Origin of the sequence: Streptomyces sp. NPDC048057, assembly GCF_040653095.1 — a bacterium.
GTDB lineage: Bacteria > Actinomycetota > Actinomycetes > Streptomycetales > Streptomycetaceae > Streptomyces.
In genome coordinates this window covers 56,986-272,719 of record NZ_JBEZNF010000009.1, presented here as the reverse complement: position 1 = coordinate 272,719, position 215,734 = coordinate 56,986, and the positions used below count along the sequence as shown (strand labels likewise).

Genomic DNA, 215,734 nt, shown 5'->3' with positions numbered 1-215,734 from the left:
CCAGAAGGGCGTCCAGGTTTGTCTTCACACACCGACCAACGGGCGCCCTTCGCCATGGTCGCGGCCAGCACAAACATCGGACTCATTCATCTAGGCGTAGGCGATCGCGGGAAGTGAGTCGACCACCACAACTTGACCATCCGAGTGGGCCGACTCCTGGCATGCTGGACCGACCATCATCCTCAGCCTTGCTTGCGCTTGGAGACACCTTTCTGACCTGCACAGATGCAGTACCGCCGAGGCGCTGCAAAAATCAGGTGGAGAGCAACTCCCGGAAGGCTCCTGACCTGGGACTTTACCCTCGGGTCGTCATCAGCCCAGGAGGGTTCGCAGCCTGGCGTGGTGGTGGTGTGCATGGTGCGCTCCGTGGTCGTCATCAGCCCAGGAGGGTTCGCAGCACGGGCCCGCACCTCTCCAGAGGCGGGCCCGTCGGTGTCGTCATCAACCCAGGAGGGTTCGCAACACCATCACGACCGCCGCACCGTGCCCGAGCGTCCACGTCGTCATCAACCCAGGAGGGTTCGCAACACGAGGCGTGCCGCCGCGTACGCAGTCCAGGACACGGTCGCCATCAACCCAGGAGGGTTCGCAACCGGCCCGCCCCTCACACGTCGCGATACCCACTGCAAGTCGTCATCAGCCCAGGGGGATTCGCAACGTCGTCTGCGGCGCCGTCGCGGGCACCTGCTTAACGGGTCGTCATCAGGCCAGGAGGGTTCACAACCAGTGCCGGCGGGCCTCGGCCGCGGTGGTGTAGCTGGTCGTCATCAGCCCTGAAGAGTTCGACGGCAGTAATCCATCCACAACCGCGAGCGCCGTCACAGCACGCACTGCAGCAACCCTTCGGTAGCGCAACCTCCCAGGTCAGAGCGCTTTGGCCAAGCCTGCTCCGCAGGCGCATGCTGGTTCAGAGGTGACGCGCTCAAACCGAGCAGCATCGCGGACACGAACAGCTACCAACGGCTCCCCGATATCGCTGAGACCGTCATCTCCGAGCACGGAGTCACCACTGCGACCTCCTACCACACGGGGGATAGCCGAGGTGGCATATGACAAGAAATCACCCTCTTGCTCACTGAGGCCAACTAGCCTTCGCCAAATGGGAGTTCAGACGTGCATTCGACGCGCGACAACACATCTCCACGGACGACCAAAATGCGCATAAAGGTAGATGTCCAAGCCGACCAACCGAGCCTCTCCTGGGAGGACGTACACGGACCAGCACGTGCCGTCGTCTACCGGCTGCTAGAGGAGCACGACCCCGCCCTCGCTCAGTCTCTGCACGACGAGGGCTGGCATGGTCACCCGCTGAAGCCGATCGGGATCACCAGCCCTCAGTTCAAGGGAGCGCCCCGAAAGCGCGGCGTCTACACGACCTCCCAAGCAGGATCGATCTGGCTCGGGTCGCCGGTGCCCGAGATCGCTTCGGCGTTGGTGGCCGCCCTCGCGCGGCGGACCGAGATCGTCTGGGGGGCTGCTCGCTTGCCTATCCAGGGCTTCACCGTCGAGGTCGGTACGCCGACACCCGCCCAAGGGGTGGTCGAGATGGAGACGGCGACTCCGGTCGTCGTGCGGCACGACGGGCGCGAGTTACTGCCCCGCGACGAGCACTTCGTCGAACGCTTGCAGCACAACCTCACCCACAAGGCAGATGTGTTGGGACTGCCTGCTCCGCGCGGGCTGCGGGTGCTGGAGGCTGGGCCGCGGCGGCGGTTCTCCGTACGGGGGGCGCCTCGGATCGGGGCGCAGGTGCGGGTGGCGATGGAGGCCGATCCGCGGTTCGTGGACGCCATTCGGTCGTGGGGGCTCGGCCTCGACACAGTGCAGGGGTTCGGGTGGATCCGGTGAGCGGTGGGGCTCTGACCGCGACCGGGCATCCCTTGCAGCGCGCCGGAGCGTGGGCCGTGACCGTCATCGCCGAGAGGGAACGACCTGACCAGGTGACCTCGGAGGACCTCGACGGCGTTGCCCGCTCCGTGCTGGCCGATGCCGTGCACTGCGCCGTCGCAGCGAGGACGGTTGCGGCGTACGACTGGTGGAAGGTCCTGTTCGCGCTCTACCCGAACTCCAAGCCGACCCATGCCGGCCGGCCTCGCGACAAGGCTCTCCTCAGGGAGGCCATGGAGCCGATGTTCGCCCCGGACGACGACACTCAGGCCCCGCGCCCCTGCACCTTCTGCGGTACTCCGGCGTCGGTTCTGTGGGCCAAGTCGATGCTGCCGCTCTTCGACACCAACAAGGCGCTGAACTCCTTGCCGCCGGGGATGCGCGGCTGGCCCGTGTGCCGGGGTTGCCGGGTCGCGATGTGGGCGCTTCCGTACGGGGCGTGGGTCACGGCCGGATCGGCGACGGTGCTCTCGTGCGAGAGCCCGGCCGCCGAGTACGAGTTCGCGGCACGGAACGTGGAGCGAGCCCGGCGTATCGCGCACATCGGCTTCTCCGGTCTGGGCGCCGGCGCTCGCCCCGAACTGGTCGCTCTGCGTGCGCTGCGCGCGGTCGACGGCGGACTGTCCGCCACCACGTTGTGGAGCTTCAAGAACGACAACCAGGAACCGTGGCTGCGGGTTACCCGGACGCGTCGAGCGGTACCGCGCTTCCTCGCCATCGTGGACGGCAACAAGGTCCTGCGCCGTGGATGGCGGCTGATGGAGCTGGCACTCACCCAACGGGACCGCGAGGGTCTGGTCTCTGCTGACGGGGCGGGCGAGGCGGCGCGTCTGGTCTTCGAGGCCGAGGACGGGCGCAGCCGTTCCCTGCTGTCGCAGGCCCATCGGCTGCTGTGGGACACCGATCGGTGGACCGGCGGAGATCGTACGGCCCTGACCCGGCTCGCTTTCCGATACGAGAAGGAGGTACACGGCATGGAGCCGGACCTGAAGGGCGTGGCGACGCTGATCGCCGACTGGATCGAGCACGGCAGTGGCAGCCCGCGCGGCCGGCTGGCGGAGTACCGGAACGCCGGGCTGAACGGCTACCAACTCGGGCAGCTCCTCTACCAGGCCGGGTACCGGCTGAAGCTGGACGGGCGGAAGGTCGAGGTCGATCCGGCGGCCTGGCAGCCGTTGATCGGGAAGCGGCCCCGCGCCTGGGAGCACCGCATGCTGCTGGGCGCCGAGGTGCTGCGCGTCCTCGGTGAGCGCGGCATCGAAGTCGCCGAACCGCCGGAGGATCCGCAGGAGCGGAAGCGGGTCGAGGCCCTGCTGGAGCAGCCGGTGCTGGCGGCGGACGACGAGTACTACTTCGGAGGGGCGTAATGGCTTATCTGGCAGGCAGGATGCTGGTTTCCGTGGAGGCCGGCGCCCCGAACAACGGCAAGGGCGAGGACACGACGGCCCGGGTGAAGTACGCGACCGTACGCGGCCGTCGCCACCCCTACGTCTCCGCCCAGGCCGTGCGCCGTTGGATCCGGGACGGGATGGTGGAGCGGGGCGTGCCCGCGTCGCCCGTGACCCGGGTGGGCAAGGCGCAGAACCGGGCCCAGAAGGCCAACACCGACGCAGACCCGATCACCTACGCCGACGACGATCTGTTCGGGTACATGCGGGCGGGTGCGAAGAAGGACGACGCCGCCACGACGCTCCGCGACAGCCCGTTCATGCTCGGCACGCTGATGTCGGTGGTGCCGGTGCACCCGACGGAGGACTTCGGGGTGATGTCGCGCGGGGTGAGTGAACCCGTTCTGCACGGACACGAGTTCTACACCGCCGACCTCGCCGCTCCGTTCCTGCTCGACCTGCCGAGGATCGGCACTTTCACCCTGCCGAACTCCGACGGCGTCGGGCGGCCGAACTACCTCACGCAGGAGCAGGCCCTCCAGGTCGCCCAGGCCGCGGCGCTGGGTGCCGGCACCGAAGTGTTCCGCGGTCAGGGTGCCGTACGGCTGCCGGTCGAGGAGCGCCGTCACCGGGCCGCGCTGCTGCTGGAGGCGATCGCCCATCTCAGCGGAGGCGCCAAGCAGGCACTTCACTACGGGGACCGAGTTCCGTCCCTGATCGTCATGGTGCCGTTCAAGGGGGGTGTCAATCCGCTCGCGCATGTGATCACCGGCGATGAGGACGGCCTGGTGGTACGGGGCGACGTGCTACGCAAGGAACTGGCCGCGTGGAACGGGGAGTGGGTGTCGCCCGTCCGGGTGGGATGGCGGCCCGGGTTCCGCGACGACCTGCGGGAGGACTTCGAGAAGGTGTGTGCGCAGGAGATCGCCGACGGCACCGTCGTGGTGGATCATCCTCGTACGATCCTGCTCGGTCTGGCGTCAGAGATGCGCGAAGGCGCATGGGACGCCTGGTTCGACGACGCGGCTGAGTGACCACGGTGTCGTACGCCGAACCGCTTCCGGCGTGGAGGCTGACGTTCTACGCGCCCGTGGCGTCCTTCCGGGACCCGTTCTTCCCCGGGCTCACCCGTGGGCTTCCGGTGCCGCCGCCGTCCACGGTGCGGGGCCTGCTCGCCGCGGCCACCGGGGCGCCGTACGAGTCCCTGGCCTTCGGCATGGCCGCCTGGTCGGAGGGCGAGGGGGTGGATGCGGAGACGTACCACCCGATCGACGCGGGCGGCGCCAACCCTGCCGTGTCGGGGCGGGTGCGCGCGGGCAAGGGCGGGATGACCCTGCGGATGCGGCCCTTCCGCGCGGACGTACATCTGACGGTGTGGCTGCCGGGTCCGGAGGGTGACCGCGTCGCCCGGGCGTTCCGGCGCCCCGTGTGGGGTCTCCGTCTCGGTCGTTCGCAGGATCTGGTCCACCTCCAGGAGCGTGTGGAGGTCACGCTCGGACCGGTCACGGAGGCGGTCGTGGGGTCGGCTCTGGCGCCGACCACCGGCCACGACGTGCCGTACGCGACGGTCCACCGGATGGCCGCGTCCATCTCGACGGACCGCATGACCAGCCGCTGGTCCGACTACCTGTGGTGCGACACCCCCGCGGGCCGGTATCCGGTCCGCGGCGCCTACGAGGACACCGACTACCAGAAGAAGGGACAGGCCCTGTGGCTCCTGGAGCCGTGACCGGCCCGCCGCCCTGGCGGACCTCCCTGGGCGACCTACGGGCGAAGTCCACGCCGATCCACGACCGGGAGCGGCTCACCACCCACTCCCGTACGGTCCATGCCGCGGTCGGCCCGATCCAGGACCGGGTGGGGAACGCAGGTGTCCTCGCCGACGCGCCGGCCTTCTGGTCCCGCGTCCGGCGGGCCGCGCTCCTGCACGACGCCGGGAAGATCGCCGAGGGCTTTCAGCGCCAGGTGGACATCGGCGGGGTGCCCTGGGGCGAGCGACACGAGGTGTTGTCCCTCGCGTACGTCGATCTGCTCGCCGAAGCCACGGGGTGGACCGCGGAGGACCGTCTGATGGTGGCGACGCTGGTGGCCACCCATCACCGCGCCCTGCTCAGCGGAGACAGCGGCGGCCACGGGGGCAAACCGGCCCTGAGCCGGCAGTACAACAAGGAGACGGACTGGAACGAGGCGTTCGGCACCGGTGCCGACCTCAGGACGGGCGAGACCGTGTCGCAGGTGCCGCGCTTCCTGCACCGGGAGTGGCTAGCGTGGCTCTGCGGCTATCTCGCCACGGATCCGCCCACGACCTCCCCCGGTGACCCGCCGCTGGCACATCGCGCCCGGGACGTGTTGGAGGAACTGCTGAACGCCTGGCGGCAGCCCGTCAAACCCCATCGCGGGCTGCTGGCGGTCCTCGCGCAGGGCGCGCTCACCCTGGCCGACCGGTCCGGTTCCGCGCATGTCGCCCTCCAGACCCACATGCCGCTGGCTTCCGACTATCTGGCGCGTCTGCCGTACGAACCCCACGTCCACCAGCTGCGGGCCGCGGAATCCTCGGGCCATCTGGTGCTGATCGCGCCCACCGGGAGCGGCAAGACCGAGGCCGGACTCGCGTGGGCCGCTGGACAGATGGCGACGATGTCCGGTCTCCCGCGCGTGGTGTGGACGCTGCCGTACAAGGCGTCGTTGAACGCGATCCGCCGCCGCTTCGCCGACAACCTGATCCCGGCGCCGGGCGAGCAGAAAGCGGACATCGGACTGCTGCACGGCACCGTCGCTCAGACGCTCCTCGCCGAGGCGCTGGAGGACGACTGCGCCGCCGGGGACCCACACACCGAACCGACGGCGGACCAGGTGCGGAAGGCCCGGGCGCAGGCGAACGCGATGCGGCTGTTCACCCATCGGCTACGGGTCGCCACCCCGCACCAGCTCCTCAGCGGAGCCGTGGCCGGGCCGACGTACTCCTCCGTACTGCTCGACCAGGCGAACGCCCTCTTCGTCCTGGACGAGCTGCATGCGTACGAGCCCGACACCTTCGGGCGTCTCTGCGCGGCGATGCGGCTGTGGGAGCGGCTCGGCAGCCGGTTCGCCGTGCTGTCGGCGACGCTCGCCGACACCATGGTCCAGATCATCGAGGAGAGCGTCGAGCAGCCGGTCACCGTCCACCGCGCACCGGCGGGTACACGTCCCGTACGGCACCATCTGGTGCTGGACGAACGTCCGGTGGACGCTCCGGAGAGCGTGGAACGGCTGCGGGAGCAGTTACGGGAGGGACACAGCGTCCTCGTCGTGGCGAACACGGTCGCCCGCGCTCAAGCGTTGTTCGAACAGCTCACCGAGGAGGCGCGGGAGGCACGGCCCGGTGACCCCAGCGCGGCACTCCTTCTCCACTCGCGGTTCAAGAACGGTGACCGGGACGCGATCGAGAAGGCTTTGCTGCGGCGCCATCCCGAACGCAGGGAGGGAGATCCCGCGCGTCGAGGCGGACTGGTGGTCGCCACCCAGGCGGTCGAGGTGTCCCTCCAGCTCGACTTCGACCGCGGTGCCGTGGAATGCGCCCCGGTGGAAGCGGTCGCTCAGCGCGCAGGACGGGTGAACCGGCGCGGGCTGCATCCCGAAGGGCCGGTCGAGTTCCGTGTCCATCCGGTCGAGAAGCACAAGCCGTATGCTCCGGGCGCGATGGACGCTTCGTGGAACGCGCTCACCAGTCTCGCCGCCGACGGTGCGACCGCGCTCAGCGAACAGGACATCGACGAACTACTTCGACGGGCGTACGACACCAAGTGGGGAGAGGAGTGGGCAGAGGAGGCCCGACGGCAACGGGACGAGTTCACCGCACGCTTCCTGACCTTCACGGACCCGTTCCACGACCGGAGCGAGTTCGCGCACGCCCTCACCAAGGCGTTCGACAGCGTGGAGGTGCTCCATCACGAGGACAAGGCCGAATATCAGGCGCTGACCAGGGGAAGGAAGGGGGACCCGCTCCTCGCTTCCCGGCTGCTGATCCCCCTGCGCCTCGGGCAACTGACGGCATTCGGCTGCACGTACGACCCCTACCTGAAGGTCCACATCAGTGAGGGCGAGTACGACGACGTCCTCGGCCTGCGCCCTCTGGCCAGCCAGGAGACGATCCTGTGAGTCCCGATCCCGACCTGCCGGCCGACGACGAGACCGCCGTCGGTGGCGTGCACATCAAGTACCTCGTCCACTGTCCGCGGCAGCTCTGGCTGTACGCGCGGGGCTACCGTCCCGAACACCGCAGCGACCTGGTGGCCTTCGGCGAGGTGGTGGACGACACCACCTTCACCCGGCGTCGCGACGTCGACCTCGGTGAAGCGAAGATCGACTGGGTGACGACCGGAGCCGTCGTCCACGAGACGAAGTCCTCCCGGGCCCCGGCACCCGGGCACACCGCCCAGGTCAGGCACTACTGCCTGCTGTTGGAGCGCCGAGGTGTCAACGTGCGGGGCGGTGTCGTCCACTACCCCCTGATCCGCCGCACGACGGATGTCGTCTGGGACGACGACGCCCGCGCCGAAGCCGAGGACACGGAGGAGCGGGCCCAAGCCGTCGTCGCCGCCTCCGTGGCTCCCGACCGTCTGATCCGCGGCAAGTGCCGCGGATGTTCCTACCTCGACTACTGCTGGGGAGACTGATGCCCGCCGTCGGCCGTACGTACTGGCTGACCGAACCCTGCCGGATCCGCCGCGAGGACAACAGCGTCCGCGTCGAGCGCCCGGACGGCAGCCCGGTCCGTATCCCCATCACCGACATCCGTGACCTGGTCGTCTTCGACCACGTCGACGTCAACACGTCAGCACTGTCGCTGCTCAGTCGCAACGGCGTCACCGTGCACATCCTCGACCACTACGGCAACCACGCCGGGCACTTCAGCCCGGCCGAGTCCATGTCGTCCGCCACGGTCGTGCGACGCCAGGTCGAGATCACCGCCGATGAGGAGCAGCGGCTCGCGATCGGTCGCTCGCTCGTGCTCGCCACGGCGGAGAACATCCGTTGGTCGCTAGACACCGACCTGCTCGACTCGGCGCTGGAGTCGTTGAAGGACGCGCTTCCCGAGTGCCGGACGAACGACGCGATCATGGGCCAGGAAGGAAACTTCCGGCGTACGGCCTGGGCCGTGCTCGACAGTCGCCTACCGCCGTGGCTCCGGATGAACGGCCGCACGCGCCGCCCGCCGACCAACGCGGGCAACGCGTTCGTCAGCTACCTCAACGCCCTGGTGTACGCCCGACTGCTGACCGCGCTGCGCAGCACGCCGCTGCACCCGGCGATCGGCTTCCTCCACGCGGACACCGACCGCCGGAGGAACACCCTTGCCCTGGACCTGGCGGAACCCTTCAAGCCGCTGTTCGCGGAACGCCTGCTGCGGCGCGCTGCGAGCCAGAAGCACCTGAAGGAGAACGACTTCGAGACCGACGTCGGCCGCGCATCGCTCAGCAAGGACGGCCGCAAGAAGATCGCCGCGCTGGTGAGGGAGGAGCTGGCGACCACGGTCCACCACCGGGGACTCAAACGCCAGGTGAGCTATGAGGAGCTGATGCATTTGGAGGCCCTGAAGGTCGTCCGCCTGTGCCTTGAGGGCACGCCGTACAAGCCGTTCCGGCCGTGGTGGTGAGGGGACTTGTTCGTCATCCTGGTGTACGACACGGCAGTGGAGCGCAACCCGAAGGTACTGAAGACGTGCCGGAAGTACCTGCACTGGACCCAGCGCAGCGTCTTCCAGGGCGAGCTGTCCGCGGCGCAGTACAGGGCGCTGATGGCCGCGCTGGGAAGCGTGATCGACCCGGAGTACGACAGCATCGTCACGTACACGGCACGCTCACCGGACATGGTCGAGGCGGCGACGCTCGGGGTTGCGCTGGGTGGGCCGGGGGACATCCTCTGACCTGCGCGGATGCATCACCGTCGAACTGCTGCGGAATCGTCGGGCGAAGGTGCACGTGGGAGCCGTCTGACCTGGGGTTTTACCCTCGGGTCGTCATGAGCCCTGGAGGGTTCGCAACTGGGGTGCCGGGCGGCGAAGCCTTGCGAGCCACGAGGTCGTCATGAGCCCTGGAGGGTTCGCAACACGCCGGGCAGCACCGGGTACGAGGCGACCGTGCGGGTCGTCATGAGCCCTGGAGGGTTCGCAACGTGCTGTACTGCCGCAGCTGGTCCCCGTCCCAGCCCGTCGTCATGAGTCCTGGAGGGTTCCCAACCCGCTACTGAGACAAGCGTCAGGCAGCCTTCCCGAGATCCCGAAAAATGGCCCGCTTGGAACAGCTCCCCTCCTCATCACCGCAGGTCAGCACCCCAATACCGCCCCCACGACCAAGCGCCTTCTAAGCGCTTGGCCGCAGGTTCGAGTCCTGCCGGGGGCGCCACTGGTGCCCTCCCTTACGGGAGGGCGTTTTTGCTGGTCGGATGCGCTTGATCGGGGCAGTGAAGGGCACGTCAAGGTGAAAGCCGGGGCGCGTTGTCCGCGCCCCGGCTCCAGGGAGATGAACGTCCGGGCGTCACCCCGGCCCGGCCCGCTGACGGCGCAGCGACAGCGGCGGGTCGGAGGTCAGCCTTCGGGGCGGATCAAGCCCCGTTCGTACGCCTTCGCCAGGCGCTGGGGCACCCGGTAGACCACGCCGTCGATCGTGACCGGCACCAGTTGAGGGACGGTCGCCTTCCACTGGGCGCGGCGGTGGCGGGTGTTGCTGCGGGACGTCTTGCGTTTGGGGACGGCCATGAGGGCTCCTCGGTGGTGGGACGTGCGGCCTACCAGGACGACTTGGTGACTCCCGGCAGGAACCCGGCGTGCGCCTGTTGGCGCATCCGTACGCGGGAGAGGCCGAAGGCGCGCAGATGGCCGCGGGGGCGGCCGTCGACGCTGTCGCGGTTGCGGACCCGGGTGGCGCTGGCGTCGCGCGGTTGACGGCGCAGTTCGGCCAGGGCGGAGGCCCGTTCGTCCGGGGTGGAGGACGGGCGGCGGATGATCTCCTTCAGTTCGGCGCGGCGGGCCGCGTACCGCGCCACGACGTCCTTGCGCCGCTCGTTCCGCGCGATCTTGCTCTTCTTCGCCATCAGACCTTCCCTCCCCGTGCTCGAATCCTGGCGACGGCGGCTTCGATGCCGATCGCGTCCACCGTCTTGATCGCCTTGGTGCTCAGCACCAGACGGACGTACCGCCGCTCACTGGGCAGCCAGTACCGCTTGCGCTGGACGTTCGGGTCGAAGCGGCGCGAGGTGCGCCGGTGGGAGTGGGAGATGGAGTTGCCGAAGCCGGGCTTGGCGCCGGTCAGTTGGCAGTGGGTGGACATGGGCGGGTGCTGCCCCTCTCGCCGGGAGTTTTACTGGTAATGAAAACCATTGCCATATACTACCTCCATGGCACGCAACGAGCTCCGTCCGGTCATCAAGCTCCGCTCCACCGCGGGCACCGGATTCACCTACGTGACGCGCAAGAACCGCCGCAACGACCCCGACCGGCTGGTCCTGCGCAAGTTCGACCCCGTCGTCCGCCGGCACGTCCTCTTCCGCGAAGAGCGCTGACCCGCGGGAAACCGGCCCCGCACCCATCGAAAGGACCCCTGCCTTGAAGCCTGGAATCCACCCCGCCTACGGGCCCGTCGTCTTCCGCGACTCGGCCTCCGGCGCCGCCTTCCTCACCCGTTCGACCATGACCAGCGAGAAGACCGTCGTCTGGGAGGACGGCAACACCTATCCGGTGGTCGACGTGGAGATCTCGTCGGCGAGCCACCCCTTCTACACGGGCAACGCACGCGTGGTCGACACCGCCGGCCGGGTCGAGCGCTTCGAGCGCCGCTACGGAGCCCGTTGATGGACCGCGCACACCGACTGCCCGTCGCGATCGTCGCCGGGCTGCACTCCGACGCCCGCAAGGAGGTCGTCGAGCACCTGCTGCGCAACGTGCCGGGGAGTGCGGCGCTGCACCACGACCTGACCGCGGCGCCGGACCGCACCGTCCTGCGCACCGTGCGCGACGCCTCCGGCGTCCTCTCGCGGGCGAGGACCCCGCTGGTCAACGACTGCGCGTGCTGCGCGCTGCGCGAGGACCTCGTGCCCGAGTTGGAGCGGCTCGCGGACGACGGTACGGCCCGACTCGCCGTCGTCGAGCTGTGGGACTCGGTCGAGCCGAAGGCCATGGCGGAGGTCATCGCCGCGTGTGGCGGGGACCGTCTGCTGGTGACGAGCGTGATCACGGCCGTGGACCCGGCCCTCGTCCTGCCGTACCTCGGCAACGGCGACGACCTGGCCGAGGTCGGGCTGGCCGCGGCCCCCACGGACGGGCGGACCGTCGGTGACACCTGGGCCCGACAGTTGGAGTACGCCCCCGTGCTCGCCGTCGTCGACAACGCCGACGCCGACGCCGAGGACCGCGCGCTCCTGGCTCAGCTGCACCCCACCGCGCGGCGCGTCCCGGCCCGCTCGCTGGAACTCGTCGGCGCCGCGATCGCCGGCTTCGACGTCGAGGCCACGGCAGCCGCGCAGCACCCCGCGTGCGCGCTGCTGCCCCAGGACGCGGACGAGGCCGGCGTCACGACCTTCGTCTGGCACCGCCGCCGGCCGTTCCATCCGGAGCGGCTGTACGACGCGCTGGAGGACCTGTGTTGCGCGGCGGCCCGCAGCCGCGGGCGCTTCTGGCTCGCGGACCGGCCGGACACGCTGCTGGCCTGGGACGCGGCGGGCGGGGCGCTGTGCGTGGAGAGCGCCGGCCCGTGGCTGGCCTCGCTGCCGGACGCGGCGTGGGAGATGGTTCCCCCGGTACGGCGTGCGGCGGCGGCGCTCGACTGGCACCCCGACCACGGCGACTGCTGCCAGCACCTCGTCTTCACCTCGCCCGGGCTCGACCGGGACGGGCTGGAGCGGCTCCTCGACTCCTGTCTGCTGACGGACACGGAGTACGCGTCGGGGCGGGAGGCGTGGAAGGAGCTGCCCGCGGCCTTCGACGCCCTCCTCGACGCCGCCTGACCCGCCACCCGTTGGCGCCCCCTGTCACGTACGCCCTCACAAGGAGAGATCCCGATGACCCGCCGACCCCACCCCCGCAAGCCCGCCGCGACCCGCCCCAACCCGCTCGACGCGGCCGGCATCACCTACGTCGACTACAAGGACACCGACCTGCTCCGACGGTTCATCTCCGACCGCGGCAAGATCCGCAGCCGTCGCGTCACCCGTGTGACGGTCCAGCAGCAGCGGGCCATCGCCGCGGCCATCAAGAACGCGCGGGAGATGGCCCTGCTGCCGTACGCCGGCCGTTGACGGGTGGCCTTACGGCTCGGGGTGGAGCGGGGCGTGGTTGGCGCGGATGAGGCGGGTGCCGCCCGCGCGCAGGACGAGGTTGCGCAGGGGGGTGGGGAGGTTGCGGGCGCGGTCGCGGCGGTGGTTCTGGGTGAGGACCCAGTGGACGCGGGCGGCGCGGCGGAGCCGGTAGGCGGCCAGCGCGTCGGCGACACGGTCCGCGGTCGGCGACGGGACGACCCCCGCGAGGAGTTCGCTGAGGACGACGACGTCTTCGAGGGCCATGGCACCGCCCTGGGCCATGCTCGGCGAGCACGCGTGCGCGGCGTCGCCGATGAGGACCGTACGGCCGCGGGTCCAGGAGGTCGGGTCGATCTCGTACAGCGGGGCGACATGGGCGTAGGCGCCTTGGTCGAGCAGGTCGGGCACGGGGCCGGTGAAGTCGGCGAAGCGCTCGCGCCAGTCCCCGACGGGTGGTTCAGGGGTGGCGCTGTTGACGTCGGCGTAGCAATAGGTTCGGTCGCGGCTGAGGGGCACGGTCAGGAAGGTACGGCCGCCGGGCCCGAGGCGGGCGGTCCACGCGGTGGCGGGGTCGCTCACGTGGTGGGCGAGGAAGCGCCAGCAGATCTGGCCGAGGAAGCGGGGAGCGGTGCCGGCGAAGGCGCTGTGGCGTACGGCGGAGTTGACGCCGTCGGCGCCGACGACCAGGTCGTACGTCTGCCGGCGGCCGTCGGAGAACGTGACGGAGCCGTCCGGCGCCGCGTGCTGCACGGCAACCCCGGTGCGCACGGTGTCGGGGTCGACAGCCGCGTACAGGATCGTGTGGAGGTCCTGGCGGCTGAGGGCGCAGCAGTCGCCGACCCCGTCCCAGACGTCGCTGACCCGGTAGCCGGTGAGGGGGCGGCCTCGGTGGTCGAGGACGCGCTGGTGGGTGACGGGGTGGGCGCGTTCGGCCAGGGCGGGTCCGTAACCGAGGCGGGTCAGGGCGCGGACGGCGTTGGCGGGGAGGTAGAGGCCGGCGCCCGCGCTGCGGAGCTGGGCGTCGCGTTCGACGACCTCGGCCCGGACGCCGTGGTCCGCGAGGGCGCGGGCGAGGGCCAGTCCGGCGATGCCCGCGCCGGCGATGAGGATGCGTAAGGGGGTCATGGCGCGATCCGGAGTCGTGTCGGTCGGCCCGCGCACCGGTTACGGGCGGTGGGCGGGCGGCGTACGGGGGCGGGTCCACCGTCCCGCAGGACCGGCTCCGTACGCGGGAGCCGTGCCGTAGAGCCTGGTCAAAAGCGGTCGCGGGGCGATTGTCAGTGGCGGCGCCTACCGTGGTCCTGGTCGAACGCACACCGCACCGCTCGTACACCACTGCACTCGTACACCGTCACCAACTCGCACCGCGCAGCCTCACCGCACCACTCGTACAACAGCACTCGCACCACACCCCTGGGGAAACCATGTTCGCGAGCCACGTCGTCGTACCGGAGCACGCACTGCACCCGTCGATCGTCCACGAGCCCACGCGCCGGGCACTCACCCGACGTGCGGGGCTGCACGGGCACGGGCTGGTCAGCTTCCATCCGCTCGCCGCACCGGTGGCGCCGACGGTCCGCGAGCACCTGATCGCGCTCGGCGGCGATCCGGAGGCGCTGGACGGGGAGTTGGCGGAGCTGGTGCTGATAGGTCACCTGGTGGTGGAGGGGGACCCGGAGGGCGAGGAGGTCGTCGTCGACGGGTCCACGGGCCGGGTGCACAGCATGTGGCTGTACGAGAAGTCCCCCGGCACGGCGGAGGTGTTCCCCCTCGCTCCCTCGGTCGACGCGCTGCTCCGGTTCCTGGCCGCGGTGGACGACTTCCGGGGCAGGCGCGGACGGTTCGCGGCGCTGGCCGGGCGGTCGGGACCGGAGGCGGTGCGGGAGGCCGAGGCGCTGTTCACGGGGGTGTTCGACGAGGAGGAGTGGGGCGAGGACGGATGGGGCGCGGCCGAGCCCCCGTCGGACGGGGAGCACGCGATACCGGCGCTCTGGCGGATCGCCGCGGTGATCCGACCGCTCGGGCTGATGGCCGGTGCGGGGGACGGATTGGCGCTGGACCTGCCGGCAGGGCTGTTGGAGGACGCGTTCGGGGCGGACGAGGTGGTGCGGCTGTCCGAAGCGCAGTTGCCGTCGGCCCTGGTGCACGGGCCGACCCGGCGGTTCCTGACCGAGGTCGGGCTGCCCGGTGACGGGATCATGTTCTCCGGGCCGGCCGCGGAGCCGCTGCCCGTCGTCGCACAGGACCGTGCCGGCGACGGGCCGTTGCCAGCCGACGCGGAGCACCTGATCGTGCTCGGCGGGCTGGTCCACGACTTCGAGGTGCTGCTCGACGGCCGGAGCGGCGCGCTCTTCTATGCGCCGTTCGACAGCGCCGAGGCCGTGCCGGTGAACACCGACGTGTCGACGCTGGCGTTCACCCTGTGGCTGCACCAGTGCGAGCAGGAGGCGAACGAGGAGCACGACTTCACGCAGGACTTCTACCACCCCCTGGCCGACACCATGGTGGAGGTCCTGGCCTCGGTCGACCCGGTCGCCTGTGCGCCCGCCTCGGACCCGGACGACTTCCGGTACTGGCCGGAGGTCTTCCACGACGAGGCGGGCGGGGTGCTCTGAGCCCGGCCCCCGGATCTTCCCCAAAGACCTAGGGGCGGGTCCGCCACAGGTCGCGGAGCAGGGCGATCTCGGCCATGTGGTGGATGAATTCGAGGTTGCTGCCCGTCAGCACGAAGGCGTACGGGTCGTCGGGCGCGGAGCCGTAGGGGTACTGGGAGAAGCCGACGGTGTCGAGTTGCTCCTCGGTGACGGTGGCGGCGCCCTCGCGCCAGCGGTCGATCGTCGCCCAGAAGCGTTCCAGCGCCACGTCGGCGGAGGGGCTGAAGTCGACCATCAGCTTGGGGTCCTGGCGCCGCTCGCCGAAGGTCCACTCCCACTCGCCCGCGAAGCAGTAGTGCAGGTGGCCCAGTCGCCAGGCGATGGTGGTGACCGGGGCGTTGTCGGGCGGCGGCGGGCCGACGTGGGCGAGGACCTGCTCGACCCGTTCGACGCTGACGCTCCAGTCCTCGGCGATCTTCGCGACGGTCATGCCGTCGGCGACCTGCCGGGCGACTTCGGCGTACTCGCTCGCCGGAATGTCCGGGGCGCCCTGGTCGAGCAGCCACTCCCCCGGGCCGAACGCCCTCGGCGTGGTCGCGTCGGCCCGGCGCCGGATCGACCAGCAGTCGGGCACCGGCTCCCACAGGTACTCCTCGTCGCTGAGCCCCGCCAGCCGCACCTCCGCCGTCTCCCTGGCCCAGTCGAACTGTTCCAGCAGCAAGCCCAGGCGGTCCATCCGTACCTGCCCGTCCCCCATGTCCTGCTCCTTTCGCACCCGCGCACCTCGCGGGCAGTGCTCCAGCGCAAGCTAGCGGTCCGCCCCCGCCGGGCGCGACGGCTTTCCGTACCGGTGCACGGAAGGGCTCACGGACCGGGGTGCGGGACGGCCCTCACGCCGGGTCCGGCTCCGGATCCCGCGCCGGGTCGCGGCCTGGGCCGTACGCGTACGATCGGCCCGTTCCGTCCGCCATCCGTCGAACGAGAGGTGCTTCAGGTGAGCGTCGCCGTCCCGTCGCCCCGCGTCGCCGCCGGACCGCTGTCGATCCACCGAACGACCCGTACCGAGGACGGTCAGCAGTTGCACGCCCTGCTGTGGCGGGCCGGCCCGGGCTGGCGGATGATCAGCAGCGCCGTGCTCGGCGGGGGGCTGGGCGAGCGCTCCTGGGTCCTCAACGCCCAGGTCGCCCACGGCTACCGGCGCACCGACCCCGACGCCCACCTCGCCGAGTTGGCCGACGCCGCCGGGGTGTTCGGGCCGGGGGTCGGCCTCATGACGGCCGCCGACGTCGGCGCGTACGGGCGCGGGCACGACGGCGGGGTGGACGCGGTCGCCACCGCCGGCCTCCGGGTCCGCGGCTGGGCAGCCGCCCCGGACACCGGCCCGTCCGCGACCACCCCGCCCGGCACCGTCAACGTGATCGTCGCGCTGCCGGTCGCCCTCACCGACGCGGCCCTGGTGAACGCGGTCGCCACCGCCACCGAAGCCAAGGTCCAGGCCCTGCTCAGGGCCGGATACGACTGCTCCGGCACGCCCACCGACGCCGTCTGCGTCGCCGCGCGCACCCCCCGCGACGGCGCGGAGGTCCACCCCTTCGCCGGTCCCCGCTCGCTGTGGGGCGCCCGGCTGGCGCGCGCCGTGTACGAGGCCGTACGGACGTCGGTGCCCGCGCCACGGCCACAAGGCGCCGCTGACCTGCGGAGCCCCGCAAGCACTCCGTGACGCGTGTTACACTCCCCGGGAAGATCATCATGTAGTCGAGGAGTGGCAGACATGTCGGTGGGTGACGACGACATCTCCGGGTGATACCCGGACCTGACGGCCACCGGCCGGTGCATCGGAGCACCGCCGCGAGTGGCCTCCCAGTCGTCCCCCTTCCCCGTCTGCCGAGGCGACAGCCCCCTGTGCGCGCTGCGTCGCCCTCCGCACCGTCTCTTTCGAGGTGGCTCCATGTCCATGTCTTCGCATTCCGCTGCGTCCGCTGCGTCCGCTGCGTCTTCTGCGTATTCCGTCGTCTGCTCGAACCTGTCCTTCGCCTGGCCCGACGACACCCCCGTCTTCGAGAACCTGTCCTTCAGCGTCGGCCCCGGCCGCACCGGACTCGTCGCGCCCAACGGCGCCGGCAAGAGCACCCTGCTGAAGCTGATCGCCGGTGAGCTGCGACCCGGCACCGGCTCGGTGACCGTCAACGGCACGCTGGGGTACCTGCCGCAGAGCCTGCCGCTGACCGCCGACCTCACCGTGGCCCAGGTCCTGGGCGTGGACGCGGTGATCCGGGCCCTGGACGCCGTCGAGTCCGGGGACGTCGCCGAGGAGCACTTCGCGACCATCGGCGACGACTGGGACATCGAGGAGCGCACCCGCGTCCAGCTCGACCGGCTCGGTCTTGACGGCCTCGCCCTGGACCGCGTCCTCGGCACGCTCAGCGGAGGCCAGGTCGTCTCGCTGGGGCTCGCGGCCCAGCTGATCCGCAACCCGGACGTGCTGCTGCTGGACGAGCCGACGAACAACCTCGACCTCGAAGCCCGCCACAAGCTCTACGACGTGCTGGAGGGCTGGCAGGGCTGTCTGCTGCTGGTCAGCCACGACCGGGTGCTGCTGGACCGGATGGAGCGCATCGCCGAACTCGGCCGCGGCGAACTGCGCCTGTACGGGGGGAACTTCACCGAGTACGAGGCGGCGGTGCGGGCCGAACAGGAGGTCGCCGAGAAGAACGTGCGCAACGCGGAGCAGGAACTCAAACGCGAGAAGCGGGAGCTGCAGCAGGCCCGGGAGCGCGCCGATCGCCGGGCGAGCAACGCCGCGCGCAACCTCAAGAACGCCGGTCTGCCGCGCATCTTCGCCGGGAACATGAAGCGGGGCGCGCAGGAGTCCGCGGGCCGGGCCGGACAGATGCACTCCTCCCGGGTGAGCGAGGCGAAGGCCCGGCTGGACGAGGCGGGCCGGGCGCTCCGCGACGAGCAGCGCATCACGCTGGACCTGCCGGACACCGACGTGCCCGCCGGGCGCACCCTCTTCCTCGGCGAGGGCATGCAGGCGCGGCTCGGCGAGCGGGCCGCGTTCGGCGAAGCGGGCGTCGACCTGACGGTCAAGGGGCCCGAGCGCATCGCGCTGACCGGCCCGAACGGCGCGGGCAAGACCACGCTGATGCGGCTGGTCAGCGGGGACCTGGCACTGGAGGGCGGGGAGGTCCGGCGGGCGGACGGCCGGGTCGCGTACCTCTCACAGCGGCTGGACCTGCTGACGCCGGACCGTACGGTCGCGGAGAACTTCGCCGCGTTCGCCCCCAGCCGTCCGGAGGCCGAGCGGATGAACCTGCTCGCGCGCTTCCTCTTCCGGGGCGCCCGGGCCCATCTGCCGGTCGGCGTGCTCTCCGGCGGGGAGCGGCTGCGCGCCACGTTGGCGTGCGTCCTGTGCGCCGAGCCGGCCCCGCAGTTGCTGCTGCTGGACGAGCCGACGAACAACCTCGACCTGGTGAGCGTGGGGCAGTTGGAGGGCGCGCTGGCGTCGTACCGGGGTGCGTTCGTGGTGGTCAGCCACGACGAGCGGTTCCTGGCGCAGATCGGGGTGGACCGCTGGCTGCGGCTGGCGGACGGACAGCTGACGGAGACGGGAGCGGCCCAGGTGTGACCCGCTGACGTGTCGATGACCGGGCCCGCCCGAGGCAGTCGCCCGCGGGCCGAGCGAACGATCACGTTGGACGGACACCACCATGCCGCAACCCGCCCTGCTCGCCCATGACCTCGTCCGCGTCCTCGCCGGCCGACGCGTGCTCGACGGCGTCAGCCTCACCGCCTCCCCCGGTCACCGCATCGGGCTGATCGGGGAGAACGGAGTCGGCAAGTCGACTCTGCTGCGACTGCTGGCGGGGGTGGACGAGCCCGAGTCCGGCTCCGTCACCCGCCCCGCCGACGTGGGCTTCCTCCGTCAGGAGGTGTCGTACGAAACGCCCTGGACGATCGCCGACGTCCTGGCCGACGCGCTGCGCGAGGCCCGGGAGGACCTGGCCGAACTGGCGCGCCTCAGCGAGGAGATCGCCCGGGTCCCGGAGGACGCGCCGGGCCACGCCGAACTGCTCGACGCGTACGGCCGGCGTCTGGAGCGGGCCCAGGAGCGGGACGCCTGGGACGCCGACCGGCGCGCCGCCCTCGTCCTCGACGGGCTCGGCCTCGGGTCGCTCGGGCACGACCGGCCGGTGGGGTCGCTCTCCGGTGGGCAGCGCGGACGGCTGGCGCTGGCCGCGCTGCTGGTGCGGCGGCCCTCGGCGCTGTTGTTGGACGAGCCGACGAACCACCTGGACGACGACGCCGCCGCGTTCCTGGAGGAGCAGGTGCGGGGGCTGCCGGGCGCGGTGGTGCTCGCCAGCCACGACCGGGCGTTCCTGGACGCGGTCTGCACGGACGTCGTCGACCTGGATCCGGCCGTCGAGGGACCGGTGCGCCACGGCGGCAACTACAGCGCCTATCTCGCGCAGAAGCGGGCCGAGCGGCTGCGTTGGGAGCGGCGGTACGCACAGGAGCAGGAGGAGTTGGTCGCGCTGCGCCACTCGGTCGGCGTCACCGCACGGCTCGTCGCGCCGGACCGGGAGCGGCGGGACAACGAGAAGATGGGGTACGACTTCCGCACCGACCGGGTGCAGAAGCAGGTGTCACGGCGGGTGCGGAACGCGGCCCGCAGGCTGGACGAGTTGCTGCGCACGCAGGTCGACGAGCCGCCGGAGCCGCTGCGGCTGCGGCGCACGGAGCTGGCCGCAGAGGCGGTGCCGGAGCCGGACGAGTGGGAGCGTCCGCTGATCGCGCTGCGCGACGTACGGGTGCCGGGTCGGCTGGCCGTGGCAGACCTGGAGGTGTCGCCGACGGAGCGGCTGCTGGTCACCGGCGGCAACGGGACGGGCAAGTCCACGCTGCTCGCGGTGCTCGCGGGCCGGCTCGCGGCGGACGGGGCGGTGCGGCGCCGGGACGGGGTGACGGTCGGGCTGCTGGCGCAGGACACCGTCTTCGACCGGCCGGAGCGCACCGTGCGGGACACCTATCTGCGCTCGCTCGGCGCGCAGCGGGCGGAGGCGGTGCCCCTCGGTTCGCTGGGCCTGGTGCACGGTGCGGACCTGGACAAGCCGGTGGGACACCTGTCGGTCGGTCAGCGGCGCCGGCTGGCGCTGGCGCTGCTGGTGGCCCGCCCGCCGGCGCTCCTGCTGCTGGACGAGCCCACGAACCACCTGTCGCCGAGGCTCTGCGACGAGTTGGAGGCGGCGCTGGGCAGCGGGCCGGGGGCGATCGTGGTGGCCAGCCACGACCGGTGGCTGCGCCGGCGCTGGCAGGGGCGGGAGCTGCGGATGACGGCCGCGCCGGTGGACGGGGTGCGGGCGTAGCCGGTACGGAGTACGCGCCAGCCGGGTCCCACCTAGCGTCGAGTTAGGTGGGTTTCACGGCCACCGAGGCGCTCCACGACCGCCAAAGCCCGCCCAGCACAAGTGGCGACAAGTGGCCGATCACCCACACCCTAGGCAGTTAGCGAATATTTACTTATGCTGCGCTGGTAGCCCTGTGTCGAACCCTGTGGAACGGAGGTCGGGATGCGCGAGACCGTCCCTGCCGGAACTCGGAGCCTGACCGGATTCCTCAGCCTGGAGCGCTTGGACCGCGACCTCTTCCGGGGCTGGTGCCACGAGGGACTGCCGCTGCGCGCCTTCGGCGGACAGGTCGCGGCCCAGGCGCTCACCGCCGCCGGCGGCACGGTGGGCGGCGGGGTGCAGCCGGACGTGCACTCGCTGCACGGGTACTTCCTGCGCGGCGGCGATCCGGCCCGGCCGATCGTGTACGCCGTGGAGCGGCTGCGCGACGGGCGCACCTTCTCCTCCCGACGGGTGACCGCCCAGCAGGACGGCGAGGTGATCTTCACGCTCTCCGCGTCGTTCAAGTCGGCCGAGAGCGGCTACGACCGCCAGCCCGCGATGCCGGCGACGCCCGACCCCGACGCCGTACCGGACCTCTTCGAGCTGTGGGCGCAGACCTCCCCCGCCGACTTCGAGCAGCTCGTCTTCCCCGACGCCCTGGAGGTGCGGCGCCTGCCGGGCCCCGCGGAGCCGACGGCGCCGGGACTGACCGAGCAGAAGCTGTGGATCCGGGCCACCGATCCGCTGGGGGACGATCCACTGCTGCACGCCTGCGCCCTGGCGTACGCGTCGGACCTGCTGCTCGCTCCGACCACGGCGCTGTCGCTGGAGCGTCCGCGCCCGCTGCGGGAGGAGCCGTCCTCGGTCTTCATCACCTCGCTGGACCACGCCATCTGGTACCACCGGCCGTTCCGGGCCGACGAGTGGCTGTTGTTCTCGCAGCGCAGCCCGTCGGCGGCGGACGGCCGGGGGCTCGCCTTCGCCGACGTGTGGGGCCACGACGGGCGGCTGATCGCACACGTCGTCCAGGAGGCGGTGCTGCGGCCGGCGAGGTCCGCCCGGTGAATCCCCGGCGGGGCCCTTCCCGGCGGCCTTTCGCCGGGCGCCCCGCTCAGGCCGCGGTCGCGAGCTCCTTCGCGTCCCGGTCCGGGTGCGCCAGCAGCAATGATCCGGGGCCAAACGCATCCGGCCCATCCATTGCCTGGCAGCTGCTGAGCCAGGGGGAGCGTGCCGTGCACGGATCACCACTCCGACATCCAATGCGCCCATCGCGTCACCCGATCGATGGATTTTCGGAGTAGTGCGATGAGCGGTGGGCAGCCCGTTGCGGACGACAGAAGCATCCGAGGGAGGGGCGGGCTGATGGCGCAGGAGCGACAGCAGGAGCAACAGGGGGCCGGGGCGGGTGCGGGCCGGCGTTCCGACGAGGCGGTCCTGGCGGTGGCCGGAGCCGTGGACCTGGTGCTGGAGCAGGCCGAGGGGGCGTTACGGCGGGTGCGCGCCCTGCTGAGCAGATCCGACCTGCTCGACCTGGCGGGCGACGTGCGCGACGACCTGGTGGCCCGCGGGCGCAACAGCGGCCTGGGCCCGACCCGCCCCCTGCCGGTGCCGTCAATCGGGTCCGTCGCGCTGGGCGAGCCGCACATGGAGCTGGTGGCGCGACAGCTCCGCGAGGCGCAGGCCGGTCCCCCGGCAGGCGCGACCGGCCAGGCGTCGGCCGCCGCGCCCGAGGGCACCGGCTGATGACCACGGCCGCGACCGGCAGCGCCGGCGCACGGCACGGGGGCCCGGAGCAGACCGCGGTCCCCCTGAGCGCGCTGAAGGCGCGCGTCGATCACGAACTGGCCGTGTTCGCCCGGGACGAGACGGCGCTGCTGGAGGCGATCGACCCCGAGCTGAAGCCGCTCGGCGACCAGCTCCGGTCGATCGTGTCCCGCGGCAAGCGGCTCCGTGCGGCGTTCTGCTACTGGGGTTGGCGGGCCGCCGGCCGGGACGACGGCGACGACGTCGTCCGGGCCGCGGCGGCCATGGAGCTGGTGCACGCGGCGGCCGTCGTGCACGACGACATCATCGACCACAGCCCGGTGCGGCACGGTCTGCCCACCGCGCACCGGGCGCTGGTGCCGGCGCGGAAGGGGTGGCCGGGCGGAGCCGGCCGGGCGTCCGCCGGACGGGCCCTGGCGCTGCTCACCGGCGACCTGCTGATCTCCTGGGCGGGCCAGCTGTTCACGGAGTGCGGGCTGCCGAGCGCGTATCTGAACCGGGCCCGGCCTCTGTGGGCGACGCTCGCCCGCGAGCTGGTCGCCGGGGAGTGCCTGGAGGTGCTGCGCACCCGCCCGGGCGCCGACGACGCCGTGGACCCGGGCGACTCCCTCCAGATCGTCCGGTACAAGACGGCGAAGTACACCGTGGAACACCCCCTGCACATCGGCGCCCTCCTCGGCGGGGCGCCGCCCGCGCTGCTGGAGGTGTTCACGGCCTACGGCGTACCGCTCGGCGAGGCGTTCCAACTGCGGGACGACCTCCTGGGCGTGTTCGGCACGCCGGACACCACCGGCAAGTCGAACCTCGACGACATCGACGGGGCCCGGCCCACGGTCCTGCTGGCCCTGATGAAGCAGCTGGCGTCGGACGGCGAACGGCGCGAGCTGCGGCTGATGTCGGAGCGGCGTCCCGGCGCCGGGGCGGAGCGACTCCACCGGTTCCGGGAGCTGGCCGAGCGCACCGGGGCCCGCCGCGAGGTGGAGGACCTGATCGCCGCACGCGCCGAAGCGGCGGCCGAGGTCGTGGACGCGGCGCTGGACGCGGGGCTGCTCGCGCCGCACGTCGCCGCGGCGCTGCACGAGTTGGCGCGGCACTGCCTGGCCCGGGCCGCCTGACCGCGGCCCTGCCCCTGACCGCGCCCGACACCCGAGTTCGTACGAATCGAGAGGAAGCCAGCGCCATGACCTCCACCGGAGCAGAACAGACGGCCGGAGCCGACCGGACCGACAGAGCCGGACAGGACGCCGGGAGCGGACGGGGCGGCACCGTCCCGGCGTACACCGACGCGTCCCTCGACTCCCTGCGCCTGGTCGGCGACGAGTTGGCGGACGCCACGGTCACGGAGTTGTTCGAGCGCGGCGAGATGGGGAAGTTCAACACCCTGATGCGCTGGTTCTCCACCGCCGGTCAGGACCTCCCCGAAGGGCTGCCCGACGTGGCCCGCGAGTACCTCGAAGCGACCGCGATGCCGCCCTCCTGGGTGGACTGGGGCGAGATGGAGCGGGCCCGGCTCTTCTTCATCGACAACAACGTCCACGTCTCGACGGCGCTCTCCTTCGCCTCGATGCCCGCCTGCTACGCGATCCCGCACGTGGCGAAGCTGCTGAGCGCGACGCACTCGCTGGAGTACCCCTCCCGGCGCATGGCGGAGACCGGGCAGTTCACCGTCTACCTCATGCAGTCGAACGCCTTCGAGGCCGGCAGCCGCTTCATCCCGGCCGCCCAGAAGGTCCGGCTGCTGCACGCGTCGATCCGCCACCACCTCCAGCGCGAGGGCCGCTGGGACGTGGCGAACCTGGGCGTGCCGATCTGTCTGGAGGACATGATCGGCGGCCAGGTCGCCTTCTCCCTCACGGTCCTCGACTCCCTGCACCGGCTCGGCATCCACATGTCGAACGAGGGCGCCGACGCGTACTACTACGCCTGGCGGGTGGTGGGTGCGATGCTCGGCATCGACCTGGACCACATGCCGAAGGACCTCGACGAGGCGCGGCTCTTCGGCGATCTGTACCTCACCCGGCACATGGGCCCCTCGGAGGAGGGCGTCCACCTCACCCGCCAACTCATCGACCTCTACGAGGAGGTCGTCCCGGGCACGGTCTTCGACCCGGTCGTCCCGGCGATGATCCGCTACCTCGTCGGGGACACCGTCGCCGACTGGCTGGACGTGCCCCGCTCCGCGGTGTGGGACTCCGCGATCCGCGCCGCACCCGCGCTGCTGGGGGTGTTGGAGACCCTGGAGGACCGCTCCCCGCTCGCCGCCTGGGCCCTGGACCGCCTCGGCCACTACACCAGCATCTTCGAGCTGAGTTCGCTGACGCGGGGGCGGGTGATGCAGTACGCCATCCCGGAGCAGTTGAAGAACGACTACGGCGTGTCCTCGGCGAAGGCGCGCCTGGACCGCTGGAGCCCGCCGCCGCTCACCCCCACCGGGGGCGCGCCTTCTTGAGAGGTGGCCCTCAGAGCTTCAGGACGATCTTCCCGGAGACGCTGCCCTGCTCGCTGTCGGCGTGTGCGCGGGGCGCCTGGGCCAGCGGCAGCACCTCGCCGACCGGGATGCGCAGCCGTCCCTCCGCCGCGAGGCGTGCGTGGGCCGCGAGTTGGTCCACGCTGCGCTCGGCCTTCGACGTGTAGACGACCCCGTACCGCGCGGCGTCCGGGTCGGCGATGGTGACGATGCGCTCGGCGGTGCCGCCGCGCAGTTCGATGGAGTCCGGGATCGCCCCCTTGCCGGCCGTGTCCAGGACCGCGTCCACCCCGTCGGGGGCGACCGCACGGACCCGGGCCACCAGGCCGTCGCCGTAGGCCACGGGCGTCACGCCGAGGGCCCGCAGCGCGGGGTGGCGGGCGGCGGACGCGGTGCCGATCACCCGCGCCCCGCGGGAGAGCGCCATCTGCACGGCTGCCGAGCCGACGCTCCCCGAAGCGCCGTGGACGAGGATCGTCTCCCCCGCTTCCAGGTGCAGCAGGCCGAGGGCGCGCTGCGCGGTCTCCGCCGAGGTCGGGAGGGCCGCGGCCTCCTCGAAGGAGAGCCCGTCCGGCTTGCGCACGACGACCGTGGCCAGGGCGTACGGGGCGTATCCGCCGGTGTCGGTGAAGCCGAACGCCTCGTCGCCGACGGCGAGATGGGTCACGCCAGCGCCGACCTCGTCGACGACGCCGGCCGCTTCGACGCCGGGGACCTGGGGCAGCGGGGTGGTGAAGACGCCCTGGAGGGAGCCGCTGCGGATCTTGTGGTCGTACGGATTGACGGCGGCGGCCACGACCCGCAGCCGGACCTGACCGGGGCCTGCGTGCGGATCGTCGACCTCCCGCAGCCGCAGCACCTCGGGCCCGCCGAACTCCTCGTACTGGATCGCTTCCACCGCTGTCGCCCTCTCCCGTCGCCCGCTCCGCGTGCGCTCCTCGCGCCGTTCGACTGGTCACGGTAGGCCGCGGCGCCGCCGCGCGCGGGGCGGAGCGCTTCCCGCGGCGGGGCCGGGCACCCGAACGGACGAGGAGGGGGCGTGGGCACCGCGCCCCGCAGGGCTCGCCTACCCTGGCGTGATGCGCACACGACGGGGAGGCGGCACGCCGTGACACGACGACGCACCGGGCCGGGGGCGATCGGGCTCGTCTGCCTGCTGGCCCTGACCGCCGGGTGCAGCACCGCGCCCTCGGGCGCGTCGAAACCGTCGGACGCGTCCGGCTCCGCCTCGCCCGTCACCACGTCGGCGGCGCTGCGCGCCGAGGAGGCGCTGACGGCGTTCGAGGAGTACGCCGAGGTCAACGCAGCCGCCGACGCCGCGCTCGACGACACCGCGATCGCCCGGGTGCAGACCGGGGCGCTGCTGCGGGAGTCCCTGGCGGAGTACGCGATCGCCCGCAAGGCGCACCGGAAGGTGCCCGTCACCTCGTTCACCCGGCCCACGTTCCTGCTGCCGTCCGGGAAGGCCGACGCGTACCCGCGGTGGTTCGCGTCGATCAGCAAGTGGCGGGGGCGCGAGGACGACCGGCAGTCGGCGCTGCACTACTTCGTGCAGGAGGAGGAGGGCGGCCCGTGGCGGGCCGCCGCGTCGTCGTGGGTGGTGACCGACCCGGGCGCGGACCGGCCGCCCGCCGCCCCACCGAAGGTCTCCACCGGCAAGATGCGGACGAAGCCGCCGGTGCTGCCGACGCTGGACCGCGCGGCGACGGGCACGGTCCGGCTGTCCTCGCGGGCGTCCGAAGCCCGCGCGGCGTGCCGGGACCTGGCGGCGCGCCTGAGCTTCACCGTCCCCGACGGCCGTGCGCCCACCGACCGCTTCGCCGCGGGCCCGTTCACCGAAGACCTGGTGGCGTACGCCAACGGGCTCGCCGACGACGCGCTCCAGCGCAGCTACGCGTACCGCGCGCAGGAGGACGCCGAACCGCCGGTGTTCCGGCTGTCCACCGGCGGCTCGCTGGTGCCGTGCACCCTGACCCGCGAGCACCAGGTGGTGGGCCGGGGCGGCGGCACGGTGGTGTTCGACGAGGGGTCCGACACCGACGTGCTGCTCGGCGGCGGCGGACGGCAGTGGCGGCGGGTGACCGAGGTCAGCAGTGTGAACGCGCTGATCGCGGTGCCCGCCCGCAAGGGGGCGCCGGCGACGGTCGTCTCCTGCGACTGCTACGACCCGCAGACGGTGTCGGCGGTCGGCGAACCGTAGCCGTGCGCACCGCCGTGGTGTAGCGCGCTACACCACCAATAGGCCAGCCAGGCGGATCGTTCCGAACGCCCGCCCGGCGTTGACTTGTCCTCGTCACAGCAACACGAGAGGGCAGGGCACATGACATCGGTCTGGCATCCGACCGCGCACCACGGGAACACCGGGACGACGGCCGCCATGCGGCTGGAGGCGGTGACCAAGACGTACGGTTCGGGGGAACAGGCCGTCACCGCGCTGAACGACGTCTCCCTCGCCCTGCCCCGCGGCAGCTTCACCGCCGTCATGGGCCCCTCCGGCTCCGGCAAGAGCACCTTTCTGCACTGCCTCGCCGGTCTCGACAAGCCCACCTCCGGCCGGGTGTACCTCGGCGACACGGAGCTGACGGGACTGAAGGAGGCCGCGCTGACGGCGGTGCGCCGGGAGCGCATCGGCTACGTCTTCCAGGCGTACAACCTGATGGCCGCGCTCACCGTGCGACAGAACGTGACGCTGGTGCCGCGGCTGGCGGACAAGCCGGTCGACCGCGCCTGGCTGCGGGAGGTCCTGGAGCGCGTCGGCATGGCCCGCCACGTCGACCGCAGGCCCGGCCAGCTCTCCGGCGGTCAGCAGCAGCGGGTGGCGATCGCCCGGGCGCTGGTGACCCGGCCGGACGCACTGCTCGCCGACGAGCCGACGGGCGCCCTGGACTCCCGCACCAGCCAGGAGGTGCTGCGGCTGTTCCGGCAGATCGTCGACGAGACCGGCCAGACCGTCCTGATGGTCACCCACGACCCGGTCGCCGCCTCCTACGCGGACTCGGTGGTCTTCCTCGCGGACGGTCGGCGCGCCGGTGAGCTGCACCGGCCGTCGGCGGAGCAGGTCGCCGAGCGCATGACCCACCTCGGGAACTGGTGAGGCGCGCCGTGTTCGACATCGCGTGGAGCAGCATCAAGCACCGCACGGGCGGTTTCCTCGGGGCCTTCGTCGCCCTCTTCTTCGGCTCGGCCGTGGTCACGGCCTGCGGGATCCTTCTGATGTCTGGGCTGACGTCGGGGATCGCACCCGAGCGGTACGCGGCGGCGTCCGTCATGGTCGGCGGCGAGCAGTCGAAGGCCGTCAAGGAGGACTTCGACCCGGTGCACGCGGAGCGGGCGACCGTCCCGGCCGACCTGGTCGCGAAGCTCGCGGCCGTACCGGGGGTGAAGTCCGCGGTCGGCGAGCGCACGATCGCGCTGAGCGCCGCGGACGGCCGGGGCAACCCGGTGGGCCTGGCCGACCCGCTGTACGGGCACGGCTGGTCGTCGGCCGTCCTCGGGCCCGTGGAACTGCGCACGGGCGCCGCGCCGCGCACCGACCGGGAGGTCGTCGTCGACGAGGCGGTGGCGCGCGCCGGCGGGCTGAAGATCGGCGACACGGCGCGCATCGCGGTGGGGACGACCCCGGCGTCGTACGAGGTCACCGGCATCGTCGCGGCCCTGGACCGGCAGGCGTCCGTGTTCTTCACGGACGAGCGGGCGAAGGAGCTGTCGCCGCGCGCGGACCGGCTGACCGCCATCGGGGTGTTCGCCGAAGCGGGCACGGACGCCGGCGCGCTGGCGGACCGGATCGCGAAGGCGGCCCCCGGCACCGACGTCTACACCGGGGACCGAATCGGTGACCTGGAGTTCCTGGACGTGGGGCAGTCCCGCGGCTTCCTGGTCGGGCTCTCCGCCGCCTTCGGGGGCACCGCGCTCGGCGTCGTCGTCTTCGTGATCGCCTCCACGCTGGGGCTCGGGGTGCAGCAGCGCCGCCGGGAGCTGGCGATGCTGCGGGCCGTCGCCGCGACGCCCCGCCAGGTGCACAGGATGATCGGCAGCGAGACGTGGCTGGTGTCGGTGGTCGGCGCGACGCTGGGGACCGGTCTCGGCTTCGTCGTCGCCCGCTGGCTGCGCGGGGCGTACGCCGAGGTCGGCGCGCTGCCGGCCGACTTCGAGCTGTCGTACGACCCGCTGCCGGCGGTGGCGTCCGTGGTGCTGTGCGTGCTCGGCGCCCGGCTCGCCGGGTACGTCGCGGCGCGGCGGGTGGCCCGCATCAAGCCGGTGGAAGCGCTGGGCGAGTCCTTGGTGGAGGCGCCGGAGCTGGGGCGGGGCCGCTGGATCTCCGGGCTGGTGCTGATCGCGTCCGGTCTGGTGGTGTCGATCGTGGTGCCGCTGCTGGCGCCCGGCGAGTTGGCGATCGCCGGCGCCGCCAGCGCCCTGATGGTGCTGATGATCGGCAGTGCACTGATCGGCCCGGTGCTGGTGCGGGCGGTGGCGCGGCTGATGGGTCCGCTGCTCGCCCGGTCACGGGTGAGCGGCTACCTGGCCGCCGCCAACAGCACCGCGAACACCCGCCGGTTGAGCGGCGCGGTCGTGCCGCTGGCGCTGGGCGCGGCGATGGCGCTGCTCCAGGTCTCCATCCTGACCACCACGCAGGCGGAGGCGAAGGAGCAGGTCACGGACGGGGTGGTGGCGGACTGGGTGCTCACCCCCGCGGGGCCGGGCCTGTCCCCGGGGCTGGTGGAGAAGGTGCGCGAGATCCCCGGCGTCGCCGCCGCCACCCCGGTCGCGCACTCCCAGGTGATGCTGGACTACCGGGAGGTCGACCAGGTGGTGACCAAGCAGTTCGGCGCGCAGGGGCTCGACCCGGCCGACCTGGACCGCACCCTCGACCTCGACGTCCGTGAGGGCGGTCTGGATCGGCTGACGGGCGACACGATCGCGCTGAGCTGGATGGCCGCCGGCACGACCGGTCTCGACGTCGGCGACACCGCGGACGTGCACCTCGGCGACGGCACGCCCAAGAAGCTGCGGGTGGTGGCGGTGTACGGGAAGGGGCTCGGCTTCGGCGACGTCACCCTCCCCCACGACCTGCTGACGCGGCACACCACGGACGGCCTGGACGCGGCGCTGCTGGTGGCCGCGGACGGAGAGCGTTCGGCCGTGGCCGAAGCGCTCGACGGACTCGCGGCGAACACCCCGACGCTGCGGATCGAGCGCCCCGACGACTTCGCGGCGGCGCAGGAGGACGCGCAGAACGAGCAGTCGATGACGAACCTGATCGCCAACGCGGTGCTGCTGCTGTACGTGCTGATCGCGGTCGTCAACACGCTGGTGATGGCGACGACGGCCCGCAGCCGGGAGTTCGCGATGCTCCGGCTGATCGGGACGACCGCCCGGCAGACGCGCCGGATGATGTTCATGGAGTCCTGGGTCGTGGTGACCACGGCCCTCGCGGTGGGCGCGCTGATCGCGGTGCCGCCGATGGTGGGCGTCAGCCTCGCGATGACGGAGCAGCCGCTGCCGTACGTGCCGCCGCTGGTGTGGGTGGCGATCGGCGGGTTCGTGGCGGTGCTGGGGTGGCTGTCGATCAGCCTGCCGACGCGTTCGGCGCTGCGGCGGGCGCCGGTGGAGGCGGCGACCACCCGCGACTGAGGCCGTGCGGATCACGGCACCGGGCCGTCCCCGTGATGCGGGGGCGGCCCGGTGTCTTCGTCTGTCACGGCCCGTTTCGTGCGTCGTGGTTCAGCTCTTGGTGGACGGCGAGTTCAGATACGTCAGGACCGCCAGCACCCTTCGGTGTCCGCTGTCGCTCTGCGGCGGCAGTCCGAGCTTCAGGAAGACGTTGCCGATGTGCTTGCTCACCGAGCGCTCGGTGACGCAGAGGGTGGTCGCGATGGTCGTGTTGTCCCGGCCCTCGGCCATCAGGTGCAGCACCTCGCGCTCGCGCGGGGTGAGCTGCTCGACCGGGTCGTCCCGGCGGCGGCGCGACATCAGCTCCGTGACGACCTCGGGGTCGAGGGCCATGCCCCCGGCCGCGACGCGTTCGAGGGCGTCGAGGAACTCGTCCACCCGGCCGACCCGGTCCTTGAGCAGATAGCCGACGCCGGCGACGTCGTCCCCGAGGAGTTCGGCGGCGTACGTCTCCTCCACGTACTGCGACAGCACGAGGACGGGCAGGCCGCGGACCTCCCGACGGGCCTCCAGCGCGGCGCGCAGCCCCTCGTCGCGGAAGCCCGGCGGCATCCGCACGTCCAGGACGGCGACGTCCGGGCGGTGTTCGAGGAGCGCGGGCAGGACCTCCGGGCCGGTGGCCGCGACCGCCACCACCTCGTGGCCCGCCGACGTCAACAGCAGGACGAGGCCCTCCCTCAGGAGGGCGTTGTCCTCGGCGATCACCACACGCACGGCAGCTCCACTTCGATCACGGTCGGGCCCCCGGCGGGGCTGGAAACGTCCACGGTCCCGTCGAGCGCGGCGACCCGGCGGCGGATGCCGACCAGCCCGCTGCCGCCGCGTTCGTCGGCGCCGCCGCAGCCCTCGTCCCGTACGAGGACGGTCAGACCGCGGGGCGTACGGGCCAGCCGTACGGTCGCGCCGGGCGAACCGCTGTGCTTGGCGGCGTTGGTGAGGGCTTCGGCGACGACGAAGTACGCGGCGGCTTCGACGGCGGCGGGCGGACGGACGGACGCCCGGCCCGCGTCCGGGGCGTCCGCCGACGTTTCGAGGCCCTCCGCGGTGACGGTCACGTCGAGGCCGCTGCCGGCCGCGAGGGCGCGGACCGCGCCGACCAGCCCGCGGTCGGTGAGGATCGGCGGATGGATGCCGCGGACCACGTGCCGCAGCTCCGCCAGCGCCTCCTCGGCCTGGTTCTGGGCGTCGTCCAGCAGCCGGCGGGCCAGCTCGGGATCGCTGTCGTACGCCCGCCGGGCCATGCCGACCCGCATGGACAGCGCGACGAGGCGGGCCTGGGTGCCGTCGTGCAGGTCCCGCTCGATGCGGCGCAGTTCGGCGCCGTGCGCGGCGACGGCCCCGGCGCGCGTCTCGGTCAGCTGCTCGACGCGGCGGGCGAGTTCCGCGGCGCGCCGTGCCTCGGGCGACGGTGCGAGGAAGGCACGGGACCAGGAGGCGTCGAAGGCGGCGAGGCGCTCGATCAGCGGCAGGACGAACGGGCGGCGACCCAGGGTTCCGCTCCAGAAGCCGTCGATCATCAGACCGAAGTACCAGAGCACGATCAACACGATGAGCACCGCCCAGCCGAAGACGGCGTGGAGGGCGAGCCAGCTCAGGTCGCGGTAGGTGCTCGGGTCCTTGAGCGCGGTGCGCAGCCGGACGGGGAGGGGGCCGGTGAGCGGCAGGTACGCCTCGTCGACGGGCTCGCCGGTCGACGCGGCCACCATGCGCCGTTTGACGCCGGCGACGCGCCGCTGGAGGAGCACGGTCTCGGGCAGGGCGCCGGCGCCGACCACCAGGGCCGTGGCGACGACGGTGAAAACGAGGACGGGGAGGTAGAGGAGGGTGGCGAAGGACAGGGCGACGGTCTTGCCCAGCCGCACCGTCGCCCGGAACGCCCGGCCCACCGTCTCCTCCACGCCGACCAGGTTAAACGACCCGTCGGGGGCTCGGGCGGGGACGGGGACAGGGGTGGAGCGGGCTCCACCGCGGCTCGGGGACGTACCCCCCTGGCACCGACCGCGGGCGCGGAGGCATCGTTGATCACGCACAGCACGTCCCGCGTGCCGCCGCACGCACCGCGCACCCTGCATGCACCCGTTCGCAGCGCGCACACCGTCCGCAGAAAGGCCCCTGATGAAGCCCGTGCTCTGGTTCCTGGTCTCCGCCGGGCTCGCCGTCAGCCTCGTGAACGACTTCGTCCTCGAAGGCTGGGTGCGCAACGCGGTCGAAATCGTCGGCTCGGCGGTGGCGCTGGTCGCCGGCGTGACGCTGTACCTGACCCGTACGCGCAAGCACTGACGGCGGGCGGGGCCGAGCGGGCGAGGGGCCGGGAAGTCGGAAGGCTCCCTTCCCTGCACGGGGAACAGGGAAGGGAGCCATCCAGGGCCTAGTGGGGGAAGCGTTACCGCTAAAGGCCCTGTGTGTCGCCCACGGTCCTGGGGATGGAGTCCCGTGGGCGACGATCGGGGTGCGCGGACGTCCAGGGCCGTCCGGGTGGTCAAGGACCTCCGCGCACCGGCTGGGGTGGCCGGGCCGACGTGTCGGCCGGCCTAGGGTCGGTGGTCCTCCGCCTTGGCCTCGCGGCGGGCGGCGGCGGATCTGGCCCGCTCGTCGGCCCGTTCCGCGGCGTGGGCCACCGGGTCCTGGGGCGCCGTCAGGAACTGGTGCAGCGACTTCAGGAACAGGAACAGGGTGTCCTCACCCGGTGGGTCGGAGGCCGACCGGTAGTCCATTCGGTGGCCGAGCCCCTGGCCGTGGCCGTCGGCGTCGCGCCGGTCGACCGCCGCGCGGTCCGGCACCCGTTCGTCGTGCTCCTGGCGCAGCCCGCACTGTTCCACCGGGCACTGCGGCGGGGCCTCGTGGTCGCGCAGGTGTAACGCGTGGCCCAGGGCCGATTTCAGGGGGCGTTTCATCGTCGCGTCCCTTCGCCGTACGCCTGGACGGCCCGGTCGTCCTCCGGCCCCCAGTGGCTGGGCCGGTCGCCCGGGCCGCGACGCTCCGGCGGCGGCGGACCGTAGCCGTCCTGCGGCGGGTGGGAGTCGTACGGGGGCTGCTCCGAGGGCTGCTGCGGCACGTACGGCTGCTGGTGCTGGGTGTGCTGCTGCGGGGGCTGCGGTGCGTGGGGGTGCTGCTGGTGGTGCTGGTGCTGGGCGTGGCTCTGGTGCGGGATGTGCACTTGGGACTGCGGCTGCTGGGGAATGTGCCCGGTGCGTCCGTACGCCTGCTGGTGCTGACGGCCGTGCTGCGTGCCGTGGGTCACGTGTCCCTGTGCGTACCCTTGCCCCATTCCTTGCTGGTGCTGGTAGCCGGACTGGGCCGGCGGGGCGTACGGCCGGGAGGGCTCCGGTTGCTGCTGGTAACCGTAGTCCCGCACCGGCTGGTCGAACTCGGCCGTGTCACGGCGTCGGGCGTCGCCCCCGCCGGCCGTCTGCTGTACGACGGTCGGCGCACCGACTCCGACGAGGACTTCTTCGGGGTGCTTGTCGATTCCGTCGTGCTTCTCGGCGTCGATGGTGACCAACGCGTCCTTGGGCTCGGCCACGGAGCCCGGGAGCAGCAGCTCCACCTCCTCGGCCCCGGCCCTGCGGCGCTGGTCCGCCCACTCCTCCAACTGCGCCTGGCACGCCATGTCGAGGTGCGAGATGCCGCGTGCGTCGACGACCACCCGATTCTTGTCGGCGACGGACCCCAGGGCTTCGATCAGCTTCGGCAGCCGCAGGAAGGTCGCGTTCCCCTTCAGTTCGAGCCGGCCCGAGTCGCCGTCGGTGGTCTTGCGGATCGTCATGTGCGACATGCGGATCGCGGTGAGGACGACCGCGACGGCCAGCCCGATGAGGACACCTTCGAGGAGGTTGGTCGCCACGATCACGCCGGTGGTGACGAACATGACCAGGCCCTCGCCGCGGTCCTTCTTCCACATCTTCACGAAGGACGGCGGGTTGAAGAGCTTCCAGCCCGCGTGCAGCAGGACACCGGCGAGGACGGTGATCGGGATCATCCCCAGCAGGCCGGGCAGCAGCAGACCGAAGCCGAGGAGCCAGACGCCGTGCAGGATGCGGGAGATCTTGGTCTTGGCGCCGGCGTTGACGTTCGCCGCGCTGCGCACGATGACCGCGGTCAGCGGCATGGCGCCCAGCGCACCCGAGACGGTGTTGCCGACGCCCTGGGCGAACAGCTCCTTGTTGTACTGCGTGCGCGGTCCGGTGTGCATCCGGTCCACGGCCGCCGCGCTGAACAGGCTCTCCGCCGAGGCGATGATGGTGAAGGTGACCACCATCATCAGCACCGCGGGGTCGCCGAGCCCGGAGATGTCGCTGACACCGGGGATGTTGACCGCGTCCAGCATGTTGCCGAAGGCGACCTTCTTCACGTCGAACCAGGGCAGTGCGGCGATGATGCTGCCGAGCAGTACGGCCACCAGCGGCGCCGGTACTTTGCTCAGCGGCTTGGGCATCTTGTACCAGAGGAAGCAGATGACGACGGCCATGCCGCCGATGAGGAGCGCACCGCTCTTGGCGGCGTCTCCGATGATGTCCTTCGCCAGGTCGGGCAGGTGCATGAAGTTCTTGGGCGCCGTGCCGTGCTGCTTGGAGTCGACCAGGGCGTATATCTGACCGAGGATCAGGGGCACGCCGATGCCGGCGAGCATGCCCTGGACCACCGACAGCGAGATGGACTGGAAGACCCGGCCCATCTTCAGCCAGGCGAGGATCATCTGAAGGATGCCGCTGGCGAGGACCACCGGACCGAGCATGCCCGGGCCGTGCTCGGTGACGAACTCCAGGCAGAGGACCGCGAGTCCGGCCGCGGGGCCGCTGACCTGGAGGGCGCTGCCGGGGAGGAAGCCGACGACGAGGCCGCCGATGATGCCCGTGATGATGCCGAGGGCGACGGGGACGCCCGAGGCGGCCGCGACGCCGATGCACAGGGGCAGGGCGACGAGGAAGACGACGATCGAAGCCATGAAGTCGGCACCGAACGAACCCGCTGCCGAGGGGGATTTCAGGGGACTCGCCGGGGGAAGGCCACTACTCCTTCGCGCGTGCCGCCCCGCACCGGGGCGGGTGCTTTCAGTAGACACAGTGTTCCTTTCGCCGCATCCGGTGCCGGGGCGTCGGGAGCCGTTGCTCTCGGAGGGTGCGCTACCGGCGGTCGGACGAGTGGGGGGTGTGAGATCCGGGTGGGCTCGCCCGGGCGTCAGTTGCGGTGGAACACTCCGTTGAGCTCGTCGAGCTCCAGCACTTCGGCCGTGTCGACGCGGTAGTACCAGCCGTGCAGGTTCAACCGGCCGGAGTCCAGCGCCAGGCGGACGCTGGGGTAGTCGCGCAGGGTCTCCAACTGGGCGACGACGTGGCGCTGGACGAATTTGGCGAGCGTCCCGTCGTCTGGTGGCGTGCCGAGCATCGGGGCCAGCGCGGGACGGGCGTGGGACACCCACTGGGAGACGCAGGGCAGTTCGGTCAGGTCCTGGTCGTTGGCGAGGGCGCCGACCGCGCCGCAGTGGGAGTGCCCGCAGACCACGATGTCGCGGACCTTGAGCACCTCCACGGCGTACTCGATCGTGGCGGCCTCGGCGGACTCGCGTTCGGGCACGTAAGCGGGGATGATGTTGCCCGCGTTGCGCAGTTCGAAGACCTCGCCGGGGACCGCTCCCGTGATCAGGGCCGGGATGACCCGGGAGTCGGAGCAACTGATGAAGAGGGTGCCGGGCGTCTGGCCGGCGGCGAACTTGCGGAAGGTCTCGCTCTCGGGGGCCACACGGTGGCGGAAGTTCCGTGCATTGGTGAGCAGTCGCTTCATGTCACGCTCCTCGCAGAGCCCAGCCGCTCGCCCGGGGCGTGCACGGCGTGTGGGGGCACACGCACTCCGGGGCAGCTGGGACGGCTGAGACATCCGGGGGTGAATGTCTTGGCCGTGAAGCATGCGCCCATGCCATGAGTCATCCGTGAGATCAGGGTGAGAGAGTTCTCACCAGCGGGATGAGAGTTTGACAACGATGTCAGGAAGATGGCCGGGCCCCTCGGCGGGGCAGCCGACCCTTGCCGCGGCGCGCGTGCGTCCCTGCGGCGGACGGGGTGGTTCCGGAGCGTCGGCACGTGGACCGGAAGGGGCCTGCGCCGGGGTCCGACGGCGGGCTGGGCCCGCACGGGATCCGGCCATCCGGCACGTGCAGATGGTCCGTCGAGCGTGGGTACGACGTGTGCGGCCGGAGGTCACCGGCTGACGCCCGGGGGCGTCGGATTGCGGCTGTTCCAGCTGGTTACTGCTGATTGCTCATGGACGGGTCGACCGGTGGACGGACCGGTCGTACGGCTCAGGCCCGCAGGCGGTACCCGACCCCGCGGATGGTCTCCACCCGGTCGGGCCCCAGCTTGCGCCGCAGGTAGCGCACGTACACGTCCACGATGTTCGACCCGGGGTCGTAGTCGAAGCCCCAGACGCGGCTGAGCAGTTGTTCCCGCGTCAGCACCTGGTCGGGGTTGCGCAGGAAGACCTCCGCCAACGCGAACTCGCGCGCCGACAATTCGGCCACCCGCCCCTCCACGTGCACCCGGCGCGTACGCAGGTCCAGCACCAGGTCGCCGACGCGGAGCACGGACGCCTCGGGGCCGCCCTCGCCGCGCAGCCGCAGCCGCACCCGGGCCAACAGCTCCTCGAAGGCGAAGGGCTTGGAGATGTAGTCGTCCGCGCCGCCCTCCAGCCCGGCGACCACGTCCGAGACGCTGTCGCGGGCGGTGAGGATGACGACGGGGAGCGTCACCCGCAGCTCGCGCAGCTTGCGCAGCACGGTGAGTCCGTCGACCGCGGGCAGCCCGAGGTCGAGGATCATCAGGTCGCAGTCGCCGGCGCGCGCGTGCTCGTAGGCGGACAGCCCGTCACCGACGACTGCCGTCACGAACCCGTTGCTCCGCAGGCCCTTTTCGACGAAGGAGGCGATTCCGGCCTCGTCCTCCGCTATCAGAATCCGTTGCATGGTGTCCTCTCTGCCAGGGGAAGTACGCCGGTAGGTCGAGTACGAAACGGGCCCCGCCCGTCTCTGCGTCCTCCACCCACGCCGTGCCGCCGTGTGCCTGGGCGATCTCGCGCACGATGGCCAGCCCCAGACCGATTCCGGTGCCGGCCTGGGCGGGTGAGGTGACGCGGCCGGCCTGGACGAACCGGCCGAAGATCCGTTCGCGGTCCACGGGGCCCACCCCGGGTCCGGTGTCGCGCACCCAGAGCAGGATCCGGCCCTCGCGCACAGCCGACCCCATCTCGATGAGGTCGCCGTCCAGCGTGTGGCGGACCGCGTTCGCCGCCAGCTGGATCAGGCCCTGGGTCAGCCGCTGGCCGTCCACGAGGACGGTGGCCTCCGAGACCGCCGCGACGCGCCAGTGGCGGTCGCCCAGCGCCCGCGCCTTGGCGACGACGTCCACGATCAGATCGGTCAGGTTGGTCTCCCCGACCGTCAGGAAGTCCGGACGCTCGGCCTTGGCCAGGAGCAGCAGGTCGTCGACGATGCGGCTCATCCGGTCGAGTTCGTCGACCACCAGCGCGCGGGTGACGTCCCACTCCATGGCCCAGTCGCCGGCTCCGTTCTCCATCAGCTCCAGGTGTCCGCGCACGACGGTGATGGGGGTGCGCAGTTCGTGCCCCACCTCGTCCAGGAACCTGCGCTGGGTGGTGAAGGCCCGCTCCAGGCGGTCGAGCATGTTGTTGAAGGTGTGCGCGAGCGCCGCCACGTCGTCGTCGCCCTGCACGTCGAGGCGCTGGGTGAGGTCGGACTCGCCGATCCGGGCGGCGGTCTGGCGCACCAGTCGGACCGGGGCCAGGATCCGGCCGGCCACCAGCCAACTGGCGAGGCCGGCGCAGATCAGCGCGCCGAAGCCGGTGGCGAGCAGCATCTTGGCGACCTCCCGCTCCTCGTGGAGCTGGCGGTCGCGGAACTCCAGGACGACCAGCCGCACGTCACGGGTGTCGGTGCCGACCTTCACCGGGACGACGCCGTAACGCACCTTGCCCACGGACGAGTCGAGCCAGCCCACGGCGGTCTCGCTGTTGCCCTTCACCGACGACAGCAGCCGGATGACGGCGGGATCGGTGTCCAGCCGTACGGGCGGTTCGGAGGCGCTGCGCAGATCGGCCCGGCCGTCCACGATGCTGAAGAACGTCTCGTCGCGGTTGGGGATGTTCTCGCGCAGGAACTCGCGCAGCAGGGTGGCGCCGTCGGTGTAGGGCTCTCCGTCTGGCTGCACCCTGGTATGGGCGAAGGTCCGCAGCCGGGTCGCCTCCCACTCCAGCCGGGCGTCCACCTGTTCGTCGAGTTGGGCCTGCCAGACGACCGTGATGCCGACGATGGGTGCGGCGAGGGCGGCTCCCACCAGGAGCAGCATCCAGCCGACGATCCGGGAGCGCGCACTGGCCGTGCGCCGCCGACGCACGGTCAGTCCTCGCCTTCGTCATCGTCGTCGTCGCTGCGGGCGAAGCGCCGTTGGCTCCAGAAGCCGTTGCTCGTGCCGTCGGGTGTGTCGTCGTCCCCGTCGCCGCCGGCGCCCTCGTCGTCGTCGCCGTCGTCACCACCGGGGAAGGGCCCGCCGTGCCCGTTGTCGTCGCTGCGGGGCGGTGCGATGGGGGGCACCGGCTTGCCGCCCGGGGGTTTGGCCGAGGACGGCGGCGGTTGTCTGTTGGACGGCGCGTACGAGGACGGCGGGCGGGCGGTGGGTCCGGTCGAGGACTCGCGCGCGCCCGAGGGCTTGTCGCGGGAGGTGGCCGACGGCAGGGGGACGGGGGTGTCGACTTCGTCCGTGTAGGTGTTCTGCACGATCACCACGGGGCCGAGGTCTAATGGATCGGCTTCACCGATCCACACCCGTCCCGCCACCATGCCGGCGCCTGCGAACGCAGCCACCGCTGTGATCACCAGATTGGCCTTCCGCAGTCTCATGCGGAGAGTGTGCGTCCTAGATCGAACAGGTGAGTGAAAGAGGAGAGCATTCTCATTTCCCGCGCTGGGCTCGGCTTTCGCGGGAGGGGAAGGATCTGTTCCGGGGGTACCGCCGGTGGTCGCGCCGGGGGGTGTGGTATGGGCGTCGCCGGTGGGGTGGGACGCGGCGGCGCCCCGGCGACTTCTCCGGCGCCGTTTCCCGAAGGGGAGTGCATCCGCGAGGACGGACCGAAAGGACAAGCTCCCTCACCTTCTTTCTGGAACCGGTGGGACTGGGGTGGTCGACGGGAAGTACGGCGCGGCACCCCCGAAGGTTCAAGAGAAGGCAAAGTGCGGGCTTTTGCCCGCCATCACCGCACCCCACGGTCACAGCCCGCGGTGCCGGGGTTACGGGATAGGGGATGCGGGATACGGGATGGTGCCGGGCGTGGGCGCCGGTCGGCTGCTCGGTCGCACCAGGGCGATACGCCGTTGTCCCGACGGAAGGCCACCGGTAGGAAGGGGCCATGACCGTACTCGGCGCTGTGTTTCGCCCCCAACTCCCTCCGGAACGCCTCCGCCCCCTCGCCCGGGCCGCCGACGAGGCCGGGCTCGACGAGCTGTGGCTCTGGGAGGACTGCTTCCTGGAGAGCGGCATCGCCACCGCGTCCGCCGCCCTGGCCTGGACCGAACGTCTGCGCGTGGGCATCGGCTTGCTCCCCGTCCCCCTGCGCAACGTCGCACTCACCGCCATGGAAGCGGCCACGCTGGACCGCCTCTTCCCCGGGCGGTTGGTCCTCGGCGTCGGCCACGGCCTCCAGGCGTGGATGGGCCAGGTCGGCGCCCGGGTGGAATCTCCGCTCACCCTGCTCCACGAGTACCTCGACGCCCTGCGCGCCCTGTTGCGCGGCGAACGGGTCACCACCAGCGGCCGGTACGTCTCGCTGGACGACGTCGCCCTCGACTGGCCGCCCACCAGCGCCCCGCCCGTGTACGCCGGCGCGCTCGGCCCCCGCACGGTGCGGCTGACGGGCGAGGCGGCCGACGGCACCGTCCTCGACGCGAGCGTGTCGTCGGACGGACTGCGCCGGGCCCGGGCGCTGATCGAGGAAGGCCGCGCGGCGGCGGGCCGCCCGAGCACCGAACACCACCCGGTGGTGATCTATCTGCACGCGGCCACCGGCCCCGGAGCGGCCGACCGCCTCCGTGCCGAACTGGACCGCTGGGACGTCGACCCCACCGGCCTCGGCGTCGCCGGTGACGCCGCCGCCGTCGCCGAGGCGGTCCAACGGCTGGCGGAGGCCGGCGCGGACACGGTCGTCCTCCAGCCGACGGCCGACGAACCCGACCCCGAGGGCTTCCTGCGGTTCACCGCCGAGGAGGTGCGCCCGCTGGTCCCCCGCTGATCGACGCGCCCCGCCGGTGCGGGCCGGTGCCAGCCGCCCGGCCCGCCCGTCGCGGTCCCGCGGGCCGCCGCCCGCACCACTGCCCCGAGCCGTTCGTCGCGTCCCGCAGGTCGCTGACGCTCACAGCACCCGTCGTCGCACCAACAGCGCCAGCACCGCGACGCCCGGCAACAACGGCAGCCACACCGTCAGGAAGCGGAACCCGATGACGGTGGCCGTCGCCACCACCAGCGGCGCGCCGACCATCACGAGCGCGAAGGCCAACGCCGGCTCCACGGACCCGATCCCACCGGGCGTGGGCACCAGCCCGGCCGCGATGCTCGCGGTGATGTAGGCGATCACCAGGTGCGGCCAGGGCACCCCGAGACCGACGGCCGCCGCGACGCATATCAGCACCCCGGACTGGAGCAGCGGGAACGCCAGCGCCCCGCCCCACAGCGCCGCGGTCCGCGCCGGCATCCGGTGCAACGTACGGGCGTCCAGCAGCGCCGTCCGCAGGAACCGCACCACGCCCTTCCGCAGCCGTCGTGCCATCAGCAGCAGCACGGTGACGGCCGCGGCCACCACCGCCAACACCAACGCGCCCACCAGCACCGCCTGTCCGGGCGGCACCAGCGTCGGCAGCTCCAGCGCTTCGGGGAACACCAGCACCAACGCCAACAACAGTCCGGCCCTGGCGACCCCCTTCACCAGGCTGTAGAGCCCGAGCGCGGCGGTGGAACGGTCCAGCGGCACCCCGCAGCCGCGCAGAAAGCGCAGGGTCACCAGATGCGCCCCGATCCCGGCGGGCAGCAGCTGGTTGGCCGAGCCGGCCGCGAACTGGGTCGCCACCAGCCGCCCCGCGGGCAGGCGCTCGACGACCGTGCCCTGCCGCACGAAGGCCGACGCCACCGACCACAGCCCCGTCACGATCCCGCCGAGAACCAGCCAACCGGGGTGCGCGTCCTTGAGCAGCCCGACGCCCGAGGAGACGACGGACCAGTTCTCGGCGGTCCAGTACGCGAGCAGTGCGAACGGCACCAGGCACATCAACTGTCGCAGCGGCAGCCGTCGGAGGCCCGACGACGCCCGTCGGCTCCTCGACCCGGGCGCGCCGGCGGCCTCGGATGCGGCCCCGGACACGGGCCCGGACTCCGACAGGGGCTCGGAGATCACCAACCTCCCCACCGTCCTTCCACTCCCGGCGCGTCACTGGCGTCCGCGCGGACTCATGAACCACAACGGACGTCACACCGTTTCGGTTCGCAGAAGCTGCCCCCTGCACACAACAACGTCGTGTCGAGGTGCCCGCACTCATACTCAGGCATCTTCATGAACTCCTACTCATGGAGCGGAGTAGTCACACGGATGCCCGGCCGCCCACCGCGCCGTCAAGCTGCCTCCATGACCAGGACCAAAGGCCTCAAGAAGGCGCAGTGGGCGACGATGCGGCTGCTGCTGGGCACCGTGGGGCGGCTCAGCGAAGGCGTCCGCATCGGCTACCGACACGGCTTCGACAGCGGATCGATGCTCGACCACGTCTACGTCAACAAGGCGCAGGGCAGTCTCGGCATCGGTCGTGTCATCGACCGTTGCTATCTCAACGCCGTGGGCTGGCGGGCCATCCGCGCCCGCCGCGAACTCCTCAAGGACGTGCTGCGCAAGGAGATCGCCGAGCGCGGCGGCCGGGCCACCGTCCTGGACGTCGCCTCAGGGCCGGGCCGCTACCTCCAGGACCTGGTGGCGGAGCACCCTGCGGGCGCCCTGCGGGTCGAGTGCCGGGACCTCGACCGCGCCGGGCTCGCCCAGGGCGAACGCCAGGCCGCCCAGCGGGGGCTGACGGGCATCACCTTCACCCACGGCGACGCCCTCGCCCCGCAACCGCTCGCCGAAGGCGCCCCGGACGTGATCGTCGTCTCCGGCCTCTACGAACTGCTGCTGGAGGACGACGCGATCGCGGCCTCCGTCGAGCGGCTGCGCGGTCTGCTCGCACCGGGCGGCGTCCTGGTCTTCACCACGCAGACCCGACACCCGCAGTTGGAGTTCATCGCGAACGTGCTCCCCAACCGCGACGGCGTGCTGTGGGTGATGAAGTGCCGACCGGTCGAACAGGCCGAGCGCTGGGCCCGTGACGCCGGTTTCCCCGAGGTCGCCAGCCGCCGGGAGTCGGTGGGGCTGTTCACCGTCACCACGGCACGCGGCTGAGTCAGCCCTCCCACAGCGACGTCGATTTCCCTCGCTGTCATAAGCGTGTCCCACCAGAGCCGTCAACCAACGCGAGTGGCAAGGACTCGCCACACCCCGATCAGGCTCTTGTCACGCTGTGCAGCTGTGTGCATACATGGAGTTGCCCACGGTTTGGAGGGGACGACCGTGTGGCCGACAAGGAATGGCGGGGGATGATGTGCCATGTCGGTGGCGGTGGTTCCGAGTTCCACGCTCGGACGGAAAGTGTTGTCGGGACCTGTCCTGCGGGAGTCGCCGGGGCAGTCGAGGCAGCAGGTGCAGCAGATACAGCAGGCGCGCGGCGTCACCCGCATCCTCGGGGCCACCCGCGTGCGGGCGGCCCTCGCGGGCCTGGTGCATTCGGCGCGTCAGGAGTTGCTGAGCTTTGACGACCCCGTCTGCCAGGACGGCGAGGGCGCTCCCGAGCCGTTCCTCGGACTCGGCGGTCAGGGGGACGCCGCGGAGTGCCCGTCGGCGGCCCGGCCCGCCCGGGTCCGGCGGATCGCCCCTCGGCGCGTGCTGTCGCAGCTCCGTGAGGCCGGCCGCTGCCTCGGCGAGACCCGCGTGACGGACTCGATCCCGTTCTCGATAATCGTCGCCGACCGCGCGGTCGCCGCGGTCCCGCTCGATCTCGACCTGCACGACAACGGCGTTCTGCTGATCCGCGACCCGGTCCTCGTGCAGGCCCTGGTCCGTACGCACCAGGCGTGGTGGGAGGCGGGTGACGATCCCGCCCGGCAGGCGCGCCCGCCGGGTGCGCCCGCCCATCTGCGGCCGGTACTTGAGGCGATACTGGCGGGCCTCACCGACGACGCCGCAGCGGCCCGGCTCAACATGTCCGGGCGCACCTACAGCCGTCGGGTGGGCGAGTTGATGAACGCCCTCGGCACGTCGAGCCGCTTCCGGGCGGGAGTGGAAGCGGCTCGACGCGGCTGGGTCTAGGGCCTTTGCTGCAGGCGGACGCCGGGGGCGCGGCCTACGACACGACGTCCTTGCGGGCGAAGGTGCGGAAGGCGAGGGCGAAGAGCACCAGGGCGTAGGAGATCGACACCGCGGCTCCCTTGGCCATCCCGCTCCACTCCAGCTGCGGTTGGAGCGCGTCTATCCAGGCGAACTGCCAGTGCGCGGGGAGCACCTCCCGCCACCCCCCGAGCGCGGTGACCGCGTCCAGGACGTTGCCGACGATCGTCAGTCCGACCGCTCCGCCCACCGCGCCCAGCGGGGCGTCGGTCTTGGTGGACAGCCAGAAGGCGAGCCCTGCGGTGACCAGTTGGGAGACGAAGACGAAGAGGAGGACGATCCCCAGCCTCGGCAGCGTCTCGGTGGTGGCGAGGGAGCCGCCGGTGGGGAGCTTCAGCGGCCCCCAGCCGTAGGCGAAGGTGCCCGCGACCAGGGCGACCAGCGGCAGCAGCACCATCGCCGCGGCGCTGAAGCCGAGCGCCACGACCAGCTTCGACCACAGCAGCCGTGTGCGGGGGACGGGTGCGGCCAGGAGATAGCGGAGGGAGGACCAGTTGGCCTCGGAGGCGACGGTGTCCCCGTGGAACAGCGCCACCGGCACCACCAGCAGGAAGCCCGCGGAGACGAAGAGGCACGTCGCGGCGAAGTTCGCGGCCGAGGCGGTGGCGGTGTCCATGAGGGTGATCCGGTCGTTCTCCTCGCCGCCGGGGGTGCCGATCGCGAAGGCGACGATGAGTACCAGGGGCAGTGCACCGAGGACGGCGGCCATCACCATCGTCCGACGGCGCTTGAGCTGCCGTACGGCCTCGACGCGCACCGGAAGGGTGCGTCGGGCCCGGTAGCCGGGTGCCGACACGGGGTGCTGGGCCAGCCCGCTCATGCGGAACCTCCGATCAGGGTGAGGAAGGCGTCCTCCAGGCGGCGGTGCGGGCCGACTCCGGTGAGCGGCACGTCCAGCCGGACGAGTTCGCCGATCAGCGCGGTGGTGGTGGCGCCGTCGAGGCGGACCAGCAGGCCCTCGTCGACGCGTACGGCGGAGCCGACCCCGGGCAGGGCGTCGATCTTCTCCACCAGCGGGTCGGAGACCTCGCCCGCGGTGGTGACGAGCAAGGTGTCGCTCTCGCCGGTGATCTCCGCGACCGGGCCCGTCTGCACCAGCCGGCCGCGGTCCATGACCACGAGATGGGTGCAGGACTGTTCGACCTCGGAGAGGAGGTGACTGGAGACGATCACCGTGCGGCCACCGGCCGCGTAGCGGATCATCACGTCCCGCATCTCGCGGATCTGCGGCGGGTCGAGTCCGTTCGTCGGCTCGTCGAGGATCAACAGGTCCGGCAGGCCCAGCATGGCCTGGGCGATGGCCAGCCGCTGGCGCATGCCCTGGGAGTAGGTGCGCACGGCGCGGGCGAGCGCCTCGCCGAGGCCGGCGATCTCCAGCGCCTCGTCGATGTGGGCGTCCTCGGCGGGCCGTCCGGTCGCGCGCCAGTACAGCTCCAGGTTCTCCCGCCCCGACAGGTGCGGGAGGAAACCGGCGCCCTCGACGAAGGCGCCGACGCGGGAGAGGACGGGTGCGCCGGGCCGGATGGCGTGGCCGAAGACCCGGATCTCGCCCTCGTCGGGCCGGATGAGGCCCATCAGCATCCGCAGGGTGGTGGTCTTGCCGGCGCCGTTGGGGCCGAGCAGTCCGAGGACCTGTCCCTTCTCCACCCGGAAGGACAGCTCCCGCACGGCGTAGCGGTCGCTGGACTTGGCGTACCGCTTGGTGAGGCCGGTGATCTCCAGGGGGACGTCGGCGAGTTCGGGGTCGGGCGCCGGGGCGATGGTCCGTCGGCGGGCGGTCAGCAGCAGGGCGGCGGCGATCAGCGCGGCGGCGCTCGGCAGGGCCCAGGTCCACCAGGGCAGCCCGGCGGCCTGGGTCCGCACGGCGGGGGCCGTGGGGACGCTCAGCACTGCGGAGTTCGCCGCGGACTTCGCCCCGGAGTCCGCGACCGTGCCGGCCGTGCTGCCCGTGCTCGCCGTACTCGCGTCGCCGCCGGCGAGGGCGACGGTGTAGGTGGCGGGGGCCGTCGGGGAGGCGTATCCGAGGTCGGTGGCGGAGAGCACCAGCCGCAGCCGGTGCCCGGCGTCGACCTGGTGGTCCACGGCGGGCAAAGTCAGTTCGACCTCCTTGCCCTGGGTGGCGTCCTCGACCCGGACGGGGGCGACGAGTTGGGAGGGCAGGACCTGGGTGCGGCCGTCGGGCCCGACGTCGTACACCTTCGCGAAGAGGACGGCCTCGCCCGTCGTGGAGGTGACCTTGACGCGGACGGTCGGTGCACCGGTGATCTGGAGGGTCCGGGTCAGCGGCGCGGAGTCGAAGCGGGCGTGTTGGCCGGGGAAGTCGAGGGAGAAGCCGACGCCGACGGAGGAGAGCTGGCCGAGTCCACCGCTGAGCCCGGGGACGGCGGAGAGCGCGGGCGGGCTGGCGCCGGCCGGGTTGGCGAAGGTCTGGGGCGGGCCGGAGAGCGCGATGGGCTCGGGGCCGTTGCGCAGACCGGGGTAGCGGGCGGCGGTCGCACCGCGCAGCAGCGCCTGCCCGTCGGTGGAGTCGATCCCTCCGGTGCGGCTGACCCGGAAGGCCGGGCCCGTTCCGGTGCTCTCGTCCCGCTTGAGGTGGCGGTCGAACCAGTCGGTGACGCGCTGTTCGACGCGGTCGCTCTCGCTCTCGCCGCCGTCGTGGCCGCCGGCGATCCAGTCGACGGCGACGGGGGCGCCGTTGGCCCTGATCCGCTCGGCCATGGCGTCGGCGTGGTCCAGCGGGAAGAGGGAGTCCGACTGGCCCTGCACGATCAGGGTGGGCACCTTGATGCGGTCGCCGACGGCGACCGGGCTGCGGGCTTCCAGCAGGTCACGGGCGGCGGCGTCGGGCTTGCCGCTGGTGGCGACCCGTTCGTACAGGGCGCAGATCTCGGGCTGGAAGCGCCCGCAGGCGCCGTGCTCGCCCGGTTCGGCCGCGGTGCCGGGGGCGGTGGTGCCGGAGCCCGCGCCCGGGGGCCGGGCGGGTTCGGTCGCCGGCGGCGTCGAGGGAGGGGGCCCGTCCGGCGCTTCGAAGGACCCGGTGGAGAAGAAGATGCCGGCCCACAGCTTCTTGAAGACGCCGTCGGGGAAGAGCGCGTCGGCGAGGTTCCAGTAGGTGATCGCCGGGGCGATGGCGTCGACGCGCCGGTCGTGGCCGGCGGCGAGCAGCGCGCTCGCCCCGCCGTACGAGGCCCCGGCGACACCGACGCGCGGATCGCCGTCCGCGTCCAGGAGGACCTCGGGCCGGTCGGCGAGCCAGTCGACGAGCCGGGAGACGTCCTTGATCTCGTACGCGGGGTCGTTGAGACCGATCTTCCCGGTGGACTTGCCGAAGCCGCGGGCGGACCAGGTCAGCACGGCGTAGCCGTCCCGGGCCAGCTCCTCGGCCTGGGCGCGGACGTCGTCCTTGCTGCCGCCGAAGCCGTGGCCGAGGAGGACGGCGGGACGGCGCGCGCCCCGGTCCCCCGCGGTGAAGTACGAGGTGTCGATCTCGGCCCCCGGCATCTTCTGGGTCCGGTCCTCGCGTTGCACGGCCGGGCCCGAGTCGTCGGCGACCGCGGTCCAGGTGCCCGCGCCGGCGAGGGCGACGAGCGCCGCGGCGCCCGCGAGCCATCGGCCGCGCCGTCCTGGCCTGGGAAGTCGGGTCTTCATGGGGAAACCCTAAGCGGAACCCCCCTGGGCCCTCCGCTGCCGTCAGTGGGAGCCGGGCGGCCTCCCCGGGAAGTACGCGGACCGGCCGCGTACACCAGCGGTGGTACGGCGCGCTCCACCCACGGCCCTCGTCACGCGCGCCCGGGAGGCCGTGCGCCGACCGGTCAGTGGTTGCGCGGGAAGCCCAGGTCGACGCCGGCGTGCGGCTCCGAGGGGTCGGGCCACCGGGTGGTGACGACCTTGCCGCGGGTGTAGAAGTGCACGCCGTCGTTGCCGTAGATGTGGTGGTCGCCGAAGAGCGAGTCCTTCCAGCCGCCGAAGGAGTGGTATCCGACGGGCACCGGGATCGGGACGTTCACGCCGACCATGCCGGCCTCGACCTCCAGTTGGAAGCGGCGGGCCGCGCCGCCGTCCCGGGTGAAGACCGCGGTGCCGTTGCCGTACGGGGACGCGTTGATCAGCGCCAGGCCCTCCTCGTACGTCGCCGCCCGCAGCACGCACAGCACCGGCCCGAAGATCTCGTCGCGGTAGGCGTCGGAGTCGGTGGAGACCCGGTCGAGCAGGGACAGCCCGATCCAGTGCCCCTCCTCGTACCCCTCGACGGTGTACCCGGTGCCGTCGAGGACGACCTCGGCGCCCTGCGCCGCCGCGCCCGTGACGTAGGAGGCGACCTTGTCCCGGTGCGCCCGGGTGATCAGCGGTCCCATCTCCGACGACGGGTCGGCGCCCGGCCCGATCTTGATCTTCTCGGCGCGTTCGCGGATCTTCGCCACGAGCTCGTCGGCGACGGAGTCAAGGGCCACCACCGCGGAGATCGCCATGCAGCGCTCGCCCGCGGAGCCGTACGCCGCCGAGACCGCCGCGTCCGCCGCGGCGTCCAGGTCCGCGTCCGGCAGCACCAGCATGTGGTTCTTCGCGCCGCCGAGCGCCTGGACGCGCTTGCCGTTCGCCGAGGCGGTGGTGTGGATGTAGCGGGCGATGGGGGTCGAGCCGACGAAGGAGACCGCGGCCACGCCGGGGTGCGCCAACAGGGCGTCGACGGCGACCTTGTCCCCGTGCACCACGTTCAGCACGCCGTCCGGAAGCCCCGCCTCCGCGGCCAGTTCGGCGAGCAGGTTCGCCGCCGACGGGTCCTTCTCGCTCGGCTTGAGGACGAAGGTGTTGCCGCAGGCGATCGCCAGCGGGAACATCCACATCGGCACCATCGCCGGGAAGTTGAACGGGGTGATGCCGGCGACGACGCCGAGCGGCTGGCGGATCGATGCGACATCGACCCGGTTGGAGACCTGCGTCGACAGCTCGCCCTTGAGCTGGCCGGGGATCCCGCAGGCCAGCTCGACGATCTCCAGTCCGCGCGCCACCTCGCCGAGCGCGTCGGAGTGCACCTTGCCGTGCTCGGCGGTGATCAGCGCGGCGATGTCGTCGCGTCGGGCGTCCAGCAGCGCGCGGTAGCGGAAGAGGACGGCGGTGCGCTGGGCGAGCGAGGAGGTGCCCCAGGTCGCGTACGCCTCCTTGGCCGCGGCGACGGCGGCCCCGACCTCGTCCGCGGAGGCCAGTGCGACCCGTGTGGTGACGGCGCCGGTCGCGGGGTCGGTGACCTCGCCCCAGGTGCCGGATGCGCCCTCGACGGTCTTGCCACCGATCCAGTGGTTGACGGTCTTCGTCATGACGAAAGGCTCCTTCACGAGTGTCGGCGCACGGGCCGGGCGGGTCACGTACGGGCGGACCAGAGGGACGGACGGCGGCTCACGGGTCACAGGTGCCGGCGCCGGGCCGCGACCTGCCGCTCGTACTCCTCCCGGGCCTTGATCGCGGACGGGCGGTCCGCCGTCTGGGCCACGGGAACATCCCACCACGCCTGCGCCGGGGGCGCGCCCGACACAGTGTCTGCCGTTTCGGTCTCCACGTAGACACCTGTGGGCACGTCCGACCAGCGCGCTTCCGCCAGCGCTTCGCGCAGGTCGTGCACGGTGCGGGCGCGGATCACCCGCAGCCCGAGCGAGGCCGCGTTCGCCGCGAGGTCGACCGGGAGCGGGGCGCCGGTGTACGTCCCGTCCACGGCGCGCAGTCGGTACGCCGTGCCGAAGCGCTCCGCGCCGACGGCCTCCGACAGCCCGCCGATCGACGCGTATCCGTGGTTCTGCAGGATCACCACCTTGATGGGGACGTTCTCCTGGACGGCGGTGACGATCTCCGTGGGGTTCATCAGGTACGTGCCGTCCCCGACCAGCGCCCACACGGGCCGTCCCGGGGCCGCCATCGCCACGCCGATGGCGGCGGGGATCTCGTAGCCCATGCAGGAGTAGCCGTACTCGACGTGGTACTGGTCGCTGCCGCGCGTCCGCCACAGCTTGTGCAGGTCGCCGGGGAGGGACCCGGCCGCGTTGATCAGGATGTCATCCTCGGTGACCAGTGCGTCCAGGGCGCCGAGGACCTGGGCCTGGGTCGGGCGCAGGTCCGCCTCGCCAGGCCGGCGCGGTTCGTACGCCGCGTCCACCAGGCGCTCCCAGCGTGCCTTGCCCTCACCGTACTCCCGCGCGTAGGCGTCCGGGACCCGGACGCCTGGGTGCCGGGCGGCGAGGTCCCCGGTCAGCTCGGCGAGCGCGGCGCGGGCGTCCGCGACCACCGAGAGCCCGGCCATCTTGTGGGCGTCGAAGGAGGTGACGTTGAGGTTCAGGAAGCGGACGGCGGGGTTCTGGAAGAGGGTGGACGACGCGGTGGTGAAGTCCGACCAGCGGGTGCCGACGCCGATGACGAGGTCCGCGCCGCGCGCCAGGTCGTTGGCGGCGGCGGTGCCGGTGTGGCCGATCGCGCCCACGTCGCAGGGGTGGTCGTACGGCAGGGAGCCCTTGCCCGCCTGGGTGGACGCGACGGGGATGCCGGTGGCGTCGACGAACGCCGCCAGCGCCTCCTCGGCCTCGCTGTGGTGGACGCCGCCGCCGGCGACGAGCAGCGGGCGGCGGGCGGCGGCCACCGCGTGCACGGCGGAGTCGAGGTCGCGGCGGTCGGGCCGGGGGCGGGCCACCCGCCAGACGCGGTCGGCGAAGAAGTCCTCGGGCCAGTCGTACGCCTCGGCCTGGACGTCCTGCGGCAGTGCCAGGGTGACGGCGCCGGTCTCGGCCGGGTCGGCGAGGACGCGCATGGCCTGGAGCGCTGCCGGAATGAGCGCTTCCGGGCGGGTGACGCGGTCGAAGTAGCGGGAGACGGGGCGCAGGGCGTCGTTGACGGACACGTCGCCCGCGTACGCCGTCTCCAACTGCTGGAGCACCGGGTCGGCGGGCCGGGTGGCGAAGGAGTCGCCGGGCAGCAGCAGCACGGGCAGGCGGTTGATCGTCGCCAGCGCGGCGCCCGTGACCAGGTTCGTCGCGCCCGGGCCGATGGAGGTGGTGACGGCGTGCGCGGAGAGGCGGCGGGACTGGCGGGCGTAGCCGACGGCGGCGTGCACCATGGCCTGCTCGTTGCGCCCTTGGTAGTACGGCATGGGGGCGCCGGGTCCCGTGCCGGACTCCACGAGCGCCTGGCCGATGCCGGCGACGTTGCCGTGGCCGAAGATGCCCCAGGTGGCCGCGATCAGGCGCTGGCGGCGGCCGTCGCGCTCGGTGTGCTGGTGGGCGAGGAAGGCGACGAGGGCTTGGGCGACGGTGAGCCGACGGGTGGTCATCGGGGTCCTTCCTGGGTCCGGGGCCGGTCCGTGGGGGCGGTGGTGGGGGCGGCCCGGGTCGCGGGCTCCGCCCCGTACAACGGGAGCCGCGGGTCCACCGGCTGCTGCGGCCAGGTGTCCCGGATCCAGCCGTGGTCGGGGTGGTCGCAGATCAGCCACTCCCGCTCGGGGCCGGGGCCGGCCATCACGTTCAGGTAGTACATGTCGCGGCCGGGCGCGGCGATGGACGGGCCGTGCCAACCGTCGGGGATCAGCACGACGTCACCGGTGCGGACCTCGGCCAGGACGTCCGTCCCGCCGGCGCGGGACGGCGAGACCCGGTGGTAGCCGAGTCCGTCGTCGGCGATCTCGAAGTAGTAGACCTCCTCCAACACCGACTCGACGCCGGGGCGGTGCTCGTCGTGCTTGTGCGGCGGGTACGACGACCAGTTGCCGCCGGGGGTCAGCACCTCCACCGCGATCAGCCGGTCACAGTCGAACGTGTCGGCCGCGGCGAAGTTGTTCACCTGGCGCGAGCACGTGCCGGAGCCGCGCAGCTCGACCGGTACCTCCGGCGCGGGGCCGTAGCGAGCGGGGAGTCGGCGCTCGCACTTCGCTCCTGCCAGCGCGAAGCGGCCTCCCGCACCGGAGGCGATCTGTGCCTGGGCATCACGGGGGACGTACGCGAAGTCGGAGACCCCGCTGAAGACGCTTTCCCTGCCCAGCAGTTCGAAAAACCCACCGTCGACCTCGACGGTGCACCCGCCCTGGAGCGGTAGGACGATCCACTCGCTGTCGCCGGCGGCGAAGCGGTGCACCGCCCCGGGGGCGAGCTCGACCACGCGGACGGCAGCGTGCCCCCAGCCGGCGTGCTCGGGGTCGATCCGCAGGGCGTACGGACCGTCGGCGGCACTGCCCGCCGGCACGTACGACCGCCGGATCGGTGCGTCGTCCTGCGTGCCCATCGTTCTCCCCACTCTCCCTCATCGCACTGACAACGGGCCCCTGGAGCCCGGGAGTCCGGGCCGGCCCTACAGCAGTCCTACCGCGGTGTCGACGGCCTTGGCGACGTCCCCGTCCACCGGGTAGAGCAACGAGCGTCCCACCACCAGCCCCTGCACCGTCGGCAGTTGCAGCGCGGTGCGCCACTTCTCGTACGCACCGTCCTGGTCGTCGCCGACCTCACCGCCGAGGATCACCGCAGGCAGCGTCGAGGTCTGCATCACCGCCGCCATGTCGCCCGGGTCGTCGGTGACCGGGACCTTCAGCCAGGTGTACGCGGAGGTGCCGGCGAGCCCGGACGCGATGGCTATGGAACGGGTGACGGCCTCGGCGCTCAGGTCGTTCCGCAACCGGCCGTCGATCCGGTGGCAGATGAACGGTTCGACGAAGACGGGCAGTCGGCGCTCCGCCATGTCGTCGACGGCGCGGGCGGTGGCGTGCAGGGTGTCGAGGGAGCCGGGGTCCTGGTAGTCGATGCGCAGCAGCAGCTTGCCCGCGTCGAAACCGAGGCGGGCCAGGTCCTGGGCGCGGTGCCCGGTGAAGCGGTCGTCGAGTTCGAAGGCGGCGCCGGCGAGTCCCCCGCGGTTCATGGAGCCGATGACGACCTTCTCGTCGAGCGCGCCGAGCAGGAGCAGGTCGTCGAGGATGTCGGCGGTGGCAAGGACGCCGTCGACGCCGGGGCGGGACAGGGCGAGACAGAGCCGTTCGAGCAGGTCGAGGCGGTTGGCCATGGCGAGGCGGCGGTCGCCGACGGCGAGCGCTCCGCGGGCGGGGTGGTCGGCCGCGACGATCATCAACCGGCCGCTGTCGCCGACCAGTCGGGGTCGCCTGCGGCGACGGTGCGCGGCTTCGGCGACGGCTTCGGGGTGGCGGGTGCGGATCCCGACGAGTTCGCCGATGGAGACGCGGCTCACGACAGGGCTCCGGGGGCGGTCTCGGGCACGGCCTGGGCGGCCGTGGAGACGGTACGGGGGTCGGGTGCGGCCGGTGGGGGCGTGGGGGACGGTGGGACGGGGCCGCCGGCGAGGACCTGCTCGACCTCCTGCGGGTACGGCATGGCGCTGGAACAGGCGAGGCGGGCGGCGACGATGGCCCCGGCGGCGTTCGCGTACCGCATCACCCGCTCCAGCGGCCAGCCGGCGAGCAGCCCGTGGCAGAGCGCGCCGCCGAACGCGTCGCCCGCCCCGAGGCCGTTGACCACCTCGACGGGGACGGGCGGGACCTGGGCGCGGGTGCCGTCGCGGTGGAGCGCGAGCACCCCCTCGGGGCCCTGTTTGACGACGGCGAGTTCGACGCCGGCGGCCAGCAGCGCACGGGCGGCGGCTTCGGGGGCGCGCTCCCCCGTGGCGATCTCGCACTCGTCGAGGTTGCCGACGGCCACGGTGGCGAACCGCAGTGCCTCCCGGTAGTAGGGGCGGGCCGCCTCGGGATCGCGCCAGAACATCGGCCGCCAGTCGAGGTCGAAGACGGTGGTGCCGGCGCGGTCCCGGTGGGCGAGCGCGGTCTGGGTGGCGCCGCGGCTGGGCTCGGCGCACAGCCCGGTGCCGGTCATCCAGAAGACGCGGGCCCGGGCGATCGCGTCCAGGTCCAACTCGTCGGCGCGGATGTCCAGATCGGGTGCCTTGGGCCGGCGGTAGAAGTAGAGCGGGAAGTCGTCCGGGGGGAAGATCTCGCAGAAGGTGACCGGGGTGGGGTGGTCGGCCACCGGGGTCACCCAGCGGTCGTCCACGCCGAACTCGCGCAGCGCCTGGTGCAGGTAGTCGCCGAAGGGGTCCGCTCCGGTGCGGGTGACGACGGCGGTGCGGCGGCCGAGACGGGCGGCGCCGACGGCGACGTTGCTGGCGGAGCCGCCGAGGAACTTCCCGAAGACGTCGACCTGCGCCAGCGGGACCCCGGTCCGCAGCGGATACAGGTCGACCCCGATCCGGCCCATGGTGATCACGTCGTACGGCTGGGGGTCGTACGGCTGAGGCATGCGCGTCCCTTCGGTCCTTCGGTTCGGCGCGGGGCTCCCACCAGGTCTATTGGCTTTCCCGAACCCTGTCAACATTTTGTCCTGACATTCGGACGAAGGCTTGACACCCTTCCGAAGCGGCCGGAAAGCTCGACGGCATGAAGCCCCGCGTCCCGTCCCCCGCCGATCCCCTCAGCCGGATCCGGGTCGGCTCGGCCCCCGACTCCTGGGGGGTGTGGTTCCCCGACGACCCCCGGCAGGTCCCCTGGCGACGCTTCCTGGACGAGGTCACCGACGCGGGTTACGAGTGGATCGAGCTCGGTCCGTACGGCTATCTGCCCACCGATCCCGCCGTGCTCGGCGCGGAGACCGGGCGCCGCGGGCTGAAGGTCTCCGCGGGCACGGTCTTCACCGGGCTGCACCACGGCCCCGCGGTCTGGGACCGGACCTGGGAGCACGTCTCGGCCATCGCCGCGCTCACCCGGGACCTGGGCGCCCGCCACCTCGTCGTGATCCCGGCCTTCTGGCGCGACGACAAGACGGGGAAGGTCCTGGAGGACAGCACCCTGACCGCCGCGCAGTGGCGGGACCTGATCGGCCAGACGGAACGGCTGGGCCGCGAGGTGCGCGAGCGGTACGGCCTGCGGATCGTGGTCCACCCGCACGCGGACACCCACATCGACGGCGAGGAGAACGTCGCCCGGTTCCTCGACGGCACCGACCCCGAACTGGTCTCGCTCTGTCTGGACACCGGGCACTACGCCTACTGCGGCGGCGACAGCGTCAAGCTGATCGAGACGTACGGCGAACGACTCGGCTACCTCCACCTCAAGCAGGTCGACCCCGCGGTGCTGGCTGGAGTCGTCGCGGAGGGCCTGCCCTTCGGCCCCGCGGTGGCGCGCGGCGTGATGTGCGAGCCGCCCGCCGGGGTGCCCGCCCTGGAGCCGGTCCTGGCCGCGGCCCAGGCGCTCGACGTGGACCTGTTCGCCATCGTCGAGCAGGACATGTACCCCTGCCCGCCGGACAAACCCCTACCGATCGCCCGAAGGACCCGGCAATTCCTGCGCTCTTGCGGGACCTGATGCCCAAGTGCCTTGTCTGGCAAGGTTCTCAGATGCTCATCACACATGTCCCGATTACGCGGGTCTTCCGTCACAGCTGATCAACATCACCGCCCTTCCCCTCCTCTTCGGCGGGCTCCAGGCGCCAGGCTCAGTGATCGCCAGGCGTTTCCGCCGCAGGTCCCTCTCGGTCCCCCAACCGTGACTGCGGCCACACAAGGAGGTGCCCTCAGATGTCGGACAGAAGGCTCTGGTCGTACAAGGAGATCGCCGCTCACATCCGGGTCCAACCGGACACCGTCCGCTCCTATCGCAAGCACGGACATCTGCCACCCCCCGACCTCGTCGAGGCCGGCAAGCCCTACTGGTACGCCGACACCATCCGTGCCTGGGTGGCCAACCGTCCGGGCAACAGGGGTCGCCGCTGACCGTGCGTCGTCCTGGGTCCCGCACTTCGACCAGGGGTGCGGGATCCCGCGTATCCGCCCCCGGCCGCGCCCCGCGCCCGTGGCACACCCCGGGGCCGGCAGCGCCCCGCGCGGCATATTGGATTGCCGAACGCTTCCTCCGCTTTCGACAATGCGCCCATGAACGCCACCTCCGGTTTCTCCCTCAAACCGACCCTCCACGGGGAACGGGTCACCCTGCGTCCCTTCACCGAGGCCGACGTCCCCGCGATGATCGAGATCCTGGCCGACCCCGACGTCCTCCACTTCACCGGAGCCCCCGAGGACGACGAGACGGCGGACGCCGCCCTGCGCTCCTGGTACACCACCCGCAACGACCAGACCGACCGCCTCGACCTCGCGGTCATAAACCGTGCGAACGGCGAGGTCGTCGGCGAGGTCGTCCTCCACGAGTGGGACCCGACCAACCAGAACTGCCGCTTCCGCACCCTGATCGGCCCTAAGGGCCGCGACCGCGGCCTCGGCACCGAGGCCACCCAACTGATCGTCGGCCACGGCTTCACCCACGTCGGCCTCCACCGGATCGCGCTGAGCGTCTACGACTTCAACCCCCGTGCCCGCCGCGTCTACGAGAAGGTCGGCTTCGTCGCCGAGGGGACCGAGCGCGAGGTGCTGCACCATCGAGGCAAGTGGGTGGACGCCACCGCGATGTCGATGCTGGCCAGCGAGTGGGCCTCCAGGGCCGACGCCTGACCTTCCTGGCGCCAGCGCCGTTGTCGTTGCCGTTGCCGTTGCCGTTGCCGTTGCCCGTACTCGTACCGGAACAGGGCCGGCACAGGCACTGGCGCTGGCTGCCGCTCCGTCCGCCGCTCCCCGGACCCCGGACCTGGGGAGCCCGGGGTCCGCGGGCCGGGGAGGGGCTCAGGTCCGAACTGTGCCCCGAGCAGGGTCGGCAGTGGCTTCGGCGGCCCCGGTCCCCGCCTCGACGGGCGGGGTGGTCGGTATCTCCCCTTCACTGAGCCCGAAGCGCTCGTGGAACCTCCGCAGCGGCGCCGGCGCCCACCACGTGCGCGCCCCGGTGAGCTTCATCACCGCCGGCACCAACAGCCCCCGGACCACCATCGCGTCCATCAACACCGCCACCGCGAGTCCCAGGCCCAGCATCTTGGTGCTGGTGACCCGGGAGGTGCCGATGGCGATCATCACCACGGCGAGGATCAGCGCGGCTGCGGTGATCAGCCCTCCGGTGCGCTGGAGCCCGAACCGGATGGCGTGCTCGTGGTCCTGCGTACGGTCGTACTCCTCCTTGATGCGGGAGAGCAGGAAGACGCCGTAGTCCATGGAGAGGCCGAAGGCGACGCAGAACATCAGCACGGGCAGATTCGTCTCGATGTCCCCGGTCGGCGTGAAGCCGAGCAGCCCCGACAGATTGCCGTCCTGGAAGACCCAGACCACGGCGCCGAACATGGCCGTGAGGCTGAGGCCGTTGAGCAGGACCGCCTGGAGCGGGATCAGCACGCTGCCGGTGAGCAGGAAGACCAGGAGCAGTGTCACCACGACGATGAACCCGAGGGCGAGCGGCAGCCCGCCCGCGATGGCCGCCTTGGAGTCCTCCAGGACAGCCGCACGGCCCGTCACGGAGGCCTCGAACGGGGCGGGGATGTCACGGATCTCGTGCACCAGGCTCTGGGCCCCCTCCCCCACCGCCTCGCCCTTGGGCTGGACGGTGAAGTACGCGGCGCTGCCGGAGGTGATCGGGCCGTCCACCCGCAGCACTCCGGGGAGCGCGGCGACCCGGTCCCGGTACGCGGCGTACTGCTCGGCGCTCGCGCCGCCACCGGTCGGGACTGCGGAGGCGGAGGCGTCGGCGTAGATCTCGATGCCGCCGTCCGGGCTGCCGGGGAATCCGTCCCTGATGTGCTGCTGCACCACGTGCGACTCGGCGGACGACGGCAACTGGCGATCGTCCGGCGTACCGAACTTCACGCCCAGGAAGGGCAGCCCCAGCAGGACCAGGGCGGAGACCGTGGTGAAGGCGAAGAGCGGGGCGCGGCGCATCACCAGGACGGCCAGCCGCGTCCAGCCGCCCCGAGCCACCGGGGAAGCCTCGTCCGCGGGCCGCTCGGCGCGCCCGCGCCGGCGCATGAACGCCGCGCGCAGGTCGAGCGAATTGATCCGGTGGCCCAGCAGCATCAGGGCGGCGGGGAGCAGCACGAGGGCCGCCACGGCCGCCAGGGCGACCACGGCGATGCCCGCGTAGGCGAAGGAGCGCAGGAAGTACTGCGGGAAGACGAGCATGGCGGCGAGGGAGACCGCGACCGTCAGGGCCGAGAACAGGACCGTGCGCCCGGCGGTGCGCAGGGTGGTGCCGACCGCGTCCTTCACCTCGGCCCCCGTGGCCAGCTCTTCCCGGAAGCGGCGCACGATGAACAGGGCGTAGTCGATGGCGAGGCCGAGGCCGAGCGCCGTGGTGAGGTTCTGTGCGAAGACGGAGACGTCGGCGAACTCGGTGATGCCCCGCAACACCGCGTTCGTCCCCAGGATGGCGACGATACCGACGCCCAGGGGCAGCAGCGCCGCGATCACGCTGCCGAAGACCAGGATCAACAGCAGCAGGGTGATCGGCAGGGCGATCAGCTCGGCCCGCACCAGGTCGTCCTGGATGGTCGTGGTCATCTCGTGACCCACGGCGACGGGGCCGCCGATCGAGACCTCGACCGGGCCGTGCTCGCCGCGGAAGGTGCCCCCGAGCCGCTCCATCGTCTGGGCCGCGGCCTTCTCGTCACCCAGGATCCGGGCGACGATCAGCGCCTCGTGCCCGTCCTCGGAGCGCAGCGCGGGTGACGGGCTCTGCCAGTACGACCCCACGCCCGTGACGTCGTCCTGGGCGGCCAGGCGCTCGGTGAGCTGCCGGCCTGCGGCGGCCACGGCCTCGCTGTCCACGCTCTGCCGGCCGGCGTCGACGAGAAGGAGGAGATTGGGCTGGGAGTCGGGGAACTCCCGCTCCAGCGCCTCGGTGGCGTAGGTGGACTCGGCGCCGGGGTCCTCCCATCCGCCGCTGCCCATGCGGTCCGCGACGCCGCTGCCGGCGAACACGGCGAGCACCGTGACCACGAGGGCGGCGAGCAGCGCCAAGCGCGGTCGCGCGGTGACGAGGCGGGTCCATCGACCGAGCGCGGGCTTCTCCGGCTCGGGACGCGGGCTCCGCGTCGCCGACGAGCGGTTGACTTCGGACATCGTGCGGTGTCCCCTTCACCGTGGCCCGTGCACGCGCGGAAAGGGCGTGCGCACGGGGCGATCGTCACCAAGGAACGGAAACACGAGCAATCGCTCGCATTAGCGTGAGAACCAGAATGCGAGCGAGCGCTCGCGTTTGTCAACTGCATCGGAAAGCTGGGGATATCAGTGCCAGAGCCGAGAAGGCGGGAGTCGTCGGGCCCGGAACCTGCCGCGCCCACGGGAGCCGCCGGGACGCCCACGCCCGACGCACCCGATGCACTCAGCACGTCCGCCAAGCCGCGCCGCCGACAGGCCCGGGGAGAGCGCCGCATCGCCCAGCTCCTGGAAGCCGCGGCCAAGGTCTTCTGCACCTCCGGCTACACCAGCGCCAGCACCAACGCCATCGCCCGCGAGGCGGGCGTTTCACCCGGCACCCTGTACCAGTTCTTCCCGAACAAGGAAGCCATCGCCATCGAGCTCGGCGGCCGACTGCTCGACGACTGGCACCGGTCCCACGGCGCGGCGCTCGACGCGACCAGCCTCAACCTCCCGTTCGACCAGGTGCTGGACGCCGTGCTCGACCCGCTCTTCGAGTTCAACTACGAGAACCCGGCCTTCGCGGTGCTGATCCACGGCCCGGACGCCCCCGGCCAGATCACCCAGGAGTTCGAGGCGATCCACGCGAGCCTGCTGACCCGTCTGGAAGGCATCATCAGCAGCTACCTGCCGGATGCCCCGCCCGCGCAGCTCACCCTCATCGCGAACACCACCTTCTCCATCTTCAAGGGGGGCCTCGAACTCGTCCTCACGCACGAGGGGGCGGAGCGCGAGGCGTACGCGACGGAGATCAAGCGCGTGATGTTCCGCTACCTGGAGCCGCTCTTCCCGGAGGAGCACACGGGGGCCTGCACCTCCTTTCATACCCCCTAGGGGTATAGTATGGTGAGCATCGCGAGCACGGGAGTCGCCAAGACCCCCGTATCGCCCGGTATGCCACGAATGCTGCCCACGCCCTACGAGGAGAACGACATGACCGCTCAGTCCGACATCGAGATCGTCGAGACCTCCGCCTCCAGCTGCTGCGGCGGCAGCTCCTGCGGCACGGGCGCGAAGGAGACCGCGACCGAGGGCGCGGTGACGACCGTCTACAAGGTCAACGGCATGACCTGCGGCCACTGCGAGGGCGCGATCTCCAGCGAGGTCTCCGCCATCGCCGGCGTGACCTCGGTGTCGGCCGTCGCGGCGACCGGCTTGGTCACCGTGGTCTCCGAGGCCACCCTCGACGAGGAGGCCGTGCGCGCCGCCGTGGACGAGGCGGGCTACGAGCTGGCCGGCACGGCCTGAGCCCCGCCACCGCCTCACCAGCACCACCAGCACCACCAGCACCACGCGCAGGACCGCCAGGGCCGTACGGAGGCAGCCATCGCCGCCCCCGTACGGCCCCGCCGCATCCCGAAACCGTCCCGCAGAACGCTCCGCAATGCGCTCCGCCACCCGGCCGACCGACCGGCCGTCCGACATGCCGGACACGGGGATACGTGATCCGTCTCTCACCTGGCACCCACGGCGAGGTTTCGCACCGCCGCCCGACGATCACCGAAAGCCGCCACGAGCGATCATCAACGCAAGCATCGCCGCAGCTCAGCACCATGATCAGCGATGCCGTCAGCGCGAACCCGAGGCACCCGTACACAGGGGCGACAGGGGGCCGCGGTACGCCCCCCAGCTACACCCGAGGCACAAGACCTTCACAAAGAGACCTAGATCACAGATATTGAGGGGTAACCATTGAGGCTCCTCGCGGGTCTAAATGGACGATGCCGAGAACGTCTTGGGGGACGTTCATGGGTTGTCTTGGGGGACATCCCAGGCAAGCGTTGGCCGGGGCACGTGCCCGGGGAGCTTTGAGCGGCCCTCCCGTGCGTACGTACCCCGGCAGACCGCGTGAGCAACTGCGGTTGCAGACGCCCGGCCGGATCCCGTGGGGGGAATCCGCTCCGGGGATATGGGAAGCGCCCCACTCGCCGACCCGTGGGGGGATCGGCGGTGGGGCGCTTCCGTTCGCTCAGGCGCCCCTTCGCGGGCGCTCCGACCGGCCAGCCGGTCAGCGGGCCTCCACCGGGACGAAGTCGCGCAGGACCTCGCCGGTGTAGATCTGCCGCGGACGGCCGATGCGGGAACCCGGCTCCTTGATCATCTCGTGCCACTGGGCGATCCAGCCGGGCAGCCGGCCGAGCGCGAAGAGCACGGTGAACATCTCGGTCGGGAAGCCCATGGCCCGGTAGATCAGGCCGGTGTAGAAGTCGACGTTCGGGTAGAGCTTGCGCTCCACGAAGTAGTCGTCGGCGAGCGCGTGCTCCTCCAGCTTGAGGGCGATGTCCAGCAGCTCGTCGGACTTGCCGAGGGCCGACAGGACGTCGTGCGCCGCCGCCTTGATGATCTTCGCCCGGGGGTCGAAGTTCTTGTAGACGCGGTGCCCGAAGCCCATGAGCTTCACGCCGTCTTCCTTGTTCTTCACCTTGCGGATGAAGGAGTCGACGTCGCCGCCGGACTGCTGGATGCCCTCCAGCATCTCCAGCACCGACTGGTTGGCGCCGCCGTGCAACGGGCCCCAGAGCGCGGAGATGCCCGCGGAGATGGAGGCGAACATGTTCGCCTGCGAGGAGCCGACCAGGCGGACCGTGGACGTGGAGCAGTTCTGCTCGTGGTCCGCGTGCAGGATCAGCAGCTTGTCGAGCGCGGCGACGACGACCGGGTCGAGGTCGTACTCCTGCGCGGGGACCGAGAAGGTCATGCGCAGGAAGTTCTCGACGTAGCCGAGGTCGTTCCGCGGGTAGACGAAGGGGTGGCCGATCGACTTCTTGTACGCGTACGCCGCGATCGTGGGCAGCTTGGCGAGCAGCCGGATCGTGGAGAGGTCGCGCTGCTTCTCGTCGAAGGGGTTGTGGCTGTCCTGGTAGAACGTGGACAGGGCGCTGACCACGGAGGACAGCATCGCCATCGGGTGGGCGTCGCGCGGGAAGCCGTCGAAGAACCGTTTGACGTCCTCGTGCAGCAGGGTGTGCTGGGTAACCTCGTTCTTGAACGCGGCCAGCTCGTCGACGGTCGGGAGTTCCCCGTTGATGAGCAGGTAGGCCACCTCAAGGAAGGTGGAGCGCTCGGCCAGCTGCTCGATGGGGTAGCCGCGGTAGCGCAGGATGCCCTGCTCGCCGTCGAGGTAGGTGATCGCGGACTTGTAGGCGGCCGTGTTGCCGTAGCCGCTGTCCAGGGTCACCAGACCCGTCTGAGCTCGGAGCTTCCCGATGTCGAAGCCCTTGTCACCGACGGTGCTCTCGACCACCGGGTAGGTGTACTCACCGTCCGCGTACCGCAGTACTACAGAGTTGTCGCTCACGTCATCCCTCACCGACGTAGTGCCTCTTCTTCGAGGTGCCCTGACTGTCTCTACCATCCCCCATTTGGCGCATGAGAGTGCACTCGGGGTCGACCATTGGGCCCGTTGGCGGCACTCAGTGCCGCCAACCTGCTCATCCTGCCCCGTTCGCCCGGATTCCGGAAGTCGGGGTGTCATTTCCCACCCCACCCGGGCGAGCGGTCCCCCGGGCGGGCGAGCCGGGGCCCGGGTCAGCCTCCGGCGAGCCGGTGGTCCAGCGCGGTGAAGCGCCTGCCTGCGGAAACCGTGCGCACGGCCTGCCCGATGGCACGGCGTGACCCGACGAGCACCACCAACTTCTTCGCCCGGGTCACCGCGGTGTACAGGAGGTTGCGCTGGAGCATCATCCACGCACCCGTGGTGACCGGGATCACCACGGCGGGGTATTCACTCCCCTGTGAACGGTGGATGGTCACCGCGTACGCATGGGCCAATTCGTCCAGTTCGTCGAAGTCGTAGGGCACTTCCTCGTCTTCGTCGGTGCGCACCGTCAGACGCTGTTCCTCCAGATGGAGGGAGGTGACCACGCCGACGGTGCCGTTGAAGACGCCGTTCTCGCCCTTCTCGTAGTTGTTGCGGATCTGGGTGACCTTGTCGCCGACGCGGAAGACCCGGCCGCCGAAGCGCTTCTCGGCCAGGTCCGGGCGGGCGGGGGTGACGGCCTGCTGGAGCAGCCCGTTGAGCACGCCGGCACCGGCGGGGCCCCGGTGCATCGGGGCCAGTACCTGCACATCCCGCCGCGGATCAAGGCCAAATTTGGCCGGAATTCTGCGTGCAGCTACATCGACGGTGACCTTGCCCGCCTCTTCCGTGTCCTCGACGACGAAGTGGAAGAAATCCGGCAGGCCCGTGGTGATGGGCGGTACGCCGGAATTGATCCGGTGGGCGTTGGTGACGACGCCGGACTGCTGTGCCTGGCGGAAGATCTGGGTCAGCCGGACGTTCGGCACGGGGCCGCCGTCGGCGAGCAGGTCGCGCAGCACTTCGCCGGCGCCGACGCTGGGGAGCTGGTCCACGTCGCCCACCAGCAGCAGGTGCGCTCCGGGGGCGACGGCCTTGACCAGCTTGTTGGCGAGGAGCAGGTCGAGCATGGACGCCTCGTCCACCACGACCAGGTCCGCGTCCAGCGGTCGGTCCCGGTCGTACGCCGCGTCACCGCCGGGCTTCAGCTCCAGGAGGCGATGCACCGTGGACGCTTCGGCGCCGGTGAGCTCGGAGAGCCGCTTGGCCGCCCGGCCGGTGGGCGCGGCCAGCACGACCTTGGCCTTCTTGGCCCGTGCCAGCTCCACCACCGATCGGACGGTGAACGACTTGCCGCACCCCGGGCCGCCCGTCAGCACCGCCACCCGGCTGGTGAGCGCGAGGCGCACGGCGGCCTCCTGCTCGGGCGCCAGCTTCGCGCCCGTCCGGTCCGCGAGCCAGGCCAGCGCCTTGTCCCAAGCGACGTCCTGGAAGGCCGGCATCCGGTCGTCGGAGGCCCGCAGCAGCCGCTGCACCTGGGCCGCCAGCGACAGCTCGGCACGGTGGAAGGGGACCAGGTACACCGCGGTGACCGACTCGCCGCCCTCGGGGGACGGCACCTGCTCGCGCACGACCCCCTCCTCTTCCGCCGCCAGCTCGGCGAGGCAGTCGATCACGAGGCCGGTGTCGACCTGGAGCAGCTTCACGGCATCGGCGATCAGCTGCTCCTCGGGCAGGAAGCAGTGGCCCCGGTCGGTGGATTGCGACAGCGCGTACTGGAGGCCGGCCTTGACGCGCTCCGGGCTGTCGTGCGGTATGCCCACGGCCTGGGCGATCTTGTCCGCGGTGAGGAACCCGATGCCCCAGACGTCCGCCGCGAGGCGGTACGGCTGGTTCTTCACCACCGAGATCGAGGCGTCCTCGTACTTCTTGTAGATGCGGACCGCGATGGAGGTGGAGACGCCGACGCCCTGGAGGAAGACCATGACCTCCTTGATGGCCTTCTGCTCCTCCCAAGCCGCGCCGATGAGCTTGGTGCGCTTGGGGCCAAGGCCGGGGACCTCGATGAGACGGGCGGGCTCGTCCTCGATGACGTCGAGGGTGTCGATGCCGAAGTGATCGACGATCCGCTCGGCGATGCGCGGGCCGATGCCCTTGATCAGGCCCGAGCCGAGATAGCGGCGGATGCCCTGGACCGTGGCGGGCAGCACCGTCGAGTAGTTCTCCACGGTGAACTGCTTGCCGTACTGCGGGTGGGAGCCCCAGCGGCCTTCCATCCGCAGCGACTCGCCCGGCTGCGCGCCGAGCAACGAGCCGACCACCGTGAGCAGATCGCCGGAGCCACGGCCGGTGTCGACGCGGGCGACCGTGTATCCGTTCTCCTCATTGGCGTAGGTGATCCGCTCAAGGACCCCTTCGACCACCGAAAGATTGGACATGCCACGACGCTACCGCCACGGTCCGACACTCCGAGCGGCCTGTGGACAACCCCGTCACCCCCCGCCTGTGGATAACTCGGGGGTGGTCCGGCTCTCGTGCCTATCGTGATGGACACGGGCTCGAAACCATCGCAGCCCGGGTCGAGACGGGTCGTGATCACGGGCGTGGTCACAGGGCGTGCTCCACGAAGCGGCGGGCGGTCTCGATCAGGACGTCCACGCCGTCTCGCGCCCACAGTTCGTCGTTGAACAGCTCGACCTCGATCGGCCCTCGGTAGCCGGCGGCATCCACCCTCCGCCGCCACTGCCGCAGGTCGATGCAGCCGTCGCCGAGCTGGCCCCGGCCGGTGAGGACACCCTCGGGCAAGGGCGTCGTCCAGTCGGCCAGTTGGAAGGCGTGGATGCGGTCGGCGGCCCCCGCCCGCCCGACCGCGGCGGCTGCCGTGTCGTCCCACCAGACGTGGTAGGTGTCCACGACCACGCCGACCTGGGGGGACGGGAAGCGCTCGGCGATGTCGAGCGCCTGCGTGAGCGTGGAGATCGCGCAGCGGTCGGCCGCGTACATGGGATGGAGAGGTTCCAGAGCGAGACGCACACCGCGCTCGCAGGCGTAGGAGGTGAGTTCATGCAGGGCATCGGCGATCCGTTCCCTGGCGCCCGTGAGGTCCTTGCTGCCCGTCGGCAGCCCTCCGGAGACCAGGACCAGGGTGTCCGTGCCGAGTGTCGCGGCCTCGTCGATGGCCGCCCGGTTGTCGTCCAGGGCCCGGGCGCGCTCGGCCGGGTCGGCGACGGTGAAGAAGCCGCCGCGGCACAAGCTGGTGACGGCGAGACCGGCGTCGTCGAGGAGTTTCGCCGCGGCAGCCAGACCGTGCGCGTGCACCGGGGCCCGCCACAGGCCGACGCCGGGGATGCCGAGGCGGGCGCAGCCGTCGAGGAGTTCGGGGAGGGACAGTTGCTTCACGGTCATCTGGTTGATGCTGAAGCGGCTCAGGTCGGCCGGGGCCTCCCCCCTACCGCGGGGCGGGGTGTCGGTCATGGGTCAGGCTCCGTATGCGGTGTCGACTCCGTACACGTCGAGGAGGGCCGCCATCCGGGCTTCGGCCAGTTCCGGGTCGGGGAAGAGGCCGAGTCCGTCGGCGAGTTCGTAGGCCCGCGCGAGGTGCGGCAGCGAGCGGGCGGACTGGAGTCCGCCGAGCATCGAGAAGTGGCTCTGGTGGCCGGCGAGCCAGGCCAGCAGGACGATCCCGGTCTTGTAGTGGCGGGTGGGCGGTTCGAAGAGGTGGCGGGCGAGGACGACGGTGGGGTCGAGCAGCGCGCGGAAGGCATCGGTCCCGGCGGCGTCCAGGGCCCGTACGGCTTCCGCGGCCAGCGGCCCGAGCGGGTCGAAGATGCCGAGCAGGGCGTCGCTGTGGCCGTGTTCGTCACCGGCGATCAGCTCGGGATAGTGGAAGTCGTCGCCCGTGTAGCAGCGCACGCCGGGTGGCAGCCGTCGGCGGAGCGCCACTTCCCGGCCGGCGTCGAGGAGGGAGATCTTCACGCCGTCGACCTTGTCCGGGTGGTCGTGGATGACGCCGAGGAAGGTGTCGGTGGCCGCGTCCAGGTCGTCGCTGCCCCAGTAGCCGTCGAGCGCGGGATCGAACATCGGCCCGAGCCAGTGCAGGACCACCGGGCGGGCGGCCTGGCGCAGCAGGTGCCCGTAGAGGTCCCGGTAGTCGTCCGGGGTGCCGGCGGTGGCGGCGAGGGCGCGGGAGGCCATCAGGACCGCCCGGGCGCCGGTCCCCTCGACGAGGGCCAGTTGCTCCTCGTAGGCGTGGCGGATCGCGGGGAGCGGGACCGGGGCCGCGGCCGGACCGGTGAGCTGGTCCGTACCGACTCCGCAGACGACGGTTCCGCCGACGGACCGGGCCTCTGCGGTGGAGCGGCGGATCAGTTCGGCGGCGGTCGGCCAGTCCAGGCCCGCGCCCCGTTGGGCGGTGTCCATGGCTTCGGCGACGCCCAGCCCGTACGACCACAGATGACGGCGGAAGGCGAGGGTGGCGTCCCAGTCCACCGCGTGGCGGGACGGTCCGGCGGGGCCACCGGCGGGCGGGCCGGTCCCGGTCCCGAGGTGAGAGGTGGCGTACGGGTCGGCGACGACGTGGGCCGCGGCGAAGACGGTGCGGGAGGTGGGGGCGGGGGGCCGGGGTGCGAGTCGCAGGGGTTCGGCCCGTGGTGCATAGGGGCGCAACGTGCCGTCCGGGCGTGGCAGTCGGAGGGTCACAGCGCGAGCTCCGGGACCTGGACGCGCCGGCCCTCCGTGGAGGAGAGCAGTCCCAGCTCCGCCAGTTGTACGCCGCGCGCGCCGGCCAGCAGGTCCCAGTGGTACGGGGTGCCGCGGACGACGTGGCGCAGGAAGAGTTCCCACTGTGCCTTGAAACCGTTCTCGTACTCCTGGTTGTCCGGGATCTCCTGCCACTGGTCGCGGAAGGACCCGTCGGCGGGGAGGTCGGGGTTCCAGACCGGTTTGGGGGTGGCCGAGCGGTGTTGGGCGCGGCAGCGGCGAAGACCCGCGACGGCGGAGCCGTGCGTGCCGTCCACTTGGAACTCCACCAGTTCGTCCCGCATCACCCGCACCGCCCAGGACGAGTTGATCTGGGCGACGGCGCCGCCTGCGAGTTGGAAGACCGCGTACACGGCGTCGTCGGCGGTCGCCGGGTAGGGCTTGCCGCGCTCGTCCCAGCGCTGCGGCACATGGGTCGTGGCGTGTGCGTAGACACTGGTGGCCCGGCCGAAGAGGTGGTCCAGGACGTAGGCCCAGTGGGGGAACATGTCGAGGGTGATCCCGCCGCCGTCCTCACTGCGGTAGTTCCACGACGGGCGTTGGGCCTCCTGCCAGTCGCCTTCGAACACCCAGTAGCCGAACTCCCCGCGTACGGAGAGGACGTCACCGAAGAAGCCGCCGTCGACCAGGCGCTTCAGCTTCAGCAGCCCCGGCAGGAAGATCTTGTCCTGGACCACTCCGTGGCGGATGCCGGCGGCGTCCGCGAGCCGGGCCAGTTCCAGGGCGCTGGCGAGGTCGGGGGCGGTCGGCTTCTCCGTGTAGACGTGCTTGCCCGCGGCGATCGCGCGGCGCAGTGCGGGGACGCGGGCCGAGGTTGCCTGGGCGTCGAAGTAGACCTCGATGCCGTCGTCGGCGAGCACGGCGTCGAGGTCGGTGGTCCAGTGCGGGATGCCGTGCCGTTCGGCGATGGCGCGCAGCGCGGGGGCGCGCCGGCCGACGAGGACGGGCTCGGGCCGCAGGACCTCGCCGTCCCCCAGGTCGAGGCCGCCCTGGTCGCGCAGGGCGAGCAGCGAGCGTACGAGGTGCTGCCGGTAGCCCATCCGCCCCGTGACGCCGTTCACGGCGATCCGCACGGTCCGTTGTGTCACGAGACTGCCTCCGAGCTGACGGGCGGCGTAGTCGAAACAGCGATAGCAAGCGCTTTCTAAAGAGGTATGACGCTAGCCTGCGGACAGCGGCCGGGCAAGGGCCGTGGCCGATCTCCCAGGAGGAAAGCGATGACGGTCACCCTGGCGGATGTCGCCGCGCGCGCCCGGGTGTCCCCGGCCACCGTTTCCCGGGTGCTCAACGGCAACTACCCGGTCGCGGCGGCGACGCGGGCGCGGGTGTTGCAGGCCGTGGAGGAGCTGGACTACGTCTTGAACGGGCCGGCGAGTTCGCTCGCCGCCGCGACCTCCGACCTGGTCGGGATCCTGGTCAACGACATCGCCGACCCCTTCTTCGGGATCATGGCCGGCGCGGCGCAGACCGAGATAGGCGGGCAGGAGGGCTCGGGTCGCGCGGGCGGCGAGAAGCTGGTCGTCGTCTGCAACACCGGAGGGTCCCCTGAGCGGGAGTTGACGTATCTGACGCTGCTTCAGCGACAGCGGGCGGCGGGGGTGGTCCTCACCGGGGGCGCGCTGGAGGATCCGGGACACATCGCGGCGATGTCGGCGAAGTTGGGTCGGTTGGCGGAGGCGGGGACGAAGGTGGTGCTGTGCGGGCGGCCACCGATGCGGGTGGGAGGGGTGGGGGCTCCGGCGGGGCCGGCCGGGCTGCCGGCGGCTTCCGGGAGCGATGCAGCACTCGCCGCGCTCGCCTTCGACAACCGCGGTGGGGCGCGGCGGCTCACCGAGCACCTGCTGTCGCTCGGGCACCGGCGGATCGGGTACGTGGCCGGGCCGACCGAGCGCACGACGACGCGGCATCGACTGGAGGGGCACCGGGCGGCGTTGGCGGCGGCGCGGGAGGTGGGGGTGACGGGTGTGGGTGATGTGGCGGAGCAGGAGCGGTTGACGGTCCACGGGCCGTACTCCAGGAGTTCCGGATACGACGCGACGTTGGAGTTGCTGCGGCGGGCGCCGGACCTCACGGCGGTGGTGGCCGCGAACGACACGGTCGCGTTGGGGGCGTGTGCGGCGGTGCGGGACCGGGGGTTGCGGATCCCGGCGGACGTGTCGGTGGCGGGCTTCGACGACCTGCCGTTCTCGATCGATGCCGTACCGGCGCTGACGACCGTACGGTTGCCGCTGTTCGAGGCGGGGGCGCGGGCGGGGCGGTTGGCGATGGGGCGGGAGGAGCCACCACCGGGGGGCATTGCGACGATCGAGGCGGAGCTGATGGCGCGGGCGTCTACGGCGCCGCCGGGGCGGGGGTAGGGGGTGGGGCTTGCCCGGCCCCGGCCTGGTTGCGGGCCCGGGCTGCCCCCGGCCGGACTTGGCTTTGGCCTTGGCAGGCCAGGGGGTGGGGGTGACTGGCTGTTGTGGGGTGGTGAGGGCTGGGCGTGTGATGTCTCGTGCTCCTCAGGGACCGCGCCTGCGTCGTGCTTGGAGCGCGGAGTGGCGACCGCGGGGCGCTGGTGGGCTGATCGCGTAGTTCCCCGCGCCCCCCAAAGAGCCGCACCCACGCCGTACCCGGAACGGTGACCGCGGGATCGCGGAGGAGCCAGGGGCCCTCAGAAGCCGCGCGCGGGAAAGCTGCCCCGCAATGTGCCCTTGAGTGCCTTCCGCTGGGGAGGGGTCATGGTGTGCCGTAGGGCGGGTTCCTCTGTTTTCCGTGCGAAAGGCGGCACCGTACGTGGCACACGAGCATCGCGCGTCAGGCGGGTCCGCCAAGCAGCAGGGCAACAAGGGCGCGGGGCGGGCGCCGGTGGTTCGGCATGACTCCTTGAGCATCCAACGGGCCGCGGGGAACGCCGCCATGGTGCGCATGCTCCAGCTCGCCGGGTACCCGTACGTCCAGCGCCAGCACGAGCATCACGCGGGGTGCGGGCACCAGGGCGCGACGTCGGAGGCCGCGCCGGTGCAGCGTTCCGCCGTGCACGACGTCCTGCGCAGTTCTGGGCGGCCCCTCGACGACGACACCCGCACCGAGATGGAGTCCCGACTCGGTGCGGACTTCTCCGACGTACGGGTGCACAGCGACTCGGCGGCGCGGGCTTCGGCGGCGGAGGTCGGCGCGCGGGCGTACACCTCCGGCAGCCACGTGGTCATCGGCGACGGCGGGGGCGACAAGCACACCCTCGCGCACGAGCTGACCCACGTCATCCAGCAGCGCTCGGGGCCCGTCGCCGGCACCGACAACGGTGCCGGGCTGAGCGTGTCCGACCCGTCCGACCGCTTCGAGCGCGCGGCCGAGGAGAACGCCCGGCGCGCCATGTCGGGCCCGGCGCCCGCACACACCCAAGCCGACGCCGACGTCGTGTCCGCGTCGGTCCCCGGTGCGCCGTCGGTGCAGCGCATGACGGAGGAGGAGTACCGCAATCTGCACGACCACCCTCAGGGCCCCGCAGTACGCTTCCGCGGACCGCGCGAATCGAAGGCGAAGGACAGGGCGCCGTACCAGCTCGCCAACAAGAACGAGTGGAAGAAGCTGTCAGCAGAGCAGCAGAAGGCGCCCAAGCAGCGCATTGACGTCCATGACGATCCCCAGACGCTGAGAGAAGTCGACGAGCCACTCCTCGACGCCCTCGCAGCAGCAGGAAAAGAGGAGGCGCGGGCCGACAATCCGGAGCTGGTCAGCAAGGGGATCGTGGAGTGGATGGGGCGACACGACCCGAAGACGGCTGGCTACTGGCGCGGCCAGGACGAGCGCGACGCGAAGCTGACCCGACAGACCGCCGATCGAGTCGCCCGGTACGGAGCGGGCCCCCAGCCCGGCTCGCGACGGCCGAACCGAGCGCAGGTCGACGCCACCATCCAGGGCAAGGACGCCGTGACCGGGATCCGCGACCTCCTCCAGGGGCATGACGGCGTGGCGATCGGCGGCAGCCACTCCAAGGCTCCCGTGTGGGGGTTCGTCATCGACAACGCCGCCGTGCTCAAGGCGGAGGGCGTCACGACGATCTATCTGGAGAGCCTTCGGGACGACTCCTACCAGGATCTGGTGGACAAGTACTTGTCGGGTTCCAGCAATCAAATGCCCAAGAAGCTCGAAGAGTTCGTGAAGTTCAACGACGCCGGCAACACCCTGGGCAACCGCGGCATGAAGGCCCTCCTCGTCGCCGCGAAGGAGAACGGGCTGAGGGTGAAGGGCATCGGAGGGCGGCCGGCACGCCGGCTCAACGCCGCTGACCTCTACCTACGGGCCGCCAAGATGAACACCTACGCCGAGCAGGTGGTGGAACGGGATCGGCGTCAGCAGGGGCAAGGCGCCGGCAAGTACCTCATGGAGCTGGGCGCGGCGCACGCGACGCTCCACGCGCCGCCGAGTGCCCCGATCACCTCGCACGGCGCCCACTTCACGCAACCGTTCCCCGGCATGTCGGACCTGCTGGGCATCCCGCCCGTGGGGCTGCCGGACAACGCAGGCAACGGCTTCCGTCAACTGTAGGGACGCCCCGGGACCCCGCCAGCCGCGGCCACCCCGCTGGGTCAGTGGACGTCAGTGGACGACGGAGACGATCCGGCAGACCGCTTCGGCCAGTTCGCGGTCGCCTTCGAGGGTGACGTCGGGGTAGGCCATTGCCGCCGCGGGGTGGATGCCGCGGGTGCACAGGCGCCACGCCGTCTCCGGGAGCATGGCGACGCGCGCGGCCGGCCGGCCGGTCGCCGGCTCCGCCAGGGTCCAGCGGTCACCGGTCGCGGTCGCGGTCCAGGTCGCGGACACCGCGCCTCCGGCCACGGCGAGTTGCACCTGGGTGCCGGTGGTGGCGGACACCGTGCGCAGGGTGTGGGGCAGGGCGCGCGCGAAGGTGTCCAGCACCAGGGCGAGCGGGCCCGGGGCCGGGTCGGCGGCCCGGCCGACGGCGTGGCGGATCTGCTGGCGGTGCGTCCAGAACTCGGTGAACTCCCGGGCGCAGTCCAGCCACATCGGCGCCGGGTCGACCCCGGCCCAGGACACGCCCAGCGCCGGTGCATCGAGGTCCGCCCCGGCGAAGAGTTCGGTCACCTGACCGCCGACCAGTTCCAGGGTGTCGACGAGCGCTGCGGGGCTGACCCGGGCGTACGCATCGACCCACTCCTGGTTGATGCGGTGGATGAACGTCTCCAGGCTCTCGCCCGGGGCGAAGCCGGGGCCGCCTTGGTGTCCGTCGCGGTCGCGGGCCAGCCGGCCGTAGCAGTCGCCGAGGAGGTGCGCGGCCAGGTCGCGCACGGTCCAGCCGGGGACGGCTTCCGCGCCCCAGTCCGCGGGTGCGAGGTCGCGCAGGGTGGTGATCAGCGCGCGGTGCTCCGGGGCGAAGAAGGGGCGGGCGTCGATCGGTGAACCGAGCCAGGACGTGTCCGTGAGCGGCGAAGGCATGCGCTCCAGCCTGTCAGCCGCGGGCGCGACCGGCGACCGGATTTCGCTCGCACGCCCCGGGCACGCCTGCACCCGCACGCGTTGCCGGCCCGCACCCCCGCGCGTACCTTTGACTGAGTCAAAGGTGGCCGAACACGCGGGGTGGCACGGTGATCCAGGAGATGCGGGCGTTCAACCGCTTCTACACGAATCTGATCGGTGCGCTGGACTACAGCAAGCACCTGTACACGCCGTACACGCTCACCGAGTCCCGGGTCCTCTACGAGTTGGCGCACAGCTCCCGTACGGACGCCGCCGACCTACGGGCCGAGCTGTCGTTGGACGCCGGGTACCTGAGCCGGCTGCTGGGGAAGTTCGAGCGCGCCGGGCTCGTCGCCCGCGCGCCCTCCCGGCAGGATCCGCGGCGGCAGCGGATCACCCTGACCCCGAAGGGGCACCGGGCCGCCGGGCTGCTGGACGAGCGGTCGCGGGAGGCGGTCGGCGCGCTGGTCGCACAGGTGCCGGTCGGGGAGCGGGACGAGTTGGTCGCGGCGTTGCGGACGGTGCGCAGGGCCCTGGGGCACACCCGGCCCGCCGCGCACGACGGGCCGCTGCTGCGGGAGCCCCGGCCCGGCGAGTGGGGCTGGGTGGTGGCCCGGCACGGCGCGCTGTACGCGGCCGAGTACGGCTGGGACGCGGACTTCGAGGCGCTCGTCGCCCGGATCGTCGCCGATCACGCGCAGGACCGGGACCCCCATCTGGAGCGGATGTGGATCGCGGAGCTGGCGGGGCGCCCGGTCGGCACGGTGATGTGCGTACGGGACGGGGCGCCCGGCACCGCGCGGCTGCGGCTGCTGCTGGTGGAGCCGGAGGCGCGCGGGCACGGGCTCGGGGAGCTGCTGGTGCGGGCCGTGGTGGACTTCGCACGGGAGGCGGGGTACCGGGAGCTGGTGCTGTGGACCAACGACGTGCTCACCGGGGCCCGTCGGATCTATCAGAAGCTCGGCTTCACGCTCGTCACCGAGCAGCCGCACCGCTCCTTCGGCGTGGACCTGGTCGGCCAGGACTGGCGGCTGCCGCTGCACCCCGAAGCCGACGGCCCCCCGCATGCCCGACAGGAAGCACAGGAGGACTCGCGATGACGGACACCGCCCGCCCCGGACCTCGGTTCGCCTTCTCCACCCTCGGAGTGCCGGGCCTGCCCCTGCGCGACGTCGCAGCGCTCGCGGTCGACACCGGTTACCAAGGCGTGGAGCTGCGCGCCCACCCCGAGGAGCCGGCGCACGTGGCGCTGGGCGCCCGGGAGCGCGCCGCCGCGGCGCGGGAGTTCCGGGACGCGGGCGTCGCGGTGCTCTCCGTCTGCGGCTACGCCAAGGTCGCGGCGCCCGGCCCCGACGCACCCGTACGGGAGGAGGTCGTACGCCTGCTGGAGCTGGCCCGGGACCTGGGTGCGCCGTACGTACGGGTGTTCCCCGGAGCCACCCCCGAGGCCTCCGTAACCGCCTCCGAAACCGGCACGGACACCGGCCCGGACACCGAGGCCGGACCCGACACCGCCGACGCCACCGCGACCCGCCGGCTCCGCGCGCTCGCGCCGACCGCCGCCGCGCTCGGCGTGCGGATCCTGCTGGAGACGCACGACTCGCACCGTACGGGCGCGGCCGTCGCCCGGATCGTGGGCGCGGTCGGCCGTCCGCAGGTGGGGGCGATCTGGGACGTGGTGCACCCCTGGCTGGAGCACGAGCCGCCGGCCGCCGCGTACGCCGCACTCGCACCCCACCTCGGATACGTGCAGGTCAAGGACGTGGCATCGCGCGAGGACCTGGCCCCGCTGCCGCTCGGCGCCGGGGTGCTCCCGCTCGCGCGGTGCCTGGCCCAGCTCACCCGGCCGACGTGGCTGAGCTGGGAGTACGAGAAGCGCTGGCATCCTGCGGCGGCTGAACTGCCGGCGCTGCTGGCGCCGGCGCGGGAGCACCTGGGCCGCCTGCTCGCGACAGCGAGGTGAGGGCGATGCCGCCGACGAGCAGCACGGCGGCGGCCCAGCCGAGCGCGGTGACGTCCTCGCCGAGCAGCAGCGCCGCTGACGACATGCCGAAGACGGGGACGAGCAAGGAGAAGGGGGCGACGGACGACGCCGGGTAGCGGCGCAGCAGATGGCCCCAGGCCCCGAAGCCGAAGACGGTGGCGCCCCAGGCGACGTACACCAGGGTGCCGAGGCCGCTCCAGTCCAGGCCGCGCACGGCGTCCAGACCGGTCTGCGGACCCTCGAAGAGGAGGGAGAGGCCCAGCAGCGGCAGCACCGGGACGGTGGAGACCCACACCATGAAGTTCAGGGCGTCGGGCGGGGCCGCCCTGCGGGTCAGCACGTTGGACACGCCCCAGCAGGCCGCGGCGGCGATGACCAGGGCGAAGGCGAGCACCGGCCCGGAGGCGCCCTCGTTGACCGCGGCCAGCCCGATGCCGCACAGCGCGACGGCCATGCCGACGACGCGATGGCGGCCCGGGCGCTCGCCGAGGACGGCGGCGGCGACCAGTGCGGTGAAGACGGCCTGGATCTGGAGGACGAGGGACGACAGACCGGCCGGCATGCCCTGGTCCATGCCAATGAACAGCAGCCCGAACTTCGCGACGCCGAGCGCCAGGCCCACCCCGACGATCCACTTCCAGGCGACCTTGGGGCGGCCCACCAGGAACACCGCGGGCAGCGCGGCGACCAGGAAGCGCAGGGCGGAGAAGAGCAGCGGCGGGAAGTGGTCCAGGCCGACCTCGATGACGACGAAGTTCACGCCCCACACCGCGGCGACGAGGACGGCGAGGGCTGTGTGGGCGGGGCGCATGAGGTGAGGATGACCCGACCCCACCATGAAGCACCAGCACTGATTGCTTCACGGTGGGATTCAGCTTTGCTAATGATTCCCTTTACGATGCGGAGAGCGGGCCGGACAGTGCACGTCCCCGCCCGGGAGCACCCCCACCCAGCAAGGAGCCCCCATGCTCGACCTCGGACGACTGCGCGCCCTGCACGCGGTCGCGGTGCACGGCTCCGTCGCCGCGGCGGCCAGTGCGCTCGGGTACACCCCCTCCGCCGTCTCCCAGCAGATCACCAAGCTGGAGCGGGAGACCCGTACGACCCTGCTCGAACGGCGCGGCCGGGGCGTCGCGCTCACCGACGAGGCCCGGCACCTCGCCGCCACCGCGCAGGAGTTGCTGGCGATCGTGGAGCGGGCCGAGACGGTACTGGAGGAGCGGAAGGGGCTGCCGACCGGGCGGCTGACGATCGCGGCGTTCCCCTCGGCGGCGCGCGGGCTGCTGCCCGGCGCGCTGGCGGAGTTGGAGCGCGCCCACCCCGGCCTGGACGCCCGGCTCACCGAGGTCGATCCGCATCTGTCGGTCGACCTGGTGGCCCGCGGCCTGACCGACGTCGCGGTGGCGCACGACTGGGACATCGCGCCGCTGCCCGCGCCGGAGGGCGTGGACCAGGCGGTGATCGGGGACGACCTGTGCGACCTGCTCGTGCCGGAGGGCCATCGGCTCGCCGGGCGGGCGTCGGTGCGGCGGGAGGAGCTGCCGGGCGAGCGGTGGATCTGCCAGCCGCCGGGCACGGTCTGCCACGACTGGCTGGTTCGTACGCTGCGGGCGACGGGCCATCAACCGGACCTGGCGCACCAGGCGGAGGAGAACCACACCCAGGTCGCCCTGGTGGCGGCGGGCCTCGGCATCGCGATGATGCCCCGGATGGGGCGCGGACCGCTGCCCCCGGGGGTGGTGGCGGTGGCGCTGGACCCGATGCCGCGGCGGAGGCTGTACGCGCTGTGGCGCACGGGCGCGGCCCGCCGGCCGGCGATCACGGCGACGGTGACGGCCCTTCAGGAACGGTTCCGCACGCACTGTGCGACGACCTCCGAACATCCGCAGGAGCAGGCCCTTTAGGTACCTTCGGACACCCCGCCGAGGGCCTTCGACCGACCTCCGGCCGACTTCCGACCCTCCTCCGGCCGACCTTTGACCGACCGTCAACAGGACTGCTCCAAAGGTCCGAACCATTGATCAATAGGTCCACACCACCTCATCCACACAACATCCACAACTTTCACAATCTTCACCAGCAAGCCCGCCACCACCCCGGTGACCATTGATTTTTTACTCGCGGGTCTTATTGCCCTCCCATCACATTGGCAGTTAGTTTCAGCTCCGTTCGATCGTTTCTGGACGTTTCCTTCAACTCCTTTGCCAGTTCGGCCGGAAGGAGCACCCCCATGCACGACCAGAACCAGCCCTCGCGCCAGGTGTCCAGGCGTACCCTGCTCGCCGCGACCGCCGTCGCCACGGCCGCCGTGACCGCCGGCGCCGCACCGGCGGTCGCTGCGGGCCCGTACCACAGACCAGACCGCGACGCCCGACTCAAGAAGCTCATCGCGAAGATGAGCCTGGAGCAGAAGGTCGGCCAGCTCTTCGTGCACTGGGTGTCGGGCAACGACGCCCACAACCCCGCGCCCAGGGACGCCGAGGAGAACCTCAAGCGCACGGGCGTGCGCACGCCCGCCGAGATCGTGAAGAAGTTCCACCTCGGCGGCGTCATCTACTTCGGCTGGTCCAACAACGTCAGCAACCCCCGCCAGCTCGGCGGCATGACGAACGACCTCCAGACCGCGACGCTCAGCCAGTCCGGTTCCGTACCGCTGCTGCTCTCCATCGACCAGGAGCACGGCGGCATCGTCACCCGGGTCGGCCTGCCGGCGACCCAGCTCCCGGGCGCGATGGCGCTGGGCGCGGGCGGCTCCCGCAGCGACACCCGCACCGCCGCGTACATCGCCGGCACCGAGTTGGCCGCGATGGGCATCTACCAGAACTACGCCCCGGTCGCCGACGTCAACGTCAACCCGGCGAACCCGGTCATCGGCGTGCGCTCCTTCGGCTCCGACCCGAACGCGGCAGCCCGACTGGTCGCGGCGCAGGTCGACGGCTACCAGGGCGCCGGCGTCTCGGCCTGCGCCAAGCACTTCCCCGGCCACGGCGACACCGCCACCGACAGCCACACCGGGCTGCCGCTGATCACCCACACCCGTGCGGAGTGGGACAAGCTGGACGCCCCGCCGTTCCGGTCCGCCATAAGGGCCGGCATCGACGCGATCATGACGGCGCACATCCAGGTGCCCGCGCTGGACCCGAGCAACGACCCGGCCACCCTGTCGCGCCCGATCATCACCGGCATCCTCCGCCAGGAGCTGGGCTTCGACGGCGTCATCGTCACCGACGCCCTCAACATGGAGGGCGTGCGCACCAAGTACGGCGACGACCGCGTCCCGGTGCTCGCGCTGAAGGCGGGCGTCGACCAGCTGCTGTTCCCGTACGACCTGCCGGTCGCGTGGAACGCGGTGGTCAAGGCGGTCCAGGACGGCGAACTCACCGAGGCCCGCCTCGATGAATCGATCCTGCGCATCCTGCGGATGAAGGAGAAGGTGGGCCTGCTCAAGAACCCGCACGTCTCCCTCAGCAAGCTCGACCGCGTCGTCGGCAACCGCAAGCACCGGGCCGCCGCCGACCGGATCACCGAGCGGACCACCACCCTGCTGGTCAACGAGGACGAGCTGCTGCCGCTGAGCAAGCGCCGGCACAGGAACCTGCTGGTCGTCGGCGTCAACCCGGTCTCCCCCACCGCGACCGACCGACCGGCGACGACCGTGGTGTCCGAGACGCTGAACGCCCTGGGCTTCGCCACCACCGCCGTCGGCTACGCCAACAACGCCGCGATCACCCCGGCCGCGATCGACGCCGCCGTGGCCGCGGCGGCCGGCAAGAACGCGGTCGTGGTGCTGACCTCCAACCTGGGCGCGACCAGCAACCAACGCACCCTCGTCACCCGGCTGGTGGCGACCGGCGTCCCGGTGGTGCTGCTGGCGCTGCGCAACCCGTACGACGTCGCGTACACCCCGGGCGTCGCCGCCGCGGTCTCCTCGTACGGCTGGACCGAGGTCGAGGTGCGCGCCGCGGCCCGGGTGGTCGCCGGCCGGGTGGAGCCGGAGGGCAAGCTGCCGGTGCCGGTGCAGCGCGCGGACGACCCGACGAAGGTGCTGTTCCCGGTCGGCCACGGGCTGTCGTTCGACGACTGACCCCGGCCACCGGACCACAGCGGGCCGTGTCCGTCGCACGTACGCGACGGACACGGCCCGCGTGCTTCACACCGGGTGCGGACCTACGGCCGCAGACCCGGCTCCCGCTCGACGTCCTGCTTGTCGAGCTTCTTGTCGAACTTCGTCAGCGGCTTCGCCTTCGACTCGTCCTGCTGGACCGTGGCCGGGGCCACGCCCGCCCACTTCAGGATCGAGGCGGTGGCGGCGGCCCGCTGCTCGGCCGGCAGCCCGGCGACGTTCGCGCCGTGGTTGCCGCCCGGCACGGTGTAGACGTAACTGTCCCGCGCGCCCTTGCCGAGGCGGAACGGCTCCGCGCTCCACGGGTCGTTGCCGCCGTTGACGAACATCATCTGCCGGGCGTTGCGGCTCACCCAGCGGTCGACGTCCTTCATCGCGTTCTTCTGGAACCGCATCGGGATGTCCCGCGGCACGAAGTTCCGCGGCGGCTGGTAGCCGTACCGGCTCAGCCCGTCGAGGTGCGACTGCGCGATGTCCGGCGAACCGAGCTGCGTACCGGCCTGGTAGTAGTACGGCGTGTACGGCGCGAGCCCCTGGTCGCTGTAGAACGAGAAGCCCGACACGGAGTCGATGGAGTCCCACAGCTCCTGGTCGGTCGCGGTCTTCGCCACCGGGATGGCGTCGCACGCGGCGACCTGGCCGTACTGCCAGAACGCCCAGGTGTAGTCGAGGACGACGGCCTCGAACGCCCGGTCCTGCGAACCGATGGTGTTGAAGGTGTAGTTGTTCTCCTGCGCGAACTTCGCGTACTTCTCGTTCAGCGCGTCCCGGCGGACCAGGGCCTCGCGCTGCACGTTGTTCAGCCGGTCGCGGCACTCCTTGGTGCCGACGTTCGCGAGGAAGCGGTCGTACGCGGAGTCCTCGTCGTTGCGGACGTCGTTCGGGGCGACGTACGCGACGACGCCGTCCATGTCCCGCGGGTAGAAGCGCTCGTAGTAGGTGGCGGTCATGCCGCCCTTGGAGCCGCCCGTGGAGATCCACTTCTTGTCGTAGATCTTCTTCAGCGCGGTGTGGATGCGGTGCTGGTCGCTGGCGGCCTGCCAGATGTCGAGCTTGGACCAGTCCGCGGGGTCGGGTCTCGACGGGCTGAAGAACCGGTACTCCATGGAGACCTGGTTGCCGTCGACGATCGCCGTCGGCTCGCTGCGGCGCGGGTTGGTGTTCAGCCCGTAGCCGGAGGTGAAGAAGACCGTGGGCCGGCTGGTGTCCTTGTGCAGCAGGGTGATGCGCTGCTGGAAGGTGCCCTTGCGCGGGTTCCGGTGGTCCACGGGTTGGGTGTAGTTGAGGACGAAGAACCGGTACCCGGGGTACGGCTTCTCCTCGATCAGGCTCATGCCCGGTATGGCCAGGATCCGGTCTTTGATGTCGGCGGTCGCCGGTGTTCCGGTCGCACCGGCCGCGGGCTCGGCGGCGGTGGCCGCACCTGCCGTCGCGCCGGTCGCACTCACGGTGCCGATGAGCAACGCGAGAGACAGCACTCCCCTGAGCGCCTTACGCATGAACCCTCCCCATGGAATCTTCGTGGGTCGCGGTGAACCTAGCGGTGCACACCCCCCTACCGCCAGACCCCCACGCACATGACCTGGGAGAACCTGGCCGCTTCGAGCGACCGCACCCGGTGCTGACGGATATTCAGATTGCAGTCGGGAAGGGTCTCAGCACAGGATCCACCCCGTCGCTCCGCCGACGCCGGAGACCGAACCCGTCGCCCGTACGCAGCGGTTGTGCGCGTACGCGGACAGCGGGCCGGCGCGGTGGGTGAAGTTGCCGCGGTCGACCACGGCCCGGCCGCCGCGGGACTGGAGCGTCACGGCCATCGCGCGCCGCGGGCCGGGCGACTTGGCGAGGGTGACGGCGCAGGCGTACCGCGCGTTCTTGTAGACCCTCAGCTCGCCGGTGCGGAACCGGACCGTCTTGACGAGCCGTCCGGTGCACAGGGCGTTGGCCCTGACGGTGTCGTCGTCCACGGCTGCGGAGGCGGGTGCGGTGGCGGGGCCGGAGAGGACCAGCGCGGTGCTGGCGAGCAGCACCGCGAGGGCGTACGCGACGGTCCGCGCCCACCGGCCCGGGCGCGGACCCCTCCCCCGCGGGTGCTGCTCTCTCGCCATCGACTCCGTGGACCTCGGCACAGCCGTCTCCCCTCACCCCGTGCGACGTTCGACACGTTCGTACGCGTCCCGTATGGGGCTACGACGCACGGGGCGGGGGGTGCGGTTGTCAGTTCGACGCACGGAATGCGTAAAGATGCGGCGAGAACGGCCGATTGCGGCCGGTGGTGGGTGGCTGACGACGGTGAGCGGGGACTACCGCGCCGCAGCCGGCACCCGCTCGCCGTCGCCGTCGCCCCGGCCGTCGTCCTCGCCGATGAAGGTGCGCCACAGGGTGGCGTACCGGCCGTCCCTGGCGAGGAGTTCGTCGTGGGTGCCGTCCTCGGCCACCCTTCCGTCGGCCATCACGACCACCCGGTCAGCGCGGGCGGCCGTGGTGAGGCGGTGGGCGACCACCAGCGTGGTGCGCCGGCCCGTGAGCCGGTCGGTGGCCTGGTTGACCTGCGCCTCGGTGGCGAGGTCGAGGGCGGCCGTGGCCTCGTCGAGCAGCAGCACGTCCGGGTCGACGAGTTCGGCCCGGGCCAGCGCGATCAGCTGGCGCTGACCGGCCGAGAGGTTGCGTCCGCGCTCGGCGACCTCGTGGAGGTAGCCGCCCTCCAGGGTGGCGATCATGTCGTGGGCGCCGACCGCGCGGGCCGCGGCCTCGACCTCGGCGTCACCGGCGCCCGGCCGGCCGTACGCGATCGCGTCCCGGACCGTCCCGGCGAAGAGGTACGCCTCCTGGGGCACCACGCCCAACCGGCGGCGGTACGCGGTCATGTCCAGCTCGCGCAGGTCGACGCCGTCCGCGGTGACCCGGCCGTTCGTCGGGTCGTAGAACCGCGCGACCAGCTTGACCAGGGTCGACTTGCCCGCGCCGGTCTCGCCGACGAAGGCGACCGTCTGCCCGGCCGGTATCCGCAGGTCTATCCCGGTCAGTGCCCGCTCGGGCGACGTGTCGGACGCGTAGCCGAAGTCGACGCCCTCGAAGGCGATCTCGCCCTTGAGCTGGCGCACGTTCGTCGGCCGCTGCGCGGCACTCGTCGACGGCTCCTCCTCCAGCAGCTCGTGGATGCGGCCCAGCGAGACCGCCGCCTGCTGGTAGCCGTCGAAGACCTGCGAGAGCTGCTGGACGGGGGCGAAGAAGAGGTCGATGTAGAGGAGGTAGGCGACGAGGGCGCCGGTGGTGAGGGTGCCCGCGTCGATGCGGTGGGCGCCGACGATCAGCACCGCCGCCGCGGCCACCGTCGCGAGCAGCTGCACGAAGGGGAAGTAGATCGATATCAGCCACTGGCCGCGGACGCGGGCCCGGCGGTAGTCGTCGCTGCCGGCCACGTACCGCGCGTTGCCGTGGGCCTCGCGGCGGAACGCCTGCACGATCCGCAGCCCGGAGACGGACTCCTGGAGGTCGGAGTTCACCACGCTGACCCGCTCCCGGGCCAGTTCGTACGCCTTCACGCTCTCCCGGCGGAAGAAGTACGTGCCGACGATCAGCAGGGGCAGGGTGGCGAGGACGACCAGCGCGAGCGAAGCGTCGATGACGACCAGCGCCACCAGCACGCCGAAGAAGGTGACCACCGAGACGAAGGCGGTGACCAGCCCGGTCTGGAGGAAGGTGGAGAGCGCGTCGACGTCGGTGGTCATCCGCGTCATGATCCGACCGGTCAGTTCGCGCTCGTAGTAGTCGAGCCCGAGGCGCTGGAGCTGGGCGAAGATCCGCAGCCGTACGGTGTACAGCACGCGCTCGCCCGTGCGGCCCGTCATCCGCACCTCCCCCACCTGGGCCGCCCACTGCACCAGGACGGCGACGAGGGCGAACGCGGACGCGGCCCACACGGCGCCCAGCGCGGCCTGCTCCACGCCCTGGTCGATGCCGTGCCGGATCAGTACGGGCAGCAGCAGGCCCATCCCGGCGTCGACGGCCACCAGCAGCAGGCTCAGCAGCAGCGGCGCGCCGAAGCCGTGGAGCACCAGGCGCAGCCCGCGCCGGGAGGGGTCGGGGCGGGTGGCCCGCTCCTCGTCGACGGCGGGGGTGTCGTCGGCCGGGGGCAGCGCCTCGACCTGCGCCAGCAGCTCGGGGGTGGCGTCCGGGGCCGGATCGGGGGCCGCGTCGCCGCGTATCCACAGCCGGGGCGTGATGCCGCGCTCGGCGTCGTACTCGTAGTCGTATTCGTAGTCGGGGCGGGCGGAGGCGCGCTCCCCGCCGTCCGGGTCCGGCTCGCCCGCCAGGGTGGGCGCGTGGCCCGGCGACACGCCGCCCAGCTCTTCGGGGTCGGTGAGCAGCGCACGGTAGCGCGCGGAGCGGGCCACCAGCTCGTCGTGGGTGCCGATGTCGGTCAGCCGGCCGCCGTCGAGGACCGCGATGCGGTCGGCGAGGTTGAGGGTGGAGCGGCGGTGGGCGATCAGCAGGGTGGTGCGCCCGGCCATCACCGAGCGCAGCGCCTCGTGGATCTCGTGCTCGACGCGGGCGTCCACCGCGGAGGTGGCGTCGTCGAGGAGGAGCAGCCGGGGGTCGGTGAGGATCGCACGGGCCAGGGCGATGCGCTGGCGCTGGCCGCCGGAGAGGGTGAGGCCGTGCTCGCCGACCTTGGTGTCGTACCCGGCGGGCAGTTCGGCGATGAAGCGGTCCGCCTGGGCGGAGCGGGCGGCGCGCTCGACCTCCTCGTCCGTGGCGTCCGGCCGGCCGTACGCGATGTTGGCGCGGATGGTGTCGGAGAAGAGGAAGCTGTCCTCCGGGACGAGGCCGATGGCGGCGCGCAGGGAGGAGAGGGTCAGTTCGCGGACGTCGTACCCGCCGACGAGGACCGCGCCGCCGGTGACGTCGTAGAACCGGGGCAGCAGCAGGGACACGGTGGACTTGCCGCTGCCGGAGGCGCCGACGACGGCGACGGTCTCGCCCTCGCCGATCGTCAGCGAGAAGTCGTCCAGGACGGGCGCCTTCCCCTCGGCGGTGTCGTAGCCGAAGGTGACCGAGTCGAACTCGACGGTCGCGGGGGCGTCCGCGGGCAGCTCGATCGTGCCGTCGCTCATCGAGGGCTCGGTGTCGATGAGCTGGAGGACGCGCTCGACGCCCGCGCGCGCCTGCTGGGCGACGGTCAGGACCATGGCGAGCATCCGCACGGGCCCGATGAGCTGGGCGAGGTAGGCGGAGAAGGCGACGAAGGTGCCGAGGGTGATCTCGCCGCGGGTGGCGAGCCAGCCACCGACCGCGAGCATGGCGACCTGGCCGAGGGCCGGGATCGACTGGAGGGCGGGGGTGTAGCGGGAGTTCAGCTTGATGGTGCGCAGCCGGCCGGCGAAGAGCTTGCGGCCCGCGTCGCGCAGCTTCCCGGACTCCTGGTCCTCCTGGCCGAAGCCCTTGACGACCCGTACGCCCGATATCGCGCCGTCGACGACGCCGGCGACCGCGGCGGCCTGGCTCTGCGCGTACCAGGTGGCGGGGTGGAGCCGGGACCGGCTGCGCCGGGCGACCCACCACAGGGCGGGGCCGACGGCGAGGGCGATCAGGGTCAGCGGCAGCGACAGCCACGCCATGATCACCAGCGAGATCAGGAACAGCATGAAGTTCCCGATGGTCATCGGGAGCATGAAGAGCAGGCTCTGGATGAGCTGGAGGTCGGTGGTGGCGCGGCCGACGACCTGGCCGGTGGACAGCTCGTCCTGGCGGCGGCCGTCGAGCCGGGTGATCGTCGCGTACATCTCGGTGCGCAGGTCGTGCTGGACGTCGAGCGCGAGCTTGCCGCCGTAGTAGCGGCGGACGTACGTGAGGGCGTACACGAGGACGGCGGCGGCGATCAGCAGACCGGTCCAGGTGGCGAGGGAGCCGGTGCCGGAGCCGCCCTCGCCGATGACGTCGTCGATGACGACCTTGGTGATGAGCGGGATGAGCGCCATCACGGCCATGCCGCCGAGGGACGAGCCGAGGGCGAGCGCGAGGGAGAGGGGGTAGCGGCGGGCGTAGGCGTACAGACGACGGGCCCAGCCCGGGTTCTCGGGGGCTTCGGGGGCCTGGGGGCTCTCGATGGGTCCCGTGGGCTCGGTGGGCCCCGTGGGTTCAGTGGACTCAGCAGGACCTGCGGACCCCGTGGGCTTTCTGGTCACACCAGACCCGTCCGTCCTGCTGACCTCACTGCCCCCGCCGAGCCCGGCCGACCTCGGCCGGGGCTCCTGCCCGTCGTGCGCCTCCTGGGCCGCCGCCACGTCATGCCTCCCCGTTCGGTTCTCTTCCGCCGCAAGACACCAACGCGCGGGAGCCCTGATTTCATCCCGCCGCAACATTTCGTCACACGGGGTGAGGAAGCGCTGCGGCGGGACGCGGTCCGAAAGGGGAGGGCGACGCTCAGCGAGTGGCCGGGACCGCGTCCTGCGCGGGCCGCTCGGGCGTGGCCGGGATCGACTCGTACGGAACGGTCGTGGGCTCGATGACCGCGCTACGGCTGGAAACCGACGGGCTCACGGACTTGTGGATCGCCCGGGCGACGGCCTGGATCGTCGCCACGCCCTCGTTCATGTCCCGGTTGTTGTGGGTGAGGACGACCATCGAGTAGTTGTGGCCGCCGCCGGTGAAGGCGCCGATGCTGTGCACGCGCCAGCCGTGGCTGGCGCGGGGCAGCCAGCCGTTCTTGAGCTGCACGGTCGCGGTGGACGGCGCGCCCGCGGGGGTGCCCCAGCGCTGCGAGGGCACGACGGAACGCATCGTGCGCAGCGCGTAGTTCCGCGAGGAGTCCGTGAGCACGGCGTTCTTCTTGGTCAGATGCGTCAGCAGCCGCTGCTGGTCACGCGCGGTGATCTGGGTGAGCCCCCAGTAGCCGCCCTTGCCCGGGACGGTCTGCGTCATCCCGGCGGCGGTCAGGAAGCGCTGCACCTTGGCGGTGCCGAGCTGCTTCCACAGCGCGGTGGTGGAGTCGTTGTCCGACTTGGTGATCATCGCGTGGGCGAGGTTCTGCTCCCGGGTGCTCAGGGAGCGCCCGGCCCGCCCGGCGTCGTGCAGCAGCGCGGCGAGCACGGTCGCCTTCACGATGCTCGCGGAGTCGAACTTCTGCGACGTCCGCAGGGTGCAGTGGGTGCCGCCCACGGTGTCGATCAGGTATATGGCGGTGGTCGACCTCCGGTTCTTGAGGGCGGCGTTGATGTCCTGCGTGAGCTTGGCGGCCAGCCCCGCCTTCTTGGAGGTGCAGCTGACCTGCGGGGTGGCTGCGGCGGTGGTGGCCGCGGCGGCGGGCGTGGCCGTCAGGAGCGTCGGCAGCAGCGCGGCGGCGGTGAAGGCGGCGGTGCCGATGACGGCGCGGCGCGCGCGAGGCGCACGGTGGCGGGTGTGCAAGGTTCCATCCCCCCATGGTGGAAACGGTGTGGTGCGGGGCGAGCGGCGGGGCCGGTCGCGTTGTCCCGATCGGGAATCGACGGTTGACGGCGTCGATGGCCGATCGTCTGATGAGACGACCAACGGCGGGCCGGATGGTTGCGCTGGAGGGCGGGCCGGGAAGTGAAGCGTTACACGACGAAGACATGCGGCGGGCGGTGTTTGAAGGAGCGTTTGGGGGTGTGGTAGGGGGCTGGCGGACCGGCGCAGCCGTCCGGCCGGAAGGTGAGGAACGGGGTGGCCCGGATCCCGGACGGCGCTGCCCGGTGCCGGGGCGACGTCGTGTTCGGACGTCGCCCCGGCACCGGTCCGCCGTCAGATGCGGACCTGTGCCCTGGTCCAGCTCGCCGAGCCCCCGGCGATCCGCCCGAGGTCGGTCCAGTTGTTGTTCCCTTCGTACCGGTGCGCGTCCAGCGATCCGTTGGGGCCCATCACCAGGTACTCGGCCCGGCCGTCACCGGTGACGTCGGCGAACCGCACCTCTTCCTTGGTCCAGCCGGCGGAGCCGGTTCCGATCGTCCCCAGCGGAGTCCACGCGGTCCCGCCGTCGTACTGGTGCGCCTCCACCGCGCCCTGCGGTCCCAGGACGAGATAGTCCGCCCGACCGTCACCGGTGATGTCGGCGAACCGCACGTCGCCCTTCGTCCAGGCCGCCGAACCGTTGGCGATCCGACCGAGATTGGTCCACGCGGTCCCGCCGTCGTACCGGTGCGCCTCCACCGCGCCCTGCGGTCCCAGGACGAGATAGTCCGCCCGACCGTCACCCGTCACGTCGGCGAACCGCACGTCGCCCTTCGTCCAGGCCGCCGAACCGTTGGCGATCCGACCGAGATTGGTCCACGCGGTCCCGCCGTCATACCGATAGGCGTCCACCGCACCGTTCGGCCCCAGCACCAGGTAGTCCGCCCGACCGTCACCCGTCACGTCGGCGAACCGCACGTCGTCCCTCGTCCAGGCCGCCGAACCGTTGGCGATCCGACCGAGATTGGTCCACGCGCTGCCGCCGTCGCTCTGATAGGCGTCCACCGCACCGTTCGGCCCCAGCACCAGGTAGTCCGCCCGACCGTCACCGGTGATGTCGACGTCGTAGTCCCCCTGCACCGACGCACCCGCGGGCGGCGGCCCGGGGGTGACCGTGACGTTCTCGGTGATCCAGCCGTTGTTGATGGCCGTCGTCACCCCGCCGTAGAAGGCGGTGGCCATCTTGCGGAAGCCGTCGTCGTTGGGGTGGAGGCCGTCCGCGAGGTCGGTGTTGTCCAGGCCGAGGTCCACCAGCAGTACCTTGCGGCCGAGCGCCCGCTGCGCGTCCACGATGCCGGGCAGGGCCTGGTTGAAGGCGTCCACCTGCGGCTGCTTGCCGGGCCTGCTGTTGGGTACGACCCGGCCCAGGACCACGGTCATGTCCGGGGCCGCGGTGGTGATCCGGTTCAGCAGTTGGGAGAGCCGTTCCGGGGCCTGTGCCGGGAGGTGGTCCCGGTTGATGTCGTTGGAACCGATGTGGAGCGTCACCACATTGGGTTTCGCGACCGCCAGCCAGTTGTCGACGTTGGCGGCGATTCCGTCGATCATCCAGCCGGAGTGGCCCTCGTGGTCACGGTCGGCCTGGCGGCCCGCCTGCTGGGAGCCGACGAAGTCCACGGTGGTCGCATGCTTGTCGAGGCTGTCGCGGAGCGTCCTGCGGTACCCCTCACAGGTGGTGTACTGCACTCCTCCGGAGCAGCTGGAGCTGCCCACGCCCAGCGTGATCGAGTCGCCGAGGGGCATCACGGCGAGCCGTGGAACCGTCGACAGGGGGCTGTCGCCGTGGTAGGTGAACCGCTTGAACTCGTCGACCGCGGCCATCGGGTTGCCGTCCCGGTACTGGTCGATCGCGAGGAAGTTCGGCTTCTTGCGCGCGGCCGGCATGCAGAACCGACCGGCCCGGTTCGCGAGCTTCGCGTTGTCATTGGCCGAGGTCGGAGCGCTGGGGTACGAGCGGAAGTGGTTCATCACGAAGAGGCGCCGGAACTTCCCCTCTTCCCGGACCAGGGGAATGTGCTCCCAGCGGCTGTAGCAGCTCCAGTTGGCCGTGAGCCCCGGGAGTCCCATCTCCCAGTAGTTCTCCACCGTCCAGTTCTGGTTGTACATGATCCCGGAGTTGCGCTCGTCGTGATGTCCCGCGCTGGAGAAGACGACCAGCCGCTTGTTGCGGCTGATCATCTCCGAGACGGTGGGCCAGCCCTGCTCGGCGACGCCCTCCCGCCGCGGGTTGTAGATCAGGGCCGCGAGTCCGGGGACGGCCGCGAGATCCGCCTCCAGCGCCGCCTTCGAGGCGCGGTCCTCCAGATGGAGCGTGACGATCTCCTGGGAGTTGGCCGGGGCGTCCAGCCAGTCCTTGATGGTCCTCAGTGTCGGAACCAGCGGTACGGTGCCGAGGTCGCAGTTGCCGTGGCAGAGGCGCACGCTGCCTTCCCCCGAGGTGTTGCCGTCGTAGACGTCGAGCATCAGGCCCCGGACGCCGTCGTTCAGCTGTGTGGCGATGCTGTGGGGCTGCGCGGGCGCGGCGACGGTGTCGTCCTTGAGGTCCTCGGTGTTCCAGAACGAGTTGTGCGTGGTCAGATAGGTCATCTGGTCGTAGGTCACCCGGCTGGAACCGGGTTCGCCCGGCTGGGGCAGAGCCTGGCGCTGCGGGTCGATGGGGGTGACGTACCAGGTCTGCCGCGCGGTGCGGGCTGCGTCGGTGGGGTCGGCGGCGTCGAAGGCGACGAGGTTGCCGCCGACGGTGTTGGCGTGCAGCCTCCGGATGCCGCCCGGGACGGCGATCCGGTAGCGGTCGCCCCCGATGTGCTCGAATCGGAACTCCGTGTCGGCGCCGCAGCTCCGCATCTCCAGCAGCGCGGAGGTCGCGGTCTCCATGGCGACACAGCGGTTCTCGAAGCGAATCCGGTGGTTCCCGTTCGCCTGCGGCTCCAGTTGCAGCTGCTGCCGGTCCTCGTCACCCTTGGGCCAGGAGGTCTTCACGTTGATGGACTGGGCGCTGATCATCGCGCCGGTGCCCGCGCTGGTCAGATAGACCGGCGTCGCCGTGTGCGGAGTCTGCGGCGCCGCCGTCGCAGCCGGTGCCGTGGCCATGAGCTGGCCCGTACCGAGGAGCCCGGCCGCCATCACCACGGCCAGCGCCTGCGCGGTCATCCCGCGCGCCGACCGGCGCGGACCGCGGTCCGGTCGTCGTCTCCACGCTCTCCAGGACACTCTTGTTCTCACCTGTCACCTTTTCATCGGACATGCTGGTGCACCGCGGCACCGCCGGGGCACAGTTGGGCACGGATGGAGAGGGCATCCGACGCCGACACGTTCCCTTGGGGGGAGTCCGACTTGGGAGAGTCCGACTTCAGGGAGTCCGACTTGAGGGCGGGGCAGCGCGCCGGGGAATCGGTCCGTGCAGGTCCGAGCCGCACCTTCGGTGGAGGGCCCGGGGCACGGCCACGGGCGACTCCGTGGCCGTGCCGTGCGGGAACCGCGGGGCGGTGGTCAGGCTCCGCGGTCCACGAACTTGACGGCTAGTCAGCCGGTGTGGATGGAGAGGCCCAGCGCGTCGGAGAGCCTGCGCCACGGCGTGACGAAGCACAAGGAACCGTTCGACGCGAAGACCTGCCCCCGGGCGTGGGCGCCGGCTGCGTCCTTGGTGTAGAAGGGGGCACCCTGGTCGCCGGGTTGCGGCAGGGCGCCGCCCCGGACCACGAGCAGCGGACCCCAACAGCTCTGCCCACCGCAGAGCTGGCCGTTGACGCTGACCACCTGTCCACCGCACACCTCACCCGAGGTCCGGCCGCTGTAGCAGTGGTGGGAGTCCCCGACCACGGCGTCGCCCGCCGAGACCACCGGGACGGTGGTGGTGCTGACGGGGTTCCCGGTGTAGATCCGCCCGCCGTAGGGACGTCCGGCGATCACGGCGACGTCGACGGCCGGCTGCTGGAAGATGACGGTGCCGTGGGAACTGACCCCGGATTCGGTCGACACTCGCGCCCCGGTGGTGGAGCAACTGGCGGAGCTGGTGCTGTACACGTTTCCTGCGCTGTTGCGCAGCGCGAAGCCGGCGGTGCAGGGTCCGGTGGCGCCGGCGGCGCGGATGCCGGCACCGCCCTTGAAGGGGGAGTCGTCGTTGCGGCGGTGGAACTGGTTCACCGTACGGTTCTGGACCGGGGCGACGGCCGGGGCGACGGCCGGAGTGGGCAGGGACGCGGTGGCCCGCCTCCCGGTCACGGCGAGCACGACGTCCGCGGGAGCGTCGGACTCCAAGACGATGCGCCCGGTGGTGCGGTCGAGGTGGCTGGTGAAGGTGTACGCGGTACCGCCGACGGCGACGCGCGCGGCGATCCGCTTCTGGAGCCGGCTCAGTTCCCGGGTGGCGCCGGGCGGCACCGGCAGGACGGAGGCAGAGCCCCCGGGAGCTCGGTCCGACGCCACCCGGGTCGGCCCGTGCGAGGGCGCCGCGCCCTTCTCCGAGTCGAGCGCCGGGCCCGCCCCTGAGGTCAACAGCGCGAAGACGACGACGGCTGTCGCGCCGTTCGGTCTTCCGCGCTTCCGCCACGCACCCGGTCCGTGTCTCGTGCCGTCCATGGGCACCCCCTGGATCTGATGGCCGACCCCGGCCGGGCGGCCGGGGCCTGTGACGCATCGTCGGGGCGGACAACAGTCGTGGCCAGGGCCTGTCTTCAAAGGATCGTCGTCCGCCCTCTGAGCGGGCCTGGCGCGGTGTGGTGCGTGCCACTGCAAGGCGCTGGAGGTCCCCCCACGCCCGAAGGGAGTGGGGGGACGGAACCGTGCGGGCGACCGCCGGCCCTACAGGTGCGTCGGGGCGAACATCTGGAGGACCGCGGGGAGGAGGACGACGGACGGGCCCGGGGTCGACAGGGCGTGCGACAGGTCGTCGGCCAGGTCCTCGGGGGTCGTGCGGACCGCGGGGACGCCGAAGGACTCCGCGAGCGCCACGAAGTCCGGCCGGGCCAACTCCGTCGCCGACGACTCCCCGAACGCGTCCGTCATGTACTCCCGCAGGATCCCGTAGCCCCCGTCGTCCACGATCAGCCACGTCACCGGCAGGTCGTACTGCCGCGCCGTGGCCAGTTCCGCGATCGAGTACATCGCGCCGCCGTCGCCGGAGACCGCGAGCACCGGCCGGGACGGGTCCGCGCACGCCGCGCCGAGCGCGGCCGGGAAGCCGTAGCCGAGGCCGCCCGCGCCCTGTGCGGAGTGCATCGTGTTCGGGCGGCGCGCGTCGAACGCGGACCACGCCCAGTACGCGAGGATCGTCATGTCCCAGAAGCTGGGCGACGCGTCCGGCAGGGCCCGTCGCACCGCCGTCAGCACCTGCTGCTCCAGCGTGCGGCCCTGGCCGTCGATCCGCTGGCGCACCTGCGCGAGGACGTCGCGCACCCGCTGCGGCGCGGTGGGGTCGGGGCGCTCCGGCACGGTCTCCAGCAGCGCGGACAGCGCGGTGCGGGCGTCCGCGTGGATGCCGATGCCGGCGTGGTTGGACTCCAGCTTCCCGGCGTCCGCCTCGATCTGGACCACCCGGCCGCGGGGCGCGAAGGTGTGGTAGTTCGAGGAGAGTTCGCCGAGCCCGGAGCCGATGACCAGCAGGACGTCGGCGTCTTCGAGGAAGTCGGTGGTGTGCCGGTCCTCCAGCCAGGACTGGAGGGACAGCGGGTGCTCCCAGGGGAAGGCGCCCTTGCCGCCGAAGGTGGTGACGACGGGCGCGTTGACGCGCTCGGCGAGCGCCAGCAGCTTGCCGGACGCGTCGGAGCGCACCACCCCGCCGCCGGCGATGATCGCCGGTCGCTCGGCCCCGGCCAGCAGATGGGCTGCGAGCGCGGTCAGTTCGGGGCGCGGCACGAGGTCGTCGGGGGTGGCGTCCATCGCGGTCACCACCGGCAGCACGGTCTCGGCCAGCAGCACGTCCTGCGGGATCTCCACCCAGACGGGACCGTGCGGCGCGGTGAGCGCGGAGCGCCAGGCCGCGGCGATCGCGGAGGGGATCTGGGAGGCCGTACGGGCGGTGTGCACGGACTTCACGACGTCCCGGAACGACGCCTGCTGGTCGCGCAGTTCGTGCAGATAGCCGTGGCGGCCCCCGCCGAGCCCCGCCGCCGGGACCTGGCTGCCGATGGCGAGCACGGGCGCGGAGGCCGCCGCCGCCTCCTGGAGCGCGGCGAGCGACATCAGCGCGCCGGGGCCGGTGGACAGCAGCAGCGGGGCGACCTGCCCGGTGATCCGGCCGTACGCGTCGGCGGCGAAGCCGGCGTTGTTCTCGACGCGCAGCCCGACGTACGAGAGCGACGAGCGGCGCAGGGCGTCGAACATGCCGAGGGCGTGCTGCCCGGGCAGCCCGAAGACGGTGGTCGCGCCGAGGCCGGCGAGGGCCTCGATGACGAGGTCCCCGCCGTTGCGCCCGGCCGGAGGGTTGAGCGCGGCCTCGGTCTGCTGGGGCGTGGGCTTGAGCACCACGTCGTGGTCGTGGGTCACTTCGCGGCCCTCTCGGCGGCGATCTGGCGGGCCATGATCGTGGTGAGTTCGTACGCGGTGTGGGAGGCGGCCACGGCGGTGATCTCGGCGTGGTCGTACGCCGGCGCGACCTCGACGACGTCGGCCGAGACGAGGTTGCAGGAGGCCAGCCCGCGCAGGATCTCCAGCAGTTCGCGGGAGGTCATGCCGCCCGCCTCGGGCGTGCCGGTGCCGGGGGCGTGCGCCGGGTCGAGGCAGTCGATGTCGATGGATATGTACAGCGGGCGGTCGCCGATGCGCTGGCGGAGCTGGTCCGCGACCTCGTCCGCGCCGCGCCGGTAGACGTCGGCGGAGGTGACGATGCCGAAGCCCATCTTCTCGTCGTCGGTGAGGTCCTGCTTGCCGTACAGCGGGCCGCGGGTGCCGACGTGGGAGAGGGCGGAGGTGTCGAGGACGCCCTCCTCGACGGCCCGGCGGAACGGCGTGCCGTGGGTGTACTCGGCGCCGAAGTAGGTGTCCCAGGTGTCGAGGTGGGCGTCGAAGTGGAGCATGGCGACCGGGCCGTGCTTCTTGGCGACGGCGCGCAGCAGCGGCAGGGCGATGGTGTGGTCGCCGCCGAGGGTCATCAGCCGTGCGCCGGTGCCGAGCAGGTCGTCCGCCGCGGCCTCGACGGTCTCCACGGCCTCGTTGATGTTGAACGGGTTGGCCGCGATGTCACCGGCGTCCGCGACCTGCGCGAGCGCGAAGGGGGAGGCGTCCTGCGCCGGGTTGTAGGGGCGCAGCAGCCGGGAGGCCTCGCGGATCGCGTTGCCGCCGAAGCGCGCGCCGGGCCGGTAGGACACCCCGGAGTCGAAGGGGACGCCGACGACGGCGACGTCGGTGCTGCCGACCTCGTCGAGCCGGGGCAGCCGGGCGAAGGTGGCCGGGCCCGCGTAGCGGGGGACGCGGGAGGAGTCGATGGGGCCGCGCGGCTGCTCGGGGCGGTCGCTGCTGCTCGGGGCCGTGTTCATACCGGTGTGCCTTCTTTCCTGCGCTTCTTTGCGTCTCGTCGCTTTCGCCGCTGCCGTTCGACTGTATCCAGCGGCGCGGGGGCCCCGTCGGGGCGGAGGGTCGGACCGGTCAGAGCCCGGCCTTCGCCCGGCTGTCCGCACCGTCGGCGCTCTCGTCGTCGCCGCCGCGGCCCGCGAGCCGCTCCCGCCAGTTCGCGAGCACGGCCGCGTCCGTGGGCTCGGTGAGCAGGCTGACGACGAGGTACGCGGCGAGGGAGGACAGCAGGCCGTAGTAGACGGGCTCGGTGGCGAGGATGCCGTACGCCCCCATCAGCCCGACCACGGCCAGCCCGCCGACGGCGACCGCGGCGAGCGCGCCCTGCACGGTGCCGCGCTTCCACAGCAGCCCGCCGAGGATCGGCACCAGCAGCCCGCCGACGAGCAGGTTGTACGCCACGGTCAGCGCTTCGACGACGTCGTTGAGGGCGATCGCGATGAGGACCACGGCGACGCCCATGACGAGGATGAACACCCGGTTGCCCTTCACCTCGTCGTGCCCGTCCTCGGGCGCGGCCCGGTTGGTCAGTCCGCGCAGCCGGGACCAGATGTCGTTGTTGGCCACCGTGGCGCAGGCGATCAGCGCGCCGGAGGAGGTGGACATCACCGCGGCGAGGGCGGCGGCCAGCACCAGCCCGCGCACGCCCATGGGCAGCTCGTCCTTGACGATCAGCGCGAAGGCGTCGTCCGGATTGGCCAGGTTCGGGTAGAGCACCTTGGCGGCGACGCCGACGACGGCCCCGGCCAGCGCGTACACCAGGCAGTACGTACCGGCGGCGGCACCGCCCCAGCGGGCGACCTTGTCGCTGCGCGCGGTGAAGACCCGCTGCCAGATGTCCTGACCGATCAGCATGCCGAAGGTGTAGATCAGCACGTACGTGAAGATCGTCTCGCCGCCGATGCCGAGCGGTGCGAAGTAGTCGGAGGGCAGCTCGGCCTTCATCTCGCTCCAGCCGCCCGCCTTGACGACGGCGATCGGGAGCAGGAGCAGCAGCACGCCGACGGTCTTGACGACGAACTGCACCATGTCGGTGAGGGTGATCGACCACATCCCGCCGAGGGTGGAGTAGGCGACCACGATCGCCCCGCCGAGGACGATCGAGACGGTCCGGTCGACGTCGAAGAGGACGTCGAAGATCGTCGCGTACGCGATGGTCGAGGTGACCGCGAGCATCAGGGTGTACGCCCACATCACCACGCCGGAGATGACCCCGGCCCGGCCGCCGTACCGCAGGTCCAGCATCTCCGAGACGGTGTACACCTTCAGTCGGGCGATGCGCGCGGAGAAGAGCAGGGAGAGCGCGAGGAGGCCGAAGCCGATGGTGAGGACCATCCAGGCGCCGGAGAGGCCGTGCTTGTAGCCGAGGCCGACGCCGCCGATGGTGGACGCGCCGCCGAGGACGATCGCGGCCATGGTGCCGGAGTACATCCAGGGGCCGAGGCGACGCCCGGCGACCAGGAACTCGCTCTTGGACTTGGCGCGGCGCATGCCCCACCACCCCATGCCGAGCATGCCGGCCAGATAGACGACGATCACCGCGTAGTCGACAGCCATCGCTCTCCCTCCCACCCTTCCCGGGGCCTGCTGAGGGCCGCGGCCCACGTGCTGGCGTTTCGTTCGACCCCTGACGGTAGGTGGCCGGAAAGCAACCATGAAGTGTACGTTTCCTCCATTCCCGACGTCAGCGATGGATGGATCGTCCATGCCGGATGCCCCTTCGGGCGCCCCTGCCGCGCCGGCCTCCGCGGCAGCTGCGGCCACTGCCGCACCGCCCACCCCGCCCGTCCCGCTGAGCGCCCTGTTGGCCCGGGAGGACCTCGGGCTGCGCCAGATCGCGGGCCCCGGCCCGGCGTCCCGGCCGGAGCCGGTCGACCCGGTGGTGCACTGGGTGCACACCTCGGAGATGACCGATCCGTATCCGTACCTCCTCGGCGGTGAACTGCTGCTGAGCGCGGGCGTGCAGCTGAAGGACCCGGACGCGTACGTCGCCCGGCTCGTCGAGGCCGGGGCCGCCGCCCTCGGCTTCGGGCTGGCCCCGGTGTACGACGCCGTCCCCGAAGCGCTGGTCGCCGCTTGCGACCGGCGCGGGGTGCCGCTGGTCGAGGTGCCCCCGCAGACCACGTTCACTGCCGTGGCCCGCGCCGTGTGGCGGCTGATGGCCGAGGCCCGCCACCACGAGCTGCGCCGGATCTCCCAGGCCCAGCAGGGCCTGGCCACCGCCGCCGCCCGCCCCGACCCGGTGCCGGCCGTCCTCGGTCAGCTCGCCGGCCGCCTCGGCGGCTGGGCGGTGCTGCTCACGGCCGACGGCGGCGAGCCCGTGAGCGCGGGGCGCGCCCCGTCGGCGCAGGTGCGGCAGGCGCTGGTGCGGCTGGCGGGCGTGGTGCGCGGCGGCACCGGGGAGCGGTCGGCCGGCGCCCCCGTCGCCTCCGCGTCCGACACCGCCGACGCGACCCATCTGTGCGCGTACGCCCTCGGCGGCGGCCAGGGTCTCGTGCTCGGGCTGACCGCGCCCCGGCGCGAAGCGGGCGACCACACGATCGCCGGAGTGGCCGTGGTGCTGCTGTCACTGCTGACCGCGCCGCACCGGGGCGTCGACGGCACGGGCCGGGACGCCGCCCTCGCCCGGCTGCTGCTGGGCGCGGACCCGGCGGGGACCGCCACCGCGCTGGGCGGCGACCGGTGGTCGGTGGTGCACGCCCGCGGCGGGCGCGGCACGACGCCGTTCACCGCGTCCGCGCTCGGCGCCGCGCTCGGCAGCGCCCTGGTGGAGTCGGCGCCGAACGGGACCGTACGCGTCCTGCTGCCGGGCCCGGCACGGGAGGTGGCGGCCCAACCGGGGTGGGTCCTCGGGGTCAGCGAGCCCGTCGAGCCCGCGGAGCTGGCGCTCGCCGACGCCCAGGCGGCCCGGGCCCTGGGCCGCGCCCTGGCCGCGCACCGCCCGCTGGTCGCCCACCGGCGCGGCTCGCTGGCCGCCCTGCTCGCGCCCGACGAGATGGCGGCCCACGCCCGGCTGCGGTTGGCGCCGCTGGCCGACGCGCCCGCGCTGCGCGAGACCCTGCGCACCTGGCTGTCGCTGCACGGCGGCTGGGACCGCACGGCCGCGGCGATGGGCGTCCACCGCAACACCGTCCGCCAGCGGATCGCCCGCTGCGCGGCGCTGCTCGGTGAGGACCTGGACGACCCGGACGTACGGATGGAGCTGTGGTTCGCCCTGCGCGCCCCGGCCTGACCCGGCCCCGAGCAGCCGCGACCTCGCCGCACGGCGGGGGTCCCGCCCGCGCCCGGAAGCCACGCGGCTTCCGCCGGAGCCGGGCGCGGCAGTGTCTGGACAGTCCGGGTGACCAGCCAGTAACTTCGAACATCTGAGCAACCGCTTAGACACTCGTCCGAGCACCGCAGGCCAGCGCAGACCAGAGGAGGCGTTCATGCGCCGCAGCGTGTACAACGAGGACCACGAGGCGTTCCGGAAGACCATCCGCGCCTTCATCGAGGCCGAGGTCGTCCCGGTGTACGACCAGTGGTACGAGGCCGGCCAGGCGCCGCGCGACTTCTACCACAAGCTCGGCGAGCTGGGCGTCTTCGGCATCGAGGTGCCCGAGGAGTACGGCGGCGCCGGTGAGACGTCGTTCAAGTTCCAGGCGGTCATCTCCGAGGAGACCGCCCGCGCCGGCGTCTCCTTCGGCGGCTCCGGGGTGCACGTCGCGCTCTGTCTGCCGTATCTGGTGGCGTACGGCACCGAGGAGCAGAAGAAGCGCTGGCTGCCCGAGTTCGCGACCGGCGCGGCGATGTACGCGATCGCGATGACCGAGCCGGGCACCGGCTCCGACCTCGCGGGCATGAAGACCACCGCCAAGCTCTCCGCCGACGGCACGCACTACGTCCTGAACGGCGCGAAGACCTTCATCACCGGCGGCGTCCACGCCGACCGCGTCATCGTCTGCGCCCGCACCGCCCCGCCGAGCGCCGAGGACCGCCGCCACGGCATCTCCCTCTTCGTCGTGGACACCTCGCTCGCGGGGTACGCGGTCGGCCGCAAGCTCGACAAGCTGGGCCTGAGGACCTCGGACACCGCCGAGCTGTCCTTCACCGACGTGCGGGTCCCGGCCGGGGACCTGCTCGGCGAGGAGCACAAGGGCTTCTCCTACCTCGGGCAGAACCTCCCGCAGGAGCGGCTGGCCATCGCCGTCGGGGCGTACGCGCAGGCGTCGGCCGCCATCCGGTTCACCCAGGCTTACGTGTCGGACCGCACGGTCTTCGGCAAGACGGTCGCGTCCTTCCAGAACAGCAAGTTCGAACTGGCCGCCTGCAAGGCCGAGGTGGACGCGGCGGAGGCGGTCGTGGACCGCGCGCTTGAGGCGCACGACGCGGGCGAGCTGACGGCCGCCGAGGCCGCGTCGGCCAAGCTGTTCTGCACCGAGGTCGCCCACCGGGTGATCGACCGCTGTCTGCAACTGCACGGCGGGTACGGCTACATGAACGAGTACCCGATCGCCCGGCTGTACGCCGACAACCGCGTCAACCGCATCTACGGCGGGACCAGCGAGGTCATGAAGTCGATCATCGCCAAGTCGATGGGCCTGTAAGGCGCACCGCCCCCGCACTTCGGGCGCCCGGTCGACCGCTCCGGCCGGGCGCTCGTCGCTGCCGTCAGACCGGCAGGCCCGCGGCGTCCAGCAGGTAGTTGGTCATCGGCTCGTAGAAGCGGGGGTCGGTGACGTGGTCGTCGAGCGGCACCGTCACCTGGAGGGTGCCCTCCGCCTCGCCGATGAAGAGCGCGGGGTCGTTGCTGTCGGCGTACCCCACCGCGTCGACGCCGCGCTGGCCCGCACAGCCCGCCCAGCCGTGGTCGGCGACGACCAGGTCGGGGCGCGGCCGGCCGTCGCGCTCCAGGCCGTCGAGGATCGCGGCCATCGGGGCCGGCGAGTGGGTGTGCCACAGGCTCGCGCCGCGCTCCAGCACGGCCACGCCCCCGAACTGGAACACCATGCACTCGTCGGCCGTCAGGCCGCCGGGGATGGCGACGACCTCGCAGCCGGCCGCGCGCACGGCGTCGGCGGTGCGGCGGTGGACCTCCAGGAGGCCGCCGGGGTGACCGGTGGCGAAGAGGACCCGCTCCCGGCCGGCGACGGCCTTGCGCAGCCGGGCGGCCATCCGCTCCAGCGCGGCGACGGTCAGCTCGGGGTCGATGGTGTCCTGGCCGACGCGGTGCTCGGGGTCGTCGCTGACGCCGCAGCGCTCCGCCATCACGGCCAGCACGTCCTGCTCGTCCGTCCAGCGGTCGCCCAGCTCCAGCCCCAGCCAGTAGTGGCGGTCGCCGTTGGCGAGCGCGCGGTAGTGGGAGAGGTTGTTGTCGCGCGGGGTCGCGACGTCTCCGGCGATACGGGTGCGGACGAGGTGATCGACGAGGGCGGCACGGCTGGGTATCGACATGGCCCCATTGTGCCGGCCCGGGCCCGCCCGGGCCGGTGATCTCGGTCGCCTTCCTGGTCGCCTCGTCGACGGCCGCCCGGCCGCGGCACCGCCGGCGCGGGGCGCGCGGGAGCGTGCGCGGCGCGCGGGTGTCAGGGGGTGAGCGACGCGAACGCGCCGTGCGCGAGGCGCCGCAGCAACGTTTCCGTACGCGCCCGGGTCGGCAGGCCGTCGGCCTGGGAGCCGAGGTGCGGAGTGGAGTTCAGCAGGCCGAAGACCGCGTGGACCGCGGTGCGCGCCTCCGTCTCGGGCACGTCGGGGTGCAGCTCGCGCACCGCCGTCACCCACAGCTCCACGTACTGCCGCTGGAGCTGGCGCACCAGCTTGCGGTCGCTCTCGCGCAGCCGGTCCAGCTCGCGGTCGTGCAGGGTGATCAGCGGACGGTCGTCGAGCGCGAAGTCGATGTGGCCGTCGATCAGGGAGGCGAGCAGCGCCCCGGGGTCCTCGGCGGCCTCCTCGACCCGCAGCCGGCCGCCGCTGAGCAGCCGCTCGCTGATGCCGACGAGCAGTTCGGCGAGCATCGCCTCCTTGCCCGGGAAGTGGCGGTACAGCCCAGGGCCGCTGATGCCGACGGCCGCCCCTATCTCGTCCACGCCGACGCCGTGGAAGCCGCGCTCGGCGAAGAGGCGCGCGGCTTCCTTGAGGATCTGCTCGCGGCGGGTGGGCGCGTCCGTCCTGGTGCTCATGGAAAGTGATTCTAGACAACCTCGTTAGCGATCGTTAACCTGAAAGGAGTGTTAACGCTCATTAACGACCTGATCCACTCCCTATCGCCGACCAGGTCGTAACCGACGTCAGCCGGCATCCACCGATGCCGGTGGACGTCAGCCGACGTCAACCGAGACCGCCCGGGCGAAGGAGCGCGATCCGATGGGGTTCGATCCGATGCAGCAGGCACCCGTGCTGACCAGCACCGCGGACCCGGCGTCCGCCGCCTGGCAGGCCAATGAGGCGGCGCACCAGGAGCTCGCCGACGACCTGCGGGCCCGGCTCGCCACGGCCCGGCTCGGCGGCGGCGAGAAGGCCCGCGCCCGGCACGTCTCCCGCGGCAAGCTGCTCCCCCGCGCCCGGGTGGACGCCCTGCTGGACCCGGGCTCCCCCTTCCTCGAACTGGCCCCGCTCGCCGCCCACGGGATGTACGGGGACCAGGCCCCGGCCGCCGGAGTCATCGCCGGCATCGGCCGCGTCAGCGGGCGCGAGACGGTGGTCGTCGCCAATGACGCCACCGTCAAGGGCGGGACGTACTACCCCATGACGGTCAAGAAGCATCTGCGCGCCCAGGAGGTCGCGCTGGAGAACCGCCTCCCCTGCGTCTACCTGGTCGACTCCGGCGGCGCCTTCCTGCCGATGCAGGACGAGGTCTTCCCCGACCGCGAGCACTTCGGGCGGATCTTCTACAACCAGGCGCGGATGTCCGGCGCCGGCATCCCGCAGATCGCCGCCGTCCTCGGCTCCTGCACGGCCGGCGGGGCGTACGTGCCGGCGATGAGCGACGAGGCCGTGATCGTCCGGAACCAGGGCACGATCTTCCTCGGCGGCCCGCCACTGGTGAAGGCCGCGACGGGCGAGGTCGTCACCGCCGAGGAGCTGGGCGGCGGCGAGGTGCACGCCAAGATCTCCGGCGTCACCGACCACCTCGCCGAGGACGACGCGCACGCGCTGCGGATCGTCCGGACCATCGCGGCGACGCTGCCCCGCCGCGGCCCGCTCCCCTGGTCCGTGGAGCCCGTGGAGGAGCCCAAGGTCGACCCCGCGGGGCTGTACGGCGCGGTGCCGGTGGACCCGCGCACCCCGTACGACGTCCGGGAGGTCATCGCCCGGATCGCGGACGCGTCCCGCTTCGCCGAGTTCAAGGCCGAGTTCGGCCAGACGCTGGTCACCGGCTTCGCCCGGATCCACGGCCACCCGGTCGGCATCGTGGCGAACAACGGCATCCTGTTCGCCGAGTCCGCGCAGAAGGGGGCGCACTTCATCGAGCTGTGCGACCAGCGCGGCATCCCCCTGCTGTTCCTCCAGAACATCTCCGGCTTCATGGTCGGCAAGGACTACGAGCACGGCGGGATCGCCAAGCACGGCGCCAAGATGGTCACGGCCGTGGCGTGCACCCGGGTCCCCAAGCTCACCGTCGTCGTCGGCGGCTCGTACGGCGCGGGGAACTACTCGATGTGCGGCCGGGCCTACTCCCCCCGCTTCCTGTGGATGTGGCCGAACGCCAAGATCTCGGTCATGGGCGGCGAGCAGGCCGCGTCCGTGCTCGCCACGGTCAAGCGCGACCAGTTGGAAGCGCGCGGCGAGCCCTGGTCCGTCGAGGAGGAGGACGCCTTCAAGGCCCCCGTCCGGGCGCAGTACGAGCAGCAGGGCAGCGCCTACTACGCGACGGCGCGGCTGTGGGACGACGGCGTGATCGACCCCCTGGAGACCCGCCAGGTGCTGGGGCTCGCCCTGACGGCCTGCGCCAATGCGCCGCTGCCGGCGAAGGAGACGCCGGGCTTCGGCGTCTTCCGGATGTGAACGGGACACGAGGGACGGACGAGGGACAGGGGACGACGACGATGTTCAACACGGTCCTGGTGGCCAACCGCGGCGAGATCGCGGTCCGCGTCATCCGCACCCTGCGGGCCCTGGGCGTCCGCTCGGTCGCCGTCTTCAGCGACGCCGACGCCGACGCCCGGCACGTGCGGGAGGCGGACACCGCGGTCCGGATCGGCCCTCCGCCCGCCGCCGAGAGCTATCTCAGCGTCGAGCGGCTGCTGGACGCCGCGGCCCGCACGGGCGCCGAGGCCGTCCACCCCGGCTACGGCTTCCTCGCGGAGAACGCGGCGTTCGCCCTCGCCTGCGCGGACGCCGGACTCGTCTTCATCGGCCCGCCCGCCTCCGCGATCTCCCTCATGGGCGACAAGATCCGCGCCAAGGAGACCGTACGGGCCGCCGGGGTGCCGGTGGTGCCGGGCTCGTCGGGCACGGGCCTGACGGACGACCAGCTCGCGGACGCGGCCCGGGAGATCGGCATGCCGGTGCTGCTCAAGCCGTCCGCGGGCGGCGGCGGCAAGGGCATGCGGCTGACCCGGCTGGAGTCGGCGCTGCACGACGAGATCGCGGCGGCCCGGCGCGAGGCGCGCGCCTCCTTCGGTGACGACACCCTCCTCGTCGAGCGCTGGATCGACACCCCGCGCCACATCGAGGTGCAGGTCCTCGCGGACGCCCACGGAAACGTCGTCCACCTCGGCGAGCGCGAGTGCTCCCTCCAGCGCCGCCACCAGAAGGTCATCGAGGAGGCGCCGTCGGTCCTGCTGGACGGGGCGACGCGGGCGGCGATGGGCGAGGCGGCCGTGCAGGCGGCCCGCTCCTGCGGCTACGTCGGCGCGGGCACGGTCGAGTTCATCGTCCCCGGCGCCGACCTCTCCCAGTACTACTTCATGGAGATGAACACCCGCCTCCAGGTCGAGCACCCGGTCACCGAACTGGTCTGCGGACTGGACCTGGTGGAGTGGCAGCTGCGGGTCGCGGCGGGCGAGCCCCTGCCGTACGCGCAGGAGGACGTCCGGCTCACCGGCCACGCGATCGAGGCCCGGATCTGCGCCGAGGACCCGGCGCGCGGCTTCCTGCCCGCCGGCGGCACCGTCCTCGCGCTGCACGAGCCCCAGGGTGGGGAGGTCCGCACGGACTCCGGGCTGAGCGAGGGCACCGAGGTGTCCAGCCTGTACGACCCGATGCTGTCCAAGGTCATCGCGTACGGCCCCGACCGCGCCACCGCCCTGCGCCGGCTGCGCGCCGCCCTCGCCGAGACCGTCACCCTCGGCGTCCCGACGAACGCCGGCTTCCTGCGCCGGCTGCTGGCCCACCCCGACGTCGTCGCGGGCGCGTTGGACACCGGACTGGTGGAGCGGGAGGCCGACGGGCTGGTGGAGCGGGAGGTGCCCGCCGAGGTGTACGCGGCAGCGGCGGCGGTGCGGCGTGCCGCGCTCGCCCCCGTACCGGGGCCCGGCGGCTGGACGGACCCCTTCGCCCGGCCGGAAGGCTGGCGGCTCGGCGGTGCGCCGGCGTCGCTCGCGTTCGCGCTGCGGGTACCGGGGCACGAGCCCGTGACGGTCGGGGCGCCGGCGTCCGCGACCGTCACCGCCGACCGCGTCGCCGTCACGCTCGACGGCGTCGTGCACGCCTTCCACCGGGCGGCCGACTGGCTCGGCCGGGACGGCGACTCCTGGCACGTCCAGGACCACGACCCGGTCGCCGCCTCCCTGTCCTCCGCGGCCCACGCCGGCGCGGACAGCCTGGCCGCGCCGATGCCGGGCACGGTCACGGTGGTCAAGGTGGCCGTCGGGGACCGGGTCGCCGCGGGCCAGAGCCTGCTGGTCGTCGAGGCGATGAAGATGGAGCACGTCATCGCGGCGCCGCACGCCGGGACGGTCACCGAGCTGGACGTCACACCCGGGACGACGGTCGCCATGGACCAACTGCTGGCCGTGGTCGCCCCCGACGAGAACGCGGCAGAGAGCACGGCACCGAGCACGGAGGCGAGCGATGAGCGTTGACGGGCTGCCGATGGAGTTCCCGGCGCAGGACCTGCCGCCCCGGGTGCGGATCCACGAGGTCGGCCCCCGCGACGGCCTCCAGAACGAGAAGGCGGTCATCCCCACCGAGGTGAAGGCGGAGTTCGTGCACCGCCTCGCCGACGCCGGGCTGACCACCATCGAGGCGACCAGCTTCGTACGCCCCGACTGGGTGCCCCAACTGGCCGACGCGGAGCAGCTGTTCCCCCGACTCGACGAGCTGGAGGGGGTCGCCCTGCCCGTCCTCGTACCGAACGAACGCGGGCTCGACCGGGCCGTCGCGCTGGGCGCCCGCCGGATCGCCGTCTTCGGCTCCGCGACCGAGACCTTCGCCCGGAAGAACCTGAACCGGACCGTGGCCGAGTCCCTGGCGATGTTCGCCCCCGTCGTGGCGCGCGCCAAAGCAGACAAGATCCACGTCCGCGGCTATCTGTCGATGTGCTTCGGCGACCCCTGGGAGGGGCCGGTCCCGGTGCACCAGGTCGTGAAGGTCGCCCGGCAGCTCCGGGAGCTGGGCTGCGACGAGATCTCGCTGGGCGACACGATCGGCGTCGCCACCCCGGGACACGTCCTCGACCTGCTGGCCCAGCTGAACGAGGAGGGCGTGCCCACCTCCGCGCTCGCCGTCCACTTCCACGACACCTACGGCCAGGCCCTGGCCAACACCTTCGCCGCGCTGGAGCACGGCGTCACCACCGTCGACGCCTCCGCGGGCGGCCTCGGCGGCTGCCCGTACGCGAAGAGCGCCACGGGCAACCTCGCCACCGAAGACCTCGTGTGGATGTTGCACGGCCTCGGCATCGAGACCGGCGTCGACCTCGGCCGACTCACCGCCACCAGCGTGTGGATGGCCGAGCAGCTGGGCCGCCCCAGCCCCTCCCGCACCGTTCGCGCCCTCTCCCACAAGGAGTGACCATGTCCCTTGACCACCGGCTCACCCCCGAGCACGAGGAACTCCGCCGCACGGTCGAGGACTTCGCGCACTCGGTGATCGCTCCGAAGATCGGCGCCCTGTACGAGCGCCACGAGTTCCCGTACGACATCGTGCGCGAGATGGGTCGCATGGGCCTGTTCGGGCTGCCCTTCCCCGAGGAGTACGGCGGCATGGGCGGCGACTACCTCGCCCTCGGCATCGTCCTGGAGGAGCTGGCGCGCGTCGACTCCTCCGTGGCGATCACCCTGGAGGCCGCGGTGTCGCTGGGCGCGATGCCGGTGTACCGCTTCGGTACCGAGGAGCAGAAGCAGCAGTGGCTGCCGCGGCTGTGCTCCGGCGAGGCGCTGGGCGCGTTCGGGCTCACCGAGCCCGAGGGCGGCTCCGACGCGGGCGGCACCAGGACGACGGCGGTGCGCGACGAAGCCGCCGGCGAGTGGGTCATCAACGGCTCCAAGTGCTTCATCACCAACGCCGGCACGGACATCACCGGTCTGGTGACCGTCACCGCGGTCACCGGCCGCACGCCCGACGGCAAGCCCCTGATCTCCTCGATCATCGTCCCGTCCGGCACGCCGGGCTTCACGGTCGCCCCCGCGTACTCCAAGGTCGGCTGGAACGCCTCCGACACCCGCGAGCTGTCCTTCGACGACGTCCGGGTGCCGCTGGGGAACCTCCTCGGCGAGGAGGGCCGGGGCTACGCGCAGTTCCTCCGCATCCTCGACGAGGGCCGGATCGCGATCTCCGCGCTGGCGACGGGGCTGGCGCAGGGGTGCGTGGACGAGTCGGTGAAGTACGCGAAGGAGCGGCACGCCTTCGGTCGCCCCATCGGAGCGAACCAGGCGATCCAGTTCAAGATCGCGGACATGGAGATGCGGGCGCACATGGCCCGCGTCGGCTGGCGCGACGCGGCGTCGCGACTGGTGCGGGGCGAGTCCTTCAAGAAGGAGGCGGCGCTGGCGAAGCTGTACTCGTCGACGGTGGCGGTGGACAACGCGCGGGAGGCGACGCAGGTCCACGGCGGGTACGGCTTCATGAACGAGTATCCGGTGGCCCGGATGTGGCGGGACTCGAAGATCCTGGAGATCGGCGAGGGGACGAGCGAGGTCCAACGCATGCTGATCGCCCGCGAGCTGGGCCTGACGAGCTAGCTGGCCCCGCGGGCTCCTCCCTTACGCGGGGAGCCCGCGCCTTCCCCTGCGGGGTGCGCTGGTCTCTGCGGGCTGCGTTGCCCCGGCGCACCCTCGCCCACCCGCCGTAGCCCTGCGGGGTGCGTTGCCTTCCGTGGGAGCATCGTGGCTGGTCGCGCAGTTCCCCGCGCCCCTAGAACCCCGTCCGTAGCCCGCAGACGAATGACGGGCCCACTATCGGGCCGCGGAAGGCAACGTGCCGCTCAGAGCTACGACGGGTGGAGATTTCAGGGAGACGGGGAACTGCGCGAGCATCCCCGGACAGCCCGAAGGCGGACACCGCACCCCGGAGGCGAACCGAGCCACAAAAAGGCGGATGGGTCAGGTTAGGTTAACCTGACCTAACCTGGGCGCGGCGCCCGGGAACCACCACGCGCCCCACGGGAGAGGCCACCCTCATGACCCAGCCGCCCCCCTTCCGCTTCTTCCCCCTCCACGTCGCGGCGACCCAGCGGCTCAGTCCCTCCCTCGTTCGCGTCACCTTCGAGGGCTTCCCGCGTCAGCGCCTCGACGACTTCGACGCCGGCGGGCGCGACCAGTCCCTGTCGCTCTTCCTCCCGCACCCCGGGCAGGACGCCCCGATCGTGCCCCTGGACGCCGGCGGCGAGGACGGCGACGGCAGCGCGATCTTCGCCGCCTGGCGGGCGCTGCCGGAGCACGTGCGCGCGGTCATGCGCTCGTACAGCGTGCGCGCCCAGCGCGACCGCTCCGACGGCACCCGCGAGTTCGACATCGACTTTGCGATACACGAGGACGGCGGCCCCGCCTGCCGCTGGGCGCTCCAGGCGGAGCCGGGGCAGCGGGCGATGGTGCTGGGGCCGGCCGTCGCGGACAACACGTCCGTGCGCTACCGGCCGCCGCAGGACACGGAGTGGACGCTGATCTGGGGCGACGAGACGGCGCTGCCCGCGGTCGCGGCGATCCTCGAATGGCTGCCGCCGGGCCTGCGCGCCAAGGTGTGGCTGGAGGTGCCGCACGCCGGGGACCGGATCGAGTTGAAGACGGACGCGCAGGCGGAGGTCGTCTGGCTGGTGCGGGCCGAGGGCGCGCCCTCGGCCGTCGAGGCCGTCGCCGCCGCCGAGTTCCCGAGCGGCACCCCGTACGCCTGGATCGCCGGCGAATCCGGCAGCGTCAAGGCGCTCCGCCGCCATCTGGTGGGCGAGCGGGGCGTCGACCGGCGCAAGGTGACCTTCGTCGGGTACTGGCGGCGCGGCATCAGCGAGGACGGCCTGCGCGAAGAGCCGGCCGGCGCCGACGAGGTCTGACACCCGGCGCCGCCCTGGGGACGCACGCCCCACGCGGCTCCGTCGCACCATCTCCACCTTTCAAACCTCCTCTCCCGCACACCTCCACACCACCGTTGGGTTTTCGGCCAAAAAGTGGCCGATCCCCGATGGGGCGGTCTTGCGCCGCCTCCCACGGACATGCATGCCCTGCCGGTCCGCGACAAACGGCGCGTCCGGGCGCAGTTTCGATGCGCCCGGACGCGGTTGCTTCCGCACCCCTGGCGCACCCCCGCCCCACCCCGCCCGACCCGGTCGCGCGCCATGCGCGACAACCGGTCAAACGGCATGTGAACAACGCCATAACCAGCGTGGCAGATCGGATCCGGAGCACAATTTCCCGGAATGGTTAGGTTAGGCTAACCTTCCCCGCGTCGCCCTCGTCCCCACTCCTGTCCTGAGGCGACCCAAGTCCCCGCATCCGGGAGGACATTGCATGCGCTCGCACCTGCTCAATGACGTAACGGCGGAGAGCTATCGGCGCTCCGTGACCGAAGGAGTCGAGCGGGTGGCGAACCGACTCGCCACAACCCGGCAGCCGTTCACCGGAGTCACCGTCGACGAACTCGCGCCGACGATCTCCGCGATCGACCTCGACCAGCCCCTGGGCGACGCCTCCGCCGCCCTGGACGAGCTGGACCGGGTGTACCTCCGGGACGCCGTCTACTTCCACCACCCGCGCTACCTGGGCCATCTGAACTGCCCGGTCGTCATCCCCGCCGTCCTCGGCGAGGCCGTCCTCTCCGCCGTGAACTCCTCCCTCGACACCTGGGACCAGAGCGTCGGCGGCACCCTCATCGAGCGCCGGCTGATCGACTGGACCGCCGGCCGCATCGGACTCGGCGACGCGGCCGACGGGGTGTTCACCAGCGGCGGCACCCAGTCCAACCTCCAGGCGCTGCTGCTCGCCCGCGAGGAGGCCAAGACCAGCGAGCTGCACCGGCTGCGCATCTTCACCTCCGAGTGCAGCCACTTCAGCGTCCAGAAGTCGGCGAAACTGCTGGGCCTCGGTCGGGACGCGGTCGTCTCCCTGCCCACCGACCGCGACCGCCGGATGCAGACCCTGGCGCTGGCCACCGAGTTGGAGCGCTGTCAGCGCGAGGGCGCGATACCCATGGCGATCGTGGCCACCGCCGGCACCACCGACTTCGGGTCGATCGACCCGCTGCCCGAGATCGCCGAGCTGGCCGAGCGGTACGGCGCCTGGATGCACGTGGACGCGGCGTACGGCTGCGGACTGCTCGCCTCCCCCACCCGCCGCCACCTCCTCGACGGCATCGAGCACGCGGACTCCGTCACGGTCGACTACCACAAGTCGTTCTTCCAGCCGGTGAGTTCCTCCGCGGTGCTGGTGCGGGACGCGGCGACGCTGCGCCACGCCACGTACCACGCGGACTACCTCAACCCCCGGCGGATGGCGGAGGAGAGGATCCCGAACCAGGTCGACAAGTCGCTCCAGACCACCCGCCGCTTCGACGCCCTCAAACTGTGGATGACCCTGCGGGTGATGGGCGCGGACGGCGTCGGCGGCCTCTTCGACGAGGTCTGCGAGCTGGCCGAGGCCGGCTGGCACGCGATCGCCGGCGACCCCCGCTACGACGTGGTCGTCCGCCCGCAGCTGTCGACCCTGGTCTTCCGCTACGTCCCCGAGGCCGTCACCAGCCCCGCCCTGATCGACCGGGCCAACCTCTACGCCCGCAAGGCGCTGTTCGCCTCCGGGGAGGCCGTGGTCGCCGGCACCAAGGTCGACGGCCGCCAGTACCTGAAGTTCACCCTGCTCAACCCCGAGACGACGGTGGACGACATCGCCGCCGTGCTCGATCTGATCGCCGGCCACGCCGAGCAGTACCTGGGAGAGAACCTTGTCCACGCCTCTTGAGCCGCCCCTCGAACCGGTCGCCGAGCCGTACGACTTCATCGGCGTCGGCCTCGGCCCCTTCAACCTGGGGCTGGCCTGCCTCACCGAGCCGATCGAGGAGCTGAACGGCCTCTTCCTGGAGTCCAAGCCCGACTTCGACTGGCACTCGGGGATGTTCCTCGAAGGCGCCCACCTCCAGACGCCGTTCATGTCGGACCTGGTCACCCTGGCCGACCCGACGTCGCCGTACTCCTTCCTCAACTACCTGAAGCAGTCGGGCCGGCTGTACTCCTTCTACATCCGGGAGAACTTCTACCCGCTGCGGACCGAGTACAACGACTACTGTCGCTGGGCCGCCGCCCAACTCGGCTGCGTGCGCTTCAACACCACGGTCACCCGCATCGAGCACGCCGACGACCTCTACCGCGTCCACACCGCCGACGGCTCCGTGCTGTCCGCCCGCCGCATCGTGCTGGGCACCGGCACCCCGCCGTACGTCCCCGAGACCTGCCGCGACCTCGGCGGTGACTACCTGCACAACTCCCAGTACGTGCACCACAGGGAAGCGCTCCAGGCCAAGGAGTCGATCACGCTCGTCGGCAGCGGCCAGAGCGCCGCGGAGATCTACTACGACCTGCTCTCCGAGATCGATGTCCACGGCTACCGGCTGAACTGGGTCACCCGCTCGCCGCGCTTCTTCCCGCTCGAATACACCAAGCTGACGCTGGAGATGACCTCCCCGGAGTACATCGACTACTACCACGGGCTGCCGGAGAAGACCCGCTACCGGCTGGAGACCCAGCAGAAGGGCCTGTTCAAGGGCATCGACGGCGACCTCATCGACGCCATCTTCGACCTGCTCTACCAGAAGAACCTCAAGGGCCCGGTCCCCACCCGACTGCTCACCAACTCCGCCCTCAACGGCGCGAGCTACGACGAGGAGTCCGGCACGTACGCCCTCGAACTGCGTCAGGAGGAGCAGGGCAAGGACTACGAGCTGCACACGGAGGGCCTGATCCTGGCCACCGGCTACAAGTACGAGCCGCCGGCCTTCCTCGCACCACTGCACGACCGCATCCGCTGGGACGGCAAGGGCCGCTTCGACGTCGCCCGGAACTACTCCGTCGACACCGTCGGCCGCGAGATCTTCCTCCAGAACGCGGGCGTGCACACGCACTCGATCACCTCGCCCGACCTGGGCATGGGTGCGTACCGCAATGCCTACATCATCGGCGAAATGCTCGGCTCCGAGTACTACGCCGTGGAGAAGACGATCGCGTTCCAGGAGTTCTCGGTATGACCACCCCCCGCCCGCTGGGATTCACCGTACGACCGCTCGACCCCCTCACCGACGCCGAGTTGGTGCACGGCTGGGTCACCCACCCCAAAGCCGGGTTCTGGCTGATGTCCGACTTCAAGCTCCAGGACGTCGAGCGGGAGTACATGGCGATCGCGGCGAGCGAGCACCACCACGCCTTCATCGGGCACGGCGCGGACGGCGCGCCGGTCTTCCTGATGGAGCGGTACGACCCGGCGCACGTCGAGCTGGTGGGTCTGTACGACCACCGGCCCGGCGACGTCGGCATGCACTTCCTCGTCGCGCCGACCGACACCCCGGTGCACGGCTTCACCCGGGCCGTGATCACCGCCGTCATGCACACGCTGTTCGCCGATCCGGCGACCGAGCGCGTGGTCGTCGAGCCCGACGTGGGCAACGCTGCGGTGCACTCGCTCAACGCGTACGTCGGCTTCGAGATCGTCCGACGGATCAGCAAGCCGGAGAAGGACGCCCATCTGAGCGTCTGCACCCGCAAGTCCTTCGAGAACAGCGTCGCGGTGGCGACCGGTCGGGCGGTGGCCCGATGACCGCCGCCGACGCCGTGGCGCACCTGACGCCCGAGCTGTGGGAACGCGCCAACCGGCTGCTGGTGCGCAAGGCGCTCGCCGAGTTCGCCCACGAGCGGCTGCTGACGCCCGAGCCGGTCGGCGACGCACCCGACGCACCCGGGGACGCCGCCGCCTACCGGGTGCTGAGCGACGACGCGGGCACCGAGTACCGCTTCACCGCCCGCCGCTTCGCCCTCGACCACTGGCACGTCGACGCCGACTCCGTCACCCGCCACCGCGACGGCGCCGCCCTGCCGCTGGACGCGCTGGACTTCTGCACCGAGCTGCGCGGAGCGCTCGGCCTGCGCGACGAGGTCCTCCCGGTCTACCTGGAGGAGATCTCCTCCACGCTGGCCGGCACGGCGTACAAGCTCGCCAAGCCGGCGGTGAGCGCGGCGGAGCTGGCCGCGGCCGACTTCCAGGCGATCGAGACCGGGATGACCGAGGGCCACCCCTGCTTCGTCGCCAACAACGGCCGCCTCGGCTTCGGCGTCCACGAGTACCTGTCGTACGCCCCGGAGGCGGCCAGCGAGATCCGGCTGATCTGGCTCGCGGCCCGCCGTGACCGCGCCACCTTCACCTCCGGCGCCGACCTGGACTACGACACCCTGGTCCACGACGAGCTGGGCGAGGAGACGCTCGCCCGGTTCGGGGCGCGGATGAAGGAACTGGGGCTCGACCTCGCCGAGTACTACCTGCTGCCCGTGCACCCCTGGCAGTGGTGGAACAAGCTCTCCGTCACCTTCGCCGGCGAGGTCGCCCGGCAGCACCTGGTCTTCCTCGGCCCCGGGGACGACGAGTACCTCGCCCAGCAGTCCATCCGGACCTTCTTCAACACCAGCGCGCCGCACAAGCACTACGTCAAGACCTCGCTGTCGGTCCTCAACATGGGCTTCATGCGCGGTCTGTCGGCGGCGTACATGAAGGCCACCCCGGCGATCAACGACTGGCTGGCGGCGCTCATCGACCGGGACGAGGTGCTGCGGGCCAGCCGCTTCTCGATCATCCGCGAGCACGCGGCCGTCGGCTACCACCACCGGCAGTACGAGGCGGCGACCGACCGCCACTCCGCGTACCGCAAGATGCTGGCGGCGCTGTGGCGGGAGAGCCCGGTGCCCGCGCTGGCCCCCGGCGAACGCCTCGCCACCATGGCGTCGCTGCTGCACGTGGACCGCACCGGGGCGTCCTTCGCCGGCGCGCTGATCGACGCGTCGGGGCTCGCGCCCACCGCGTGGCTGCGCGGCTACCTGGACAGCTACCTCACGCCTGTGCTGCACAGCTTCTACGCGTACGACCTGGTCTACATGCCGCACGGGGAGAACGTGATCCTGGTCCTCGGGCCCGACGGCGCGGTACGGCGCACGGTCTTCAAGGACATCGCGGAGGAGATCGCGGTCCTGGACCCGGACGCGGTGCTGCCGCCGACGGTGGAGCGCATCCGCGCCGACGTCCCCGACGGGATGAAGCTGCTGTCGATCTTCACGGACGTCTTCGACTGCTTCCTGCGCTTCCTGGCGGCGACGCTGGTGGCCGAGGGACGCACGACGGAGGACGCCTTCTGGCGGACCGTGGCGGAGTGCGTGCGCGGCTACCAGGAGTCCGTGCCGCACCTGGCGGACAAGTTCGCGGAGTACGACCTGTTCGCGCCCGAGTTCGCGCTCTCCTGCCTCAACCGGCTCCAGCTGCGCGACAACCGGCAGATGCTCGACCTCGCGGACCCCGCCGGCGCGCTCCAACTCGTCGGCACGCTCCGCAACCCGCTGGCTGATCCAGCCACCTGAGCCGGGCGGGCACCCCTGAACACGGTCCCTCGGGGGTGCCCGTCCTCTTCGCTCCGTGCTACTCGCTCGCCCACTCGACCTTCGGGGACGGGTGGTAGGCGATGCCCAGCGCGGTCAGTCGCCTGCCCTGGTCCACCAGTCGCTCGTGGAAACCCTCCCAGGGCAGGTCACCGCGCGACCAGCCCTTCTCCGCCGCGCCCAGCAGCCGCGGGAAGGCCATCAGCTCCAGCTCGGCGTTGGTGCTGAGCGTCTCGGTCCACAGCGGCGCCTCGACCCCGAGCACCGCCTCCGCCGGCACGCCCTCCTCGGCGAAGTACGTCGCCGGGTCCCAGTCGTAGGAGCGGTCGACCTCCACCAGGCCGGCCCAGCGCAGCCCCAGCGCGAACTCCTCGTCGTACTTCATGTCGAGGTAGGCGCGGTCCGCCGGGGACAGGATCAGCCGTGCGCCGGCGCGCACCGCCGCCGCCACCTGCTCCCGCTCCTCCTTCTTCGTCTCGTCCGTGCCCCAGTACTGCACCCAGGCGCCGTCGGCGACCGCGGTGCCCGTGACCTGGTGCCAGGCGATGACCTCCTTGCCGTGCCGCGCCACCGACTCCTGCGCCTTCGCCATGATCGCGGCGTAGTCCTCGGCGCTGGTGTTGTCGGCCTCGTCGCCGCCGATGTGGAGGCGGTCGCCGGGGGTGATGGCGGCGATCTCCCGGATCACGTCGTCCATGAAGTCGTACGTCACCGGCTTGTCCGCGGACAGCGAGCTGAAGCCGACCTCGGTGCCGGTGTACAGCTCCGGGGCCTGCCCGTCGGGGTTCAGCTCGGCGTACGAGGCGAGCGCCGCGTTGGTGTGGCCCGGGACGTCGATCTCGGGGATGACGTCCAGGTGGTGGGCGGCGGCGTACTCGACCAGCTCCCGGAACTCCTCCTTGGTGTAGAAGCCGCCCGTGCCGGCCACCGAGGTGGAGCCGCCGACGGCGGTGAGCCGCGGCCAGGAGTCGACGGCGATGCGCCAGCCCTGGTCGTCCGTGAGGTGCAGGTGCAGGGTGTTGATCTTGTACAGGGCGAGTTGGTCGACGTAGCGCTTGACCTGCTCGACGGTGAAGAAGTGCCGGGAGACGTCGAGCATGGCGCCGCGGTAGGGATAGCGGGGCACGTCGGTGATGGTGCCGCCGGGCACGGTCCACGGCCCGGGCTGCACGGAGTCCGCCTCCACCGCGTGCGGCAGCAGCTGGCGCAGGGTCTGCACCCCGTGGAAGAGCCCGGCCGGCTCGCGGGCCGTCAGCAGGACGCCGTCCCCGGTGGACTCCAGGCGGTAGCCCTCCTCGCCGAGTTCGCCCGCGGTGGCGTCCAGGCGCAGTTGTACGCCGTCGGCGCCGGAGCCAGGGGTCACCGGCAGCGGGTACCCGGTGGACGGCCGCAGGTATCCGGCCAGCTGGTCGCCAACGGCGCGCACCCCGGGCACGTCGTCGACCCGGATCGCGGTGGCGGAGGTGATCGTGTACGGCGTGCCGCCCGGTTCCACGGACGAGGGCGCGGGAACGACGTTCCCGAGGGCGGACACGGGGGTGGGATCGGAGTCGGGCGACCGGAGGTTCGTCCGGGACACACTCACGGGCTGGTTCCCTTCAACAGACGTCGAGCCTCGCGCCATCGTCCCCGACTCGGGCATCCAGGTCTAGACCAAGCCCGGCCCATCGCGACCCACGGAACCCTCGGCCCCGCACTCCGACCCGTGCGGGGGTGGAAGAATCCCCTTCATGGCCATGGCGGAAATCATCCAGAAGGACGGCACCTGGACCTTCGACGGGGACACCGTCCGCATCGTCCCGGGGTTCGACAAGGGCGTCGGTCTGCTGCGCAGGACGCTCGGCGAACTCGCGGTGCCGCTGGAGGCCGTCGCCGGGGCGTCGTTCGAGCCGGGCCGGAGGTCCGGGCGACTGCGACTGCGACTGCGCAACGGCGCCGATCCGCTGCTCCAGCTCACCGGGGGCCGGCTGCGGGACGGCTCGGACCCGTACGCGCTCTCCGTCGACAACGACCGCAGCGGGGTCGCCGAGTACTTCGTGGACGAGGTGCGCAACGCCCTGGTCATCGAGCAGATCGACGCCGACCCGACCTGGCGCTATCTGCTGCCGGGGCCGCCGCTGCCGATCAGCGCGAGCGCCGGCGATGCCACCGTCGACTTCGACGGCGAGCAGATCAGGCTCACCTGGAACTGGAAGACGGAGGAGTCCAAGGCGTCCGGCGGGCCCCGCACCGTCGACCTCGTGGACGTGCACTCCGTCGACTGGCAGCCGTCGGGCGGCCTGGAGAACGGCTTCCTGCGCTTCGGCGTCGCCAAGGACCGCTCCGCGACACCGGCGAAGTACGACCCGTACGCCGTCGACCTGTGGGGCTTCCGCAAGGATCCGCTGATGGCGCTGGTGGGCGCGGCCGTGGTGGCCCGGCTGCCGCATCCGTACGCGCCGGCCGAGCCCGCAGCCGCGCTCGCGGCGCCCGCCCCCTCCCTCACGAAGGCGGCGACGCCTGAGGTGCCGCCCGCCGCCGCGGCCGACTCCGCCGACGGCAAGGCCGACGGGGGCGACCGGGGCGACCGGGGCGACGAGACGGACGCACTGCTGCGCCGGCTGCGCGAGCTGGGCGAACTGCACCGGACCGGCATACTCACGGACGACGAGTTCAGCACCGCGAAGCAGGCCCTGCTCAAGCGGTTGTGACCCGTCCCACAGCGCTCCGATACACCCGTCTGCCGTCGGTTTCCATGAATCCTGCCCGGAATCGGGCAGGATTCTTGCATTCGAACGTATCGACCCACCAGTATCTACGGGTGCTCGAACACCGCCAGCCGAGTCGTCCGTCATCCTCCGCGCCGCGGGCCGTGCAGCCCGCGCACGCGCACGACGACCTCATAGACCACCTCGTCCGCAGCACCGCGCTCCAGCGCGGTGAGGCGGTGCGGGTGGTGCTCGACGTGCTGGCGTACTTCGACGAGAAGACAGAGACCTACGTCCGCCGGCGCCACCGCGAACTGCAGTCGGCGGGCCTGGCGAACGCGGAGATCTTCGAGCGGATCGCCACCGAACTGCCGCACCGCGCGGTCGCACCGCCGGAGCTCTCGCTCCGCCAGCTGCGCCGCATGGTCTACGGCTGACGGCGGCACACCGCGAAGGCCGTCGGCCGACGAGCGCCGACCGACGGTGACCAGGGATCTCCCACCTATGGAGGGGCAAAACCTTTATGTGCGGAATTGTCGGATACATCGGCAAGCGTGATGTGGCACCGCTGCTGCTGGAGGGCCTCCAGCGACTGGAGTACCGGGGGTACGACTCGGCGGGCCTGGTGATCACCAGCCCCAAGGCCGCCGGTCTGAAGATGGTCAAGGCCAAGGGCCGGGTCCGCGACCTGGAGGCCCGGGTGCCCAAGCGGTTCGCCGGCACCACCGGCATCGCGCACACCCGCTGGGCCACCCACGGCGCCCCCAGCGACGAGAACGCCCACCCGCACCTCTCCCTCGACGAGAAGGTCGCCGTCGTCCACAACGGCATCATCGACAACGCGTCCGACCTGCGCGCCCGGCTGGAGGCCGAGGGCGTCGTCTTCGCCTCCGAGACCGACACCGAGGTGCTCACCCACCTGATCGCGCGCTCCGCCGCCGAGACGCTGGAGGAGAAGGTCCGCCACGCCCTCAAGGTCGTCGAGGGCACCTACGGCATCGCCGTGATGCACGCCGACTTCACCGACCGCATCGTGGTCGCCCGCAACGGCTCCCCGGTCGTCCTCGGGATCGGCGAGAAGGAGATGTTCGTCGCCTCCGACGTCGCCGCCCTGGTCGCCCACACCCGCCAGGTCGTCACCCTCGACGACGGCGAGATGGCCACCCTCAAGGCCGACGACTTCCGCACCTACACCACCGAGGGCTCGACCACCACGGCCACGCCCACCACGGTGGAGTGGGAGGCCGAGTCGTACGACATGGGCGGCCACGACACGTACATGCACAAGGAGATCTGCGAGCAGGCGGACGCGGTGGACCGCGTGCTGCGCGGCCGGATCGACGACCGCTTCTCCACCGTGCACCTCGGCGGCCTCAACCTGGACGCCCGCGAGGCCCGCTCCATCCGCCGGGTCAAGATCCTCGGCTGCGGCACCTCGTACCACGCGGGCATGATCGGCGCCGGGCTGATCGAGTCGCTGGCCCGGATCCCCGCGGACGCCGAGCCCGCCTCCGAGTTCCGCTACCGCAACCCGGTCGTCGACCCGGACACCCTCTACGTCGCGGTCTCCCAGTCCGGCGAGACGTACGACGTGCTCGCCGCCGTCCAGGAGCTCAAGCGCAAGGGCGCACGGGTGCTGGGCGTGGTGAACGTGGTCGGCTCCGCGATCGCGCGCGAGGCCGACGGCGGCGTGTACGTCCACGCCGGCCCCGAGGTCTGCGTGGTGTCGACGAAGTGCTTCACCAACACCGTCGTCGCCTTCGCGCTCCTCGCGCTCCACCTCGGCCGGATCCGCGACCTGTCGGTCTCCGAGGGCAAGCGGATCATCGAGGGCCTGCGCCGGCTGCCGGAGCAGATCGCCGAGATCCTCCAGGCCGAGGACGACGTCAAGAAGCTCGCCGAGGAGTACGCCGGGGCGCAGTCGATGATGTTCATCGGACGGGTCCGCGGCTATCCGGTGGCCCTGGAGGCGTCCTTGAAGCTCAAGGAGATCTCCTACATCCACGCCGAGGCGTACCCGGCCTCCGAGCTGAAGCACGGGCCGCTCGCGCTGATCGAGCCCGCGCTGCCGACCGTGGCGATCGTCCCCGACGACGACCTGCTGGAGAAGAACCGGGCCGCGCTGGAGGAGATCAAGGCCCGCAGCGGTCGCATCCTCGCCGTGGCCCACCGCGAGCAGGAGAAGGCCGACCACACCGTCGTCGTGCCGAAGAACGAGCCCGAGCTGGACCCGATCCTGATGGGCATCCCGCTCCAGCTCTTCGCGTACCACACCGCGCTGGCCATGGGCCGGGACATCGACAAGCCGCGCAACCTGGCGAAGTCCGTCACCGTGGAGTGACGCCCGGGCACAGCCGTTCCCCCGCGCGTCGCCACCTCCTCGCGCGGGGGAACGTCAGCAGCCGGTGCGTACGACCGATCGGCACCGGCCTGCGCCCGCTCGGCCGGTGGCCGTCACTCCCCGACCGGCGGCGCGTGCGGCGGGAAGACGCCCGTCCTCCGCGACCGTCCGCGGCGGGCTCCCGTTCCGTCCTGTGGAGTTGTCGCGGGCGACGACGGCCCGGCGACCGCTATGTACCCTCCACCAACGCACGATGCACCTCTACGCACCAGTAGAGTTCCGCGGGCCTTCGTCGAACCACGCCCGGTACGGGGTGAGTTGACCCCGCATCACGCAGTGCGGGTCGGGGTCCGCGCCGGGGTGAGGGGCACGGTCCGGGTCAGGGGATGACGACGACGGGGCGCTGCGCCCGGCGGGCGAGGCGGCCGGCCACCGAACCGAAGATGCGGCCGACGATGCCGTGCGTCGAGCCCACCACGATGGCGTCGGCGGAGTACTCCCGGCCGACCTCCTCCAACTCGTGGCAGATGTCACCGCCCCGCTCCACCAGGATCCACGGCACCTCGGAGAGGTAGTCCGCGCAGGCCAACTCCAGGCCCAACACCTCGGTGCGGTGGTCGGGGACGTCCACGAAGACCGGGGGCTCGCAGCCCGCCCAGACCGTCGTGGGCAGTCGGTTCGCCACGTGGACGATGATCAGGCCGGAGCCGGAGCGGCGCGCCATGCCGATCGCGTACGCGAGCGCCCGCTCGCTGGAGGTCGATCCGTCGAAGCCGACGACGACTCCGTGCCGGAAGGCCGGATCGCAGGAATGGCGTGCTTCTTCAGCCGCTTGCAGATCCGACAGGGGGTCGGCTACCTGCTTGCGGTCCGCGGGTTCGGGGATCTCGTGACCGGCCATCGGTGTCTCGGCGAAGGAGTCCTCAGTGGGAGGGGAGAACAAGTGGACAGACGTTGACGGTGCTGTGTCCGGGAATCATCTTCCCTGGCCCATACCCGCAAGGGTACGGCGACACTCCTCTCATGCCCAGAGGTGACCGCCCCAATCGGGCAGTTTCAGGGAGCATGCCTCAGGCCCTCCGGGTTGGCAATGCCATCTGGCGTCTACAGCGGTCTAGACAGCTGGCGGCGTTCGAGCAGCCGGGCCGAGCCCGTGCGTGGCGCATCCGCATCCCTCCTGGTCACACCGGGGAGCCCGCCGAACGCGGGCGGTGACCGTTCGGGCGCCGTCCATGTGGTCGAGGTGTTCCGCGCCGCAGTGACCGGAAGGCGGCGGTCCTCGTTGGCACCTCGGTCACCCCGCAGCCCAGAGGGAGATTCCGTGCCCGCGCACTCGTCCGCCGCCGCGTCCTGCACCGCCGATCGCAGCGCCTCCCGGCCCGCCTCCGGCGCCGGGCCCGGGGACGTGGGCGCGCCCCGGCGGGACTCCGCGCCGCCGTGCACCTGCCCCGCCCCCGGCACGGGCCCCGACGCGGCGGGCGAAGTGGTCCGCTGGGCGGCCTTCAGCTGTCTGCTCGTACCGGTCGTGCTCGTGGTGTACGGGGCGTCCATCGGCGGTGCGACCGCCGTCGCGCTGGGGCTCGCCGCGGTGACCGCGGCCTGTCGGATGCTGTTGCGGCACTCGGAGCGCAACGCGGCGCGGGCGCGGGCGGACGAGCCGTCGACGTCGCGCCACCGGCGCCCTCCCGAGGAGCCGGGTGCGCCGGTGCGCAAAGGCGTGGAACGCACCCCCGGCGGCTGAGTTCAGCCGTCGTCGTCGCACAGCCACACCCGTATAGTTTCAGCCAACTTCGCACCACCCCCGACCCCTTGGGCAAATGGCCCGAGAACCCCCTTGTCACCAGGCAGGGAAGCGTCTCCGGCGGCCTGCGCACCCTACGTGGACGGGCCATGCACGTCAGGCGCACTTCCCTGTGGAGCTTGCAGATGGAACGCTTCGTGATCGAATGCTTCGCGCCAAGTTCCCAGGCAGACATAGCGGGGCATGACGAACTTGTCTCGTCGGTGCCACGGGACGCAGTAGATTCGATCATGAGTATCGAAGGCCCGAGTACTCGTGCAAAACCGAGGGGAAAAGTGCAGGAGCGAACGGCCCGGAAAGAACGGGGAGACGCGAACACCGAGGGGGGCTTAGCGTCATGAGTCAGGACTCCGCCGCACCGGAGGCAGCACGAAAGCTCTCCGGGCGTCGGCGCCGGGAAGTCGTCGCCGTACTGCTGTTCAGCGGCGGCCCCATCTTTGAGAGTTCCATACCGCTTTCGGTGTTCGGGATTGACCGCCAGGACGCCGGAGTACCTCGCTATCGACTGCTCGTCTGCGCAGGCGAGGAGGGTCCGCTGCGGACCACGGGCGGTCTTGAGCTGACCGCACCGTACGGTCTCGAAGCGATCGGCCGCGCGGGCACCGTCGTGGTGCCGGCCTGGCGGTCGATCACCTCGCCGCCGCCGCCCGAGGCGCTGGAAGCGCTGCGCCGCGCACACGAGGAAGGCGCCCGCATAGTCGGACTGTGCACGGGAGCCTTCGTGCTCGCCGCGGCCGGTCTGCTGGACGGCCGCCCGGCGACCACGCACTGGATGTACGCGCCCACGCTGGCGAAGCGGTATCCGTCCGTGCACGTCGATCCGCGCGAGCTCTTCGTCGACGACGGCGATGTGCTCACCTCCGCCGGAACGGCGGCCGGAATCGATCTCTGTTTGCACATCGTGCGTACGGATCACGGCACGGAGGCCGCCGGTGCGCTCGCGCGCAGGCTGGTCGTACCGCCCCGGCGCAGCGGTGGGCAGGAACGCTATCTGGACAGGTCTTTACCAGAGGAAATCGGGTCGGACCCGCTGGCCGAGGTCGTCTCGTGGGCGCTGGAACACCTTCACGAACAGTTCGACGTGGAGACCCTGGCGGCCCGGGCGTACATGAGCCGGCGCACCTTCGACCGGCGATTCCGCTCACTGACCGGCAGTGCGCCGCTCCAGTGGTTGATCACCCAGCGGGTGCTCCAGGCCCAGCGGCTGCTGGAGACCTCGGACTACTCGGTGGACGAGGTGGCGGGCCGCTGCGGCTTCCGCTCCCCCGTCGCGCTGCGCGGCCACTTCCGGCGCCAGCTCGGCTCGTCCCCGGCGGCCTACCGGGCCGCGTACCGGGTGCGTCGCCCCCAGGGCGACTCCGCGCCGCCGGCGGTCGAATCGGTGGTGCCGATCCAGGCCCGGCGCGCTGCGGGTCCGGGCGGACCGGGCGGGCCCCCGCCCGAGCTGGGGAAACCCCCGTCGGGTGCGTACGTGACAGGTCCGGGACGTCCCAGTCTGCCCGGTCAGCGGAGTGCGCCATAAAGTGGACGCATGAACGACCGCATGGTGTGGATCGACTGCGAGATGACCGGGCTCTCGCTGGCGGACGACGCACTCATTGAGGTGGCCGCGCTGGTCACCGACTCGGAACTGAACGTGCTCGGCGAAGGGGTGGACATCGTCGTCCGCCCGCCGGACGCGGCGCTGGAGTCGATGCCCGAGGTGGTGCGGCAGATGCACACCGCCTCGGGCCTCCTCGACGAGCTGGCGGGCGGCACCACGCTCGCCGACGCCGAGGCGCAGGTCCTGGCGTACGTGCGGGAGCACGTCAAGGAGCCCCGCAAGGCTCCCCTCTGCGGGAACTCGGTCGGCACCGACCGCGGCTTCCTGGCCCGGGACATGGCGGCGCTGGAGCAGTACCTCCACTACCGGATCGTCGACGTGTCCTCCGTGAAGGAGCTGGCGCGGCGCTGGTACCCGAGGGCGTACTTCAACAGCCCGGAGAAGAACGGGAACCACCGGGCACTGGCGGACATCCGCGAGTCCATCGCGGAGCTGCGGTACTACCGCGAGGCGGTCTTCGTGCCGCAGCCCGGCCCGGACTCCGAGACCGCGAAGGCGATCGCAGCGAAGCACGTGGTGCCCGCGGACACGCCCTAGGGCCTGTCTTACGGATCAGGCTGGATCAGGGAGCGGGGTCTGGTGTCGTGGATCTCAAGGCGGAGGAGGGAGTCAATGCGGAGTATTGGCGACCGACGACAACGCGGAGAGGCGCGACACCAGGGCACGCGAGCCCAGCAAGATCCGTAAGACAGGCCCTAGGGCCCCGTAGCCGCCCTCGGGGCCCTTCGGGGCCCCGGCGGCGGGGTTCCCGGAAACCGTGGCGCGAGCACCCTCCGGAAGCCTGTACACTTTTTCTCGGCCGGTCGGAAGAACGACCGGTCATGGTGGGTGTAGCTCAGCTGGTAGAGCACCTGGTTGTGGTCCAGGATGCCGCGGGTTCGAGTCCCGTCACTCACCCTGATTGATCAAGGGCCCCGGTCGAGAGACCGGGGCCCTTGGCTTTGTGCCGGGGAGCGTACGGCCACGGGGCCCTCTCCCACGCCGGCGGCGTCAGGCGGCTCGATGCGCGCTCACCGCGCCGGTGCGCGGCCCTCGGGGTCAGGCTCGCCCCTGGCGATGCCGAGGGCCGCCAGAACGGCGCGTACGCCCGCGAGCGCCGCCGTCGGGTCGGACTCCACGGCGAGGGTCTGCACTTCGAGGAAGCCCCCTCGACCTCCGGCACGGGGTTCGGCGGCACGCGGCCGACAAGAAAGCGCGCGTCCCGGTCGGATGTGGGGGGGTGGGGCCGACCGGGACGCGCGTGTGGGGGGTGTGGTGCCGGTGGATCGTGACCCCGTCGGCGGCGCGGCGAGGTGAAGAGCACGTTAGCGATTCATAAACCGGCATCCAGCGCATAGCGGACGGGGGGCGCGGTTTTTAGGGCCGCCTTAAGGGCAGCATCGGCTTCAGTTAATCTCCGGGACGCCCTCGGGGTGCGGCGCGGCTCAGACGTCGCCGCGGACCCGGCGCCCCGCTGCGATCAGGGTACGCCGGCGGTCCGGGCCGCGGTGACCGCGGCGGCGCTCTTCGACGGCGCCCGGGGCGGTGCCGAGGCCGATCCAGATGCGCACCTCGGTGCCGCCGAGGACCGAGCTGCCGATGCGGACGTCCCCGCCGGTCGACTCGGCGACCCTGCGCACGATGTCCAGGCCGAGGCCGGTGGAGCCGTCGCGGGCGCCGCTGTTGCCGCGGGCGAGCGCGGCTGCGGGGTCGGCGATGCCGGGGCCCGCGTCGGAGACCAGCACGATGACCGCGTCCTCGCCGTTGTGCACGTCGACGGAGAAGGCGGTGCCCTCCGAGGTGTGGCGGAAGACGTTGCCCAGCAGGGCGTCGAGGGCCGCGGCCAGCTCGGGGCGGGCGACGGGGATGCGCACCGGGCGGTCGGTGCCGGCGACCCGCACCTTGCGGCCCTCGTCCTCGGCGAGCGCGGACCAGAAGTCCATACGCTCGCGCACGACTTCGGAGACGTCGCAGCCGGCGCCCGGGCCGACCGCCGTGGTCTGCGGCTTCGCCTCGCGCGCGGTGCGGATGATGATGTCGACCTCCCGCTCCAACTGCTCGACGGCGGCCCGGGTCTGCTCGGCTGCGGGCCCTTCACCGAGCGAGGCCGCGTTCAGCCGCAGCACGGTGAGCGGGGTGCGCAGCCGGTGGGAGAGGTCGGCGGCCATCTCGCGCTCGTTGGCGAGCAGTTGGACGACCTGGTCGGCCATCGCGTTGAAGGCGATCGCGGCGGACCGCAGCTCGGTCGGGCCCTCTTCGGGCACGCGGGCGCCCAGCCGGCCCTCCCCCAGCTCGTGGGCCGCGCCGGCGAGCCGTTGGGCGGAGCGCACCATCCGTACGCCGAGGCGGTCGGCGACCGCGACGGAGCCGACGATCAGCGCGAGGCCGACGCCGGCGAGCATCAGCCAGGCGGTGACCACGCCCGTGCTCATCTCGCCGCTGGGGACGAAGACTTCGACGACCGCGACCCGATTGTCATTGATCACGGTCGGTTGGAGCAGGACGGAGCCGCCGGTGACGTGGGTGGTGGCGGCGCGGCGCAGGTCCAGGACGAGTTCCTGGTCGGCCTCGCCGGCCCGCTGCGTGCCGATGTCCACGGGGCCCCTGCCGTCGGGGCCGGCCGGGACGTGCACCGACATCCGCCCGGCGGCCCCCGCCTGGGTGGCCTGGACCGCGACCTCCAGGGGGGCGCGCTCGGTGGTGATCGACAGGGTGGGGGCGATGGCGGCGGCCTGGCGTTCGGCGTTGGTGAGCGCTCTGTCCTGCGCCATCTCCTTGATCACCAGTCCCAGCGGTACGGCGAAGGCGACCACGACCATCACGGTGACGGCCAGTGCGACCTTGACCAGCGCCCATCTCATCTCTGATGACCTCGTTGGTGTTCTGTTTGTCCGGTGGGGGGTTCGAGCTTCACTCCGACGCCGCGGAGCGTGTGCAGATAGCGCGGCCGGGCCGCCGTCTCGCCGAGCTTGCGCCGCAGCCAGCTCAGGTGGACGTCGATGGTCTGGTCGTCGCCGTAACTCTGCTGCCAGACCTGGGCGAGCAGTTCCTTGCGGGGCACGACCACGCCGGGCCGGCCGGCGAGGAAGGTCAGCAGGTCGAACTCCCGGCGGGTCAGATCGAGGGGGGAGCCGTCGAGTTCGGCCTGGCGGCGCAGTGGATCGATGGAGAGTCCGCCCACCTGGATCACACGTGACGGCGGGTCCTCCCCGGCCGCGACGCGGGATCGCCGCAGCACGGCCGCCATCCTTGCGGACAGATGCTCCACGGAGAAGGGTTTGGTGAGGTAGTCGTCGGCACCGTCGTTCAACAGCCGTACGATCTCGGCCTCGTCGTCGCGCGCGGTGGCGATGATCACCGGCACGTTGGTGATGCCGCGCAGCATCTTCAGCGCTTCGGAGCCGTCCAGATCGGGCAGGCCGAGGTCGAGGATGACCACGTCGAACCGGAAATGAGCAACCTCACGCAGCGCCTCCAGGGCCGTGCCGACGCTCCGCACCGTGTGGGACGCCTCGGTCAGGTGCCGGATCAGAGCGGAGCGCACGAACTGGTCGTCCTCGACCACGAGCACACTTGCCATGGGCCGCACCGTACGCCATACGGAGTACCCGGGGCCCCACCCGAGTGACCGTTCGCGCAGTCGTTCGCCACCGGGGACGGGGAGTTGGGAAGCGCGTGATATGCGGAGCAGGCCGATCCTCTTGGGGACACGAGTGGGTTGTGTGGTGCAGTATGGCCCCGATGCGTAGAGGACTTGTACATGCCATTGCGTGGTCGCTGTCCACCGGGGCCGCGGTCACGTTGACGTGGTGGGGCGTGCACACGGTGATGTCCGGGACCGCTTACGACCGGCCGCGCGCCGTGCCCATCAACGCCGGGGACACCCCCACCACGCAGGCCAAGCCCCGCGTCTCCAGCACCCATCGGCCCCCGCCCACCTCCGCGACGCAGGAGCCGGAGGGCAAGCAGGGCGAGGCGGAGTCGGAGAAGGCGCCGGGGACTTCGCTCGCGAAGGGCCGCGGTCCGTCCGCCCGGCCGAGCGTCGACCAGCCGGTCGCGGACCGGCCGACCACCGCGCCCGACAGCCCGCCGGCGAAGCCGTCCGGGGAGGTCCGGGGCGAGACGGTCGAGGGCGGCAGGGCCGTGTTCGTCCTGCACGAGGCGTCGGCGGAGCTGGAGTTGGCGACGCCCAACCCGGGCTGGCAGGTGCAGGTCTACCGGGACACGACCTGGATCCGGGTCGCCTTCACCAAGGACGGGCGCGAACAGTCGGTGTTCTGCGTGTGGAACGCGGGTCCGCCGAAGTTCGAGTTCTACGAATCGCCCTGAGGCCGCGCTCCAAGGCGCGGCTCAGCGGAAGGCGTCGGGGGGCGGCGCGGGCGATGGCCGGGCGTCGGCGTCGGTCACCGGGGCGGCGCCCCCGGTGAAGTCGAGGAGGGCACGGCCGTGCTCCACCCGCCCCGGATGCGGATCGCTCGCCACCCTTCGGGTCAGCTCCGCGATCGGCAGCTCGCCGTCCGAGCCCACCAGCACCGCGTTGCCGAAGCGCCGGCCGCGCAGCACGACCGGGTCGGCGGCCAGCGCGCACTCACCGAAGGCCACGGCGACGGTGGCGACTTGGGCGCGCAGATGGGCCAGCGGCGGGCCGTCGGTGAGGTTGGCCGCGTACCAACCCCCGGCCGCCAGCACCCGGCGGACCTCGCCGAGGAACTCCACGCTCGTGAGGTGAGCCGGGGTGCGGGCGCCGCTGAAGACGTCCGCGATCACCAGGTCGGCCCAGGCGTCCGGCACCTTGCCCAGGGCGGCGCGGGCGTCCGCGGTCCGCACCCGGATGCGCGCCCGCGGATCCCACGGCACGTGCGTGCGGACGAACTGGACCAGCCCCTGGTCCACCTCGACGACCTGCTGCGTGGAGCGGGGCCGGGTGGCCGCGACGTACCGGGCGAGGGTGCACGCGCCGCCGCCCAGGTGCAGCACGCGCAGCGGCCGGCCCGGCGGGGCCGCGAGGTCCGCCACGTGGCCTAGGCGCCGCTGGTACGCGAAGGACAGGTGCGTCGGGTCGGCCAGGTCGACGTGGGACTGCGGGGCGCCGTCGAGCAGCAGCGTCCAGGCGCGCGGACGCTCCGGGTCCGGCACCAACTCCGCCGTACCGCCGTCCACCCGGGCGACCACGGATTCCTCTCCGCGCCGCCGACCGCTCTTCGCCACCCGCCCATTATCGACATCGAAGAAGCGTTTCGCCTGATGGGGGCGGGCAGTGCGGCGCCGGGGCCTCAGCTACAGCGGTCGGCGGCCTCGATCAGCCGGGCCGCCTCGCCGAGCGCCTCCCGCAGCACCTCCGGGTCGGTGACCTCCTCCCGGCCGTCGGGTGGCAGCAGCCACCTCCGGCCGCAGGCGGGGATGGTCTGGTGCCCGAGCAGCCGCGGCCCCGGCCCCTCGGTCCTCGTACACGCGCTGCCGGGCACGTCCCAGTCGCCGGCCGTGCCGGACGGTACGAGGAAACCGAGGGTGTCGCACTCCCCGTCGTGGAGGACCGGGCCCACCGCGGGGGCGGCGGTGCGCCGCAGGATGTCGACTGCTTCGAGGCCCTGTCGGGTCGGGACGGTCACCAGATCGCACGGCTCCTGGTCGCTGACGACCGCCACGGGCTCTCGCGTGCCGCCGTCGACGCCGGTCTCCAACAAGGGGATCCCCTCCTCGCTCACCACGAGACACGGATTGCGCCTCCAAGAGGTTCAACGCCCGGGAGCGTCAAGGGCTACGGCAACACTCCGCCGCAAAGGATGGCACTTCATGGCAGATCGCGGGGGAGTTATCGCCTTTATGGTCAGGATTGCGGTCAAACCCCCGGCGAAACCGGCGCCGCAGCCGGTACGTTCATGCCTCGCCGGGAACACGGCTGCACCAGAGAGGGCTCGGCCATGGGGTCGTCGTCACGGGCATCGCGGGCGGTTCCCAACCTCGCCTTCCGGCGGTTGCGCGGCCAACGCTCCCCCGGAGAATTCGCTGCGGCCGTGCGCAAGGCGGCCCGGGAGATCGGCGAGCAGGTCTCGTGCGACGCCCGTTACATCGGACGTGTCGAGGCCGGCGAGATCCGCTGCCCGAACTACGCGTACGAGCGGGTGTTCCGGCACATGTTCCCCGGGCTCGACCTGACGGACCTCGGCTTCACGGCCAGGGAGCGGGTACGGGGCGCAGGGCGCGCCCCGGCGCGGCCCGACGCCCCCGGGAACACGGCCGGCACCACGGTGGACCCCGTGGTCGGAGCCGCGGCCCACGGCACGGACGACAGCACCCCCGACAGCACTGACGACAGCAAGAACGACGAGGAGAGCGACGTGTTGCGTCGCGCATTCATGACGGGCGGCTCCGCCACGGTGGCAGCCGCCTCCTTCGGACTCGGGCTCGGCGCCGTACTGAGCGCCCTGCCGGAGCCCGGCGCCGCGTCCACGGGCCGGCGCATCGGCGACAGCGAGGTCCTCGCCGTCGAAGAGGCCGTACGCCGGATCCGGTTGCTGGACGACCGGCACGGCGCGGACGGGCTCTACCAACGCGCCGCGCAGCCGCTGCGGGCGGCGTACGTCCTGCTGGACGCCGGCCTGACCGCGCGCAGTTCGACGATCGACCGGCTCCAGTCCAGCGCGGGCGAACTCGCGCTCTCCGTGGGCTGGCTGGCCCACGACTCGGGCCGGGTGGCCGACGCGCGCTCGCACTACGCGGAGGCGCTGGCGACGGCGCGGATGGCAGGGGACGCGGCGCTGGAGGCGCACGCCTTCTCCAACGCGTCGTTCCTGGCGCGGGACGCCGGACGGCACCGGGAAGCCGTGCGCTGCGCCCAGGCGGGCCAGCGCGCCGCGGACGACCTGGGGTCGCCCCGGCTGCTGTCCCTGCTCGCGCTGCGCGAGGCGGGCGGCTGGGCGGGGCTGGGCGACCGCGCGGGCTGCGAGCAGTGCCTGGGGCGGGCCCACACCCACTTCGCCCGCGACGGCGCGGCGGCGGACCCGGAGTGGATGTCCTTCTTCGGCGAGCCGGAGTTGGAGTTCCTCCAGGCGCAGTGCTGGGCCCGGCTGGGGGTGTGGGCGCGCGCGGTGCACCACGCACGGCGCGCGGCGGAGCTCCAGGACCACCGCTTCACCCGCAACCTCGCGCTGTACCGGGCCGAACTCGCCACCTCGCTGGCGCACGGCGGGGCGCACGACGAGGCGGCGGCGGCGGGGCACGGGGTGCTGGACCTGCTGGACGGGGTCCACTCCGCGCGGATCCAGTCGATGGTCGCGACCACGGCGATGGTGCTGGACCGGCACCGGGGGGCGGAGGGGGTGCCGAGCTTCCTCTCCCGCTGCGAGTCCCTCCTGCCGCGCGCGTGATGCCCTGCGGGCGTGAAGCCCGCGCGCCCGCCCGGATGCGCGGGCCGGCGGGAGACCGACGCGCCTCGGAGCTTCGTCGCCCCGGGGCTTCGTCGACTCGGCCTCCCGCTCGGCTCGGGATCAGTACGTGTCGGTATGGAACCGCTGGAAGTTGGCGTACGGGCCGGTCTGGCTCTGACAGCCGAAGTGCCGCAGCCCGACATCGCTGTCGTCCACGCACAGACCCGTGGCGACGTTCCGCAGGACGGCGGTGTTTCCGGGGGCCGCGATCAGGACGAACCGCTGGAAGTTGGCGTACGGGCCGGTCTGGCTCTGACAGCCGAAGTGCCGCAGTCCGACATTGCTGTCGTCCATGCACAAGCCCGTGGCACGGTTGCGGAAGACGTACGTGTACGGAGCGACCGTGGTGAGGTCGAACTTCTGGAAGTTGGCGTACGGGCCGGTCTGGAGCTGGCAACCGAAGTGCCGCAGTCCGACATTGCTGTCGTCCACGCACAAACCCGTGGCGACGTTCCGCAGCCGAATCGTGTAGTCGGCAGCCGTGCCGGCGCGCTCCGTCGCGCCCCCCACGAGGGACCCACCGGTGACGGCGGCGCCCGGCGCGGACATCGGCGGTGTGGGCGGGGTTGACGGGGCTGCCGTGCCGGCGGTGGAGCTGCCCGCCGAGAGCAGCACGAGGCCGGCCGCGGCGAGGAGTGCGGCGGTGCCGCGGAGGGTCCGACTCACGAGATTGCGCCCGTTGTTCAAGGTTCCTCCTGCTGTCTGGATGCGCACGAGGGGACAGCCACGAGTATCTGCGCGGCCACTCCGGCCGGCTCTAGCAGCGAGCGCACGGAATGTTGGCAGGGAGTGCATGCGAACACTGACCGAAGGCGCCCTTACCGCTCCCACGGACACCGCCCAACATGGAGACCGGCCGACCGACCGGCTTGGCCGTGGAGGGACGGGGTGCGATGGCCGATGTGGGGGTGACCCGGGTCCGGACGGACGTCGTCAGTCCGGAGGACCGGCTCGGCTGGTGGTCATCGCTGCTTGCCGAGGCCGTCATGCCGGTCGCGGTCAGCAGCGGTCACGCCGACCACTTCGAGGGCCGGGCCACCTCGCTGCGGCTGCCCCACACCGAGATGTCGATGTTCGCCTCCTCGCCGCTGTCGGCGCAGCGCACCCCGGCCCACATCCGGCGGGCGGATTCCGAGTCGTACTTCCTCGGCCTCGTGCACGGCTGCCCGATCGGTCTGGAGCAGCGACGCAACAACACCCTCCTGCGCGCCGGCGACATGGCCCTGTTCGACACCTGGCACCCGCTCACCTGCGAGTTCCAGGACCAGGGGCGACAGAGCAGACTCACGCTGATCCGGCTGCCCCGAGCCACCGTACCCCTGCCGTACGACCGGGCCGACGCGCTGCTGGGCACCCGCCTGCCCACCAGGACCGGGACGGGCGCGCTGCTCGGCACCTACCTCTCCCAACTTCGTGCGAACGCGCCCCACTGCGACGACGCGGAACTGATCCGTCTCGGCACGGTCGGGTTCGAGCTTGTGACCGCCTTCCTGGCGGCCCGGACCGACAGCCTGTCCGCGCTGTCGGCCGACATCCGCCACCAGGTCCTGACGACCCGCGTCCTGGCGCACATCGACCACCACCTGGCCGATCCCAAGCTGGGGCCGGCGAGCATCGCTGCGCATCACCACATCTCCGTACGCCTGTTGCACTTGCTGTTCCGGCGCCGGCCGGAGACGGTCAGCGCCACGATCCGCCGGCGCCGACTCGAACGCACCCGGGCCGATTTGGCCGATCCCCGGTTGCGACGCAGGACGGTCGGGGAGATCGCCCTCCGGTGGGGGTTCCGGCACCCGGCGGACTTCAGCCGCGCGTTCCGCGCCGCCTACGGCGTGCCGCCGAGCGAGTACCGGCATACGGCGCTGGGCACCGATCCCCCGCACGCGTGGTGACGGCCGGCCCTCGCCAGGGAGCGTCTTCAAAGTAGCGCCGTCCGCCCTTTGGGCGGGCCTGTCGGGGTCTGGTGCGTGCGACGACGACCCAGCCAGGGTGCGGCCAGACCCCTCCCCCTACGCCCAGAGGGCGTGGGGCCCCACACTCACCCAGCAAGATCCGTAAGACAGGCCGCCTAGGGCCTGAGCACCACGCGGTGGGAGGACCACTGGTCCCAGGTGGACATCATCGCCTCCCAGCCGTCGGGGAACTTGACCTGGACGCCGAGCTGCACCGGCTCCGTGGACGGGTGGTCGTCGAGGAGGTCGGCGACGCCCGCGCGGCAGACGACGACGCAGGCGTGGCGGTGGCGCGAGGCGAGGACGCACAGACGGCCCGTCTCCAGGTGGAAGGCCGTGGCGTCGGGGCGGCCCGAGAGCGGGTGCAGCACCACCGTGAGGTCGAACTCGCGGCCCTGGAGGCGGTTCGCGGTGTCCACCGTGACGTCGTGGACGCCGAGCTCGGCGAGGGCCGCGCGGATCGCCGCCGCCTGGTCGCGGTGGGCCGTCCCGACGGCGATCCGGTCGGCCGTGACGGGCGTCGGCTCGGCCCCCAGCACGCTCGTCGCGGCGCCCCCGCGGTCCAGCGCGCGCCGCACCACGCGGGCCACGGCCCGGACCGCCTCGGGGTCCGTGCGGGGCGTGTGCCGCGCCGGCAGCTCCAGCAGGCCCCAGCCGGACGCCGCGGCCTCGTCGACGACCCGGTCGTACGCCGAGCCGTCGGACGCCACCGCGAAGGAGAGGAGGCGGTCCTCGGGTCCCGTGCCGCTGCGGAAGCGGGTGTACGGGTAGAACGCGTCGGAGACCAGCGGCGCCGCGGACGCCGGCAGCCGCCAGGACACCGGGAGCCGGTGCTGCGGCAGGTCCGGGTTGTGCGACAGCAGGGTGGACACGGCGCTGGCGGAGGGGTCGTACGACAGCCCCGCCCACTGGTCGGCGCCGACGATGGCGAAGGGGTCGAGCTGCCCCGGGTCGCCCACGAACAGGGCGCGTTCGAAGAGCCCGGCGACCGCGAGGAGCGCGTCGGAGCGCATTTGGTACGCCTCGTCCACGATGGCGTGCGACCAGGGCTCGACGCCCCGGACGTGCGCCCACTTCGCGGCCGTGGAGATCACCACGTCCTGGCCGACGAGGTCCGCCGCCTTCGCCGACTTCCGTACGGACGGCAGGTCGTCGAGCGCCTTGTCGTACGGGTCGGGGTCGCTGCTGTGCAGCCGGCCGACGGGCAGTTCGGGGTCCTTCTCGGCGAGCCGGAGCACCAGGTCGTCGACCTGGGCGTTGGTCTGGGCGATCACCATCAGGGGGTGGCCGGCCGCGGCCAGTTCCCGGGCGGCGCGGACGACGAGGGTGGACTTGCCGGCGCCCGGCGGGGAGTCCACGACGACGCCACGGCTGGTGCCGTGCAGGGTGTCGGCGAGGATGGCCTCGGTGGCGCGGGCGGCAGCCGCGGCCGGGTCGAACCCGCCGTCGGGGGCGCCGTCCGACGCGGCGGGCCCGGGGACGCGGGGCGGGCCGGGAAGGATCGTCACAGGATGTCCTCCGGGGTCACGGGGTCCGGGTCCTCCGCGGACGCGGACGGCGGGCCGCCGTGCGTCCACGGCGTGTCTTCCGGCTCGGGCAGCTTGGGTCCGCCGCGCTGGTCGTGCTCGAAGAGGGTCCAGGCGATCCGGTCGCCCTTCTGCGGCACGGACCCCTCGGCGGGCTCCTTGGCGCGGCCCATGCGGTCCAGCAGCCGCAGCACGAGCGCGCCGTCGGGCTCCTGTCGTACGAACTCGGCGGACTGCGGCTTGCCGTCCAGGGAGCGGTACGCCTTCACGCGCTCGCCCAGGTGGGGGCGGTCGTCGGTGCGGACGGTGAGCAGCGGGCGGGGCGCGGGGCGCTTCGACTCCGACCAGGCCATGACGACTTCGGTGACTTCGCACGTGAACGCCTCGCCGGTGAGCCTGCGGCCGGCGAGCACCAGGGGGTCGTCCAGCGCTTCCTGGGCCTCCAGCTCCGCCTGGGCGGTCTCGCGCGTGGCGAGCTTGCGGGCGGCGGTCACGGCGTCGTCGCGGCGCGGCTGGGGCGGCTCGCCGGCGCGCACCCGGTCGCGATGGGCGGTGAAGGACCAGCGGTCGCGCGTCCAGCGGTCGGGGACCCTGGCTCCCTCGGGCAGTTGGCGCAGCAGGTCCAGGGCGTGCCACACCGCGTCCCAGGTGGGCTTGAGCTGGGTCGCCAGCAGTCGGCGGATCTCGCGTTCGGCGACGGAGAGTTCACCGAGCCAGCCCTCTGCGTGGGCGCCCTCCTCCGCGGCGGCCAGCCGCAGCCGCAGCCGGTCGTAGCTCTCGACGGCGGGGGCGAGGAGGCGGTTGTCGAACGCGGGGTCGGTCGCGGGGCCGGCGGGCGGGCAGAGCAACTGGCCCTGTCCGTCCCGGCCCAGCTCGGCGCGGAGCGCCGCGTCCGCGCCCGACTCCCCCGCCGGCGGGTCGATCCAGGCGAGCAACGCGCCCAGGTGCTGGTCCTCCAGGGAGGACTGGCCGGTGGCCCAGTGCCGGTTCAGCAGGTCGGTGGCGGCCAGCAGCAGCGACGACCCGGGGACCCGGGCCCGCTCCCCGTAGTGCGTGAACCAGCGGCCGAGGAGCGGTACGCGCGGGGGCGCCGGGTAGGGCGCGTCGGGGTCCTGCTCGGAAGTGCGGCGAAAGCGCATGGAGCGGCCCAGGAGCCGGACGAACTCGACGCCGGCCCGCCCGGGCACGACGATCTGGGGCGCGTCGGCGCACAGCTCGGCCTCGACCGTGGTCCGCTTGCCGGTCTCGGGGTCGGTCGCGGCGCGCTCGATCAGCTCGACGTCGTCGGCGTGGGCGTCGAGGTGCGGCAGGACGACGTCGGCCAGCTCGGCGAGGAACGCGAACCGCAGCTCCCGGTCGCGCGGCTGCGCGACGGTCAACAGCCGCGGCGCGTCCCGCTCGGTGCCGACGAGCGCCCCGAGCGGCGCCCCGGCCTCGCCCGCGGTCGTCAGCGGCACGAACACGAGCGGCCGGTCCGCCAGCTGCCGGTGGCGTACGGTCGCCAGCGGCTGCGCCCGCCCGGACTCCACGGCTTCGAGTCGCGCGAGGGTGGTGATCAGGCTCATGCGTCCCCTCCACGGGCCCGGTGGTCCCCGTCGGGGCGGGGGTGCGGCGGACGCGCCACAGGCTCGCCCGACGCCGACGTACGCCCCTCGTCCCCGCGCGATCGGCCGTCGTGAACGGTCCTTGGGCACCCTGCGTCAGCCTCCGGCGGGCGGGCCGCCGGGACCGGTGACGCAGGGGCGCCGTCCTCGTGCCCGAACGCACTCGGCGCCGGCAGGGCGTCCGCGGCCATGCGCGTCGTCGACAGGGCGCCGGCGCGGAGCGCTGCCGCGCGGCGCAGGGCCGCCACCGCGGGGTCGTCCGGGTCGCCTGCCTCGCCGCGGGCCGCGGCCAGCACCGCGTCGACGGTGGTCAGGCCGCCCAGTTCGCCGCGGACGGAGCGGCCGAGGGTCTCGACGGCGCCCTCGCAGCGGGCCCGATCGCGGCAGTGGAAGGCCAGCTCGCAGGAGGAGAGGCACTCGGGGGCGTACGCGGCGGGGACGTCGGCCACCGCGGCCGTCAGCTCGGCCGGGCTGCGGTCGAGGTCGAAGGTGGTGCCGTCGGGGAGGGCGGCGGCGATGTCCTCGATGCGGGTGAGGCGGGAGAGCTGGCGGCGGGTGACGGCCACCTGCTTGCGGACGTCGACCGCGGACCCGGTGGGGAGGTTCGAGAAGTCCTTGGGGCAGACCAGCAGCACGCTGTGGGCGACCTCGGCGCCGGGGGTGCGGGCCGCGACCCGTTCCAGCGCGAGGACGTACACCGCGGCCTGGCGCGCGGCGGCGCCCACCTTCGCGGCGTCGGCGGCGGCGTCGATCATCGGGAACGACTTGATCTCGACGACCGTCCACCGCCCGTCGGGGTGGACGACGACCGCGTCCGGCTCCAGATAGGCGGGGGACCCGGCGATCTCCAGGGCGAGCAGGGGGTGGCGCAGCAGGGTCCAGTCGGCCGCGGAGGTCGCCTCGCGCAGGGCGAGGGCGGTGCGGGCGGCGCGCCCCTCCGGGCCGGCCGCGGTGAGGTCGGGCAGTCGGAAGGCCCCGCCGTCACCGCCGTCCTCGACGCCGAGGAGCTTCATCAGCGCGGCGCCGCCGTCCGAGGTGACCCGCGCCTCGAAGGCGTTGCCCCGCATGAACGCGAACTGCGACTGGCCGAAACCGGACGGCGCACCGAGGGCTGCGGCCAGCGCCGTCTTGTCCACCCCGGCGCCGTCCAGCAGCGCGCGCCGCTCGCAGCCGGGGTTGGCCGCGAGGGCGGCGAGGGCTCTGGCGTCCAGCGGTTTGGGCCGTGCGGCGGGGCCGCGCAGCTCAGCGAGCCGCTGCCGGAGTGCTGTCGCCGGCTCCCGCGGAGGGGCCTGCCGCGGTGGTCCGCTGTCCAGGGATTCGCTCACCCGGGGAAGTCTGGCACCCCGCACCGACAATCGGGGATCCGGCGCCGTCGGCGGCGTCGGGGGATGTCCCTTCCACCGATGGGGAGTTCTGCGGCTCACGGGACGGCTGGGGCTTCCCCACGGCCTCCGTGCCCTCCTGTTCACCGGCCGTCTCGGCACCCTCGGGCGTACCAGCAGCGCCGCCGGCCACGACGGACGCTCCGCCCTCGCGGCCCTGGATCCGGTCCAGCACGCGCAGCGCGGGCCGCGTCAGCAGCAGGCCCAGGCCCATCACGGCGGCACCGGCGACGGCGTCGAGGAAGTAGTGGTTCGCGGTGCCCATCACGACGACGGTGGTCACCAGCGGGTACGCCACGCCCAGCCAGCGCAGCAGCGGGGTGCGCCCGTGTCGCCACAGCATCACGCCGCACCACAGGGACCAGCCGACGTGCAGGCTGGGCATCGCCGCGTACTGGTTGGTCAGATTGCCCATGCCGCGCGGTGCGCTCGCCTCGCCGCCCCACCAGCCGTACGAGCTGTACTGGGCCATGGTGTCGACGAAGCCGTGGGTCGCGTCCAGCAGCCGCGGCGGGCAGGTCGGCATCAGCGTGAAGCCGACGAGGCCGAGGAGCGTCGAGATCATCAGCCAGGCGCGGGCCGCCCGGTACCGCAGCGGGCGGCGGCGGAAGAGCCAGACGAGGATGACGGGCGTCACCAGGTAGTGGAGCGACGCGTAGATGAAGTCCGCGGGGATGCCGATGGCGGGGACCTCGGTGAAGAGGTCGTTCAGCGGGGTCTCGAAGTCCAGGTAGAGCGCCTTCTCGGCCCGGAGTATGGCCAGGCCGTTGTCGACCGCGGTCGACACGTCACCGCGGGCCACCAGTCGGCCGGCCGAGTAAGCGCAGTAGACCACCGCGAGCAGCAGTAGCTCGGCCCACCAGCGTGGCCGGTGGCGAGCCGTGATGTACGACATCCGTAGGTTTCCCCCCTCATGCTCCGGTCGGTCGGTGGCCACCGGTCAACCGTACGGTGTAAGGGGCGGCGCGCGGTCGGTGGGTGCCGACTTCCGGAGTGACGCTCCCAGTGTCCCTCAGGTTGCGACCGGGTCGCCGCACGTTCACGTGTACGACGAGTACCTGTCGGGTGCACGATGATGAGAGGCCACCACCGAACTCAGGGGGCTTTGCACCATGGCACCACGCGTCCTGCTCGTCCGACACGGTCAGACCGAATGGTCCCGGCTCGGCAAACACACCGGTCGTACGGACATTCCGCTGCTGGAAGAGGGGCGGCGCGGGGCGAAGCTGCTGGGTGAGCGGCTGCGCCGGGCGCCCTGGGAGGGGCTGCCGGACGTGGAGGTCCGCACCAGCCCGCTGGCCCGGGCCTCGGAGACGTGCGATCTGGCCGGCTTCGGCGATCGGGCGACGCCCTGGGACGCGCTGATGGAGTGGGACTACGGCGCGTACGAGGGCCGTACGACCCCGGAGATCCAGGCGGACGGGCGGCCCGACTGGGTCATCTGGCGCGACGGCGTCCTGGGCGGCGAGACGCTGGCGGACGTGACCGCGCGGGCGGACGAGGTCGTGGCGTGGGCCCGCTCCGCCGACCGGGACGTGCTCCTCTTCGCGCACGGGCACGTGCTGCGGGTGCTGTGCGCCCGCTGGCTGGGCTTCGACGCGGCGTTCGCGGCGCGCATCCATCTCGCTCCCACGTCCCTGTCCGTACTGGGTTGGGCGTACGGGCAGCCGGCGCTGGCCCGACTGAACGACACCGCGCACCTGGAGGACTAGGAGACCAGGGGTCGTCCTCTTGCGGAGGGCGGGAGAATGGAGCGGTCGCGAGTGCGGGCGGCGCACGCCCCGCTCGCGGTGCGCCCCGCACGCCGCCCGGATCCGAAGGAAGTGCCATGACGGAACACCCGCAGCCACGCAAGCCGCGGCCCGCCGCGCTGCTGTTCGAGCCTGCGGAGGTGGCCGCGGACCAGGAGCACTTCTTCGACCTGGAGTCGATGGACGACCCTCGGGAGCTGCTGGCGCGGGCGACGGAGCTGACGCTCGCCTTCCGGGCGGCGACGGACCGGGCGGTGGAGTACCAGGCGCTCGCCGCGGCCCAGCTCGCCGACCCGCGGCGGTTCGACCGGCTGACGCCCGCGGACGTCGCGGAGCGCGCGGGGTGGACCGAGGACTACGCGAAGAAGATGATCGAGTTCGGGCGGGGCCTGCTCCGCGACGGCGCGAGCTGAGCCTCGGGGCCGGGGCGGCTCCGAACGTACGGGCGACCAACCCGGCGCCTCGACGAACACCCTGGCGAATCTGCCCGGGAACTTCACATCTGGCATATGCCGGGGCGGCACGATACCCCGCGTCGCGCTGCGTTGTCCTCGCTTTGGGGACACTCTGGAACCATGCGGTCACAACCGGTAGACGTAGGTGCCATGAGTGCATCGCTGCGAGACGACCACGACCTGTTGCTGTCCGTCGGCGACGAAGAGCGCCCGACAGACCTGTTCGCCCTCCTCAAGGAGGAGCGCAAGCACCACGTCGCCCAGGTCACGGCCCAGGGCGCCGACTGGCTCGCCTCTGCAGGAACGTATCCGCGCTCCATGCTCACACTCTGGGAGAGCCGGCCCGCCGCCCCCGCGGTGCTGCCCTGCGGCACGGTCTTCGACATCGTGAACGTACCGGCCGTCTTCGGGCGGCAGATGCTGGACCGCCTCTGGGAGGAGGGCCCCGGCTCCGGGCCCGTCGCCGCCCACCGGGGCCGGACGCTGCTCTTCGCCGCGCCGGGCACCGCCTGTCGGCTGCCCGCCCTGCTCGCGTGGGAGGAGTGGGGCGCTTCCGTACCGCCGCTGCTCTACCACGGGACCGGGGACGCGGTGACGGTCCCGCCGCTCGTAGCGGAGGACGAAACGGAGGGCGGCGGTCCGCGCTGGCTGGTCGCCCCCGGGACCCGTCACCCGTGGCTGCCCGGGCCCGACGTCCTGCTGTGGGCGTGCGTCCGCGCGGCCCGTGCCGCCGTCGCCCCGGGCCTGCGGGCATCGATTTCTCGTCCCGCGGACCCTGGTGCTAATGTCTACGACGTCAGCAGGCGCCGCTAGCTCAGTTGGTTAGAGCAGCTGACTCTTAATCAGCGGGTCCGGGGTTCGAGTCCCTGGCGGCGCACAGACGGAAGAAGCCCCTCGCGACAGCGGGGGGCTTCTTCGTGTTCCCCGCAGGTCTCAGCCGGGGGTGACCTTCACCGTCCACGCACCCGTCGACGCCCGGTCCGCCACCTCGATCCGGGTCCGCTCCCCCGAGGCCCCGGCGAGAGTGAACGTTTCGCCGACGCCCAGCGGTGCATCGGCCAGCCGCGGGTAGACCGACCGGTCCCAGCACGCGTCGGTGTCCGGATGGGTGTCGACCACCTCCACCGGGCCGCCGCCGGACGCCGTGTCCGCGTGGATCCGGTAGAGCAGCACGCCCTCCGTGCAGGTCGTCCGGTCGTTGCCGACGGCGCCGCGCGCCTCGATCGCCAGGGCCGAGTCCGCACCGGTGCGCACCACCACCAGCCGCGTGCCGAGGCCCCCGCCCGGTGCGGGCTCCGCACCCACCGGCTCCAGGGTGATCAACTCGGGCCGGGTGACGCAGCGCACGTCGCGGTCGTCCAGCCAGCCCAGCTTCCACTTGTGCCAGGCGAAGAGATCGGGGGACATGCCGAACTGGCTGCCCATGACGTCCCAGTCCCCGACGTGGGTGTCCCAGTCGCCCTTGCCGTCCACCGGGCGGTGGTAGAGGTCGGGCAGGTCGAAGACGTGGCCGGTCTCGTGGGCCAGCACGTTGCGGTCGGGCGGGTGCTGCTCGAAGACCGTGACGACGCGCCGCAGCTCGGTCCCGTCGTAGGTCAGCGGGCGCTCGAAGTTGACGACCTTGGTGGCGTCGGAGTCCACGCCCGGGGCGTCGGGGTCGGCGACCAGGTAGATCACGTCGTACCGGGAGAAGTCCACCCGGCGGTCGGCGGCGTCGAGGGCGTCCCGCAGGTAGGCCCGCCGCAGGGCCGGCTCCCAGTCACGGCTTATGTCGTACGCCGTCGACGGCTTCGGCATCGGCACCCAGTCGCGCTGCGGATGGGCCCGCAGGCCGAACCGGCCGTAGGAGGCGCGCTCGAAGAAGGCACCGGTCGACGGGAAGTGGTCGGCGGCGAGCTCGGCGGGGGTGGTGCGCGGGGTGGCGTCCGGGAAGGACAGGAACACCATCACCGCGTCCAGGTCCTCGGTGGGCCGGGGGTAGGAGTCGTTCCAGGTGTCGAGGCCGAGCGAGTGGTGCGCCTGGGTGCGCGGGAGGGCGCAGGACGCCGAGGAGGTCTTGGCCACGGCCGGGCCGGCGACCAGGGAGGTGGCGGCCAGCGCCACGAGCGAGGTGAAGGCGGCGGCGGCGCTACGGGCACGGCGGCGCTCCCCGCCGCCGTCACCGCCGTCACCGCCGTCACCGCCGTCACCGCCGTCACCTCCGCTGCCGGGGCGCTGCCGGCCGCGCCCTCCGCCGGAGCCGCCCCGTCCGCCCCGTCCGCCCTCTCCGCCCGGTCGGCGCCGTCCGTCCCGTACGCCTGGGCTGACCCAGGCGAACCCCTCAAGGCCGTCGGAGTCACGGGACGTGTCGTCGCCCCCGGAAGGCTCGGGCGGCTCGGGCAGCCCGGAGAGCTCGGGGTGCTCCCAACCCTCCAGGTCGGCCGGGATCCGACAATCGAACATTCGGCCGCCCTGCACTCCCCCGGGCGGACCCGGGGATGACTGCTGACGCTCCACGTCGACCTCCGGCTGCGGAATGAGGGCACCTCGACGACCACCTTGTGGTGATTTCACGACGTACGACCAGTTCCGCTGCCCCAGTCGGGTGACCGGCCCGAAACCGGGTCGCAACCGGGCCGAGACCGCAGCGACCCTGAACCGGCACCGCCGACGCTCCGCGGGGCGTCAGGAAGACGTAGTCCGGTCAGCGCGGGATCAGAACGACACTTAAGGGTGCTCCAGGTCGGGCAGACTTACGCAGAAACGATCTGTCAAAGTGCGTCGACGACGGACGCCCCAGTGGCGGAGGTGGAACGGCCGACAGGCCAGCCTCTATGATCGGCACACTTTCCCCGGTCCGTTTCCTGAGCTTTCTTCAGCTTTTTCGGTTTTTCAGCGCTTCCTTGCTCTTCGTTGCTCTTCCTTGCTCTTCCTTGAACTCTCTCGGTTCTTCCCCGGCTCCATCCGATCTCTGACTCTTTCCGACCACATCCACGACACAACTGCACTGCGGGAGTGAATGCGGTGAGCGGATCCCCCGAAGGAACAGGGCCCGGACGGGAGTACCGGACCGCGTTCGAAGCGGCCCCCCTCCCGATGGCGGTCGTCGGACCCGACGGACACGTCGTCGGCGCCAACCCCGCCTTCGCCGGACTCGTCGGTCGAGACCCGGTCGGCGCGCGCGCCGCCGACCTCACCGACCTGGCGTCCGACCGCCGCATCTGGCAGGCGTACCGCGACGTGCTGCGCCGGCGGCGCCCCCGACTGCGCTGTACGCGACGGCTGAAGCACCCCGACGGGCGGGTCCTGTGGGTGGACGTCGACCTCACCCCGCTGCCCGGCGGCGAGCGCACCGCGCTGCTGTGCGTCACGGACGTCAGCGACCGGCGCGAACTGCGCGCCCGCGTGCGCCATCTGGAGATGCACGACGCGGTGACCCGGCTGCCGAACCGCGCGCTCTTCTTCGAACGGCTCACGACCTCGCTGGAGTCCGCCGCGTACGACCGCAACTCCACCGGGCGGATCGGGCTCCTCTATCTGGACGTCGACGGTTTCAAGGCGGTCAACGACGCACTGGGGCACCGCACGGGCGACCGGCTGCTGACCGCCGTCGCCGCCCGGCTGACCGAGTGCACGGCCCGCGTCGAACCTCCGCGCTGCGGCGGCGGCCATCTGGTGGCCCGGCTCGGCGGCGACGAATTCGCCGTGCTCGTCGAGGAGTCGACGGGCACGGAGCAGCTGGCCGACCTCGCCCGGTGCGTGCTCGCGGCACTCCAACGGCCGTTCGAGCTGGACGGGCAGCAGTTGTCGGTGACGGCGTCCATCGGGGTGGTGGAGCGGGCGGCGGCCGGGACGACGGCGACCGGTCTGATGCAGGCCGCGGACACCACGCTGTACTGGGCGAAGGAGGACGGCAAGGCGCGCTGGACCCTGTTCGACCCGGAGCGCAACGCCCACCGGCTGACCCGGCAGGCGCTGTCGTCCTCGCTGCGGCCGGCGGTGGAGCGCGGTGAGTTCGTGGTGGAGTACCAGCCGCTGGTGGGGCTCGCGGACGGGGTGGTGCACGGCGTGGAGGCGCTGGTGCGCTGGCAGCACCCGCAGTTCGGGACCCTCGCGCCGAATCGGTTCATCTCGATCGCCGAAGAGGACGGCTCCATCGTGCAGTTGGGGCGGTACGTGCTGCGGACCGCCTGCCGGCAGGCGCGCCGGTGGCAGCAGGAGCACCCGGGGAGCCGGCCGCTGGTGATGAGCGTCAACGTGGCCGTACGGCAGGTCTGGGACTCGGACCTGGTGGCGGACGTGGCGGAGATCCTGGCGGAGACGGGGCTGCCGGCGCACCTGTTGCAGCTGGAGCTGACGGAGTCGGCGGTGATGGGCTCGGCGGGCCGACCGCTCCAGGCGTTGCAGAACCTCAGCGACATGGGGGTGCGGATCGCCATCGACGACTTCGGTACGGGGTACTCGAACCTCGCGTACCTCAGCCGGCTGCCGGTGTCGGTGCTGAAGCTGGACGGCTCGTTCGTCCGCGCCTTCCAGGACGAGGCGCCGCCGAACCCGGCGGACGAGACGATCGTCGAGGCGCTGGTGCAGTTGGCGCACCGGCTGGGGCTGACGGTGACCGCGGAGTGCGTGGAGACGGCGGGGCAGGCGGAGCGGTTGCGGCGCATCGGGTGTGACACGGGGCAGGGGTGGCACTACGCGAAGGCGCTGCCGCCGGAGGGGATCGCGGAGCTGATCGGGCTTCCCGCGCTTCGGGCGTAGCCCGGAGCGCGGGCGCGAGTGCGGGCTGCGGGTACGGGTGCGGGTCGCTCCGTGCGGGCCCGCCTGTGGTCCACGTTGCACGGAGGTGCAAGGTTCCTCGGGCCCTGTGCCCTGCGGGCACAGGGGGACCCCCAGCGCCCACCTGGACACTCTCGCCGTAACCCTGCGGGAGCGTTGGTTTCTGCGGCCTGTCCGTGGCTTGTCGCGCAGTTCCCCGCGCCCCTGATTCGCTTCCCCCGTCACTTGCCTGCGGGCTGGAGGACGGGTGTTTGGGGGCGCTGGGGCCCCACCACGCCCTCTGGGCGTAGGGGGCGGAACTGCGCGAACAACCACAGGCGGGTCGCAGACGCCGTCCCTGCACGCGCATCGCGGCGCTACCGCGCCTGCCAAGCCAGCACCCGGGCCGCACATGGGTACCGCCCCCGCCCGGGAAAAACTCCGGGCGGGGGCGGTGTTGTGGGGGGAATGCAGTGGTTCTGGGGGGGGGTGGTGCCTACGCGGTGGTTAGGTGTGGGGGGCACCGCGTAGGCACCCGGGGATCAGCAGGGACCCTGGTCGCGCCAGACTCCCCACTCGCCGCCGGTGCCCGGCTCGCTGCCCTGGGTCCACCACTGGGCCTTGTAGGAGCGGCCCTTATGGGAGACGACGGCACCGGTGTTGTAGACGTCGGCAGCCGCCCAGGGGGTGCCGCAGGCGGGGCTGGGCGACGGGTTCGGGTTGCTCGGGGAGGGGTTCGGGTTGCTCGGCGTCGGCGACGGGGTGGGCCGCACGCTCTCGCCGACCGCGGCGACGACGTCGTTCAGCAGCTTGGTCTGCTCGTCCAGGCCGATGAGGGAGTACATCATCGCCCCGCCCAGGCCCTTGCTCTTGGCGTACGCGGCACGGGCGTCGATGGCCCGCTTGTCGAGCCCGGTGAAGAACTCGCCGTCCTTGTAGAAGTACGCGGCCTTGGCCTCGTCGTCCCAGAAGGTGGTCGCCGGGTTGTCGACGATGCCGCCGAGCTCCTTGTAGTTGGCGATGCCGGCCGCCTGGCTCAGCGGACGCGGGGCGCTGCCGCCGTTGGCGGACTGGGCCAGGCCGTTCTTCGCGCCGGCCGGGACGTTCTTCCAGCCGCGGTAGTACATCTCGTAGCCGAGGGTCAGCTTGTTCGCCGGGAAGCCGCCCGCGATGCCGTAGGCGGGGCTGCCGTCGATCCAGGCGCGGACCGCGTTGTCGACCGAGTACTTCTCGGTGCCCGGCGCGATCGGGTTGGTCGGGTCGGACGGCGGCGAGTACAGCGGCGACTGGTGGTACGTCGGGCCGGTCGAGTTCCAGGCGCCGTGCATGTCGTACGTCATGATGTTCGCGTAGTCGAGGTACGCGCCCACCTTGTCCGTCTCGATGTGCTTGATCTTGTCCTGGCCGGCCGGCATGGCCGCGGTCAGCAGGTACTTCTTGCCGCCGTTGGCCGCGCCGTACGCGTCGAGCTGCTTGCGGAACTCGGCGAGCAGCAGGGTGAAGTTGGCCTTGTCCTCGGGTCCGTAGTGGTTGCCGAGGTGGCCGCCGTTCGAGCCGGGGTACTCCCAGTCGATGTCGATGCCGTCGAAGATGCCGGCCGCGGTGCCCGGGCCGCCGAAGCCGTCGGCCTTCGGGACGTCTCCGGTGATGTACTGCTTGATGCAGGAGGCGACGAGCTTCTTCCGACTGGCGTCGGTCTTGGCCGCGTCGTGGAAGTACTTGGAGTACGTCCAGCCGCCCAGCGAGATGTTGATCTTCAGGTGGGGGTGCTTGGCCTTCAACTTCTTGAACTGGTTGAAGACGCCCGCGACGGGCTGGTCCCACTTGTCGGCGACGCCGTCGACGCTGTCCGCGGCCGAGAAGCTCTTCTGGTAGTCGGCGTACGAGTCGCCCGCGCCGTCGCCGGCGTTGGGGTTGTTGTCGTCGCCGGCAGCCTTGTTGGCCTGGAAGCAGGTCAGCTCGGTCGGGTGGATGTTGCCGAACGAGTAGTTGATGATGTCGAGCTTCTTGGCGATGCCGCGGGTGTCCAGGTGCTTGGGGTAGAAGGCGTTGCCGTACACGCTCCACTGGTCGTAGTACGCGATCTTCACCCCGGCGCTGGCGGGCGCGGCGGCCGTCGCCTGGGCGGGCGTGCTGGCGTTGCCCGTGGCGGCGAAGCCGGCGAGGACGCCAGCGGCCACTGCCGCCGTCGTCACCGCCGCGATCAGGGGTCTGCGGGAGCGCACGAACTGCCTCCGTGTGTGGGGGGAACTGATGGGGGGTGCGGACCCGCTGTGTGCAACACGGGCCGGGAGAAAGAGATAGCGATCCGGCCAGCGTTGAGTCAATGGTCTCGACCAACTTCCAGCGAAGAAGGACTAGACCAATTTCTGGGAAAAAGCCCTCGTCAGAGCGTTACGACGAGAAAGATGAAGGAGTTCTCACCGTCACTGACGAGTGCTTTAACCACGTTTTAAGGATCAGTTAAGGGCGGAGTTAACCGATCTCGGGGAACGTTCAGCGATGAACCATCCAAGGGCGCCCCTCGACCGCTCCGGACGCCTCTCGGCTCACGGGCGCGGCGGAAGCGGTCCTTCCGGCAACCCGTAGGCGTCCGCGACGAGTTCGTAGGACCGCAGCCGCGGCCCGTCGCCGTGCACGTCCGCGGTGATCATCAACTCGTCCGCGCCGGTGCGCTTCTGGAGGGAGTCGAGCCCGTCCCGTACGGCGTCGGGCGTGCCGTGCACGACGTTCGACAGCCAGCCGTCGACGAACTCCCGCTCCGCGGCGGTGAAGCGGTGCGCCTCGGCCTGGGCGGGCGTCGGCATCAGCCCCGGGCGCCCGGAGCGCAGCTGGACCATCGCCAGCGCGCCCGTGAGCACTTCGCGGCGGGCCTCCGCCTCGTCCTGCGAGGCCAGCGCCGCCACCCCGATCAGCGCGTACGGCGCGTCCAGCAGGGCGGACGGGCGGAAGGACTGCCGGTAGAGCTCCAGCGCGGGGACGGTGTTCTGCGCCGAGAAGTGGTGGGCGAAGGCGAACGGCAGCCCGAGCGCGCCGGCGAGCCGGGCGCTGAAGCCGGAGGAGCCCAGCAGCCAGATCGGCGGCCGACCGGTGGGCCCCTGGACGGGGCCGGGCACGGCGTGGATCCGGGCGTACGGATGCCCCTCGGGGAAGTCGTCGTCGAGGAACCGGGTCAACTCGGCCAGCTGCTGCGGGAAGTCCTCCGCGCCCTCGCCCGGCCGCGCGGTGCGGCGCAGCGCGGCGGCGGTCGCGCCGTCCGTGCCGGGCGCCCGCCCGAGTCCGAGGTCGACCCGTCCCGGCGCCAGCGCCTCCAGGGTGCCGAACTGCTCGGCGATCACCAACGGTGCGTGATTGGGCAGCATCACTCCGCCGGACCCGAGCCGGATGGCGGAGGTGTGCGCCGCGAGGTGGGCGAGGATCACCGCCGGCGAGGTGGAGGCCACGCCCGGCATGGAGTGGTGTTCGGCGACCCAGTGCCGGTGGAAGCCCCGCGCCTCCGCGAGCCGGGCGAGGGACACGCTGGTGCGCAGCGCGTCCCCCGCGGTGCGGCCCTCACCTACGGTGACCAGGTCGAGTACGGACAACGGCACCGGCGCGGCTCCCTGCGCCGTGCCCCGGACGGGGTCGCCCCCGGAGGTCTCCTGCCTTGTGTGGTCCACCGGTTCAGCCCTTCGTGCGCGGACGAGAAACGTACATCAGGGCGACAACAGGAGGGTCCCTCCGGTTATTCCCGGATCCCGGCCCGGTTTCACCGCACAACAGTCCGCATACCTGCATGCCTTTCGGGTAGCCGCGCGGTCATGGCTCGACCACAGGAGAGAACCAGACACGGCACGACCGGGAACACCACCCGCACCACGGATCACGAGGAGTCCCGGGGCCCACGGATAGGCCGCCGCTCCCTGCTCACCGGCGCCGCCGCGCTCGGCACCCTCGGGGTGCTCGGCGCGACCACCGCGTGCAGCCGGGTGTCCACCGCCGGCGAGGGCAGGGGCGGCCAGCTGCTGGAGCAGTTGCGGGCGAAGGGGACCGTACGCCTCGGGCTGGCCGGTGAGCAGCCGTACGGCTACATCGGCACCGACGGCAAGATGACCGGGTCCGCCCCGGTGGTCGCCCGCCGCATCTTCAGGGAACTGGGCGTCGAGAACGTGGAGCCCTTCCCCACCGAGTTCGGCTCGCTGATCACCGGCCTGAACTCGCTCCAGTTCGACGTCGTGGGCGCCGGCATGTTCATCACGCCCGTCCGCTGCGAGCAGGTGATCTTCTCGGACCCGGAGTACCAGTCGGTCAGCGGCTTCCTGGTGCCCAAGGGCAACCCGAAGAACCTGCGCAGCTTCGAGGACGTCGCGAAGGCCGGGGCCCGGTTCTCCACCGCGGTCGGGTACGCGGAGATCGAGTACGCCAAGGAGGCCGGGATCAAGAGCATCACGACCCTGCCGGACCAGCTCGCCGGCCGCCTCGCGGTCGAACAGGGCCGGGCGGACGTGTTCGCCGGCACGATCGTCGCCGTGCGCAACGTGGCCAAGGGCAGCACCAGGGTCGAGGCGACCGCGGAGGTCACCCCGTACGTGGACGGCGAGCCGGTGATCGACGTCGGCGGCTTCGCCTTCCGCACCCCGGAGACGGACCTGCGGGACGCCTTCAACCGGGAGCTGCACAAGCTGAAGCGCAGCGGTGAGCTGCTGGAGCTGATGCGGCCCTTCGGTTTCGGCGAGAAGCAGATGACCACGATCCGGGCGAAGGAGAGGTGCGCGTCATGAGCGACATCACTCCCGGTCTGTGGGAGCTCCTGCTCAAGGGCGTGTGGATCACCGTCCAGCTCACCGTCGCCAGTGCGGCCCTCTCCGCGCTCGTCGCCCTCGCCGTCGGGTTGGCGCGCACGCACCGGCTGTGGATCGTCCGGTTCGTCGCCGGTGCGTACTTCGAGGTCTTCCGGGGCACGTCGGCGCTGATCCTGATGTTCTGGATCTTCTTCGTGCTGCCGATGGGCTTCGGCTGGCAGCTCGTCCCGATGTGGGCGGCGGTCCTGTCGCTGGGCCTGACGTACGGGGCGTACGGCTCCGAGGTCGTCCGCGGCGCGGTGGCGGCCGTGGCCGCCGGGCAGCGGGAGGCCGGCATCGCGCTCGGCTTCACCCCGGCGCAGCAACTGCGCAAGATCGTGCTGCCGCAGGCGTGGCCGGAGATGATCCCGCCCTTCAACAACCTGCTGGTCGAGCTGTTGAAGGGGACCGCCCTGGTGTCGGTGATGGGCGTGGCCGACATCGCGTTCGGGGCGTCGCTGGTGCGCAACGCGACCGGTGACAGCGCGCCTGTGTACACGGTCGTCCTGGTCATGTACTTCGTGCTGGCGTTCGTGCTCACCCGCGGCATGCGCGCGCTGGAGCGGCACGCCAAGGCGGGGCTCGGCAAGGAGGTCGAGCCCTCCCTCGCGGCCCGCGCACTGGCGCGCCGCCGGGTGCGGGCGACGGCGGGAGGTGAGGGCTGATGGAGTGGGACTGGTCCGCGGTGGGCGACTTCATGCCGCGGTTCTGGGACGGGCTGTGGGTCACCCTCCAGGCCCTGGTGTTCGGCGCGCTGGTGGCGTTCGCCCTGGGTCTGGTGTGGGCGCTGGCCCAGCGCTCGCCGTACCGCGCGGTGCGCTGGCCGGTGTCGGCGGTGACGGAGTTCGTCCGCAACACCCCGCTGCTGGTGCAGCTGTTCTTCCTCTACTACGTGCTGCCGGAGTGGGGGCTCACGCTCTCCGCGATGGTGACCGGGGTGGTGGGCCTCGGGCTGCACTACTCGACGTACACCGCCGAGGTGTACCGCGCCGGCATCGACGGCGTTCCGGTGGGCCAGTGGGAGGCGGCGACCGCGCTCAGCTTGTCGCCCTCGCGCACCTGGGGGACGGTGATCCTGCCGCAGGCGGTGCGGCGGGTGGCCCCCGCGCTCGGCAACTACGTGATCGCGATGCTCAAGGACACTCCGATGATCTTCGTGATCGGGGTGATGGAGATGCTCGGCCAGGCGCGTCAGTTCTCCGCCGAGACCTTCCTGACCGTGGAGGCGTTCACGGTCGTGGGCATCGCCTTCATCGTCATCTCCTACCCGGCATCCCTCCTCATGCGAGCATTGGAGCGTCGTCTTGTCCACTGACAGCACCCTCGCCAAGCCCCCCGCCGAGCCGCAGGTCCAGGACCTGATCCGGTTCGACAAGGTCACCAAGCGGTTCGGGTCCCGCACGGTCCTGGACTCCCTGGACCTGTCGGTCCACCCCGGCAAGCACGTCACCCTCATCGGGCCGTCCGGATCGGGCAAGACCACGATCCTGCGGCTGTTGATGACGCTGCTGAAACCCGACGAAGGCACGATCCAGGTCGGCGGTCGACATCTGTGTCACGAGGAGCGGGGCGGCAGACTCGTGCCCGCGGGCGACAAGCACGTCCGCGAGGTCGCCAAGGACATCGGCATGGTCTTCCAGCAGTTCAACCTGTTCCCCCACATGAAGGTGCTGCGGAACATCACCGAGGCCCCGATGCACGTCCTCGGGCTCTCCCGGGACGAGGCGGAGGAGCGCGGGCGCGAACTGCTGGAGCTGGTGGGGCTCGGCTCGTACACGGACAGCTACCCCAGCCGGCTCTCCGGCGGCCAGCAGCAGCGGGTGGCCATCGCCCGCGCGCTGGCGATGCAGCCGAAGGTGCTGCTGCTGGACGAGGTGACCTCGGCGCTCGACCCGGAGCTGGTGGCCGGGGTGCTGGACCTGCTGCGGGACATCGCCCGGAGCACGGACGTGACGATGCTCTGCGTCACCCACGAGATGAGCTTCGCCCGGGACATCTCCGACTGCGTGATGATGTTCGACGAGGGGCGGGTGCTGGAATTCGGCCACCCCGACAAGATCTTCACGGCGCCGGAGCACGACCGGACCAGGGAGTTCCTGAGCGCCATCCTGTAGAACACCTGCACGAACGCCCGATCCACCCACCCGCTGGACCATTCCTCTGGCATATGCCAGGCACATGAGCCCCAGCGTGTGGGGGTGACGGACACCAGCATTCTGGCCAACGGGCGTACTTGTGACGGCTCTTGACCGCTATCGTGGTAAAGGAAGCTTGCGGTGACGACCTGCCAGGGGGAGACCGTGGCGCTCAAGCCCGAGCCGACCGTGTCATTCCAGTCGGTCCAGTACGTGCTGCGCGTACTGGAGACGATCTCCAACCACCGCGGTGGTGTCACCGAGGAGCAGATCGCCCGCGAGACCGGCCTGCCGCCGGCCCACCTCGCACCGATGCTGGACATGCTCCGCAGCGAGGGGTACGTGGAGCAGGTCACCGACGGTGCGTACGGCATCGGCGACTCCCTCGTCCTGCTCGGCTCCGGCCACGAGCAGCAGCGCGCCATCGAGGAGAAGATCCAGGCCACGCTGACGGAGCTGCGCGACTCGGTGGGCGCGGCGGTGTACGTGAGCCGGTACATCGACGGCGAGGTCCGGATCACCCAGTACGCGGACGGTCCGCTGACGCCGAAGGTGAACGAGTACGTGGACTTCCGCTTCGCCGCGCACGCGAGTGCGGTCGGGAAGTGCCTGCTCACACAGCTCGACCGGGACGGTCGGCGGGACCACCTGTCGCGGCACAAGATCACCCGGTTCACCTCCCGGACGATCACGAGCGAGCAGCTGCTCTTCTCGAAGCTGGACAGCCAGCCGGCGACCGTGCCGGTGCTGGACCTCCAGGAGTACGCGGTGGGCACGGTCTGCGCGGCGGTGCCGCTGACCGCGGGGGCGGCGGTGGGGTGCCTGGCGCTGTCGATGCCGGTGGAGCATGCGCATCGGTTGCGGTCGGCGGCGGACGCGCTGAACCGCAGTGCCGCGCCGATGGCCCTCTCGCTCACCTTGTGAGCCCCGGCCGACCTCGGGGCGCGGGCCCCCTGGCAACCCCGCGGTGCCGCTGCGGGAGCGTCGGCCTCTGCGGGCCGTCTGTGGCTTGTCGCGCAGTTCCTCGCGCCCCTAAACCCCCTGCTCAAGCCCGCAGACAAGGGACGGGAGCAGCGAAACAGGGGCGCGGGGAACTGCGCGACAAGCCACGGATAGGCCGCAGAGACCAACGCTCCCGCAGGGCTGCGGCGGAAGTGTCAGGCGGCGCGGAGCCGGGTCCGAGGGCCGGCCGCAGCACGCAGCACCGCCGTGGCGCAGGGCACTCCATTGGAGCAGGTACTATTTTTCTCGTCAGGCGCCGCTAGCTCAGTTGGTTAGAGCAGCTGACTCTTAATCAGCGGGTCCGGGGTTCGAGTCCCTGGCGGCGCACAAGACCATGTGAGGCGCTCCGGTTCGTCCGGAGCGCCTCACATGCGTTTGCGGGGCTCCGGGTCCCGGGGTTGGCTGGAGGTGGTCACCTCGTCGGACCGACCCCCGGAACGGAGGCGACGATGACCGCCGAAGAGAACATGCGGCTGATGCAGACCCTCGACGACGCCTGGAACGCGCAGGACTGGGACACCTTCGAAGCCCGGCACGCCCCCGACACGATCGTCCGCTGGCCCGGTCAGGGCGAGCCGACGCGGGGGCGGCACGACCACCGGGCGGAGGCGGTCGAGTTCTACAAGACGTTCCCGGACAACCAGGTGGGCAACCGGCCGTACCAGGTGCTGATCGGGCAGGGCGAGTGGACCTGCTCGGTCGCCCGGTTCACGGGGACGATGACCGGGCCCATGAAGGGGCCCGGTGGGGAGATCCCGCCGACCGGGCGGGCCTTCGCCGTGGACTTCTGCACCGTGGCGCGCTGGGTGAACGGGCAGATCGTCGAGGAGAACCTCTTCTACGACCTGGTCGGGCTGATGCAGCAGATCGGCCTGAACGACTGAAGGCCGTACGCAGGGCCGGCGTCACCGCTCCAACAGCTCCGCCCGGCCCTGCTCCGCGAAGCGGACCCGTAGCGCCGCCGCATCCGCCGCGGTGAGCCTGCGGTACGCGGACTCCCCCGGCGGGCGCCACCACACCGGGTCGGGGCCCCGCAGGAACCCCTCCCGGCGCAGTGCGGCGCGATGGATCTTGTTGGTCGCGGTGACGGGCAGCTCCGCGCCGACCCGGACGAAGCGGGGCGCCATCTTCGTCCCCAGGTCGGGCTGGGCGGCGAGGAACGCCGCGAAGGCCGCGGGGTCGAAGTCGGGCGCCGCCAGCGCGGCCATCACCTGGTCGCCGGCGACCGGGTCGGGCACCGCGTACACCGCCACCGCCGCGGCCGGCGGAAAGCGGGCCAGGACGTTCTCGATCACCGCCGCGGCCAGGTTCTCGCTGTCGACGCGCAGCCGGTCGTCGGCGCGGCCGGCGAAGTGGAAGTAGCCGTCGGCGTCGCGGAAGAACAGGTCCCCGGTCCAGTACCAGCCGCCGCGGCGGCGGGCCGCGTCCGCCTCCGGGTGGCGCCAGTAGCCCTCGAAGGGGTTGGGGCCGCGGTTCACCAGCTCCCCGATCGCCTCGGCACCGTTCAGCAGCCGCCCCTCGGGGTCGAACCGGGCGGTGGCGCGCTCCGCGCCGGTCACGGGGTCGACGACCGCGAGGTCGCTGCCGGCGTGCGGCCGGCCGACGGCGCCGGGCGGGGTGTCGGGGGTGTGCTGGAGGGCCGCCCCGCCTTCGGAGGACCCGTACCCCTCCACCAGCCGTACGCCGAAGCGCGCCTCGAAGCGGGCTGCGTCGACCGCGCCGGCCTCGGTGCCGAAGCCCAGCCGGAGCCGGTGCGCCCGGTCGTCCGGCCGCTCGGGGGTGGCCAGCAGGTACTGGACGGCCCGGCCCACGTAGGTGAAGTACGTGGCGTCGAAGGCGCGCACGTCGGCCAGGAAGCCGGACGCGGAGAAGCGCTCGCGCAGCGCCACCTGGGCGCCCGCCACCAGCGCCGGCGCCCAGTCGGCGAGCACGGCGTTGCCGTGGAACATCGGCATGCAGACGTAGTGGACGTCGTCCGGACGCACGGAGAACCGGGCGGCGAGGGCCGCGCCGGCCGCGGCCAGCCGGCCCTGGGTGCAGATCGCCGCCTTGGGCGCGCCCGTCGAGCCGGAGGTGAAGTACAGCAGCAGTCGACTGCGGGGGCCGACGGGGGACAGCGCGGGCACGTCGTCGGGGACGGCGTCGGCGTGGTCGGCGAGCAGGTCGTCGTACGCGTCGGTGTCGGTCACCAGCACCCGGGTCCCCGGCAGGTCGAGCCCGTCGAGGAGCGGCAGGTGGGCGCGCTCGGTGACCAGCACCCGGCACTCGGTGTGGGTGATGTCGCGGGCCAACTCGGCGCCGCGCCGGGTGGGGTTGACGCCCGCCACCGCGGCCCCGGCGAGGGCCGCGGCGCTGAGCCAGAGGGGGTACTCCACGGTGTTGTCGAGCAGCACCCCGACGTGCGGCTGCGCTCCCCGCGGCACGAGGTCCGCGAGGAGCGCAGCGCGCGCTGCGGCGCCGGAGGCGACCTGGTGGTGGCTGAGGGCCCGGCCCCGGGTCCTCAGCCCCACCCGTCGGTCACCCCACTGGCGCCGGACGAGCTCCGCGACCGTGGTGGCCGCGTCCGTGCGTGCGTCCGTCATGGCGCCGCACGGTAGCTGACTTCACGTCAGAACTTAACGTCCGAGCAGGCGTAGAACGCGTTCGGGGTGTCCTGGACGTTCCAGACCGCCACGATCACGTGCTTGCCGGAGCGCTGCGGCAGGGTGCCGGTGTGCGAGAACTGGAACGGCGGCTGCTTGCCGCCGTAAGGCACCGTCAGGAACGGCTGGGACTCCAGGTTGGACCTGGTGATCTTGGAGTTGGGGTCCCAACCCTGCTTGGTGATGTAGTACTTGAACTCGGCGGTGCGGTGCGGCGCCGTGAAGCGCCAGTTGAACGTGAAGTTGCCCGCGTTGACCTGCGTGGCCGGCCAGGCGCCGCCACGCGGGTCGTCGAGCTGGGAGAACCCGGCGTTGCCGCCGGAGCAGATGGTGCCGTCGGCGGGCCCCGCGGACGGGAAGCCCTTCTGGCCCTCGACGCTCTGCGGCTCGTACTGGATCGCACCGCAGCCCTTCACGGTGCCGTTGGCACAGAGCTTCTGTCGGCTGATCGGGGACTCGGTGTAGCCGTGGCTGTTCGCGCTGCCGGTGGCCAGGACCGTGGCACCGGTCACCAGGAGGCCGACGGCGGCGGTTGCGAATTTCCTGCGCATGCTGTGCTCCAGGGAACGTGGGGGAGTTCGGTGAGGCTTTGCTGCACGCGTGCTGTGGGGGGTGGGACCGTGGGGGGTGGTGATGCGGAATTCCGTGGGGGGAACGACGCTCCTTTGCGCCAATTCAGGTCTAGACCAACACCCAATGTATTGACCAGAGTTCATCATGTCTAGACCTTCCTGAGACTCCCCGACCCCTTCCCCGTCACCTTCGTTTATCGGGCCGATCACCTTTCCCGCCAGGGAAGCCATGCCTTAGCTCGCATATCCCCTTCGTCACCCCTCCCCCGGCGCCCGCCGAACGCACCGCGGAAGTCGCCGACCCCACTCGCTCCGATCCGTTCGGGGTCGGCAACGGACAGCGGAATTCATGGTTCCAGGGGCGTGGACCGGCCGGTGTAGAAGGCGACCGTGAGGTCCTTCACGAGCGCCTTGCGCTCGTAGTCGTCGAGCTCCACGAGTCCGCGGGAGGTCAGTCGGGTGACGGTGTCGTCGACCGCGTCCACCACCGAAGTGAGCACGCTGTCCCGGTGCTTGGCGTCGATCGCCGCGACCCGACGGCGCTGCATGGCGGCGGCGACCTCGGGGGCGTACTCGATCGCGGTCGGCTGCGCGGAGAAGACCCGGATGCCGACCGGTGCGCACTCCTCGACCAGCATCCCGGTGAGCGCGTCGCCGAGCGCGTCCGCGTCGCGCAGGCTCGGTGCCCCGGCGGGCCGCAGCGGGCCGGCGCCCGGCGCGAGGGCGACCGAGGGGGCGTCCACCGGCAGCCGGGAGACCACCCTCGCCATCGCGGACTCCACCTGTTCGCCCAGGTACGCCTCGTGGTCCTCGACCCCGAGGAACGCCTTCGCGGTGTCCTCCACCCGCCACACCACCAGCACCACCACGCGCAGCGCGGTGCCCTCCGCGTCCACCGCGGGCATCGGCTCGCTGCGCCAGTGCCGCAGCCGCACGTCCACCCGCCGGCGCAGCAGCAGCGGGCTCATCCACATCAGCCCGGTGCGGCGCACGCTGCCGCGGTACTCGCCGAAGAGCGTGAGGACGTACGCGTGACCGGCCCGGCCGCGCGCGACGCCCCCGAGGGTGAAGACCGCGAGCGACAGCCCGAGCACGATCAGGCCCCACAGGTCGAGCCCGATCCCGGCGTACGGCGCCGGCGCCGCCCCCAGCAGCCGGGTGAGCACCGCGGGCAGCACGCCGGTCCCCCACAGCACCGCGCCGACGCCCGCGAGCGCGCACGCCCCCGCGATCACCCCGGTCCAGCCGGGCAGCACGGGGCCGGCGCGCTCGACCAGTGCGGGGTCGACCAGCGGCGCCCGGCGGCGGGGCGCGGCAGCCCGCGGCACCTGGGGCACGGGCCTGCGGACGCCCACCCGCGGCTGCTCGCCGGTGCCCTGGCGCCGGGAGACCACCGCGGGGCGCAGCGGGACCGGCTGGGCGGCGCCGGTGGCCAACTCGTCGCGGAACAGCAGGTGCACCGGGATCTCACAGGTCGCCTCGGGGGCGATGACGGGGCTGTGCCGCGGGGCGTCGGGCCCCTCCGGCTCCGATGTGGTGGTGCTCATGGTGGTGCCGCCTCCGCTGTGGTGTGCGTCCGATCTGTGGTGTGTTCGGTGCCGTCAGCCGGCGAAGAGCCGGCGCCAGGTCTCCGGGCCCGGATAGCCGTCGGCCGCGGCGCCGCGCCACCCCTGGGCGAGCTGGAACGCCTCGACGTTGCGCCGGTCCGCCTCGCCCCAGACGGGGCCGGGGCCCGTGGCGTAATGGCGGCCGAAGCCCCGCTTGACCAGCTGCCGGCCGAGCCGGGTGACGTCCGGGCTCGACCGGCCGGGCCGGAAGGCGCCGGGGCCCGGGTACGGCGGCACCGCGGCGTCGGCGCCCGGCGCGGGCGCGGGTGCCGCCGCGTCGGTGCCGGCGATGTTCTTGCCCTTGCCGGTGACCAGCAGGCTCCAGGTCTTGGCGCCCGGGATGCCGTCGGCGGCCGAGCCGCGCCAGCCCTGTGCCCGCTGGAACGCCTGGGTGGCCTTGCGGTCCGCCTCGCCCCAGCGCGGCCCCGGCCCCTGGGCGTAGTACTTCTTCGCGCCGCGCTTGACCAGCATCTGCCCGAGGCGGGTGATGTGCTTGTTGCTCTTGCCGGGGCCGAAGTACTGGGCGCCGGGGAAGGGGTCGGCGGTGCTGGGTCCGGTGGTGGCCTGCCCGCTGACGCCCTTGTAGCGATAGGCGACGTACTTGGCGGAGTTGTTCCAGTACGCCATGGGCGTGGACTTCTTGCGCGTGGCCGGCTTCGTCTGCTCGTACGCCACGTAGTGGGTGTGGGTGTAGTCGGTCCAGCCGCCGAAGATCGTGACGTGGGAGCCCTTGGTGGGGTTCGCCGGGTTGTGGAAGAGCAGGATGTCGCCCGGCTGGAGGTCGTTCCGGCTGATCTTGGTGGCGAACTTGGCGAGGCTGCCGGTCCACTCGTTGGTCGCCAGCCCCCAGGCCATGGAGACGTACCCCGAGCAGTCCTGCCGGTAGCCGTCCTTCCAGTACTTGGACATGCTGTACGGGACCTTGGCGTCCACCCACTTCTTGGCGCGGTTGATGATCTCCGCACGGGTGGTCTTGCGGACCTCCGGAGTGGCCGGCGATCCGGAGGGGCCGGGCAGCGGGCGGCCGTGGAGCGCACCGGGGCCGCCCTGTTCGTTGGCGGGGTCGCCGGCGTCCCGTGCGGCTGCCTCCGGGGCGCGCTCGGGCCGCAGGCCGGGCGCGGTCGCCGCCTCGACGGCGCCCGCGGCGCTCGTACCGCCGCCGCCGAGCACCACGCCGGCCGCGGTGACCAGCACGAGCGCGCGGCGGCAGCCGTGTGCGGCGGGGTGGCCACCGGCCGCGAGCACCCGACGGTGCTCGACGCACCCCGGGCAGTCGCAGTCGGAGGCGGGCTCGTACTCCTGGAAGACCGGCGCCGTCATCAGCTGTCCCCTCCGCACGGGTGTGTCGATCGTTCGGGGACGCGCAGCGTGCACACTCGGCATTCCAGGGCGCCCCGGTTGTCCTAGGTGAGTGCAGTTTGACCTATAAAAGGGACAAAACGACCATCCGACAGGCCGGGAGGGACGGAGAGACGGATATCGGTTCGGAGCACCCCTCTGCGTCGGGTAGAGTTTTCCAGGTCAGCAGGCGCCGCTAGCTCAGTTGGTTAGAGCAGCTGACTCTTAATCAGCGGGTCCGGGGTTCGAGTCCCTGGCGGCGCACGCGATACCGAGGCCCCCCTCGCCCAGGCGAGGGGGGCCTCGGTCTTTGTCGACGGTTGACCGGAGAGCCGGATCCGGCCCACAGTGGCAGGGCGGACCGGCGCACCCCCTCCCGGCCCGCGGCCCGCTCGACCCTTCCCGCCTCCCGTGCGGTGCCGGGCTTCTCCCGCAGCCCGCGCCCCGCACGGTCGAGGACCGGCCCGGCCGACGGCTCCGCCCGACGCGTTCGGGCACCGGGGCACCGGCCGGGTCAGGTCGTGGGGACGCGCCCTGACGACGTCGGGGGACGCGTGCCCGTGAGGTACGCCGAGACCAGCACCCGGGACGTGCAGTCGCTGCCGCCGCAGGTGACCAGCCGCAGCTCCGCCCGGCCGGGTCGACGCGGCTGGCCGACCTTCCGCCCGTCGTACTGCCCGCGGGCGACGACCCGTACGTCGTCGATGGTGAACTCCGCGATCGAGCCGTCGGCCCGGACCACCCGCACCCGCTGGCCCGTGCGCGCCGCGCCCAGGTCCCGGAAGGCGGCCGTCGCCCCACGGGCGTCCACCGGGCCGAGCAGCAGGGACACGCCCCGGACGCCCGGCTGCGGGCCGTCGGGGCCGTGCCAGGCGACGATCCGCGGCGGGGCGCTCCGCACGGCGCGGTCGAACGCACCGCGCAGGGTCACCGGCGCGGCGAGGGCGAGCGAGGGGATCTCCACCCGTGTCGGCTCCACCGGCGGCACCGGGGGGTGCGCCGGGGGCAGTTCGACGCCGAGGGGGCGGCCGACGGCGGCGACGTCGCCGGTGGTGGGTGCGGAGGTGCCGACCGGGCCGCCCGCCACCTCGCGGGCGCAGAGCCAGAGCCCGAGCAGGAGCAGTGCCCAGGCGGCGCCCATGACGAGCCGGCCGACGCCGCGCTCGGGCGGGCGGACGTCCTTCGGCCTGACCGTGCCGGCGGCTCCCGTGCCGGTGCCGGCTCCGCTTCCGGTGGGGCCTTCCGGGGCCTCGGGGTCAGCGGTGAACATGGCCGTCGGCGTCGGAGCGGCGACGGCGGCGCGTGCCGCGCAGGACGACGACGACCGCGGCGACACCCGCGAGGACGAAGCCGACGACCGTATGGGGCGTGCTGGGGCCGGTGTTCTCGCTGCGGGGGTGCTCCGTGGCCAGCCCCTCGGCGGGGGGCGCGGGCGGCCCCGGAGCGGCCCGGGCGGACGCGGGCGGCTGGGTGTCGTGGGCGTGGACCTGGCCGACGGCGGGCTCGGCGGGCGCCAGGACGAGGACGGCGGGCGCGGTGGCCAGGGCGGCGGCCACCCCCGCCGTACGGAGAGCGATCACTGCTGGACGCATGGTGAGACCTCCTGCTAACGCAAGGCTCACGCGTGGCGTCCCGTTCCGCATCCGCAGCGGCCGGTCGGACCCGGGCACCCCGCGCTGACGTGCGCGGACGCGGGGTGTTCGGGTGACCGGCTGCGGTCGACTCAGATGCGGTCGGCTCAGATGCGGTCGACGAGGTCCGCGATCGAGTCGACGATCTTGGACGGGCGGAACGGGTAGCGGTCCACGTCCGGCGGGGTCGTGACGCCGGTGAGGACGAGGAAGGTCTCCATGCCCGCCTCCAGACCGGCCAGCACGTCCGTGTCCATCCGGTCGCCGATCATCGCGCTGGTCTCGGAGTGCGCGCCGATGGCGTTCAGCCCGGTCCGCATCATCAGCGGGTTCGGCTTGCCCGCGAAGTACGGGTCCTTCCCGGTCGCCTTGGTGATCAGCGCGGCGACCGAGCCGGCGGCCGGCAGCGGGCCCTCGGTGGACGGGCCGGTCTCGTCCGGGTTGGTGCAGATGAACCGGGCGCCGCCGTTGATCAGCCGGATCGCCTTGGTGAGGGCCTCGAAGCTGTACGTACGGGTCTCGCCGAGGACCACGTAGTCCGGGTCGTGGTCGGTGAGCACGTACCCGATGTCGTGCAGCGCGGTGGTGAGGCCGGCCTCGCCGATGACGTACGCCGTGCCACCGGGCCGCTGGTCGTCGAGGAAGCGGGCGGTGGCCAGCGCGGAGGTCCAGATGTTGTCGACCGGGACGTCCAGGCCCATGCGGGCGAGCCGGGCGTGCAGGTCGCGGGCGGTGTAGATGGAGTTGTTCGTCAGGACGAGGAAGGGCTTGCCCGTGTCCCGGAGCTTCGTGATGAAGGCGTCGGCGCCCGGGATCGGCACGCCCTCGTGGATCAGGACGCCGTCCATGTCGGTCAGCCAGGACTCGATCGGCTTGCGCTCTGCCATCAACGGGGCTCCTGCCGTGCGTGGGTACGCGGGGTGCGGGGGTGCGAACGGTGAGGTTCGTCGTACGTCGTGCCGGAGGCACGGCTCTGTGGCACCCCGACGCCAACAGCCTAATCAGGAAAGCGCGCGTGCGTTCGGTTCGAGATCATCGTCTCGCCCTGCGGACCGCCCGGGTGACCAGCATCAGCGCACAGCCCACGACCGTGAACGTACCCAGCGCGGCGACGAGGCGGAGCGTGGCGGAGGTGCCAGTGGTGGCGAGTTCGTCCGGGGAGACGGAGGCGCCCGAGCCGCGGTCCTCCAGCACGGCGAAGCGGTAGTCGTCGGAGGCGCCGACCCAGTCGCCGTCGTCGCCGCGCCGCTGGACGACAGCGGCGTTCACCGTGACCTGGTTGGGCGGGGTGTCGCCGGTGAGCGCGAGCCTGACCTTGACGGTGAGCGTGGCGCGGGCGGCGACGGCCCACCCGCCGTCCTGCGCGCGCCGGGTGCCCAGCACGCCCACGACCTCGTCCTCGTCCGTGGTCTCCAGCGGCGCGGCGCGCCAGCGGGCGGCGCGGTCGTCGTAGAACTCCAGCGTCATCCGGGCGGGCGTCAGCCCCCGGTCACGGGCGGCGAACACGACGACGGGGTGGACCTCGCGGCACTCCCGGTCGGTGGTGTTGGTCAGGTCCACGGACCACTGCTCGAAGCCACGGCCCGGGGAGTGGACGGTGGGGCCGCCGTGGATGCGGGTGTCGATGGGGAAGTCGGCGGATGCGGCGGAGCCGCAGCCGCGGGGCAGCCGGTCGGCGGGCCCGGCGGCCCCGGCGGCCGGCGCGGCGGAGACGGCGCCGCCGAGGACGACAGCGGCGAGCGTGACGCCGACGGCCCCGACGACTCCGCCGACGCCGGCGAGGAGAGCGGTGCGCGGTCGCATGAGGGCCCCTTCGGGGTGGGGGACGTGGCGCCCGACGCTGCCACGGGAGGGGGCGGGGGTCGGTTTGACGGGCCGGTCCTGGAGCGAACGCCGCTCCGATTGCGCTCCTTCGGCGTATGCCCTGCGGTGGTGCGGTGCGGTGGGGACGGTCGCGCCGTGCCGGTGCCGGTCAGTTGGTCTCTGCGGGCGGATCGAGCAAGCCACCACCAGGCCGCGGGGGCAACGGCGTCGGACTACCCCGCAGGGCGGGGGGACTGGAGGGACGCTTGGATGCGGGTGACGTCGAAGCGTTCCGCCTCGGGGAGGGGGGCGCCCACGGACGCGCGGAGGGCGGACGCCTTCGACAGCAGGCGGGTCGCTTCCTCGGGGCGGCCCGCCAGGGCGTGGGCTCCGGCCAGGCCCTCCGTCGCGAGGGCGACCGCGCGCGGGTCGCCCGTCGCGATCGCGGCGGCCAGGCCCTCCGTGTGCAGCGCCAGCGCAGCATCCGCGTCGCCGCGCAGCTCCGCCACGAACCCCAGCTCCGCCAGGATCAGCGCCGTGCCGTTCGCCGCGTCGAACTGCCGGTTCCAGTCGAGCCAGCGCCGTAGGTACGCCGTCGCGTCGTCCAGCCGGCCCTGCCGACGCGCGGCGAGGGCGAGCCCGATCTCCGCGGACTCCTCGGCCGGGCGGTCGCCCTGCTCCACCGCGAGCCGCCGGCCGCGTTCGTGGTACTCGTCGGCCCGGGCGTGATCGCCCGTCAGCAGGGCGATCCGGCCCAGCTCGGACCAGCGCGTCGACGCGTCCGTCCACAGGCCCAGGTCCTCCGCGATCGTCAGCGCGCCGCGGTGCAGTCGGGCGGCCTCCCCGTACTCGCCCTCGATCTCGGCGAGCCGGCCGAGGACGGCGGTCGCCTGGAGCTGCCCCCAGCGGTCGCCGGCGCGCTGGAAGAGGGCGAGGCTCTCGCTCCCCTCGCGGCGGGACGTGGCGAGGTCGCCGCAGACGTACGCCTGGGTGCCGCGGGTGCTCAGGCCCGCGGCGAGGACCCAGGGGTCCCCCAGCTCGCGCGCCTCGGTCAGGACCCGGTCCAGCAGGGTCTGGCCCACCAGGCGGTCGGCGAACCGGGTGGCGGCGTAGCCGAGGAACCAGCCCGCGCGGATGCGTTCGTGGGGGTCGGTGACGGCCTCGTACGACGCGAGGATGTCCACGCCGTGCCGCTCCAGGCCCTGGGGCGCGCCGGTGAGCAGCGCGAAGCCGGTGCGCCAGGCGCGGATCCCGGTGCCGGCGGACCCGGCGGTGCCGTCGCCGTACGACGGCCCGTCCAGCAGGTCCGCCGCGGCCCGCAGCTGGCGCCCGGCCTCGGTCAGCCGGCCGCGCAGGAACCAGTACCAGACCATGGCGCGCACCAGACGGCGCATCAGCTCGGCGTCGCCGTCCGCGCAGGCGCCGTCGAGCGCGGCGCGCACGTTGGCGCCCTCCGCGTCGAGGCGCCGCAGCCAGCGCTGCTGATCGGCCCCGCGCAGTCGGGCGTCGGCCTCCTCGGCGAACTGCGCGTAGTACCGGGCGTGGGCGCGGCGCACCCGGTCGTACTCGGTGTCCCGCAGGCGTTCCAGGCAGTACGCGGAAACCGACTCCAGCAGCCGGTACCTGGCCGTCCCGTCCGGCTCGTGGGAGACGAGCACGAGGGAGCGGTCCACCAGGCGCCCGAGGAGGTCCACGACCTCGCCGGGCCGTACGCCGTCGCCGGCGCAGACGGCCTCCGCGGCGGGCAGGGCGCAGCCGTCGGAGTGGACGGCGATGCGGCGCAGCACCAGTTGCTCCGCGGCCGTCAGCAGCTCCCAGCTCCAGTCGATCATCGCGCGCAGGGTCTGCTGCCGTGCGGGGGCGCCGCGCCGTCCGCCGGTCAGGAGCCGGAAGCGGTCGTCGAGCCGGTCCGCGAGTTCGGCCGCGCCGAGGACCCGCATCCGGGTGGACGCCAGCTCCAGGGCGAGCGGGATCCCGTCGAGCCGGCGGCAGATGGCGGCGACCGCACGGGCGTTGTCGTCGGTGAGGGCGAAACCGGGTGACTGGGTGGCTGCCCGGTCGAGGAAGAGCCGTACGGCGCTGGAACGCCGCAGCTCGGCCGGGTCGGGGGCGGCCGAGGGCGCGGGCGGCAGGTCGAGCGGCGGTACGGGCCACAACCGTTCGCCGGCGACGTCCAGCGGCTCCTGGCTGGTGGCCAGCACGTGGACGTCCGGCGCGCCCCGCAGCAGGGCCCGGGCGAGGCCGGCCGCCGCGTCGACGACGTGTTCGCAGTTGTCCAGGACGAGCAGCAGTCGCTGGCCGCGCAGGGTGTCCACGAGCCGGTCGACGAGGGCGCGGGGGCGGGCGCCGGGGGCGGGGCCGGCGTCGTCCCGTACGCCCAGGGTCGCGGCGACGACTTCGGCCAGTGCGTCGTACGGGGCGCCGGAGCCGGTGTCCTGGGCGGGGAAGGCGTGCCCCGCCAGCTCCACCAGCCAGACGCCGTCCCCGAAACCGGCGGGGTCGGCGGAGTCCGTGACCAGGTCGGCGGCGACCTCCAGCGCCAGCCGCGTCTTGCCGACCCCGCCCGGCCCCGTCAGGGTCACCAGGCGGTCGGTCCGCACCAGTTCGCGCACCTCGCCCACGGCGTCCGCCCGACCGACCAGCGAGGTGACCGACGCGGGGAGGTTCGTGCGCGGGCGGGGCGTCGCCGCGGGAGCGGGCGCGGCCAGCAGCGCCGGGTCCTGCTGGAGGATCTCCTGGTGCAGCGCCACCAGTTCGGGCCCGGGCGTGAGCCCCAGCTCCTCGTCCAACCGGCGCCGTAGCTCCTGGTAGCCGTCCAGTGCTTCGCTGGGGCGGCCGGCGCCGTACAGCGCGCGCAGGTGCGCGGCGCGCAGCCGCTCCCGCAGCGGGTGCCGCGCCACCAGATCGCCCAGCTCCGCGGCGAGCGGACGGTGGTCGCCCACGTCGAGGCGGGCCTCGGCCTGTTCCTCGACGGCCAGCAGGCGCTCCTCCTCCAGGCGGGCGACGGCGGCGCGCGCGAAGGGGTCGTCGACGAAGTCGGCGAAGGCGGGGCCGCGCCACAGCTCCAGCGCCTCGGTGAGGATCCCGGCGCGCTCGCGGGGGTCGCGAGCCGTCCGCGCCCGCGCGGTGAGCGCGGTGAAGCGGGCGGCGTCCACGGCATCGTCGTCCGTCTCCAGGGCGTAGCCGAGGGCGCGGCGTACGACGAGGCCCCGGCCGCCGGCCCCGGCGAGCACCCGGCGCAGCCGGGACACCAGGGTCTGGAGCGCTCCCGTGGGGTTGGCGGGCGGTGCGTCCCCCCACAGTTCGTCCACGAGGCGGTCGGCGCCGACCGCCTGCCCGGGCGCGGTGAGCAGCGCGGCGAGGAGCATGCGGACCTTGGCCTCCGGCACCGCCACGAGGTGGCCGTCCGCCGACCAGACCGCCAACGGACCCAGTACCCCGAAACGCATGGGGCCAACGGTACGACGTGCCCGCAGGTCGCCGCGCTGAGTCCCGTCTCCGGCGCCCCCGGACGGAGCCGCGGAGCCCTGGCGGGAGCGTCGGCCCTGCGACCCGTGCCCCTGTTTCGCTGCCCCTGTCACTTGTCTGCGGGCTGAGGGCAGGGTGCTCAGGGGCGCGGGGAACTGCGCGAACAACCACGGTGCACCCGCAGGAACTAGCCGGCCGGCGGAGTTACGGCGGGTCTTTAGGGGTGCGGGGGGAACTCCCGTGCCGCTGGTGGACCGCAAGGCCACCGCCAGTGGAGCGCAAGGGCGGGCCCGCAGGCTACGGGGGCCGGTTCGAACCGGACGGGAGGGCATCCGCACTCCCGACCTCATGACCAGGAGTCGACATGAGCAAGGCCGCAGGCAGGTACGCAGGCAAGAAGGCCGTCGTCACCGGCGGTACGCACGGCATGGGCCTGGCCATCGTCAAGGCGCTGGTGGCCGAGGGCGCCGAGGTGGTGCTCACGGGCCGCAACGAGAAGAAGATCGAGGAGGCCCGCAGCGAGCTGCCCGCAGGCTCGGCGTACGTCACGCGCTCGGACGCGGCGAGCATGGCGGACGTCCGCGCGCTGGCCGACACCGTGCAGCGCGAACTCGGCCGGGTCGACTACCTGTTCGTGAACCACGGCATAGCCGAGGTGCAGGTCCTGGAGGAGGTCACCGAGGACTCCTGGGACCGGTCCTTCGCCATCAACGCCAAGGGGGCGTTCTTCACGGTGCAGAGCCTGTCGCCGCTGCTCAACGACGGCGGCGCCATCGTCTTCACCACGGTCGCCAACGACCTGACCTTCCCCGGCCTGAGCGCGTACGCCGGTTCGAAGGAGGCCGTGCGCGCCATCACCCAGGTCCTGGCGGCGGAGCTGCTGCCGCGCCGCATCCGGGTCAACGCGATCGCGCCCGGCTACATCAAGACCCCGACGATGGGCGTGGCCGGGATGACGGACGAGGAGCGCCGGGCGTTCGAGAAGCAGGGCGCCGAGACGACTCCGCTGGGCCGGATGGGCACGTCGGAGGAGGTGGCCGCGGCGGCGCTGTTCCTCGCGGTGGACGCGACGTTCACGACGAACGTGGAACTCCCGGTCGACGGCGGCTTCGCCCAGGGCCTCACCGGCGCGGTGCACTGACCGACGGCCTCGTCCCCGGGGCCCTCCGCCCCGGGGACCCTCCCTACCCGGCCCGGCCGCCGAAGACCGGTGCGAGGACGAGTTCCCCCGCGCCCCGCGCCACGAGGTGCGCACCGCCCGCCGCGAGGGCGACGGGGATCCGGGCGCGCGCGCCCACTTCGCGTACGAACAGCTCCGGCGCCGCGGCGACCGTACGGCCGCCCAGCAGCACCCGGTCGATGTCCAGCAGCGCGACGAGGTTGGCCGCGCCGACGCCGAGGATCCGGGCCGCCTCGGTGACGTCCCCGCGGGCCACCGCCGCCAGGCACAGCGCCTCGATGCAGCCGCGCTGACCGCAGGCGCAGATCGGCCCGTTCAACTGGATGACCTGGTGGCCGAACTCGCCCGCGCCGGTGCGCGCGCCCCGGTGGACCGCGCCGTCCAGCACCAGGCCGGCGCCCAGGCCGGTGCCGAGGTGGAGGTAGGCGAAGGAGTCGCCGGGCGCGGCCGGCAGGCCGAGCGCCGCCGCGTTGGTGTCCTTGTCGAGGACCGTGGGCATCGTCAGCCGCGCGGCGAAGGCGTCCCTGAGCGCATAGCCGTCCCACTCGGGGAAGCCGGTGATCCGGCCGGTCACCCCGGCCGCGTGGTCGAGCGGGCCGGGCAGCCCGACGCCGACGCCGAGCACCTGGCAGCTCCCGCCGCTGCCGTCCGGGCAGGGGCGCTCCGCCGGCAGCCGGGCGGAGAGCGCCTCCGAGAGCAGCGCCTCCACCTCGCCCGCCGCCGTCTCCACCACGGTTTCCGCGCCCGCGCCCAGGTCCAGCGGGGCGGTGCGGGACGCGGTGACCGTGCCGTACAGGTCCAGCAGCACCACCGTGAGTTCGTCCCGGTCCAGGTGGAGTCCGACGGCGTGGCGCGCGTCCGGCACCAGGCGCAGTACGGTGCGCGGTTTGCCGCCGGTGGCGACCCGCCGGCCCGCGTCGACGACCAGTCCGTCCGCCCGCAGCCGCGCGACGATCTTGCTGACGGCCTGCGGCGTGAGCCCGGTCCGCTCGGCGAGGTCGAGCCGGCTGAGGCCGTCCTCCCTCGCGCGCCGCAGCAGGTCCAGCACGAGTGCCGAGTTGTGCCCGCGCAGCACCGGCAGGTTGGCGCCCTCCTGCGCGCCGCCCCGACCGTCCCCGCCCCCGCCGCCGCCCCTGCCAGCGCCCAGTCCCAGGCCGCTGCTTCTCCTCATGGCGCTCATGGCGTCATTCTGCCGTGCGCTTGCGCTTTGGCAACAGCGTTGTTTAAGTAAAGCCATGAGTGGTTTCCCGACCGACTCCACGACGGGCCTCAGGGCGGACCCCAGGGCGGACCCCAGGACGGATCCCAGGGTGGACTCCAGCTCCGCGACGGGTGCCGACGCCCCCCTCGCCGTGGGACTCGTCGGCTACGGCCTCGCGGGCTCCGTCTTCCACGCCCCGCTGATCGCCGCCACCCCCGGGCTCGTCCTCGACACGGTCGTCACGTCCGACCCGGCACGCCAGGACCAGGCGCGCGCCGAGCACCCGGGCGTACGGATCGCCACGACGCCCGACGAGCTGTGGCAGCGCGCCGACGAGCTGGACCTGGTCGTCATCGCCTCCCCCAACCGCACCCACGTCCCCCTGGCCACCGCCGCGCTGCGCGCCTCGCTCGCGGTCGTCGTGGACAAGCCGGTCGCCGGCACCGCCGCCGAGGCACGCGACCTCGCCGCCCTCGCGGCCGAGCGCGGCCTGCTGTTCTCCGTCTTCCACAACCGCCGCTGGGACAACGACTTCCGCACCGTCGCCCGGGTGGTCGAGAGCGGCGACCTCGGCGTGGTGCAGCGCTTCGAGTCCCGTTTCGAGCGCTGGCGGCCCCGTCCCAAGGGCGGCTGGCGCGAGTCCGGCGACCCGCAGGAGATCGGCGGCCTGCTGTACGACCTCGGCAGCCACGTCGTCGACCAGGCGCTGGTGCTCTTCGGCCCGGTCGTGCGGGTGTACGCGGAGTCCGACGTGCGCCGTGCCGGCGCCGAGGCCGACGACGACACCTTCTTCGCCCTCACCCACGCGAGCGGCGTCCGCTCCCACCTGTGGGTCAGCGCCACCGCCGCCGAGCTGGGCCCCCGCTTCCGGGTGCTGGGCTCGCGCGCCGGCTTCGTGAAGTACGGCCTGGACCCCCAGGAGGCCGAGCTGCGCGCGGGCCGGCGGCCGGTGCCGGGCGAGCCGTGGGGCGTGGAGGACGAAGCCCTGTGGGGGCGGATCGGCGCCGGCGAGTCCCCGACGACCGGCGGCGGCCGGCCCGTACCGACGCTGCCCGGGGACTACCCCGCGTACTACGACCTCGTCGCCCGCGCGCTGCACACCGACACGCCGCCGCCGGTCACCGGCGAGCAGGCGGCGGCCACCCTGGCCATCCTGGAAGCGGCACGCCGTTCCGCCCGCGAGGGCACCACCGTGGAGGTGTCGTCCGTATGACCCACGCCGCACCGACCGCAGCCGGCGCCGCACCCGCCGCCGAATCCCCGCCGACCGTCGAGGAGCTGTCCGCCCAGGAGCAGCGCCTCACGCTGCCCCGCTTCACCCACACCGACGCCTGGGCGCTCGGCAATCTCCTGGTGGAGATGGCGCGGCTGCGCGAGGCGCCCGTGGCGATCGACATCCGGCGCGGACAGCAACAGCTCTTCCACGCCGCGCTGCCGGGCTCCAGCGCGGACAACGACGCCTGGATCGACCGCAAGCGGCGGGTGGTGGAGCGCTACGGCGAGAGTTCGCTCCTCGTCGGCACCCGGCACCGCGAGCGCGGCACCGCCTTCGAGCAGTCCGCCCGACTGGCCCCGGACCGCTACGCCGCGCACGGCGGTTCGTTCCCGATCGCGGTGGAGGGCGCGGGGGTGATCGGGGCCGTCACGGTCTCGGGGCTGCCGCAGCTCGCGGACCACGCACTCGTGGTGGAGGCGCTGGAACGGTTCGCGTCCACGGCGCACGGAGCGTCGGGCGTCTAGACCCGTCGTACGGCGGGGGCCGTGCGACGGGCTACGCGTCCTGGAAGGTCTGGCGCTGCCGGCCCAGGCCCGCCACCTCCAGCTCGACCACGTCACCCGCCGTCAAGTACCGCCCGTCCGCACTCCCGAGGGCCACTCCCCCCGGCGTCCCCGTGTTGATCACGTCACCCGGGTAGAGCGTCATGAAGCGGCTGACGTAGCGGACGACGTCGGCGACGGGGAAGATCTGGTCCGCGGTCGTGCCGTCCTGCTTGAGTTCGCCGTTCACCCACAGCCGCAGCGCCAGCGCCTGCGGGTCCGGCACCTCGTCCGTCGTCACCAGCCACGGCCCGAAGGGGTTGAACGTCTCGCAGTTCTTCCCCTTGTCCCAGGTGCCGCCCCGCTCCAACTGGTACTCGCGCTCGGACACGTCGTGCGCGACGGCGTACCCGGCGACGTACGCCAGGGGGTCCTCGTCGTCGCCGACGTAGCGCGCGGTGCGGCCGATGACGACCGCGAGTTCGACCTCCCAGTCGGTGCGGGTGCTCCCCCGCGGCACGAGGACGGTGTCGTACGGACCGACGACCGTGTCCGCCGCCTTCAGGAAGACCACCGGCTCGGCCGGCAGCTCAGCGCCGATCTCCTCGGCGTGGCCGTGGTAGTTCAGCCCGATGCACACGACCTTCCCGACACGGGCCAGCGGAGGCCCGACGCGCACGTCCCCGGGAACGTCCAACAGGGGCAGCACACCGGCACCGGCGGCAGCGCGGATCCGGTCGAGGGCGAAGGCGTCGGCGAGGAGGTCGCCGTCGATGTCGTCGACGAGTCCCGTGAGGTCACGCAGGGTCGTGCCGTCCTGATCGAGCAGCGCCGGCCGCTCGCTGCCCGGCGCGCCGACGCGCAACAGCTTCATCTGATCTCTCCCCTGGTCCAGCCCGAATCCGTGTGCGCCCGGACGATGCTCGGCGATCATCGCAGGATCGAGTTTCGTCCGATCCTCCAAGCCCCCCGCGCACCGTGCAAGACCCCGTTCACCCACTGGGACGCGCTACGGCGCGGTAGCGCCGTGCCGCGTCGCCAACGCCCGCGCCTGCGGCCCGTCTGCGGCTGCTCGCGCACTTCCGCAGGCCCCCGCGCCGCTTGGACGGTTTCGCCGCGGCGCTGGGGGTCTGTTGGTCTCCGCACCCTGGTGGGGCTTGTTCGCGCAGTTCCGCCCCCTGTGCCCTGCGGGCACGGGGGGACCCCCAGCGCCCCTGTTTCGCTTCCTCCGTCACCCTTCTGCGGGCCGGGGCGGAGGTACTCAGGCGCGCTGGGGCCCGTGCCCTCAGGGTGCCGGGCACAGGGCGCGGAACTGCGCGGCCAACGCACCCGCGGCGCCGCGGCGAGACCGTCGCCCCCGCCCCACCTACCGCCTCTCCACACCCCTCAGCTTCCCCCACACGATCAACCGGTACTTCGAGCTGAACTCGGGCGTGCACGTCGTCAGCGTCAGATAGCGGCCCGGCTGCGCGTAGCCGGCCTCCGGCCGCACCAGGGACCGCGGCACCGGGCGGATCACCCCCACGTCGCCCGGCGTGGTCTGCGGAAGCGTCCTGTCCACCGCGTAGACGTACACCGCGTCCCGGGTCTCGATGCGGATGTCGTCACCGGGCCGCAGCCGGTTGACGTAACGGAACGGCTCGCCGTGCGTGTTGCGGTGGCCGGCGAGGGCGAGGTTCCCCGGCTGCCCGGGACGCGCGGTGCCGGGGTACTGGCCGACGTACCCCTTGTCCAGCACGCCCTGCTTGGCGACGCCCTCGGCGACGGGCGCGGTCACCCCGAGGCGGGGAATGCGGATCACGGCGTACGCCCGGTCCCAGCGGGGCGTACGCCCGGCGCCCGCTCGCGCGTCACCGTCACCGTCACCGTCGCGGTCACCACCGCCGCCACCGTCACCACGCGCCCCACCAGACGCACTGGACGCTTCAGAAACCTCAGCCCCCTCGGAAGCGCCAGGCGCACCAGGCGCACCAACCGCGTCCACCCCCACCTCGTCCCACTCCTGCTCCAGCGCCGCCACCACCCGCTCCGCCCCCGCCCTGGCCTGCCGGTTCGTCCACCACAGCTGGTGGACGACGAGCAGCAGGACCACGACGCCGAGCGTCACCGCTGCCTCCGCGCCGACCCACAGGACTCCGGCCACCCGCGCGCGCCCCCGCCGCCCGCGCCCCTGAACGACGACGGGCAACCGTTCGCGCCGCTTCGACCGCATCCGCACGCGCGCACCATAAGCCGCCGCCCCGCAACCCACCAGAGCCGTGCGCACCGCGACGCACCCACGGAGGCGGGGCCGGACCGTTCGCCGTACGGCAGTACGGTGTCCCCCATGCGCCCCGACACGCCTGCCGACCACGTCGCCGAAGCCGAACGTCTGCTGCGCACCGCGACGCAGTACCCGGAGGACCACGAACCCCTGCTGCTGCGGGCCGCGGCCCACCTCGAACTCGCCGGCGACCGCGAATACGCCTCCACCCTCTACGACCGGCTCCTCGCCGCCGGCACGGACCGCCCCCTGCTGGTCAAGGCGCTGCAAGCGGCCAACCTGTGGGAGTACGGCCACGAGGCCGAGGCCCGCGCACTGATCACCGGCATCCGTACCGCCGCCCCCGTCGACCCGGCCCCCTGGGAGGTGATCGCCGAGACGCTGGAGTCCCACGACGAACTGGAGGCGTCGCACGACTGCTTCACCACGGCCCTCTCCCTGCTGCTGACGCCCGGGGACGACGAGGTCACATACGAGACCCAGTCCCTGCTGATCGGCCGCCACCGCGTCCGTCGGCTGCTGGGCCTGCCGCACGACGCCCGGGACACCCTCGCCGACAAGGTGCACGCCGTCCACGCGGAGATCTCGCTGGATGAGCTGCACGACCCCAACCGGCTGTGGGCCCTCGGCTCCGACAACCCCGCCGAGCTGCGCGCCGAGATCGCCCGGCTCCGCTCCGAGCTGGGCTCCTACCGTTCGGCGCTGTCGCGGCCCTTCCCGGTCGCGGTGCTGCACTGGCCGAAGGGGGAGTTCGACGAGCTGCTGAGCGCGTATCCGCAGCTCGCGGTCGAATACCCCTCGCACGAGGAGCACCTCGCCGCGATCGAGGGCGCGCTGCGCGACGCGGCGGCCACCGGGACGGCCAACCTCGGCGTCGTCACGGCGACGGTCCCCTCGTACGAGGCGTTCGCCGCGTCCGAGCAGTCCTCCCCCGCCTCCGTCGACCTCCTCCCCCAGTACGCCACCACCCTCGCGGCCCGCGGGCGGGCCCTGCCGTGGCCGCCGGCGAAGGGCGCGGCGTGCTGGTGCGGCTCGGGCGCGACCTACCGCGAGTGCCACGGCGGACCGGCGGCGACGCCGCCTTCTGCCCGGGACTGACGAGCCGACACATCACGACTCGGCATCATCTAGGGCTCCGACGCCCCGATCGGCCGTCCGGAACGCCATGATCAGCCCACTCAGATCGGTTCTGTCGGCCTTGGGGGGCACATGTCTCCGATATATGCGCGTGGGCGCATCGCGCTAACCACTGCCGGAGTCGTCGTCGTGTTGGGAACGGCCGTCGGCTGCGGATCGGAAACGAAGGACAAGGAAGGGGCCAGCCCGGGCAGCTCCGGCGTGGTCGCCCAGACCTCCCAAGCGGCTGGCTCCGGTCAGGGGAGCTTGCTGCTGCGCAATGACCAAGTCAGCGCGAGCACCGCCAAGGAAGTGGTGGTGAAGGTGTTGGACAACGACGCCGCCGCCCTCGCGGACGGGACCGGCAAGGACCTGAACGCGGCGTTCGCCCAGGGCGAGGTGGAACTCACCGTGGAGAGCGGGCCCGGCAGCGGTGCGGCCCAGGTGAAGGACGGGACGATCGTCTACACGTCGAACGCCGACTACGAGGGCGAGGACGTGATCAACTACCGGGTGCGCTTCAAGGGCGCGAAGGACGACATGAGCGCCAGCGCCGCGCTGCGCATAACGGTCACCCCGTAACCCCGGCACGGAAGTCGCCCCGGGTGGGGCAGGGCCTCTGCTTTGGCCCCGCCCCGCCCGGGGCTCGGGGGTGCCGCGTTCCCGGTGACCGCGCCGCGGGGGATGGGCGATCAGCCGGCGGGAACCGGCGCCCACGGCGTACGGAGGGACAGTTCCGAACGCCGCAGTCGAAGGGGGCAAGCCGCCCCGGACATCGTCGAAACACGAGGCGAACGGGCGGAACATTCCTCGCTCCGGCACTGCCCGATTCAGCTCGACGTGAGTCGGCTGGAAGCGCAGCAGTCCACATGGGCTCGGCCCGGCTCGTTCTCGTTCTCGTACTCGTGCTTCTTCTCGTTCGATTTCCTTCGGCCGCGCAGTGCGTTACTCGGCCTTCTTGACCAGTTTTCCGTCCGCGGCGATCGCGAACCACTCGCCGTCCAGGCCCTGCCCGTTCACGTCCCCGGCCGCCGTGTCCCCGACGTAGTAGTACAGCGGCCAGTCCCCGTACACCGCCTGTTCCGCGCCCTCCTCCAGCTTCGTCTCCTTCAGCAGCGACGGCTGGATTCCCGGGCCCGCGGCGACGTCCCGGGCGGTGGTCAGGGCCGGCCAGACGGCGATGCAGTCGGCGTCGCAACTGCTCGCGCCCGGCTTGTCCTTGGTGAATCCGTAGAGCGTCCGGCCCCTGTCGTCGACGAGGATCCGGCCCAGCGACGAGTCGGCGACCTGCACGGACGAGGAGCCCGCAAGCTTCGCCGGCGCCGGCACCCCGGTCGCGCCGTTGCCCTTGCCCTCGCTGGAGGAGGGCAACTCGTCGGAGCCCCCACAGGCGGTCAGGGTCAGCAGGGCGAGGGTGGCCGCGGCGGCGGCGGCCGTGGCGAACGTGGCGGAGCGTTTGCTGCGCATGGTGGGTCCCCCGGCTCGATGGCGTGTGGGTCTGCCCGGTAATACGGCCGCTACTGACCAACGGTTCAACCGCCGATGCCAATTCTTCCGCTGAACCACCCCTCGCCCGGATGCGTTCTCTCCCACGACCGGCCATCGCCATCGGGGTCGGTGTCCAAGGGAAGGGACGAGAACAGGTGCGAACGAGGTGCCCGTGCCCGGCGGCCCCGCCGTGAACGACCCCGACGCCGCCGCCCGCGCCCACGTCACGGTGAAGGGCGACCGGGTCACCTGCTCGCTCCGGTGGAAGAACGTCGTGCCCGGCCTCAGCGGGCGCCTTCGGCAAGAACGGCAACGTCGTCGTCTTCAGCTTCTTCAACCGGCCCGTCCCGGAGGGCGTCTTCGCCTTCTCCGGCCGGCTGAACGGCCAGAAGGCGGACGTCGTGCAGCGGGTGAACGCCGACCCAGAACTACTACTCCAACATCCACACCGCCGAGTTCCCCGACGGAGCCGTGCGCGGCCAGCCCTTCCGCTGACGCCGAACGCCGACCCCGAACCACGGAACGACCGCATCACGACGCGTGTCCGCCCGGCCCCTTCATCGCGGAGGCCGGGCGGACACGCGTCGTGATCGGCCCGCGGTCAGCCGCCGAGGCCGTGCACCACCGTGTAGATCACCAGTCCGGCGAGAGCGCCCACCACGGTGCCGTTGATCCGGATGAACTGGAGGTCCCGGCCGATGTGCGCCTCGATCTTGCGGGAGGTGTGCTCCGCGTCCCAGCCGGCGACCGTGTCCGAGATCAGGGAGGTGATCTCCCCGCGGTAGGTCGTCACCACGTACACCGCGGCGTCCTCGATCCAGCCGTCCAGCTTCGACTGCAACCGCTCGTCCGTCGACAGCCGGGCGCCGAGGGAGAGGAGGGAGGCGCGGGCCCGCAGCCGCAGCTCGCTGCGGTCGTCGTCCGCCGCCGAGATGATCATGGCCCGTACGGACGACCAGACCGAGGCGATCACGTCCTGCACCTCCTCGCGGGAGAGCAGGTCGGACTTCATGCGCTCCACCCGGGCCCGGGTGTCCGTGTCCGACTGGAGGTCGGCGGCGAAGTCCGCGAGGAAGCGGTCGATGGCGCCGCGCGCGGGGTGGTCCGGCATGTCCCGCACCTCGGTGACGAAGCGCAGCAGCTCCCGGTAGACCCGCTCGCCGATCTTGCGGTCCACGAACCGGGGGGTCCACCCCGGCGCCCCGCCCTCGATGGCGTCCATCACCGAGTCCGAGTGCTCCACCAGCCAGTCCTGGGCTCGGGTGCAGACCAGGTCGACGGCGCGGTGGTGCGCCCCGTCGGCGACGACCTTCTCCAGGGTCTTGCCGACGCCGGGGGCGATCTCCACCGCATTGGCCCGGCGGGTGATGGCCTCGCCGACGACGGCCTGCACGTCGGCGTCCCGCAGCACCGTGAGCGCACCGCGCAGGGCGGTGGACAGCTCGGCGGTCACCCGGTCTGCGTGGGCGGGCTCCGCCAGCCAGGCCCCGAGCCGCGCGCCGATGCCGAGGGAGCGCAGCCGGGTGCGCACCACGTCCTCGGAGAGGAAGTTCTCCCCGACGAAGGAGCCGAGCGAGGCGCCGAGCTGGTCCTTCTTGTTCGGAATGATCGCGGTGTGCGGGATGGGGACGCCGAGGGGGTGGCGGAAGAGGGCGGTGACCGCGAACCAGTCGGCGAGGGCGCCGACCATGCCGGCCTCCGCCGCCGCGGCCACGTACCCCGCCCAGGGGCCGGCGCCTTCGTTCTTCGCCCAGGTGGCGAGGGCGAAGACGAGCGCGACGAAGAGCAGCAGCCCGGTGGCGAACCGCTTCATGCGGCGCACTCCGCGCTGCTTCTCGGCGTCCGCTTCGGTGTACGCGAAGGACGGCAGCCCCACCCGCGCCCCGCCCCGCCCGGCCTCGGGCGCAGCCGCCCCGGCCTGGGGCGTGCCCTCCGGTTGATCCCGGTCCGTGCTGTTCATCCTGCTCCACCCGTCCGCGCGCAGCCCGTACGCATTGTCCCTATCTCAGGGACTCCCGGGACGCATCCGGAGTTCCCGTACGACCCCCCGTCCACCTGGCGAGTTCTCGCCAGCCGGGCCGGGGCGCGTGAGATCAGCCCAGTTCCCGCGGGTCGTCGCCCTTGTGCAGCCGGCCCTGTCGCCTGGCCTGCTCGCGCTCCGCCTTCAGCCGCTGGCGCTCCGCCCTGGTCCGCTTGCGGCGCACATCGATCCCGCCCATCAGGGCGAAGCCGGTGATGCGCACCCGGGGCGCGGCCGGGTCCGGCAGGGCCTCGTCGCTGCCGGACTCGTCGAAGCCGCCCATGAAGCCGAAGCCGTTGACGTCCACGTTCAGCTCCGGCGGCACGATGACGTCGATGCCGCCCATCAGGGCGAAGCAGCGGATGACGACCTCGCGGTCCTCGAAGTGAGCCTCCCTGAGGTCCAGCTCTCCGCCGCCCATGACCGTGTACGCGTTGAAGGAGCGGGGCACCGTCCAGCGGCCCCGCCGGGAGAAGCCGCCCCACATGGCGAAGGCGAACTTCGAGGTGGCCAGGCCGCCGATGCGGTCGGCCCAGCGCACCGGGCGGTCCGCCGAGGTCGCGGCCGGGGCCGCGGACGGGGACTCGATCGTGGTGCCCGGCGCGGGCAGATCGCTGACCAGCGGCTCCAGCTCGCCGTGGGTGCGCGCCTGGTAGGTGGCGTCGAGGCGGTCGTTGAACTCCTCCATCGTGAGCCGGCCCTCCGCCACCGCCTCGCGGAGCCGCTCGGCGATCCGTTCCCGCTCGGAGTCGGAGGCTCTCATCTCAGGGAGTTCACTCATACGGGAAGGATAGTCAGCGCCCCCGGTCATGCCCCGGTCACGCCCCGGTCCCGCCCCAGGGCCGGTCACGCTCCGGGCCGGTCCGCGTACATCCGGGCGATGACCGCCTCGATGTCGGGCTCCCGCACCGACAGGTCGACCACCGGGTACTGCTCCGCGACCGCGGCCACCAGCGGCGCCGCCGACTGGCCGGCGGGGAAGGCCAGCCACTGCCGCGGCCCCTCCACCTTCACCGTGCGCGCCAGGTCCAGGGCGAGCGGCGGCAGCTCGCGCTCCAGGTCGACGACGAGGGTGCGTTCGCTCGCCCCCACCTCGTGGAGCCCGGCGAGCGCCCCGTCGTACATCAGCCGCCCGTGGTCGATGACCATGACCCGGCGGCACAGTTGCTCGATGTCGGTCAGGTCGTGCGTGGTCAGCAGGACCGTGGTGCCGCGTTCGGCGTTCAGGTCCCGCAGGAACTCCCGCACCTTCGCCTTGGAGACAACGTCGAGGCCGATCGTCGGCTCGTCGAGGTACAGCACCTCCGGGTCGTGCAGCAGCGCCGCCGCGATGTCGCCGCGCATCCGCTGCCCCAGCGAGAGCTGACGCACCGGCACGTCCAGCAGCTCCCCCAGCTCCAGCAGGTCCACGCAGCGGTCCAGGTTCTCCCGGTAGCGCCGGTCGGGGATCCGGTACATGCGGTGCATCAGCCGGTACGAGTCCGCCAGCGGCAGGTCCCACCACAGGGTGGTGCGCTGTCCGAAGACCACGCCGATCCGGCGCGCCATCCGGGTCCGGTCCCGGGACGGGTCGACCCCGGCGACCCGCAGTCGGCCGCCGCTGGGCGTGAGGATGCCGGTGAGCATCTTGATGGTGGTGGACTTGCCGGCGCCGTTCGGGCCGATGTAGCCGACCATCTCGCCGCGCCGCACCCGGAAGGTGAGCCCGTCGACGGCGCGCACCTGCCGCTTCTCCCGGCGCAGCAGCCCGACCCGCCGGTGGACGTCGAAGACCTTCTCGACGCCGTCCACCTCGATCACGTCGGGCGCCTCGACGAGGTCCGGCGCCTTCGGCGCCTCGGTGTCAGTGGTCACGGTCGGTCAGCTCCCTGTGCTGCGGTACGTACGGAGGCCCGCCCGCCACGCCGCCCCGGCCAGCGCACAGCACCCGGCGGCGATCAGGGGCGGCGCGAAGGCCAGCCACTGCGGCACGTCGAGCGGGTACGAACGGCCGAGGACGTACAGCCCGGGCAGCCAGTTCACGAAGGCCAGCGGTACGACGAAGGTCACCCCGCGCACCAGGTCGCGGGCGAAGACCGTCGGCGGGTACTGGAGCAGGGTGTTGCCGCCGTAGGTGAAGGCGTGCTGCACCTGGGCCGCGTCCTGGGCGACGAACTGGAAGGCGGCGCCGGCCACGAAGACACAGCTGAAGACGACCGCGCCGCTCAGCAGCATCATCGGCACCATGAGCACCTTCACCGGCGTCCAGTCGACGACGGCGTCGACGGAGTACAGCCCGTAGGCGAGGACGAGCCCGCCCTGGGTGATCCGTCCGAGCCGGCGCAGCGCGAAGCGGTCGGCGGCGATCTGCGCCAGCACGGGCGCGGGCCGCACCAGCAGGGTGTCCAGCGTGCCGTCGCGCACCCGCCGCCCCACCCGCTCCACGGAGCCGAGGAGCAGGTCGCTGATGCCGAAGGCGGTGGAGGCGATCCCGTAGAGGAAGGCGATCTCGCCGAGCGTGTAGCCGCCGAGCGCGTCGACGTGGGAGAACATCAGCACGATGGTGAGGAAGTCGAAGCCGGTGACGGCGAGGCTCGCCAGCAGCGTCATCGCGAAGGACGCCCGGTAGGCCATGGTGGAGCGGATCCACATGGCGGTGATCAGCCCGTAGGCGCGCACGCCCTCCCGCAGCGCGCCGCGGTACCGCACGGTCGGTTCAGCCACCCTGCACCACCACCCGGCGCACCGCCGCCGACTGGACCAGCCGTCCGGCGACCAGCAGCACCGCGGCCCAGCCGAGCTGGAACGCGTACGCCTCCAGCAGTCCGCTGCCGGTGCGCTCGCCGAGGAGGACGTCCGCCGGGACCTGGAGCACGGACGACCAGGGCAGCGCACGGGCGATCTCGCCGAGGGCACCGGGGAAGACGTTCAGCGGCAGCAGCATCCCGGAGAAGAACAGCCCCGTCAGCATGGCGATCTGCAAGATGCCCGAGCCGTCCAGCAGCCAGAACGCCAGCAGCGCGAAGAGGTACCGGACGGCGAAGCCGACGACGAGTCCGAAGAAGACGGCGAGCAGGAAGGCGAGCCAGGTCAGCGCGGAGGTCGGCAGCGCGAGGTCGAAGACGAGCGCACCGCAGGCGAGCGGGACGAGGCCGCGCCCCAGCAGTTGGAAGCAGGCGCGGCCGAGGTCGGCGGCGAGCCACCACAGTTGGAGGTCGGCGGGGCGGTAGAGGTCGATCGCGACGTCGCCGGTGCGGATGCGTTCGACCAGTTCGTCCTCGAAGCCGCCGCCCATCAGCGCGCCGGCGGCCAGCAGCGCCTGCCCGAGCCAGACGTAGGTGAGGGCCTGGGTGACGTCGTACCCGCCGAGCTGGGGGCGCTCGTCCCACAGGGCGATGTAGGTGTAGGCCAGGATGAAGCCGAAGACGGTGTTGGTGAAGACGCCCGCCGCGGTCGCCACCCGGTACGTCGCGTACCGGCGGAACCAGCCGACGGCGACGACTCCGTACAGGCGCACGTCCGTTTCCCCTCCCCTGCACGTCTCGTTGTTCCCTAAAAGCACCAAAGCGCAGGAGCTTAGTACGGCGGCCCGCGTCCGCGCGATCGGTTTGTTCGACGCCGTGACGCGCGAGGGTCCAGGGGATGTCTGACCGAAAAGTGCAGTATGTGCCTATGAGCGAGCAGCCACCGCAGCAGGGGTGGACCCCCCGGGACGAAACCGCGGTCGCTCCGGCGGCCACCGCTGCCCCCGTCGGCGGCGCAGGACGGCGCCGCGGCCCGGGTCCACGGCGCAGGCGGACGGGGTGGCGCCGGCTGGTCCCCACCTGGCGCACGCTGCTGGGCGGGGTGCTGATCGGGGCGGGGCTGGTCGTCGGCGGCTTCGCCGCCGGTTACGCCTTGGTCCACATCCCGCCCGCGAACGCCATGGCGACCGCGCAGTCCAACGTCTACCTGTACGCGGACGGCACCCAACTCGCCCGGGACGGCGAGGTCAACCGGGAGAGCGTGCCGCTGTCCCAGGTCCCGATGAGCGTCCAGCGGGCGGTGCTCGCCGCCGAGGACCGCAACTTCCACACGGACCGCGCCGTCGACCCCAAGGCGATGGTCCGGGGCGCCTGGAACACCCTGACCGGCAAGGGCAAGCAGTCCGGCTCCACGATCACGCAGCAATACGTGAAGAACTACTACCTGGGCCAGGAACAGACGATCTCGCGGAAGTGGAAGGAGTTCTTCATCGCGATCAAGCTGGGCCGCGAGCAGAGCAAGAGCGAGATCCTCCAGGGCTATCTGAACACCAGCTACTTCGGGCGCAACGCGTACGGGGTGCAGGCCGCGGCCCAGGCGTACTACGGCACGGACGCCGCCGACCTCACCACCGCCCAGGGCGCCTACCTGGCGTCGCTGCTGAACGCGCCCAGCGCCTTCGACGTCACCACCCATCCGGAGAACCGGTCCGCCGCGCTGGCGCGCTGGGAGTACACCCTCGACGGCATGGTGAAGAAGGGCTGGCTGAGCGAGGCCGAGCGGGCGTCGACGACCTTCCCCGCCCCGCAGAGCGCCAAGCCCGCCACCGGCCTGTCCGGACAGCGGGGTTATGTGGTGCAGGCGGTCGAGGAGCACCTGACCAGCCACGGCATCGTGGACGAGAAGACCCTCGCCGCCGGTGGCTTCCGGATCACCACCACCCTCCAGCGGACGAAGCAGGACGCGTTCGTCGAAGCCGTGGACGACCAGGTGCTCTCCCGGCTCTCCCCCGACCGGCGCAAGGCCGACCGCAACGTCCGCGTCGGCGGCGCGTCCATTGACCCCGCGACGGGCACGGTGGTCGCGATGTACGGCGGAGTGGACTACACCCGGCAGTACGTCAACAACGCCACCCGCCGCGACTACCAGGTGGGCTCCACCTTCAAGCCGTTCGTCCTCACCACCGCCGTCGACACCGGCGCCCGCACCCAGGACGGCCGGCCCATCACCCCGAACACCGTCTACGACGGCACGAGCGAACGCGCCGTGCAGGGCTGGAGCGGCGCGCGGTACGCCCCGGAGAACGAGGACGGCAAGTCGTACGGCCCGATCACCGTGCAGACCGCCACCGACAAGTCCGTGAACGCGGTGTACGCGCAGCTGGCCATGGACGTCGGCCCGGCGGACGTCAAGCGCACCGCGATCGCGCTGGGCCTGCCGTCGGGCACCCCCGACCTGTCCTCGTCGCCGTCCATCGCGCTGGGCGCGGCGACCGCGAGCGTGCTGGACGTGACGCAGGCGTACGCCACCCTCGCCAACCACGGGCGGCACGGCACGTACACCATCGTCGCGAAGGTCACCCGCGGCGGCGTCGACGTGGAGCTGCCGGCCGCGGACGTCGAACAGGTCGTCAGCCGGGCCGCCGCGGACACCACGACGGCGGTGCTCCAGGGCGTCGTGGAGGGCGGCACGGGCACGGCGGCGCAGTCGGCGGGCCGGCCGGCGGCCGGCAAGACGGGCACCGCGGAGGAGGACAAGGCCGCGTGGTTCGCCGGCTACACCCCCCAACTGGCGACCGTGGTCGCGGTGATGGGCCAGGACCCGGAGTCGGGCGTGCAGAAGCCGCTGTACGGGGCGATGGGTCTGCCGCGGGTCAGCGGCGGCGGAGCGCCGGCGCGGATCTGGGGGCAGTTCACCGGGGAAGCGCTGGGCGGGGCGGAGATCCTGGGGTTCGACCTGGAGGGGTCGGGGCCGGGGTCGGGCGCGGGGGACGAGGACTCGCCGTCGGCGTCGTCGACCGCGTCGGACGCGCAGGCGCCGTCGAGCGCGCCGCCGTCACCGGGCGGGTCCGTCGGCGTGACCTCCGCCCCGACCGGTTCGGCGGACCCGGTGCCCCCCGTGCCGTCGGTGGACCTGCCGACGGACGCGCCGCTGGGCGACCTGGGGACGGTGCAGCTGCCGGGCCCGCCGGACGGGGGCCGCAGGGACGAAGGCGGGGGTGGCCCGGGCGCGACGGACGGAGGCACGGGCCTCCTGCCGAGTGCCCGTGCCTCACGTGGTGCGCCCTGACGGGCCGGTGCGTCAGTGGCCGGAGGTCGCCTTCAGGCCGACGACGGCGACGAGGAGCAGGGACACGAAGAAGATCCGCGCCGCGGTGACGGGCTCGTTGAGCGCCACCATGCCGACGATGGCGGCACCGGCCGCACCGATGCCGACCCAGACGCCGTAGGCGGTGCCGATGGGCAGGGTCTTGGTGGCCTGGGCGAGCAGGATCATGCTCGCGACGATGCCGAGTCCGGTGAAGACGCTGGGCCAGAGCTTGGTGAAGCCCTCGGTGAACTTCATGCCGATCGACCAGCCGACTTCGAGCACTCCGGCCACGATCAAAAGGACCCACGCCATGACGGCACCTCCGAGACGATTGAGCTTCTGGGGGTGCGTCGTCTTTGCGTAAACCCGGTACGGCGCGTCTCGTCGGGCTTGCCCCAGCCTAACAAATGGGGGCCGTTCCCCCTGGTGAGCTGCCTCACCACCCTGCGGGCAGCTCCGCCGTGCTTGTCTGCGCCCCGGTCCGGCGTGCCCTGGGCATCTGCCCCGGTCCGGCGTACCCCGGGCATCTCGCCGTAGGACGAAGGCCCCTGTGCCGACTGCGGCCCGGTGGGTGGGCTGTGCGCGCAGTTCCGCCCCCTGTGCCCTGTGGGCACGGGGGGACCCCCCAGCGCCCCTGATTCGCTGCCCCCGTCATTTGACTGCGGGCTCAGGGCAGGGGTTTTAGGGGCGCGGGGAACTGCGCGCACAGCCACCCACCGGGCCGCAGAGACAAACGCTCCCGCGGGGAAACAGCGAGCATGCCACGGCGAGCCGCAGGGGCTCGGGGAGGTGCTACAGGTAGAGGCCCGTGGTGTCTTCCGAGCCCTGGAAGCGGTCCGCCGCCACCGCGTGCAGGTCGCGCTCGCGCATCAGCACGTACGCCACGCCCCGCACCTCGACCTCCGCCCGGTCCTCCGGGTCGTACAGCACGCGGTCGCCGGTCTCCACCGTCCGGACGTTCTGGCCGATCGCGACGACCTCCGCCCACGCCAGCCGCCGGCCCACCGCCGCGGTCGCCGGGATCACGATGCCGCCGGTGGAGCGCCGCTCACCCTCCGGGATGTCGGTGCGCACCAGCACGCGGTCGTGCAGCATCCGGATGGGGAGCTTGTCGTGCTGGGCCTGGTGCCGGGACGACGGCTGGGTGTTCTGTTCATGGCTATTGGCGCTCACGCGTGGAAACCTACCTGCCCCGACGCCCTCGCGGCGCCACGCCCGGGCTCGTCACCGGTTCAGCCCTTGCGCTTGCGGGAGGAGACGGCGAGCAGCCCCACCAGCCCGACCACCACCGCCGCGACCGGCAGCAGCCGCTCCAGCCGCGGGGAGCCGTCGTCCGCGACGAACTTGCCGCGGACGTCCGCGCAGGCGCGCTGCACCGCGTCGAGCGCCCGGCCCTTCGCCTGGTCCACCTGTGAGGCGACCTTCGCCTTGGCGTCGCCGACGATCGTCTTGGGGTGCACCCGCACCCCGATCTCGTCCAGCGTCTCGGCAAGCTGCTCGCGCCGGCGGACGATGTCCGCCTCGATCTGCGCAGGGGTCCTGGCGTCCGACACCGCGCCGCCTCCGTGGTTGTTCCGGTAGTCCTTCCTCGACAGTCTGTCAGCTCGGCGGCGCCCGCACCCCACGGCACCCCCATTACGCTCGACGGCGTACAGCACGCACGCCTTCCGAGGAGAGTCCGATACCCATGAGCGAGCGCCTCCAGACCGGCGACACCGCCCCCGACTTCACCCTGCCCGACGCCGACGGGAACGACGTCTCGCTCTCGGCGCGCCGGGGGCGCAAGGTCATCGTCTACTTCTACCCCGCCGCGCTGACCCCCGGCTGCACCAAGCAGGCGTGCGACTTCACGGACAACCTCCAGCTGCTGGCGGACGCGGGCTACGACGTCATCGGCGTCTCCCCGGACAAGCCGGAGAAGCTGGCGAAGTTCCGCGAGAAGGAGGACCTGAAGGTCACGCTGGTCGGCGACCCGTCGAAGGAGGTCCTCACCGCGTATGGCGCCTTCGGCGAGAAGAAGCTGTACGGGAAGACCGTCACCGGCGTCATCCGGTCGACCGTGGTCGTGGACGAGGAGGGCAAGGTGGAGCGGGCGCTGTACAACGTGAAGGCGACCGGACACGTCGCCAAGATCATCAAGGATCTGGGGATCTAGGGCCGCTCTTGGGCTTGTCCGACGCCCGAACGGGCGGGCGCGCACAGCCAGTAGAGTGGGCGCGTTGGGCCCGTACCCCAGCTGGCTAGAGGGCGCCGGTTTAGGTCCGGTGTGTCGTGGGTTCGAGTCCCACCGGGCCCACGCGCAAGGGCGCGGCTCCCCGAGCGGGGGCCGCGCCCTTGCGCGTACTGCCGGGGTGGACCCGCGGGTCAGGACACCAACTCGCGCACCACCGGCACCAGCGCGCGGAACGCCTTGCCGCGGTGGCTGATCGCGTTCTTCTCCGCCGGGGTCAGCTCGGCGCAGGTGCGGTCCATGCCCTCGGGCTGGAGGATCGGGTCGTAGCCGAAGCCGTTGGTGCCGGCGGGGACGTGGCGCAGGGTGCCGAGCAGTCGGCCCTCGACGACGCGTTCGGTGCCGTCGGGCAGGGCGAGGGCGGCGGCGCAGAAGAAGTGGGCGCCGCGGTGCTCCGCGGAGATGTCGGAGAGCTGGGCGAGCAGCAGGTCGAGGTTGGCGGCGTCGTCGCCGTGGGTGCCGGCCCAGCGGGCGGAGAAGATGCCGGGGGCGCCGCCGAGGACGTCGACGCACAGGCCCGAGTCGTCGGCGACCGCGGGCAGGCCGGTGGCGCGGGCCAGGGCGTGCGCCTTCAGCAGGGCGTTCTCCGCGAAGGTGACGCCGGTCTCCTTGACGTCGGGGACCTCGGGGTAGGCGTCGGTGCCGACGAGGGCGTGCGGGAGGTCCGCGTCGGCGAGGATGGCCCTCAGTTCGGTGATCTTCCCGGCGTTGCGGGTGGCGAGGACGATACGGGTCATGCCCCGATTATCGGTCGGCCCGCCCCCGGCTCCGTCACCGGGCCGGGGACGAGCGGTCGGCCGGTCACGGCGAGCAGACCTTGCCGATCTCCTTGGCCGCGTCCGTGACCGGACTCAGCTCGATGTTCGTGTCGCCGTTCTCGATGGACGTGCGGATGTTGTCGACGCCGCTGTTCAGGTCCTTGACGGCCTTGCTGAGGTCGGCGTTGTCCGTCTTGTCGGAGAGCTCGTCGAGCTCCTTCTCGATGGAGTCCAGGGCCTCGCGCGTCTTGGTGGGGTCCTCCGCCGCGGAGGAGATCGCCGTCTGGAGGTTGTCGACGCTGCTGGCGATCGAGTCGGCGGTCTCGACGCAGTCGAGCGCCTTGTCGATGGCGCTGCACCCCGCGGCGACCGGCACGGTCAGGGCGACGGCGGCGAGCGTCAGGGCGATGCGGCGGCGCGCGGTCATGGTCGGTCCTCCCCCGGCCGCCGGAGGACGTCCCCGGCTGGCCGGGCGCGCGGCTCGTACCGCGCGCCCGTGTCCCAGATGACGCCGCCCCGTACGGCATTGGTTGCTCCGACGTCCGGGGGCGCTCGGAGCACTCGGGGCGCGGCCCCGGGCCGGGGTTACTCGGTGCGCTCCAGGGCCGCGCGCTGGAGCGCGGCGAGGTCGGCGCAGCCCGCGGTGGCCAGGTCGAGGAGGGCGTTGAGCTCCTTGCGGTCGAAGGGCTCGGCCTCGGCGGTGCCCTGGACCTCGACGAAGCGGCCGTCGCCGGTGCAGACCACGTTCATGTCGGTGTCGGCGCGCACGTCCTCCTCGTAACGGAGGTCGAGCAGCGGGGTGCCGTCGACGATGCCGACGGAGACGGCGCTCACCGTGTCGACGAGGGGGCGGCGGCCGGCGCGGACCAGCTTCCTGCCCTGCGCCCAGGCGACGGCGTCGGCGAGGGCGACGTACGCACCGGTGATCGCGGCGGTGCGGGTGCCGCCGTCGGCCTGGAGGACGTCGCAGTCGAGGACGATGGTGTTCTCGCCCAGCGCCTTGGTGTCGACGACGGCGCGCAGCGAGCGGCCGATGAGCCGGCTGATCTCGTGGGTGCGTCCGCCGATCTTGCCGCGTACGGACTCCCGGTCGCCGCGGGTGTTGGTGGCGCGCGGCAGCATGGAGTACTCGGCGGTGACCCACCCCTCGCCGCTGCCCTTGCGCCAGCGCGGCACCCCTTCGGTCACGGACGCGGTGCAGAGGACCCGGGTGTCGCCGAAGGAGACGAGGACGGAGCCCTCGGCGTGCTTGCTCCATCCGCGTTCGATGGTGACCGGGCGGAGCTGTTCGGCGGTGCGGCCGTCGATGCGAGACATGAGCAGGAGCCTAGCGCCCCTCCCGGCGCGCTTCGGCCTGGCCCGGGGGCGTGCGGGATCGCGTGCGGAGGCGTGCAAAAGGGCCCCGCCCTGACCGGCTGCGGGGCCCTTCGTGTGCGTGCCCTGGCCCCTGTTGGGGCCGGGGCTCACATCATGTCTTCGATCTCCGCGGCGATGGGGTCGGCGTCGGTGCCGATGACGACCTGGATCGCGGTGCCCATCTTGACGACGCCGTGGGCGCCGGCGGCCTTGAGCGCGGCCTCGTCGACGAGGTCGGCGTCGGCGACCTCGGTGCGGAGGCGGGTGATGCAGCCCTCGATCTCTTCGATGTTGTCGATCCCACCCAGCCCGGCGACGATCTTCTCAGCCTTCGTGGCCATCTCTTCTCCCTGGTGTTGCCCGGTGCCCGGCACGGGCTCCCGGTGCTGCCTCGGCCCGCGATCGGCCGCTTCGTCACGGTAACGCACGGTTGGCCCATCTTCACGGGCGCGTGGTCACCCCGTACCCAATGATGACGATCACGGCGCTCCGCGCCCGTGGTGCAACTGGTCTACACCAGTCTGCGACAACTGCCAAACCAGGCCGGGTCCGGCCGAGCCAGGGAGGAAGTGTCGATGGCGTCCGCAAACCCCGCAGCACGGCCGCAGCCCGCACAGCCGTGGCGGAGCCGCCTCTACCAAGGGCTCCAGAAGATGGGGCGCAGCCTTCAGCTCCCCATCGCCGTCCTGCCCGCGGCGGGCATCCTCAACCGCCTCGGCCAGCCGGACATCTTCGGCGCGGACGGGTTGAGCTGGGACGCGGTCGCCAAGGTGATGGCGGGCGCCGGCGGCGCGCTGCTGGATCCGGAGCTGGGGCTGCCGCTGCTGTTCTGCGTCGGGGTCGCGATCGGGATGGCGAAGAAGTCGGACGGCTCGACGGCGCTCGCCGCGGTCGCGGGCTTCCTCGTCTACCACGGCGTCCTGCGCCAGTTCCCGATCGACTGCACGCCGGGGTCGAAGAACGTGGGGGCGGGCTGCCATGCCGCGGACGGGACGTTCTCCCTCTTCATGTACCAGAACCCGGGGGTCTTCGGCGGGATCGTGATGGGCCTGCTGTCCGCCTTCTTCTGGCAGCGCTACCACCGCACCAAGCTGGTGGACTGGCTCGGCTTCTTCAACGGCCGTCGACTGGTGCCGATCATCATGTCCTTCGTCGCGATCGCCTTCGCGGCGCTGTGCCTGTGGATCTGGCCGCCGATCGGCACCGGGCTCGAAAACTTCAGTGACTGGCTGGTGGGTCTGGGGGCCTGGGGCTCGGGCATCTTCGGCCTCGCGAACCGCGCGCTGCTGGTCATCGGGTTGCACCAGTTCCTGAACGTGCCGATCTGGTTCCAGCTCGGCAGCTACACCAAGCCGGACGGCACCGTGGTGCACGGCGACATCACCATGTTCCTGTCCGGCGACCCCGACGCCGGCCAGTTCACCAGCGGCTTCTTCCCGATCATGATGTTCGCGCTGCCCGCCGCGGCGCTGGCGATCACCCACAGCGCCTTCCCGCACCGCCGCAAGGAGGTCGGCGGGCTGATGCTGTCCGTCGCCCTGACCTCCTTCGTCACCGGGATCACCGAGCCGATCGAGTACTCGTTCCTCTTCGTGGCACCGGCGCTGTACGCGATCCACGCGGTGCTCACGGGTGCGTCGATGGCGGTGACCTGGGCGCTCGGCGTCCACGACGGCTTCAGCTTCTCGGCCGGCCTGATCGACTACGTCATCAACTGGAGCCTGGCCACCAAACCGTGGCTGATCATCCCCATCGGACTCTGCTTCGCGGCCGTGTACTACGTCCTCTTCCGGTTCGCGATCACCAAGTTCAACCTGCCCACACCCGGCCGGGAGCCGGAGGAGTTGGCGGAACGACTGGAAGAGGACAACGTCAAATAGCGCGGGCCGCGTTCGCGGCAACGGAGAGGGCCCTCGGGACGACGTCCCCGAGGGCCCTCTTGTCTGAATTGTTACCTATGCTCCACGCCACAGAATTCGAAGGTTTCTTATCTATCCCTGACCCGTTCGGCCGTGCTACAACAGGTCTACACCACTGACTGGTTTAGACCACACGGCGTCCTGCTGTGCCGTGCGGCCCCTTTCTGTGATCCCCAAGACGTCGCCCCCTCCCCAGATCGTCCCGGGCGACGCCTGCCTTCCTGGAGGATGTACATGTCCACGGCTAGCGCCGCCCCCGCGGCCCAGAAGAAGAAGGGCGCGGGTGCGATGGCTGTCATGCAGCGCATCGGCCGCAGCCTGATGCTCCCGGTCGCCGTGCTGCCGGCCGCCGCGCTGCTGGTCCGGTTCGGCCAGCCCGACATGCTGGGGCGCGAGTCGTTCCCCACCCTGGTGCAGAAGATCGCCGGGTACATGTCGGCCGGCGGCAACGCACTGCTCGACAACATGCCGCTGCTGTTCGCCGTGGGCATCGCCATCGGCTTCGCGAAGAAGTCGGACGGCTCGACCGCGCTCGCCGCCGTCGTGGGCTACCTGGTCTTCAAGAACGTCCTCGCGCAGTTCACCGACGACAACCTGCCGCAGGTGGCGCAGGTCGTCGACGGCAAGATAGTGATGCAGGACGCCCCCGTGGACGCCAAGGTCCTCGGCGGCGTGGTGATGGGCATCGTGGTCGCCCTGCTCTACCAGCGCTTCTACCGCACCAAGCTGCCCGACTGGGCCGGCTTCTTCGGCGGCCGTCGACTGGTCCCGATCCTCTCCGCCTTCGCGGGCCTGCTCATCGCGATCGTCTTCGGTCTGATCTGGCCGGTCCTCGGCACCGGTCTGCACAACTTCGGCGAGTGGCTGGTCGGCTCCGGCGCGGCGGGCGCGGGCATCTTCGGCGTCGCCAACCGTGCGCTGATCCCGGTCGGCATGCACCACCTGCTGAACTCCTTCCCGTGGCTCCAGGCCGGCGAGTACGACGGCAAGAGCGGCGACATCGCCCGCTTCCTGGCCGGCGACCCGACCGCCGGACAGTTCATGACCGGCTTCTTCCCGATCATGATGTTCGCGCTGCCCGCCGCGTGTCTGGCGATCGTGCACTGCGCCCGCCCCGAGCGCCGCAAGGTCGTCGGCGGCATGATGTTCTCGCTCGCCCTGACCTCGTTCGTCACCGGCGTCACCGAGCCCATCGAGTTCACCTTCATGTTCATCGCGCCGGTGCTGTACGCGGTCCACGCGGTGCTCACCGGTGTCTCCATGGCGCTGACGTGGGCGCTGGGCATGCGGGACGGCTTCGGCTTCTCCGCCGGCGCGATCGACTTCCTGCTGAACCTGGGCATCGCGTCCAACCCGTGGGGCCTGGCGCTGGTCGGTCTCTGCTTCGCGGCCGTGTACTACGTCGTCTTCCGGTTCGCGATCACCAAGTTCAACCTGCCGACCCCGGGCCGGGAGTCGGACGAGGAGCTCGCGGAGCTCCAGAAGGCGGAGGCCAAGTAACGGCTCCCCCGCGCGACGCACCACGGCCCCGGGTCTCCCCGGGGCCGTGGTGCGTCGTGGTCCGTCGTCGTGGGTGCCGGGTCAGACGGTGTACGTCCGACCGGTCGCCGCCAGCTCCACCGGGCCGTCGTACACCGCGCGCGCGTCCGCCGCGTTGCGCTCGCCGTCCGTCCACGGCGGGATGTGCGTCAGCACCAGCTGCCCCGCGCCGGCGCGCTGCGCGTGCTCACCGGCCTCGCGCCCGTTGAGGTGCAGCCCGGGGATGTCCTCCTTGCCGTACGTGAAGGACGCCTCGCACAGGAAGAGGTCGGCCCCCTCCGCGAGCTCGTGCAGCTGATCGCAGACGCCGGTGTCCCCGGAGTACGCCAGCGTCCGCCCGCCGTGCTCCAGCCGGATGCCGTACGCCTCCACCGGGTGCGCCACCCGCTCGGTGCGCACCGAGAACGGGCCGATGTCGAAGTTGCCCGGCTTCAGCGTGTGGAAGTCGAAGACCTCGCTCATCGAGGACGCGGAGGGGGTGTCGGCGTACGCCGTGGTGAGCCGGTGCTCGGTGCCCTCCGGCCCGTACACGGGCAGCGGGTCGCAGCGACCGCCGTCGTGGCGGTAGTAGCGGGCGACGAAGTAGCCGCACATGTCGATGCAGTGGTCGGCGTGCAGATGGCTGAGGAAGATCGCGTCGAGGTCGTACAGACCGATGTGGCGCTGCAGCTCGCCCAGGGCGCCGTTGCCCATGTCGAGGAGCAGCCGGAAGCCGTCGGCCTCGACGAGGTAGCTCGAACAGGCCGATTCCACGGACGGGAACGACCCCGAGCAGCCGACGACGGTGAGCTTCATGGAGCTGTGACCTCCGTGGACGGGGAGGGTGGCGGTGACTGGGTCGTGCGGTCCGTTGAGCGTAAAGCGCAAAACCGGCGCCCGCTCCTCCAGGGAGGGGCGTTGTGGGGGAACTCACCTGCCCTGTCACCGATTCGGCGGGCGCGCGACCGCACGGGCCGGCGCACGCAGGTCGTGCGGGGCGCCGAGGCCGTCTGTACGGTCGAGGGGTGAACTCGTCGTGGTGGTTCTTCCTGGGCGGCCTGGTGGTGCTGCTGGCGCTGGTCGTGGCACTGGTGGACGCGCGCGGGCGGACGCCGGCGAGGCGCGCGCCGGCGGGCCGCAAGCGCCCGCCGGGACGGCCCGCGCCCCTGCGCCGCGGCCGGCCGAAGCCAGGCGAGATCTGGTGGGCGGACGTCCCCTACGAGGACGGCCCCGGCTCGAAGGACCGCCCCTGTCTGGTGCTGTCCGTACGGGCCGGCTCGGCGCGGGTCGCGAAGATCACGACGCGTGGGGACGGCCGGGCGGGCGTGATCCCGCTGCCGCCGGGGACGGTGGGCGACGCGCAGGGTCGCCCGAGCTTCCTGGAGACGGACGAGGTGCGGGTGGTCCGCGTCTCGGCTTTCCGCCGCCGCGCGGGGGTCCTCCCGCGCGCCTTGTGGGCGCGCGTCCCCCACCTGGACGCGTAGCCCTTGCGGCTGCGCCCCTGACGCCCCCACGGTTTCCCTCGCGGGAGGGTTCGGTCTCTGCGGCCCGTGGAGGGTTGCTCGCGCAGTTCCCCGCGCCCCTGTTTCGCTGCCCCCGTCACTTAGGTGCGGGCTGGGGCAGAGGTTTTTAGGGGCGCGGGGAACTGCGCGAGAAACCACAGACGGGCCGCAGAGACCAACGCTCCCGCGAGGGAGACGGCGGGTACGTCCAGGGGCGCGGGAAATCGCGGTGCTGCTGCGAGGGGTACGGCGGGCGCGGGCCGGGTGCGGAGGGAAAGGCGCGCGCCCGCCGAAGGAGCGGCGGGCGCGCGGAAACGGGGGCGGGCTACGCCCAGAGCTGGCCGCGGAGCGTGTCGATCGCCGCCTCCGTCGTCGGCGCCGTGTACACCCCCGTCGACAAGTACTTCCAACCCCCGTCGGCGACGATGAACACGACGTCCGCGCCCCGTCCCGCCTTCACCGCCTTGTTCGCCACCCCGATCGCCGCGTGCAGCGCGGCCCCCGTGGAGATGCCCGCGAAGATGCCCTCCTGCTGGAGGAGTTCCCTGGTGCGGGCCACCGCGTCCGCGGAGCCCACCGAGAAGCGGGTGGTGAGGACGGACGCGTCGTACAGCTCGGGGACGAAGCCCTCCTCCAGGTTCCGCAGCCCGTAGACGAGGTCGTCGTACCGCGGCTCCGCCGCGACGATGCCCACGTCCGGCACGTGCTCGCGCAGATAGCGGCCGACGCCCATCAGCGTGCCCGTGGTCCCGAGCCCGGCCACGAAGTGGGTGACGGAGGGGAGGTCGGCGAGGATCTCGGGCCCGGTGGTGGCGTAGTGCGCACCGGCGTTCGCGGGGTTGCCGTACTGATAGAGCATCACCCACGAGGGGTTCTGCTCGGCCAGCTCCTTGGCGACCCGGACCGCGGTGTTGGAGCCGCCGGCCGCGGGGGACGGGATGATCTCCGCGCCCCACATGGCCAGCAGCTGCCGCCGCTCCTCGCTCGTGTTCTCCGGCATCACGCAGACGATGCGGTAGCCCTTGAGCTTCGCCGCCATCGCCAACGAGATGCCGGTGTTCCCGGAGGTGGGCTCCAGGATCGTGCAGCCCGGGGTGAGGCGGCCGTCCTTCTCCGCCTGCTCGATCATGTGCAGCGCGGGGCGGTCCTTGATCGAGCCGGTGGGGTTGCGGTCCTCCAGCTTGGCCCAGATCCGGACCTCGTCGGACGGCGACAGCCGCGGCAGGTGCACCAGCGGGGTGTTGCCGACGGCCGCGAGCGGGGAGTCGTAACGCATCGCCGTCAGCGCATTCCGCCGGCGACGGCCGGCAGGATGGTGATGCTGTCGCCGTCGGAGAGCTCGGTGGAGATGCCGTCCAGGAAGCGGACGTCCTCGTCGTTGAGGTAGACGTTCACGAAGCGGCGCAGCTGGTCGCCGTTCGCCTTGTCCACGATGCGGTCCTGGATGCCCGCGTGGCGGGTTTCGAGGTCGGCGAAGAGTTCGGCGAGGGTGGTCCCGTTGCCCTCGACGGCCTTGGCACCGTCGGTGTAGGTGCGGAGGATGGTCGGAATGCGGACCTCGATGGCCATGGTGTGGACTCCAGTCGACAGTCGTTGAGGCGGTGGCGCGCGGGGCGTCGGACGCGGCTCGTCCTCCGCGCGGTGGGGCGGGCGTTCCAGGGAGCGTGGGGCCGGCGGGCGCTGGCCCGACGACCGGGTGCGGACGCGCTCAGGTACAGATCGCGCTGGCGAGGCGACACAGGTCGACATGCAGCCGCGCCACGAGCAGCACGGTGCCGCCCGGCGTCTTGTCGCGCATGTCGTGGAGAACCATGCGGTCATCGTATCGATTCCCGCCCCCCGGTCCGGAATGTGATCTCGCATCCCGGACCGGTTCCGCCCACTGACTGGACAACCGCCTCGGCGGCGGTCAGCCGGGGAGGTAGGTGACGACGGGTGCGCCGGTGCTCGGATGGACCGCGACCTCGGCCTTCACCCCGTAGACCTCGGCGAGCAGGTGCGGGGTCAGGACCGCGCCGGGCGGCCCGGCGGCGACGACCCGGCCGGCGCTGAGCACGTACAGACGGTCGCAGTAGTACGCGGCGAGGTTGAGGTCGTGCAGCGCCAGCACGCTGGTGGTGCCCAGGTCCCGGATCAGCCCGAGGATGTCCAACTGGTACCGGATGTCCAGATGGTTGGTGGGTTCGTCGAGGACGAGGAGTTCGGGCCGCTGCACCAGCGCGCGGGCCACCAGGGCCCGTTGCCGCTCGCCGCCGGAGAGCGAGGGGAAGGACCGCTGGGCCAGGTCGGCGATGCCGAGCCGGGCGAGCGCCCCGTCCACGCTCCGGGCGTCCTCGGCCGTGTCCGCCGCCCAGAAGCGCTTGTGCGGGGCGCGGCCCATGAGGACGATCTCGCGCACCGTCAGCTCGAACTCGGGCCGGCTCTCCTGCGGCACGGTCGCCACCCGCCGGGCCCGCGCCTTGGGCGTGAGCGCGACGAGGTCGTCCGTACCGAGGTGGACCCGGCCGGCGGTGGGGCGCAGCGTGCCGTAGACGCAGCGCAGCAGGGTCGTCTTGCCGCTGCCGTTGGGGCCGACGAGGCCGATCGTCTCGCCGGGGCGGGCGTCGAGGTCGACGTCGGCGAGGAGGGCGCGCCCTTCCACGGCGTACGACAGGGCCCGTACGACCAGCCCATCCCCCGCGGTGCCGCCCGGTGCGGTCGCGTCGGTCATGCCGGGGCTCCTTCCCGGTGGCGGGAGTGCATCAGCCACAGGAACAGCGGTCCGCCGATGAGTGCGGTGAGCACCCCGACGGGCACGTCCTGCGGGGCGACGAGGGTACGGGCGCCGAGGTCGGCGACGACGAGGGCGACCGCTCCGCACAGCGCCGCGACGGGCAGCAGCGCCCGGTGGGCGGCGCCGACGAGGAGGCGGGCGGCGTGCGGGACGATCAGCCCGATGAAGCCGACGGCGCCGCTCGCGGCGACCATGACCGCGGTGACCAGGGAGACGAGGACGAAGACGGCGGCGCGGAAGCGCGCGACGTCGAGGCCGAGCACGGTCGCGCCCTCCTCCCCCACCAGCAGCAGGTCGAGCGGGCGGGCGAGCGCCAGCAGCAGCGGCAGGGCCAGCGCGATGACGAGGGCGGGCAGCCACAGGGTGTCCCAGCGGGCGCTGCCGAGGCCGCCGAGGGACCAGTACAGGGCTTCGCGGAAGTGCTCGGGCCGGGAGGAGGAGACGAGCACGAGGGTGGTGAGGGCGCTGAAGACGTAGCTGATGGTGACGCCGGCGAGGACGAGTCGGGTGCCGGTCATCGAGCCGCCGCGGCGCGCCAGCGCGTACACCAGGACCATGGCGGCCAGCGCCCCGACGAAGGCGCCGGCGGGCAGGGCGAGGGTCGTGGTGACGCCGATGCCGAGGGTGAGCACGACGACGGCGCCGGTGGACGCGCCGGAGGAGATCCCGAGCAGGAAGGGGTCGGCGAGCCGGTTGCGCACGAGGGCCTGGAGGACCACGCCGACGACGCCGAGCCCGGCGCCGACGAGGGCGCCGAGCACGACGCGTGGCAGTCGCACGTCGATGACGACGGTCCGCAGGGGGCTGGGCTCCGCGCCGGGCAGCAGCGCGGCGACGACCTCCCCGGGCGGGATGCGTACGGAGCCGAGCGCCAGGGCCGCGACCACGGCGGCGGCCAGCGCCAGCAGCAGGCCGGCCGTCACGGCGCCGAAGCGGAGCCGGGAGGTGGTGGCCGGCTTCGTCCCGACGGCCGCGGTCGGGGTGGCGGCGGCGGGCGAGCCCTGAAGGGGGCCCGCGGTCGCGTCCTGCACGGCCTTCGGACCCGTCACCGGGCGAGCTGCGGGGCCAGCTTGGCGATCGCGTCCGGTGCGCGCACGCCGACGACCGCGTCGGACAGCGGCAGGACGGCGAACTTCTTGTTCTTCACCGCCGGTACGTCCTTCAGCGCCGGGTCCTTCAGCAGGCGCTGCTTCTTCTGCTCGACCGTCGTGGCGCCGTAGTCGTAGATCACGATGACCTCCGGCTTGCGGGCCACGACCTGCTCCCAGCTGGCGTCGCCGAAGCTCTTGTCGATGTCGGAGAAGACGTTGTGCCCGCCGGCGCGGGTGATCAGCTCGTTGCCGATGCCCTTGCCGCCGACGGTGAAGGCGGTCTTGTCGCCGCTGTCGTAGACGAAGACGGGCACGGGGGCGGTCTTGGCCTTCGCGCGGTCGGCCTCGGTCCTGGCGACCGTGGCGCGGGCTCCGGCTATCCACTTCTGTGCGCGGTCGCCGACGCCGAAGGTGCGGGCGACCTCGTCGACCTCGCGGTACACGTCGTCCATGCTGGTGCGCTGCCTGGTGCAGTACTCCAGGTTCAGCCGGGTCTCGATGCCCGCCTTCTTCAGGTCCTCGCGGGTGCGGCCGTCCTTGGCGTCGAAGGCGCTGCCGTAACCGCCGTACACGAAGTCCGGGTTGAGGGAGAGCAGCTTCTCCTTGGACGGGTACTCCTTGGCGGCCACCGGGATCGACTCGTACGCCTCGCGGTAGCGCGGCAGGACCTGGTCGTCGAGGAAGGCGGTGCCGACGAGGGACTTCTCCAGGCCCAGCTCCAGCATGATCTCGGTGACGTGCTGGTTCATGGTGACGGCCCGCTTCGGGGGCGCCTGGTAGGTCGTCTTCACGCCGCAGTTGTCGACGGTGTACGGGAATCCGGCGACGGGCGCGCGCCCGGCCTTGGGGTCGGGGCTCGGGTGGGTCGAGCAGGCCGTGGCCGTGAGGGCGAGCGGGAGCAGGGCGGTGGCGGCGACGAACGCGCGACGGCGGGTCGACCGGGGCTGCCGGGACATGCGTGGTCCTCCTCCGGGGATTTCCACGTCCCCTGGGTGTGGGAGAAGGGCGGCGGGTCAGTTCCTGACTGACGGCGGCGCACCGCGCGCAAGGCGTGGTGAACCGTTTCGCTCACAGTGGCGGGACCGCGCCGGACTCGCACCGGCTTCCTGGGGCCCACCGCCCGTGTTCTGTTGTCGAGTCCTAGAGATACGTCGAGAGGCGCCTCGGCGTCCAGGAGTTCCGGATCAGTATGCGGGTACGACCTGGATCTCCTCCTCGGTGATCTCCCCGTCCACGATCCGGAACGAGCGGAACTGGAACGGCCCCGCGTCGTCGGTGTCCGCGGTGGAGACGAGGACGTAGTGCGCGCCCGGCTCGCTGGCGTAGCTGACGTCGGTGCGGGAGGGGTACGCCTCGGTCGCGGTGTGCGAGTGATAGACGATCACCGGCTCCTCGTCCCGGTCGTCCATCTCGCGGTAGAGCTTCAGCAGGTCGGCCGAGTCGAACTCGTAGAAGGTGGGCGAACGGGCCGCGTTCAACATGGGGATGAAGCGCTCGGGCCGCCCGCTGCCCTCGGGGCCCGCGACCACGCCGCACGCCTCGTCGGGGTGGTCGGCACGGGCGTGCGCGACGATCCGGTCGTACAGGTCCTGGGTGAGGGTCAGCATGTCGATCAGGATATGCGTCCGTCCGCATGACGGAAGGGCCGGTCCGCACCCCGTCGGGTGCGGACCGGCCCCTGTCCACATCGTGGACGGTCAGCCGTCCTGCTTGGCCCGCTCGCGCCTGACGAAGGCCGCGCCCTGCGGGTTCTTCGCCCGCAGCACCAGATACGACACCCCCAGCACCAGCGCCCACACCGGCGCCGCGTACAGGGAGATCCGGGCGTCCTCGTCGATGCCCATCAGCACGATCACCATGCCGATGAAGGCGAGGGCGAACCAGCTCGTCCAGGGCGCTCCGGGGGCCTTGAAGGGGGAGGCCGGCGCCTCGCCCCTGGCCACCTTGGACCGGTAGACGATGTGGCTGACCAGGATCATCACCCAGGCCCACATGCCGGAGATGGTCGCGAAGGAGACGATCTTGTGGAAGGCGTCGCCGGGCCACTGGTAGTTGATCCACACGCCGATCAGCATCAGACCGGCGGAGAAGGTCGTCCCGATCAGCGGGGTGCCGCGGCTGGTGAGCTTGGTGAAGGCCTTCGGGCCCTGGCTGTTGAGCGCCAGGTCGCGCAGCATCCGGCCGGTGGAGTACATCCCGGAGTTGCAGGACGACAGCGCCGCGGTGAGCACCACGAAGTTCACGATGCCGGCGCCGACCTGGAGGCCCATCTGGTCGAAGGCGGCGACGAACGGCGAGACCCCGGGCTCGAAGGTGGTCCAGGAGACCACCGACAGGATCATGATCAGCGCACCGACGTAGAAGACGGCGATGCGCCACGGCACGGTGTTGATCGCCTTGGGCAGGTTCTTCTCCGGGTCCTTGGACTCGCCGGCGGTGACGCCGACCAGCTCGACCGCGAGGAAGGCGAACATCACGATCTGGAGGGTCATCAGGGTGCCGCCGATGCCCTTGGGGAAGAAGCCGCCGTCCTCCCACAGCAGGGTGACGGAGGCGGTGTCGCCGGCGTCGGAGAAGCCGAGGGTGAGGATGCCGGCGCAGATCAGGATCATGCCGACGATGGCGGTGACCTTGATCATGGAGAACCAGAACTCTATTTCCCCGAAGAGCTTCACGGAGATCAGGTTCGCCAGGTAGAGCACGATCGTGAAGGCGAGGGCCGAGATCCACTGCGGGATGTCGAACCAGTACGTCATGTACTCGGCGGCGGCGGTGACCTCGGTCATTCCGGTCACGACCCAGAACAGCCAGTACGTCCAGCCGGTGGCGAAGCCCGCGAAGGGGCCGACGAACTCGCGCGCGTACTCGGAGAAGGACCCCGAGACCGGGCGGTACATCAGCAGTTCGCCGAGCGCCCGCATGATGAAGAAGATGACCACGCCCGCGATGGCGTAGGCGAGGATGAGGCTGGGCCCGGCCTTGGAGATGCCCTTGCCGGCGCCGAGGAAGAGGCCGGTGCCGATGGCACCGCCGATGGCGATCATCTGGATCTGTCGGGCCCCGAGTCCGCGGTGGTAACCCTGGTCCTCGGCGGCGGTTCCCTGCGGCGGTCCGCTCTGCCCGTCGTGCTTGTCGTCGATCTGCACCGACGTCATGTGGTGCGCCCTTTCTCCATGCCGATCCGCGTCGCCCGCCCCCCGGCGTGCGGCTGCGGACCAGTTCCTGATCCCCCCGGATGTGGATGGAGTGCCACCGGCGATCCGCCGGTCCAAGCGCCACCGGGGGCATGGGTGGCGCCCCTGGCGGTCGTGAAGATCTATCACGGTGTTGACGAGGATCGAACGGGCCGATTGTGGCGCACCGCACAGCGAGAACCGGACAAAACGCGCCCCGGGGCGGCAAAGCACCCCGGGGCGGTGACGGAACCGTTATTCGGAATTGAGCGTCCGTTGAGCGAACGACCGAACGGACGGACGGTCGTCGCGCGGACCGGGCACGGGACGCACCCGGGGCCACCCCCGGGGCCCTTCGCGGGCCGCGGGAAGTCAGCCCATCAGGGTCTCGACCAGGGTCTCCTGGAGCACCCCGAGCCAGAGGTACGCCATGACCATCGGCTTGCGCGGATCGGAGTCCGGCAGCTGGTACAACCCGCCGGTCGGGTCGCCCCCTGCTCCCCCTTCGTCGTCTTCGGCGATCTCCAGCCGGGTGCCGATGGTCAGCCGCAGGTCGTTCAGCGTGCCGAGCCAGCACCGGGCGTCGTCGGGGGTCAGCTCCAGCACCGCGCCGGCTTCGCCCGCTCCGGCGAGCGAGTCCAGCGCGCGGACCATCGCGAAGGCGTTCTGCCGCTTGCCGGTGCGCAGGTCGTTCTCGGTGAAGCGGCGGAACTCGGCGGAGGCGGCGCGCAGTTCCTCCTCTTCGGCCTCGCTCTTGGATCCGGACTCCGTTGACGGGCCCCGGTAGGCGTCCGGGAACAGCCGGGCGAGCGCCGGATCGGAGGGGGCCTCGCTCGGCCCCTCGGCGAACAGCGCTGCCAGCGGGTCCTCGCCCTCGACCGGTTCGTCACCGGGCCCTATCAGCTCCATGAGCTGGACCGCGAGGGAGCGCAGGATGGAGACCTCGACGTCGTCGAGCGCGATGGCCGCACCGCCGCCGGGCACGGGCTCGAAGTGTCCCGGCATCAGCCGCGGTCCTGGGTCAGGGTGGCCCACAGGCCGTAGCCGTGCATCGCCTGGACGTCGCGTTCCATCTCCTCGCGGGTGCCGCTGGAGACGACGGCGCGCCCCTTGTGGTGGACGTCGAGCATCAGTTTGCGCGCCTTGTCCTTGGAGTATCCGAAGTACGCCTGGAAGACATAGGTGACGTAGCTCATCAGATTGACCGGGTCGTTGTGGACGAGCGTCACCCACGGCACGTCCGGCTCGGGGACGGCGAAGCTCTGCTCCGCCGACTCGGGGCGTTCGATCTCAGTGGGAGCAACACTCACCTGATCCATGCTGCCACTCACGGCGACGGATCGCACAAACGGGCATCCCATTTCGTCACTCTGACGAAATGTGGGGTAGCATCCTGGCCATGGCCGGATCGGCGTGGATCGCTTGGTGGATCCGGACGTTCCGGTGACAAGTACTGCCACCTGCCGACAAATGCTGACGAAAGCGTGAGGTCGAGTCTTGTGAACCCCTCTGACCTGGGGCTACCGGTCGATGTGCCCTCCACCGCCCTCTTCACCGACCAGTACGAGTTCACGATGCTGCAAGCGGCCCTACGGGCGGGCACCGCACACCGTCACTCCGTCTTCGAGGTCTTCACCCGCCGACTGCCCGAGGGACGGCGCTACGGCGTCGTCGCCGGCACCGGTCGGGTGCTGGACGCCATCGAGAACTTCCGCTTCGACGAGGGCGTGCTCGCCTTCCTGCGCGAGCAGCGGATCGTGGACGCGGCGACGCTCGACTGGCTGGCGTCGTACCGCTTCCGCGGTGACGTGTGGGGCTACCCCGAGGGCGAGGTGTACTTCCCCGGCTCCCCGATCCTGCGCGTCGAGGGCACCTTCGCCGAGTGCGTCCTGCTGGAGACGGTGATCCTCTCCATCCTCAACCACGACTCGGCGATCGCGGCGGCGGCCTCCCGGATGTCCACCGCGGCCGGCGGGCGGCGGCTGATCGAGATGGGGGCGCGGCGCACCCACGAACTCGCCGCGGTGGCCGCGTCCCGCGCGGCGTACGTCGGCGGCTTCGACTCCACCTCGGACCTGGCGGCCGGCTTCCGCTACGGCATCCCCACGGTCGGCACCAGCGCGCACGCCTTCACGCTGCTGCACGACAGCGAGCGCGACGCCTTCCGGGCCCAGGTCGACTCGCTGGGGCGGGGCACCACCCTGCTGGTGGACACCTACGACGTCGCCGAGGCCGTCCGCACGGCGGTGGAGATCGCCGGCCCCGAGCTGGGCGCGGTGCGCATCGACTCCGGCGACCTGCTGCTGGTCGCGCACCGGGTCCGGCAGCAGCTCGACGAGCTGGGCGCCCGCGACACCCGGATCACGGTCACCTCCGACCTGGACGAGTACGCCATCGCCTCGCTGGCTGCGGCGCCGGTGGACGCGTACGGCGTCGGCACCCAGCTGGTCACCGGCAGCGGACACCCCACCTGCTCCATGGTCTACAAGCTCGTCGCCCGCGCCCGCTCGACCGAGCCGGACGCCCCGCTGGAGCCGGTGGCGAAGAAGTCGCTCGGCGCGAAGGCGTCCGTCGGCGGTCGCAAGTGGGCGGCGCGCCGGCGGGACGCGGAGGGCGTCGCGGAGGCGGAGGTGCTGGGCACCGGCCCGGTGCCGGACCGCCTCGCGGACGACCAGCTGCTGGTGGAGCTGGTCCGCGGCGGCGAGGTCGTGGCCCGCGAGCCCCTCGACGTGCCCCGGGAACGCCATCGGACGGCCCGGGCGGCACTCCCGCTGTCCGCGACCCAGCTCTCGCGCGGCGAGCCGGTGCTGCCGACGGAGTACGCGTGAGCGCACGCGCGTGAAAGCCGGGGCCGGTGACGTGTGGTCCGCGGCGGCGCGGGGACGCTTCCCTTGGGAAGGGTGCCAGCGCCCGCGCCGGCTGTGAGCATCCCGTAGACCTGTCCCCACGCCCCTCCCGTGCGGCGGCCCGAGTCCCTAGGCTCGGGCGGCACCGCCCCCGCCCTCGACCCCAGAAGGACACCCGCCATGCACCGCGCCTTGATCGTCGTCGACGTCCAGAACGACTTCTGCGAAGGCGGCAGCCTCGCGGTGGCGGGGGGTGCGGAGGTCGCGGCGGCGATCACCGAGCTGATCGGGGAGGGCACGGGGTACCGCCACGTGGTGGCCACCCGCGACCACCACGTCGACCCCGGCGACCACTTCTCCGACACCCCCGACTACGAGACGTCCTGGCCCGTCCACTGCGTCGCCGGCACGGAGGGCGCGGGCTTCCACCCGAACTTCGCCCCCGCGATCGCCTCGGGCGCGATCGACGCCGTCTTCGACAAGGGTGCGTACGCGGCGGCGTACAGCGGCTTCGAGGGCGCGGACGAGAACGGCACGGGCCTGGCGGCGTGGCTGCGGGAGCAGGGCGTGACGGAGGTGGACGTGGTGGGCATCGCGACGGACCACTGCGTGCGGGCGACGGCGCTGGATGCAGTGAGGGAAGGTTTCGCCACGCGGGTGTTGCTGGACCTGACCGCGGCGGTCTCCAAGGACCGCACCACCCGGGTCCTCCCCGAACTCCGCGATGCCGGCATCGCCCTCACGGGCGACCCCGTGGTGTGACCCCGCGCCTTCCTGCAAGCAAGGATGCGCACATTTCAGCCCGCCGGTGATTGAGGCGCGGGGTTCGGGGCGGAGCCCCGACGAAGGGCCGGGCGCATTCGGTTGCCCCGGGTCTCGGCAGCCCGGCCGCTCGCGAGGCGCGGCCACTCGTCGGGGGCCAGCCCCCGAACCCCCGCGCCTCAATCGCCGGCGGGGCTGTTTTTGCTGACCCTGACCCGCGGGGTGCGGGCACCCCAGCCGCCTCAATCGCCGGCGAGGCTGTTCTTGCTGACCCTGACCCGCGGGGTGCGGGCACCCCAGCCGCCTCAATCGCCGGCGAGGCTGTTTCTGCTGACCCTGGCCCGCGGGGTGCGGCGGCTCCGGCGCCTCAATCGCCGGCGGGGCTGAATGCGCGCAGCTAGGCGCAGCGGCTGGCGCGGAAGGGGTGCCACAGGCCGCGGGGGGACGCCGTCTGGAGGCGCCAGAGGAGGCCGTCGGGGTGGTGGAGCACCGCCGTGATCTCGTCCGGCGTCGGCGGCTCCGCGTTCCCCCGCAGATACACCGACCGCAGCCCCAGGTTCCGCAGTCGCGTCAGCGCCCGCGCCCGGTTCCCCGCATGCACCAGATACCTCGCCGGGCTCCCGTCACCCAGTGGGCTCGGCAGGCTCACGGCGACGACGACGGTGCCGTTCGGCAGCTTGCTGAAACCTCCGCCGGACATGCTGCAACAACTCCCCCGTGGGTCGGTGTGTCAATAAGGGTCGGTCATCACGCACCTAAACACGATCGGCCGTCGCCCGCCAGGGGGCAACGGCCGATCAAGCTCTGACCTGCTATTTCACCAATTACTTGGTCGACGGACCAACCTTCACGGTGATCGTTTCACCGCTCCGGGGCTCCTTCACGATCGAGATCTTGGTGTTGGTGTCAGTTACCTTCACGCTTCCCGTGGGGTTCTCCGCGTACCAGTAGGTGCCCTTGCGGTCGTCGAAGACGCCACGCCCCGGCTTCGCCGGGATCTTGGTCGGGACGCCCGCCTTGTGCAGGGTGAAGCCGTCGTACGGACGCGTCGTGAACGTCGCGTCGAACGCCTGGATGCGGTTGCGGATCACGCTACCGTCCGCCCACTTCATCGGCTCGGGATTCGCGTCGATCGGCAGGATCTGACCGGTGCCGGGGTGGACGCCGGTGTTGTTGTCCCGCTGGAAGGTGTCCCAGAGCCAGATCATCAGGCCGTTCTGGTACGGGTAGTGCTCCACCCAGCGGTTCAGCGGCGCGTTGAAGCCGAAGTTGTACGGGCCGACCTTCAGGCCCTTGTCGTACGAGACGTACTGCCGGTTCTCGGCGATGTAGTACTGCTCGTAGTCCTTGGTGAAGGACTCCCCGATGCGGGTGAAGCCCTTCGCGGTCCAGCCCGCCGCGCCGTTCTCCGCGCCGTCGGTGACCAGGGCCGCGCCGTCCGCCTTGACGGTGATCGCGTCCGCGGTGAAGCCCTTCTCCGCGGTCGCGCCGTCCGTGCGGTACTGGAAGCGGAGGTCGATCTTCTTGCCGGCGTACGCGTCCAGCGGGTACACGAGCGCCGCGTGCGCGCCGGAGCGGCCGGTCAGCGCGGGCTTGTTGCTGGAGTCCCGGGTGATCGGCTTGCCGCCCGCGGTGCCGTCGATCGGCGTCCAGTTCGCGCCGCCGTCGGTGGAGACCTCGGTGTAGAGGTAGTCGTAACCCCGCTCGATCTGCCACCACGCCGTGAGTTCCAGCGAGGCCGTGGACTTGCCGGTGAGGTCGACGCTGCGGGTCAAGGTGGAGCGCAGGTCGTCGCCCATGTCGCTCCACCACTGGAGGTTGCCCTCCGCCGGCTTCACGACCGGTGTGGTGCCCGGCTTCTTCGGCAGTTCGACGACCAGCGCCTGGGGCCGACGGGTGTTGTACGCGGCGACCCCGAGGGTGTGCGTGGAGTCCGTCGCCGCCTTGGCCTTGGTGTAGTTGAGCCAGCCGAGTTGCAGCTTGTCCCAGGCGGTCATGTCGCCGGGCAGGTCGCCGATGGCGCCCTGCCCGCGGCCCAGCCACGAGCCGGAGGACATCAGGCTCCAGTAGCCGGTGGAGTTCTCGCCGCGCCCGGAGTAGTCGTACAGGTCGGGCAGTCCGAGGTCGTGGCCGTACTCGTGGGCGAAGACGCCGAGCCCGCCGTTCTCGGGCTGGACGGTGTAGTCGCCGACCCAGATGCCGGTGTTGCCGATCTGGGCACCGCCGGCCTTGTTGTTCGCGGGGCCGGTGCGGCCGTTGTCGGTGCCGTACGCGTACCAGCGGTGCGCCCAGATGGCGTCCGTGCCCTGCGCGCCGCCGCCGGCGGACTCGTCCTCGCCGGCGTGCACGAACTGGAAGTGGTCGATGTAGCCGTCCGACTCGTTGAAGTCGCCGTCGTTGTCGAAGTCGTAGCGGTCCCAGACGTCGTACTGCTTGAGGTCCGCGACGATCTGCTCGTTCGTGCGCCCCCGGGCCTGCTGGTCGGCCACCCACGCGTTGACGCCGTCGCGGACCGCGTCCCAGACGTTCTCGCAGTTGTTCTCGCCGCAGTAGTTCGAGCCGTAACGGGCCTCGTTGTACTCGACCTTGACCCAGTCGGAGACCGTGCCCGCCACGGAGTAGCGGCCCGACGACGCCTTCTCGAAGTACGTCTTCACGGACTGCTTCGGCTGCCCCTTGGCGTCCTTGCCGGTGCCGAAGTAGAGGTCCTGGAAGTGCTGGCGGTTGTAGTCCGCCCTCCAGTCCGTGGCGTTGTCCTTGGTGCGGTCCGGCTGCTTGATCGCGTTGTGGGCCGGGCCGGGGGTGCCGCCGTACTTGGTGATCGGCTGCTCGGGGCCCTCCGGGCCGTCCGGGTCGTACGTCGTGGTGTTGTCGACCTTGTCGCCGAACTCCACCAGGATCGTGAAGATCTTGTCGGTCTTCTCCCGGCCCAGCTCGACGTACTTCCCCTTGTCGAGCTTGACGACCTTGGAGGCGCCGCGCCGCTCCACGGCCTTGTCCCCGGACATCACCGCTTCCAGGGCGCTGGCGCGCTGCGCCTCCTGCTGCTTGCTGAACGGACCGTCGAGGTCGTGGTCCACGTGGTCCCGCTGGGGTGCCGGGTCGTGCCGCTCGACGGTGCTCGCCCCGGCGGTCGGCCGGGGTGCCCGGTCCTCCGCCTGGGCGGTGGTGAGGGCCGACGCCGCCGCGGTGGTCGCGGCGAGCGCGACGAAGACCGCGGACGCCCTGACGGCGCGCCTGCCGGTGCGTCTGCCGGTGTTCTTGGTGGTCACGTGTGGAAAGTCCTCCCCCGCGCCCCGGTGCCCGGATCCAGTGGGTGTGGTGGGGCGGTCCGGGTGTGGGGTCGCGTCTCAAGTGACGGCATTCGACCGTAGGTGCGAGAGAAAACCAAGACCTTGACTTGGACACACCAACTGCACTATGTACAAGCCGAGTTCCGATATCCGGACGGCGGTCGGTCGTGGCGGGCGCATCGGAGCGGCCGACGGAGGGGTGGCATGAATCCGTGCGCCCCCCGTGCACCGGCGGCGTGCAGGACGTCACGCTTATCGCCGATTCCCCGAGGGCATCCAGGACCGTAGAGTCACTTGACAGTGCGACCGCGTTGAGCGACACCCCCCGACCTGTTTCCCCCATCTGTAGAGGATGGAAACCGTGATGCCGCGTCCGACTGCCGCACAGCTCGCCTCCGGTTCGGCGACCGTCGTCCTCTCGGCGCTCGCCCTCCTGCTCTTCACCCGTACCTCGCACGCCCTCGGGGTGGCCGCCATCGGCGTGGCCTCGATGGCCCTCGGACTCCTGGTGTGCGCCGCGCTGCCGATGGGCCGGGCGGTGCGGGGCGCCCGTGCGCGCGGCGCGGCGCCGTCGCAGCGCCCAGCCGCGACGACGCCGGCCGAACGGACCCGCGTGGGAGCCGGAGCGGATTCCCGAAGCCGTTAGGTACCGGTTCCGACGTCGCCCGTCCTCGTCACCGGCCCTTCGGGGACGGTCACCACCACGGTCTTGGCCGCCTTGTCGTGCAGCCCCTGTCGGTACGGCTTGTCCGCGATGATCGTGATGATGATGACGAGCCACCAGACGCAGAAGCAGCAGACCAGCCCGGGCACCCAGAGGACGGCCGCGCGGATCAGCGACGCCCCCGTGTCCGGGGTGCTGCCGTCGCTGAGCATCGCCACCCGCAGCTTCAGCAGCCGCTTGCCCACGGTCTGACCGCTCTTCTTGACCATCAGGGTGTCGTAGGCGACGTACGCGACCAGTGAGATCAGCGACCAGAGCCACTGACGGCCGGTGTTGACCTGGTTGGCGACGTCGTCCCAGTCGCTGCCGTCCCCATTGGTGCCCCACCCCACCAGCAGGGAGATCACGAAGAGCGGCACGAAGATGATCAGCGCGTCGATGACGCGGGCCGCGAAGCGCCGGCCGAAGTCGGCGAGCGGGGGCATGCCGGCGAGGGGGTCGGGGGCCCCGCCGTACGGGCCGCCGCCGTAGGGCCCCTGGTCGTACGGCGAGCCCGGCGGCGGGGTGCCGCCCGCGCTGCTGCCGTACGGACCGCCCTGACCCGCACCGCCGTAGGGACCGCCGCCCTGACCCGGTCCGTACGGGGAGCCGGGCGGGGGCCCCTGCGGAGGCGGTGGGGGCGGTCCCGGCGGCGGCTGCTGCGGCGGTTCGCCGCCGCCCGGCCCGCTCGGCTCAGGCGGCTGCTTGCGGAACGGGTCGTCTCCGGAGGGCGGCGGCTGGTCGTTGCTCATGTGGGCAGTGCAACCCGCGGCCGGGACCCCCGCAAAAGGACGCACGCCGTTCGGGGGACCCCGGCTGATGCGGACTCAGCCGACCGGGCTCAGCCGCGGACGAAGGTGTGCGCCACCTTGTCGTGCCAGCACTGGCGCCACGGCCGGTCGATGAGGCACCACAGGACGTTCACCACGCCGAGCACGACCAGCCCGAGCCCGCCGTACACGAGCCAACGGCGCAGCGCGGCACCGAACGGCGGCGGCTCGTGCGACTCGATGTCCACCACGGAGATGCCGAGGAGCTTCTTGCCGAGGGTGTGCCCCCACTTGGCCGTCGGCAGCGCCTCGTACAGGGCGCCGAGGACGAGGAAGGCGACGAGGACGATGCCGAACTGGACCGCCGTGGTGCCGTCCAGGAGCCAGACGGTGACCGTCTCGCCGGACTGCTTCGCCGCCGTGATCTTGCCGTCGACGTGGTCGAGGGCGCTGGTCACGAGGGGGACGGCGATCGCGCTGAGGACTGCGCCCAGGAGGACGCTGTCGATCAGCCGGGCGGCGATCCGTCGGCCGAGCGGCGCGGGACGGGCGGCGGCCTGGGCCTGCGCGATGGCGAGGAAGGGGTCGTTGACCGGCGGCTTCCAGGGCACGACGGCGGGTTCGGCGTCGCCGTCCTGGGCGAGCTGGTGCACCTGCTGGGCCCAGGACGCCGAGCCGCCGCCTGGACCGTCCGTCACCGGCGGCTGGGGCTGGGGCCGGGCCTGCGGCTGGACCTGCTCGGGGACCAGGGGCTGCGCCGGGGCGGGCGCGGGTGCCTGCGCCCGCGCCGGAGGCAGGGGCTGCGGCTGGGACGTCGGCTGCGCGTTCGGCGGCTGCGCGGCCCTGGGGCGTACGGCACGAATGGTCACGGTGCTGTCCGTCACGGGTCGCTCCGCGGGACGCTCCTCAGCAGCGGGGGCAGCGTCCGGCCGCCGGCCGGCAGCGGCGGACCGCACACCGGGCAGCGCCCCGCCCGTGGGGTCCCCGCCCTGCTCCGGAATCCGCGGATCCGCTCCGGCGCCCGCGCCGCCCCAGGCCACCCGACCGCCCGGTGCGCCCTGGAAGCCGCTCTGCCGCGAGGAGTCCGCCTGCCACGCGCTCGCCGGCTCCGGCCGCGGGGGTTCCTCGACCGGATCCTCGTCCAGGAACACCGGCCCGGTCTCCTCGACCGCCGACGGTTCCGCCGCGGCCTCCCGCTGGCCCCTCGCCCCTCCCGTTTCGACGGCCGACGCGGCGGGCGTCGCCGGAGCGGCAGGAGTGACGGGAGGGGCCAGCGGGACGGATTGCTCGGGCGCCGCCGCCGTCGTCGTCTGGTCCTCCTTGGGTGCGGGCCGACTCGTACCGGGCACCCAGGACGCACCGTTCCAATACCGGACGTATCCAGGAATGGAAGGGTCGGGGTAGTACCCGGGCGCAGGACTGCCGTCGCCGCCGTTCGGGGTTGGGGCGCTCATCACCGTGGTCCCGTATCTCCTCGCGAGCCTCGTTCAACCCACCACATGTACCAGACGCTTGCACACCCCCGCGTCTGTCCTGCGGTAACGACCACCATCCGGTGTGTCCCGCGCCGCCCGTGCCGCCGGCGGGCGACGGGTGCGCCGGGGCCGGCGAAAAAAATATCTCCGAAGTCGCGTAATGGTCGGGCGGCAACCCGCTCTCACGTGTGTGGGCCCGTACCGGGGCCCTCGACGACGAGGGAGAGAACATGCACTCCGTGGTGGAACGCGAACTGGAACTCAGGCTGGTGCTGTCCCCGGAGCGGAGCGTCACCGTGCCCGCCCGGCTGTCCTACCGTTCCGACGACCCGTACGCCGTGCACGTCACGTTCCACATCGGCTCACAGAGCCCGGTCATGTGGACGTTCGCCCGGGAGTTGCTGGTGGAGGGGGTGTTCCGGCCGTGCGGGCACGGGGACGTGCGGATCTGGCCGACCAAGGCGGACGGGCGGAGCGTGGTGCTGATGGCGCTGAGTTCGCCGGACGGGGACGCGCTGCTCGAAGCGCCGTCCGCGCCGGTGTCGGCGTGGTTGGAGCGGACGCTGCGGGTGGTGCCGCCCGGGGAGGAGTGGGAGAACCTCGGCATTGACGACGGGATCGCCGGGCTGCTGGCCCACCACCCGGCCGACGGCCGCGCGGGGCGCGACCGGAGCGGGGCGCCGGCGGACGGTGAGCCGCGGGACGGCGATGCCTGACGGTCGCGCGGTGCGCTCAGGCCGCGGCGTCCCCTTCGTCCCGGGGCGCGGTCAGGAACTCCAGGTTGTGGCCGTCCGGGTCGTCGGCGTAGAAGCCCCGGCTGCCCTGCGTCAGATACGTCTCCCCGGGCTCCTTGTGCACCGGGTCGGCCCAGTAGGGCAGTCCGCGCTCGACGTACTTGGCGAGGATGCGTTCGAAGAGGTCGTCCGACACGCGGAAGGCGAGGTGCTGGGTGGTGACCTCGCCGCCTCCCTCGTAGTAGTCGAGCGTGGTGCCGCCCGCCAGTTCCAGGGCGGCGAACGGGCCGACGGCGGTCGGCTCGGGCGCCTCGATCAGTTCGGCGAGGAAGCGGGCTCCCCTGAAGCGGTCGCTGCTGTTGACGATCGTGTGGTCCAGGTGCGCGGTCACGGCTTCGCCATCTCCTTCTCGCTGGGGTGTGGTCGTCCTTCCACGGTAGGAGCGCGAAGTGCCGGGCAGCCATCGGGAATTGGCCCTAGGCCCGGGGGCCTGCGCGGGACCGGACGAGGCTTAGGGCCCGACTACGACGTGCCGTCACGGTGTGCTCGGTGGGCGGCGCGGTGCGCGGCGGGGGCGATGCCGCGCAGACGTTTGAACGCGACGCTCAGGGCGAAGGCGTTCGCGTACCCGACCCGACGGGCGACGGCCTCCACGGTGTCGTCCGTCGTCAGCAGCAGGTCGGCGGCGGTGTCGACGCGCCAGGACGCCAGGTACGCCATCGGGGGCTCGCCGACCTCCGCGGTGAAGTGGCGGGCGAGCGCGGCGCGGGAGACGCCGGTGCGGGCGGCGAGGCCCGCGACGGTCCAGCGGCGGGCGGGGTCGTCGTGGAGCAGCCGTAGGGCCGGGCCGACCGTGGGGTGGTCCCAGGCTCGGTACCAGGGCGGCGGCTGGGCGCCGGGGCGGTCGAACCAGGCGCGCAGGGCCGCGAGCAGCATCAGGTCGAGCAGTCGGTCGAGCACGGTGCGACGGCCGGGGCGGGCGGTCGCGACCTCCTGGGCGAGGAGTTCCAGCAGCGGGTGGCCGCACTGGGCGCCGGGGACGACGAAGACGTCGGGGAGGGTGCGCAGCAGTCGGTCGCTGATGCTGCCGGGGGCCTCGTACACCCCGCTGAGCAGCATCGCGGCGGGCTCGGGCGCATCGTCGTGCGGGGCTGGTGCCCCGGGCGGTGGGCAGTAGGCCGCGGCGGTCACCAGGGTCCGCGGCGCGGCACCCGGTTCGTCGGCGACCGTGTACGGCGCCCGGCCGCGCACCACCGCGACCGTGCCCTCGTCGACGGCCACGGGCTCGCCGCCGTCGGGCAGCAGCCAGCCCCGGCCGCGCACCATCGTCAGCAGCGTCAGCGGAGCGCCGCCCGCGAACCGCAGGGACCACGGCCCGTCCACGCAGGCGCACCGGAAGAGCGCACCGCGCGCCCGTACCCCGTCGAGCAGTTCGGCCAGGACGTCCACGCCGCCCGCATCCGCCGTTTCCGTACGCGTCACCATGACCGGACAGCGTAGACGCTGAGACATGGATGCGAGCCGGTGAGCCATGGAGCGTCTTCCGCCACCCGGTTTCACTGGGGGCATGACACAGCACACCATCCTCGTCCTCGGTGGCACGGGCACCACCGGCCGCCGCGTCGCCCGCCAGTTGGGGGAGCTGGGGCACTCCGTCCGGATCGGTTCGCGCTCGGCCGATCCGCGCTTCGACTGGGAGTCCGCCGCCACCTGGGACGCGGTGCTCGACGGCGTCGACGCCGTCTATCTCGTACCGTTCGACGGCGCCCTGCTCACCCGACCGTTCTTGGCGCGGGCCGAAGAGCGCGGGGTGCGGCGGATCGTCCTGCTGTCGGGGCGCGGCGTGGACGCGCCGGGGTACATGGACCTGTCGCAGCCGGCGGCGCGGACGCACGTCGACGGGGAGGCGGCGGTCCGGGCGACGCGTTCGCCGGAGTGGACCGTGGTGCGGCCGGGGTGGTTCGCGCAGAACTTCAGCGAGGGGTTCTTCCTGGACGCGGTGCGCTCGGGGGAGCTGAAGCTGCCCGGCGGGGACGGCGCCGCGTCGTTCGTGGACGCGGAGGACATCGCGGCGGTCGCGGTGGCCGCGCTCACCGAGGACGGGCACGCGGGACGCACGTACGAGCTGTCCGGGCCGCGGGCGCTGACCCTGGGCGAGGTGGCCGCGGAGATCTCCGCGGTATCGGGGCGCACGGTGCGCTACGCGCCGGTGGCACCGGTGGACTTCGTGGCCGAGATGACCGCGCGGGGGTGGTCGCGGGGGGACGCCGAGGGGTACGTGGAGATCCTCTCGCCGGTGCGGCGCGGCCTGGACGCGCACCTGTCCACGGGGGTGCAGGAGGCGTTGGGGCGGCAGCCGCGCGACTTCGCGGCGTTCGCTGCGGACGCGGCGGCGGCCGGCGCCTGGGTCTGATCGACGCCCGGGCCGGTCGGCGGCAGGTCGGGCCGCGGGGGCCGGCCTGCCGCGGGGCGGTGCGGGTCAGCACACGGGTTTCAGAACACCTTGCCCGGGTTCAGGATGCCCAGGGGGTCGAAGGTCCGTTTGATGCCCCGTTGCAACTCCACTCCCACCGGCCCCAACTCCCGCGCCAGCCACTCCTTCTTCAGCACCCCGACCCCGTGCTCCCCCGTGATCGTGCCGCCGAGTTCCAGTCCGAGCGCCATGATCTCGTCGAACGACTCGCGGGCGCGCCGGGTCTCGTCCGGGTCGGTGTGGTCGAAGCAGACGACGGGGTGGGTGTTGCCGTCGCCTGCGTGGGCGCAGACCCCGATCGTCAGTCCGTGCTTCTCGGCGATCGCGGCCGTGCCGTCGATCATCGCGCCCAGCCGGGAACGCGGTACGCACACGTCGTCGATCATCGTCGCCGACTTCACGGCCTCCAGCGCGGTCAGCGCCGTCCGCCGTGCCGCGAGGAGGAGTTCGGACTCGGCGACGGTGTCGGCGGGCACGACCCCGGTGGCGCCGGCGGCCGTGCACAGCTCGCCGACCGCGGCCAGGTCCGCCGTCGGGTCGGGGGTGTCGAACGCGGCCAGCAGCAGCGCCTCGGTGGTCTCCGGCAGGCCCGTCCGGCCGAGCGCGTTGACGGCGCGGACGGTGGTGGCGTCCATCAGCTCCAGCAGCGACGGCGCATGGCCGCGCGCCATGATCGCGCAGATGGCGTCGCAGGCCGCCGCCGCGCTCGGGAACTCGGCGGCGAGCACCAACTGCCGCGGCGGCTTGGGCTTCAGCGCCAGCACCGCCTTCACCACCACCCCCAGGCTGCCCTCGGAGCCCACGAACAGCCGGGTCAGGTCGTAGCCGGCGACGCCCTTCGCGGTGCGCCGGCCGGTGGTCAGCAGTCGGCCGTCGGCGAGGACGACGTCCAGGCCGAGGACGTACTCCGCGGTCACCCCGTACTTGACGCAGCACAGGCCGCCGGACGCGGTGCCGATGTTCCCGCCGATGGTGCAGGTCTCCCAGCTGGAGGGATCGGGCGGGTAGGACAGGCCGCGCTCCTCCACCGCGCGCGACAGCACGGCGTTCACCACGCCCGGCTCGACGACGGCGATCCGGTCCACCGGGCTGATCTCCAGGATGCGGTCCATCTTGACCAGCGACAGCACTATGCAGCCGTCGGTGGCGTTCGCCGCGCCCGACAGGCCGGTGCGGGCGCCCTGCGGGACGACGGGGACCCGCAGCGCGGTCGCGGTGCGCAGCACGTGCTGCACCTGCTCGACCGTGCGCGGCAGGACGACGACGGCGGGGGTGCCGGCGGCGCAGAAGCTCGCCATGTCCCGTCCGTACGAGACGGTGACGTCCGGGTCGGTGATCAGGGCTTCGGCGGGGAGGCCGGCGCGCAGCCGGTCGAGCAGGTCGCCGAGGTCCACGGCGTGGTCGGCGTCTTTGGCGCGGTCGGCGTCTCTGGCGTCGCCGAGGCCGTTGAGGTCGCCGAGGTCGTCAAGGTTGAGGTCGTCACCACGCGGCCGGTCGAGGGGCTCGTCCATGCGTCCAGCCTCGCACCGGCGGCCATCGGTGTGAACCCGTGCCCCGCCCACCTGGATGATCGTCGTACCGTACGCAGACTGCCGCACAGTGATCGTCATGAAGGGCGAAGCTGCGAAGAACGTCGCGGTCGGCACGCTGGTGGCCGCGACGCTGATCACCGGAGTGGTGCTGGCCTTCCCCGGCACGGACCGGCAGGGCCCGCCGCCGCTGCCCGGCCCCCTGGCGCGCGCCGAGACGGCCGCGCTGGCGGGTGCGCCGGCGTCGGTGCCGGAGCTGGACGCGCTGATCGCGGACCGGCACGCCTGGCTCAAGGAGCATCCGAAGGACGAGGCGTCCTGGGCGGCGCTGGGCTCCGCGTACACGGAGCGGGCGGTGCGGGCCGCGGACTGGGCGGCGTACGGCAAGGCCGAGCAGGCGCTGAAACGGTCCCTCGCCGCGCTCCCCGGCGAGCGCGGCAACACCGACGCGCTGCTGGGGCTCGCCGTCCTCGCGGGCGCCCGCAACGACTTCGTCGCGGCGAAGGAGTACGCGACGCTGGCGCGCAAGCAGAAGCCGCGGCGGTGGACGGTGCACCGCGCGCTGGTCGACGCGTACAGCGGGCTCGGGGACCACAAGGCGGCCGAGAAGTCGCTGGAGTCGGTGCAGAGCCTGTACGACGGGGCGCAGTCGCGCAGCCTGGCGGCCCGGGTGTACCGCGACCGCGGCTGGCGCGAGGACGCGGCGGCGAGCGCGTACGACGCGGTCGGCGCGGCGCGCGGGGCCCCGGAGCGGGCGCACGCACTGTGGCGGCTCGGCGAGCTGTCGTGGGAGCGGGGCGAGCCGCAGGAGGCGGTTGCCAGCTACGACGCGGCGCTGCGGCTCGCCCCCGATCTGCACCCCGCGCTCGCGTCCCGGGCCCGGGCGCTCGCCGCCCTCGACCGCACGGACGAGGCGCTGCGCGACTACCGCGCCGCGCTGACGAAGGCACCGCGGCCGGAGTACGCCCTGGAGGCGGGTGAGTTGGCGGAGTCCCTGGACCTCGACGGGGAGGCGACCGCCTTCTACGAGCAGGTGCGCGCCCTGCTGGAACGGGCCGCGGCGCAGGGCGTGAACGTCCGACTGACCCTGGCCCGGTACGAGACGGACCACGGGGACCCGGCGGAGGCGGTGCGCCTGCTGCGGGCCGAGTGGGACGGGGGCCGGCGCAGCCCGGAGACGGCCGACGCGCTGGCGTGGGCGCTGCACAAGGCGGGGCGGTCGAAGGAGGGCCTGCCGCAGTTGGTGAAGGCGATGAAGGACGGGCCGCGCAGCGCGCTCTTCGCGTACCACCGCGGCGAGATCGAACGCTCCCTCGGGATGTACGGCGGCGCCCGCCGCCACATCGGCGAGGCCCTGCGCACGAACCCGTCCTTCTCCCCGCTGCTGGCCCCGGCCGCCCGCTCGGCGCTCACGGCGCTGGGCGAGCCCCCGGAGGGCGGTCCGCGCAAGCTGACGGGCCGCGAGGGCCAGGGCGGCGCCGGCGGCACGCCGGCGAACCAGCAGCGCCGCACCGCGACGGGTCAGAGGGTGGCGTAAACGATCAGGTTGTCCACCGGGTGTCCTTCGGCGTCGAACTCCCCGTCGCAGGTGACGAGTCGCAGTTCGGGCCCCGAGGTCGGTCCGTAGACGCGCTCGGTGGGGAACGCGGTCTTCTTCACGGTCTCGGTCGCGGTGACCGTGAAGGTCCGCGTCGTCCCGCGGGCGTCGCGCACCTCGATCTCCGCGCCCTTCGCGAGCTTCTTGAGGTCGTGGAAGACGGCGGGCCCGTACCGGGTGTCGTTGTGCCCGATGATCACCCCGGCCCCTGTCTGCCCGGGCACGGCTCCCCCGGTGTACCACCCCGCGGTCATCCCCTTCTCCGCGGGCGGCACCTCGACGGTCCGGTCGTCGTTGAGCCCCAACTCCATGAGGTCGCTCCTGACCCCGATGGAGGGAATGGCGACGTGCACGGGCTCGGCGGCGCCCGACGTCGTGGCCGGGTCCGGGGACCGGGCCGTGGACGGCGCCACGGCACCGACCGACGCCTGCACCTGGGCGACCTGCCCCCCGCCCTCGTCCCGAACCCCGCTCCCGCCCCCCGAACACCCGGCCACGACGCCGACGAGCAGCGCACAGAGCACGAGAGTGCGGAGGCGAGAGGGGAAGGGTCGACGCATGGGAGGCTCCAGGAGAAGGGGCTGAGCAAATCAGGGGCACCGGGTTCCCCACGCCCTTCGGGGCAACACCGTGGCCCGGCAGGCACGACGGCGCCGTGATGCACGTGCAGTGATGGCGTCTGCGGCGCGGTGGGTGGCCGGTCGCGCACCGTGTCACGGAGGCCAACGCGCCCGCAGGGCCGCGGCGCTCACGTCACGGGCCGGAGGAGCGGGCCGCATCAGACGAAACGGCCCGCCCCTCCGGCCGCGACGTCAGGCAGTCGCGTCAGCGCGACCCGCCCCGCGACGGCGCACGAACACGGCCGCACCGGCCAGCAGCACCGTGCCCGCGGCCGAAGCCGCGACGACGGTCCCCGCACCCGCGCCGCCGGACGTACCCGCCTCGGCCACCGGCCGCTCCCCCGCTGCCACGCCACCGCGCGGCAGCGTGACCACACGGACCGCCCCGTCCTTGTCCTTCGCCAGATCGGCGCACAGGGTCGCCTTGTCGGCCGGCTTCACCGCTGCCGCACGGCTCTCCTTGAGGGGCATGCACTTCGCGGCCTTGTCCTGCACCGGCTTCGGCTTCTCGTCGGCGAACGCGGCACCGGCCGGCGCCAGCACCGCGCCCACGGCAACGGCCGTGACGGCGAGGGCCCGCAACGGGCGACGACGACGGCGCACAGACGCTTCGGTCATACGGATGACTCCTATCCGAGGGTCCCGAAGAGGTTCGGAACCGTATGACCGCAAGGCTGGCGGGGAGTTGTGAGGATCCTGTCAGGTCCCGATGTCCTCCCCGTCAGCCCGGGGCAAGGCCGGTATCCACAAAGTGAAGACGGACCCCTGCCCCACCCGGCTGGCCGCCGTCGCCGACCCGCCGTGCGCCTCCGCCAGCTTGCGGACGATCGCCAGCCCGAGCCCGCTGCCGCCGGTGCGCCTGTTGCGGGACTTGTCCGCGCGCCAGAAGCGGTCGAAGACGTACGGGAGGTCGTCGGCCGCGATGCCGCTGCCGGTGTCGGAGACCTCGATCGCCACCCGCCGGCCCGCGCCCTCGCCCTCCTCGTACGCCCGCAGGGTGACCGTGCCGCCGCGCGGGGTGTGACGCACGGCGTTGGAGACCAGGTTGTCGACGGCCTGGCGCAGCCGGACGGGGTCGGCCGCCAACTCCCCCGCCTTCTCGACGACGCCGGCTTCGGCTTCGGACACGGCTTCGGACACGGTCAGCGTGACGCCCGCCGCCTCTGCGCGCGGCGCGTGCGCCGAAGCGACCTGCGGCAGCAACTCGTCGATCCGCACCGGAACCGGGGACAGCCGCAACTCGCCCGCGTCCGCCTGGGCCAGGTCCTGGAGGTCGTCGATGATGTGCTGGAGCTGGACGGCCTCCTCCAGGAGGGAGGAGACGAAGGCCGGGTCGAGGTCCGCCACCCCGTCCTGCGCGCCCTCCAGCCAGCCCCGGATGGTGCTCAGCGGCGTGCGGAGTTCGTGCGCGACGTCGCCGACCATCTCGCGGCGCTGGTGTTCGAGGCGGGCCCGGTGCTCCGCCATGTCGTTGAACGCGGCGGCAAGCCGGCCCATTTCGTTGTCCCCGCGGACCGGCACGGGCTCCGCGTCCCCGCCGTCCTTCATCCGCTGCGCGGCGGAGGTGAGGGCCCGCAGCGGCCGGACGAGACGGGTGGCGGCCAGGACGGACGCCCCCACGGTCAGCGCCAGCACCAGTGCTGCGGCGCCCGCGATGCGCGCGGTGTTCTCCCGGGAGAGGTCGAAGCCGGGGACCTCGGCACCGTCGGGGTCGCTGATGAACAGCAGCGCGGGGGACGACACGAACGAACCGAGTTGGTCGCGGCGGGCGGTGTCGACGCAGTTCTCCACGACGCTGTCCAGCCGCACGACGCCCTGGACCTTCCTCTCGTACACCCCCTTCTCGTCCGTCTTCTTCGACTCGGCCGGCTGCGGAACGACCTGCGCGGCCTTCGGATCCACCGGCGCCACCAACAGGACTTCTTCCCGGGGGGTCCGGCCCTGCACCGCGATCTTCATGTCCGGCCCGGAGCCGAACTCCATCCGGAGCGGCACGCCCTTGCGCCCCTTGCGGCTCAGGCAGTCGTCAGAGAGCTTGGTGAGCGCCTTGAGCGCCGCGCTCTCGGTGTCGGTGGGGGCTTCCAGCCGTGTGAGTCCGCACCGTTCGCGGAGGTCACCGAGGTCACCGGTCTCGTAACCGGTGGCCCGCACCCAGGTGCGCCCGCTGGGGGTGACGACGGGTTCGGCCGTGATGGACCGGCCGCGCAGGCAGCTGACGGCGGTGTCCGCGAGGGCGCCCAGCCGGGTCCTCTCCTCTGCGGACAGCCGGAAGGGGCCGACGGCGCGGGCGTCGATGCCGCCGGGGGTCAGCGCGCCGGCCCCGCTCCCGGCCTTGCCGACGCGGAGGGACGCCTGCTCGGCCTCCTGCTCCGCGGTCGGGTCCAGCACCGCTTCCGTGTTGAGGGGGTCGATGACGGCGGAGGCGTTCTCGGGCAGCGCGGGGGGTGCGTCCTCGGTCGCGGAGTCCGCGATGGGGACGCGGGAGCGGGTGGTGAGCGCGATCCGGCGGTCGTACCTCTCGGCGAGCTCGGTGACGCGGCTCTGGACGCCGTCCCACTGGGCGTTGGTCGCGGCGTGGCCCAGGAGCGTCCGGTAGATCATGGCGTCGTTGGTGAGGTTCCTGCCCTGTTCCCGCTTGATGGCGCCGGAGGTGGTCTGGGCGGCCAGCCAGGCGGTCGCGGCGACGGAGCAGACGGCGACGAGCGCGGACACGGCGAGCAGCCGGCCCAACAAACTCTTGCGTAAGGGCAGC

186 protein-coding genes, 6 tRNA genes, 1 pseudogene and 2 riboswitches (1 of these 195 cut by a window edge) are annotated in these 215,734 nt (G+C 72.2%); of the genes and pseudogenes, 91 read left to right on the top strand and 102 right to left on the bottom strand.

The window, feature by feature from the left end:
* Positions 1-1,113 precede the first annotated feature (1,113 nt).
* From cas6 to AB0E05_RS13280, 9 genes are all read left to right on the top strand, one after another.
* Complete coding sequence (gene cas6 / locus AB0E05_RS13320; RefSeq protein WP_361962513.1) at positions 1,114-1,848, top strand: CRISPR-associated endoribonuclease Cas6; 735 nt, start codon at positions 1,114-1,116, stop codon at positions 1,846-1,848.
* 56 nt (positions 1,849-1,904) lie between these two features.
* Positions 1,905-3,254: a hypothetical protein gene (locus AB0E05_RS13315; protein ID WP_361962511.1), complete on the top strand. Its 1,350-nt coding sequence runs from the start codon at positions 1,905-1,907 to the stop codon at positions 3,252-3,254.
* On the top strand, positions 3,254-4,309 hold the full coding sequence (gene cas7i, locus AB0E05_RS13310; protein ID WP_361962509.1) for a type I-B CRISPR-associated protein Cas7/Cst2/DevR: 1,056 nt from the start codon (positions 3,254-3,256) through the stop codon (positions 4,307-4,309). The genes AB0E05_RS13315 and cas7i overlap by 1 nt, the downstream gene beginning before the upstream one ends.
* Complete coding sequence (locus AB0E05_RS13305) at positions 4,306-5,004, top strand: CRISPR-associated protein Cas5 (RefSeq protein WP_361962507.1); 699 nt, start codon at positions 4,306-4,308, stop codon at positions 5,002-5,004. The genes cas7i and AB0E05_RS13305 overlap by 4 nt, the downstream gene beginning before the upstream one ends.
* On the top strand, positions 4,986-7,412 hold the full coding sequence (cas3, locus tag AB0E05_RS13300; RefSeq protein ID WP_361962505.1) for a CRISPR-associated helicase Cas3': 2,427 nt from the start codon (positions 4,986-4,988) through the stop codon (positions 7,410-7,412). The genes AB0E05_RS13305 and cas3 overlap by 19 nt, the downstream gene beginning before the upstream one ends.
* The gene (locus tag AB0E05_RS13295) at positions 7,409-7,930 is read left to right on the top strand and encodes a CRISPR-associated protein Cas4 (protein ID WP_361962503.1); all 522 of its coding nucleotides are present in this window, start codon (positions 7,409-7,411) and stop codon (positions 7,928-7,930) included. The genes cas3 and AB0E05_RS13295 overlap by 4 nt, the downstream gene beginning before the upstream one ends.
* Entirely contained in the window at positions 7,930-8,910 is a 981-nt protein-coding gene (cas1b, locus tag AB0E05_RS13290) for a type I-B CRISPR-associated endonuclease Cas1b (protein ID WP_361962501.1), read from the top strand. The genes AB0E05_RS13295 and cas1b overlap by 1 nt, the downstream gene beginning before the upstream one ends.
* A 6-nt stretch (positions 8,911-8,916) precedes the next feature.
* The gene (cas2, locus tag AB0E05_RS13285) at positions 8,917-9,180 is read left to right on the top strand and encodes a CRISPR-associated endonuclease Cas2 (RefSeq protein ID WP_361962499.1); all 264 of its coding nucleotides are present in this window, start codon (positions 8,917-8,919) and stop codon (positions 9,178-9,180) included.
* 396 nt (positions 9,181-9,576) lie between these two features.
* Positions 9,577-9,658 (top strand) — tRNA-Arg (locus AB0E05_RS13280).
* 182 nt (positions 9,659-9,840) lie between these two features.
* On the opposite strand, the gene rpmF is transcribed toward AB0E05_RS13280, so the two are convergent.
* From rpmF to rpmB, 3 genes are read right to left on the bottom strand one after another with little or no spacing between them, the layout of a single operon-like run.
* Positions 9,841-10,011, bottom strand: a complete 171-nt coding sequence (gene rpmF / locus AB0E05_RS13275) for a 50S ribosomal protein L32 (protein WP_361962497.1) — start codon at positions 10,009-10,011, stop codon at positions 9,841-9,843.
* Positions 10,012-10,040: 29 nt separating this feature from the next.
* Entirely contained in the window at positions 10,041-10,346 is a 306-nt protein-coding gene (rpsN, locus tag AB0E05_RS13270) for a 30S ribosomal protein S14 (protein ID WP_361962495.1), read from the bottom strand.
* The gene (gene rpmB, locus AB0E05_RS13265) at positions 10,346-10,582 is read right to left on the bottom strand and encodes a 50S ribosomal protein L28 (RefSeq protein ID WP_361962493.1); all 237 of its coding nucleotides are present in this window, start codon (positions 10,580-10,582) and stop codon (positions 10,346-10,348) included. The genes rpsN and rpmB overlap by 1 nt, the downstream gene beginning before the upstream one ends.
* A 67-nt stretch (positions 10,583-10,649) precedes the next feature.
* Here rpmB and rpmG point away from each other — a divergent pair, with 67 nt between their 5' ends.
* From rpmG to rpsR, 4 genes are read left to right on the top strand one after another with little or no spacing between them, the layout of a single operon-like run.
* Entirely contained in the window at positions 10,650-10,814 is a 165-nt protein-coding gene (rpmG, locus tag AB0E05_RS13260) for a 50S ribosomal protein L33 (RefSeq protein ID WP_361534422.1), read from the top strand.
* A 43-nt stretch (positions 10,815-10,857) separates the two neighbouring features.
* Complete coding sequence (locus AB0E05_RS13255; RefSeq protein WP_361962491.1) at positions 10,858-11,103, top strand: type B 50S ribosomal protein L31; 246 nt, start codon at positions 10,858-10,860, stop codon at positions 11,101-11,103.
* Positions 11,103-12,254 carry a GTP-binding protein gene (locus tag AB0E05_RS13250; protein WP_361962489.1) on the top strand — a complete coding sequence of 384 codons (1,152 nt, stop codon included), beginning with the start codon at positions 11,103-11,105 and terminating at the stop codon, positions 12,252-12,254. Before AB0E05_RS13255 ends, AB0E05_RS13250 begins: the two co-directional genes overlap by 1 nt.
* A gap of 54 nt (positions 12,255-12,308) precedes the next feature.
* Positions 12,309-12,545: a 30S ribosomal protein S18 gene (gene rpsR / locus AB0E05_RS13245; protein WP_361962487.1), complete on the top strand. Its 237-nt coding sequence runs from the start codon at positions 12,309-12,311 to the stop codon at positions 12,543-12,545.
* A 9-nt stretch (positions 12,546-12,554) separates the two neighbouring features.
* On the opposite strand, the gene AB0E05_RS13240 is transcribed toward rpsR, so the two are convergent.
* Positions 12,555-13,670, bottom strand: a complete 1,116-nt coding sequence (locus tag AB0E05_RS13240) for an FAD-dependent monooxygenase (protein WP_361962485.1) — start codon at positions 13,668-13,670, stop codon at positions 12,555-12,557.
* A 299-nt stretch (positions 13,671-13,969) separates the two neighbouring features.
* On the opposite strand from AB0E05_RS13240, the gene AB0E05_RS13235 reads away from it, so the two are divergent.
* Positions 13,970-15,160, top strand: a complete 1,191-nt coding sequence (locus AB0E05_RS13235) for an SUKH-4 family immunity protein (RefSeq protein ID WP_361962483.1) — start codon at positions 13,970-13,972, stop codon at positions 15,158-15,160.
* Between the two features lie 28 nt (positions 15,161-15,188).
* On the opposite strand, the gene AB0E05_RS13230 is transcribed toward AB0E05_RS13235, so the two are convergent.
* Positions 15,189-15,896: a DinB family protein gene (locus tag AB0E05_RS13230; protein ID WP_361962481.1), complete on the bottom strand. Its 708-nt coding sequence runs from the start codon at positions 15,894-15,896 to the stop codon at positions 15,189-15,191.
* Positions 15,897-16,133: 237 nt separating this feature from the next.
* Between AB0E05_RS13230 and AB0E05_RS13225 the strand changes: the two genes are divergently transcribed.
* From AB0E05_RS13225 to AB0E05_RS13195, 7 genes are all read left to right on the top strand, one after another.
* On the top strand, positions 16,134-16,859 hold the full coding sequence (locus AB0E05_RS13225; RefSeq protein WP_361962480.1) for an adenosylcobinamide amidohydrolase: 726 nt from the start codon (positions 16,134-16,136) through the stop codon (positions 16,857-16,859).
* A gap of 234 nt (positions 16,860-17,093) precedes the next feature.
* The gene (locus tag AB0E05_RS13220; protein ID WP_361962478.1) at positions 17,094-18,767 is read left to right on the top strand and encodes an ABC-F family ATP-binding cassette domain-containing protein; all 1,674 of its coding nucleotides are present in this window, start codon (positions 17,094-17,096) and stop codon (positions 18,765-18,767) included.
* A gap of 82 nt (positions 18,768-18,849) precedes the next feature.
* Positions 18,850-20,505, top strand: a complete 1,656-nt coding sequence (locus AB0E05_RS13215; protein ID WP_361962476.1) for an ABC-F family ATP-binding cassette domain-containing protein — start codon at positions 18,850-18,852, stop codon at positions 20,503-20,505.
* A gap of 204 nt (positions 20,506-20,709) precedes the next feature.
* Positions 20,710-21,594 (top strand): acyl-CoA thioesterase II, encoded by an 885-nt coding sequence (locus AB0E05_RS13210; RefSeq protein WP_361962474.1) that lies wholly within the window; start codon positions 20,710-20,712, stop codon positions 21,592-21,594.
* 297 nt (positions 21,595-21,891) lie between these two features.
* The gene (locus AB0E05_RS13205) at positions 21,892-22,272 is read left to right on the top strand and encodes a hypothetical protein (protein WP_361962472.1); all 381 of its coding nucleotides are present in this window, start codon (positions 21,892-21,894) and stop codon (positions 22,270-22,272) included.
* Positions 22,272-23,408 carry a polyprenyl synthetase family protein gene (locus tag AB0E05_RS13200; protein WP_361962470.1) on the top strand — a complete coding sequence of 379 codons (1,137 nt, stop codon included), beginning with the start codon at positions 22,272-22,274 and terminating at the stop codon, positions 23,406-23,408. Before AB0E05_RS13205 ends, AB0E05_RS13200 begins: the two co-directional genes overlap by 1 nt.
* Positions 23,409-23,473: 65 nt before the next feature.
* Positions 23,474-24,742, top strand: a complete 1,269-nt coding sequence (locus AB0E05_RS13195; RefSeq protein ID WP_361962468.1) for an oxygenase MpaB family protein — start codon at positions 23,474-23,476, stop codon at positions 24,740-24,742.
* A 10-nt stretch (positions 24,743-24,752) separates the two neighbouring features.
* Here AB0E05_RS13195 and AB0E05_RS13190 read toward each other — a convergent pair whose 3' ends face one another.
* Positions 24,753-25,658: an NADP-dependent oxidoreductase gene (locus AB0E05_RS13190; RefSeq protein WP_361962466.1), complete on the bottom strand. Its 906-nt coding sequence runs from the start codon at positions 25,656-25,658 to the stop codon at positions 24,753-24,755.
* Positions 25,659-25,868: 210 nt separating this feature from the next.
* Here AB0E05_RS13190 and AB0E05_RS13185 point away from each other — a divergent pair, with 210 nt between their 5' ends.
* From AB0E05_RS13185 to AB0E05_RS13175, 3 genes are all read left to right on the top strand, one after another.
* Positions 25,869-26,960, top strand: coding sequence for a hypothetical protein (locus AB0E05_RS13185; protein ID WP_361962464.1), 1,092 nt, complete (start codon positions 25,869-25,871; stop codon positions 26,958-26,960).
* Positions 26,961-27,080: 120 nt separating this feature from the next.
* The gene (locus AB0E05_RS13180) at positions 27,081-27,854 is read left to right on the top strand and encodes an ABC transporter ATP-binding protein (protein WP_361962462.1); all 774 of its coding nucleotides are present in this window, start codon (positions 27,081-27,083) and stop codon (positions 27,852-27,854) included.
* Between the two features lie 8 nt (positions 27,855-27,862).
* Positions 27,863-30,391, top strand: coding sequence for an FtsX-like permease family protein (locus tag AB0E05_RS13175; protein WP_361962460.1), 2,529 nt, complete (start codon positions 27,863-27,865; stop codon positions 30,389-30,391).
* Between the two features lie 90 nt (positions 30,392-30,481).
* Here the strand turns inward: AB0E05_RS13175 and AB0E05_RS13170 are convergent, their stop codons facing one another.
* Entirely contained in the window at positions 30,482-31,144 is a 663-nt protein-coding gene (locus tag AB0E05_RS13170; RefSeq protein ID WP_361962458.1) for a response regulator transcription factor, read from the bottom strand.
* A complete protein-coding gene (locus tag AB0E05_RS13165) occupies positions 31,132-32,328 on the bottom strand; it encodes a sensor histidine kinase (RefSeq protein ID WP_361962456.1) in 1,197 nt (398 codons plus the stop codon). The genes AB0E05_RS13170 and AB0E05_RS13165 overlap by 13 nt, the downstream gene beginning before the upstream one ends.
* 217 nt (positions 32,329-32,545) lie before the next feature.
* On the opposite strand from AB0E05_RS13165, the gene AB0E05_RS13160 reads away from it, so the two are divergent.
* Entirely contained in the window at positions 32,546-32,710 is a 165-nt protein-coding gene (locus AB0E05_RS13160; RefSeq protein WP_361962454.1) for a hypothetical protein, read from the top strand.
* Positions 32,711-32,961: 251 nt separating this feature from the next.
* On the opposite strand, the gene AB0E05_RS13155 is transcribed toward AB0E05_RS13160, so the two are convergent.
* The 6 genes from AB0E05_RS13155 to AB0E05_RS13130 form a co-directional block, all read right to left on the bottom strand.
* Positions 32,962-33,324, bottom strand: a complete 363-nt coding sequence (locus AB0E05_RS13155; protein WP_361962452.1) for a hypothetical protein — start codon at positions 33,322-33,324, stop codon at positions 32,962-32,964.
* The gene (locus tag AB0E05_RS13150; RefSeq protein WP_361962450.1) at positions 33,321-35,375 is read right to left on the bottom strand and encodes a SulP family inorganic anion transporter; all 2,055 of its coding nucleotides are present in this window, start codon (positions 35,373-35,375) and stop codon (positions 33,321-33,323) included. Before AB0E05_RS13150 ends, AB0E05_RS13155 begins: the two co-directional genes overlap by 4 nt.
* A 233-nt stretch (positions 35,376-35,608) precedes the next feature.
* Positions 35,609-36,211 carry a carbonic anhydrase gene (locus tag AB0E05_RS13145; protein ID WP_361962448.1) on the bottom strand — a complete coding sequence of 201 codons (603 nt, stop codon included), beginning with the start codon at positions 36,209-36,211 and terminating at the stop codon, positions 35,609-35,611.
* 514 nt (positions 36,212-36,725) lie between these two features.
* Positions 36,726-37,385: a response regulator transcription factor gene (locus AB0E05_RS13140; protein ID WP_361962446.1), complete on the bottom strand. Its 660-nt coding sequence runs from the start codon at positions 37,383-37,385 to the stop codon at positions 36,726-36,728.
* Positions 37,288-38,784: a HAMP domain-containing sensor histidine kinase gene (locus AB0E05_RS13135; RefSeq protein ID WP_361962555.1), complete on the bottom strand. Its 1,497-nt coding sequence runs from the start codon at positions 38,782-38,784 to the stop codon at positions 37,288-37,290. Before AB0E05_RS13135 ends, AB0E05_RS13140 begins: the two co-directional genes overlap by 98 nt.
* Before the next feature lie 50 nt (positions 38,785-38,834).
* The gene (locus tag AB0E05_RS13130; protein WP_361962444.1) at positions 38,835-39,335 is read right to left on the bottom strand and encodes a hypothetical protein; all 501 of its coding nucleotides are present in this window, start codon (positions 39,333-39,335) and stop codon (positions 38,835-38,837) included.
* A 506-nt stretch (positions 39,336-39,841) separates the two neighbouring features.
* Here AB0E05_RS13130 and AB0E05_RS13125 point away from each other — a divergent pair.
* Positions 39,842-40,720 carry an LLM class flavin-dependent oxidoreductase gene (locus AB0E05_RS13125; RefSeq protein ID WP_361962440.1) on the top strand — a complete coding sequence of 293 codons (879 nt, stop codon included), beginning with the start codon at positions 39,842-39,844 and terminating at the stop codon, positions 40,718-40,720.
* Positions 40,721-40,840: 120 nt separating this feature from the next.
* Here the strand turns inward: AB0E05_RS13125 and AB0E05_RS13120 are convergent, their stop codons facing one another.
* Positions 40,841-41,875 (bottom strand): lysylphosphatidylglycerol synthase transmembrane domain-containing protein, encoded by a 1,035-nt coding sequence (locus tag AB0E05_RS13120; RefSeq protein WP_361962438.1) that lies wholly within the window; start codon positions 41,873-41,875, stop codon positions 40,841-40,843.
* Between the two features lie 228 nt (positions 41,876-42,103).
* Here AB0E05_RS13120 and AB0E05_RS13115 point away from each other — a divergent pair, with 228 nt between their 5' ends.
* Entirely contained in the window at positions 42,104-42,904 is an 801-nt protein-coding gene (locus AB0E05_RS13115) for a class I SAM-dependent methyltransferase family protein (RefSeq protein WP_361962436.1), read from the top strand.
* A gap of 297 nt (positions 42,905-43,201) precedes the next feature.
* Entirely contained in the window at positions 43,202-43,867 is a 666-nt protein-coding gene (locus AB0E05_RS13110) for a DNA-binding response regulator (protein ID WP_361962434.1), read from the top strand.
* A 34-nt stretch (positions 43,868-43,901) separates the two neighbouring features.
* Here the strand turns inward: AB0E05_RS13110 and AB0E05_RS13105 are convergent, their stop codons facing one another.
* The 7 genes from AB0E05_RS13105 to iolC form a co-directional block, all read right to left on the bottom strand.
* Complete coding sequence (locus AB0E05_RS13105) at positions 43,902-44,765, bottom strand: ABC transporter permease (protein ID WP_361962432.1); 864 nt, start codon at positions 44,763-44,765, stop codon at positions 43,902-43,904.
* Entirely contained in the window at positions 44,762-47,593 is a 2,832-nt protein-coding gene (locus AB0E05_RS13100; protein ID WP_361962430.1) for an alpha/beta fold hydrolase, read from the bottom strand. Before AB0E05_RS13100 ends, AB0E05_RS13105 begins: the two co-directional genes overlap by 4 nt.
* Positions 47,594-47,757: 164 nt before the next feature.
* Positions 47,758-49,260: a CoA-acylating methylmalonate-semialdehyde dehydrogenase gene (gene mmsA, locus AB0E05_RS13095; RefSeq protein ID WP_361962428.1), complete on the bottom strand. Its 1,503-nt coding sequence runs from the start codon at positions 49,258-49,260 to the stop codon at positions 47,758-47,760.
* Between the two features lie 86 nt (positions 49,261-49,346).
* The gene (iolD, locus tag AB0E05_RS13090; protein WP_361962426.1) at positions 49,347-51,254 is read right to left on the bottom strand and encodes a 3D-(3,5/4)-trihydroxycyclohexane-1,2-dione acylhydrolase (decyclizing); all 1,908 of its coding nucleotides are present in this window, start codon (positions 51,252-51,254) and stop codon (positions 49,347-49,349) included.
* On the bottom strand, positions 51,251-52,198 hold the full coding sequence (gene iolB, locus AB0E05_RS13085) for a 5-deoxy-glucuronate isomerase (protein ID WP_361962424.1): 948 nt from the start codon (positions 52,196-52,198) through the stop codon (positions 51,251-51,253). The genes iolD and iolB overlap by 4 nt, the downstream gene beginning before the upstream one ends.
* Before the next feature lie 66 nt (positions 52,199-52,264).
* Positions 52,265-53,149: a deoxyribose-phosphate aldolase gene (locus tag AB0E05_RS13080; protein WP_361962422.1), complete on the bottom strand. Its 885-nt coding sequence runs from the start codon at positions 53,147-53,149 to the stop codon at positions 52,265-52,267.
* Complete coding sequence (gene iolC / locus AB0E05_RS13075) at positions 53,146-54,210, bottom strand: 5-dehydro-2-deoxygluconokinase (protein WP_361962420.1); 1,065 nt, start codon at positions 54,208-54,210, stop codon at positions 53,146-53,148. Before iolC ends, AB0E05_RS13080 begins: the two co-directional genes overlap by 4 nt.
* A 137-nt stretch (positions 54,211-54,347) precedes the next feature.
* Between iolC and AB0E05_RS13070 the strand changes: the two genes are divergently transcribed.
* The 3 genes from AB0E05_RS13070 to AB0E05_RS13060 all read left to right on the top strand — a co-directional run bounded on the left by AB0E05_RS13070 (position 54,348) and on the right by AB0E05_RS13060 (position 56,410).
* The gene (locus tag AB0E05_RS13070) at positions 54,348-55,271 is read left to right on the top strand and encodes a sugar phosphate isomerase/epimerase (protein WP_361962418.1); all 924 of its coding nucleotides are present in this window, start codon (positions 54,348-54,350) and stop codon (positions 55,269-55,271) included.
* A 212-nt stretch (positions 55,272-55,483) separates the two neighbouring features.
* Positions 55,484-55,678, top strand: coding sequence for a MerR family transcriptional regulator (locus tag AB0E05_RS13065; RefSeq protein ID WP_361534541.1), 195 nt, complete (start codon positions 55,484-55,486; stop codon positions 55,676-55,678).
* A 159-nt stretch (positions 55,679-55,837) separates the two neighbouring features.
* A complete protein-coding gene (locus tag AB0E05_RS13060) occupies positions 55,838-56,410 on the top strand; it encodes a GNAT family protein (protein ID WP_361962415.1) in 573 nt (190 codons plus the stop codon).
* Between the two features lie 168 nt (positions 56,411-56,578).
* On the opposite strand, the gene AB0E05_RS13055 is transcribed toward AB0E05_RS13060, so the two are convergent.
* Positions 56,579-58,894, bottom strand: coding sequence for an MMPL family transporter (locus tag AB0E05_RS13055; RefSeq protein WP_361962413.1), 2,316 nt, complete (start codon positions 58,892-58,894; stop codon positions 56,579-56,581).
* A 168-nt stretch (positions 58,895-59,062) separates the two neighbouring features.
* On the opposite strand from AB0E05_RS13055, the gene AB0E05_RS13050 reads away from it, so the two are divergent.
* Complete coding sequence (locus AB0E05_RS13050; RefSeq protein WP_361962411.1) at positions 59,063-59,806, top strand: TetR/AcrR family transcriptional regulator; 744 nt, start codon at positions 59,063-59,065, stop codon at positions 59,804-59,806.
* Between the two features lie 99 nt (positions 59,807-59,905).
* A complete protein-coding gene (locus AB0E05_RS13045; protein WP_361962409.1) occupies positions 59,906-60,220 on the top strand; it encodes a cation transporter in 315 nt (104 codons plus the stop codon).
* A 760-nt stretch (positions 60,221-60,980) separates the two neighbouring features.
* Here the strand turns inward: AB0E05_RS13045 and AB0E05_RS13040 are convergent.
* The 5 genes from AB0E05_RS13040 to AB0E05_RS13020 form a co-directional block, all read right to left on the bottom strand.
* On the bottom strand, positions 60,981-62,270 hold the full coding sequence (locus tag AB0E05_RS13040) for a citrate synthase (protein WP_361962407.1): 1,290 nt from the start codon (positions 62,268-62,270) through the stop codon (positions 60,981-60,983).
* A gap of 230 nt (positions 62,271-62,500) precedes the next feature.
* Entirely contained in the window at positions 62,501-64,708 is a 2,208-nt protein-coding gene (locus AB0E05_RS13035; RefSeq protein ID WP_361962405.1) for an ATP-dependent RecD-like DNA helicase, read from the bottom strand.
* A gap of 169 nt (positions 64,709-64,877) precedes the next feature.
* Positions 64,878-65,744 carry a sugar phosphate isomerase/epimerase family protein gene (locus AB0E05_RS13030; RefSeq protein WP_361962403.1) on the bottom strand — a complete coding sequence of 289 codons (867 nt, stop codon included), beginning with the start codon at positions 65,742-65,744 and terminating at the stop codon, positions 64,878-64,880.
* A gap of 3 nt (positions 65,745-65,747) precedes the next feature.
* Entirely contained in the window at positions 65,748-66,968 is a 1,221-nt protein-coding gene (locus AB0E05_RS13025; protein WP_361962401.1) for a dihydrodipicolinate synthase family protein, read from the bottom strand.
* Complete coding sequence (locus AB0E05_RS13020; RefSeq protein WP_361962399.1) at positions 66,965-68,116, bottom strand: Gfo/Idh/MocA family oxidoreductase; 1,152 nt, start codon at positions 68,114-68,116, stop codon at positions 66,965-66,967. Before AB0E05_RS13020 ends, AB0E05_RS13025 begins: the two co-directional genes overlap by 4 nt.
* A 129-nt stretch (positions 68,117-68,245) precedes the next feature.
* On the opposite strand from AB0E05_RS13020, the gene AB0E05_RS13015 reads away from it, so the two are divergent.
* Both AB0E05_RS13015 and AB0E05_RS13010 read left to right on the top strand, forming a co-directional pair.
* The gene (locus AB0E05_RS13015; protein ID WP_361962397.1) at positions 68,246-69,385 is read left to right on the top strand and encodes a LacI family DNA-binding transcriptional regulator; all 1,140 of its coding nucleotides are present in this window, start codon (positions 68,246-68,248) and stop codon (positions 69,383-69,385) included.
* Positions 69,386-69,926: 541 nt separating this feature from the next.
* Entirely contained in the window at positions 69,927-71,558 is a 1,632-nt protein-coding gene (locus tag AB0E05_RS13010) for a DUF4157 domain-containing protein (RefSeq protein WP_361962552.1), read from the top strand.
* A 51-nt stretch (positions 71,559-71,609) separates the two neighbouring features.
* Here AB0E05_RS13010 and AB0E05_RS13005 read toward each other — a convergent pair whose 3' ends face one another.
* The gene (locus AB0E05_RS13005; RefSeq protein WP_361962395.1) at positions 71,610-72,467 is read right to left on the bottom strand and encodes a maleylpyruvate isomerase family mycothiol-dependent enzyme; all 858 of its coding nucleotides are present in this window, start codon (positions 72,465-72,467) and stop codon (positions 71,610-71,612) included.
* Positions 72,468-72,628: 161 nt separating this feature from the next.
* Between AB0E05_RS13005 and AB0E05_RS13000 the strand changes: the two genes are divergently transcribed.
* Both AB0E05_RS13000 and AB0E05_RS12995 read left to right on the top strand, forming a co-directional pair.
* Entirely contained in the window at positions 72,629-73,588 is a 960-nt protein-coding gene (locus AB0E05_RS13000) for a helix-turn-helix domain-containing GNAT family N-acetyltransferase (RefSeq protein ID WP_361962550.1), read from the top strand.
* Positions 73,585-74,439 (top strand): annotated as a pseudogene (locus AB0E05_RS12995) (sugar phosphate isomerase/epimerase family protein); the annotation flags it as partial. The gene AB0E05_RS13000 and the pseudogene AB0E05_RS12995, both read left to right, overlap by 4 nt.
* On the opposite strand, the gene AB0E05_RS12990 reads toward AB0E05_RS12995, so the two are convergent.
* On the bottom strand, positions 74,327-75,283 hold the full coding sequence (locus AB0E05_RS12990; protein WP_361962393.1) for an EamA family transporter: 957 nt from the start codon (positions 75,281-75,283) through the stop codon (positions 74,327-74,329). The pseudogene AB0E05_RS12995 and the gene AB0E05_RS12990 sit on opposite strands and share 113 nt — an antisense overlap.
* A gap of 154 nt (positions 75,284-75,437) precedes the next feature.
* Here AB0E05_RS12990 and AB0E05_RS12985 point away from each other — a divergent pair, with 154 nt between their 5' ends.
* Together AB0E05_RS12985 and AB0E05_RS12980 are read left to right on the top strand one after the other, a co-directional pair.
* Positions 75,438-76,376 carry a LysR substrate-binding domain-containing protein gene (locus AB0E05_RS12985; protein ID WP_361962391.1) on the top strand — a complete coding sequence of 313 codons (939 nt, stop codon included), beginning with the start codon at positions 75,438-75,440 and terminating at the stop codon, positions 76,374-76,376.
* 326 nt (positions 76,377-76,702) lie between these two features.
* Positions 76,703-78,556, top strand: coding sequence for a glycoside hydrolase family 3 N-terminal domain-containing protein (locus AB0E05_RS12980; protein ID WP_361962389.1), 1,854 nt, complete (start codon positions 76,703-76,705; stop codon positions 78,554-78,556).
* Positions 78,557-78,639: 83 nt separating this feature from the next.
* Here the strand turns inward: AB0E05_RS12980 and AB0E05_RS12975 are convergent, their stop codons facing one another.
* The 9 genes from AB0E05_RS12975 to AB0E05_RS12935 all read right to left on the bottom strand — a co-directional run bounded on the left by AB0E05_RS12975 (position 78,640) and on the right by AB0E05_RS12935 (position 95,125).
* Positions 78,640-80,094 carry a S28 family serine protease gene (locus AB0E05_RS12975; RefSeq protein WP_361962387.1) on the bottom strand — a complete coding sequence of 485 codons (1,455 nt, stop codon included), beginning with the start codon at positions 80,092-80,094 and terminating at the stop codon, positions 78,640-78,642.
* 156 nt (positions 80,095-80,250) lie between these two features.
* On the bottom strand, positions 80,251-80,703 hold the full coding sequence (locus tag AB0E05_RS12970; RefSeq protein WP_361962385.1) for a hypothetical protein: 453 nt from the start codon (positions 80,701-80,703) through the stop codon (positions 80,251-80,253).
* Between the two features lie 195 nt (positions 80,704-80,898).
* Positions 80,899-84,705: an ABC transporter ATP-binding protein gene (locus AB0E05_RS12965; protein ID WP_361962548.1), complete on the bottom strand. Its 3,807-nt coding sequence runs from the start codon at positions 84,703-84,705 to the stop codon at positions 80,899-80,901.
* 316 nt (positions 84,706-85,021) lie between these two features.
* Positions 85,022-85,930: a serine hydrolase gene (locus tag AB0E05_RS12960; protein ID WP_361962545.1), complete on the bottom strand. Its 909-nt coding sequence runs from the start codon at positions 85,928-85,930 to the stop codon at positions 85,022-85,024.
* A gap of 426 nt (positions 85,931-86,356) precedes the next feature.
* Positions 86,357-89,212: an FG-GAP-like repeat-containing protein gene (locus AB0E05_RS12955; protein ID WP_361962383.1), complete on the bottom strand. Its 2,856-nt coding sequence runs from the start codon at positions 89,210-89,212 to the stop codon at positions 86,357-86,359.
* Between the two features lie 372 nt (positions 89,213-89,584).
* Entirely contained in the window at positions 89,585-90,640 is a 1,056-nt protein-coding gene (locus AB0E05_RS12950) for a hypothetical protein (protein ID WP_361962381.1), read from the bottom strand.
* 222 nt (positions 90,641-90,862) lie between these two features.
* Entirely contained in the window at positions 90,863-92,545 is a 1,683-nt protein-coding gene (locus AB0E05_RS12945) for a thiamine pyrophosphate-binding protein (protein WP_361962379.1), read from the bottom strand.
* Complete coding sequence (gene speB, locus AB0E05_RS12940; protein ID WP_361962377.1) at positions 92,542-93,534, bottom strand: agmatinase; 993 nt, start codon at positions 93,532-93,534, stop codon at positions 92,542-92,544. Before speB ends, AB0E05_RS12945 begins: the two co-directional genes overlap by 4 nt.
* A 109-nt stretch (positions 93,535-93,643) precedes the next feature.
* Positions 93,644-95,125: a sodium:solute symporter gene (locus tag AB0E05_RS12935; protein WP_361962375.1), complete on the bottom strand. Its 1,482-nt coding sequence runs from the start codon at positions 95,123-95,125 to the stop codon at positions 93,644-93,646.
* A 148-nt stretch (positions 95,126-95,273) separates the two neighbouring features.
* Here AB0E05_RS12935 and AB0E05_RS12930 point away from each other — a divergent pair, with 148 nt between their 5' ends.
* Positions 95,274-96,800 (top strand): PucR family transcriptional regulator, encoded by a 1,527-nt coding sequence (locus tag AB0E05_RS12930; RefSeq protein ID WP_361962373.1) that lies wholly within the window; start codon positions 95,274-95,276, stop codon positions 96,798-96,800.
* Positions 96,801-96,996: 196 nt separating this feature from the next.
* Complete coding sequence (locus tag AB0E05_RS12925; protein WP_361962371.1) at positions 96,997-98,154, top strand: acyl-CoA dehydrogenase family protein; 1,158 nt, start codon at positions 96,997-96,999, stop codon at positions 98,152-98,154.
* Positions 98,155-98,218: 64 nt separating this feature from the next.
* Here the strand turns inward: AB0E05_RS12925 and AB0E05_RS12920 are convergent, their stop codons facing one another.
* Positions 98,219-99,001, bottom strand: a complete 783-nt coding sequence (locus AB0E05_RS12920) for a phosphatase (RefSeq protein ID WP_361962369.1) — start codon at positions 98,999-99,001, stop codon at positions 98,219-98,221.
* Positions 99,002-99,132: 131 nt separating this feature from the next.
* Complete coding sequence (locus AB0E05_RS12915) at positions 99,133-99,726, bottom strand: TetR/AcrR family transcriptional regulator (protein WP_361962367.1); 594 nt, start codon at positions 99,724-99,726, stop codon at positions 99,133-99,135.
* Positions 99,727-99,925: 199 nt separating this feature from the next.
* Here AB0E05_RS12915 and AB0E05_RS12910 point away from each other — a divergent pair, with 199 nt between their 5' ends.
* From AB0E05_RS12910 to AB0E05_RS12870, 9 genes are all read left to right on the top strand, one after another.
* Positions 99,926-101,551 carry a carboxyl transferase domain-containing protein gene (locus AB0E05_RS12910; protein ID WP_361962543.1) on the top strand — a complete coding sequence of 542 codons (1,626 nt, stop codon included), beginning with the start codon at positions 99,926-99,928 and terminating at the stop codon, positions 101,549-101,551.
* Positions 101,552-101,592: 41 nt separating this feature from the next.
* On the top strand, positions 101,593-103,572 hold the full coding sequence (locus AB0E05_RS12905; RefSeq protein WP_361962365.1) for a biotin carboxylase N-terminal domain-containing protein: 1,980 nt from the start codon (positions 101,593-101,595) through the stop codon (positions 103,570-103,572).
* Positions 103,562-104,503, top strand: coding sequence for a hydroxymethylglutaryl-CoA lyase (locus AB0E05_RS12900; protein WP_361962363.1), 942 nt, complete (start codon positions 103,562-103,564; stop codon positions 104,501-104,503). Before AB0E05_RS12905 ends, AB0E05_RS12900 begins: the two co-directional genes overlap by 11 nt.
* Before the next feature lie 2 nt (positions 104,504-104,505).
* Entirely contained in the window at positions 104,506-105,672 is a 1,167-nt protein-coding gene (locus AB0E05_RS12895) for an acyl-CoA dehydrogenase family protein (protein ID WP_361962361.1), read from the top strand.
* Between the two features lie 437 nt (positions 105,673-106,109).
* Positions 106,110-106,976 carry a siderophore-interacting protein gene (locus AB0E05_RS12890; protein WP_361962359.1) on the top strand — a complete coding sequence of 289 codons (867 nt, stop codon included), beginning with the start codon at positions 106,110-106,112 and terminating at the stop codon, positions 106,974-106,976.
* Between the two features lie 454 nt (positions 106,977-107,430).
* The gene (locus AB0E05_RS12885) at positions 107,431-108,873 is read left to right on the top strand and encodes an aspartate aminotransferase family protein (RefSeq protein WP_361962357.1); all 1,443 of its coding nucleotides are present in this window, start codon (positions 107,431-107,433) and stop codon (positions 108,871-108,873) included.
* Positions 108,857-110,152: a SidA/IucD/PvdA family monooxygenase gene (locus tag AB0E05_RS12880; RefSeq protein WP_361962355.1), complete on the top strand. Its 1,296-nt coding sequence runs from the start codon at positions 108,857-108,859 to the stop codon at positions 110,150-110,152. Before AB0E05_RS12885 ends, AB0E05_RS12880 begins: the two co-directional genes overlap by 17 nt.
* The gene (locus AB0E05_RS12875; RefSeq protein WP_361962353.1) at positions 110,149-110,718 is read left to right on the top strand and encodes a GNAT family N-acetyltransferase; all 570 of its coding nucleotides are present in this window, start codon (positions 110,149-110,151) and stop codon (positions 110,716-110,718) included. Before AB0E05_RS12880 ends, AB0E05_RS12875 begins: the two co-directional genes overlap by 4 nt.
* Positions 110,715-112,520: an IucA/IucC family siderophore biosynthesis protein gene (locus AB0E05_RS12870; protein ID WP_361962351.1), complete on the top strand. Its 1,806-nt coding sequence runs from the start codon at positions 110,715-110,717 to the stop codon at positions 112,518-112,520. Before AB0E05_RS12875 ends, AB0E05_RS12870 begins: the two co-directional genes overlap by 4 nt.
* A 58-nt stretch (positions 112,521-112,578) precedes the next feature.
* Here AB0E05_RS12870 and AB0E05_RS12865 read toward each other — a convergent pair whose 3' ends face one another.
* A complete protein-coding gene (locus AB0E05_RS12865) occupies positions 112,579-114,123 on the bottom strand; it encodes a beta-N-acetylhexosaminidase (protein ID WP_361962349.1) in 1,545 nt (514 codons plus the stop codon).
* 151 nt (positions 114,124-114,274) lie between these two features.
* On the opposite strand from AB0E05_RS12865, the gene AB0E05_RS12860 reads away from it, so the two are divergent.
* The 3 genes from AB0E05_RS12860 (at position 114,275) to glmS (ending at position 117,566) form a co-directional block, all read left to right on the top strand.
* Positions 114,275-115,228, top strand: a complete 954-nt coding sequence (locus tag AB0E05_RS12860; RefSeq protein WP_361962541.1) for a DUF4429 domain-containing protein — start codon at positions 114,275-114,277, stop codon at positions 115,226-115,228.
* A 161-nt stretch (positions 115,229-115,389) separates the two neighbouring features.
* Complete coding sequence (locus AB0E05_RS12855; protein WP_361962347.1) at positions 115,390-115,662, top strand: hypothetical protein; 273 nt, start codon at positions 115,390-115,392, stop codon at positions 115,660-115,662.
* A gap of 86 nt (positions 115,663-115,748) precedes the next feature.
* A complete protein-coding gene (gene glmS / locus AB0E05_RS12850; RefSeq protein WP_361962345.1) occupies positions 115,749-117,566 on the top strand; it encodes a glutamine--fructose-6-phosphate transaminase (isomerizing) in 1,818 nt (605 codons plus the stop codon).
* Between the two features lie 379 nt (positions 117,567-117,945).
* Here glmS and AB0E05_RS12845 read toward each other — a convergent pair whose 3' ends face one another.
* Entirely contained in the window at positions 117,946-118,467 is a 522-nt protein-coding gene (locus AB0E05_RS12845) for a universal stress protein (RefSeq protein ID WP_361962539.1), read from the bottom strand.
* 420 nt (positions 118,468-118,887) lie between these two features.
* Between AB0E05_RS12845 and AB0E05_RS12840 the strand changes: the two genes are divergently transcribed.
* The 4 genes from AB0E05_RS12840 (at position 118,888) to AB0E05_RS12825 (ending at position 121,867) form a co-directional block, all read left to right on the top strand.
* Positions 118,888-119,307, top strand: coding sequence for a hypothetical protein (locus AB0E05_RS12840; RefSeq protein WP_361962343.1), 420 nt, complete (start codon positions 118,888-118,890; stop codon positions 119,305-119,307).
* Positions 119,308-119,704: 397 nt separating this feature from the next.
* On the top strand, positions 119,705-120,889 hold the full coding sequence (locus tag AB0E05_RS12835; protein ID WP_361962341.1) for a helix-turn-helix domain-containing protein: 1,185 nt from the start codon (positions 119,705-119,707) through the stop codon (positions 120,887-120,889).
* Positions 120,890-120,898: 9 nt separating this feature from the next.
* Complete coding sequence (orn, locus tag AB0E05_RS12830; RefSeq protein ID WP_361962339.1) at positions 120,899-121,507, top strand: oligoribonuclease; 609 nt, start codon at positions 120,899-120,901, stop codon at positions 121,505-121,507.
* Positions 121,508-121,794: 287 nt separating this feature from the next.
* A tRNA-His gene (locus tag AB0E05_RS12825) sits at positions 121,795-121,867 on the top strand.
* Between the two features lie 113 nt (positions 121,868-121,980).
* On the opposite strand, the gene AB0E05_RS12820 is transcribed toward AB0E05_RS12825, so the two are convergent.
* The 3 genes from AB0E05_RS12820 to AB0E05_RS12810 all read right to left on the bottom strand — a co-directional run bounded on the left by AB0E05_RS12820 (position 121,981) and on the right by AB0E05_RS12810 (position 124,529).
* On the bottom strand, positions 121,981-122,103 hold the full coding sequence (locus AB0E05_RS12820) for a hypothetical protein (RefSeq protein WP_361962337.1): 123 nt from the start codon (positions 122,101-122,103) through the stop codon (positions 121,981-121,983).
* A 291-nt stretch (positions 122,104-122,394) separates the two neighbouring features.
* Positions 122,395-123,810, bottom strand: a complete 1,416-nt coding sequence (locus AB0E05_RS12815; RefSeq protein ID WP_361962335.1) for a HAMP domain-containing sensor histidine kinase — start codon at positions 123,808-123,810, stop codon at positions 122,395-122,397.
* Positions 123,807-124,529, bottom strand: coding sequence for a response regulator transcription factor (locus AB0E05_RS12810; protein ID WP_361962333.1), 723 nt, complete (start codon positions 124,527-124,529; stop codon positions 123,807-123,809). The genes AB0E05_RS12815 and AB0E05_RS12810 overlap by 4 nt, the downstream gene beginning before the upstream one ends.
* Positions 124,530-124,777: 248 nt before the next feature.
* Here AB0E05_RS12810 and AB0E05_RS12805 point away from each other — a divergent pair, with 248 nt between their 5' ends.
* Entirely contained in the window at positions 124,778-125,278 is a 501-nt protein-coding gene (locus AB0E05_RS12805; RefSeq protein ID WP_361962331.1) for a hypothetical protein, read from the top strand.
* A 21-nt stretch (positions 125,279-125,299) separates the two neighbouring features.
* On the opposite strand, the gene AB0E05_RS12800 is transcribed toward AB0E05_RS12805, so the two are convergent.
* Positions 125,300-126,157, bottom strand: coding sequence for a fused MFS/spermidine synthase (locus AB0E05_RS12800; RefSeq protein WP_361962329.1), 858 nt, complete (start codon positions 126,155-126,157; stop codon positions 125,300-125,302).
* A 65-nt stretch (positions 126,158-126,222) separates the two neighbouring features.
* A complete protein-coding gene (locus AB0E05_RS12795; protein WP_361962537.1) occupies positions 126,223-126,630 on the bottom strand; it encodes a hypothetical protein in 408 nt (135 codons plus the stop codon).
* Between the two features lie 240 nt (positions 126,631-126,870).
* Between AB0E05_RS12795 and AB0E05_RS12790 the strand changes: the two genes are divergently transcribed.
* Positions 126,871-128,316, top strand: a complete 1,446-nt coding sequence (locus AB0E05_RS12790) for a tetratricopeptide repeat protein (RefSeq protein ID WP_361962327.1) — start codon at positions 126,871-126,873, stop codon at positions 128,314-128,316.
* Positions 128,317-128,436: 120 nt separating this feature from the next.
* Here the strand turns inward: AB0E05_RS12790 and AB0E05_RS12785 are convergent, their stop codons facing one another.
* Entirely contained in the window at positions 128,437-129,042 is a 606-nt protein-coding gene (locus tag AB0E05_RS12785) for an RICIN domain-containing protein (protein WP_361962325.1), read from the bottom strand.
* Positions 129,043-129,269: 227 nt separating this feature from the next.
* Here AB0E05_RS12785 and AB0E05_RS12780 point away from each other — a divergent pair, with 227 nt between their 5' ends.
* Positions 129,270-130,268: a helix-turn-helix domain-containing protein gene (locus AB0E05_RS12780; RefSeq protein ID WP_361962323.1), complete on the top strand. Its 999-nt coding sequence runs from the start codon at positions 129,270-129,272 to the stop codon at positions 130,266-130,268.
* Positions 130,269-130,444: 176 nt separating this feature from the next.
* Here the strand turns inward: AB0E05_RS12780 and AB0E05_RS12775 are convergent, their stop codons facing one another.
* The 4 genes from AB0E05_RS12775 to AB0E05_RS12760 form a co-directional block, all read right to left on the bottom strand.
* A complete protein-coding gene (locus AB0E05_RS12775; protein ID WP_361962535.1) occupies positions 130,445-131,728 on the bottom strand; it encodes an AAA domain-containing protein in 1,284 nt (427 codons plus the stop codon).
* A 104-nt stretch (positions 131,729-131,832) separates the two neighbouring features.
* Entirely contained in the window at positions 131,833-133,419 is a 1,587-nt protein-coding gene (locus AB0E05_RS12770) for a hypothetical protein (protein WP_361962321.1), read from the bottom strand.
* Positions 133,416-134,783, bottom strand: a complete 1,368-nt coding sequence (locus AB0E05_RS12765) for a hypothetical protein (RefSeq protein ID WP_361962319.1) — start codon at positions 134,781-134,783, stop codon at positions 133,416-133,418. The genes AB0E05_RS12770 and AB0E05_RS12765 overlap by 4 nt, the downstream gene beginning before the upstream one ends.
* Positions 134,701-135,735: a phosphatase PAP2 family protein gene (locus tag AB0E05_RS12760; RefSeq protein ID WP_361962317.1), complete on the bottom strand. Its 1,035-nt coding sequence runs from the start codon at positions 135,733-135,735 to the stop codon at positions 134,701-134,703. The genes AB0E05_RS12765 and AB0E05_RS12760 overlap by 83 nt, the downstream gene beginning before the upstream one ends.
* Positions 135,736-135,952: 217 nt before the next feature.
* Here AB0E05_RS12760 and AB0E05_RS12755 point away from each other — a divergent pair, with 217 nt between their 5' ends.
* The 4 genes from AB0E05_RS12755 to AB0E05_RS12740 all read left to right on the top strand — a co-directional run bounded on the left by AB0E05_RS12755 (position 135,953) and on the right by AB0E05_RS12740 (position 137,923).
* Positions 135,953-136,552, top strand: a complete 600-nt coding sequence (locus AB0E05_RS12755) for a histidine phosphatase family protein (protein ID WP_361962315.1) — start codon at positions 135,953-135,955, stop codon at positions 136,550-136,552.
* A gap of 116 nt (positions 136,553-136,668) precedes the next feature.
* Positions 136,669-137,004: a hypothetical protein gene (locus AB0E05_RS12750; RefSeq protein WP_361962313.1), complete on the top strand. Its 336-nt coding sequence runs from the start codon at positions 136,669-136,671 to the stop codon at positions 137,002-137,004.
* Between the two features lie 192 nt (positions 137,005-137,196).
* Positions 137,197-137,859 (top strand): bifunctional DNA primase/polymerase, encoded by a 663-nt coding sequence (locus tag AB0E05_RS12745; protein WP_361962311.1) that lies wholly within the window; start codon positions 137,197-137,199, stop codon positions 137,857-137,859.
* Positions 137,850-137,923, top strand: a tRNA-Lys gene (locus tag AB0E05_RS12740). Before AB0E05_RS12745 ends, AB0E05_RS12740 begins: the two co-directional genes overlap by 10 nt.
* A gap of 56 nt (positions 137,924-137,979) precedes the next feature.
* Here the strand turns inward: AB0E05_RS12740 and AB0E05_RS12735 are convergent.
* On the bottom strand, positions 137,980-139,488 hold the full coding sequence (locus tag AB0E05_RS12735) for a M6 family metalloprotease domain-containing protein (protein WP_361962309.1): 1,509 nt from the start codon (positions 139,486-139,488) through the stop codon (positions 137,980-137,982).
* A 561-nt stretch (positions 139,489-140,049) separates the two neighbouring features.
* Here AB0E05_RS12735 and AB0E05_RS12730 point away from each other — a divergent pair.
* Positions 140,050-141,786 carry an EAL domain-containing protein gene (locus AB0E05_RS12730; RefSeq protein WP_361962307.1) on the top strand — a complete coding sequence of 579 codons (1,737 nt, stop codon included), beginning with the start codon at positions 140,050-140,052 and terminating at the stop codon, positions 141,784-141,786.
* 539 nt (positions 141,787-142,325) lie between these two features.
* On the opposite strand, the gene AB0E05_RS12725 is transcribed toward AB0E05_RS12730, so the two are convergent.
* Together AB0E05_RS12725 and AB0E05_RS12720 are read right to left on the bottom strand one after the other, a co-directional pair.
* Positions 142,326-144,008: a glycosyl hydrolase family 18 protein gene (locus tag AB0E05_RS12725; RefSeq protein WP_361962305.1), complete on the bottom strand. Its 1,683-nt coding sequence runs from the start codon at positions 144,006-144,008 to the stop codon at positions 142,326-142,328.
* Positions 144,009-144,332: 324 nt separating this feature from the next.
* A complete protein-coding gene (locus AB0E05_RS12720; protein ID WP_361962303.1) occupies positions 144,333-145,442 on the bottom strand; it encodes an LLM class flavin-dependent oxidoreductase in 1,110 nt (369 codons plus the stop codon).
* Positions 145,443-145,751: 309 nt separating this feature from the next.
* On the opposite strand from AB0E05_RS12720, the gene ehuB reads away from it, so the two are divergent.
* From ehuB to AB0E05_RS12685, 7 genes are all read left to right on the top strand, one after another.
* Positions 145,752-146,543, top strand: coding sequence for an ectoine/hydroxyectoine ABC transporter substrate-binding protein EhuB (gene ehuB / locus AB0E05_RS12715; RefSeq protein ID WP_361962533.1), 792 nt, complete (start codon positions 145,752-145,754; stop codon positions 146,541-146,543).
* Positions 146,540-147,268: an ectoine/hydroxyectoine ABC transporter permease subunit EhuC gene (ehuC, locus tag AB0E05_RS12710; RefSeq protein WP_361962301.1), complete on the top strand. Its 729-nt coding sequence runs from the start codon at positions 146,540-146,542 to the stop codon at positions 147,266-147,268. The genes ehuB and ehuC overlap by 4 nt, the downstream gene beginning before the upstream one ends.
* Positions 147,268-147,918 carry an ectoine/hydroxyectoine ABC transporter permease subunit EhuD gene (gene ehuD / locus AB0E05_RS12705; protein WP_361962299.1) on the top strand — a complete coding sequence of 217 codons (651 nt, stop codon included), beginning with the start codon at positions 147,268-147,270 and terminating at the stop codon, positions 147,916-147,918. Before ehuC ends, ehuD begins: the two co-directional genes overlap by 1 nt.
* Positions 147,908-148,717, top strand: coding sequence for an ectoine/hydroxyectoine ABC transporter ATP-binding protein EhuA (ehuA, locus tag AB0E05_RS12700; RefSeq protein ID WP_361962297.1), 810 nt, complete (start codon positions 147,908-147,910; stop codon positions 148,715-148,717). The genes ehuD and ehuA overlap by 11 nt, the downstream gene beginning before the upstream one ends.
* 186 nt (positions 148,718-148,903) lie before the next feature.
* The gene (locus tag AB0E05_RS12695; RefSeq protein WP_361962531.1) at positions 148,904-149,662 is read left to right on the top strand and encodes an IclR family transcriptional regulator C-terminal domain-containing protein; all 759 of its coding nucleotides are present in this window, start codon (positions 148,904-148,906) and stop codon (positions 149,660-149,662) included.
* A 331-nt stretch (positions 149,663-149,993) separates the two neighbouring features.
* Positions 149,994-150,067, top strand: a tRNA-Lys gene (locus tag AB0E05_RS12690).
* A 122-nt stretch (positions 150,068-150,189) separates the two neighbouring features.
* Complete coding sequence (locus AB0E05_RS12685; RefSeq protein WP_361962295.1) at positions 150,190-150,624, top strand: ester cyclase; 435 nt, start codon at positions 150,190-150,192, stop codon at positions 150,622-150,624.
* Positions 150,625-150,645: 21 nt separating this feature from the next.
* Here the strand turns inward: AB0E05_RS12685 and AB0E05_RS12680 are convergent, their stop codons facing one another.
* The 4 genes from AB0E05_RS12680 to AB0E05_RS12665 all read right to left on the bottom strand — a co-directional run bounded on the left by AB0E05_RS12680 (position 150,646) and on the right by AB0E05_RS12665 (position 155,881).
* Positions 150,646-152,322: an AMP-binding protein gene (locus tag AB0E05_RS12680; protein WP_361962293.1), complete on the bottom strand. Its 1,677-nt coding sequence runs from the start codon at positions 152,320-152,322 to the stop codon at positions 150,646-150,648.
* A gap of 26 nt (positions 152,323-152,348) precedes the next feature.
* Positions 152,349-152,933, bottom strand: a complete 585-nt coding sequence (locus tag AB0E05_RS12675; protein ID WP_361962291.1) for a lytic polysaccharide monooxygenase — start codon at positions 152,931-152,933, stop codon at positions 152,349-152,351.
* 368 nt (positions 152,934-153,301) lie between these two features.
* Positions 153,302-154,501 (bottom strand): SPFH domain-containing protein, encoded by a 1,200-nt coding sequence (locus AB0E05_RS12670; protein ID WP_361962289.1) that lies wholly within the window; start codon positions 154,499-154,501, stop codon positions 153,302-153,304.
* A gap of 54 nt (positions 154,502-154,555) precedes the next feature.
* Positions 154,556-155,881 carry a peptidoglycan-binding protein gene (locus AB0E05_RS12665; RefSeq protein WP_361962287.1) on the bottom strand — a complete coding sequence of 442 codons (1,326 nt, stop codon included), beginning with the start codon at positions 155,879-155,881 and terminating at the stop codon, positions 154,556-154,558.
* Positions 155,882-156,089: 208 nt separating this feature from the next.
* On the opposite strand from AB0E05_RS12665, the gene AB0E05_RS12660 reads away from it, so the two are divergent.
* Positions 156,090-156,163: transfer RNA gene (locus AB0E05_RS12660), tRNA-Lys, on the top strand.
* Between the two features lie 250 nt (positions 156,164-156,413).
* Here AB0E05_RS12660 and AB0E05_RS12655 read toward each other — a convergent pair.
* From AB0E05_RS12655 to AB0E05_RS12635, 5 genes are all read right to left on the bottom strand, one after another.
* Positions 156,414-157,169: a class F sortase gene (locus tag AB0E05_RS12655; protein WP_361962285.1), complete on the bottom strand. Its 756-nt coding sequence runs from the start codon at positions 157,167-157,169 to the stop codon at positions 156,414-156,416.
* The gene (locus AB0E05_RS12650) at positions 157,156-157,491 is read right to left on the bottom strand and encodes a hypothetical protein (protein WP_361962283.1); all 336 of its coding nucleotides are present in this window, start codon (positions 157,489-157,491) and stop codon (positions 157,156-157,158) included. Before AB0E05_RS12650 ends, AB0E05_RS12655 begins: the two co-directional genes overlap by 14 nt.
* 146 nt (positions 157,492-157,637) lie before the next feature.
* Positions 157,638-158,417, bottom strand: a complete 780-nt coding sequence (locus tag AB0E05_RS12645; RefSeq protein ID WP_361962281.1) for an HAD-IIA family hydrolase — start codon at positions 158,415-158,417, stop codon at positions 157,638-157,640.
* Between the two features lie 145 nt (positions 158,418-158,562).
* Entirely contained in the window at positions 158,563-159,333 is a 771-nt protein-coding gene (locus AB0E05_RS12640; RefSeq protein ID WP_361962279.1) for a hypothetical protein, read from the bottom strand.
* A gap of 233 nt (positions 159,334-159,566) precedes the next feature.
* Positions 159,567-162,782, bottom strand: coding sequence for a BTAD domain-containing putative transcriptional regulator (locus AB0E05_RS12635; protein ID WP_361962277.1), 3,216 nt, complete (start codon positions 162,780-162,782; stop codon positions 159,567-159,569).
* 383 nt (positions 162,783-163,165) lie between these two features.
* On the opposite strand from AB0E05_RS12635, the gene AB0E05_RS12630 reads away from it, so the two are divergent.
* Positions 163,166-163,942 carry an SDR family oxidoreductase gene (locus tag AB0E05_RS12630; RefSeq protein WP_361962275.1) on the top strand — a complete coding sequence of 259 codons (777 nt, stop codon included), beginning with the start codon at positions 163,166-163,168 and terminating at the stop codon, positions 163,940-163,942.
* 43 nt (positions 163,943-163,985) lie between these two features.
* Here the strand turns inward: AB0E05_RS12630 and AB0E05_RS12625 are convergent, their stop codons facing one another.
* The gene (locus AB0E05_RS12625) at positions 163,986-165,161 is read right to left on the bottom strand and encodes an ROK family transcriptional regulator (RefSeq protein WP_361962273.1); all 1,176 of its coding nucleotides are present in this window, start codon (positions 165,159-165,161) and stop codon (positions 163,986-163,988) included.
* A 130-nt stretch (positions 165,162-165,291) separates the two neighbouring features.
* On the opposite strand from AB0E05_RS12625, the gene AB0E05_RS12620 reads away from it, so the two are divergent.
* Together AB0E05_RS12620 and AB0E05_RS12615 are read left to right on the top strand one after the other, a co-directional pair.
* The gene (locus tag AB0E05_RS12620) at positions 165,292-166,395 is read left to right on the top strand and encodes a Gfo/Idh/MocA family oxidoreductase (RefSeq protein ID WP_361962271.1); all 1,104 of its coding nucleotides are present in this window, start codon (positions 165,292-165,294) and stop codon (positions 166,393-166,395) included.
* Positions 166,392-166,922 carry a heme-degrading domain-containing protein gene (locus AB0E05_RS12615; protein ID WP_361962269.1) on the top strand — a complete coding sequence of 177 codons (531 nt, stop codon included), beginning with the start codon at positions 166,392-166,394 and terminating at the stop codon, positions 166,920-166,922. The genes AB0E05_RS12620 and AB0E05_RS12615 overlap by 4 nt, the downstream gene beginning before the upstream one ends.
* Positions 166,923-166,953: 31 nt before the next feature.
* On the opposite strand, the gene AB0E05_RS12610 is transcribed toward AB0E05_RS12615, so the two are convergent.
* Both AB0E05_RS12610 and AB0E05_RS12605 read right to left on the bottom strand, forming a co-directional pair.
* Entirely contained in the window at positions 166,954-167,814 is an 861-nt protein-coding gene (locus AB0E05_RS12610) for a fumarylacetoacetate hydrolase family protein (protein WP_361962267.1), read from the bottom strand.
* A 492-nt stretch (positions 167,815-168,306) separates the two neighbouring features.
* A complete protein-coding gene (locus AB0E05_RS12605) occupies positions 168,307-169,152 on the bottom strand; it encodes a class E sortase (RefSeq protein WP_361962529.1) in 846 nt (281 codons plus the stop codon).
* Positions 169,153-169,266: 114 nt separating this feature from the next.
* Between AB0E05_RS12605 and AB0E05_RS12600 the strand changes: the two genes are divergently transcribed.
* Together AB0E05_RS12600 and AB0E05_RS12595 are read left to right on the top strand one after the other, a co-directional pair.
* Entirely contained in the window at positions 169,267-170,301 is a 1,035-nt protein-coding gene (locus AB0E05_RS12600; protein ID WP_361962265.1) for an SEC-C domain-containing protein, read from the top strand.
* Positions 170,302-170,469: 168 nt separating this feature from the next.
* On the top strand, positions 170,470-170,901 hold the full coding sequence (locus AB0E05_RS12595; protein ID WP_361962263.1) for an Ig-like domain-containing protein: 432 nt from the start codon (positions 170,470-170,472) through the stop codon (positions 170,899-170,901).
* 363 nt (positions 170,902-171,264) lie between these two features.
* Here the strand turns inward: AB0E05_RS12595 and AB0E05_RS12590 are convergent, their stop codons facing one another.
* Positions 171,265-171,786: a hypothetical protein gene (locus tag AB0E05_RS12590; RefSeq protein ID WP_361962261.1), complete on the bottom strand. Its 522-nt coding sequence runs from the start codon at positions 171,784-171,786 to the stop codon at positions 171,265-171,267.
* A 462-nt stretch (positions 171,787-172,248) separates the two neighbouring features.
* On the opposite strand from AB0E05_RS12590, the gene AB0E05_RS12585 reads away from it, so the two are divergent.
* Positions 172,249-172,302 carry a hypothetical protein gene (locus tag AB0E05_RS12585; protein ID WP_361962527.1) on the top strand — a complete coding sequence of 18 codons (54 nt, stop codon included), beginning with the start codon at positions 172,249-172,251 and terminating at the stop codon, positions 172,300-172,302.
* 106 nt (positions 172,303-172,408) lie between these two features.
* Here the strand turns inward: AB0E05_RS12585 and AB0E05_RS12580 are convergent, their stop codons facing one another.
* The 5 genes from AB0E05_RS12580 to AB0E05_RS12560 form a co-directional block, all read right to left on the bottom strand.
* Complete coding sequence (locus AB0E05_RS12580) at positions 172,409-173,767, bottom strand: DUF445 domain-containing protein (protein WP_361962259.1); 1,359 nt, start codon at positions 173,765-173,767, stop codon at positions 172,409-172,411.
* Positions 173,768-173,900: 133 nt separating this feature from the next.
* A complete protein-coding gene (locus AB0E05_RS12575) occupies positions 173,901-174,590 on the bottom strand; it encodes a DUF1707 domain-containing protein (RefSeq protein WP_361962525.1) in 690 nt (229 codons plus the stop codon).
* 83 nt (positions 174,591-174,673) lie between these two features.
* Positions 174,674-175,681: an ATP-binding cassette domain-containing protein gene (locus tag AB0E05_RS12570; protein ID WP_361962257.1), complete on the bottom strand. Its 1,008-nt coding sequence runs from the start codon at positions 175,679-175,681 to the stop codon at positions 174,674-174,676.
* A gap of 6 nt (positions 175,682-175,687) precedes the next feature.
* Positions 175,688-176,530, bottom strand: coding sequence for an ABC transporter permease (locus tag AB0E05_RS12565; RefSeq protein WP_361962255.1), 843 nt, complete (start codon positions 176,528-176,530; stop codon positions 175,688-175,690).
* On the bottom strand, positions 176,523-177,323 hold the full coding sequence (locus AB0E05_RS12560; protein WP_361962253.1) for an ABC-2 family transporter protein: 801 nt from the start codon (positions 177,321-177,323) through the stop codon (positions 176,523-176,525). The genes AB0E05_RS12565 and AB0E05_RS12560 overlap by 8 nt, the downstream gene beginning before the upstream one ends.
* Positions 177,324-177,478: 155 nt before the next feature.
* Here AB0E05_RS12560 and AB0E05_RS12555 point away from each other — a divergent pair, with 155 nt between their 5' ends.
* Positions 177,479-179,839 carry a transglycosylase domain-containing protein gene (locus AB0E05_RS12555; protein ID WP_361962251.1) on the top strand — a complete coding sequence of 787 codons (2,361 nt, stop codon included), beginning with the start codon at positions 177,479-177,481 and terminating at the stop codon, positions 179,837-179,839.
* A gap of 12 nt (positions 179,840-179,851) precedes the next feature.
* On the opposite strand, the gene AB0E05_RS12550 is transcribed toward AB0E05_RS12555, so the two are convergent.
* From AB0E05_RS12550 to AB0E05_RS12540, 3 genes are all read right to left on the bottom strand, one after another.
* On the bottom strand, positions 179,852-180,172 hold the full coding sequence (locus tag AB0E05_RS12550) for a multidrug efflux SMR transporter (protein ID WP_361962249.1): 321 nt from the start codon (positions 180,170-180,172) through the stop codon (positions 179,852-179,854).
* Between the two features lie 32 nt (positions 180,173-180,204).
* Positions 180,205-180,280, bottom strand: a riboswitch (guanidine-III (ykkC-III) riboswitch).
* A gap of 372 nt (positions 180,281-180,652) precedes the next feature.
* Positions 180,653-180,955, bottom strand: coding sequence for a co-chaperone GroES (locus AB0E05_RS12545; RefSeq protein ID WP_361535164.1), 303 nt, complete (start codon positions 180,953-180,955; stop codon positions 180,653-180,655).
* A 137-nt stretch (positions 180,956-181,092) separates the two neighbouring features.
* Complete coding sequence (locus AB0E05_RS12540; RefSeq protein WP_361962247.1) at positions 181,093-181,413, bottom strand: DUF3618 domain-containing protein; 321 nt, start codon at positions 181,411-181,413, stop codon at positions 181,093-181,095.
* Positions 181,414-181,547: 134 nt separating this feature from the next.
* Here AB0E05_RS12540 and bcp point away from each other — a divergent pair, with 134 nt between their 5' ends.
* Together bcp and AB0E05_RS12530 are read left to right on the top strand one after the other, a co-directional pair.
* Positions 181,548-182,015 (top strand): thioredoxin-dependent thiol peroxidase, encoded by a 468-nt coding sequence (bcp, locus tag AB0E05_RS12535; RefSeq protein ID WP_361962245.1) that lies wholly within the window; start codon positions 181,548-181,550, stop codon positions 182,013-182,015.
* Positions 182,016-182,081: 66 nt separating this feature from the next.
* Positions 182,082-182,156, top strand: a tRNA-Leu gene (locus AB0E05_RS12530).
* 68 nt (positions 182,157-182,224) lie between these two features.
* Here AB0E05_RS12530 and rdgB read toward each other — a convergent pair.
* From rdgB to AB0E05_RS12510, 4 genes are all read right to left on the bottom strand, one after another.
* Positions 182,225-182,827: an RdgB/HAM1 family non-canonical purine NTP pyrophosphatase gene (gene rdgB, locus AB0E05_RS12525; RefSeq protein ID WP_361962243.1), complete on the bottom strand. Its 603-nt coding sequence runs from the start codon at positions 182,825-182,827 to the stop codon at positions 182,225-182,227.
* Positions 182,828-182,891: 64 nt separating this feature from the next.
* Complete coding sequence (locus AB0E05_RS12520; RefSeq protein WP_361962241.1) at positions 182,892-183,275, bottom strand: hypothetical protein; 384 nt, start codon at positions 183,273-183,275, stop codon at positions 182,892-182,894.
* A gap of 158 nt (positions 183,276-183,433) precedes the next feature.
* Complete coding sequence (gene rph / locus AB0E05_RS12515) at positions 183,434-184,165, bottom strand: ribonuclease PH (RefSeq protein WP_361962239.1); 732 nt, start codon at positions 184,163-184,165, stop codon at positions 183,434-183,436.
* A 146-nt stretch (positions 184,166-184,311) separates the two neighbouring features.
* Entirely contained in the window at positions 184,312-184,578 is a 267-nt protein-coding gene (locus AB0E05_RS12510; protein WP_361962523.1) for a PTS glucose/sucrose transporter subunit IIB, read from the bottom strand.
* Positions 184,579-184,779: 201 nt separating this feature from the next.
* Between AB0E05_RS12510 and AB0E05_RS12505 the strand changes: the two genes are divergently transcribed.
* On the top strand, positions 184,780-186,084 hold the full coding sequence (locus tag AB0E05_RS12505) for a PTS transporter subunit EIIC (RefSeq protein ID WP_361962237.1): 1,305 nt from the start codon (positions 184,780-184,782) through the stop codon (positions 186,082-186,084).
* 273 nt (positions 186,085-186,357) lie between these two features.
* Positions 186,358-187,623, top strand: a complete 1,266-nt coding sequence (locus tag AB0E05_RS12500) for a PTS transporter subunit EIIC (RefSeq protein WP_361962235.1) — start codon at positions 186,358-186,360, stop codon at positions 187,621-187,623.
* Positions 187,624-187,704: 81 nt separating this feature from the next.
* Here AB0E05_RS12500 and AB0E05_RS12495 read toward each other — a convergent pair whose 3' ends face one another.
* The gene (locus AB0E05_RS12495; RefSeq protein WP_361962233.1) at positions 187,705-188,457 is read right to left on the bottom strand and encodes an MBL fold metallo-hydrolase; all 753 of its coding nucleotides are present in this window, start codon (positions 188,455-188,457) and stop codon (positions 187,705-187,707) included.
* 209 nt (positions 188,458-188,666) lie between these two features.
* Between AB0E05_RS12495 and AB0E05_RS12490 the strand changes: the two genes are divergently transcribed.
* Positions 188,667-189,125 (top strand): type II toxin-antitoxin system PemK/MazF family toxin, encoded by a 459-nt coding sequence (locus tag AB0E05_RS12490; RefSeq protein ID WP_361962231.1) that lies wholly within the window; start codon positions 188,667-188,669, stop codon positions 189,123-189,125.
* Between the two features lie 343 nt (positions 189,126-189,468).
* Here the strand turns inward: AB0E05_RS12490 and AB0E05_RS12485 are convergent, their stop codons facing one another.
* The 10 genes from AB0E05_RS12485 to clpS form a co-directional block, all read right to left on the bottom strand.
* Positions 189,469-190,419, bottom strand: coding sequence for a cysteine synthase (locus AB0E05_RS12485; RefSeq protein WP_361962229.1), 951 nt, complete (start codon positions 190,417-190,419; stop codon positions 189,469-189,471).
* Positions 190,420-190,424: 5 nt separating this feature from the next.
* The gene (locus tag AB0E05_RS12480) at positions 190,425-190,712 is read right to left on the bottom strand and encodes a MoaD/ThiS family protein (protein ID WP_361962227.1); all 288 of its coding nucleotides are present in this window, start codon (positions 190,710-190,712) and stop codon (positions 190,425-190,427) included.
* 139 nt (positions 190,713-190,851) lie between these two features.
* Positions 190,852-190,956: a putative leader peptide gene (locus AB0E05_RS12475; RefSeq protein WP_361962225.1), complete on the bottom strand. Its 105-nt coding sequence runs from the start codon at positions 190,954-190,956 to the stop codon at positions 190,852-190,854.
* A 96-nt stretch (positions 190,957-191,052) separates the two neighbouring features.
* Positions 191,053-191,853, bottom strand: a complete 801-nt coding sequence (locus tag AB0E05_RS12470) for an ABC transporter ATP-binding protein (RefSeq protein ID WP_361962223.1) — start codon at positions 191,851-191,853, stop codon at positions 191,053-191,055.
* On the bottom strand, positions 191,850-192,839 hold the full coding sequence (locus tag AB0E05_RS12465; RefSeq protein WP_361962521.1) for an iron ABC transporter permease: 990 nt from the start codon (positions 192,837-192,839) through the stop codon (positions 191,850-191,852). The genes AB0E05_RS12470 and AB0E05_RS12465 overlap by 4 nt, the downstream gene beginning before the upstream one ends.
* Before the next feature lie 122 nt (positions 192,840-192,961).
* Positions 192,962-193,963, bottom strand: coding sequence for an ABC transporter substrate-binding protein (locus AB0E05_RS12460; protein WP_361962221.1), 1,002 nt, complete (start codon positions 193,961-193,963; stop codon positions 192,962-192,964).
* A gap of 37 nt (positions 193,964-194,000) precedes the next feature.
* Positions 194,001-194,146: riboswitch (cobalamin riboswitch) on the bottom strand.
* Between the two features lie 45 nt (positions 194,147-194,191).
* A complete protein-coding gene (locus tag AB0E05_RS12455; RefSeq protein WP_361962219.1) occupies positions 194,192-194,614 on the bottom strand; it encodes a M67 family metallopeptidase in 423 nt (140 codons plus the stop codon).
* A gap of 90 nt (positions 194,615-194,704) precedes the next feature.
* Positions 194,705-196,162, bottom strand: a complete 1,458-nt coding sequence (locus AB0E05_RS12450; RefSeq protein WP_361962217.1) for an amino acid permease — start codon at positions 196,160-196,162, stop codon at positions 194,705-194,707.
* 390 nt (positions 196,163-196,552) lie between these two features.
* On the bottom strand, positions 196,553-197,185 hold the full coding sequence (locus AB0E05_RS12445; protein ID WP_361962215.1) for a DUF2017 domain-containing protein: 633 nt from the start codon (positions 197,183-197,185) through the stop codon (positions 196,553-196,555).
* Complete coding sequence (gene clpS, locus AB0E05_RS12440; RefSeq protein ID WP_361534833.1) at positions 197,185-197,499, bottom strand: ATP-dependent Clp protease adapter ClpS; 315 nt, start codon at positions 197,497-197,499, stop codon at positions 197,185-197,187. Before clpS ends, AB0E05_RS12445 begins: the two co-directional genes overlap by 1 nt.
* Before the next feature lie 180 nt (positions 197,500-197,679).
* Between clpS and AB0E05_RS12435 the strand changes: the two genes are divergently transcribed.
* The gene (locus AB0E05_RS12435) at positions 197,680-199,008 is read left to right on the top strand and encodes a nicotinate phosphoribosyltransferase (RefSeq protein WP_361962212.1); all 1,329 of its coding nucleotides are present in this window, start codon (positions 197,680-197,682) and stop codon (positions 199,006-199,008) included.
* A 198-nt stretch (positions 199,009-199,206) separates the two neighbouring features.
* Positions 199,207-199,788 carry an isochorismatase family protein gene (locus AB0E05_RS12430; protein WP_361962210.1) on the top strand — a complete coding sequence of 194 codons (582 nt, stop codon included), beginning with the start codon at positions 199,207-199,209 and terminating at the stop codon, positions 199,786-199,788.
* Positions 199,789-200,185: 397 nt separating this feature from the next.
* On the opposite strand, the gene AB0E05_RS12425 is transcribed toward AB0E05_RS12430, so the two are convergent.
* Complete coding sequence (locus AB0E05_RS12425) at positions 200,186-200,488, bottom strand: hypothetical protein (protein ID WP_361962208.1); 303 nt, start codon at positions 200,486-200,488, stop codon at positions 200,186-200,188.
* A gap of 124 nt (positions 200,489-200,612) precedes the next feature.
* A complete protein-coding gene (locus tag AB0E05_RS12420) occupies positions 200,613-203,060 on the bottom strand; it encodes an immune inhibitor A domain-containing protein (RefSeq protein WP_361962206.1) in 2,448 nt (815 codons plus the stop codon).
* A gap of 385 nt (positions 203,061-203,445) precedes the next feature.
* On the opposite strand from AB0E05_RS12420, the gene AB0E05_RS12415 reads away from it, so the two are divergent.
* Positions 203,446-203,727: a hypothetical protein gene (locus tag AB0E05_RS12415; RefSeq protein WP_361962204.1), complete on the top strand. Its 282-nt coding sequence runs from the start codon at positions 203,446-203,448 to the stop codon at positions 203,725-203,727.
* Here AB0E05_RS12415 and AB0E05_RS12410 read toward each other — a convergent pair.
* Both AB0E05_RS12410 and AB0E05_RS12405 read right to left on the bottom strand, forming a co-directional pair.
* Positions 203,724-204,536 carry an RDD family protein gene (locus AB0E05_RS12410; protein WP_361962202.1) on the bottom strand — a complete coding sequence of 271 codons (813 nt, stop codon included), beginning with the start codon at positions 204,534-204,536 and terminating at the stop codon, positions 203,724-203,726. The genes AB0E05_RS12415 and AB0E05_RS12410 overlap by 4 nt on opposite strands.
* A gap of 89 nt (positions 204,537-204,625) precedes the next feature.
* On the bottom strand, positions 204,626-206,008 hold the full coding sequence (locus AB0E05_RS12405) for an RDD family protein (RefSeq protein ID WP_361962200.1): 1,383 nt from the start codon (positions 206,006-206,008) through the stop codon (positions 204,626-204,628).
* Between the two features lie 251 nt (positions 206,009-206,259).
* Between AB0E05_RS12405 and AB0E05_RS12400 the strand changes: the two genes are divergently transcribed.
* Entirely contained in the window at positions 206,260-206,745 is a 486-nt protein-coding gene (locus AB0E05_RS12400) for an SsgA family sporulation/cell division regulator (protein ID WP_361962198.1), read from the top strand.
* Between the two features lie 16 nt (positions 206,746-206,761).
* On the opposite strand, the gene AB0E05_RS12395 is transcribed toward AB0E05_RS12400, so the two are convergent.
* Both AB0E05_RS12395 and AB0E05_RS12390 read right to left on the bottom strand, forming a co-directional pair.
* Positions 206,762-207,154, bottom strand: coding sequence for a VOC family protein (locus AB0E05_RS12395; protein WP_361962196.1), 393 nt, complete (start codon positions 207,152-207,154; stop codon positions 206,762-206,764).
* A 131-nt stretch (positions 207,155-207,285) separates the two neighbouring features.
* Complete coding sequence (locus AB0E05_RS12390; protein WP_361962194.1) at positions 207,286-208,248, bottom strand: AraC family transcriptional regulator; 963 nt, start codon at positions 208,246-208,248, stop codon at positions 207,286-207,288.
* An 82-nt stretch (positions 208,249-208,330) separates the two neighbouring features.
* On the opposite strand from AB0E05_RS12390, the gene AB0E05_RS12385 reads away from it, so the two are divergent.
* A complete protein-coding gene (locus tag AB0E05_RS12385) occupies positions 208,331-209,176 on the top strand; it encodes an NAD(P)H-binding protein (protein WP_361962192.1) in 846 nt (281 codons plus the stop codon).
* A gap of 80 nt (positions 209,177-209,256) precedes the next feature.
* Here the strand turns inward: AB0E05_RS12385 and AB0E05_RS12380 are convergent, their stop codons facing one another.
* Positions 209,257-210,747 (bottom strand): FAD-linked oxidase C-terminal domain-containing protein, encoded by a 1,491-nt coding sequence (locus AB0E05_RS12380; protein WP_361962190.1) that lies wholly within the window; start codon positions 210,745-210,747, stop codon positions 209,257-209,259.
* A 97-nt stretch (positions 210,748-210,844) separates the two neighbouring features.
* Here AB0E05_RS12380 and AB0E05_RS12375 point away from each other — a divergent pair, with 97 nt between their 5' ends.
* On the top strand, positions 210,845-212,302 hold the full coding sequence (locus tag AB0E05_RS12375; protein WP_361962188.1) for a tetratricopeptide repeat protein: 1,458 nt from the start codon (positions 210,845-210,847) through the stop codon (positions 212,300-212,302).
* Here the strand turns inward: AB0E05_RS12375 and AB0E05_RS12370 are convergent.
* The 3 genes from AB0E05_RS12370 to AB0E05_RS12360 all read right to left on the bottom strand — a co-directional run.
* The gene (locus AB0E05_RS12370; RefSeq protein ID WP_361962186.1) at positions 212,287-212,922 is read right to left on the bottom strand and encodes a class F sortase; all 636 of its coding nucleotides are present in this window, start codon (positions 212,920-212,922) and stop codon (positions 212,287-212,289) included. The genes AB0E05_RS12375 and AB0E05_RS12370 overlap by 16 nt on opposite strands.
* A gap of 252 nt (positions 212,923-213,174) precedes the next feature.
* Positions 213,175-213,600, bottom strand: a complete 426-nt coding sequence (locus AB0E05_RS12365; protein WP_361962184.1) for a hypothetical protein — start codon at positions 213,598-213,600, stop codon at positions 213,175-213,177.
* An 81-nt stretch (positions 213,601-213,681) separates the two neighbouring features.
* Positions 213,682-215,734 carry the 3' portion of a HAMP domain-containing sensor histidine kinase gene (locus AB0E05_RS12360; RefSeq protein ID WP_361962182.1) on the bottom strand. 71 nt of this gene lie beyond the right edge of the window, so the window shows 2,053 of its 2,124 coding nt (coding positions 72-2,124); the start codon falls outside the window, past its right edge — the gene reads right to left on this strand; its stop codon occupies positions 213,682-213,684.

Coding starts and splice junctions, on each gene's coding strand:
- AB0E05_RS12430 (WP_361962210.1), top strand. CDS start 199,207: ATGCACCGCGCCTTGATCGTCGTCGACGTCCAGAACGACTTCTGCGAA.
- AB0E05_RS13240 (WP_361962485.1), bottom strand. CDS start 13,670: ATGACCCCCTTACGCATCCTCATCGCCGGCGCGGGCATCGCCGGACTG.
- mmsA (WP_361962428.1), bottom strand. CDS start 49,260: ATGACGAAGACCGTCAACCACTGGATCGGTGGCAAGACCGTCGAGGGC.
- AB0E05_RS12905 (WP_361962365.1), top strand. CDS start 101,593: ATGTTCAACACGGTCCTGGTGGCCAACCGCGGCGAGATCGCGGTCCGC.
- AB0E05_RS13125 (WP_361962440.1), top strand. CDS start 39,842: ATGACCGTACTCGGCGCTGTGTTTCGCCCCCAACTCCCTCCGGAACGC.
- bcp (WP_361962245.1), top strand. CDS start 181,548: ATGAGCGAGCGCCTCCAGACCGGCGACACCGCCCCCGACTTCACCCTG.
- AB0E05_RS13150 (WP_361962450.1), bottom strand. CDS start 35,375: ATGGCTTCGATCGTCGTCTTCCTCGTCGCCCTGCCCCTGTGCATCGGC.
- AB0E05_RS12640 (WP_361962279.1), bottom strand. CDS start 159,333: ATGCGACCGCGCACCGCTCTCCTCGCCGGCGTCGGCGGAGTCGTCGGG.
- AB0E05_RS12970 (WP_361962385.1), bottom strand. CDS start 80,703: ATGGCGAGAGAGCAGCACCCGCGGGGGAGGGGTCCGCGCCCGGGCCGG.
- AB0E05_RS12475 (WP_361962225.1), bottom strand. CDS start 190,956: ATGGTTCTCCACGACATGCGCGACAAGACGCCGGGCGGCACCGTGCTG.
- AB0E05_RS12665 (WP_361962287.1), bottom strand. CDS start 155,881: ATGACGGCGCCGGTCTTCCAGGAGTACGAGCCCGCCTCCGACTGCGAC.
- AB0E05_RS12810 (WP_361962333.1), bottom strand. CDS start 124,529: ATGGCAAGTGTGCTCGTGGTCGAGGACGACCAGTTCGTGCGCTCCGCT.
- AB0E05_RS12630 (WP_361962275.1), top strand. CDS start 163,166: ATGAGCAAGGCCGCAGGCAGGTACGCAGGCAAGAAGGCCGTCGTCACC.
- AB0E05_RS13005 (WP_361962395.1), bottom strand. CDS start 72,467: ATGCCTTCGCCGCTCACGGACACGTCCTGGCTCGGTTCACCGATCGAC.
- AB0E05_RS13210 (WP_361962474.1), top strand. CDS start 20,710: ATGCGCGAGACCGTCCCTGCCGGAACTCGGAGCCTGACCGGATTCCTC.
- AB0E05_RS12910 (WP_361962543.1), top strand. CDS start 99,926: ATGCAGCAGGCACCCGTGCTGACCAGCACCGCGGACCCGGCGTCCGCC.
- AB0E05_RS12790 (WP_361962327.1), top strand. CDS start 126,871: ATGGGGTCGTCGTCACGGGCATCGCGGGCGGTTCCCAACCTCGCCTTC.
- AB0E05_RS12550 (WP_361962249.1), bottom strand. CDS start 180,172: ATGGCGTGGGTCCTTTTGATCGTGGCCGGAGTGCTCGAAGTCGGCTGG.
- AB0E05_RS12975 (WP_361962387.1), bottom strand. CDS start 80,094: ATGCGTAAGGCGCTCAGGGGAGTGCTGTCTCTCGCGTTGCTCATCGGC.
- AB0E05_RS12455 (WP_361962219.1), bottom strand. CDS start 194,614: ATGCTGACCCTCACCCAGGACCTGTACGACCGGATCGTCGCGCACGCC.
- AB0E05_RS12935 (WP_361962375.1), bottom strand. CDS start 95,125: ATGGCTGTCGACTACGCGGTGATCGTCGTCTATCTGGCCGGCATGCTC.
- AB0E05_RS13070 (WP_361962418.1), top strand. CDS start 54,348: ATGAAGCCCCGCGTCCCGTCCCCCGCCGATCCCCTCAGCCGGATCCGG.
- AB0E05_RS12415 (WP_361962204.1), top strand. CDS start 203,446: ATGCCGCGTCCGACTGCCGCACAGCTCGCCTCCGGTTCGGCGACCGTC.
- AB0E05_RS12605 (WP_361962529.1), bottom strand. CDS start 169,152: ATGCGGTCGAAGCGGCGCGAACGGTTGCCCGTCGTCGTTCAGGGGCGC.
- AB0E05_RS12875 (WP_361962353.1), top strand. CDS start 110,149: ATGACCACCCCCCGCCCGCTGGGATTCACCGTACGACCGCTCGACCCC.
- iolC (WP_361962420.1), bottom strand. CDS start 54,210: ATGCCTCAGCCGTACGACCCCCAGCCGTACGACGTGATCACCATGGGC.
- AB0E05_RS13220 (WP_361962478.1), top strand. CDS start 17,094: ATGTCTTCGCATTCCGCTGCGTCCGCTGCGTCCGCTGCGTCTTCTGCG.
- AB0E05_RS13065 (WP_361534541.1), top strand. CDS start 55,484: ATGTCGGACAGAAGGCTCTGGTCGTACAAGGAGATCGCCGCTCACATC.
- AB0E05_RS12780 (WP_361962323.1), top strand. CDS start 129,270: ATGGCCGATGTGGGGGTGACCCGGGTCCGGACGGACGTCGTCAGTCCG.
- AB0E05_RS13000 (WP_361962550.1), top strand. CDS start 72,629: ATGCGGGCGTTCAACCGCTTCTACACGAATCTGATCGGTGCGCTGGAC.
- AB0E05_RS12505 (WP_361962237.1), top strand. CDS start 184,780: ATGGCGTCCGCAAACCCCGCAGCACGGCCGCAGCCCGCACAGCCGTGG.
- AB0E05_RS12600 (WP_361962265.1), top strand. CDS start 169,267: ATGCGCCCCGACACGCCTGCCGACCACGTCGCCGAAGCCGAACGTCTG.
- ehuD (WP_361962299.1), top strand. CDS start 147,268: ATGGAGTGGGACTGGTCCGCGGTGGGCGACTTCATGCCGCGGTTCTGG.
- AB0E05_RS12370 (WP_361962186.1), bottom strand. CDS start 212,922: ATGCGTCGACCCTTCCCCTCTCGCCTCCGCACTCTCGTGCTCTGTGCG.
- AB0E05_RS12655 (WP_361962285.1), bottom strand. CDS start 157,169: ATGTTCACCGCTGACCCCGAGGCCCCGGAAGGCCCCACCGGAAGCGGA.
- AB0E05_RS12835 (WP_361962341.1), top strand. CDS start 119,705: ATGAGTCAGGACTCCGCCGCACCGGAGGCAGCACGAAAGCTCTCCGGG.
- AB0E05_RS13235 (WP_361962483.1), top strand. CDS start 13,970: ATGTTCGCGAGCCACGTCGTCGTACCGGAGCACGCACTGCACCCGTCG.
- AB0E05_RS12885 (WP_361962357.1), top strand. CDS start 107,431: ATGCGCTCGCACCTGCTCAATGACGTAACGGCGGAGAGCTATCGGCGC.
- AB0E05_RS12670 (WP_361962289.1), bottom strand. CDS start 154,501: ATGAGCACCACCACATCGGAGCCGGAGGGGCCCGACGCCCCGCGGCAC.
- AB0E05_RS12645 (WP_361962281.1), bottom strand. CDS start 158,417: ATGGCAGAGCGCAAGCCGATCGAGTCCTGGCTGACCGACATGGACGGC.
- AB0E05_RS12870 (WP_361962351.1), top strand. CDS start 110,715: ATGACCGCCGCCGACGCCGTGGCGCACCTGACGCCCGAGCTGTGGGAA.
- AB0E05_RS12895 (WP_361962361.1), top strand. CDS start 104,506: ATGTCCCTTGACCACCGGCTCACCCCCGAGCACGAGGAACTCCGCCGC.
- AB0E05_RS12625 (WP_361962273.1), bottom strand. CDS start 165,161: ATGAGCGCCATGAGGAGAAGCAGCGGCCTGGGACTGGGCGCTGGCAGG.
- rpmG (WP_361534422.1), top strand. CDS start 10,650: ATGGCACGCAACGAGCTCCGTCCGGTCATCAAGCTCCGCTCCACCGCG.
- AB0E05_RS12930 (WP_361962373.1), top strand. CDS start 95,274: ATGCCGGATGCCCCTTCGGGCGCCCCTGCCGCGCCGGCCTCCGCGGCA.
- clpS (WP_361534833.1), bottom strand. CDS start 197,499: ATGGATCAGGTGAGTGTTGCTCCCACTGAGATCGAACGCCCCGAGTCG.
- AB0E05_RS12375 (WP_361962188.1), top strand. CDS start 210,845: ATGAAGGGCGAAGCTGCGAAGAACGTCGCGGTCGGCACGCTGGTGGCC.
- glmS (WP_361962345.1), top strand. CDS start 115,749: ATGTGCGGAATTGTCGGATACATCGGCAAGCGTGATGTGGCACCGCTG.
- rph (WP_361962239.1), bottom strand. CDS start 184,165: ATGTCTCGCATCGACGGCCGCACCGCCGAACAGCTCCGCCCGGTCACC.
- AB0E05_RS12760 (WP_361962317.1), bottom strand. CDS start 135,735: ATGTCGTACATCACGGCTCGCCACCGGCCACGCTGGTGGGCCGAGCTA.
- rpsN (WP_361962495.1), bottom strand. CDS start 10,346: ATGGCGAAGAAGAGCAAGATCGCGCGGAACGAGCGGCGCAAGGACGTC.
- AB0E05_RS12890 (WP_361962359.1), top strand. CDS start 106,110: ATGACCCAGCCGCCCCCCTTCCGCTTCTTCCCCCTCCACGTCGCGGCG.
- AB0E05_RS12860 (WP_361962541.1), top strand. CDS start 114,275: ATGGCGGAAATCATCCAGAAGGACGGCACCTGGACCTTCGACGGGGAC.
- AB0E05_RS12365 (WP_361962184.1), bottom strand. CDS start 213,600: ATGACCGAAGCGTCTGTGCGCCGTCGTCGTCGCCCGTTGCGGGCCCTC.
- AB0E05_RS12390 (WP_361962194.1), bottom strand. CDS start 208,248: ATGGTGACGCGTACGGAAACGGCGGATGCGGGCGGCGTGGACGTCCTG.
- AB0E05_RS13115 (WP_361962436.1), top strand. CDS start 42,104: ATGACCAGGACCAAAGGCCTCAAGAAGGCGCAGTGGGCGACGATGCGG.
- iolB (WP_361962424.1), bottom strand. CDS start 52,198: ATGGGCACGCAGGACGACGCACCGATCCGGCGGTCGTACGTGCCGGCG.
- AB0E05_RS13030 (WP_361962403.1), bottom strand. CDS start 65,744: ATGACCGACACCCCGCCCCGCGGTAGGGGGGAGGCCCCGGCCGACCTG.
- rpmB (WP_361962493.1), bottom strand. CDS start 10,582: ATGTCCACCCACTGCCAACTGACCGGCGCCAAGCCCGGCTTCGGCAAC.
- rdgB (WP_361962243.1), bottom strand. CDS start 182,827: ATGACCCGTATCGTCCTCGCCACCCGCAACGCCGGGAAGATCACCGAA.
- AB0E05_RS12955 (WP_361962383.1), bottom strand. CDS start 89,212: ATGACCGCGCAGGCGCTGGCCGTGGTGATGGCGGCCGGGCTCCTCGGT.
- AB0E05_RS12460 (WP_361962221.1), bottom strand. CDS start 193,963: ATGTCCCGGCAGCCCCGGTCGACCCGCCGTCGCGCGTTCGTCGCCGCC.
- AB0E05_RS12680 (WP_361962293.1), bottom strand. CDS start 152,322: ATGACGGACGCACGCACGGACGCGGCCACCACGGTCGCGGAGCTCGTC.
- AB0E05_RS12555 (WP_361962251.1), top strand. CDS start 177,479: ATGAGCGAGCAGCCACCGCAGCAGGGGTGGACCCCCCGGGACGAAACC.
- AB0E05_RS12400 (WP_361962198.1), top strand. CDS start 206,260: ATGCACTCCGTGGTGGAACGCGAACTGGAACTCAGGCTGGTGCTGTCC.
- AB0E05_RS13010 (WP_361962552.1), top strand. CDS start 69,927: ATGGTGCGCATGCTCCAGCTCGCCGGGTACCCGTACGTCCAGCGCCAG.
- AB0E05_RS13230 (WP_361962481.1), bottom strand. CDS start 15,896: ATGGGGGACGGGCAGGTACGGATGGACCGCCTGGGCTTGCTGCTGGAA.
- AB0E05_RS12495 (WP_361962233.1), bottom strand. CDS start 188,457: ATGAAGCTCACCGTCGTCGGCTGCTCGGGGTCGTTCCCGTCCGTGGAA.
- AB0E05_RS12590 (WP_361962261.1), bottom strand. CDS start 171,786: ATGCGCAGCAAACGCTCCGCCACGTTCGCCACGGCCGCCGCCGCCGCG.
- AB0E05_RS13205 (WP_361962472.1), top strand. CDS start 21,892: ATGGCGCAGGAGCGACAGCAGGAGCAACAGGGGGCCGGGGCGGGTGCG.
- AB0E05_RS12450 (WP_361962217.1), bottom strand. CDS start 196,162: ATGACGTCGGTGCAGATCGACGACAAGCACGACGGGCAGAGCGGACCG.
- cas7i (WP_361962509.1), top strand. CDS start 3,254: ATGGCTTATCTGGCAGGCAGGATGCTGGTTTCCGTGGAGGCCGGCGCC.
- AB0E05_RS13105 (WP_361962432.1), bottom strand. CDS start 44,765: ATGAGCGGGCTGGCCCAGCACCCCGTGTCGGCACCCGGCTACCGGGCC.
- AB0E05_RS12635 (WP_361962277.1), bottom strand. CDS start 162,782: ATGCGTTTCGGGGTACTGGGTCCGTTGGCGGTCTGGTCGGCGGACGGC.
- speB (WP_361962377.1), bottom strand. CDS start 93,534: ATGAACACGGCCCCGAGCAGCAGCGACCGCCCCGAGCAGCCGCGCGGC.
- AB0E05_RS12610 (WP_361962267.1), bottom strand. CDS start 167,814: ATGAAGCTGTTGCGCGTCGGCGCGCCGGGCAGCGAGCGGCCGGCGCTG.
- AB0E05_RS12615 (WP_361962269.1), top strand. CDS start 166,392: ATGACCCACGCCGCACCGACCGCAGCCGGCGCCGCACCCGCCGCCGAA.
- AB0E05_RS12950 (WP_361962381.1), bottom strand. CDS start 90,640: ATGGACGGCACGAGACACGGACCGGGTGCGTGGCGGAAGCGCGGAAGA.
- AB0E05_RS12410 (WP_361962202.1), bottom strand. CDS start 204,536: ATGAGCAACGACCAGCCGCCGCCCTCCGGAGACGACCCGTTCCGCAAG.
- AB0E05_RS12845 (WP_361962539.1), bottom strand. CDS start 118,467: ATGGCCGGTCACGAGATCCCCGAACCCGCGGACCGCAAGCAGGTAGCC.
- AB0E05_RS12575 (WP_361962525.1), bottom strand. CDS start 174,590: ATGAGAGCCTCCGACTCCGAGCGGGAACGGATCGCCGAGCGGCTCCGC.
- AB0E05_RS12385 (WP_361962192.1), top strand. CDS start 208,331: ATGACACAGCACACCATCCTCGTCCTCGGTGGCACGGGCACCACCGGC.
- AB0E05_RS13160 (WP_361962454.1), top strand. CDS start 32,546: ATGAAGCCCGTGCTCTGGTTCCTGGTCTCCGCCGGGCTCGCCGTCAGC.
- AB0E05_RS12750 (WP_361962313.1), top strand. CDS start 136,669: ATGACGGAACACCCGCAGCCACGCAAGCCGCGGCCCGCCGCGCTGCTG.
- AB0E05_RS13135 (WP_361962555.1), bottom strand. CDS start 38,784: ATGCTGCTCCTGGTGGGAGCCGCCCTCGCCGCACCCATCGTCGGCATC.
- AB0E05_RS13215 (WP_361962476.1), top strand. CDS start 18,850: ATGCCGCAACCCGCCCTGCTCGCCCATGACCTCGTCCGCGTCCTCGCC.
- AB0E05_RS12425 (WP_361962208.1), bottom strand. CDS start 200,488: ATGTCCGGCGGAGGTTTCAGCAAGCTGCCGAACGGCACCGTCGTCGTC.
- ehuC (WP_361962301.1), top strand. CDS start 146,540: ATGAGCGACATCACTCCCGGTCTGTGGGAGCTCCTGCTCAAGGGCGTG.
- AB0E05_RS12815 (WP_361962335.1), bottom strand. CDS start 123,810: ATGAGATGGGCGCTGGTCAAGGTCGCACTGGCCGTCACCGTGATGGTC.
- AB0E05_RS13035 (WP_361962405.1), bottom strand. CDS start 64,708: ATGTCCAATCTTTCGGTGGTCGAAGGGGTCCTTGAGCGGATCACCTAC.
- AB0E05_RS13045 (WP_361962409.1), top strand. CDS start 59,906: ATGACCGCTCAGTCCGACATCGAGATCGTCGAGACCTCCGCCTCCAGC.
- cas1b (WP_361962501.1), top strand. CDS start 7,930: ATGCCCGCCGTCGGCCGTACGTACTGGCTGACCGAACCCTGCCGGATC.
- AB0E05_RS12745 (WP_361962311.1), top strand. CDS start 137,197: ATGAGTGCATCGCTGCGAGACGACCACGACCTGTTGCTGTCCGTCGGC.
- AB0E05_RS12580 (WP_361962259.1), bottom strand. CDS start 173,767: ATGAACAGCACGGACCGGGATCAACCGGAGGGCACGCCCCAGGCCGGG.
- AB0E05_RS12915 (WP_361962367.1), bottom strand. CDS start 99,726: ATGAGCACCAGGACGGACGCGCCCACCCGCCGCGAGCAGATCCTCAAG.
- AB0E05_RS12445 (WP_361962215.1), bottom strand. CDS start 197,185: ATGCCGGGACACTTCGAGCCCGTGCCCGGCGGCGGTGCGGCCATCGCG.
- AB0E05_RS13145 (WP_361962448.1), bottom strand. CDS start 36,211: ATGAAGCGACTGCTCACCAATGCACGGAACTTCCGCCACCGTGTGGCC.
- AB0E05_RS12480 (WP_361962227.1), bottom strand. CDS start 190,712: ATGGCCATCGAGGTCCGCATTCCGACCATCCTCCGCACCTACACCGAC.
- AB0E05_RS13180 (WP_361962462.1), top strand. CDS start 27,081: ATGACATCGGTCTGGCATCCGACCGCGCACCACGGGAACACCGGGACG.
- AB0E05_RS12545 (WP_361535164.1), bottom strand. CDS start 180,955: ATGCTGCACGACCGCGTGCTGGTGCGCACCGACATCCCGGAGGGTGAG.
- AB0E05_RS12920 (WP_361962369.1), bottom strand. CDS start 99,001: ATGTCGATACCCAGCCGTGCCGCCCTCGTCGATCACCTCGTCCGCACC.
- rpmF (WP_361962497.1), bottom strand. CDS start 10,011: ATGGCCGTCCCCAAACGCAAGACGTCCCGCAGCAACACCCGCCACCGC.
- AB0E05_RS13250 (WP_361962489.1), top strand. CDS start 11,103: ATGGACCGCGCACACCGACTGCCCGTCGCGATCGTCGCCGGGCTGCAC.
- AB0E05_RS12770 (WP_361962321.1), bottom strand. CDS start 133,419: ATGAGCCTGATCACCACCCTCGCGCGACTCGAAGCCGTGGAGTCCGGG.
- orn (WP_361962339.1), top strand. CDS start 120,899: ATGAACGACCGCATGGTGTGGATCGACTGCGAGATGACCGGGCTCTCG.
- AB0E05_RS12755 (WP_361962315.1), top strand. CDS start 135,953: ATGGCACCACGCGTCCTGCTCGTCCGACACGGTCAGACCGAATGGTCC.
- rpsR (WP_361962487.1), top strand. CDS start 12,309: ATGACCCGCCGACCCCACCCCCGCAAGCCCGCCGCGACCCGCCCCAAC.
- AB0E05_RS13130 (WP_361962444.1), bottom strand. CDS start 39,335: ATGAGACTGCGGAAGGCCAATCTGGTGATCACAGCGGTGGCTGCGTTC.
- AB0E05_RS13060 (WP_361962415.1), top strand. CDS start 55,838: ATGAACGCCACCTCCGGTTTCTCCCTCAAACCGACCCTCCACGGGGAA.
- AB0E05_RS12980 (WP_361962389.1), top strand. CDS start 76,703: ATGCACGACCAGAACCAGCCCTCGCGCCAGGTGTCCAGGCGTACCCTG.
- AB0E05_RS13100 (WP_361962430.1), bottom strand. CDS start 47,593: ATGAAGACCCGACTTCCCAGGCCAGGACGGCGCGGCCGATGGCTCGCG.
- AB0E05_RS12925 (WP_361962371.1), top strand. CDS start 96,997: ATGCGCCGCAGCGTGTACAACGAGGACCACGAGGCGTTCCGGAAGACC.
- AB0E05_RS13140 (WP_361962446.1), bottom strand. CDS start 37,385: ATGCAACGGATTCTGATAGCGGAGGACGAGGCCGGAATCGCCTCCTTC.
- iolD (WP_361962426.1), bottom strand. CDS start 51,254: ATGACCACCCGTCGGCTCACCGTCGCCCAAGCCCTCGTCGCCTTCCTC.
- AB0E05_RS12485 (WP_361962229.1), bottom strand. CDS start 190,419: ATGCGTTACGACTCCCCGCTCGCGGCCGTCGGCAACACCCCGCTGGTG.
- AB0E05_RS12650 (WP_361962283.1), bottom strand. CDS start 157,491: ATGCGTCCAGCAGTGATCGCTCTCCGTACGGCGGGGGTGGCCGCCGCC.
- AB0E05_RS12675 (WP_361962291.1), bottom strand. CDS start 152,933: ATGCGCAGGAAATTCGCAACCGCCGCCGTCGGCCTCCTGGTGACCGGT.
- AB0E05_RS13015 (WP_361962397.1), top strand. CDS start 68,246: ATGACGGTCACCCTGGCGGATGTCGCCGCGCGCGCCCGGGTGTCCCCG.
- AB0E05_RS12380 (WP_361962190.1), bottom strand. CDS start 210,747: ATGGACGAGCCCCTCGACCGGCCGCGTGGTGACGACCTCAACCTTGAC.
- AB0E05_RS12500 (WP_361962235.1), top strand. CDS start 186,358: ATGTCCACGGCTAGCGCCGCCCCCGCGGCCCAGAAGAAGAAGGGCGCG.
- AB0E05_RS12985 (WP_361962391.1), top strand. CDS start 75,438: ATGCTCGACCTCGGACGACTGCGCGCCCTGCACGCGGTCGCGGTGCAC.
- AB0E05_RS13055 (WP_361962413.1), bottom strand. CDS start 58,894: ATGTCCGAAGTCAACCGCTCGTCGGCGACGCGGAGCCCGCGTCCCGAG.
- AB0E05_RS12990 (WP_361962393.1), bottom strand. CDS start 75,283: ATGCGCCCCGCCCACACAGCCCTCGCCGTCCTCGTCGCCGCGGTGTGG.
- AB0E05_RS12900 (WP_361962363.1), top strand. CDS start 103,562: ATGAGCGTTGACGGGCTGCCGATGGAGTTCCCGGCGCAGGACCTGCCG.
- AB0E05_RS12735 (WP_361962309.1), bottom strand. CDS start 139,488: ATGTTCGATTGTCGGATCCCGGCCGACCTGGAGGGTTGGGAGCACCCC.
- AB0E05_RS13195 (WP_361962468.1), top strand. CDS start 23,474: ATGACCTCCACCGGAGCAGAACAGACGGCCGGAGCCGACCGGACCGAC.
- AB0E05_RS13155 (WP_361962452.1), bottom strand. CDS start 33,324: ATGAAACGCCCCCTGAAATCGGCCCTGGGCCACGCGTTACACCTGCGC.
- AB0E05_RS12805 (WP_361962331.1), top strand. CDS start 124,778: ATGTCCGGGACCGCTTACGACCGGCCGCGCGCCGTGCCCATCAACGCC.
- AB0E05_RS12405 (WP_361962200.1), bottom strand. CDS start 206,008: ATGAGCGCCCCAACCCCGAACGGCGGCGACGGCAGTCCTGCGCCCGGG.
- AB0E05_RS12520 (WP_361962241.1), bottom strand. CDS start 183,275: ATGACCGCGCGCCGCCGCATCGCCCTGACGCTCGCCGCCGTCGCCCTG.
- AB0E05_RS12685 (WP_361962295.1), top strand. CDS start 150,190: ATGACCGCCGAAGAGAACATGCGGCTGATGCAGACCCTCGACGACGCC.
- AB0E05_RS13200 (WP_361962470.1), top strand. CDS start 22,272: ATGACCACGGCCGCGACCGGCAGCGCCGGCGCACGGCACGGGGGCCCG.
- AB0E05_RS12470 (WP_361962223.1), bottom strand. CDS start 191,853: ATGACCGACGCGACCGCACCGGGCGGCACCGCGGGGGATGGGCTGGTC.